Below are 226808 nucleotides of genomic sequence, written 5' to 3' on the forward strand. Positions count from 1 at the left end.
CAGGATCAAACTCTCCGTCGAAAAAACAAAAACCAACCACCACCAAAGGCAGCAGCCAGCCAAAAATGTTTCAATCAACAAAAACTTCAACCACTGACAAAGACCCAAAAACTGGATCAATCAATCATCAAAGGAATCCCAAACCAACCCCCAAAAGAGGGCCAGCCACGGGAAAAAACACAGACACAGCCACAAACAACCATGCCTGCAAAAAATTGGCATTGACTTTTAAAGTACGCTGTTGAGTTCTCAAGTTTCGGTTGCTCCTGGAGCTTCCACCCCTCAGGGTTTCCGCTCCGGGCAACTCGCCCAACCTTACTCCGGCTCCTCGTCCCCGTCAAATCGGCGGTTTCTCGGTTTCCGTTGCTTGGCCCCGGGCGCTTGGTGAACATTACTGGAACACCCGGGGCCGTGCAAATCGGCGGTGGCCGGCGGCATACGCCCTGGTCAGGCGCGCTTTGCCTCCTCCACCAGGGCGTCGATGTCCAGTGCCTTGATCTGGTCGATGAGCGAGTCGACCTGCTTACCGTTGAGGAGCCCCGCCTGGCGGAACACGAGGTGCCCCCGGCGGAAGCCCATGATCGTGGGGATGGACTGGATGTCCCAGGCCGCGGCCAGGTCCCGCGCGTCCTCGGTGTCGACCTTGCCGAACACGACGTCGTCATGCCGGCCGGAGGCGTCCTCGTAGATCGGCGCGAAGCGCTTGCACGGGCCACACCAGTCGGCCCAGAAGTCGACGAGGACGACCTCGTTCTCGCTCACAGTGCTGTTGAAGTTCTCGGTGGTTAGGGCGGTGGTCGCCATGGGCGATCCCCTCTCTTCCTCGGTTCAGTACGACGTGGAGAGCAACGTCTCCAGCGGCCACGATATTCCCGTGGCGCGACACCCCCGAGGGTATCCCCCGCCCAGGCGGGTCACTTGATGGCGGTGAGCTTCCGCATGGGCAACGGGATCCGGACGACGCCTCTCGCGTCCGCCCGGGCCGCGAGGAACTCCACCGCTGCCGCCGCGCGTTTGGGTGTCGTGGCGCCACGAAGACCGCCGATCAGGCGTTCGGCGTCCTCCCTGGTCCTGATCTCCACGTAGTACTTGGCGCGCTTGTCCTCGGCCTTGATGAGCCCCACGGCCTGGAAGGCGTCGCGCGCCTTGAACTCGGTGAGTCCCGGCAGCTGCGGAGCGACTCGGAGGATGTGCGCCAGCCGCCCGACGAGTCGCAGGTCGGAGGTGTTGGCCGGCCGGAGTGAGGGCGTGAGGGCCGCGAAGACGCCGCCGGGGCGCAGCACCCGCGCCACCTCGGACAGCAGCCGGGACCGATCGGCCACCACGGCGATGCCGAGGGACGACACCACGGCGTCGAAGCTGTCGTCGGCGAAGGGCAGGTACGAGGCGTGCCCGGCCACCAGGGGTCCTCGCCCCCGCCGGGCGGCTTCGTGGAGTTCCGCCTCGGACCGGTCGAGTCCGATGACGGTCCTCCCCTCACGTGCCAGCCGGTCCACCATGGCTCCCGCGCCGCACGCCAGGTCCAGCACCAGACCGGCCGAGCCGGAGACGGAGCGCGCCAACCACTCGTAGGGGGTGTGGTCGCCGCCGTACGCGCGGCTGAGGACGTCCTCGATGGCCCCGGGCACCCGCTGCCCCCGCCAGCGGTCCCCCCGGGGGCTCATGCCCTGCTCACGAACAGGAGCTCGGCGGCCAGGAGGCCGATGTCTCCGGTGACGCCGTCGTGGGACACCCGCACGACGTCGACGATCCGCTGCGCCTCGAACGCCGCCCCGGGCCTGAGCCCCATCGTCGCCAGACTCGGAAGCATCGCGCTGTCGGCCTGCAGGTTCTCGCTCATCCGCTCGAGCACGAACCACTGCGGAATGTCGGAGACGAGGTCGCTCAGCGGGTCGGCGTGGTCCCGGAAGGGGACGTGCTCCACGTCCACGCCCAGATCCTGGAGCCCAGGGATCGGGTTGCCGTAGGGCGAGCGCGTCGGGGACCCGAGGATGGCGATGAGGCGCTTCTCGACGTCGAGGGAGATGACGTGCTCCCAGCGGCAGGCCTCGTCGTGCACCTTCTCCCACTCGAGGCCGATGACCTCGGTGAGGAGGCACTCGGCCAGGCGGTGCTTGCGCATCACGTCGCGCGCCAGCCGGGCGCCCGTCCTCGTGAGCCGGATCGTGCGGTCGACGTCGACGATCAGCAGGCCGTCGCGCTCCATGCGCGCCACGGTCTGCGACACGGTTGGCCCGGACTGATGCAGACGCTCGGCGATCCGTGCCCGCAACGGCTGCACGCCCTCCTCGAGGAGTTCGTACACCGTCCGGAGATACATCTCCGTCGTGTCGATCAGGTCGCTCATGACACCCCCTCGCATCACATCCTAGTGTCGGGGTGCGACGCGGCGACCCGTCAGCTGTGGAGAGCCGGCCTGCGCACCCACTGTCCGCGGCGCAGCACGCCGTGCAGGCGGCCCGCGTCGTCGACGAGGCAGATGTCGGCGAAGCGTCCGGGCACCAGTTGGCCCACCTCGTCCAGGCCGTGCCAGGCGGCCGGCGTCGTCGCGGCCATCAGCGCCGCGTCCGGGATCGAGGCCCCGACCTGCCGGACGACGAACTCGAACGCGCCGGCCATGGTCAGCGTGGAACCGGCGATCGCTCCGGGCTCGCCGTCGGCGGTGACCAGCCGGGCGGTGCCGGCGCTCACCTCGACCTCGAGGTCGCCCAGGATGTAGCGGCCGTCCCCGTGCCCGGTGGCGCTCATGGCGTCGGTGACCAGGGCGACCCTGGCAGGCGTCGCGGCGGCGATGGCCATCTCGGCGACGACGGGGTGGTGATGCACGCCGTCGCAGATGAGCTCGACCATGACCCGCTCGTCGGTGAGGAGCACCGGGACGGGACCAGGGTCGCGGTGGTGGATGGGGCGCATCGCCGAGAACAGGTGGGTGGCGACGCGGGCGCCCCACCCGATGGACGCGGCAGTCCCGCGATCGTCGGCGTCCGAGTGGCCGAAGGCGACCGCCACTCCCGCCTCGGTGAAGCGGCGGGTCGCGGCCTCGGCGTGAGGCAGCTCGACAGCGAGCGTGATCATCTTCAGCGCCGGTCCGCCTGCCCGCAGGAGCCGCTCGACCGAGTCGGGATCCGGATCCCGCAGGAGCGTCTGGTCGTGGGCGCCCTTGCGCTCAGGTGCCAGGAACGGTCCCTCGAGGTGGATTCCGTCCAGGTCGCCCGACTCCACGAGGGCGCTCAGCACTCCGAGCTGAGCCTCCAGGCGATCGAGCGGCTCGGTCACCGTGCTCGCGAACAGCGTCGTGGTGCCCTGGGACCGATGGAACCCGACGGCTCGGCGGTTGCGCTCGGGGTCCGGGTCGCCGAAGCTCACGCCGACGGCGCCGTGGCAGTGTGTGTCCACGAACCCGGGGACCGCCCAGAGAGTCGGCCCCGGCACCGGCGGCCCCGCTGCGACCGACAGGATGCGGCCGTCGCGGACCTCGATGGTGGCGTTGTCGACGACCCCGGCGGGTGTGACGGCGTGAGCGACGGTCAGCTGCAGGTCCATGTCCGCATTCAAGCACCGCGGCGGGCGCGGGACCCAGGCTCGCTGAACGTGGCTGCGCGACCCGTCGCCCCTCATGGGAAACTTGGCCCGTGATCCAGATCCCCGATGACCTGCTCCCCGCCGACGGCCGCTTCGGCTCCGGTCCCGCCAAGGTGCGGCCCGAGGCACTCGACTACCTGGCCATGCGCGGCGACATCCTCGGCACCTCGCACCGGCAGGCGCCGGTCCGCAACCTGGTGCGCTCCGTCCAGGAGTCGCTGGCGGAGCTGTACCGACTGCCCGACGGCTACGAGGTCGTCCTCGGCAACGGCGGGTCCACCCTGTTCTGGGACATGGCGGTCTCGTCGCTCATCGAGCACCGCTCGGCCCACGGCGTCTTCGGCGAGTTCTCCCGGAAGTTCGCCACGGCCTCCGCCCGCGCGCCGCACCTGGGCGACCCTGTGGTCAGCGAGTCTGCGCCCGGCGGTATCGCGGTCCCCGAGCCCGTCGACGGCGTGGACACGTACGCGTGGGCGCAGAACGAGACCTCCACGGGCGCAGCCGCCCCCGTGCGCCGCGTCGGGGACGGGCTCGTCCTCATCGATGCGACCTCATCGGCGGGCGGCATGGACGCGGACATCGCGGAGACCGACGTCTACTACTTCGCCCCGCAGAAGAACTTCTCCTCCGACGGCGGCTTGTGGCTCGCGTTCGCCTCGCCCGCCGCGATCGAACGGGCCGAGCGCATCAAGGCCTCGGGGCGGTGGATCCCAGGCATCCTCGACTTCTCGGCGGCGGTCACCAACTCCCGCCAGCACCAGACCCTCAACACCCCCGCGCTGGCGACGCTCCTCCTGCTGGAGGACCAGCTCGCGTGGCTGCACGAGCTTGGCGGTATGCAGGCCGTCGCTGAGCGCTGCGCCACGTCCACGGGGATCCTGTACGACTGGGCCGAGGACCGCGACGTCGCCGCTCCGTTCGTGCAGGACCCGGCGCACCGGTCCCCTGTGGTCGCCACCATCGACCTCGACGAGTCCGTCGACGCCAAGCAGGTCATCGCGACGCTGCGGGCCAACGGCATCGTCGACGTCGACCCCTACCGCGCGCTGCAGCGCAACCAGCTGCGCGTGGGCTGCTTCGCGTCGGTGGATCCCGACGACGTCCAGGCCCTGACCGCCTGCCTCGACTACGTCATCGAGCGGATGTGACGCTCAGCGCTTGACCAGGTAGGTCACCGCCCCGGCAGCCAGCGACACCGCGGCGGCGAGGATGAGCGCCACGGCCGTGCCGGTCCGGGCGGGCCCGGGCTCGCGCACCGGCTCCTCCACGGCGTCCACGGACGCTGAGGGGCTCGCGTCCGGTTCGGCGGACGCGTTGCCGGACTCGGAGGGCGCCGGCTCGGGCGTCAGCGTCACCGTGGTGTCCGACGACGGGACCTGTGTCTGCCGGAGCGCCGGGTTACCGCCGACGATGATCTCGTCATTGGGGCCGACCGCGAGAGACTCGCCGTCCGGCGCGCCCACGATGGTCTGCGTGACCAGCGGCTCCCACGTGAAGGCGTCGACGTACTCGATGCCCGCCGCGGTGCGGAGCGCCAGGGTGCTGCCGTCGGAGAGGAACGCCCCGTCGGTCACCCCCTCGGGCGCGTCCGCGACGCGCACCAAGGTGTTCATGTCCTGCCGCGACGGCTCGAGCGGGGCCCGGTAGATGCCGGGCTCCTCCCCCGCCGTCGCGATGTAGATCCGCCCCCGGCCCGAGATCATCATGGCCGTCGCATGCCGCGGTCCGTCCTCGTAGACGAAGTCGTAGGCGTGGTACGTCGTGCCCGCCTCGTCCAGGGAACCCAGCCGATAGACGACGACGAAGTCCCGATCCGCGCCCTCGTCGCCGATGTCACCGACCCAGAGCCGGTCGCCCCGCCAGGCCAGGGCCTGCACGGACTCCGGCTGGGCGTTGAAGGACACCTCGCGGCCGTCGTCGGCCGAGGTGACGATGCCGCGGTCCGCCCGAGGCCCGGCCAGCCACAGCTCGCCGGTGCCCGACGCGTAGGCCATCCCGACGGCCGGCGTGGCGCCCTCCGGCGCCTCGATCTCGTCGGCGGACGCGGTCTGGATGGCGCCCAGGACGACGAGCAGCACGAGCGCCAGGAGGACGCCCGTGACGATGAGACGACGTGTTCGCGGATTCACTGTGCCGATCGTACGCCCGGGTTACCGTTGGGGCATGCAAGAGCTCGTCTCGTGTGCGATCCCGATCGACGACGTGCGGGACATCTTCGGCGCGGCCCCGGAGCTCGCCGACCGGCTCCGCGCCTCGGCCGCGGCACGTTTCCAGCGGCCTCAGGCGTCGCACCGGAGGTGGTTGCGGCCGTTGCTGCGCCGCGATCCCGAGCTTGAGGTCGAGCGGGACACGCCGTCGGCCGAGGACGTGTCGGCGCTCCTGGCCGGGGCACACATCCCCCCGGACCGCGTCGCGGCGTCGTGGCGCCTCCTGCTCGGCTGGGTGGAGGACCTGGCGGTCCGGTCGGCCCGCGTCCCCTGGGACAGGGCCGCGTTCGACCGCCTGGAGTGGAATCTGGCCCGCGCCGGCCTCAACAGCGACTACTCCCTGCGCCGCCTCGCCGACCGCGACCTCGGCATCCCCCTCCACCCGATGCCGGACCAGGTGGCCGGGTATGCGAAACACGTCCACGCCGTCGAGACCCGCGACGCGCTGCGTGCGGTCCGCGACAATCCGGAGTTGGAACCCGGCGACCGTCAGGTCCTCGACCCGATCCTCAGCGTGCTCGACGCCGCGGCCGCCGACCCGCGGCTCGACGTTGTGACCATCGGCGCGCGGGCCTGACGGCCCCCGCCGGCGTCAGGCGGGGTCGATCACCAGCACCAGGTCGCCGCCCTCCAGCTGGGTGGTTCCGGGCAGCACGACGCGGCTCACGACCCCGGCCACCGGGGCGTTGATGGCCGCCTCCATCTTCATGGCCTCGATCGTGGCCACCTGCTCACCGACGGCGACCGTCGTGCCCACGCCGACCGTCGGGGTCACCGCGCCGCTGAACGGCGCGGCGACGTGCCCCTTGTTGCCGGTGTCGGCCCGCTCGGCGGCCGCCACCTCGGACTTGATGCTGAGGTCGCGGACCCTCACCGGCCGGATCTGGCCGTTGAGCAGGCACATCACGGAGCGCTTGCCACGCTTGTCCGGCTCCGAGATGGCCTCGATACCGGCCAACAGCGTGACGCCCTTCTCCAGGGTGATCGCGTACTCGCGGCCGCGCTCCATGCCGTACAGGTAGGGCACCGTGGGCAGCACGGAGATGTCGCCGAAGTCCTCGCGCTGCTGCTCGAAGTCCTTCGTGGGCCCGGGGAAGAGCAACCGGTTGAGCGTCTCCTGACGGGTCCGTCCCGGCTCCGCGAGCAGGGACAGGTCCTCCTCGGCCACCTGGGTGACGCGGGCGGGGGTACGGCGGCCCTCGATGGCGCGGGAGCGGAACGGCTCGGGCCAGCCGCCGGCGGGCTCACCGAGCTCGCCGTTGAGGAACCCGATGACGGAGTCCGGGATGTCGAACTTCTGCGGATCCGCCTCGAACTCCGCCGGGTCCGCGCCCACGGCCACGAGGTGCAGCGCCAGGTCCCCGACGACCTTCGACGACGGGGTGACCTTGGTCGGACGGCCGAGGATCTTGTCCGCGGCCTCGTACATGTCCTCGATCGCCTCGAACTTCTCGCCGAGGCCCAGCGCGATGGCCTGCTGGCGCAGGTTGGACAGCTGGCCGCCCGGGATCTCGTGGCTGTAGACCCGGCCCGTGGGTGCGGGGAGACCCGACTCGAACGGCCGGTACATCTTGCGCACCGCCTCCCAGTAGGGCTCCAGGTCGAGCACCGCCTGCGGGTCCAGCTCGGACTGCCGCTCGGTCTGGTCCAACGCCGCGACGAGGGCCGACATCGGCGGCTGCGACGTCGTCGAGCTCATGGCGGAGTTGGCGACGTCGACCGCGTCGACGCCCGCGTCGATCGCGGCCATCAAGGTGGCGAGCTGGCCGCCGGTGGTGTCGTGCGTGTGCAGGTGGACCGGCAGGTCGAACCGCTCGCGCAGCGACGAGACCAGCCGCCGCGCCGCCTCGGGCCGCAGCAGGCCAGCCATGTCCTTGATGGCGATGATGTGGGCGCCCGCCTCCACGATGCGCTCCGCCAACCGCAGGTAGTAGTCCAGGGTGTAGATCTTCTCGGCCGGGTCGAGGAGGTTGGAGGTGTAGCAGAGCGCCACCTCCGCCACCGATGGCGTTTCCCGCACAGCGTCGATCGCGGGCCGCATCTGCTCGACGTCGTTGAGGGCGTCGAAGATGCGGAAGATGTCGATGCCGGTGGCTGCGGCCTCCTCGACGAATGCGCGCGTGACCTCGGTGGGGTACGGCGTGTAGCCGACCGTGTTGCGGCCGCGCAGCAGCATCTGCAGGTTCTGGTTGGGCATGGCCTCCCGCAGGGTCGCCAGACGCTCCCACGGGTCCTCGCCGAGGAACCGCAGCGCAACGTCGTAGGTGGCTCCACCCCAGCACTCCACCGAGAGCATCCGGGGCAGCAGGCGGGCCTGCACCGGCGCCACCGCGGCCAGGTCGCGGGTCCGGACCCGGGTGGCCAGCAGCGACTGGTGGGCGTCGCGGTACGTGGTGTCGGTGATGCCGACGGCGGTGGCCGCGCGCAGCTCGCGCGCGAAGCCCTCGGCGCCCAGCGCCAGGAGGCGCTGCCGGGACCCGTCGGGGGCGGGGGCGCTGAGGTCTGCGCCGGGGAGCTTGACCTGCGGGTCCAGCGTCGTGGGGGCCTCGCCGTGCGGCCGGTTGACGGTCACCTCGGCCAGATGCCTCAGGAGCTTGGTAGCGCGATCTGCGGGCGTCCTCGCGTGGAGCAGGTAGGGCCGCTCGTCGATGAACGACGTCGTCACCCCACCGGCGGCGAAGTCCGGGTCGTCGAGCACCGCGCGCAGGAAGGGAATGTTGGTGGCCACGCCGCGCACGCGGAACTCGGCCAGCGCGCGCCGGGCGCGCGCGACGGCCATCCCGAAGTCGCGGCCCCGGGCGGTGAGCTTGACCAGGAGGGAGTCGAAGTGGGGGCTGATCTCGACGCCCGTGCCGGTGGTGCCGCCGTCGAGGCGGATCCCCGCGCCGGACGCCGACCGGTAGGCAGTGATCAGCCCCGTGTCCGGACGGAAGGAGTTCATCGGGTCCTCGGTGGTGATGCGGCACTGCAGCGCCGCCCCCCGGATCTCGAGCTCCTCCTGCCGTACTCCGATCTCCTCGAGGCTGAGGCCGCTGGCGATGCGCATCTGCGCCTGCACCAGGTCGACGTCGGTGATCTCCTCGGTGACCGTGTGCTCCACCTGGATGCGGGGATTCATCTCGATGAACACGTGCCTGCCGGCCCGCTCGCCCTCGGTCTCGACCAGGAACTCGACCGTGCCGGCGCAGGTGTAGTCGATGGCCTTGGCGAACTTGATCGCGTCGCTGGTGAGCGCGTCGCGGAGCTCCTGCGAGATGTGCGGCGCCGGGGCGATCTCGACGACCTTCTGGTGCCGCCGCTGGATGGAGCAGTCACGTTCGAACAGGTGGACGATGTTGCCGTGGGTGTCGGCGAGGATCTGCACCTCGATGTGCCGCGGGGCGGCCACCGCCTGCTCGATGAACACCGTGGGGTCGCCGAACGCGGCCTCGGCCTCCCGCATGGCCGCGCCCAGCTCCTCGGAGAGCTTGGCGGGATCGTCGACGCGCCGCATGCCGCGGCCGCCGCCGCCGGCGACGGCCTTGACGAACACGGGGAAGCCGATCTCGTGGGCCGCCGCGATGAGCACGTCCGGGTCGGTCGACGGCGGGCACGAGTCGAGCGTCGGAACGCCCGCCTTGCGCGCGACCTCGAGCGCGCGGACCTTGTTGCCCGCCAGCGACAGGACGTCGGCGGAGGGTCCGATGAAGGTGATGCCGTTCTCGGCGCACGCGGCCGCGAGGTGCGGGTTCTCGGAGAGGAACCCGTAGCCCGGGTAGATCGCGTCGGAGCCCGACTCCTTGGCGGCCCGGATGATCTCGTCGATGTCCAGGTAGGCGCGGACCGGGTGCCCCTCCTCGCCGATGAGGTAGGACTCCTGCGCCTTGATCCGGTGGTCCGCGTTGCGGTCCTCGTAGGCGAACACCGCGACTGTCCGGTAGCCGAGCTCGTACGCGGCGCGGAACGCGCGGACGGCGATCTCGCCTCGGTTTGCGACCAATACCTTCTGGAACATGGGCGCCAGACTACCGGCCGTGCCTCGCGGCGGCGCCACGCTTCCACCGGCCATCCGCACCCCTTGACGCCCGCAGAGGCGTGTGCGGGGACGACGACGGGCCGGGGGCGCTCAGTCCCCCGGCCCGTCCGTCGCGTCAGGTCAGCTGATGAGGCCGAGCAGCGCGCCCTGGATGAAGTAGATGACGAACAGCGCCGCCACCACGTACATGAGCGGGTGCACCTGCTTCGCGTGCCCCTTGACCATCTTGATGAAGACGTAGGCCAGGAAACCGGCGCCGATGCCCGTGGTGATCGAGTACGAGAACGGCATCAGGATGATGGTGAGGAAGGCGGGGATGCCGACCTCGGGATCGGTCCAGTCCACGTCCACGACCTGGGCGATCATCAGGAAGCCCACGAACACCAGGACCGGGGCCGCCGCCTCGGACGGCACCATGTTGATCAGCGGCGACAGGAAGATCGCCAGCAGGAAGGCCGCGCCCGTGACGACGGAGGCCAGGCCCGTGCGCGCGCCCTCGCCGACGCCGGCCGTCGACTCGATGTAGCAGGTGTTCGACGACACCGACCCGAGGCCACCGGCGGCGGCCGCGACCGAGTCGACGAGCAGGATCTCGGTGGTGCGCGGCGGCATGCCGTGGGCGTCGAGCAGCCCGCCCTCGCTGCCGACGGCGACGACGGTGCCCATGGTGTCGAAGAAGTCCGCGAGCAGCAGCGAGAACACCAGCACGGCCAGGGCCAGGAAGTTGGTGAACGAGAACTGGCCGTCGGGGAAGAACGCGCCGATCATGTCGACCCGGCCGATGAGGCCCAGGTCGGGCAGCGCGGCGAAGTCCGTCAGCTGGGGCACGTTGAGCGACCAGCCCGTGGGGTTGACGCCGTCGGCGGTGAACTGCGGGCCGACCTTGGCGATCGCCTCGACGATGACGGCAGCGACCGTGGCGACGAGGATGGAGATGAGCATGGCGCCCTTGACCCGCAGCACGTACAGCGCGATGAGGACGACGATGCCGAGGAAGAAGATCGCGATGGGCCAGCCCATGAGGGAGCCGTTGATGCCGAGCTCGACCGGCGGGGCGCCCGCGGGCTTACGGACGATGCCTGCGTTGATGAGGCCGACGAACGCGATGAACAGACCGATGCCGACGGAGATCGCGGTGCGCAGCGTCTTGGGGATGGCGCGGAACACCGCTGTCCGGAACCCGGTGAGCACCAGGACGAAGATGATGATGCCCTCCCACACCACGAGGCCCATGGCCTGCGGCCAGGTCATCTGCGGGGCGAGGACGTAGGCCACCAGGGCGTTGAGGCCGAGGCCGGCGGCTAGACCCATGGGGAACCGCCCGATGACGCCCATCGCGAGCGTCAACAGGCCCGCCACGAGCGCCGTGGCCGCCGCGACCATGCCGATCGACTGGCCGACCGCGGCATCGTTGACGACCGTCATGGCGGCGTCGCTGAACTTCGGCTGCCCGGAGATCAGGTTGCCGTCGCGGTCGACGGCGGTGCCGATGATGAGGGGGTTGAGCGCGATGATGTACGCCATCGCGAAGAACGTCACCAGGCCGCCGCGGATCTCCCGGCTGAGAGTGGAGTGGCGCTTGGTGATCTCGAAGTAGCCATCGAGCCCGGACCGCTGACGCTCCGACTCGGGATGCAGCTTTGCTGCCTTGGGAGTATTGGTAACCACGGACGGCTATCGTACGGCCCCCGGAGTGGCGGGTCGACGCGGGTCCACCTGGCCCGCGTCCGCCCCGTCAGTCGAAGAGCGTCTGGTCGATGCCGATGGTGTCGAACGCCGGCTCCGGGAGCTCCTTCGCCCGCTCGGCCGCGACGACATCCGAGTGTCCGCCACAGCCGTGCTCGAGCGAGACGACGTGGGCGTCCCACGGCGAGTACTGGTTGGTGCAGGCGCCGAACAGCGTCCCCAACGACCCCCGCAGCGCCACGAAGTACCCGCACGTCATGCAGGGGGCCGGCGCCTCCTTGGAGCCCTCGTCGTTCGGCCCGGGCGGGCCGGCGAGCCACCGCTCGGCCGCCTCGTCGCGCCCGTAGCGGCTGAGCACGCGCGGCCGGCCGAGACCCAGCTCGGCCACGGTGGTGCGCAGCTGGACCCAGTCCGCGTTGTCGGCGTCCACCGGGAGGTCGGTGGCCGCGAATCCCGGCTCGAGGCGCGGGTCGTTGTCCGGGGTGGCCATGAGCATGCCGGGCGCGATGTCGCCGGGGCCGATCCGGTCCTCCCAGGGGACCCAGGCGGGGGCGAGCAGCGCGTCCGGGCGCGGGAGGAGCACCGCCTCGTTGACCGTGGGCGCCTTGGCGCGAGCGGCGCGCACGAGCGTGACCGCCCAGTACCAGTCGCTGTAGCCGGGAACGAGGCTGGCGAACGAGTGGGTCACCACCCGCTCGCCGTCCTCCGCGATGACACCCAGATGCTCGCCGACGGCGTCGTCACCGCCGGCCTCGACGGCCGCGGCTCGCGCGAGGTCGACGGCGGCGGCCGTCACAGCGTCCAGCTTGAGTTTGGCCATCTACAGCTCCAGTTCGTCGGCCACACGGCGCAGCAGCTCGGCGATCCGGCCTGCGTGCTTGCTGTCGGGGTGCCGACGGTGGCGGTAGTCGTTGCCGATGCCGTCGAGCATCTTGATGAGGTCCTCGACGATGACGGCCATCTGCTCGGGATTCTTCCGGGCGGCCTTGGACAGCGACGGCGGGGTCTCCACGATGCGCAGGCTCAGCGCCTGCTCGCCCTTACGGCCCTCGATGACGCCGAACTCGACCCGCTGACCCGCCTTGAGGGCGGGCACGCCTGCGGGGAGCGCGTTGGAGCGCACGTAGACATCGCCGCCGTCGTCCTTGGTGATGAAACCAAAGCCCTTCTCAGCGTCGAAGAATCGCACTTTACCGGTAGGCACGTCGCCCTCACTTGCACTAGTAGCCAGTCAGAACGTGCAGTCTATCGGCTCGCGAGCGTCGGCCCCAATAATGCGCTCAGGTCGACGGCGTGATGCCGCGGAAGTAGTCGGCGTGCGCGAGCCCCGAGGCGGCCGCCTCGTCGATGACGATCACGGCGCGGGGGTGGAACTGGAGGATGGAGGCGGGACACACGGCGGCCACGGGCCCCTCGATCATCGCCGCGACGGCGGCGGCCTTGCGCTCCCCCGTCGCGACCAGGATCGCGGCGCGTGACTCCATGATGGTGCCGAGGCCCTGCGTGACGCAGTACGTCGGGACGGCGTCGGGCGAGGTGAAGAAGCGGGCGTTGTCGGCCCGCGTCTGGGGCGTCAGGGTCTTGACGCGCGTGCGGGAGGAGAAGGAGGAGAAGGGCTCGTTGAAGCCCAGGTGTCCGTTGCTGCCGATGCCGAGGATCTGCACGTCCACGCCACCGACCGCGGCGATGGCCTCGTCGTAGGCGTCGGCGGCGGCCTGCAGGTCGGGCGCGGTGCCGTCTGGGACCCGCACCCGGGCGGGGTCCATGCGCAGGGGTTCGACGACGGTGCGCGTGATCACGCTGCGGTAGCTCTCCGGGTGGGCGGGATCGAGGCCTGCGTACTCGTCGAGCGCGAACCCGAGCCCGTGGGAGACGTCGAGGGTGCCGGCGGCGACGCGTCGCGCCAGTTCGGCGTAGAGCCGCAGCGGCGACGAGCCGGTGGCCAGGCCCAGCACCGGCGTCGGGATGCCGGCGAGATACTGGGCCACCCGGTCGGCCGCGACCTCCCCCACGCGCTCCGCGTCCCTGCAGATCACCACGTCCATGCGTCACTCCATCTCGTCACCGGCCCATGCCTGAGGTCGAGCCTAGGCCGCAGTGATCAGTCACCGTCCATTCGCGCGCACTTCCGCGCGCACAGAGTGAGCGGATGCGCACTGTCGTCGCGCGGATCGCGGGCCCGACTAGCATGGCCCCATGGCGAGCTGGCGGGACGGCGCGGAGTACGCGCCCATGGAACGACCCGACGGGTTCGCCACGCCGACCGCTGCGCCGCTCTCCGCGGCGGAGCCGTGGCGGGCGCCCACCCCTGGCCCCCTGGCCGCTCCCGAGGACTTCGACGCCCCCGAGTCCGCCCCGCTGTCCTCGGTGTCGGTCCGCGCGGAGTCGACACGGGACCCCCGCGACCCCATCACGACGGTCGCCGCGGCCCTCGCGCCGGCGGGCGCTCCGCGCGTCGACCGCGATCCCAGGGAGCCGATCGTCACGTCGGCTCCGCGTATCCCCGGCCCGGACTGGAACAGCGATGCCGGCGCGCAACTGCCCCCGCCCACCGGCCTGCCGCTGCACCGGGTGCCCCCGCCCGCGGTGCCCGCGCCGCCCCCACCGGCCGCGGCGCCCGGCTTCCCGCCGCCGTCCATGCCGCAGCGGGCGGCCGGCCCCCAGCGGGCGGCGGCGCCCGCCTCGGGGGCCCAGCGGCAACTCGCCCTGGTGGCGGGCGCACTCAGCTTCCTCGGCTTCCTCGTGCCGTCCATCGCCCCGTTCGTGCTCGTCGGCGCCGGCGCCCTCGGCCTGCGGACGACCGCCCTCACGGGCCGCGCCGGGTCGTGGGCGCTCGGGATGGGGCTGGCGACGGTCGCGGTGCGATTCGTCACCGGCAGCCTCGGCGAGCCCTCCGTCCTTGCGACGCTGGCCGCGCTGGGCTTCACCTTCGCCTTCGTCGTCGGCGGCCTCCGCCGGCGCTGACCGGGGTCAGCGCAGCGCGTCGCCCACCGGCACGGTCGATTCCTCCACCACTCCGAGATCGAGCGGGTCACCGCCCTCCCACGCCGCCAACGCAGCCAACTCGGCGGGCCACGTCAGGGGCGGCAGGTCACGGAGCCGGAACCACCCCGTCGCGACGTGCCGCGAGCGCTCCGCGACGGTGAGGCCGGAGGTCTCGGGCTCGAACCGCGGCGTGCGCACCAGGAAGATGGTCTCGTGCTGGAGCAGGATGCGGTCGGAGTAGCCACGCAGCAGCAGTCTCGTGGCGACAGGCCCCTCCAGCGCGTCCGGGTCGACCGAAAGTCCGGTCTCCTCCACGAGCTCCCGCGCGGCGGCGGCGCGCAGCGGCTCGGCCTCGTCGACGCCGCCGCCCGGCAGCTGCCAGAACCTCGACCCGGGGATCCCCGGGTCCGTGTCGCCCTGGAGCAGCACCTCGTCGCCGGCCAGCACGATGGTCCGGGCGGCGGCTCGGCGCCGGATCGGCCGGTCAGTGCTGGACGCGGCGGGCATGCGCCACCTCGTCGTCGATCAGATCCCGCCAGCTCGCCACGAGATCCGGATCCACGTAGGCCTTGAAGGAGCGGCCTGGGCGAGCCGAGCCGCCGATGTGGAAGGCCCGGACGCCCGCCCTGACGAGCCAGGGCACATGCTCCGGCGCGAGCCCGCCGCCCGCCATGATCAGCTGCGCCACGGCCTGGTCCGCCTTGGCCCGGCGCACGAGATCATCGAGGCCCTGCTCGACGCCGCGCGCCGAGCCGGCCGTCAGCACCTGGTCGAGCCGCGGGAGGGTCCGCACGGCGGCCCAAGCGCGATCCTGATCGAGACAGTGGTCGATCGCGCGGTGGAACGTCCACGGGTAGTCGCCCTCGCCGACCAGCTCGGTGACGGTCGCGGCGTCGACCGCGTTGGCTCCGTTGAGGAACCCCAGAACCACGCCGTCGGCGCCGACGTCGAGGTAGCTCGCGATGAGGCCCTTCAGGCGCGTCGCCTCGCCGCCGTCCGTGCCGAACCCGGCCCGCAGCCGCACCATGGGGCGGATCTGGATCGACGTGGCACGCCGCACCTTCTCCACCGTTCGGGGCTCCGGCGAGAGCCCGTCGTCGTCCATGGTGCCGACGAGCTCGACACGGTCCGCGCCGCCGGCCTCGGCGCGCTCGGCGTCGGCCGCGTGCAGGGCGATGACCTCCAGCAGACTCATGTCCCCATCCTGCCAAGTGAGCGCACGGAGCGCGTGGAGGCGCGCAGCAGCGCTGCGCCGTCGGTAGCATGCGAGAGTGGTCGCCCCCGTCATCTCCGCCCCCGAACCCGCCGACGCCGAGGCGTGGTTCGACTTCATCGTGGCGCAGCAGGCCGAGACTTACGCCGGCATCGTGCCCGACGATTTCGTCGCCCGGCAGTCCGTGTATCGGCAGGAGTGGGTGCCCGGGTTGGCGGCGTCGTTCGCAGCGCCCGGCTCCGCGTGGCGCGTCGTGGCGAAGCTCGACGGGGCGATCGTCGGGGCCGCCTCCGTGGTGGACGGACCGCAGGACTGGGAGATCGGTGCAGGGCTGGTCCCCGCCCCGGCCGGGCGCGAGCTGGAGCGGCTGTACGTGGCGCCGGAGTGGCACGGCCGCGGGCTGGGCGCTCAGCTGCTGGAGCTCGTCGACGACGGCCGGGACCTGTATCTCTGGCTCATCGACGGCAACGAACGGGCCCGGGCCTTCTACCGGCGCCGCGGGTTCGTGGATCTGCCCGAGTCGCTGCGGACGAGCGAGAGCTGGGGCGGCGTCGCGATGCACCGCATGGTGCGCCGCGCCCCCGTGGCCTGACCCCCAGGCGGCCCTGGCACGCCGAAGGGCGGCCCCCCATCGGGGACCGCCCTCCTGACGCGTGTGGCGCGGGGTGGCTCAGAAGCCGCCCATGCCGCCCATCTCGTCCATGCCGGCGCCGGCACCGGCCGCGGGGGCCTTCTCCGGCTTGTCGGCGATGACCGCCTCCGTGGTGAGGAACAGCGCGGCGATCGACGCAGCGTTCTGCAGCGCCGAACGGGTCACCTTGGCCGGGTCGATGATGCCCGCGGCGACCATGTCGACGTACTCGCCGGTGGCCGCGTTGAGGCCCTGGCCGACGGGCAGGTGCGACACCTTCTCCGCGACGACGCCGCCCTCGAGCCCGGCGTTGCCGGCGATCTGCTTCAGCGGCGCCGAAGCGGCCGTGAAGACGATCTGGGCGCCGACGGCCTCGTCACCCTCGAGACCCGCGACCGACGCGGCCTTCGACGCCTGCAGCAGCGCGACGCCACCACCGGGGACGATGCCCTCCTCGACGGCGGCCTTCGCGTTGCGGACGGCGTCCTCGATGCGGTGCTTGCGCTCCTTCAGCTCGACCTCGGTGGCCGCGCCGACCTTGATGACGGCGACGCCGCCGGCCAGCTTGGCGAGGCGCTCCTGCAGCTTCTCGCGGTCGTACTCGGAGTCCGAGTTCTCGATCTCGCGGCGGATCTGAGCGACCCGTCCCTCGATCTGAGCCGACTCGCCGGCGCCGTCGATGATGGTGCACTCGTCCTTGGTGACGCGGACGGAGCGGGCCTGGCCGAGCAGGTCGAGCGTCGTGTTCTCCAGCGACAGGCCGACCTCCTCGCTGATGACCTGGCCACCGGTGAGGATGGCGATGTCGGTCAGCATGGCCTTGCGGCGGTCACCGAAGCCGGGGGCCTTGACGGCGATCGACTTGAAGGTGCCGCGGATCTTGTTGACGATCAGGCCGGCGAGGGCCTCACCCTCGACGTCCTCGGCGATGACCAGCAGCGGCTTGCTCGACTGCATGACCTTCTCGAGGATAGGCAGCAGGTCCTTGAGCGAGGAGACCTTCGAGTTGACGAGCAGGATGTACGGGTCGTCGAGGACGGCCTCCATGCGCTCGGCGTCGGTGACGAAGTAGGGCGAGATGTAGCCCTTGTCGAAGCGCATGCCCTCGGTGAGCTCAAGCTCGAGACCGAAGGTGTTCGACTCCTCGACCGTGATGACGCCTTCCTTGCCCACCTTGTCCATCGCCTCGGCGATGATGTCGCCCACGGTGGGGTCGGCGGCGGAGATCGACGCGGTCGCGGCGATCTGCTCCTTGGTCTCCACGTCGATGGCGATGTTCGCCAGCTGCTCGACAATGGCGGCGACGGCAGCCTCGATGCCCTTCTTCAGGCTCATCGGGTTGGCGCCGGCCGTGACGTTGCGCAGGCCCTCACGGACCATCGCCTGCGCGATGACCGTGGCGGTGGTGGTGCCGTCGCCGGCGACGTCGTCGGTCTTCTTGGCGACCTCCTTCACCAGCTCGGCGCCGATGCGCTCGTAGGGATCCTCCAGCTCGATCTCCTTGGCGATGGACACGCCATCGTTGGTGATCGTGGGGGCGCCCCACTTCTTCTCCAGCACGACGTTGCGGCCCTTGGGGCCGAGCGTCACCTTGACCGCGTCGGCGAGCGTGTTCATGCCGCGCTCGAGTCCGCGACGCGCGTCCTCGTTGAACTCAATCAGCTTTGCCATGTGTTCGGGAGTCCTCCCGTCGAGTGGGGCAGTGCCCCTGGATGTGTATCAGTTCCTGGGTGAACCGCGGTGCCCGCGACGGACGGCTTCAGCCTCACCGGTGGTTCGGTAGCACTCAAACGTTCCGAGTGCTAACCCCATTATTAGCACTCGACACAAGAGAGTGCAAAGGGCCACCATGGATGCATGACGCGCGCGACGCCACCCCCGCACGGGACCCCGGGCCGACTCCTGCGCGACATCGCCAACGTCGTCAACCTCTCCACGCCGCTGGGCCTGATCATCGCCGCGGCGACCCGGTCCCGCATCCGGCGGCGCGGCGGTCTGATCGTGGCCGACCGGGCCCGGCTGCCCCTGCGCAACGCCGCCGCCTTCACCGTCGGCTCGGTCGTCATCCTCCCCCACCGCGACCTCGAGCGGGCCGAGTCCGGCAACCCGGCGCTGCTGGAGCACGAGGACGCGCACGCCTGGCAGTACGCCTACTGTCTAGGGCTGCCGTTCATCCCGCTGTACTTCGCGGCCCTCGCCTGGTCCGTGCTGAGGACCGGTGACCGGGCGAGCGCCAACCACTTCGAACGGCAGGCCGACCTCGCGAAGGGCGGCTATCCGGCCCACCCGATTCTTCCGGTGCGCGAGGGCATCCGGCGCCTCATGCGTGGGGAGGTGCGGCTGTGACCGCGGCCCGCTGGCTCAGCCGTGCAGCCGGCGGGCGGACCGCGCAGCCTGACGCTGCGCACGCATCCGGCGCAGTCGCTTCACGAGCAGGGGCTTGTAGGCCAACGCCTCGGGGGTGTCGATCAGCAGGTTGAGGTGCTGGTAGTAGCGCGTCGACGTGAGCGAGAAGTGCTCCATGATCGCCTGCTCCTTCGGCACCGACGACGTGAACCAGCTGTCCTCGAAGTCGAGGATGCGGGCGTCGCGTTCGGCCAGCTCGGCCGACGAGGTGAGGGAGACTGCTTCCGACATGCCGGCCATCCTACGCCCGGAATCACACCCATGTCATTCCCCCGGCGCGGTTCACTCGGCGCGATAGAGTCGGGGATCGACTGTCACCGACCGAAGGATCAGACACCCATCATGCGCCGACTCACCGGGCACATCCAGCACTTCGCCTGGGGTAGTCGCACCGAGATCCCGGAGATCCTGCGTCGCGAGCCCGACGGCACGCCGTGGGCCGAGTACTGGCTGGGCACCCACCCCGGCGGGCATGCGTTCCTCGACGACGGGCGCGCGCTGGCGGACCTGGTCCAGGAGCAGCCGGACGTCGTCGGCGCCGCCAGCCGCGAGCTGTTCGGCGGCCGCCTGCCGTTCCTCCTGAAGATCCTGTCGGCCGGTTCCCCGCTCAGCCTGCAGGCGCACCCTTCCCGCGAACAGGCGGTGGTCGGGTACGCGCGCGAGTCGCTTCTGGGACTGCACCCGGACGACCCGCGTCGGTCCTACAAGGACGACTGGCCCAAGCCCGAGACCGTCGTCGCCCTGACCCCCTTCGAGGGGCTGCTGGGGTTCCGGGACCCCGTGGAGACGGCCGGCCTGTTCGAGGGCCTCGGAGTGGCCGCCGAACTCGCGTCGGTCATCGGACCGCTCCGGGACCGCCGCGACGCTCCCGCGCTCCAGGAGGTGTTCCTCGACGTCCTGTCCCTCGACGACCGGCGCCATCTCGTCGACCACGTGCTGGCCGCGGCCGTCGAGCGGCTCCACGCGCCGGGCAGTCTCGGCGAGTTCGCGCGCACGGCCGTCGAACTGGACGAGCACTTCCCCGGCGACCCGGGCATCCTCGCGGCGCTGCTCCTCAACCGCTTCAGGCTGCAGCCCGGGGAGGCCGTGGCCCTCAAGGCCGGAGTCATGCACGCCTACCTGCGCGGCACCTGCGTGGAGATCATGGCGAACTCGGACAACGTCATGCGCGGCGGACTCACCGCGAAGCACATCGACGTCGACGGGCTCCTGCAGGTGGTCGAGTTCGAGCCCCTGGCCCCGGAGATCCTGGTCGCGTCGGGCGCCGACGGCATCTACGTGTACCCGACGGCCTTCCCCGAGTTCGAGCTGTGGCTCGTCGCCCCCGTCAACGCCAGCGCTCACACCCTCCCCAGGCCCGACTCCGGCCGCATCGCGCTCGCGGTATCGGGCGAGTTCCTGCTGCAGTCGGATGGCGGCACGGAGCATCTGCGCTCCGGGGACGCGGTGTTCATCCCGGCGGATGAGCAGGTGACGGTGAGCGGCGAGGGCCAGCTGTTCGTCGCCGCGTCGGGCGCCTGACTTTCCCCGTCCGGGCATCCGGCGGCACACTAGGTGCCACGCCCCCTTAGCTCAGCGGCCAGAGCGCTCGCCTTGTAAGCGAGTGGTCGAGGGTTCGACTCCCTCAGGGGGCTCCACTTTGGCCGCGTCCCGGCGCCGCGCCACAATGGCCCCCATGACCGAACCCAGCAAGTGGGCGCGCATCATCGCGGCCGACCCCGACCACTCCCAGCGCTACATCGAGCGGTTCAAGATGATGGAAGCGGCCGGCCACGACCTGGCCGGTGAGGTCCGCACCGTCGACGCCATGGTGTCGCGCGGCGCCCGGATCCTCGACGCCGGCTGCGGCCCGGGTCGCGTCGGAGGCCGGCTGCACGCCCTGGGCCACGACGTGGTGGGCGTCGACGTCGATCCCGCCCTCATCGAGGCTGCGGGCATCGACCACCCGGGGCCGGTCTGGGTGGTCGGCGACCTCGCCGAGCTGGATCTGCCGGCCCAGGGCGTGGCCGCCGACTTCGACGTCATCGTCTCCGCGGGCAACGTCATGGGATTCCTCGCGCCGTCGACCAGGGTCGAGGTCCTGCGCCGGTTCGCCCGGCACCTCGCCGCCGACGGCCGCGCCATCATCGGCTTCGGCGCGGGCCGCGGCTACGAGTTCGCGGACTTCTTCGCCGACCTCGACGCGGCCGGCCTCTCCCTCGACGTCGCCCTCAGCACCTGGGATCTGCGCCCCTTCACGGCGACGTCGGACTTCCTGGTCGCCATCTGCAGCCGCTCCAGCTGAACTGGGCCGGGAGGCGCGTCAGGACGCGCGCGCCTTCCGGATCTGGTTCGCGTACGTCGTGATGACGATGGCGACGATGAGGCCGATCGCGACGTAGCCGGCGACCTTCGCGTACATCTCGAGCAGCGCCACGGCGGCCTCGCCCACCCGCCACCCGAGCAGGAAGAAGCCGATCAGCCACAGGGTGGAGGCGATGTAGTCGTAGAGCAGGAACCGCTTCAGGCTCATGCCTGAGGCGCCGGCCAGCACGAACACCACCGGCATCAGCGGCAGCGGCACCGGGAGGTACGCGAGCATGAACCCCAGGGGTCCGAGGCGTTCGGCCCAGCGCTCCGCGATCGCGTAGTTGCGTGCCGCGCGCTTGGACTGACCAGACCAGACCTCGATCATGCCCCTGCCCCACAGCTTGCCGGCCCACCAATAGACCCAGTCGAACTTGAGGCTGAGGACCGAGGCCACCACCAGCACGATGGGCCAGTGCGGGATCTGCCCGACGGAGGCCAGCGCGCCCGTGGCCGCCACCGACGTGCGTCCCCCGGTGAGCATGGCGAGCCAGTCCGGCGCGGTCGCCATGAACCAGGCGCGCGTCGGCAGCAGGATGAGGCTCACGACGCCGATGACGCCGAACCAGGTCAAGCAGGCGATGTCGGCACGCCCCGGTTCCTTGCGCCACGGCATGCCCTCGCTGTCCCACCAGGGGCGCTCGGCCTCGCTGGGGGTGTCGTCCGCCGAGGAGGGCACCTCGTCCGGGTCGGGTTCGACGCCCCGGCGCTGCTCGTCCATCACCCGTCGAATGCTACGTGACGACGGGTTTCCGGCCCAGACGCGCGCCGACCGAGACCCCCACAACCTCGAGCGGGTGTTCCAGTCCGTGGGCCCCGACTGTGGCAACGGACCCTGCCGGTGTAAAGTCACTGACCAGGAACACCTGAATACAGGTTCCTATCCACTACGGATCGTCGGGCACGTACCTGCCCGTGGAAAGGAAATGGCTCATGGCCACTGTTAGCTACCGGGAAGCCTCGCGCGTCTACCCCGGCTCCGAGCGCCCCGCCGTCAACAAGCTGAACCTCGAGATCGAGGACGGCGAGTTCATGGTGCTGGTCGGCCCCTCCGGCTGTGGCAAGTCCACGTCGCTGCGCATGCTGGCCGGCCTCGAAGAGGTCAACTCCGGCTCGATCTACATCGGCGACCGCGACGTGACCGACCTGCCGCCCAAGGACCGCGACATCGCGATGGTCTTCCAGAACTACGCCCTGTACCCGCACATGACTGTGGCGGACAACATGGGCTTCGCCCTGAAGATGCAGAACGTGCCGAAGGCCGAGCGCGAGAAGCGAGTCAAGGAGGCCGCGCACCTGCTGGGCCTCGAAGACTTCCTCAACCGCAAGCCCAAGGCCCTCTCCGGTGGCCAGCGTCAGCGCGTCGCCATGGGCCGCGCCATCGTCCGCCAGCCGCAGGTCTTCCTCATGGACGAGCCGCTGTCGAACCTGGATGCCAAGCTCCGCGTCTCCACCCGTACCCAGATCGCCGCTCTGCAGCAGCGCCTGGGCGTCACCACCGTCTACGTGACCCACGATCAGGTCGAGGCCATGACGATGGGTGACCGCGTCGCGGTCATGAAGGATGGCGTCCTGCAGCAGGTCGACACCCCGCTGGCCCTCTACGACGCCCCGAAGAACCTCTTCGTCGCCGGCTTCATCGGCTCCCCCGCCATGAACCTCATCTCCGGCAAGCGCGTGGAGAACGGCGTGCAGGTGGGCGACTACGTCGTCCAGATCCCGCGTGAGACCCTGGCCAAGGCCGAGGGCGAGGACACCCTCACCGTCGGCATCCGGCCCGAGGCCTTCCGCGTCGCGGACGAGGGCATCGGCCTGGACATCGCCGTCGTCGAGGAGCTGGGTGCGGACTCGTACCTGTACGGCACCCTGGCGGGCACGCACGACGACGAGCTCGTCGCCGCACAGCAGTTCGTCGCCCGTGTCGGCGCCCGCACCGCCCCCCACAAGGGTCAGGTCGTGCGCCTCGCCGCCCCGGCCGATCAGGTGCACGTCTTCAGCAACAAGACCGAAGATCGCCTCTCCTGATCATCTGACAGCGAAACAGCGCAAGACGTGGAGCCCCGGTTCGCCGGGGCTCCACTATTTTGTGACCTCGACCACGGGAGGACTCGAGTGATGGCTGAACTGGGACGCTGGACGCGCGGCATGCGCGCCGGGCTGGGGACCGACCGCGCCTACGGGGCCGTCGTGCCGCCGCTGTACCTGAGCACCAACTTCACGTTCGAGGACTACGACGCCCCCCGTGAGTACGACTACACCCGGTCGGGGAACCCGACCCGGGACCTGCTCAACGAGGCTCTCGCCACGCTCGAGGGCGGAGCCGGAGCCACCACGGTGGCGACGGGCCTGGCCGCCATCACGCTGGTCGCCGAGGCGTTCGTGCCCGCCGGCGGCCGCGTCGTTGTCCAGCACGACGCTTACGGCGGCACCTGGCGCCTGTTCACTTTCTTGGCCGCGCAGGGCCGCTTCGACGTCGAGTTCGTCGACGTCAACGACGAGGCGGCCTTCTCCGCCGCGCTCGACCGCTCCCCCTCGCTGGTGTGGATCGAGACCCCGTCGAACCCGCTGCTGCGCATCACCGACCTGGCGGCCACCGCGGGACGGGCCCACGCCGTCGGCGCGCTCGTAGCGGCCGACAACACGTTCCTGTCCCCGCTGTTCCAGCGTCCGCTCGAACACGGGGTCGACATCGTTGTCCACTCGACGACCAAGTTCATCAACGGGCACTCCGACGTCGTGGGCGGCGTCGCGATCGCCGCCGACCAGGAGGTGCACGAGCGCCTGCGGCTGTGGGCCAACGCGCTGGGCCTGACGTCCAGCCCGTTCGACGCCTACCTCACCCTGCGCGGCCTGCGGACCCTGGACGCCCGCATGCGGGTCCATACGGCCAACACCGCGGCCCTCGTCGACCTGATGGCGGGACACCCCGCCGTGGCGGCGCTCCACTATCCCGGCCTGCCGACGCACCCGGGCCACGCCGTCGCTGCGCGCCAGCAGACCGGGTTCGGGTCGCTGGTCTCCGTCGACCTCGCGGGCGGGGTCGACGCCGTGCGCCGCTTCCTCGACGGGCTGCAGATCTTCCACCTGGCGGAGTCGCTGGGCGGCGTCGAGTCCCTGGTCTGTCACCCCGAGACGATGACGCACGCAGGCATGACCCCCGAGGCGCGGGCCACCGCCGGCATCGGCGGCGGGCTGCTGCGCTTCAGCGTCGGCATCGAGGCGGTCGACGACCTGGTGGCCGTCGTGGCCGAGGCGCTGGAGCGCGCCGGCCAGTAGACTCGGGGCCGTGCCCAGGTTCCTCGCTGCCAAGCCCACCGCGGAGCTGCTCCAGCTCCCGTGGCAAGTCCCGCTGGCGGACTGGCCCACCCAGCACCTGGTGGCGCTCCCCCGCGGCATCTCCCGGCACGTGGTGCGCTTCCTCGCAGTCGGCGAGGACATCCTGGCTGCCAAGGAGATCCTCGAGGAGGTCTCGGTGCACGAGTACCGTCTCCTCACCGAGCTGAAGCGGCTCGGCGTGCCCTCAGTGGAGCCGGTGGGCGTCGTGCTCGGCCGCGTCGACGTCGACGGCGATCCCCTGGACCCGATCCTGTTGACCCGGCACCTGCCGTTCTCCCTGCCGTACCGCTCGCTGTTCTACCCGGGCGTGAAGCACGAGACCGTCAACCGGCTCCTGGACGCCATGGTGGCGCTGTTCGCGCGCCTGCACCTGACGGGGTTCTACTGGGGCGACGTGTCGCTGTCGAACATCCTGTTCCGGCGGGACGCAGGCGAGTTCGCGGCCTACCTCGTCGACGCGGAGACGGGCGAGCTGCACGACACACTCACCGACGGCCAGCGCGCCCACGATCTTCAGATCGCGCGCACCAACCTCTACGGGGAGTTCCTCGATCTTGAGGCGGGCGGAATCCTGGACGCCTCGCTCGACCCGAAGTGGCTGGTCGCCACCATCGAGGACCGCTATCACCAGCTGTGGTCCGAGCTGACCGGCGTCGAGGAGTTCGACGGTTCGGAGATGTACCGCCTCGAGGGGCGTGTGCGCCGGCTCAACGCGCTGGGCTTCGACGTCGCGGAGATCGACGTCGACGCCTCCCCGGACGGGCGCACCATCAAGATGCGCCCCAAGGTCGTTGAAGCGGGCCACCACACCCGCCGCCTCATGCGCCTCACCGGGCTCGACGCCGAGGAACACCAGGCCCGTCGCCTGCTCAACGACATGGACACGTTCCGGGCCAAGTTCGCCCCGGGTGCCCCCGAGTCGGTGGCCGCCCACAAGTGGCTCGTCGAGGTCTTCGAGCCGGCCGTCAATCGGATCCCGGCGGACCTGCGGGCCAAGCGCGACGCCGCCCAGTTCTTCCACGAGGTGCTCGACTACCGCTGGTACCAGTCTCAGCGCGAGAACCGCGAGGTGCCGACGGACGAGGCGGCCACGGGCTACATCCACGAGGTCCTCACGCAGCTGCCCGACGAGGAGATGGTCAACGTCGACCCGGTCGGCGGCGAGCTCGCGAACAAGTACGACCCCTCGCACGGATATGTCGACGACAACGAGGCGAAGCCGTACGACCCGTGGGAGGACGAGGCCAACGATCCGGAGGTCCCGGTCATGGCCGGCTTCGACATCGCCGCCCTGCGCGCGAAGGCCGCGGCCAAGGAGGCCCGCCGCTCGTCCTAGGGCCGGCGGGCAGGATCGTCCCGCCGGGTCGGAGCACCCGGGCCATCTCGGACACGCCGCGTTCGTGGTCGATGAAGCCGCACAGCGAGAAGGTGCACACCACGGCGTCGAACGACCGGTCCTGGAACGGCAGCCGTTGCCCGTCGCCGACGGCGAACGCGATGGGACGCTCGGAGGCTCCGGCCTTCTGGCGAGCGACGTCGAGCATCCCGTGGCTGAGGTCGACGGCGGTCAGCCGCACGTCGTCGCGGTAGTGCGGCAGGTTGAGCCCGGTCCCGACGGCGACCTCGAGGACGTCGCCCCGCGCGCGGTCGGCGACCCACTCCCGGCTCGCGGCGAGGAACCGGCGCTCCAGCGGCGCGATGTGCCGGTCGAACCCCTCGGCCTCCTCGTCCCAGTGGCGCCTGAGCCGTGCCTCCCGTGCAGTGGTCATGCCCCCAGTAGACACCACCCCGGGCCCCTTCCGGATGAGCCTGCCACCGGACTCGACGATGCACATGGGCGATTTGATCGTTCACATCCCCGTCGACACCTGGCTCAGGCTCAACGGGGCGGGGGCAGACGCCGGGCCGGTAGACTCGCCCACTGTGACGCTCAAGCTCTATGACACCGCGACCCGCTCCGTGCGGGACTTCGTGCCACTCCGCGACGGCGCCGTGTCGATCTACCATTGCGGGCTCACCGTCCAGGCGTCGCCGCACCTCGGGCACATCCGCAAGGAGGTCGTGTTCGACGTCCTGCGCCGCTGGCTGGAGCACAAAGGCCTCGAAGTCACGGTGGTCGCCAACGTCACCGACATCGACGACAAGATCCTCGCCAAGTCCGCGGAGGCGGGCGTCGAGTGGTTCGCCCACGCCTACCGGTACGAGCGTGAGCTGCACGACGCCTACGCCGCGCTGGGCTGCAAGCCCCCCACGTACGAGCCCCGCGCCACGGGTCACATCCCGGAGATGCTCGAGCTGACGCAGGCCCTGATCGAGCGAGGTCACGCCTACGCGGCCCCCGACGGCTCGGGAGACGTCTACTTCGACGTGAAGTCCTGGCCCCGCTACGGCGAGTTGAGCGGCCAGAAGGTCGACGAGATGGAGCCCGCAGCAGACGCCGATCCGCGAGGGAAGCGCGACCCCCGCGACTTCGCCCTCTGGAAGGGGCACAAGGAGGGCGAAGCGCTCACCGCCTCGTGGCCCTCGCCGTGGGGCCGTGGCCGGCCCGGATGGCACCTCGAGTGCTCGGCCATGGCGGGCAAGTACCTCGGCGACACGTTCGACATCCACGGCGGCGGCGTCGACCTGCGCTTCCCGCACCATGAGAACGAGCTGGCCCAGTCCGCCGCCGCTGGCAAGGGGTTCGCGCGCTACTGGATGCACAACGCCTGGGTGACCATGGCCGGCGAGAAGATGAGCAAGTCCCTCGGCAACACTGCGCTGGTGTCCGAGGTGACTAGGACCTACGACCCGCGCGCCGTTCGCTTCTTCCTGCTGGCGCCGCACTACCGGTCCACCATCGAGTTCTCCCCCGCCGACGACGAGACCCGCGGCTCGCTGGCCGAGGCGGAGAAGGCCATCCAGCGGATCGACTCGTTCGTCGAGCGCTCACACGCCCTCGTGGCCGACGGCGTCGGCACCGCCGATGCCGCGACGGTCGAGCAGTACGCCGTGTTCGCCGCCGCGATGGACGACGACCTCAGCACCCCGGCGGCAGTCGCGGCGCTGTTCGACGCGATCCGCGCCGGCAACCAGGCCATCGCCGACGGCGACGTCGCACGGGCCGGACTCCTGGCAGGGGCCGTCGCCGCGATGCTCGACGTGTTCGGCATCCATCCGGACGCCCCCGAATGGGCCGGGCAGTCCGCCGGCTCGGACCTCACCCCCGTCGTCGACGGCCTCGTCGGCGCCCTCCTTCAGCAGCGGGCCAAGGCCCGCGAAGCGAAGGACTGGGCCGCCGCCGACGCGATCCGCGACACCCTGGCCGACCTCGGCCTCACGATCACCGACACCCCCACCGGCCCCCGGTGGAGCCTGGAGAAGAGGTAACACCCATGGCAGGCAACTCCCAGCGCCGCGGCGCGACCCGCAAGGGGAAGAACAAGGCGGCCGGATCCGGCGGCCGGATCAAGCGGTCCCTGGAGGGCCGCGGCCCGACGCCCAAGGCCGAGGACCGCACCTACCACAAGGCCTACAAGGCGAAGCAGGCAGCCGCGAAGCGACAGCAAACCGCCCCGAAGCGGCCGGGCAAGACCATGGCCGGCGCCGACTGGATCGTCGGCCGCAACCCCGTCTACGAGGCACTGGCGGCGGGTCTGCCCATCAAGCAGGCCTACGTGGCCGAGGGCGCCGAGCGCGACGACCGGCTCCGCGACATCCTCAAGTTCGCCGCCGAGCACGGCCTGCCCCTGCTCCAGGTGACGCGCGGCGAGCTCGACCGCGTGACCGGGGGGCTGGTCCACCAGGGCGTCGCGGTGCAGCTGCCCGCCTACGAGTACGCCGACGCCGAGGACATCCTGGCCGATGCGGCGGATGTCGACGGCATCGTCGTCGCGCTGGACGGCATCACGGACCCGCGGAACCTCGGCGCGATCGTCCGCTCGGCCGCGGCCTTCGGCGCGCAGGGCATCATCATCCCCGCACGGCGTTCGGCGTCGATGACGGCCGCCGCCTGGAAGACGTCCGCGGGCGCTGCGGCCAGGCTGCCGATCGCGATGGCGACGAACCTCAACCGGGCGCTCGAGCAGGCCTCGAAGATGGGCTTCACCGTCGTCGGGCTGGCCGGCGAGGGCGAGGTGCCGGTGTCGGGAGCCCCGGGCATCGACGGCCCTCTGGTCATCGTCGTGGGCTCGGAGGATGAGGGCCTCGCGCGGCTGGTCCGCGAACACTGCGACGCTCTGGTGTCCATTCCGATCGCGAGCGACGTCGAGTCACTCAACGCCTCCATCGCGGCCGCCGTGGCCCTGTACGAGGTGACGCAGCAGCGCGCCGGCCTCCCGACGGGAGAGTGACGCCGGCGCAGCGGCGGCGTCCAGCGCGCGGGGCCGGGAGTGTCCCGGTGGCGCCGGAGGACTAGATTGGGTGCCACCACACCCGCACCCCAAGGAGAACTGTGAGCGATCTCGAGTCGATCTCGTCGGCCTACCAGACCCTGCTGGGCATGATCGAGCAGGTGGAGCCGCGCATCGCCCAGGCGACGCGTCAGGAACTCGCCGATCAGCGCGCATCGCTGAAGCTCATCGCGTCCGAGAACTACGCCAGCCTCCCCGTCCTGGCCACGATGGGTACCTGGCTCAGCGACAAGTACGCCGAGGGCACCGTCGGTCACCGCTTCTACGCGGGATGCCAGAACGTCGACACCGTCGAGGCGGTCGCCGCTGAGCACGCCCGCGAGCTGTTCGGCGCGGAGTACGCCTACGTCCAGCCCCACTCGGGCATCGACGCGAACCTCACCGCCTACTGGGCGATCCTGGCCCACAAGATCGAGTCGCCCGCGCTCGCCGAGTTCGGCGCCAAGGGCGTCGCGGAGCTGAGCGAGGCGGACTGGGAGACGCTGCGGCACCGCTTCGGCGACCAGCGTCTCCTGGGCATGTCGTTGGATGCCGGCGGTCACCTCACGCACGGCTTCCGCCCCAACGTGTCGGGCAAGATGTTCCATCAGCGCTCCTACGGCACCGACCCCGAGACGCAGCTGCTGGACTACGACGCCCTCGCCGCCCAGGCTCGCGAGTTCAAGCCGCTCATCCTGGTGGCCGGCTACTCCGCGTACCCGCGTCGTGTGAACTTCGCGAAGATGCGCGAGATCGCCGACGAGGTGGGCGCCGTCCTGATGGTCGACATGGCGCACTTCGCGGGCCTCGTGGCCGGCAAGGTGTTCACCGGCGACGAGGACCCGGTGCCTCACGCGCACGTCGTCACGACCACCACGCACAAGTCCCTCCGCGGCCCCCGCGGCGGCATGGTGCTGGCCACCGAGGAGTTCGCCCCCTCGGTCGACCGCGGCTGCCCGCTGGTGCTCGGCGGCCCGCTGTCGCACGTCATGGCCGCCAAGGCGGTCGCGCTCGCCGAGGCCCGGACCGCCGAGTTCCGCACGTACGCCGCGACCGTCGCCGACAACGCCAAGGCGCTGGCCGAGGGCCTCCTGCGCCGCGGCGTGAGCCTGGTCACGGGTGGCACGGACAACCACATCGTGCTCATGGACGTGCGCTCCTTCGGGCTCACCGGCCGGCAGGCCGAGGCGGCGCTACTGGATTCGGGCATCGTCACCAACCGCAACGCCGTCCCGAACGACCCCAACGGCGCGTGGTACACCACCGGAGTCCGCCTGGGCACGCCCGCGCTGACGTCGCGCGGCTTCACCCCGTCGGACATGGACGCGGTCGCGGACATGATCGCGGGAGTCCTGACGGCCACCACGCCCACGACGACGGCGGCCGGTCAGCCCAGCAAGGCCAAGTACGAGCTCACCGACGACGCCCGCAGCCGGTCGCTCGCCGAGGCGGAGCGCCTGCTCAACCTGCACCCGCTGTACCCCGGTTTCGAGGTCTGACCGGACTCAGGAGAGGGGGTCGACGACGAGGGCCACGGCCGTCGCCGCGACCCCCTCTCCGCGTCCCGTGAGCCCGAGCCCGTCGGTGGTGGTGGCCCCCAGCGTCACGGGGGCGCCGACGGCGTCGCTGAGGACCCGCTCGGCTTCGGCGCGGCGGGCGGCGAGCTTGGGCCGGTTGCCGATCACCTGGATCGCCACGTTGCCGATCTCGAGGCCGGCGGCCCGCACGCGGCGGGCGGTCTCGGCGAGGAACGCGACGCCGGAGGCGCCCGCCCACTCGGGCTCGGCCGTACCGTAGTTGCTGCCGAGATCTCCCAGACCGGCGGCGCTGAGCAGCGCGTCGCATGCGGCGTGGGCGGCGACGTCGCCGTCGGAGTGCCCGGCCAGGCCCGCCGGCTCGTCGGGGAAGTGCAGCCCGGCCACCCACATCGCGACCCCGGGTTGGAGCCGGTGGACGTCGGTCCCCATGCCCACCCGCATCATGGCCGGGCCCCCGCGGTCCGATGGGCGAGCAGCGCCTCGGCCAGGATCAGGTCGACCGGTTCGGTGATCTTCATGGCGTCGCGGTGGCCCGCCACGAGCGTGACGGGGATGCCGACGTACTCGCACGCGGCGGCGTCGTCGGTGACCTCGACGCCGTCGGCCGCGATCCGGTCGTGCGCGGCCCGCAGCTGCCACATGCGGGCACCCTGGGGCGTCTGCACGGACCGCAGCCGACCGCGGTCCACGACCCGGGACGACTGCTCCCCGACCTCGCGGATCGAGTCCACGACGGGGAGGACCGGAACCACGGCCTCGCCGCTGGTGAGCACCGCGGCCGCGACCGCGGACACCACGTCGGGGGGAATGAGTGCGCGTGCCGCGTCGTGCACGAGGACGATGGCGTCGTCGGCGGCGCCCAGCTCACTGAGGCCGATGCGCACGGACTCCTGCCGCGTCGCGCCGCCGGGGACACACCGCACCGGGGCCGCCACGCCGTTGAGGGCGTCCTCGACGTCGGCCGCGCGCTCCGCGGGCACGGTGACGACAATGGCCTGGGCGCCGCCGGCGACCAGCGCGTCCACCGCTCGGCGGACGAGCGGCACCCCGCCCAGCGGGACCAGGGACTTGGGCACGGCCGCGCCGAGCCGGGAACCAGAACCGGCCGCCACCACAACGGCGACGACCGGTACTTCGTGTTGGATCACGGGGCGGAGTCTACGACGCGAGGACCTCGTCCAGCATCACTTCCGCCTTGTCCTCCTCGATGCGCTCCGCGAGAGCGAGCTCCGCGACGAGGATGGAGCGGGCCTTCGCCAGCATCCGCTTCTCGCCCGCAGACAGCCCCTTGTCGCGGTCACGGCGCCACAGGTCGCGCACGACCTCCGACACCTTGATCACGTTGCCCGAGTGCAGCTTCTCCATGTTGGCCTTGAACCGGCGCGACCAGTTGGCCGGCTCCTCGGTGTGCTCCGCGCGCAGCACGGAGAACACGCGCTCCAAGCCGTCGGCATCGACGACGTCACGGACGCCCACGAGGTCGAGGTTGCTTGCCGGAACACTGATCTTCAGGTCGTTCTGTCCGATCACGCGGAGGACGAGGTACAGCCGGTCCTCACCCTTGATGGTCTTGTTCTCGATGTCCTCGATGACAGCCGTCCCATGATTGGGGTACACCACCGTCTCACCGATCGAAAAAGTCATACCTTGCAACCCCTTTCGCTCCCCACAGTCTAGCAGGGCGCCCTCTACCAGCCCAGAGCCGCCTGTTAACCCACCCCCCGGGCCCATGCGCGGAAGCTCCGTGGTAGAAGCGCCCCGGATCCGGTTAGGATGTGCCCTAGCCCAACGCCCCCACAGCCGGAGGACCCATGAGCAAGCCCCTGCGCCGCACTGCGGCGATCGTCGCCGCCGCCGCGCTCGCCGTCTCTCTCAGCGGCTGCACCGCCGGGCAGTGGCAGTACGAAGCGCCCCCGGCCGCCGGCGTGCAGAAGGACGACGGCGGCATCAAGCTGCGCAACATGCTCGTGGTCACCGACGGCGAGGGCACCGGCATGATCCTCGGCGCCATCGCGTCACGCGACGAGGCGGCCGAGGTCGTCGGGCTCGGGTACGCGGCCGAGAAGGAGGACGGCTCCTACGGCGAGCTCAACGCGGTTCCGTTCGAGGCCAGCATCGCGAAGGGCAAGACCGTGATCCTCGACGGCGCCGAGACGCGCTTCAACAGCTCGGAGCTGCTCGTGGGACGGCTGGCCGAGGTCGCCGTCGTGCTGGAGGACGGGCGACGCATCTCGCTCCTCGCGCCCGTGATGTCCGCGGAGCACCCGGACTTCGCGGCTGCGTGGGACGAGGCCTCCGCCTGAGGGTCAGCCCTCGTACTTGTAGCCGAGTCCCCGCACGGTGATGAGCCGCTCGGGGGCCGAGGGGTCGCGCTCGATCTTGGCCCGGAGCCGCTTGATGTGGACGTCCAGGGTCTTGGTGTCGCCGACGTAGTCGCTGCCCCAGATCCGGTCGATGAGCTGTCCGCGGGTCATCACCCGGCCCGCGTTCCGCAGCAGCAGCTCCAGCAACTCGAACTCGCGCAGCGCGAACCGCACCTCCACGCCGTCGACGCTGACCTGGTGCCGTTCGACGTCGATGCGGACGCCGCCCACCTCGACGACGTCGGGCAGCAGCACCTGATCCTGGCCGCGGCGGAGGACGGCGCGGATGCGCGCCACCAGCTCGCGATGGCTGAACGGCTTGGTGACGTAGTCGTCGGCGCCGATCTCGAGGCCCACCACCTTGTCGACCTCGGAGTCCCGGGCCGTGACCATGACGATCGCCACGTTGCCACGCGCCCGCAGCTGCCGGCACACCTCCACGCCCGGGATGCCGGGCATCATGAGGTCGAGCAGGACCAGGTCCGCGCCGTTCCGGTCGTACTCGGCGAGCCCCTCCGCGCCGTCGGCGGCGGTGACGACGTCGAATCCCTCCTTGGCGAGCATGAAGCTCGTGGCGTCGCGGTATGAGTCCTCGTCCTCGATGATCAGGATGCGGGTCACCTGGTCTCCTCGTCGGTGTCGTGTGCTGGGCCGAGATACGCGGGGAGCCGCAGCGTGAACGTCGATCCCTGCCCCGGGCGGGACCATACCCGCACGGTGCCGCCGTGCGCGACGGCGATGTGGCGGACGATCGACAGCCCCAGGCCGGTGCCGCCGCTCTGCCGGGAGCGCCCGTAGTCGACACGGTAGAAGCGCTCGAAGATGCGCTCCTGGTCTTCTGGCTTGATGCCGATCCCGTTGTCGGAGACCTTGATCTCCACGAACATGTCCCCGTCGGCCGTCACGGTCATGATGCTCAGCGTCACGCGGGCGCGTTCGTCGGAGTAGTTGATGGCGTTCTGCACGAGGTTGGTGACCGCGTCCGCGAGCTGCCACCGGTCCCCCATCACCCGCGCCTGGGCCGTGCGCGCCAGCATGAGGGTGACGCCCCGCTGGTTGGCCCGCTCCTGCGACCTCGAGATGGCCTCGGTGACGACCTCGGCGACGTCCACGACGTCGTGGTTGAGCAGCGGGTCCGTCGACTGCAGCCGCGACAGGTCGATGATCTGGTTGACCAGCTCGGCCAGGCGCGACGTCTCGAGCTGCATGCGGCGGACGAAGCGCTCGACGGCCTCCGGGTCGTCCTTGGCGGCGTCGACGGCCTCCGCGAGCACCGAGATGGCACCAATGGGCGTCTTCAGCTCGTGGGAGATGTTGGCGACGAAGTCACGCCGGACCGCCTCGACCCTCTTCTGCGAGGACTCGTCGTCCGCGATCACCAGGACGTTCTCGTCGACCATCGGGGTGATCCGGCTGGTCAGCTCCAGCTTGTCCTCGCCGGGGTGAAACTCCCGCAGCACGGGGCCGCGGTAGGGCTGCTGCGCCGCCCTCACCTCGCGCACCTTCTCGAGCAGGTCGGCGAACCCGACGCGGCTCCCGCGCGCCAGACCCAGGGCGACCCCGGGCTCGTTGACCACGAGGATCTCGTCGTGCGGCCCGACCAGCATGGCCCCCGACTGCAGGGTGTGCAGTGCGTCGTGCAGCTCGCGCGACGCCTTGTCCGCCATCCGCTGCGCCTCCAGCCGGCGCCAATCGTGCTTGCCACGCACGAGCGCGTAGACGAAGAGGCAGCACGCGAGGGCGACGCCGGCGCCGATGAGACCGGCGAGGGCTGGATGCATGCCGCCATCCTAGAACCCCACCGTCGACATTCACCCTGCCGCGCGCGTCACCGTCGGCAGCGACCCCAGACTTCACCGTGCGTTCACCGTCGGTTCACCCGCCCGATACGCCCCGCTAGCGGGCGTGGCTATGGTCGGCTAAGTCATGCCTCCGGGCTAGACTCGATCTCGACCCGAGCACAAGGAGAACGCGAGCATGCGTACCAGCTACCACGAGGAGCTCGACTCCATCCTCGATCGCCTCGTCCACATGGCTGAGCTCGTCGAGGTGGCGATCCGCGAAGGTGCGGAATCGCTGCTGACAGCCGACCTCACGCGTGCGGAGTCCGTCATCTCCAACGACGTGCAGCTCGACAAGATGCACGAGGAGATGGAGTACAAGTGCCTCTCGCTCCTCGCCCTGCAGGCCCCTGTCGCCGGCGAGCTCCGGATCATCGTCTCGGCGATCCGCGTCGTCTTCGAGCTCGCGCGGATGGGTGACCTGGCGGTCCACGTCGCCAAGATCGCCCGACTTCGCTATCCGAACCAGGCGGTGCCCGCGCGCTTCGAAGACAGTTTCCGCGAGATGGCCGCGATCGCCATCGAGATCGTGCGCCTCGCGCGCGTGTCACTGCAGGAACGCGACGCCAAGGGTGCCGAGCAGCTGGTGGCCATCGACGAGCGGATGGACCTCCTGCGGCGCGAGCAGTTCACCATGCTGCTGGGTGACAACTCGGACATCAGCATCGAGGGCGCGGTCGATGTCGCGCTGCTCGGCCGGTACTTCGAGCGCTTCGCCGACCACGCCGTCGCCGTGGGTCGTCGGGTCATCTACATCATCACCGGGCAGGTGCCCGAGGGTGAGGACTGGCCCAACGCCTGACACCTGTAGGGTGTGGCCCATGACCGCGAAGTTGATTCTGCTCCGCCACGGCGAGAGCGAGTGGAACGCCAAGAACCTGTTCACCGGCTGGGTGGACGTGGACATCAACGAGAAGGGCATCGCGGAGGGCAAGGCCGCCGCCGGGCTGCTGGCGAAGGAGGGCCTCCTCCCGGACATCCTGCACACCTCGTTGCTGCGCCGCGCCATCCACACGGCCTATCTCGCCCTCGACGGCTGCGACCGGCACTGGATCCCCGTCAAGCGCAACTGGCGGCTCAACGAGCGCCACTACGGCGCGCTGCAGGGCAAGGACAAGGCCCAGACCCTGGAGCAGTACGGCGAAGAGCAGTTCATGCTCTGGCGCCGCAGCTACGACACCCCGCCGCCGGCGATCGACGTCGACGACGAGTTCTCGCAGCACCACGATCCCCGCTACGCCGACATCCCTGAGGCTGACCGTCCCCGCACCGAGTGCCTCAAGGACGTCGTCGCGCGCCTGCTGCCGTACTGGGAGGCGCACATCGTGCCGGACCTGGCCGAGGGCAAGACGGTGCTGATCACCGCGCACGGTAACTCGCTGCGCGCGCTGGTCAAGCACCTCGACGGGATCTCCGACGACGCCATCGCCGGTCTGAACATCCCCACGGGCATCCCGCTGTACTACGAGCTCGACGAGGACTTCAAGCCGGTGACCCCCGGCGGTCGCTACCTCGATCCGGAGGCGGCTGCCGCGTCCATCGAGGCCGTCAAGAACCAGGGCAAGCGCTGAGTCGCGGGGGCGCCGTACGGCGCCCCCGCCTCCCCCTCCCGCTACGCTGAACGCTAGGACGGCACCCGCACGGGCTGCCGCCGGAGCGGAGGAGGACCGCGTGCCCCAGGACGATCCCACAGGGACCCCAGACGCCGACGCCGTCGGCCCCGGCAACGACACCGTGCGCCCTGCGGCTGAGCCCGACCCGCCGTCGCCGCTGGTCGGCCTGCCTGCCCCGGATCCCGCGGAGCCGGTCGACCGGGCCGATGTCATCGGTGCCGGTGGGCGCTGGCTCGCGATGTGGGCCGGTCGGTTCATCCTCATCGCGCTGGCGCTGGCCGCGCTCGGCTGGACCTTCACGAAGTTCTGGGACGGCATCCTCCCCGTCGTCCTCGCCCTGCTGCTGACCTCCGTCCTGTGGCCGGCGACCGCCGCCATGAAACGGGCCGGCCTTCCCTACGCGCTCGGAGCCGCGCTGGCGCTCCTGGGCGGTGTCAGCATCCTGGCCGGCCTCATCGCGATCATCGCGCCCAGCGTCGCCTCCCAGTGGCCGACGCTGTCCTCGCAGACAGTGCAGGGCGTGCGCCGCCTCCAGGAGTGGGCCGCCGGGCCGCCGCTGAACCTCCGCGACGAGCAGCTCGACGAATGGATCACCCAGGGGCTCGACTACCTGCAGTCGCGCAGCGGCGACATCCTCTCGCAGGCCCTCAGCTTCGGCGGCAGCGTCGGCAACGTCGTGTTGACCCTGCTGCTCATGCTCGTCCTGTCGTTCTTCTTCCTCAAGGACGGGGCCGGCTTCCTGCCCTGGACCCGACGCGTGGTCGGCCGCCGGGCCGGCTTCCACGCCACCGAGCTGCTGACCCGGCTGTGGGCCACCGTCTCCGGCTACATCCGCACGCAGGCGATCGTCAGCTTCGTCGACGCCGTCTTCATCGGCTTCGGCCTGGTGCTGCTGGGGGTTCCGCTGGCGTTCCCCCTAGCCATCATCACCTTCATGGCGGGCTTCATCCCCATGGTCGGCGCCGTGACCGCCGGTACCATCGCGGTCCTGGTCGCGATGGTCTCCAACGGGTTCACCACCGCCCTGCTCGTGCTGGGCCTCATCATCCTGGTGCAGCAGCTGGAGGGCAACGTTCTCCAGCCGATGCTGCAATCCAGGGTGATGAAGCTGCACCCCGTCGTCGTCCTGCTCTCGGTACTCCTCGGTGGTGTGTGGTTCGGGATCATCGGCGCGTTCCTCGCGGTCCCCGTGGCCGCCGCGCTGGCGGTGGTCTTCCGTTACCTGGGCGACCTCATCGACCTGCGTACCGGGGAGCGGTCCGCGGACGAGATCGAGTGGGCCACCGCCGACGGCCGGGTCGTCGCGAGCGAGTCCGAGAAGGCGGCCCAGTTCTTCCGGGCGCTGGTCCGGCTCCGCGGCAGCCGGCACAGCGCCGAGCGTGCGGCGGAGGACGCCGTCCTCAAGGCCGAGGGGCAGCTCCCTGAGGGCGCCGCGCCGTCATGGCTGGACCGGATGCGGCGCCGTCGGCCCTAGCTCTCGCGATACACCTTGTGTTGGGCGGCCTGCGCGCGCGGGCGGATGGTGAGGCGGTCGATGTTCACGTGCGCCGGGCGCGTCGCCATCCACACGATCGCGTCCGCGACGTCCTCGGCGGTCAGCGGGTCGGGCACCCCGCGGTAGACCGCGGCGGCCTTCTCCTCGTCGCCTTCGAAGCGGGTGAGGGCGAACTCGTCGGTGCGCACCATCCCCGGGCAGATCTCGGTGATCCTCACGGGCTGGTCGTAGAGCTCCAGCCTCAGCGACTCGACGACGGCCCGCTCCCCCGCCTTTGCGGCGCAGTATCCGGCTCCGCCCTCGTAGCCGGAGTCGGCTGCCGTCGACGTCACGAACACGATGACACCCCGCGCCCCGACCAGGGCGGGGAGCAGCGCCTTGGTGACCCGCGTCGTGCCGAGCAGGTTCGTCTGCACCATCGTCGACCACGCATCGAGGTCCGCCTCCGCGACGGGTTCGAGACCGAGGGCGCCGCCCGCGTTGTTGACGAGGACGTCCAGCGAGCCTCCGACGGCGTCGGCGAGGCCGGCCACGTCGTCGTCGCTGGTGATGTCGCACTCGATCGCTACGCCGTCGATCTCCTCGGCCAACGCCCTGATGCGGTCGGCGCGCCGCGCCGCGCAGATCACGCGATACCCCTGGGCGGCGAGGAGCCTGGCCGTCGCCGCGCCGATCCCGGAGCTCGCGCCGGTCACCACTGCTGTCGTCATGACAGCCACTCTAGGGGGCCGTCACGAGGCGTCGCGGAGGACTCCCCGCAACTCGTCGGCGGTGAGGACGATCGGGTTGCCCTTCATCGAGCTGGCCTTCATCGCGGCGTCAACGACCGCGCCGTGATCGGCCGGAGAGAGGCCCAGCTCCGCCAGCCCAGGCAGGCGCAGGGCGTCGGCGAGGGCGCCGATCCACACGTCGAGGGCACGCCGGATCCCTTCGGGTGACCGGTCCGACAGGGGCTCGCCGGTGAGCGTCTCGGCCGCCACGGCGTACTTCGCGACGCCGGGATTGTCCGGCTCGCGCTCCGCCATCGCCCGCAGGTTCGCCGACGTCACGGGCTGCAGGAGGGCTGCGCAGATCGCGCCGTGCGGAGCGCCGATCGTCCCGCCCAGCACGCCCGCCAGGCCGTGGACCGCGCCGAGCTTGGCGTTGGCCAGCGACAACCCGCCCATGAGCGAGCAGTAGGCCATGTCCGTGCGGGCCTCGAGGTCCTCCCCCTCGTCGACGGCCCGCGCGAGGCCCCTCGCGGCGGCGCGGAGGCCAGACGTCGCGAGGGCGTCGACCAGCGGGTTCGCCATCCGCGACGTCAGCGGTTCGAGGCACTGGGTGAGGGCGTCCATGCCCGACTGCGCCGTGACGAGGCGGGGGCACGAGACGGTGAGGGCGGGGTCGACGAGCGCGACGGTCGCGAGCATCGACGGCCCGCGCAGCGACACCTTCACCTTGTGCTCGTGGCTGGTGAGGACCGCATTGGCGGTGACCTCCGACCCCGTGCCCGACGTGGTGGGCAGCGCGATGAACGGCAGGGAGGCGCGCGGCAGTGGGTGGCCGGCGCCGATCACCTCGGCGTGGTCCATCGGGTCGGTGTCGCCGGCGGCGAGCGCCGCCACCGCCTTCGCGAGGTCCAGGACCGCGCCGCCCCCGATGCCGATGATGTGGTCCGCCCCGGCCTTCCGCGCCGCCGCGACGGCGGTGCGGGCGTCGTCGAAGCTGGGCTCACCTATGAGTGCGAAGGAACCGACCTCCGAGACGTCGCGGAGCACCTCCGCGTGCCGGTGCGTGTTGCGACCCGTGACGAGGAACGGGCGCTCCCCCAACCGTCGGGAGTGGTGGGGCAGCTCGGCCGCCACCCCCACCCCGAACCGGATCGACGTGGCGGTGGCGAAGGTGAACTCGGTCATGGGTCCAGCTTGCCAAAGCGATCGACCCACCGTAGGCGGGAGCGTACGAAGGGCCGATCGCTTTGGGTGTCAGTCAGTCGTCGAAGCCGGCGGCCTCGATCGCGGCCGCGTAGACGACCTGGCCGGCTGCGGTGGGATGCAGGGGGACCCCGCCGTCCCACGTGGCGGCGATGTACATGTCGGGTGCGGTGCAGATGCCTGCGGGCATGTCGACGTCGACGTAGACGGCTCCGGTCGCCATCGCCGCGCCGTGGATCACGGAGTTGAGACCGGTCACTGCTATGTCAGCGGCGGCGAGATCGGCCGGATCGATTTCGGGCATGCCCGGCATCTGGAGTGCGGGGCAGGAGTACATGTCGCCAGGCAGGCTCATCGGCTGGAAGACGTGTGGGTAGCCGGTCACGTAGATCGTGGCCTGGGGGGCCTTGATCTTCAGTGCTCCGATGAGCGTTGCGAGGCTCTGACCCATGGCCGGGAGCCCAGAGGCAGCCGCAGCGATCGCTCCCTCGCAGGCCGCCGGATCGGAGGCGCACGCCTGGGCGACGGCGATGAAGCCGACGTCGTTGCCCCCAACGGTCAACGTGATCTGTTGTGCGGTTGAGGGAACCATGGGTACCTGCTCGGCGAGCACTTGGACGGTGGTCGCCCCACTCTCAGCCACGGTGGTGACCTTGTTGACCTTGCCCGCCAGAAGTGCGGGGTATGCCTCGGAGGAGGAGACGCCGACACCGGCGGCGTACGAGTCCCCGAGAGCCGCGTAGCGGTCGCGGTTAGGGCTCAGGGGTCCGGCGGCGGCGGGGGTGATGGCGGCCGCGGCGAGGAGGAGACCGGCCGCGAGGGCCACGCCCTTGGTGAGGAGTCTGTGTTGCATCTGTCGTGCCTTTCTAGCGACGAACCGTGGCGCGGATGGGCCGCACCGGTGGACGTCGCCGGGCTGGCACCGTCGATGTGTCGCCCCACAGCGGCCCCACGCTGCGTCTCCGTGCTCTGAACTGTACGCCGACGTCGGCCGGCGCCGTCGCGAATCCAGCACGAATGACAGGCCCACTCACACCTCGGCCGCGCCAGCGGCGTCGAGGTGCTAGTTCGACGGCGTGTCGTGCTGGGTGGGGGCGGTGTGAGATCGCGGGGGCGGGGGCGGGGGGACGCGGACGAGCCCCGGAGTGCGGCTGCACCCCGGGGCTCGTCGGATGAGTGACTGCGGTGGTCAGAGCTCGATGAGCGCCTGGCCACCCTGGACCGCGTCGCCAGGGGCGACGAGGATGGCCGAGACCGTGCCCGCCGCGGGCGCGGTGATCTCGGTCTCCATCTTCATGGCCTCGAGGATCAGCAGCACCTGCCCGGCCTCGATCTCGTCGCCCTCCTTGACCAGGATCCGCGCGACGGATCCGGCCAGCGGAGCGACGACGGCGTTCGAGCTGACGGCGGAGACGGACGCCTTCGTCGGGATCGGGTTCGCTCCGGCGTTGACGCCGATGACCACCGGCCCCAGACCCTGGCGCTCCTCCTCCTCGACCTCGACGTCGATCTCGTACTCGGTCTCGTTGACGGTGACCTTGAGTTTCATATCAGTTCTCCTGTACTCAGCGGACGTGGGGGACGGACCGGTCGTGGACGCGGGCACGCGAAGCGGCGGCCCACCGGGTCTGCGACCCGTAGCGGATGGCGCGCACCTTGGCCTTGTGGCCGAAGTACGCCGCCACCGCGGCACCGATGGCCACGAGATCGGCCTCCGGGATCGCCCGGCAGTCCTCCAGCGAGGCCACCCGGGCCTCGAGGACCGCGACCTGTTCCGTGAGCGCAGCGACGGCGTCGCGCAGTTCCTGCAGCGTGGTGTCTTCCATCGTGGTGCCGATCACGCCGGGCCGAGGCCGTGCTTCTTGGCGGGACGGATCTCGCGCTTGCCGATGAGCAGCTCGAGCGCCATGGCGATCTCGCGGCGGGTGTCGGCCGGGTCGATGATGTCGTCGACCAGGCCACGGCTCGCGGCCATGTACGGCGTCGAGAACGTCTCCCGGTACTCCTCCACCAGCTCGGCGCGGCGCGCGTTCTTGTCCTCCGCGGACTCGATCTCGCGACGGAACACGACGTTGGCCGCACCCTCCGCGCCCATGACCGCGATCTCCGCCGTCGGCCACGCGAACACCTTGTCAGCACCCAGGTCCTTCGAGCACATCGCCAGGTAGGCGCCGCCGTAGGCCTTGCGCATCACCACGGTGATCTTCGGGACGGTCGCCGCGGAGTAGGCGTACAGCATCTTGGCGCCGTGGCGGATGATGCCGTTGTGCTCCTGGGCGACGCCGGGCAGGAAGCCGGGGACGTCGACGAGGTTGACCACCGGAATGTTGAAGGCGTTGCAGAACCGGACGAACTTCGATGCCTTGTCCGACGAGTCGATGTCGAGCACGCCCGACATGACGCTCGGCTGGTTCGCGATGATGCCGATCGTGCGGCCCACGATGCGCCCGAAGCCGATGACGATGTTCTTCGCCCAGCCGGCCTGCACCTCGAGGAAGTCGGCGTGGTCGACGATCTCCAGGATGACGTCGCGGACGTCGTAGCCCTTGCGGCCGTCGGCCGGCAGGATCTCGCGCAGCTTCGAGTTGGGCTCCACCACGTCGTCGGGATCGACGATCGGGGCGTCCTCCGTGTTGTTCTGCGGCAGGAAGCTCAACAGCTTCTTGGCGATGAGGATCGCCTGCTCGTCGTCGTCGGCCACGAAGTGCACGACGCCGGAGCGGGCCATGTGCGCGTCAGCGCCGCCCAGCTCGTCCTGCGAGACATCCTCACCGGTCACCTGCTTGATGACGCCGGGGCCCGTGATGAACATGTGGGCCTTGCGGGTCTGGATGATGAAGTCCGTCAGCGCCGGGGAGTACGCCGCGCCACCCGCGCAGGGGCCGGAGATGATCGAGATCTGCGGCACCGCGCCCGACAGCAGCACGTTGGCGTAGAAGACCTTGCCGTAGCCCGAGAGGGAGTCGATGCCCTCCTGGACGCGGGCGCCGCCCGAATCGTTGATGAAGACGAACGGGGTGCCGGTCGTCAGCGACGCCTTCAGGGTCTCGGTGACCTTGATGGAGTGCGCCTCACCCGCGGAGCCGCCCATGACGGTGAAGTCCTGGCTCGCGAGGTGGACCGGACGGCCCAGCACGTAGCCGGAGCCGGTGACCACGCCGTCGGCGGGCATGTCAGCCTTGTCCATCCCGAAGGTGGTGGTGCGGTTACGACGGAAGGCGCCAGTCTCCTGGAAGGAGCCCTGGTCGACGAGGGCGGAGATCCGCTCCCGCGCCGTCAGCTTCCCCTTGTCGCGGTGCTTCTGCAGCTTGTCCTCGCCGCCACCGGCGTGGACGTGGGCGCGCTTCTCGGCGAGCTGCTCGAGGCGCTCGGCCATGGTGTGTTCCTTGGGCATCAGCTGGCTCCTCAGACTGGCTCGACGGCGACGTGGTGCTCGCGGCCGGCGAGCGTCACCTTGTACTTGATGGGACCCGCGATGCCCTGCTGCTTCGCACCGGAGGCCTGCTTCTCGGACTCCATCTGCTTCGGCGTCTTGGCGACGGACTTGGGGCCCTCGTCGCGGGTCTTGAAGAATGCGGGCGCCACACCCGGGAACATGGCGTTGGTCAGCACGTCCTCCTCGGAGCCGTCGAAGCCCTCGAGTGCCGAGGCCTGCTTGACGAGCTCGTCCCATTCGGGCTTGAGGTAGTCAGCCGGGCGGGCCGTGATGATGTCCTTCTTCGCCTGCTTCTGCGCCAGCTCGACGACCTCGGGGTTACGCTCTCCGAGGCACTCGCCGTAGTAGCCGAGCATGAGGTCGGCGAACTCGCCGGTCATGACCTTGTAGCGGCCCATGAGCACGTTGAAGACGGCCTGGGTGCCGACGATCTGCGACGACGGGGTGACCAGCGGCGGGTGGCCGGCGTCGGCCTTGACCCGCGGCACCTCCTCCATGACCTCGCGGATGCGGTCGCCCGCGCCCTGGGCGCGCAGCTGCGACTCCATGTTCGACAGCATGCCGCCCGGGATCTGCGAGGAGAAGATGTCGGTGTCGACCAGGGTGGCGGACTCGAACTCCTTGTACTTCGGCCGCACGGTGGCGAAGTGGTCGCGGATCTTGATCAGCCGGTCCATGTCGAGGTCCGTGGTGTACTCCGTGCCCTCGAGCATCGCGACGAGCGACTCGGTGGGGTTGTGGCCCGGGCCCAGCGACATCGACGAGATCGCCGCGTCGACGACGTCGGCGCCGGCCTCGATCGCCTTCATCAGCGAGACGAGCGTGACGCCGGTCGTCGAGTGGCAGTGCACGTTGATCTGGATGTCGCCGTAGGTCTCCTTGATGCCGCGGACGATGTCGTACGCGGGCTGCGGCTGGAGCAGGGCGGCCATGTCCTTCAGCGCGATGGACTCGGCGCCCATGTCGATGAGCTGACCGGCGAGCTTGATGTAGCCCTCGACGGTGTGGACCGGGGAGATGGTGTAGCAGATGGTGCCCTGCGCGTGCTTGCCGACCTTCTTGACGGCGGCCATCGCGTGGGCCATGTTGCGGGGGTCGTTGAGGGCATCGAAGACACGGAACACGTCCATGCCGTTCTCGGCGGACTTCTCCACGAACTTCTCGACGACCATGTCCTCGTAGTGGCGGTAGCCCAGCAGGTTCTGCCCGCGCAGCAGCATCTGCAGCCGGGAGTTGGGCATGAGCTCGCGGAAGGTCCGCAGCCGCTTCCAGGGGTCCTCGTTGAGGAAGCGGATGCACGAGTCGAACGTCGCACCGCCCCAGCACTCGACGGACCAGTACCCGGCCTGGTCGATGTCCTCACACGCAGCGACCATGTCCTCCATGGCCATGCGGGTAGCCAGCAAACTCTGATGCGCGTCCCGGAGAACAAGCTCCGTTACGCCGATCTTTCGCGCAGTCATGGAGCAATACAACCATGGGGCAGGGCCGTCCGAGACGGCACCCCCGAGATAATCGGTCCGACCAACCTCGGGTACCATGTCTCCCCTTGCTGCGACGCGTTTCACCCGCCTCGCGCCCCTGGGCCTGCACACTTTCTCGGCGCCTGCCGTCGGCACCGTCGCCTGCCTCCCGTCGAGTCGCCTGCTCTCCGTCGCGACGCGCCTGCCTCCCGTCGCGTCGCCTGCGCTCCAGGGCAGGCGAACGCGCCGGAGGCAGGCGCCCAGGTGCCACCGGCCGAGGGGACGCCACTGCGCTCCAGCGACCGCTGCGACAGATCGTGCCCGGGATCGTGCCGGTTGTGCAGCGCAACCAAAGGGCTCTCCGATCGCCATGGTCGACTGTGCGGTATCCCCCTCCCGGGCCGTTTCGGCGCCGGGACGCCCATCACCGGAGATGCCCATGATTGAGACGCTGACGACGCTGGAGAAGGCCGCCCTGCTGAGCGGCAAGAACGTGTGGGAGTCGCGCGACCTGCCCCGCCACGGCGTCCCCTCCTTCTTCATGGCCGACGGCCCGCACGGCGTCCGCAAGCAGGTGGGATCCGGCGACCACCTCGGCCTGAACGCCTCGGAGCCCGCGACGTGCTTCCCCACCTCCGCGACGGTCGCGTGCAGCTGGGACGTGGAACTGGCCGACGCCGTCGGTCACGCCCTCGGTCGGGAGGCCCGCGCGCTCGACGTCGACGTCCTGCTCGGCCCCGGCCTCAACCTCAAGCGCAGCCCGCTCGGTGGCCGCAACTTCGAGTACTTCTCCGAGGACCCCTACCTGAGCGGCAAGCTCGCCGCCGCCTACGTGCGCGGCATCCAGGCCGAGGGCGTCGCCGCGACCCCGAAGCACTACGCCGCCAACAGCCAGGAACTGCGCCGGATGTCCTCGGACTCCGTCGTCGACGAGCGGACGCTGCGCGAGCTCTACCTGACGGCGTTCGAGATCGTCGTGCGCGAGGCGGCGCCCCGGGCGCTCATGAGCTCCTACAACCGGGTCAACGGCACCTACGCCCACGAGAACCACCACCTCCTCACCGAGATCCTGCGCGGTGAATGGGGCTTCGACGGCGTCGTCGTCAGCGACTGGGGCGGCAGCAACGATCCCGTCGCGGCGATCGCGGCCGGCGCCAACCTCGAGATGCCGGCCCCGGGCCTCGACTCGGTGCGCCAGCTCGTCGAGGCGGTGCGCGACGGCCGGCTGGACGAGGCAGACCTCACGGCCCGGGCGGCCGAGGTGCTGCGGCTCGCCCTCGACGGGCGGCGCACGCCGCGGCCCGAGATCGACCGCGACGCCCATCACGACCTCGCCCGCCGCGCCGCCGAGGAATCGATGGTCCTGCTGCGCAACGAGGACGGCATCCTGCCCCTCGCTCCGGGCACGCGCGTCGCGCTCATCGGCGACATGGCCGACACCCCCCGGTACCAGGGCGCCGGTTCCTCGGCCGTGAACCCGACCAGGCTCTCCAGCCCCCGGGAGGCCCTCGCGGGCAGCGGCCTGCAGCTGACGGCGTTCGCGCAGGGTTACCGGCGCCACTCCCCCGTCGACCACGACCTGGAGCGCGACGCCGTCGCCGCCGCCGCGGACGCCGATGTGGCGCTGCTGTACCTCGGACTCGACGAGATCAGCGAGTCTGAGGGCGTCGACCGGCGCCACATCGACCTGCCCGATGCGCAGCTCTCCCTGCTGCGCGCCGTCGCCGCGGCCAACCCGAACGTGGTGGTCGTGTTGAGCGCCGGATCGGTCGTCGACACGGGCTGGGTGGACCAGACCCACGCCGTCCTGCACGGCTACCTGTCGGGGCAGGCCGGCGCCGAGGCCGCGGTGCGCCTGCTCACCGGGGACGCCACGCCGTCGGGCAAGCTGGCCGAGACCTACCCCCTGGCACTGACCGATACGCCCACCTTCGGGCGCTTCCCGGCCGAAGGGCGTACCAGCGTCTACCGCGAGGGGCTCTTCGTGGGCTACCGCCACGCCGAGGCCGCGGGCCGCCCCGTCCGCTACCCCTTCGGCCACGGCCTCAGCTACACGACCTTCAGCTACTCCGACCTCGCCCTGACCGACGACAGCGCCGAGTTCACCGTCACCAACACCGGGAGCGTCCCGGGCGCCGAGGTCGCCCAGCTGTACGTCGCGACGCCGGACAGCGCCGTGGTGCGCCCCGAGAAGGAGCTCAAGGGCTTCGCCAAGATCAGCCTCGCCCCGGGCGAGTCACAGCGGGTCACCATCGCCTTCGACCGCTACACGTGGCGCCACTTCGACCCCACCACCGGCGCGTGGATGACCGAGGAGGGACCCCGCCGCGTCCTGATCGGCGCCAGCTCCACCGACCTGCGCCTGAGCGGCGAGCTGCACGTGTCCGGCGTGACCCTCACCCCGTCGGTGTCGCCCGCCACCCTGCGCACAGCGATGCTCCGCGGCCTCACCGACGACGAGTTCAACGACCTGCTGGGCATCACGGTGCCGCGCGACGTCGTCACCGGTGACCTCCGCCGCAACGATCCCCTCGGCGACCTCTCCCGGGCCCGCAGCCCGTTGGCCAGGTTCGCGCACTGGGTCCTCATCACGCTGCGGCGGCGCAGCGAGGCCAAGGGCGAGCCCGACCTCAACATCCAGTTCCTCTACAACATGCCGTTCCGGGCGCTCGGGAAGATGACCGGGGGCATGGTCAGCGACGAGATGGTCGACGGCATCGTCGACCTCGCCAACGGCCATCATCTCCGCGGCCTCCGCACCGTCATCGCGGGGTTCTTCCGCAACCGGCGCACCGCCCGCGACCTCACCCGCCAGCTCACCGAAGCCCGCTGACCCCCAAGGAGTAGACCCACCATGTTCACGAAGATCCGCACGATGTGGGGTGGCTTCAGCGAGCGCCACCCGGAGCTGTCCAAGTTCCTCATGTTCTTCATCCTCAGCAACGGCGTGACCGTGCTGCAGATCGTCGTCATGCCCGTGTTCCGCGCCATCTTCGGCCGGACCTCGCTCATCGACACCAACTTCCAGGTGTGGCCCGTCGGCTCCAACGTCGACGGCTCGCAGTACTACGTGTTCGACTACGCCGCGGGCGCCCTGCCCGACGGCGGGGGCGGCCTCGCGTACTTCCTGGCCGTGCAGCTGGCCATCCTCATCGCGCAGGTGATCAACTTCTTCGCGCAGCGCACCATCACGTTCAAGTCCAACAGCAGCATCTGGCGCGCCGCGTTCTGGTACCTCGTCGCCTATCTCGTCATCACCCTGGTGGCCGCCGCCGCCCAGGGCTTCTACAAGGCGCCGATCTACACCTTCCTCATCGATACCCTCGGCTGGGGTCAGACGGGCGAGACCGCCGCGGACATCCTCACGATGATCATCAACGCGGCCATCTCGTTCTGGGTGTTCTACCCCATCTTCAAGGTGATCTTCCGGCAGGAGCCGGTCGCCGACGAGAAGCCCGCCGAGCAGCCCGCAGCCTGAGAGGAGCCGGACCGTGACGACGTTGACCGTGGTCGTGCCGAGCTACAACTCGAGCGACTACCTGCACCGCTGCCTGGATTCGATGCTGCCGTTCGACGACGACCTCGAGGTCATCGTCGTCAACGACGGCTCCACCGACGACACGTCCGCCATCGCGCATCGGTACGCGGCTGACCACGCCGGGCGGGTGCGCGTCGTGGACAAGCCCAACGGGGGCCACGGCTCGGCCGTCAACGCAGGCCTGGACGCGGCGACCGGCCGCTACTTCCGGGTCGTCGACAGCGACGATTGGCTGGACCGCGACGCGCTCACGGCCCTGCTCGGGGTCCTGCGCGGCCAGGACCGGCTCGACCTCGTCGTGAGCAACTTCGTGTACGAGAAGGAGGGCCGAGAGCGGCGCCACGCGATGCGGTACCGCTCGACGCTCCCCCGGAACCGCGAGTTCGGTTGGGAGGAGGTGGGCCGCTTCCGGCCCGACCAGGGCATGCTCATGCACTCCCTCACGTACCGCACGGCCGTGCTGCGCAACTCCGGCATGCGGCTGCCCGAACACACGTTCTACGTCGACAACCTCTACGCGTTCGTGCCGCTGCCCTACGTCCGGCGCATGCGTTACCTCGACGTCGACCTCTACCGTTACCACATCGGCCGCTCGGACCAGTCGGTCAACGAGTCCGTCATGCTGCGCCGGCTCGATCAGCAGCTCACGGTCAACCGGCTCATGATCGAGGCGCTCCCCTCGCCCGGGTCGACGCCGAAGGCCCTGCACCGCTACCTGGTGCACTACCTCGGGCTCGTGTGCGGGGTCTCCTCAATCATGCTGATCCGCGCCGGCGCGCCGGAGCATCTGCGCATGAAGCGTGACCTCTGGCGGGACCTTCGGGCCGCGCACGCACCCGCCCATCGTCGGCTGCGTCGCAGCAGCATCGGCGCGCTGGTCAACCTGCCCGGGCGGACCGGGCGCAGGGTGTCGGTCTGGGCCTACCTGGCCGCGCAGCGGGTGGTCGGCTTCAACTGAGCGGCAGGAGAACCGTGAGCGTGAACCAGTTGTCGCGGGCGGTGACGGTGGCCTGACCGCCGTACTTCTCGGCCGCGTGCCAGATGCTCTTGAGCCCGAGGCCGTGAGTGCCGCCCACCTTGCGGGTGGCCAGTTCGCCCTCCTTGTAGCGCAGTTCGCCGTCGAAGTAGTTCTCGAACCTGCACACGACGAAGCGGGCCTGGTTGTGCACCGCGACGCGGATGATCCGGTGCTCGGGGTCCTCGAGCCGCTGCACGGACTCGATGGCGTTGTCCAGCGCGTTGCCGAGGATGCTGGCCAGGTCCATGACGTCGACGAAGCCCAGCGCTGTGCCGTCCGCCACGCACGTGAAGTTGATGCCCCGGGATCGGCAGTAGCGGGCCTTGGAGGTCAGCACGGTGTCGAGCACCGGGTTGCCCGTGTCGAACGCCGCGCCGAACTGGTCCAGCGACTCCTCCAGCGCGTCGAGCTGCCGCCCGCGTTTCTCGGGGTCGAGTTCGACCCGGATGACCGCGAGGTGGTGCTTGAGGTCGTGTGAGGCGCGGCTGACGAGCTCGATGTCGCGCTTGGCGGCCAGGTACTGGTCGTGTTGCGTGCGCAGGATGGCGTCCATGGCCGCGAGTTCGAGGTCGGCCCGCTGCTTGCGCAGCTGCTCGTGCTGGGCGTAGAGGGCGATGTAGCCGGCGAGGTCGACCAGGGTGCGGATGTAGAACACCTCGATCGAGATCTCGCCGCTGAACGGCGTGTTGGGGGTCACGAAGCTGAGGTTGCTGAGCGCGAAGGTCGTGACCGCCATCGCGACGGCGATGCTGAGCATGCGCGGCCCCACGGCCGGCGCCGTCCCGTCGAAGTGCCTGCGCTCCAGCACGTGGGCAGCCCCGAACGCCGCGGCGTACAGCACCACCAACACGATGGTCGGGATGAGACCCTCCACGCCCGGCTCGGGGTGGAAGTAGAAGGCGTGGATCTGCCACTCGAGCGAGGCGACGAGCTCGGCCAGCACGAACGCTCGAGCGGCCACGTAGCCGACGTCGCGGAGACCGACGGTGGTGGCGGCCGCCATGAGCCCCACCATGCCCGCGACAGCCAACGCCATTCCGACGGTCCACAGGTGCAGGGGCAGGGTCCCGGCGAACAGCTGGATGCCGACCAGCGCAGCCAGACCGACGGCGAGCGTGGCGGCCGTGCCGACCACACCCCACCGCCTCGGCAGCACGAGGATGTAGACCATGCAGGCGAGCCACTCCGCCAACCCGGTGATCTCACGGGGAATGTTCGGCAGGACCTCGGTCACGCGGGGTTCCCGCCGAAGTAGCCGGTGAGCGCCTCGAGGAAGGGCTTCTTGCGGGCGCGGCTGACGGGCAGGGAGATGCCCCCCGTGAGGCGGGACTCGCCGTTGCTGAAGCCCTCCACATGGCGCAGGTTGACCAGCAGGAAGCTGTTGGAGCGGTAGAAGCCGCGTGACTCGAGCTGGGCCGCCATCTCCTTGAGTGTGCCGATCATCGACAGCTTGCCGTCGGCCATGTGGAACACGAGGCGGTGCTTGATGCTCTCGATGTAGAGGACGTCGGCGAGATTGACGCGCAGCACCTCGCCGCCGACGCTGAGCACGATGTGGTCCTCGCGGGCCCGGTCCAGACGCTCCAGAGAACGCTTGAGCTCCTGTGAGAACGCGAAGTACGGCACCGGCTTGAGCAGGTAGCTCAGGGCGTCGACCTCGTAGCCCTTGATCGCGAACTGCGCCATGTTGGTGACGAAGATGAGGATGACCCCGGGGTCGACCTCCCGGATGAGCCGGGCCGTCGCGAAGCCGTCGAGGTTGTCCATCTGGACGTCGAGGAAGATGATGTCGAAACGCGGGCGGTAGGCGGCCGTCAGCTCCGATCCGTCGGCGAACTCCTCGACGGCGAACTGCACGCCGTGCTCGTGCTCGTAGCGAGCCAGGTACGACTGCAGGAGGTGTCGGCTCTCCTGCTGGTCGTCGACCACTCCGATGCGGATCATGCACGCTCCTTCCGGGTCCCACAGAGTATCAATCGCGACCCCGCGGAGCGCTGGTAGCCTCGCCCCTGAGCTGCCTGCCGGGAGGACGAGATGGATTTGTTGGTCGTGGGTTCCGGCCTGTTCGGGCTGACCATCGCCGAGCGGGCCGCCACCGAACTCGGGCTGCGGGTGACCGTCGTCGAGTCGCGGGACCACATCGGCGGCAACGCGTGGAGCACCGTCGACGAGGCCACCGGCGTCGAGGAACACCGGTACGGGGCCCACATCTTCCACACGTCCAACGACGCGGTGTGGGGCTACGTCAACCGGTTCACCGAGTTCACGCCCTACGAGCACCGCGTGTACGCCCGCCACCGCGGCGAGGTGTTCCCGCTGCCGATCAATCTCGGCACCATCAACCAGTTCTTCCGCACCGGGCTCGGACCCGACGAGGCGCGCCGGCTCATCGACGAGCAGGCCGGAGAACTGGCGGGCCGCGAGCCCGGCAATCTCGAGGACAAGGCGATCTCGCTGATCGGCAGGCCCCTGTACGAGGCGTTCATCCGGGGCTACACGGCCAAGCAGTGGCAGACCGACCCCCGGGACCTGCCCGCCTCCATCATCACGCGGCTGCCGGTGCGGTTCACCTACGACAACCGCTACTTCAACGACACCCACCAGGGAATGCCCCGGCACGGCTACGCGGCCTGGCTGCAGCGGATGGCCGACCATCCGCTGATCGACATCCGGCTGGGCGTCGACTTCCTCGACGACGGGCACGCGTTCAGCCGGGACGCCGCGGTGGGGCAGGTACCGGTGGTCTACACCGGCCCCGTCGACCGGTACTTCGGCCACCGGTACGGGGCGCTGGGCTGGCGCACGCTGGACTTCGACCGGCAGGTCCTCGACGTGGCGGACCACCAGGGCACGGCGGTGATCAACGAGTGCGACGAGGACGTCCCCTACACCAGGACGCTGGAGTTCAAGCACTTCCATCCTGAGCGCACCCACCGCGACGGCACCGTCGTCGTGCGGGAGTATTCGCGGTTCGCGGAGGGCCCGGACGAGCCGTACTACCCCGTTGCGACGCCGGAGGACAGGGCCAGGCTCGAGCGCTACCGCGAGGCAGCGGCCGAGGAGCCGCGGGTACTGTTCGGCGGTCGGCTCGGCACTTACCAGTACCTGGACATGCACATGGCCATCGGCTCCGCGCTGAGCCGCTTCGACAACACGGTCCGCGGCTGGTTCTGAGCGCGGTCGCTCCTCGCCGCACACCCGGCTCCGCGACACCGGACGACGAAGGGCGGGACCCGCGTTGCGCGGACCCCACCCTTCGTCGTTCGACCGTCGGTCGGCGGCTCGCCTAGACGGAGGCCCCGGTGCCGCTGTGGCGACGCACCCGACGCCACACCAGGAATGCCCCCAGGAGGACCAGGGCACCCAGCACTGCCGTGACCGCGTACTGGACGTAGACCCAGGTCGGCGGCGTGTAGTCCACCGTCGTGCCCGGGGCGAGCCCGTTCATGGCGTTGGAGTTGGCGACCGTGTAGAGGATGTTCTGCGTCGCGTTCCGGATGTCGGTGACCGCCTTCGCCGAGGATGTGTCGTTGAACGACTTCGACGGCTGGAACGTCAGCGTCAGGTCGGTACCGGCGCTGATGCCCTGGTTCGGGTTCATGTATGGGTACAGGTTGAAGTCCGAGATCGCGAAGCCCTCGAAGCCCCACTCGCCGCGCAGCACGTTCGTCATGAGAGCCTCGGAGCCGCCGGCCCACGTGGTCCCGATGCGGTTGAACGAGCTCATGACGCCGCCGGCGCCGATCGTCGTCTCCTCGATGGTGCCGTTCTCGTCGGCGATGTAGGTGACGTCCATCGAGATGTTCTTCACCGCCATCTCGAAGGGCTTCAGGTAGAGCTCACGAATGGTCTGCTCGGTGGCCCAAGTGGCGATGCCGTTGTTGACGCGGTTGGTCTCCTGCTCGTTGAGCGCGAAGTGCTTGAGCATCGTGTAGACGCCCTTCTCCGCGACGCCGTTGGCCACGGCGGTGAGCATCGCGCCGGAGAGGTGGGGATCCTCCGAGTAGTACTCGAAGTTGCGGCCCCCGAAGGGCGAGCGGTGCAGGTTGGCCGCCGGGGCGTACCAGCCGTTGATGCCCTTGTGCAGCGCCTCGTTACCGAGCATGCGCCCCATCTCCGCGCCCAGGTCGACGTCCCAGGTCTGCGCGATGAGGAACTGCGACGGGTAGGCCACGCCGTTGATCGACGAGTTGATGAAGGACGAGAAGCCGGCGGGGCCGTCGGGCTCCAGGGTCTGCGGCTTGGCGATCGACCCGATGCCGGCGGTCTGGTAGGCGCCGTTGAGCAGCAGGTCCGTCATCTCGGAGACCGTGAGCGAGTCCATGATCTCGGCCCACAACGGGTCGTCCTTCGCGAGACCGCGCATGTCGATCAGCGTGAGGTCCGAGTCCGCGCCCGTCGTCGGCTTGTCGCCGTCGAACGCGTCGGCTGCCGCCTCGTGGTCCCACGGGGCGAACCCTGCGACGACGGCCTCATCGGCGACGAACTGGTCGGCCGTCGGGGCCTTCGGGAAGGTGCCGGCGAAGTCGGCGCGCGACATCGACAGGATCTTGCCCTCCTGCGGCTCGCTGGTGAACTGCGCCGACACGTCGTCGAACTGGTTGGTCACCTCCGCGAGGTCGGTGGAGCGCTGGTTGTCGCCGGAGTAGACGACGTCCTCGGCCACCGTGTACGTGATGGGCTCGACGCCCGGGGCGACGGTGTGCGAATCGGTGCGCAGGCTGATGACGTAGTCGCCTGCCTCGAGGACGTAGGCGCGCTCGCCCAGGTGGTCGTAGGACGCCATGTCCTCGACGGGGAGCTCGAGGGTCAGCGTCTCGGAGGCGCCGGGCTCGAGGAGGCCGGTCTTGTCGAACGCCCCGAGCACGACCTCGGACTTCTCGATGCCGCCGTCGGTGTAGGGCGCCGTGTAGTAGAGCTCGACCACGTCCTTGCCCGCGACGTCACCGGTGTTGGTGACCTCGACCTGGACGGAAATGGTGCCGTCGACGTCGCCGGTCTCGGTGGAGACGATCTCCCAGGCGAAGTCGCTGTAGCTCAGGCCGTAACCGAACGGGTACACCACGGCCTCGTCGTAGTCGATGAAGCCCTCGGCCGCGGCGGTCTCGTAGTAGCGGTAGCCGATGTAGATGCCCTCGGCGTAGTTCACGAAGGGCGCGTCGGAGGTCAGCGTCGCGTTGGACGTGGCCTGCTCGACGGCCGACACCGGGTAGGAGGCCTCGATGTTGTCGTAGACGAACCCGCCGAAGTTGGCGTAGGTCGGGTCCGCCGTGAAGTCGGCGGCCCACACGTCGGCGGTGCGTCCGGAGGGGTTCACCTCGCCGGTCAGGATGCTGCCCAGAGCGTCGAACCCGCTCGCGCCGGGGGAACCGGCCAGCAGGACCGCGTCGACGCCGGGATCGTCCTGGACGTCGCCCATCTCGATGGTCGTGGAGGCGTTGACCACCACGACGACCGTCTCGAAGGACTCCTTGGCGAGCTCGATGAGGTCGCGCTCGTCCTGGTTCAGCTCGAGCTGGTGCTGGCCCTCGGCCGCGTTGTCGTCCCAGTCCGTCATGTCGCGGGTCAGGTCGCCGCCCTCGCCGCCGGGGCGGCCGATGTAGATGATGGCGGCGTCGGAGTAGTCCGCGAACGAGCCCTGGAGGGCCTCGTAGTCGCCGACCGGCAGCTCGCCGATGTTGTAGCTCGACGCGCCGGGGTTGTCCATCTCGATGTGCCCGCGCCGGTTCTCGGCGGAGAAGGCCTCGATCGCCGCGTAGACCTGATCGTTGACCTGGAAGCCGGCGTTCTCGAGCCCGGCCCGGGCGGTGACCGCGGACCGGGTGTCGACCGAGCCGGACCCGGCGCCGCCGAAGACGGGATCGGCCGCCGCACGGCCGAGCATCGTCACCCGCGACGCGGACGCGAGCGGCAGCGCGCCCGACTCGTTCTTGGCCAGCACGATGCCACCGGCCGCGATCTCCTCGACCAGGTCCCTGGCGGCGGCGTCGACCTCGTCCATGCTGGCGAAGTCCGAGGTGTAGTACTCGGTGTCCCAGTCAGCCGATTCCTCGGAGTTGGTGAAGGTGTAGGTGCCGGACCCGAGCTGGGACGCGACCCATCCGCCTCCGACGACGAGCGCCACGTTCGCGGCGACGATCAGTGCGGTCACCGTGGCGAGCACGGGGATCCAGATCCACAGGAACTTCTTGTTCGACATGGGCGCCTTCTGGCGACCGGTGTCCTTCTTCGGTCGGGCGTTCACTACTTACTCTCCTTCGAGGGCGGCGGGATGGGGAGTCCGCGGAGGACTACTCGGTGACCTCGGTGATGTTGCCGTCCTGGTCGATCTGCCAGGTCTTGCCGGTCTCGGCGGAGTCGGCCTCGATGGTGAAGTCGCCACCATCGATCTCGATCGTCCCCTGGACGCGGGAGGTCGCCTCGGAGTAGGTGTACGGCATCACGAGGAGCCCGTACTTGACGGTGGGGGCGTCGACGTCGCTCGCGAGCATGACCTGGGCCCAGTCGTCGTCCTCGAGAGCCTCGAGGACGGTCAGGCGGGCGTTCTCCAGGTCCTCGGCCACGTCGACGGACGCGGCGGCCTGGCTGCTCTGGGTCGCGGTGCCGGCGCCGTTGTCGCTGGAGCACGCGGTGACGCCGAGGGCGCCGGTGAGGGCGATGAGCAGGCCGAGGCCGGTGGTCAGGATCTTGTTGGTGTTCACAGCTACTCCTTGTGGTCTCTGGCCGTGGGCTCATCCCGCGGCCGATGGTGGGGGTGGCCGGCGATACCTCCGCCGGCCACCCCCTCGGGTGTTCGCGTCAGCCGGCGATCGGGCCGGCGTAGTTCAGACCGAAGCCGTAGTCGTACACGTTGCCGTTGGCGTCGGTGTAGGGCGTCATGTCCTTGGCGACGTCCTCGAACTGCGCCTCGACGGTGTCCATGTTCGCGGGGAACTGGATCGGCAGACGACCCTGGGGCTCGTAGAGGCCCAGCGACACCTCGATCAGCGCCTGGTCGCTCGTGCCGAAGCCGACAACGATAGCGTCAGACTCCGCCTCGAACTCTGCCGGGATGACCGGGTTGGTCGCCTTGACGACGGTGACGACCGGGATGTCCTTCCCGCTCGCCTCGACGGCGGCCACCGCACGCTCGAACGCGTCGAGGTCGGCCGCGTTGGCGATGCGCGAGGTGTTGCCGAAGTAGGAGCGGTTCTGCTTCGTGCCGTCGGGGAGCAGGTCGCCCGAGATCGACTCCTTGCGGACGTTCTCGCCGTCGGCGGTGTAGGGGCGGTACTGCAGCGAGATCGGGTACCACTCGTCGGTCTCCAGATCGTGGCCGATGTTGGAGAAGTTGCCGCCGTTGTCCGGGCTGTCCATGCCGACCAGGACGAGGTCGACGTTGCTGAGATCGGGGGCGGTGTAGCTCGTGACGACGCCGTCGGCATCGGTCACGGCCTCATCGGTGACGACGGTGCCGAAGTACTGCTCGGCGACCTCGACGTCGATGCTGGGGCCCTCGGTGTACTCGCCGGGGCCGAACGCGCTGGCGAAGCCGTTGCTGTAGGACCGCGGGATGTAGACGGTCTTGTCGGACCAGTCGGCGGCCTCGGCGGCTGCGATGGTACCGCCGTCGTTCTTGACCATCACGACCGAGTCGAGCTGCGCGGCATAGCCGGCCTCGATCTTGTCCTCGCTGGCGAGGACCTTCGCGGACTCCTCGGGATCGAGGAAGGCGCTCTCGTAGAGACCGGGGTTGAAGAGCATGGAGAGGATGCGGGCGCCCGACTCCTGGAAGCGGGTCTCCGCGTCCACCTCGAGCTCACCGGCTTCGAACTTCTGCTGCCACAGGTCAGCGGCCTCGAGGATGAAGGTCGCGTCGTTGACGCCACCGAACATGTCGTGACCGGTACCGAGCACCTCCAGGTAGCGCTCCGCGGGGGTGAGATCCTCCGCGCCCCAGGCCATGCCGAAGAACGCGCCCTCGTCCTTGGAGCCGCTCATGACGCCCCAGTCGGTGACGACGACGCCCTCGTAGGCGTTGTCCTTGCGCAGGATGTCCATGCGGCCGTTGTCGTAGGCGGTGCCGATGCGCTCACCGAACAGCGGCTCGCCGTCGGCGTTCAGCGCGATGGAGTACGCGGTCATGACGGCCGCCGAATCGAGGGAGCCGAGGAAGCCAGCGGCGTGCTCGTCGAAGTTGTCGCCCGGGTAGACGCCGTACTTGCCGGCGTCGGTGTGGCCCTCGCGGCCGCCCTCACCGGGTCCGTCGCCGGCCCAGTGCTTGATCATCGCGTTGACCGACTCGGGGCCCCACACGTCCTCGCCGCCGGTGCCCTGGAAGCCGTCGACGTAGGCCGCCGCGAGCTCCGTGTTCTGCGCGACGTCCTCACCGAACGTGCCGCCGACGCGGAGCCAGCGGGGCTCAGTCGCGAGGTCGATCTGCGGGCTCAGCGCGGTCGCGATCCCGAGGGCGCGGTACTCGGCCGAGGCCATCTCGCCGAAGTTCTGAGTGTGCTCCGCGTTGAAGGTCGCGGCGAGACCGAGGTTCGAGGGCCAGCGCGAGATGTCGGCGCCCTCGGCGTTGTAGCCGCCGGAGCCGGCGGTCGACCGCGGGTCGGACGCGAAGTTGACCGGCACGTACGGGGTGTCCTCGGTGGCCAGGGTCTCGACGAAGGCCTGCATCTCGTTGACCCAGGGAACGGTGACCTTGGCGTCGCTGCCGGCCGCGTTGAGGACGGCGCGCAGGTTCGACTCGGACAGGTAGGTCTTCTGGGCGTCGGTCAGGCCGTCCTGCGGCGTGCGCTCGTGCGAGCTGAACAGCATGAGGCCCGCGATCTGCTCGATCGACATGTCGTCGGCGAGGTCGGCCGCGCGCTCAGTGGCCTCGACGCGCCAGTCCTCCCACGTGTCGAGCTCGCCGTTGGCGTTCATGTCCTTGAACGCGTAGGTCGCGCCGTCGATCTCCTCCTCGAGCAGCGTGATGCCACTCTCGGCGCCGTACGACAGGGTCGGGCCATCGCCTGGGTTGTCGACGACCATGAACGTCGTGGTGCCGTCGGTGACCTCACGCTCGGTGTAGGAACCCGAAGCGGCCTGCTGCGACGTGGCAGCCGGCGCGGAGGACTCGTCGCCCTCCGGGGTCGCGCTGCAGCCCGACAAGGCCATGGCGGCGATGCCGGCGAAGGCAATGATGCGCGTGGCGGGACGCTTCATCGGACGCCCCCCTGCACTCGCGCTCTGGTGAACCTTCATCACTCTCTCCTCATTGAGTCACGGACCGGGTCAGCGGGAGGTGATGCACGTTCGACACCCTCCCCGGCTGCCACGATCCTGTTGGGACACGGCCCCCGCGACCCGCCGGCTCCACCCCGTGCCCACGGCACGAGTCGGGTCCGGATGATGGGTCGCGTGTGACCGAGACACACTCAATCAGCGCGCGGATGAGGCTCTCCCAGCCCGAAGCACAACCTGTCGGTCTGTGCGCACAACCTGCGTCCGGCGTCGGAGAACACAGAGACGGGGCCGCCATCAGGCGACCCCGTCCCGCTCAGAAGAAAGGCTGCGGTTCAGCGCTCGTCTCAGACGATGCACACCCCGCGTAGGCCTTCCTTGGCCTTACCTACGGTCTGATAACTGTCATCGATGCCCATAAATTGCCTCCCGGAGTGGTCTAGGAAATAGGACAGGTTCCACGGTACGCCCCCCGGGCAAACCCGGGGGGCGTTACACCGAACGAATGGTGCGCCGGTCAGCGCGAGATGTCCTCGACGATGTCGCCGGTGAGGCGGTCGCCGAGCGTGCGGGCGATGTCGGCCTGGGCGATGATCCCGACGACCCTGCCCTCCTCGACGACGGGGATGCGCCGGATCTGAGTCTCGGCGAGGATCCGTGCGACGTCCTTCGCATCGTGATCCACACCGACGGTCACCACGTCGGGCGTGGCGATCTCGGCGACGGTGGCGGACGCGGGGTCGAGGCCGACAGCGATGCCCTTGACGACGATGTCGCGGTCGGTCACGACGCCGACCAGCAGGTCGCCGTCGGTCACGGGCATGGAGCCGACGTCGTGTTGGCTGAGTTGTCGCGCAGCTTCGGCGAGGGTCGCGGTGGGTGCCAGGCATTCGGCCGGCGAGGTCATGAGATCGCGTGCTGTCTTCATGGCTCCTCCTTGCGGGTCACGGTCAGCCCTGGTGACTGGCCTACCTTGTCCGGTACCCGCTGCCGGGCCCCGCCAAACACCGTGGTGTCCGGTCGGACCTCGGTGTTGTCCGACCGCCGTCCGAGCCTGGTCGGGAGTGGCGCCGCACGGCAGGCTGCCTCCATGCATCCGCGGCAACCTCTCCCCCGCGCGCTGGGAGCTCTGGCGGAACGGCAGTCAGGCCTCCTCACCACGCGACAACTTCTCGACGGCGGACTCACGCGTGCGGTGATCGGCCGGATGGCCCGGCAGTGGGTCTCGCCGGCGGAAGGGCTGCACTTCCTCACCGAGCCGTGCTGGCTGAGCGCCGCCTGGGCAGGTGTTCTGCGTGGCGGGGACGAGGCGGTCCTGGGCGAGGACGCTGCTGCCTATCTCCATGACGCTGTTCGTGATGCTCCATCTCACATCGCCGTCTGGACCCCCGCCCGGCGGGACCCTCTCGACCTGGGCCCGTGGGTGGTGCACTACCGGCGAGGTGTCCGAAGCGGGCGAGGGAGCCCATCCCGGACTTCCGTCGAGACATCGCTGCTGGACCTCGCCCGAGTCAACTCTGAGGATGGGACCGTCGCCGCCGTCGCGCGAGCGCTGGCCCAGGGCAGGACGACGCCGGACAGACTTGTCACCGCCATGGACACCCGGCGCGCTACCCGGCACTCGACCGTGATCCGGGACCTGTGCCGCCAGGCCGGAAGCGGCATCGAGAGCGCGCTGGAATGGAGATTCCATCGGCAGGTCCTCGTTCCGCACAGGCTGCCCCACCCGACGAGGCAGGTTCGCTCCGTCGTGGGGCGGGCCGACTGCCTGTACGGCTGGGCGCGACTCGTCGTGGAACTCGACGGGATCCGCGACCATGTCGAGTGGTCCAAGGACATGGAGCGCGACAACGCCCGGCTGATTCTGGAGGGCGCCGTCACGCTGCGGTACGGGTGGCACGCGGTCGCCGGCGACCCCTGCGGTGTTGCCGCACAGCTGGCGGATGCGTTGCGCCCACGCGGCTGGGATGGCGTGCTGAGAAGCTGTCGGCGTTGCGCGGGATGAGGTGGAGCGGCGGATCTGGTGGCGTAGTCGCGACCAGATCAGCCGGTCGAGCCCACGAGCCCCCGGCCCCCCGCAACGACCGATTGTGCCGCTGAGCGGACCGATCATGCGACGACTCTCGAAGCTGCACGCCGCCAGGCAGGTGAATGCTCATGTCCGCCACGACCTCCACGACGAGAGACCCGGCGGACCGGACAAGTCCAGCCCAGACGAAGGAGTCTAGAAATGATGGAACGCCTCAGCCGACGTGCCCTGCTCGGTTCGGCCGCAGCAATCCCTGCACTGGCCGCCATCCCCCAGGTGGCCTCGGCCGCCACCTCGGTCAGCTTCGACCTGAACGCCAGCGTGCTCGACGGCGGCGAGCAGGTGACGTCGCTGACCATCCGGGCGGGCGCGCTCGGGCAGTTCGATCCTTCGAGCCTGACGCTTGGGACCTTCTCGGTCCTGGCCAAGGCCGAGAGCCCGCTCCCCTCGTCGTCGGGGCAGCTCACCTTCGGCGTCTACGACGTCCAGCGTGAGGTGACCGCGGCCCGGGTCGACAACCGGGGCAACATCACCCTCGACCTGGCCACCGCCGAGGGCGTACCCGGGGGCGGCACCCTGGGCTACACCGTCCCCGCCGGGCGGAACGTCGAGTTCGACCTGACCTACACGATCACTCAGAACGCCCCCCTCCGGCTGCGCAACCAGCGCCCGGTGATGATCGACAGCTTCACCCAGAGCGAGCTGACGAACCCCGAGGCGGACGCCTTCAGCTACGGGACGTCCGCGTCCGGGCTGAACTACCGCCTCTACACCCCTTCGAACAACGGCCACGGCCGGGCTGGCAGGCACCCGCTGGTCGTCTGGCTGCACGGCGGCGGCGAGGGCGGCATGGACGCGCGCCAGACGAACGAGGCGCAGCTGCGCGGCAACCGCGGGGCGCTCGGCTTCATCACGCCGGAGGCACAGCAGATCTTCGGCGGGGCCTACGTCGTCGCCCCGCAGTCCCCCAGCGCGTGGATGAACGACGGCGACGGGTTCGCGCCGCGGATCGCCGCGCTCGTGGACGAACTCCTCGCCTCGAACCACAAGATTGACCCGCAGCGCGTGCACGTCCTGGGTTGCAGCAACGGTGGGTACATGTCGCTCAAGATGGCGGTCGAGTACCCGACGAAGTTCGCCTCGATCGTCCCCATCTGCCCCGGCGCGACGCCCAACTTCTTCACCGACGCCGAGCTGCAGAGCGTCAGCTCGACTCCCACGTGGCTCGTGCACTCGAAGGACGACACCGTCCTCCCGTGGGAGCCCAACACCGGCCGGGCGGCGGCGCTGATCGACGACGCCATCGTCACGCTCTACGACACGGTGACGTGGCAGGGCCACCAGTTCATGGGGCACTGGTCGTGGATCTATGCCGCACGCAACGACCCGCAGCACAACGGGCAGCACCTCTGGCAGTGGATGGCCGAGCAGCACCGCTGACCCGCTGGCGGTCGCGCCGGAGACGGTCGACCGGCGGATCTGGTGGCGTAGTCACTACTAGATCCGCCGGTCGAGCACGTCACGGGCTCTGCCCCTCGGATCAGCTGCTGAGCATGACCTGGCCGCCGGTCACCGGGAGGGCCTGGCCGGTCTCGTACGCCTGCTCGACGATGTAGTACACCGCTCGCATGACGTCGGCTCCCGTGGTGCCGCGGCGCAGCGGCACCTTGGCCTCATAGAACTCGCGCACCTCGTCGACGGTCGTGGCGCCCGGCACCTTCCCGGAGCGCAGGTACTGCACGAACAGCCCCTTGTCCGGATCCGACCACAGGGGGCCGTCGTAGAAGTTACCCGGGCAGATCGCGTTGACCTTGACGCCGTGCTCGACGAGTTCCAGCGCGAAGCTCTGCACGAGCCCGATGCCGCCGAACTTCGACCCGGCGTAGGCGCCGTTCTTGTTCGAGCCCACCAGGCCGGACTTCGAGTTGATCTGGATGATGTCGGTCATCCAGCCCGGCGCGGCGGAGTGCTGAGCAGCCAGCAGGCGGCCCAGGTGCTTCGTCACGAGGAAGAAGGCCGTGTAGTTGATGTCCGTGGTCAACGCGAACGCGGACAGCTCCTGCTCCAGCACTCCCCCGGCCCGGACGATGCCGGCGTTGGAGATGACGAGGTCGAGGCCGCCGGTGGTCGCCGCGATCTGCTCGGCCATGGCTGAGACAGAGGCCTCGTCGGACACGTTGACCGTGATCGCGGCGGCGCGGTCGCCCAGCTCCGCGGCCAGGGCCGCGGCGCCGTCGCCGTTGAGGTCGGCGATGTAGACGAACGCGCCGGAGTCGATCAGCCCGTGGACGATCTCCGCGCCGAAGCCCTGGGCACCGCCGGTGACGACGGCGACCTTGCCCGCGACGACGGCGGACCGCGACGCCGCGCTGCGGGCCTCGGCGGTGCGCGCACCGGGGAGCGGGGTGAGGTCGCCGAGGGTGCGTGCGGAGAAGGCGAAGCGCTCCCCCGAGACCTCCACGACGACGCTGCCCGGGAGGGGCAAGTCGGCGTCGGCCAGGGCCTGGGGCAGGTCCGCCATCGATGAGACCTTCTTAGGCTTCGAGGCCGACTCCGTCGGCACCTCAGCCAGCGGGTCCAGCGTCGAGGCCGACTCCGTCGGCACCTCAGCCAGCGGGTCCAGCGTCGAGGCCGACTCCGTCGGCACCTCAGCCAGCGGGTCCAGCGTCGAGGCCGACTCCGTCGGCACCTCAGCCAGCGGGTCCAGCGTCGAGGCCGACTCCGTCGGCACCTCAGCCAGCGGGTCCAGCGTCGAGGCCGACTCCGTCGGCACCTCAGCCAGCGGGTCCAGCGTCGAGGCCGACTCCGTCGGCACCTCAGCCAGCGGGTCCAGCGTCGAGGCCGACTCCGTCGGCACCTCAGCCAGCGGGGTCACCAGGACCGGGACCCCGTATCGGGCCAGGTAGGCGCCGCGCACGACCGGCGCGATCTCGACCAGGCTCATGCCGTCACCGTCCTCAGGTCGTCGGCCGCCGCAGCGACCGTCAGTCCACCCTGCACCAGTCCACGGCCGAGTCCGGCGTAGCGCGCGACCCGCTCGGCGAGCGGCAGCGACGCCAGCGGGGAGTGGGCCGAGAACAGCCCGAGGCCGCCGTCGACCTCGGCCAGCCGCTCGTGGGCCACCATCGCCCAGGTGGCGTCGTTGAGGTGGGCCAGCTCCGGCCGCTGGAGCTCCGGGCAGTTGAACACCTGGCGAGGCGTGTTGATGTCCACGCCCGACACCTCCAACAGCCCGTGCTCCGCCGCCAGCGCCGCGACCCGTGCCATCTGCTCGGGGGTGTTGCGCGGCGGCATGTACGTGATCGCCGGGATCCCGATGCGACGCAGTTCCTCCACCAGGAGATCGAGGAAGTCGTCTTCGAACTTCTCGGCCTTCTTGTCCCCCGTGGGCGACGCGGTGACGTCGCCGAGGTACGCATAGGCCGGGATGGCGTCGACGGACGTCGCGAAGGCGGCAACCTCGGCCATCGTCGGGCACTCGGTCCGGTCCGGGACGATGTAGATCTGCCCGAGGAACTCGGCCTTCATGACGCCAAGCAGGTCGAACACCAGGTGCGGGTTGTCGGGGTCCGCGAGCTGGTCGCGGACCTTGCCGCCGAGGGAGAGCCCGAGCTCGGCCAGGCCGTCGACGAGCGACTGGCCCACCCCGAAGCGCTCGATGAGCTTCGACGCCATGGCCGCCAGCAGGTGCCGTTCGGTCACGGTGCCGCCCCGGAGGAACTGCGACCGCTCGACGATGTCCTCCTCGAGGTCGATCAGCGGCGCGCCGAGACGGCCGAGGATCTCGTTGGCCCGCTCCACCATGGCCCCGGTCCGCCTGAGGCGGGCCTCGCGCACCGGCACCAGGTACTCGGACACCGCATCGCGCGAGCGCGCCGGGATGCCCTGCACTGTCATGTAGGCGATGCCAGCCGTGTCGGGGTTGTTGAGCTTGCGGTCATGCAGCGGCGCGCGGCCCGCGGCCACCTCCTCCTCGCTGTACATGTAGACGCGGCACTCGAAGCCGGTGACCGCGCCCATCCCGAGGAGCCCGGCGGCCTCCGCCATCTCGGCGGCCGCGCCGGCGGAGTCGTGGTCCACCGACCCGACGACCTGCAGCCCCGCCTCGCGGGCCCGCAGCGCCGCCATCGCCGGAGCGTACGGGCTGAACGAGTAGATGGTGTGCACGTGGTTGTTCGACTCGGTCACGAACTCCGGGAACGCGGGCGTGCCCTCCAGGTACCCCTTCAGCGCGTCGAGCCGCTCGCCGGGCGTGGCGAGGGGGTCGTTGATCGCCTCGCGCGACACGTCACACCCCCTGACGCGACCGGCGCGCCAGCTCGGCGACGGTCTGGTTGGTGGTGGGGACGTGTCCGGCCAGCGGCAGGATCCGCTCGTGGATGGCGTCGACGAGCCATTCGGGCTGCGGGAAGAACTCCTTCTCGAGCTCGGCCGCCGGGGTGATCGCGTTGCGCGATCCCACGACCGTGACCGGCGCGTCCAGGTGGTCGAACGCCAGCGTCTGGATCTGCGAGGCCACGTTGTGCAGGAAGGACCCGCGGTCGACGGCGTCGGAGGTGAGCACGAGGCGGCCGGTCTTCTTGACCGACTCGACGATCGGATCCAGGTTGAGCGGCGCGATGAAGCGCAGGTCGATGACCTCGGTCGAGATGCCGTACTTCTCCTGCAGCAGGTCCGCGGTCTCCATGACGCGGTAGAGCGTCGGGCCGATGACCGCGATCGTGAGGTCGGTGCCCTCGCGGCGCACGACCGGTTCGCCCTCCGGCACCTCGTAGTAGCCCTCGGGCACGCCGTCGGCCTCGAACTGCTCGGCCACGTCGTAGAGGAGCTGGGACTCGAAGAACATCACCGGATCGGTCCCACGCAGCGCCAGGTTCATCATGCCCTTGGCGTCGTACGGGGTGGCCGGGTAGTACACCTTGAGCCCGGGCATGTGCGCCACGAGCGCCGACCAGTCCTGCGAGTGCTGCGCGCCGTACTTGGAGCCGACGGACACGCGCATGACCAGCGGCATCGTCAGCAGGCCCGCGGACATGGACTGCCACTTCGCGGCCTGGTTGAAGATCTCGTCCCCGGCGCGGCCGAGGAAGTCGCAGTACATGAGTTCGACGATCGCGCGGCCGCCGGAGAGGGCGTAGCCGACACCGGCGCCGATGATCGCGGCCTCGGAGATCGGCGAGTTGAACAGCCGGTGGTACGGCAGCAGCTCGGTGAGCCCGCGGTAGACGGCGAAGGCGCCGCCCCAGTCGCGGTTCTCCTCGCCCCAGCCGGCCATGGTCGGGTCGGTGGCGAAGCGGTGGGCCACGGCCTCGAAGATGGCGTCGCGGTAGGAGTAGGCCTTGGCCTTGGAGACGGGCTTGCCGTTCTCGTCGGTGGCCTTGCGCACCTTGTTCTTCAGCGACTTCACGCGGGCGTTCTCGGCCAGCGGCTCGAGCAGCTGCGGCTCGCCGTCGGCCATGGCCTCGACGTTGCCGTTGGAGTACATGACGGTCTCGATGAAGTCCATCCCGACGCGGGGGCTGGACTCCTCGTCCTTGGTCGCGATGGCGATGATCTTGGTGAGGCGCTCGTCGAACGTCGCCTGGATGTCGTCGACCTCGCCCTGGCTGAGCACCTTGTTCTCGACGAGGTACGCGGCGTAGTTCTTGAGGCCGTCGTGGCTCTCCCACAGCTCGACCTCGTCGCGCGTGCGGTAGCTCGACGCGTCCGACGGCGAGTGGCCGGAGAACCGGTAGGTGATGGTGTCGGTGAGGACCGGGCCGCGGCCGGACTCGAGGATCTCGCGCTTGCGGGCGACGGCGTCGGCGACGGCCAGCGGGTTGAGGCCGTCGACGCGTTCCGCGTGCATGGCCTCCGGGTTCACCCCGGCGCCGACGCGGGCAAGGATGTCGTAGCCCATGGTCTCGCCGGAGGTCTGGCCGCCCATGCCGTAGAAGTTGTTGAAGAAGTTGAACCAGATCGGCGGGTTGCCCTCCACGCCGTGAGTCCACAGGGTGCGGTACTGGTCCATGGCCGAGAACATCATGGCCTCCCACACCGGGCCGCAGCCCATGGAGGCGTCGCCGATGTTGGCGATGACGATGCCGGGCTGCTGGTTGACCCGCTTGAACAGGGCGGAGCCGGTGGCGATGTCGGCCGAGCCGCCGACGATGGCGTTGTTCGGCATGGAGCCGAACGGCGCGAAGAAGGCGTGCATCGAGCCGCCCAGGCCCCGGTTGAAGCCGGCCTTCCGGGCGAAGGTCTCCGCGACGGTGCCGTAGAGGATGAAGTTCTCGGCCAGGTCGAGGAGACCGTCGTGCTCGACCTTCTCGGCGAACCCGAGGGTCTCGCCGTCGAGGAACTCGCGCATGATCTTCTCCAGCTCGGCGGGATCGAGCTTGCGCGCCGCGGAGTAGCACTTGGCGAGGATCTCGCCGTGGCTGCGGTGCGAGCCGAAGACGAAGTCGGTCGGGTCGAGCTGCGAGGCCTGGCCGACGACGGCCGACTCCTGCCCGATGGACAGGTGCGCGGGGCCGCGGTGGTTGTACTCGACGCCGTTCCAGGCTCCGGTGGTCTTGATCGAGTTGAGCATGGTCTCGAACTGACGCACCGCAATCATGTCGTGGAGGATGTCGATGAGACCCTGCTTGCCGTAGCGCTCGAGCTCGGCGGCGAAGTCCGGCCGGTACTGGTTGACCGGGATCTCCGGGGCGGTGATGGAGGACGCCGAACGGACGTTGCTCGGGTGGACGATGAGGTTGCGTGGCATGGAATGTGACTCCTGTTGTTCGTGTCTCGCTCAGGCCTTCGCAGCCCAAGCCGCCTCTCGGATGAGTTCGCTGACGGTGGGATGGGGGAAGACGACCTGGCGCAGGTCGGTGATGGTGAGTTCGGTCTCCAGGACGACGGAGGCGCCCCAGACCATCTCGGAGGCGTAACTGCCGACGACGTGCAGGCCGAGGACCTGCAGGGTGTCGCCGTCGTAGACGAGCTTCGCGGCCCCGGGGGCCTTGACGCCGTTCTCGGCGACGAAGCGGCCCGACATCGCGCCGGGCACCGTGACGGTCTGGACGTTGCCGCCCTTCGCCCTGGCCTGCGCCTCGGTGAGTCCGATGCCCGCCGCCTCCGGGATGGAGTAGACGGCCCACGGGATGGTGCCCCAGCGCATGACCTCGCCGCGGCGGTGCGCCTCGGGGTCCAGGATGTTGGCGGCGGCCACCTCACCCATGCGGTACGCGGCGTGGGCCAGCAGGGAGCGGCCGGTGACGTCCCCGATGGCCCAGACGTTCGGGAGGTTGGTGCGCATGCGGTCGTCGACCGCGACACCCTTGCCCGAGACCTCGAGGCCGCTGCTCTCGGCCCCCCAGCCCTGCACGGCGGGGCGGCGGCCGACCGCCATGAGCACGACGTCGGCCTCAACCGCCTCGGCGGAGCCGTCTGCGGTGGTGTACTTCACGCTGCCGCCGTCGATGGCGGTGACGGTGCACGACAGCTTGAAGGCCACGTTGCCGAGCGCCTTGCGCAGCATGGGTGCGAGTTCGGCGTCCATGAACGGGACGATCTCGGGCAGCATCTCCACGACGGTGACCTCAGACCCGAGCGTGGCGAACAGGCTCGCGAACTCCAGCCCGATCACGCCGCCGCCGATCACGGCCAGGCGCGGCGGGATCGCGTCGACGGCGAGCATGCCGGTGGAGTCCACCACGTGCGGATTGTCCTTCGCCCCGGGGATGGGGGGCATGACGGGGACGGAGCCGGTGGCGAGGATGACGTGGTCGCCGGTGTAACTCTCCGCTCGTTGAGCCGGACCGGAGCCGGAGGCGCCGTCCGCGTCGAAACGGACGGTGACCCGCCCGGGCCCGTCGAACGTGCCGTACCCCTTCACGACGGTGACGCCGGCCTTCTTCTCCGCGAAGCCCACGCCCTTGACGAGGGTCGTGACGGTCTGGGCCTTCCACTTCTGCAGTTCGGTCCAGTCCACCGAGATGTCGGAGGTGTGGATGCCGAGGTTGCTGCCGTGCTTGGCGTGTTCGTAGGTCTTGGCCGCGTTCAGCAGGGCCTTCGTGGGGATGCAGCCCACGTTGAGGCAGGTGCCGCCCAGGGCGTCGGCCTCGACGAGGAGGACCTTCCTGCCCGCGTGGCCGAGTCGCTCCGCGGCGATGTAGCCGCCGGGGCCGCCGCCGAGGACGATGACGTCGTAGTCACTCATGGATGTGTCGGTTCCTCTCAGCCGAGAGCGGTGATGTCGATGGCCTCGATGAAGCGCACGAGGTCTTGCAGGAAGCGGGCGGCGTCCGCACCGTCGATGACGCGGTGGTCCGCGGTGAGCGACAGCCCGATGCGCTGCTCGGCACCGACGGAGCCGTCGGCGTTGACCTTGACGCGCGGGAAGATGGCGTCGACGCCGAGGATGGCGGTCTGGGGCACGTTGAGCAGCGGGGTGAACGACTCGATGCCGAAGCCGCCCAGGTTCGAGACCGTGAACGTCGCGCCCGACAGCAGGTCCGGGTTGATCGAGCCCTGGATGGCCTCGTTCGCCAGCTGCTTGCTGACCGCGGAGAACTCCCGCAGGCTCATCAGCGACGCGTTGCGCACCGTCGGCACCAGCAGACCGCGGGGGGTGTCGCACGCGAAGCCCAGGTGGACCCGCTCGAAGGTGGTGAGCACGCCGTCGGCCAAGTGCGCGTTGTGCGAGGGGTTCTGCGCGGCGGCGCGGACCGCGGCGTAGCCGACGAGGTCGCCGATGGTGACGCCGGTCATGCCGAGCGCAGCGTCCGAGTTCTTGAGCTTCTTGCGCAGGTCCAGCAGCCCCTGCGCGTTCGCGGTGGTGGTGTAGGTGAGCTGCGCGGACGTCGCCAGCGAGTTCATCATCCGCTCGGAGATGACCTTGCGGACGCCCTTCACCTGCGTGGCCTCCGAGGGGCCGGGGAAGTCGGCGTCGACGGCGGTGGCCGGGCGCGCGGCGGGCATCGTCGGGGCGACGGCCTCCGGAGCCGGGCCGGCGGTGAGGTCGGTCGTGGTGACGCGACCGCCGAGGCCGGTGCCCTGCGCGGCGGCGCCGTGCGCACCGGCCCGTGCGGCAGCGGGCGTGGCTGAGGTCAGCGCCTCCTTGACGTCGCGCTCGATGACGCGGCCGCCGGGGCCGGAGCCCTCCTCGACGGCGCCGAGGTCGAGCGAGTTCGCCGCGGCGAGGTTGCGGGCGCGGGGGCTGGCGGCGCCGGTGGCGGCGGCACGCTCGGCGGGTTGCGCGGCGACCTCGGGGGTGGCCGACGCCTCCGTGGGCTGAGGCGCGGGGGCCGCGTCGCCCTCACCGTCCTTGCCGGCCCAGCCGACGGCGTCGAGGGCGGGCTTCGGGTCCTCCCCGGCCGCGCCGACGACGAGGAGCGGCTCCTTGACGGGGACGTCGTCGCCCTCGTCCCACAGCAGCGCCAACACGGTGCCGGCAGCGGTGGAGGGCACCTCCATGGAGGCTTTGTCGGTCTCGACCTCGCAGACGATGGCGTTCTCGGCGATCTCGTCGCCCACCTTCACCTGCCACGACACGATCAGGCACGACTCGACACTGTTGCCGAGCTGCGGCATGACTACGACGGTTGCCATTGGCTGTCCTTCTGGGTTGGGGTCTTCGTTGTCAGACGACGAGCACCCTGGTGTGCTCGCGGAGTGCATCGGCGGCATCCTCGGGGAGACCGCGGTCGGTGATGATCCCGGCGATGTCCGGGAGGCGGAGGAACGTGACGAAGCCGGCCTGGCCGAACTTCGAGGAGTCGGCGAGCAGCCAGGTCTCCTCGGCCCGGCGGGCCATGCCGGAGGCCACCTGTCCGCCCTCGACGAAGCGGGTCGTGAGGCCGCGCTCGGGGGAGAACCCGTCGGTGCCCAGGAACGCGAGCCGGGTGTTGAAGTCTGTGATGGCGCGCTCGGCGAGCGGCCCGACGAACGACTCGGACTCCGCCCGGAACACGCCCCCGGTGAGGATGACTCCGAGGGCGGCGTTGCTGCGGGCGGCGCTGAACACGAGGGCCGAGTTGGTGACGATCTGGACGCCTGAGCGGCCCGCCAGGTGCTTGACGACCATCGCCGTGGTGGTGCCCGCCTCGATCATGATGGTGTCGTCGTCACGCACCAGCGCCGCGGCCGCGGCCGCGATGCGCTGCTTGGCGTCGACGTTGACCTTCTCGCGCTGGAGGATCGACTTCAGCGTCGTCGGACGGGCGCCGCCGCGGGTGCGCACGAGGAGCCCTCGCTGTTCCAGGGTGCGGAGGTCGCCGCGGATGGTGACCTCCGAGACGCCGAGGCGAGCCGCCAGCGACGAGACGGTCAGGGTCCCGTCGTCCGTGAGACGCGACATGATCTCCTGCTCGCGTTCCGCGCGCTCGACCGTCATTGGCGTCCCATCACTGTCGGTTCCGAAGTGGTTTCGATGTCACCACGCTAAACCCTTCGGATCAGCTTCGATACCCCCCAACAGGAAAGCTGAGCATTTGCCCACGGGATCGCCGCCTGGACGCTCCGGCGGGCCGGGACGAGCGCGTACCCTGGCCGCAGGAGGCCGATCATGCCCAGTCGTCGCCAGGTCCTCACCGCCGCGAGTCTCAGCGCCCTCACCCTTGCCGTCGCGTCGTGCGCGCCGCCGCGGGCCGACGAGTTGCGGGGCACGCAGCCCCCCGAGGAGTTCCCGCTCGACACCGTGTCCGCACCCACCGCGGCCGCCGCCACCGAATCGTTGGCGTGGACCCTGCTGGCCGGCAAGACCGGCAACCGGGTGCTGGGGCCGAGCTCCCTGATGTCCGCCCTCGTCATGCTCGGCGAGGGCGCCGCCGGAGCCAGCGCGGCATCACTGGACAGCACCGTCGGCCTGGCGGGGGACGAGCGGTCCGCGGCCGTCGCGGCGCTGCGACAGTCACTGGCGGGCTACGACTCGCTGCCGTCCAGCCTGGACAAGAAGTACCCGCCCGAGGACATCGTCGTGCATCAGGCGTCACAGGTCGTCATCCTCGACGACGCCGCGGTCCGGCAGCAGTACCTGGACCGCCTCACGCGTTTCTACGACTCGGGCGTGGAGCGCGTGCCGAGGGACGACGCCAAGGCCAACCTCGACGCCTGGGCCCGCAAGCACACCGCAGGGCTGATCGAGAAGTCCGCCATCGAGATCACCCCGAACCTGCAGCTGGTGCTCCAGGACGCCGTCCTGTTCGCGGCCCGCTGGCGGACCCCCTTCTCGAGCCAGTGGCCGGTGCCGTTCACCCCGGCCGGCTCAGAACCCAAGGAGGTGCCGGGCATGGCGGAGATCATCCCGGCCCGGTTCGCCGAGTCGGGGCGCTGGACCGCGGTCAGGCTCCCCTACGACGACACCCTCGTGATGGACGTCATCCTCCCGGGCCCCGGCATCACGCCCGCGGAGCTCGCCCCGGACGATCTCGTCGCCGTCTCCGCCGGGCTCGCGGAGGCCGCGGAGATCCTGGTCTCGGTGGTGATGCCCGAGTCGGACCAGAAACAGACGTGGGACCTGCTCGAGCCCGTGCGGGAGGCGGGAATCGACCTGTCGGATCTCAGCGGCATCATCGACGGCGGCACGCTCGGCCAGCTCGTGCAGCAGGTGACCCTGACCGTGAGCCCCAAGGGCACCGTGGGGGCGGTGCTGACGGAGGGCGCCGTCGGGACGGGGGCGCCGGCCTACGACGCCGAGATCCGCGTCGACCGGCCCTATGTCATGCGGGTGCTGGACACGCGCACCGGGTGGCCGATCTTCCTCGCGGTCCTCGAGGACCCCTCAGCTCCGTCTGAGTAGCCACGCTCATCCCACGAGCTGCACGGCCCAAGAAGCCAGCATCACCGCGGTCGCCACCACGGCCGGGGTCGGATGCATCCGAAGACGAACGACAGCCTTCTGGCGCCCGATGAAGGACCGCTCCTGAACAGCAGCTGGCCAAGGCTACTCTCGTGGCGTGAGATCACACCAATGGGTGGTGGCCCTGACCGGGCCGCCAGGATCCGGCAAGTCAACGATGGCAAAGGAACTGGCTCGCCTCCTCAACGCGGCACTGCTTGACCAAGACGCCATGACGAATCCACTCGTTGACGTCGTGGCGGAGCTGCTCGGCGCCCAGGACTACAACGACCCACGGCTCGCGAAGCTGGTCCGGAACCAGCGCTATGAGTGTCTGCTCCGCGTTGCTGCAGAATGCGTCGAGGTTGGCACACCCGTGGTGCTCGTCGCCCCGTTCACGGCCGAGCGCAAGGATGCGTTGGCGTGGACGCGCCTGGCCGAACGGGTCACGAGATTCGGCGGGGAGCCCCGACTCGCATGGCTAAGGATTTCGCCAACGGACTTGGCTGATCGACTACGGTCGCGTGCTGCGTCACGCGACGCGGACAAGCTGCAGAACGTGGAGACCTACGTTGCAGGGCTGGATCTCAGCCAACCAAATGTTCCGTTCATCGAGGTGGATGCCACTCTCTCCCCTGCCCAGCAGGCCAGGGAGGTGCTGCTGGCCCTCGGCTAGACCGCCGGAGATGACGGTTTGGTCACAGATTTTCAGCAGCGCTTGACAACCTTGTCATGACCGGCAATAGTCGTCCTTACCGACATGTGACAACGTTGACACAGGGTAAGGGAGGCACGATGACGTACGGCTCGACCTCCGTCCGTCCCTGCCCAGGGGGAGCTTGCGGAGAGGGGCTGCTGTGAGGCCGCGCCAGGGGGGTCCGACCCTCAAGGACGTCGCGCAACTCGCCAAGGTCAGCATCAAGACTGCGTCGCGAGTCCTGAATGAGGACCCCAACGTGGCACCCGCTACCCGCGCCTCCGTCACGCTGGCCATCGAGACTCTTGGCTACGTCCCGGACCCTGCCGCCCAGTCCCTTCGTGCGGGCCGTGATCGGACCGTGGGCGTGATTGTCGACAGCATTGGTGACGTCTTCTTCGCGCAGCTGGTCGCTGAGATCGAGGCGAGACTCGACGAGGCGGGCTACCGCTCCCTCATCGCGTCCAGCAACCGTGACCCTGTCCGTGAGCGCGAAACGGTGCAGAGGCTCATCCAGCGCCGGTGCTCCGGGGTGATCCTCTCCCCCACAACCCGGGACTCACTCACCGGAGTCCGACTTGATGACGTTCCCCTGGTGTTTGTTGACCGGATCGGGGATGTTCCCGGCGCTCAGTCCGTCGTGGTCAACGACTTCGAACTTGCGAAGCTTGCGACCCGCCACCTGATCTCACACGGGCATCGACGAATTGCCCTCCTCAGCGACGTGCCGCAGGTCGAGACCACACGAGTTCGACATGAGGGCTACAGGGCGGCGATGGCAGATGCCGGGATACCGGTCGACGGGCGCCTGATGCGCATGGATTGCCCGGATGCATCACAGGTGATGCATGCGCTCACGGAACTGTTGGCCCTCGACGAACCTCCCACAGCGATCATCTCTACCAATTCCCGGCTCTCACTGGGGCTCGTGCCAGCCCTGCATCAGTTCGGAAGAACTGACGTCGCGGTCATCTCGTACGGCGACTTCGCGATGGCCGAAAGCCTGTCGCCGGCTGTGACCGTCATCGACCACTCCCCTCAGGCAATCGGCGCGGCTGCAGTCGAGGCGCTACTGGAAAGACTCAAGCCCGGGTCGCCCATCTCGGCTCCTCAAGCCGTGATTTTCGTACCCGCACGTCTGATCCCTCGCGGCTCGGGGGAACTAGCACCCAGTGTCACTGACCCCGAGTGGCCCAGCATCAACAAGGAGGAACATGTTCACCGCAACTAAGGATGCGGCGCGACCCTATCGAACCCGCTGCGACCGGCGCCGAAGCTGGAGCTGCTGAGATGAACTCGACTCCCATCTATGAAGCCCGCGGCATCGTCCGCAGTTTCGGATCCGTCCGAGCACTTCAGGGCGCCGATTTCGATGTTCGTCCCGGCGAAGTGTCAGCCCTCATCGGTGACAACGGCGCCGGCAAGTCAACTCTTGTTCGGATCCTCGCAGGAGCGGATACCCCCGACGAAGGGGAGATTCGCTTCGAGGGCGCACCGTTGACGCTCACCAACCCCACCGATGCGCGTGACCGCGGCATCGAGACGGTCTTCCAAGACTTAGCCCTAGCCAACCACCTCAACCCCATCCAGAACATGTACCTTGGGCGTGAGGTCATGAGGCCAGGCATCCTGGGCAGGCTCGGCTTCATGGAACGCGCCAAGATGCGTGCCCACGGCGTCGAGGCCTTCGCCAGCCTCGGCGCCACGGTGAGAGATTTCGACGGTGCGGTGCTGGGCATGTCCGGTGGTCAGCGACAGGCGATCGCGGTTGCCCGCGCCGCCGCTTGGGCCAGCAAAGTCATCTTCTTGGATGAACCCACCGCCGCTCTCGGTGTGGTCCAGACCAAGGGAGTGCTCGATCTCGTTCGACGCATCAAGGACACCGGTGTCGGCGTCGTCCTCATCAGCCACTCCATGCCAGCGGTGCTGGAGGTGTCCGATCGCATCCACGTCCTGCGCCACGGTCGACGGGTTGCGGTGTATCAGGCGAAGGACACCAATGTCGAAGAACTGGTCGGCGCCATGACCGGCGCCCTGGATGGGAGGGAGGACTCGTGAGCGTCAAGACCGAGAGCCCAACACAGCAACCACCACAGACACCCGACAAGAGATCGCTCGGACAGTGGCTGCGGGACGGGGTCAAGGCTCAGGCGATGCAGATCGTGCTCGTCTGGTTGGCCATCATCATCATCTTCAGCGCGCTCAGCCCCGTAGCCTTCTTCGACACGGTCAACTTCCTCAACATCGCAGTCAGCGTCTCAATCCTGGCAGTGCTCGGTGTCGGCACCACCTTCATCATCATCACCGGTGGAATCGATCTGTCGATGGGCTCCGTGCTCGTGTTCAGCGGCGTGGTGGCTTCCCTTGTGATGGAACGCATGGGCGACGGAGAAGGCTGGGGCGTCGCGATCACAGGAATCGTGGTGGCGCTCATCTCCGGCCTGGCATGGGGAATCCTCAACGGCTTCCTGATCGCCAAGGCCAAGGTTCCACCCATGATCGTCACCCTCGGCACGTTCGGCGCAGCGTTGGGCCTGTCCCAGGTTCTGACAGGCGGCATTGATCGCCGGGCAGCGCCTGACGTTCTCGTCGACACAGTCGGATTCGGTCGAGTGGTCGGTATCCCGGTGCTCGTCATCATCGCAACCGTCGTCGTCGCCATCGGCATCGTGATGCTGCGGCGCACGAAGTTCGGCCTGCACACCGAGGCCATCGGCTCCAACGCCGAGGCATGCCGCAGAGTCGGTATCAATGTTGATCGCCAACTGATCAAGGTGTACGCATTCGCAGGCTTCTTGGCAGGCCTGGCAGGCCTGCTCAACCTCACCTTCTTCAGGTCAACCACCATTGCCGGCCATAGCCTCACCAACCTCGACGTCATCGCCGGCGTTGTCATCGGTGGAACGAGCCTCTTCGGCGGCATTGGCACCGTCTTCGGAACCGTGATCGGCCTCCTCATCCCCGCAACCCTCAGAAACGGCTTCGTCATCCTCGGCGTCGCCCCCTACTGGCAGCAAGTCGTGGTCGGCGCATTCCTCATCGCAGCCGTCTACTTCGACCAGATCCGCCGCGCAGCAGCCACCCGCGGCCACAGCAAACCATCCCTTGTTTCACGAATGTTCCCCAACAACCGAAAGGACCGATGAACATGCGTCGCACTCCCACCCTCCTCGTCGGAGCAGCGCTGCTCCTGATGGGCTCCGCCTGCTCCACGGGCACCCCCACCACCACGGACAGCGCCTCTGCTGGCTCAACCCCCGACAGCAGCGCTGCTGCTGACATCAACATCGCTTTCATCCAGGGCGTCATCGGCGACAACTTCTACATCTCGATGGAATGTGGCGTCCGCGACGCGGCCGAGGAGCTGGGCGTCGAAGTCAGCGTCCAGGGCCCCCAGAAGTGGGATCCGGCGCTCCAGCAGCCCATCCTCACGTCGGTGTCGGCGACGAAGCCCGAGGCTATCCTCATCGCCCCCAATGACGTCAGCGCCCTGCAGCGCCCGCTCGAGGAAGCAGCCAAGAACAGCAAGATCGTGCTGGTCGACACGACCATCGAAGACCCATCGATCGCGGTGTCTGAGATCGCCTCCGACAACGTCGGCGGCGGAGCGGCAGCGTTCGCAGCGATCCAGGAGCTCGTGCCCGATGGCGGCCAGGTGCTGGTCATCGACAACCAGCCCGGCATCTCCACCTCCGACGCCCGCGTCCAGGGCTTCGAAGAAGCAGTCGCTGAGGACTCCTCGTTCGAGTACGTCGGTGTGCAGTACGCCAAGAACCAGCCGGCCGAGGCAGCCAACATCGTGACCTCGACCCTCCAGCGCTACCCCGACCTCAAGGCCATCTTCGCCACGAACCTGTTCAGCGCCGAGGGCGCAGCGACCGGCATCGAGCAGGCCGGAGCCACCGGCAAGGTCCAGATCGTCGGCTTCGACGCCGGACCGGCCCAGGTCGACGCGCTGAAGGACGGAACCGTCCAGGCCGTCATCGCACAGCAGCCGTACGACATCGGCTACCAAGGTGTCCAGCAGGCCGTCGCGGCCATCAACGGCGAGCCCACAGAGGCCAAGATCCAGACCGGCTTCACCATCGTCACCATGGAGAACCTGGAGACCGAAGAAGGCCAGGCCGCGCTCTACGCCTCTGAGTGCAGCTGACCTCACGGCCAGGGGTCGGTGTCCCCGCGCCGTCAGCGCCGGGACACCGACCCCTGGATCGGCCATCAGCCACCCCCACCAACATCCAAGGAGTAACCCGAGTGAACCGACTCGTCGCAGGACTTGATCTGGGATCCACCGGCATCAAGATCCTCATCGCCGACGAACACGGCGCAGAAGTGGCTATCCGCCAGCGGCCCACTCCTTGGCGAAACGGCCCAGGTGGCACCACGACCCTGGTGGCAGAGGATCTACTCGCCACCATCCAAGACCTCTTCCACGACATCGCGTCTCTACTGGAAAATGCCAGCGCCAGCCCATCGAAGGTGGCGGCCATCGCCGCCTCCGGCATGGGCGAAACCGGCTTCCTCCTTACCAGCGACGGCTCGGCCGCCGGCCCCGCCTACGCCTGGTTCGACCCACACGGCCAGGAACAGGCCGCTGCCCTCCCTGCCAATCTCCGCGCCGAGTTCGCGGGACGCACCGGTCTACCGTGGGGCGTCCAGGTATCGACCGCGAAGATCCTCTACCTAAGGGACGAAGGCATCACCCTCACCGGAAAGCAGTGGGTCAATCTACCCGAGTTCGTGGTGGAAGCTCTGGGCGGCCAGCGCTCCGCCGAGTACTCCCTCGCTTCCCGGACGGGCCTGCTCGACCAAGACACCGGCGAACCCTGGACTGAGATGTTGGACTACATCGGTGTCGATACCGAGTTCCTCCCACAACTCGTCGACGCCGGCACGCCGCTCGGACAGGCAACTGCCGCCTGGGTACCGCCCATCTTCTCCGGTGCCCACTTGACCGTCGCCGGGCACGACCACCTCGTATCAGCCGTCTCAGGCGGCGCCATCTCCAACGATCGCTACCACGTCTCCATGGGCACGGCTGAGGTGCTCCTCCGCGTTATCGAATCGCCCCTCTCCTTTGAGGCCCGTCGACGACTCGGCGACGCTCTCATCAACTGTGTCCGTCATGTCGTCCCAGGGCAACATGTCCTGGTCGCAGGCGTGAAGACCGGCCTCCTGATGCGGCGAGCTCTGCAGATGTTCGGGATCTCCGACCTTGACGGCCGTACCCGACTCGACGATGCCGTGATGGCTCTGGGCGATTCACAGCTGGCCGAGGGATCCATCGAGGTTCGCGGCGCCCGCAACGACGATGGGGTTCTCTCCCTCGTCATCCGGTCCGACGGAATCAGCCCTGCCGAGGTGTTCAAAGCGATCCTGGACCACGGCAACGACGAAATCGGACTCCTCATCGAGGCCATGGATCGCGAGGTACCACCCGCCACATCCTCACTGCTGACCGGAGGCTGGGCCAGCATGCGATCCGTGCAAGCCGCACGATCGCAGGTCCTCCCTTCGCTCGAGGTATCGGAACGAAGCCAGGACACCGCCTACGGCGCCACGGTTTTCGCTGCTCAGCTGCTCAAAGCCAACCGCGCCTAGACGCACGGATACGTCGGGCCCAACGAATCTGTCACCCCCCATCACCCGCAACCACTACGGGCTGCACAGGCCCCATCACAGGAGAGTTACCAGTGAACGACCTAACCACACTCGAGCGTCGCGCAATGTCCAGGATCTGCACCGCAGACGGAAACATGCTCATCGTCGCCGCCGACCAGCGCAACGGCATGAAGGCCGTCATGCACGCCCCCGACGGGCCCGGCAGCATCAGCAAGCAGGAACTCGCAGGCGCCAAGGGAGACCTCGTCACATACCTGGGCAACCACGCACCGGCCATCCTCCTCGACCCTGAGATCGCGCTTCCCGACCTGGTCGACGACGGCACCCTGGGCAGGAACACCGGCCTGGTGGTCGGCATGGACGCCTCAGGGGCCGAGACCATCGACGGTCTCCGCTACACGAAGTACGTCGACGGCGTCACGGCCCGCACCGTACGTGACATGGGCGGTGACGCCGCGAAGATGCTGTTCTACCTGCGCACCGACCGTCAGGACACCAACTCCCGCGTCGGAGACGAGATTCGCCAACTCGTGCAGGCCTGTGCCGATGAGGGTCTGCTGCTGATCATCGAGATCCTCACCTACCAGCTCGAGGGCGAAAGCGACGACGCCTACGCAACGGTGTTCCCGCAGCTGATCATCGACGCCGCCGCCTTCTCCGTCGAATGCGGCGCCAAGGTCCTCAAGCTCCCCTACCCCGGCTCGGCGGAAGCATGCGCAGCGGTCACCCAGGCCGCCGCCGGCGCCCCGTGGGCCGTCTTGTCTGCCGGAGTGGACCACGAGACCTTCGTCGGCCAGGTCGAGACCGCTGTGAAGAACGGCGCCGGTGGCGCCATGGCAGGACGATCCCTGTGGAAGGACAGCCTTGCGATGACCACCGAGGAACGCCGCACCCTCCTGACCGAGCGCGCCCTCCCGCGCCTCCACGAACTCGCATCCACGATCGACGCAGCAGCGAAGGCGTAGTCAAACAACAACGAGGGGGCTTCCCTGCGGCCTTGGCTGCGGGAAGCCCCCTCGTTCTTGCTCGGACCCTGACAGACATGGGCAGTTCAGGGTTCGGGGGCGGCTAGCCACCCCCGAACAACTGCGTTCAGCGGCAGGTGTACCCGCCGTCGATCGGGAGGTGCGCACCGGAGATCATGGAGGCTGCGTCACTGAGGAGGAACACCACGGGCGCGGCCACTTCAGCCTGAGTGGCCCAACGCCCCAGCGGCATCTGCTCAAGGAATGGGCCACCGATCTCCGGCCGCCCCCAGTAGAACTCCGACATCTCCGTCATGACTACCGTCGGGTGGACGCTGTTGACGCGAATGTTGTACTGGCCCAGCTCCAGCGCGCTGACACGTGTGATGTTGTCGACGGCAGCCTTGGATGATCCGTAGGAGATGTGATTGGCCAAGGCCACAAGCGAGGCCTGGCTCGACACATTGACGATCGAACCGCCCTGTCCGAGCCGGATCATCGTTCGCGAAGCGTACTTGGTGACGAGAAGTGTTCCGCGGGCATTGATGGCCATGACCTTGTCGAACACGTCGATGTTGGTCTCCATCGGGGTTGCGATCTCGCCGCCGAAGCCGCCGCAGTTGACGACCCCCCAGAGGTCGAGGTCGGCGATGGCCTCAGCGATCTCCTCCTCCGACGTGAGGTCGAATTCCACAGCTCTGCAGCCCGTCTCTGCGACGATCGCATCCAGACCTGCGCGCTCGCGTCCGGCCGCGACCACGCTTGCGTTGGCGGCAACAAGTTGACGGACGATCTCGCCGCCGATACCGCCTGCAGCCCCGGTGACGAGCACGGTCTTGCCTTCGAAGTCAATCTTCATCTCTTGAGGTCCTTTCCCCAGCTGCCGCGGACCCTTCTCCGCGGGGTGCACTCTCGGTGTGCAAGTTCAATGCTCCCACTCTATGACACCGTTGTCATCCGTGCTAGGCTCGCCCTGAAATCGAGCAAGATTCCCTGCACGAAGGGCCGGTCTCGACTCGTTTGAACCACAAAGGAGACTCAGCGTGGAGTCATCGGCGACTTCCCACCTTGCACGCCCCATCACGGCCACCTTGGACGATTTGGTGGCCCGCGCGGCCCACCTGGCCCAGCGGCCAGGTCGCACGCTCCTCGGCATCGTCGGTGCTCCAGGCGCCGGCAAGTCCACCGTCTGCGAAGCACTCTCCACGGGCCTGGGCGAGCAGGCGGTGGTGGTCGGCATGGATGGTTTCCATCTCGACAACGAAGTCCTCATCGCGCTCGGCCGGCGTCAGCGCAAGGGTGCTCCCGACACCTTCGACGTGCCTGGATACCTGTCTCTTCTCAACCGGCTCCGCGCAACTGCCGAAGATGTGACCTACGCTCCGCGTTTCGACCGAGCACTCGAGATGGCGATCGGCAGCGCGGTACCCGTACCCCGCACAACTCCGCTCGTCATCACCGAAGGCAACTACCTGCTCTACGACGGTGGCGGCTGGGAAGACGTCCGCGAGGCGTTGGACGAGGTGTGGTACCTCGACGTCTCAGACCAGGAATTGAGGAACCGTCTCGTGGCCCGCCGGATGTCTTATGGCGAATCCCACGAGGCCGCCCTGGACTGGGTTCAGGGCGTGGATGAAGCCAACGCCTCCGTGGTGGCCCAGGGACGACACCACGCGGACCTCATCATCACCATCTCTTCGTAACCACCGCCCACCCACCGACTCAGAAAGACCAGACGTGACCCAACTCAGCCAAGCGAACCTCTCTCGCCTCCAGATCGAGGTCCCTGAATACGACAGGAGCACGGTCCGGCCGGCTGTGGTCCACTTCGGCGTGGGCGGATTCCATCGCGCCCACCAAGCCATCTACCTCGACGCCATCCTTTCATCCGGTGACCTGGGTTGGGGCATCGTCGGGGTTGGGGTGATGCCGGCAGACCGAGCCGCACGTGACGCGGCACATGCCCAGGACTGCCTGTACACGCTGGTGACTACCGACCCCCAAGGCGAGCAGACCGCCAAGGTTGTCGGCAGCATCGTGGACTACCTCTACGCCCCGGATGACCCGACCAAGGTCGTCGAGGTGCTCGCGTCGCCCAGCACTCTCATCGTTTCGCTCACCATCACGGAGGGCGGATACGGGGTCAACGACGTCACGGGACGATTCGAGCCCAGTGATGAACTCACCCTGTCCGACCTGGCGTCCACCGAGATTCCTCGCAGCGTCCTGGGACTTCTGACCGAAGGTCTGCGCCTGCGCCGCGAACGCGGGATTGCGCCCTTCACCGTCGTTTCGTGCGACAACATCCAAGGCAATGGCCACGTGGCTCGCACTGCTCTGACTACGTTTGCTCGCGAGAAGTCAGCCGATCTGGCGGACTGGATCGCCGCTGAGGTTTCGTTCCCCTGCTCGATGGTCGACCGGATCACCCCCGTCACCACCGACGAGACCCGTCAATCACTCTTCAACTCCTACCAAGTTGAAGATCGGTGGCCCGTGCGATCCGAGAGCTATCTGCAGTGGGTCCTTGAAGACAACTTCCCACTCGGCCGGCCTGATCTCGCAGCGGTCGGCGTCCAGCTCGTCGAGGATGTCGAGCCCTACGAATTGATGAAGCTACGGCTCCTCAACGCCTCCCACCAGGCCATGAGCTACCTGGGCATCCTGGCCGGATACAACTGGGTCCACGATGTGTGTCGAGATCCAGACTTCGTGGCGTTCCTCAGCCGCTACATGCACACCGAAGCGATCCCCACCCTGCGACCAGTTCCAGGTGTCGACCTCGACGCCTACTGCAACCAGCTCCTCGCCCGATTCGGCAGCGAGGCGGTACGCGACACCTTGGCTCGCCAAGTGGTGGACGCCTCAGAACGCCTCCCCAAGTTCCTCCTCCCGGTCCTCCGTGAGCAGCTCGACACCGGAGGGGCCATCGACTGCTGCACCCTGGTGCTGGCCAGCTGGAGCCTCTACCTCGAGGCACACACCGACGCCGACGCCCCTGAACTCGTCGATCGTCGCAAGGATGACCTGCTCCAGGCAGTCTTACAGGAATCCACGAATCCAGGTGCACTGCTCGACTTCGCACCCGTCTTCGGTGAGTTGGGCACCAACGAGCGACTGCGCAGCAACTACGTCGCGCTACGGGCGCAGCTCCTCAGCCAGGGCGCCCGCGCCCTGTTGTCCACATGGGCAGGCTCCGCCAACCAGACCCGATAGGTCAAGCCGACGCGAGCCACCAGACCCAGACCTTCACGCCAACCCCTGCTCAGGAGCAGGGAGAAGAGAATGCCGAGGCCATGACTGATCGCCCGACCCACGACGCCTGGCTGGACCAGCATCTCCGAAGTCTTCTCGACTTCGGGATGCGGGTCCCGGCCCCCGAAGGTGGTGCAGGATATCTGGACACCCAGGGCCGACCCGTGCCGAGCCTTGGTGTCCAGACCTACGTGACGGCGCGGATGGTGCACGTATATTCGCTCGGCGCCATGCTGGGGATCCCCGGATGCCGAGCCCTCGCCACCGAGCTCGTGACTGGTCTGAACGGTCAGCTCCACGACGATGAGACCGGTGGATGGTGGCATCAGGTCTCCGAGGACGGCACCCCCGATGTCGCGGCCGGCAAACAGTGCTACGACCACGCCTTCGTCCTCCTGGCAGGATCATCGGCCACGCTGGCCGGAATAGCGACCGCAAACGTCCTCCTGGACGACGCATGCACCGTCTATGAGAGATTCTTCTGGGACGAGGGCACCGGACGACCGCGAGACCTATGGGATGCCGGCTTCACAAACGCCGATCCCTATCGCGGCCTCAACAGCTCGATGCATTCTGTTGAGGCCATGATGGCCACCGCCGAAGCCACCGGCGACGCCGTGTGGCTCGATCGCGCCGGCCGGGTTGCGAGTTTCGTCGTCGACTTGGCATCCACACATCAGGCCAGGCTGCCTGAACACTTCGACGAACAGTGGACCCCACTGCTGGACTTCAACAGCGACCGCCCTGACGACCAGTTCAAACCCTTCGGAGCAACAGTCGGCCACGGCTTCGAGTGGTCGCGCCTGCTTCTGCAGGTCGAAGTCGCCATGGGCGACCGAGCACCCACCGGACTCAGCAGCGCAGCCGTCAGCCTGTTCGAGCGAGCCGTCTCGGACGGGTGGACCTCCGGCACACATCCCGGGTTCGTCTACACCACCGACTTCAATGGTCGCCCGGTAGTTCAGGATCGGATGCACTGGGTCGTGACAGAAGCGATCGCCGCAGCACACGCACTCTTCCAACGCACCGGCAACCACCGATACGCACATCTCTACGATGACTGGTGGGACATCGCACGCCTGCACTTCATCGACGACACACACGGGTCCTGGTTCCACCAACTCGATCAAACCAACCAGATCGCGGACGGAGTGTGGCCGGGCAAACCCGACCTCTACCACGCAGTACAGGCGACGCTGCTACCTCGCCTCCCGCTCGCCGGATCCATCGCCGCCGGAGTGAAGGCAGGCCTCGTGTAGAAGTTCACACCTGCCCGGTCCCCGAGGCCACCTCTCATACCGCGGTCACGCTGCACCCACGCAAACCCCGGTTCGACTGTCTCGTTCGTCCAAACCTTCCAGCAGACGCTCGATGACAACCGCCACGCCATCGTCGTTGTGGTGCAGCGTCACCTCGTCCGCGGCCTCCAAAGCAGCCGGAACCGCGTTGCCCATCGCAATCCCCCGACCCGCCCAAGCGAGCATCTCGACGTCGTTGTTGTTATCTCCGAACGCCACGACCTCCGACGCCGCGATCCCCCGCGCCGCGCAGAACCGGGCCAGCGCCGACGCCTTGGACACCCCGGCGCGGCCGACCTCCAAGAAGGAGGCCCCCGATGTCGTCGGATGGCACCCTGCAACACCCAGACCTTGAGCAACCTTGAGCATCACCTCGGGATCGACCCCAGCGTCGTGCAGCACCAACTTCACCGACGGCTCAGCCAATACCTCGTCGAGGTGAGCGAAGCTGTGGGTCACCGACCACAACGCAGTCTCCGAACCAGGATGCTCGCCGCTGTACCCGTGCTGAGCAACATAGTCGTTGCCCGCATCGCGCACCGACACGACCTTGACTCCAGGGAACGCCTCCATCAGCCCGAACGCCATCTGCCGCTGAGCATCCACATCGATCAACTCCTCAAAGATGACCTCACGCGTGAGTAGATCGACGGACACGGCCCCATTACTGCCGATCACCGGCCCGTCCAGCGGCGACCCGGCAACAACTGCCCCGATCGAGTACGGCTGACGCCCCGAGATCGCGACTGACTCGATCCCCGCAGCCATCGCGGCCCTAAACGCGGCCCGCGTCCGAGGGCTGATGCAGTGGTCACTCCGAATCAGCGTGCCGTCGATATCCGTTGCGATGAGTCGCAGGCCCACTGCGGTTCCTTTCAATGCTGGTTCAAGACTTCGGCCACGCAGTGTGGAGTAACGTCATGTTTGTAGGGGATGCCGCGTAGCGTCATCCCTTGACAATCGAGCGCTCCGACTCTAAGTCCCTAGATCCCCAGAGAAGGCTAACCAGAGGGCTCGAAGATCAACGGGTGCGCCACGTCGGGCTCGACAGCCCGCTCCCGCACTTGGGTCGACCACCGCAAGACGGCCGACCGCTGGAAGGGATGGTGGTGCGGGTCCAGGACGGTGAGAGCCTCTGGTGGTTTGGGTCAGTGCGAGACCAGATCTCCACCACCGAAGCGTAACCGACACCCGCCCTGAGCCAGCCATCCACCCCTCTCAGTCCGAACCTAGATCGCCATCAGGTCAGCTCGGGGCTGAGCGTCGTGGCCCAGGACCCGAATGCGATTGGGGAACTGAGCGCCCGCACCGTTCTCGCGCGGCTTGCCGGCGACGACTCGCCGCCCGTCCACCACGTGCTTCCGACCACCCTCATCCCGCGCGGCAGCGGCGAGATCCGCACCGTCTCCTGACCCGTCGACCTCAGCGGAGCAGGAACTGCACGACCCAGGAAGCCAGCATCACCGCGGTGGCCACCACGGCCGGGGTCGGGCGCCGGCCGCTGCGCGCGCCGGGCGGCGCCGCATCGAGCCACCGTCGGAGATCCGCGGCGGCCGACTCGGGGGTCGCGCCCGGCCGCACCACCTCCGGATCCAGGCTCAGGATGTCCTCGGGCGCCCGCAGGCGGATCCCGATCGCATCCCGGCCGGGAGCGATCCTCTCGACGCGGTCGCGGGCGATGACGTCGTCGAGCAGGAGCCCGTAGAGCCCGAAACCTTGGGACAACCGGGCGAACTCGTACACCGACCACGACGTCGCCCAGAACGGGCCGGTGACAACGGCGAGGGCCGTCAGCACGAGCCGCGCGTCGCCCAACCAGTCGCCGCCGTCCCAGGCCTCGGCGAACAGCAGCGGCACACCCAGCGCCCCCAGGACCGCGACGGCACCGGCCGCCGCCCACCGGGTCCATCTGCCGTTGGCCACCGCCCACAGCGTCGCCCGCCCGCGCCACGACAGCGCCACGACGTCGTCGCCCTTCCACCCGGGCAGCTCCGGCCGCACGGCCTTCAGGAAGCGCCGGCGCCCCTGGAACGGCTTGGGCTCCGTCACCTCGGCCAGCCAGACCTGACCGGTGGCGCGCGCCAGGGCGACGGAGTTCCCGCTGGCCCACGACCCGACCAGGATGAACGGCTCCGCACCATTGGTGTCGGGACCCACCACCGCCTCGGCGATGACCTTCTCCTGGGACGTGAGCACCTCGGGTTCGTCGCGCTCCACCTCGGCCCGGAGTCCGTCGACCCAGGCCGCCACCTCCGCGACAGTCCCGGGGAGCGGCCGTTCGGGCTCCTCGTCCGCGTCGTCGCCCCACTCCTCGAACTCCGCTTCGCGCGCCTCGGCCTCACGGACGACCGGGCCGCGGTCCGTGTGCCCGTCGAGACCGGTCAGCTCCAGCGCGGGCCAGTCGGCGTCGACGGGCAGTACGAGGGCGAGGTCGCCGTTGCACACGACGCGAACCGGTCGTCCCGGGGGCCCCGCGTTGCACCAGGCGCCTGCGTCGTCGCGCCGGGGCCAGGAACCTGCCCCAGGCGGCGACGCCTGCCAGCGGTAGCGCCGCCGCGACGCCCAGCAGCCACGACGGATCGTCCTGCCCCGCCCCGGCGAGGACCGCCCGGCCGTCGCCGTCGACCAGCACCTCGACCGACCTGCCCACCGCGAGGCTCTCGTCGTACCAGGGGTCCTCGAACTCGCGGTCGACGCCGTCGATGGTCACCGTCAGATAGGTGAGATCGTCGCGGACCTCGACGCCCGACAGCGGAACCGTCACCCGGCTCGCCCTGGCCTCGAACGCCGCGACATCGGCCGCCTGCACCTGGTGCACGATCAGGGCCGCCAGGGCCGCCACCGCCGCCAGGGCGATCCCGGCCCACCCGAGCCAACGGTGGTGGTCCGCCGGCGCCGCCCAGGACCGGTCGAACGGGACGTCGCTCGACGGCACGACGACGTCGCCACGTGGCCGACTCTGGGCGTCCCGGACGAGGACGAACGCGAGAAGCACCGCTGCGGCCGTGCCGATCCACCACCACAGGTGGCCGGTCACGGGGTCGAGCAGCCCGCCGACCACCCCCAGGGCCGCGGTGACGCCCAGCGTGACCCGCGGGACGGCCCAGACGAGCAACCCACCGGCGAGGACCGTGGCGACGAGCCCGTCGGCGACGTACTCGCCTGACCAGAGCGGGGCGCGCTCGACGTAGACGGGGGTGCTCTCGATGCCGACGATGAGCCATCCGATCACCAGCGCCGTCCAGACGGATCGAACGGCCGTCAGATGCGGGCGGCTGCGGCGCAGGTCACGGGCGGAGAGGCGGTGCACCCCCGCAGTATGGCGGAGTGAGGACGCCGCTGCCTCCTGGGCATCGGCCCGGATACCGCGGGGCCCCTCCGCCGGTGGGACGTGCGGTGGTGGAATGTGACCTACGGGGGAATCCCCGGCACCGAAAGGCTTCTTCATGGACATCCTGTTCGACACCGCCAACCTCGACGACATCGAGCGACTCACGCCCATCTACCCCGTCACGGGCGTCACCACGAACCCGTCGATCCTCAAGAAGGAGGGCCCCATCGACTTCTACGCCCACCTCAAGCGCATCCGGTCGATCATCGGCCCCAACCGGACGCTGCACGTGCAGGTGCTGGCGAAGGACGCGCAGGGCATGATCGACGAGGCGCACCGCCTGCTCGACATGATCGACGCCAACGTCTACCCCAAGGTCCCGACGACGGAGGCGGGCATCCAGGCGATGCGCGTGCTCAAGAGCGAGGGCGTGAAGGTCACCGCCACCGCCATCTACTCCAAGACCCAGGGCTTCCTCGCCATCGCGACCGGCGTCGACTATCTCGCCCCCTACTACAACCGCATGCAGAGCCTCGACATCGACACCCGGGGGACGCTCAGCGCCCTGGCCAGCTTCATCGACCGCTTCGAGGCGCCCAGCAAGATCATGGCCGCGAGCTTCAAGAACATCGCGCAGGTGTCGCACGCGCTGGAATCGGGCGCGCACGCGGTGACCCTGTCTCCCAAGCTGCTGCGCCAGGCCCTGTCGGCGCCCATGATCGAGGACGCCGTCGACGCGTTCATCTCCGATTGGAAGGACGTCCATGGGACGACGACGCTCCCCTGAGGCTTCCCTTGGGATACCCCCAGGGGTATATACTTCTTCGTAACAGAAGGAGTGCACATGGCGACCATCATCACCATCGAGACCCCCACGCTCGGCGACCGCAGCTACGTCGTCCACGACGGCGCCGTCGCGTTCGTCGTCGATCCCCAGCGCGACATCGACCGTGTCACCGCCATCCTCGACGAGGCCGGCGTCACGCTGAAGGCGGTTTTCGAGACCCACATCCACAACGACTACGTGACCGGTGGGTACGCGCTGGCCCACGCCACCGGCGCGGACTACTACGTCAACGCCCAGGACGAGGTGTCCTTCGAGCGCACGCCCATCGTCGACAACCAGGTCGTGGAGATCAGCCCCACCATGTCGGTCCGGGCCATCGCCACGCCGGGCCATACCTACACGCACCTGTCGTACGCGCTGTTCGACCCCACCGCGGACGACGACGACGCGCGCGGCCAGGCCGTCTTCAGCGGCGGTTCGCTCCTCTTCGGCGCCACCGGCCGCCCAGACCTCCTCGGCGCCGAGCACACGCACGAGCTGGTCAAGCACCAGTACAACTCGGCCCACCGGCTCGCCAGCGAACTGCCTGACGGCACGGAGATCATGCCGACGCACGGCTTCGGGAGCTTCTGCTCCGCCACCCAGACGGAGGGCGACGAGTCGACCATCGGGCGCGAGAAGCGCGTCAACCCGGTGCTGACGAAGGACGAGGCCGAGTGGATCGAGGAGATCCTGGCCGGCCTCGACGTGTATCCGGCGTACTACGCGCACATGGCCCCGTCCAACTCCGCCGGCCCGGGCGAGCCGGACCTCACCGAACCGACGCGCGCCGACAAGGACGAGATCCGCGCCCGCCTCGAGCAGGGTGAGTGGGTGGTCGACCTGCGCAACCGGGTGGCCTACGCGGCCGGCCACGTGCCCGGCAGTTTCAACTTCGGCATCGACGGACAGATCGCCACCTACATCGGCTGGATGATCCCGTGGGGAACCCCGTTGACGCTGCTCGGGGAGTCCCGCGAGCAGGTCGCCGAGGCCCAGCGCGAACTCGTCCGAATCGGCATCGACCACATCGCGGCGAGCGCCACCGGCGGTCCGGCCGAGTGGACCGACTCCCCTGCCACGCTGCAGCGCGCCGACTTCGGAGACCTCAGCCAGGTCCGCCACCACCGCGAGGTGCAGATCCTCGACGTCCGCCGGGCCCCCGAGTACGCCGAGGCCCACATCGACGGCGCCGTCAACATCCCGCTGCACGACCTGATCACGCGCATCGACGAGGCGCCCCAGGGTGAGCTGTGGGTGCACTGCCTCAGCGGTTACCGCTCCTCGATCGCCACCTCGATCCTCGCCGCGGCCGGGCGCACCGTCGTGGCGGTCGACGACAAGTTCGAGAACGCCGAGAAGAGCGGCCTCCCGCTCGTGAGCGGGAAGTGACGACGTCTGACGTGGCGGAGTGCAGCGTCGGGGACCTGTACTCCGCCTGGAAGCGTGACGAGTACATCCTCGACGTCCGCGAGCCCGACGAGTACGCCGAGGGGCACGTGCCGTCGGCGGTCCTCATCCCGCTCGGGGAGCTCGCGGCCCGGGTCGGCGAGGTGCCGCGCGACCGGCCGGTCTACGTGGTGTGCCGCTCGGGGCGCCGCTCGATGACCGGTGTCCGGACGCTCGCCGCCTCCGGGATCGAGGCCACATCCGTGAGTGGCGGCACCCTGGGATGGATCGCGGCGGGATACCCGGTGTCCGGGCGACCACACCTCGCGGGGACCACTCGCCGATGAGCTGGTGGTTGGTGCCGCTCGCCGCTCTGGTGGGGCTCGTCATGGGCGCCCTGGGCGGCGGCGGCGCCATCATCACCGTGCCCGTGCTGGTCTACCTGGCGCAGCAACCCCCCGCGGCGGCCATGGTCGGCTCGTTGATCGTCGTGAGCGCGACGGCGACGGCCGGGCTCATCGGGCACTGGCGGGCCCGGCTGGTCCGGCTGGGAGAGGGCGTGGCGTTCGCCGCGCTGGGCTCGGCCGGAGCGGTCGCCGGGTCGCTGCTGTCGATGCAGGTCCCCGGCCAGCTCCTCATGGCGCTGTTCGCCGTGCTGCTGCTGATCGTCGCCGGACTGATGACCAAGAAGTTCCTGCGCCCCTCGCCGACCCCGCCGCGGGACGTACCGCCGATGATCGGCGGTGACCCGCGCCGCGTGAACTGGCGGCAGGTCGCCGTCGTCACCGCCACCGCCACGGGAGTTGGGATGCTCACGGGGTTCTTCGGCGTCGGCGGCGGCTTCGCGATCGTTCCGGCACTCGTGATGGTGCTGGGATTCTCGATGCAGCAGGCCGTCGCGACGTCGCTGTTGGTCATCGTGCTCAACTCACTCGTCGCGCTCGCGACGCGACTCACGGTCGCCGTCGACGTGGATTGGGCCCTGATCGGCTGGTTCAGCGTGGTGGCCGCCGCCGGCGCCATCCTCGGCGGCCGCCTCGGGCGCCGGCTCCCCGCACGCACGCTGGGGCTCGGCTTCGCCACCCTGCTGGCCGTGACGGCGGTACTTATCCTGACCCAGTCGCTGACGGGCTGACCCCCCGTCCTACGATTCAACCATGCTTGATTCAAGCGCGGTTGACACGACGCTCGACGCGGCGGAGGCGCTCGCAGTCCTCCAAGCCGTGGCCGACCCGATCCGGTGGCGGGTCCTCACCCGCCTGTCCACCTGCCGGCGCTGCGTCTGTGACCTGCAGGCCGAGATCGACATCGCCCCCAACCTGCTGAGCTACCACCTCAAGGTCCTCCGGGACGCCGGCCTGGTACTGGGCACGCGTCGCGGCCGGTGGATCGACTACACCCTGACCGACGACGCGCAGGCTCGGGTCAAGGCCGCGCTCCCCGGCGAACTGGGCCGGTGGTGACCGTGCTGAGGTCGCTCGCGGTTCCCCGCTCCACCCGCACGCTCGTCGCGGCCCTCCTAGGCGCCTCCCTCGGGTGGGCGGCGCTCTACGCCCTCAACGAGGTGCTGTGGGACGCCCTGTTCGTCTCGGTCCTCGGGCTCGATCTCGACGAGCGCATCCCGGGCGCGGTCCACTTCTTCCTCTACGACACCTCCAAGATCTTCCTACTCCTGACAGGGATGATCTTCCTGATCGGCATGCTCCGCACGACGCTGCGCCCGGAGCGCGTCCGGCAGTTCCTCGACGGCAAGCCCCTGTGGCTCTCGCTGGTGCTGGCAGCGCTCTTCGGGGCCATCACGCCGTTCTGCTCGTGCAGCTCCATCCCGCTGTTCATCGGTTTCGTGGGCGCCGGCATCCCCTTGGCGGTGACCCTCACCTTCCTCATCGCATCGCCCCTGGTCAACGAGGTGGCAGTCGTGCTGCTGGCCGACACGTTCGGCGCCGCCAACACCGTCGCCTACGTCGCCGCGGGCCTCACGGCCGCCATCGTCATCGGCTTCATCTTCAGCCGCCTGAGTCTCGACCACCTCGTCGCCGACTTCGTCTTCGCGACCCCCGTGGCCGTCCTGCAGGCCGACGGCCGACGCCCGACCCTGCACGAGCGGGTCGAGGCGGCCCTCGAGGAGACCCGCGAGATCGTCGGCCGGGTCTGGAAGTGGATCCTCATCGGCGTCGGCGTGGGCGCCTTCATCCACGGGTGGGTCCCCACCGAGTTCTTCGCCACCTACGCCGGGCCGGACAACCCCTTCGCGGTCCTGCTGGCGACTCTGGCCGGGGTGCCGCTCTACGCCAACGCCGCCGGGGTGATCCCCATCGCCGAGGCGTTGTGGAGCAAGGGCATGGCACTCGGGACCGTCATGTCGTTCATGATGGCCACCGTCGCGCTCTCGCTGCCCGAGTTCATCCTGCTCAAGCAGGTCCTCAAGCCCAAGCTCCTGGCGCTGTTCTTCGGCAGCGTCGCGGTGGCCATCGTGGTCATCGGAGTCCTGTTCAACCTGGCCACCTGACCGGTCCAGGGAAAGTGAGAGAAGGAAACATGCTGATCAAGGTCCTCGGCCCCGGCTGCAAGAACTGCCAGACCCTCGAGAAGAACGTGCGCGAGGCGCTGAGCCGCCTCGAGCTCGACGCCGACGTCGAGAAGGTCACCGAATACGCCGACATCATGGCGCACGGCGTCATGTCCACGCCCGGTCTCGTGATCGACGGCGACGTCGTCTCCTACGGCCGGGTCCCCAGCCCTGGCCAGATCGTGGAGCTGATCCAGTCCCGCTAGGGTCGGGGCATGCGTGGAGAGTACAAGGTCCCTGGCGGGAAGCTGGTCGCCGTCGACATCGAGACGGACGGCGGGCGAATAGCCCACGCCGCCGTCTCGGGTGATTTCTTCCTCGAACCGGACGAGGCCCTCGACGACATCAACGGGGCCCTGCTGGGGATGCCCGAGTCGTCGTCAGTGGCGGATCTCGCCGCGGCCATCACGGCGCGGCTCGACCCGTCGGCCACGCTCATCGGCTTCACCCCCGAGGCGGTGGGCATCGCCGTGCGGCGCGCGCTCGGGCACGCCTCGGACTGGTCGGATCACACGTTCGACGTGATCGGCCCGGTCTCGATGGACCCGCGCATGCACGTGGCCCTCGACGAGGTGATCGCCGCCCGGCTGGCGCGCGGCGAGATCAACCCGAGCCTGCGCATCTGGGAGTGGGACCAGCCGCTGGTGGTGATCGGCTCGTTCCAGTCCTACCGCAACGAGATCGACGACGACGGCCGCGCCCGCCACGGCATCAACGTCGTGCGGCGGATCACCGGCGGTGGCGCCATGTTCATGGAGCCCGGCAACTGCGTCACGTATTCGCTCGTGGTGCCGGCGTCGCTCGTCGAGGGGCTGAGCTTCGAGCGGTCCTACGAGTTCCTGGACCAGTGGGTGATGGGCGCGTTGGCCGAACTGGGCGTGAACGCCCGGTACGTGCCGCTCAACGACATAGCATCCGACAAGGGCAAGATCGCCGGCGCCGCCCAGCGCCGCGTGACCGGCGGCGTCGTCGTGCACCACGTGACGATGGCCTACGACATCGACGCCGACAAGATGCTGGAGGTGCTGCGGATCGGCCGCGAGAAGCTCTCCGACAAGGGCACCAAGTCCGCGAACAAGCGCGTGGATCCGCTGCGCTCGCAGACGCGGCTGCCCCGCGACGAGATCATCACCGCGTTCCTGGCGCACTTCGAGGGCCGCTACGCGACGCAGCGCCGCGGGTACACCGAGGACGAGCTCGCCGCCGCGCAGCACCTGGTCGAGACCAAGTTCAGCTCCGAGGAGTGGACCAAGCGGATTCCTTGATCGGGCGCGGGGATCGACGCCTGCGGCGTCGGCTTCGAGACTCGCCCGGGTGCTGCGCACCGGGCGCGACCTCAGCGAACGGGCTGGCGCGACCTCAGCGAACGATCGTCACTCGCCGGGCTGGCGCACCCCCACGGTGAGGATCAGGTTGGCGTACAGGCGCTGGTCCGCGCTCACGATCACCACCGAGACGTCGTCGGACTTCGCGACGTCGTAGAAGTCCCAGCGCGGGATCTCGACGAACTCCACACCCGGAAGGGCGGCACGGTACTCGTCGTGCGCCGGGATCGAAGCAGGCGCCTCCGCCCCGCTGGCGTCCGCCGCCGGGATCATGATGCCCGCCTGCTCGATCGGGATCGTCCGCTTCAGGACCTCGAGGATGTCGGACACCGTCAGCAGGCCGGGCGCGAGGTTGAGGTAGATGCGCTCAGCCGACGCCGGCGCCCCGGTCGACGCCGGGTAGTTGCCGTCGGTGATGAGCACCTTCGAGCTGTGGCCCGCGCGGCCCAGAGCGCCGAGCAACTGCGGGTGGGTCATGGGTCCGTAGAGCATGAATGGGTCCTTTCGAGTGGATCAGCTGCTGGCCCGGACGACCAGCGTGGGTGAGATGAGAGTGGACTCGGCAGCGTCTCCGGCCAGCAGTTGACTCAGCGCCGCCACCGCGACCTCGCCCACCGCGCGGAAGTCCTGTCGGATCGTCGTCAAGGGCGGCAGGAAGCTCTCCGAGCCCAGGGCGTCGTCGAACCCGACCACGCGCACGTCGCCGGGGACCGCCCGCCCGGCCAGCTGCAGCGTCGTCATGGCTCCCAGCGCCAGGTGGTCGTTGGCGGCGAAGATGCCGTCCACGTCGCGGGGCAGACGGGCGACGAGGGGGGCGGCCGCCGTCGAGTCCCAGGACCGGGCCGGCAGGATCAGCGGCGGGATGCCCGCGGCGGCGACGGCCTCGCGGTAACCGCTCAGCCGCTCCCGCGCATCGGTCCATTCCTCTGGACCTTCCAGGTGCGCGATCCGGGACGCCCCCCGCTCGAGCAGATGTTCGACGGCGAGGCGGGCACCTAGCCGGTGGTCGACGGCGACGCCCACGACGGCATCCGGGAGGTCGTGGGTCTGTCCCACGTAGACGGTCGGGAGCCGCGCCGCGACCGTGTGCACCCACGACCTCGGCTCGCCGCGACCGCCGAGCACGACGACGCCGTCGGCCCCGACCGGCACGAGCTGGTGCAAGGGCACCGTGCCGAGGTCCGCCCGGATCACCGAGGTAGAGATGTGCAGGTCGAGGGCGGCCAGGGCCTGGCAGACGGCGACGAACGTCGTGGCGTGTCCGTGCAGCAGCGGCACCGCGTCGATGATGTGCACCGAGCCGGTGCGGTTGGCCGACAGCGAGCGCGCCGCCATGTTGGGTTGGTAGTTCAGCTGCTCGATGGCCGCCAGCACCTTGAGCCGCGTCGCCTCAGCGACGACGTCCACCCCGCGCACGACACGCGAGGCGGTCTGCATCGACACCCCGGCCGCCTCCGCGATGTCGCGGAGATTGGCCCGTGGGCGGCGTCGGCTCATCGCTCCACCTCGTAGCGCACCGTCCTGGCCGAGGCCGCGATGACGCCGTTGCGCCCGGCCGGATCCAGGTGGCCCATGATCTCGAGCTGGGCGATGAGGGAGCCCAGCGACGACGCCTCGACCGGCCCGGCGATGACAGGCACCCCGACCGCGTCCGCCGTGAGGCGGCACAACAGGGCGTTGCGCGACCCGCCGCCCACCATGGTGAGCTCCGATGGCCGAGCGCCGGTGAGCGCCGCCAGCGCGTCGATGCCGCGGGCGTACCGGGCGGCCAGGGACTCGAGGATCACCCGCACCACCGCTCCCTCGTCGAGCTCGACCGGCCCGCCCTGCGCGGCCACCGCGGACGAGACCCGCCCGACCATGCCGCCGGGCTGCGCGAAGCCCGGCTCGTCCGGGTCGATGAGGATTCCCGTCGACGGCGCCGCCTCGGCCGCCCTGACCAGGTCGACGATGTCGTGGACGCCCCCGGTGGCCCGCCACTCACGCTGGCACTCCTGCAGGATCCACAGCCCGGTGATGTTGAACAGGGGGCGTAGTCCTCGGTCCGCCCGCGCCTCGTTGGTGAGCCCGAGGGCGTGGGCCTCGGCGCTGAGGAGGGGTTCGTCGCGGAGGACGCCGAGCACCGACCAGGATCCGCAGGAGAGGAAGAAGGTCTCCTCCCCCGGTCTCCGCTGCAGCGCGTGCACCGCGCAGGCCGTGTCGTGGGCTCCCGCGCGGACGACGGTGAGTTGTTCCAGCCCCGGGATCCGGCACGGCCCGACGACGGTGTGCTCGGCCGTGACGTCGCCGAACCAGGATCGCGGGATGCCCAGCGCCTCGAACACGTCGTCGTTGAATTCATGGGCCCCTGGGCGGCAGAGCGCCGACGTGGAGGCGTGGGACCTCGACCAGCCGGCCTCACCGGTGAGGAGGTAGGTGATGTAGTCGGGCAGCAGCAGCACCCGCGACACCTGCGCCGCCAGCTCCGGTTCCTCGGTGACGAGCGCGAAGAGCTGGTTGGCGGTGTTGATCGTCGCCGGGGCGATGCCGGTGGCCGCCCACACGGCGTCGTCGTCGAGCCGCGCGCGGAACGCGTCGAGCGTGCGGGCCGTTCGTTCGTCCCGGTAGGCGACGGCGGGTCCGACCCGGCGGCCGTCGGCCCCCAGCGTGACGGCATCGACGCCCCAGGTGTCGACGGAGACGCTGACGGCGTCGGGGAACCGCGCGACGGCTGCCTTCAGCCCGGCGGTCAGCTCGCGCTCGATCAGGTCGAGGTCCCAGGTGAGATGGCCGTGCGCGGACCCGGGTCCCGGCTCCTGGCGGGCCGCCTCGTGGGCGAACCGGTGGACTTCCACCTCCTCGATGACACCGTCGCTCAGCGTGCCGGCGATGATGCGCCCCGACGACGATCCGAGATCGACGGCCAACGCGGTCACGGGGCTCACAATGCTCCTTCAGGAAGTGTCGGCGACGGGGTGTTCGGCCCCGTCGCCCACCAGTATGGCGAGCGACGGGGCCAGTGCCTCGGGCTGGGGGGCTCCCGAGGGGTCAGGCGTACAACGGGCCGAACTGGGCGCAGGCGCGGTAGTCGGCGCCCTCGAGGTCGGCGGTGCCGAATCCGAGCCAGTTCTTCGGCCGGAAGATCCGGTCGCGGGACACGTTGTGCATGTTGACGGGGATGCGCAGCATGGCCGCCAGCGTGATGAGCTGGTGCCCGATGTGCCCGTAGGTGATGGCGCCGTGGTTGGCGCCCCAGGCGTTCATCACCTCGTACACCGAAGTGAACGCGCCCTCGCCCGTGAGGGTGGGCACGAACCAGGTCGTGGGCCACCCGGGATCGGTGCGCAGCTCGATGGTCTTGGCCACCTCGTCGGGCAGTTCGACGGTGTAGCCCTCGGCCAGCTGCATGACGGGACCCAGGCCGTCGATCCAGTTGATGCGCGTCATGGTGACGGGCACCTCGCCGGACGAGCGGAAGTGGGTGGAGAAGCCGCCGCCCCGGAAGTAGCCGGTGTTGGCGGGGTGGAAGGTCGTCGCCTCCAGCATCGCGGCGGTGTCGTCGTCAGTCAGCTCCCACCAGGGCTTGATGCAGGCGTTGCCGTCGGCGTCCTTCGCGGCGAGCGTGCCGTCGAGCGTCGTGGCGCCCGAGTTGCGCAGGTCGATGAAACCGCCGGCGGCCAGACCCTCCGGGCGGTATCCGGTCACGCGCTCCACCGCGTCGGCGCTCCAGTAGGTGCGCACGTCGGAGAAGATCTGCGCCCGGTTGGTCAGCAGGTAGTTCACCAGCATCGACGCGCCGTTGAGGTTGTCGTTCTCGGTGGCCATGATGAGCGGGGCGCGGGTGCCGTTCCAGTCGAACTGGGTGTTGAGCATCGTCTCCATGAGGTCACCGTTGGGCAGGAAGTCCGTCCACTGCCGCTGGCCCTGGAAGCCGGACACCAGCGCGCCGTGACCCAGCGCCTCCTCGGCGAAGCCCTTGTCCGCGAGCTTCGGGTTGCCGATCATGAGGTCGCGGCCGATGAGGACGAGCTTGGTGGAGTACGCCCACCAGTCCTCGTGCTTGTCGCCGTCGGCCTGCCAGTGCTCGGGGTTGAAGTCCTCGCCCTGGGCTAGGTTCTCCTTCACCCAGGCGTAGGCGCGCTCGTACTCCTCGTCGTCGTAGATGCCGAGCTGGACGCGGCGGTCGAGCTCGACCATGTCGACGTACTCGTTGCGCATGCCCAGCCAGTAGTTCCAGAACTCCTCCTTGACCACGCAGCCGGCGATGCCCATGGACACGCCGCCGATGGAGAGGTAACTCTTGCCGCGCAGCTGCGCGACGGCGAGACCGGCGGTCGCGTAGTCGAGGAGCCGCTGGCGGACGTCGTCGGGGATGGCGTCGTCGTCCGCGTCGCGGACCTCCTCGCCGTAGATGCCGAACGCGGGGATTCCCAGCTGGGCGTGCCCGGCCAGGGCGGCAGCCAGGTAGACGGCGCCGGGGCGCTCGGAGCCGTTGAAGCCCCAGATGGCGTGAGGCATGGTGCGATCCATGTCGATGGTCTCCGACCCGTACGCCCAACACGGGGTGACCGAGAGCGTCAGTCCGACGTTCTCCCGCTTGAACTTCTCCGCGGCGGCCTGCGCCTCCGGGACACGGCCGATCGTCGAGTCGGCGATGACCACCTGGACGGGCGAGCCGTCCGGGTAGCGCAGCTCGGCCTCGTAGAGCTCCTTGACTCGCAGAGCCATGTTCATGGTCTGGTCTTCGAGGCTCTCGCGAACGCCGTTGCGCCGCCCATCAATGATGGGTCGGATGCCGATCTTGGGGTAGTTGGACACGAATCACACCTTCTTCAACGCTGTTGGTTGTTCTTGCACTCACCGGACAGGTGAGGGGGTGGGCCCCTCGCGGGACCCACCCCAGTTCACTCACTCGTAGAGGTTCGCGGCGATCTCGGGATCGTCGATGTTGGTGGCGTCGTACCAGGCGAAGCCGGAGTCGATGACCTTCGGCAGCTCCTGGCCGTCGATGGCCTTGATGGCCGCCACGACGGTCTCGTAGCCCATCTTCACCGGCGACTGGGTGATGGCACCCGCCATGTCACCGTTGCGGATGGCGTCGAGCTGAGCCTTGCCCGAGTCGAAACCGACCACCACGACGTCGGCGCCGGACTCCACGGCGCCCTGCAGGGTGCCGATGGCCGAGGCCTCGTTGGAGCCGTAGATGCCCGCGATGTCGGGGTTGGCCTGGATGATGGCCTTGGCGGTGTTGGCGGCGAGGCCGACCTCGAACGCGTACTGCGGCTCAAGCAGCTTCACGTCGGGGGCGTTCTCCTGCATCCACTCCTGGAAGCCCTCACAGCGCTGCTTGCCGGTGGCAGAGGTCTGGTCGTGGCAGACCAGGCCGACGGTGCCCTCGTTGCCGATGAGCTCCGCCATGTTCTTGGCGGCCTCGGCGGCGGCGGCGCGGTTGTCGGTCGAGACCGTGGTCAGCGGGATGTCCGAGTCGACGCCGGAGTCGAAGGCGATGATCGGGATGTTCGCCGCCTGGATCTCCTCCAGGACCGGGCCGGCTGCGCCGGAGTCGAGTGCGGCGAAGCCGATGGCGGCCGGCTGCGACTGCAGGGCGGTGCGCAGCTGGTCGAGCTGCTGCGTGACGGCCTGCTCGTTCTCGGGGCCGACGAACTCGACCTTGTAGTTGAACTCCTCGCCGGCCTGCTCGGCGCCCTGCTTCACTGCCTGCCAGAAGCGGTGCTGGAAGCCCTTGCTCACGAGGTAGATGGTCTGGGTGCCGTCACCCATGGGGATATCGCCCTCGGCGGGGGCGGAGGACTCGGCGGGCGCCGACGATTCGGCCGGGGCCGAGGAGCTGGCGGAGGTCTCGGCCGGGGCCGGAGCCGACGACGTCGTGGTGGCCGAGGTGGAGCAGGCGGTGAGGCCCAGTGCGAGCACTGACGACATTGCCAGTGCGGAGCGCAACATGCGCATGGCGGTTTTCCTTTCGGTTGTGGGAGGACCGCCCTCCCGGATGGGGTGTGGTGGTGGGTGGACTAGACGGCCGACGCGCGCTGACGGCGCAGGATGTCGGCGTAGACGGCGAGCAGGACGACGATGCCGGTGACGACGAGCTGCCACTGCTGGGCGACGCCCATCATCTGCAGGCCGACGGTCAGCGTCATCATGAGCAGGGCGCCCATCATGGTGCCGACGATGTTGGCCCGGCCGCCCGACAGCGAGGTGCCGCCGATGACGACCGCCGCGATGACCTGCAGCTCCATGCCGAGGCCCTCGGCGGGCTGCACGAAGCCGAACCGGCCGGAGTAGAGGATGGCGCCGAAGGCGGTGAAGATGCCGGCGGTGACGTAGACGAGCGCCTTCCAGAACTTCACGTTGATGCCCGACAGGCGCGTCGCCTCCTCGTTGGAGCCGATGGCCAGCGCGTAGCGCCCGAGCAGCGTCTTGCCGAGGATGACAGCCGCGATGATGCCGAGGATGACGAAGATCAGCGCCGCGTTGGACAGGAACGGGATGATGCGGCCGTTCGAGATCGCCGAGTAGTCCGGGTTGGCGATCTTGATGCTGGAGGCGTTGGAGATGATGAGCGACAGTCCTCGCGTCACCATCATCATCGCCAGCGTCGCGATGAACGGCGGGATGTGCAGGTAGGCGATGAGCAGGCCGTTGACCAGGCCCATCACCGCGCCCACGATCAACACCAGCAGCAGGCCCAGCCCGAGCGGCAGGTTCATGAACTCCGCCGACATGAACACGCCCGCCATGACGGCCGAGAACGTCATACCGGTGCCGACAGAGAGGTCGATGCCGCCCGTGCCGATGACGAACGTCGCCCCGAGGGCCATGGTGCCGATCGCCGCGGCCTGCAGCAGGATGTTCGGGATCACGACACCCGCGCTGAAGTTCGGCGCGAAGATCATAAAGAACACGAACACCACGATCAGCGCGGCGAACACGAACAGCTGCTGGAGAGATGACCTGATGAACTGCTGCACCCGCGACTGCTCGGCGGGGGCGGCGTTGGTGGCGACGGTGCTCACGCTGCGTTTCCTTTCAACTGAGCCTTGCCGACGGTGGCGAGCTCCATGATGTTTTCCTGAGTGGCGTCCGCGTTGTCGAGGAAGCCGGTGATGTGCCCGTGCGCCATGACGGCGATGCGGTGGGACACGCGCAGCACCTCCGGCAGCTCGGACGAGATGACGATGATGGCCTTGCCCTGCGTCGACAACTGCTCGATGAGGTTGTAGATCTCCTCCTTGGCGCCGACATCGATGCCACGGGTGGGCTCGTCGAAGATGAGCACGTCACAGTTGCGCACCAGCCACTTGGCGATGACGACCTTCTGCTGATTGCCGCCCGACAGTTTGCCGAGCAGCTGATTGACACTCGGGGTCTTCACGCGGAGCTTCTGCGAGTACTCGGTGCCGACGGTCTTGATCTTGCCGTCGAGGATGAACCCGCCGATGTGGAAGTCCTTCATCGCCGCCATCGCGGTGTTCGCCTTGACGTCCTGGTCGAGGAGCACGCCGAACTGCTTGCGGTCCTCGGACAGATAGCCGATCCCCGAGCGCACGGCATCGGCCGCGTTGCGGATCGGGACCTTCTTGCCGTGCAGGAAGATCTCGCCGCCGGTGCGGGGGTCGGCGCCGAAGACGGCTCGCGCCACCTCGGTGCGGCCGGCACCCATGAGACCCGCGAACCCCAGGACCTCACCCTTGCGCACCTCGAACGAGACGTCACGCAGCAGCTTCTTGGTGTTGAGGCCCTGGACCTTGAGGACGACCTCGTCCGACTCCGGCATCGTGCGCGGGCGGGCGTCGCCCGAGACCTCGCGCCCGACCATCATCGAAATGATCTCGCGCATCTCGACTTCCTTGGTCACGACGGTGCCGATGTACTGGCCGTCACGCAGGACGGACACGCGGTCCGTGATCTCCTCGATCTCCGGCATGCGGTGCGAGATGTAGATCAGGCCCGTCTCCGGCGTGACGAAGTCGCGGATCATGCCGAACAGCGCATCGGTCTCCGCGAGGGTGAGCGCCGCCGTCGGCTCGTCCATGACGAGGATCCGCGAGTCGTAGGACAGCGCCCTGGCGATCTCCACCATCTGCTGGCGCGCCACCGACAGATCCCGGACGTACGCCTTGGGATTCAGGCGCATGCCGAGCCGGTCGAAGAGGTCCGCGGCCTGCGCGTTGAGCTTCGCGTCGTCGACGAACCCGGCCCGATGGCTCCCGGGACGGCCGAGGAACAGGTTCTGGGCCACCGTGAGGTCGGGCACCATGTTGAGTTCCTGATGGATGATGCTGAGTCCGAGGTCGCGGGCGTGGTTGGTGTTGCGCACCTCGACCTTCTTGCCCTGGAGCCAGATCTCGGCTCCGGGGTCCGGTGTGTAGATCCCGGTGAGGATCTTCATGAGGGTCGACTTGCCTGCGCCGTTCTCGCCGCAGAGGCCGAGCACCTCCCCCGCGTTGAGGTCGAGGTGGACATTACTCAGCGCCTTCACGCCGGGGAACGTCTTGGAGACGTTCTTCAGCTCTAGAAGTGTGGTCACGAGTACTCCTTCGTACGTGCTGAACGAGCCCTCCGGTGGCCCTCGTTCAGCAGCGATGTTAACGCTATCGCAAACCATCGCCCCTGCCTAGCGCCGTTATGCAACTGTGATGATGCGATACCCACGGGGGTATATGATTGGGCCCATGAACCTACGTATGACCCTGCTTGCCCTGGTGATGTCCGTCGCCGCCCTGCTGGGCCTGGCCGGCTGCTCGTCCAGCGAAACCGACGCCGCCCTGACCGCCATCGAGTCCGGCGCCACGGTGATCGACGTCCGCACGCCCGCCGAGTACGACAGCGGCCATGTCGACGGCGCGCTCAACATCGACGTCCAGGCCCCTGACTTCGCCGAGAAGGTGGGCGAACTGCCCAAGGACGAGACCTACGTCGTCTACTGCCGATCCGGCAACCGCTCCGCCGCGGCGATCGACATCATGGAGGACCTGGGCTTCACCGACCTCATCGACGGCGGTGCCTACTCCTCCCTCTCCTGACCCCTTAAGCGCGAACGTGGCCGGCCCCCGAAGGGACCGGCCACGTTTCGTGTAGCGGGAGAGACTCAGCTCACTTGGCGCCCATGGTGGTGCCGGCGGAGCGGAGGTTCTGGCATGCCTCGACGATGCGGGCGGCCATGCCGGCCTCGGCCAGCTTGCCCCAGGCGCGCGGGTCGTAGGCCTTCTTGTTGCCGACCTCGCCGTCGACCTTCAGCACGCCGTCGTAGTTGCGGAACATGTGCTCCACGACGGGGCGGGTGAAGGCGTACTGCGTGTCGGTGTCGATGTTCATCTTGATGACACCGAAGTCCACCGCGTCGGAGATCTCCTGCGGGGTGGAGCCCGAGCCACCGTGGAACACGAGGTCGAACGGCTTGTCCTTGCCGTACTTCGCGCCGACGGCGTCCTGGATCTCCTTGAGGACCTCGGGGCGCAGCTTGACGGCGCCCGGCTTGTACACGCCGTGCACGTTGCCGAAGGTCAGGGCCGTCATGTAGCGACCCTTCTCACCGAGCCCGAGCACCTCAGCGGTGCGCATGCCGTCCTCGATGGTGGTGTAGAGCTTGTCGTTGATCTCGGCGGAGACGCCGTCCTCTTCGCCGCCGACGACGCCGACCTCGATCTCGAGGATGATGTTGGCAGCCTTGGTGAGGGCGAGCAGCTCGTCAGCGATCTGCAGGTTCTCCTCCATGGGCACGGCCGAGCCGTCCCACATGTGCGACTGGAACAGGGGCAGCTCGCCGCGCTTCACGCGCTCGGCCGAGATGGCGAGCAGCGGACGCACGAAGGAGTCGAGCTTGTCCTTGGGGCAGTGGTCCGTGTGGAGCGCGATCTGCACGGAGTAGTTCTTGGCGACCTCCTGCGCGTACGCGGCGAGCGCGACGGCACCGGTGACCTTGTCCTTGATCGTCGAACCCGAGGCGTACTCGGCGCCGCCGGTCGAGACCTGGATGATGCCGTCAGAGCCAGCCTCCGCGAAACCCTGGATGGCAGCGGTCACGGTCTGCGACGAGGTGATGTTGATGGCGGGGTAGGCGAACTTGCCGGCCTTCGCCCGGTCGAGCATCTCGGCATAGACCTCGGGGGTTGCAATGGGCATGGATGCCTCTTTTCTGGGTCGAGACTTCAGGTGTGCCCAAGACTATCGCCTAGCCCTCCCCGGAGGGAGGGTGGGGTCCGCAGCGGTGGACCTCCCGCGGGCTCAGAGGACGCGGTCCAGGGCCGTGACGTCGAGGTGCACGCGGCCCAGGGAGTAGGCCCGCACCGCCGAGTCGATGACCGAGGCCGAGGCGTCGAGGAAGCTCAGCGGCACGCCGGCCACGCGCGCGCCGTCGACCTCCAGCGCGACGGCGGGGCCGGCCCCGAACCCGCCTCCGACCAGCCGCAGGGCGCTGACGTCGTCCCAGCGCACGCGCGGGTGCGGTGGCTCGACGAACTCGATGCCGTGCGGGTCGAGGTAGAAGGCCACGCCGTCGTGGATGCGGGCGAGGTCACGCTTGGCGCGCTGGAGCCCGACGACGGACAGGACGAGCCAGAACGCCGAGGACCCGACCCAGAGCACGACCATGGCGATGGTCCATTCGCGCGACCAGTCGCGGCCGATCGTCAGCACGAGCACCGCCAGGATGGCCAGCGAGATGACCGTCGAGATGATGCGCCAGCGCAGGGCCCCGCGCTTCTGCGCCACGCGGGCCGCCGTCGGCAGGGGGGTCAGGCCCACGGCGAATCGCTCTGGCTGCATGCCGCCCACGATAGCGGCCGCGGACTCAGCGCTGAGGAACGGAGACGTCGCGCGTTGATGCCCAGGGGCCGAGTAGCCGCAAGGTGTCGGCGTCGCGGGAACCCGGTGCCGCAGTCAGGACGGTCATTTGGGCGCCCGGTTGGCCGACGAGATCCAACCCGTCGAAGTGCAGTTCCATGTCGCCGACCGCATGGTGCCGATACCGCTTCGTTCCCGACTCGTGCTGCCAGACGTCGTGCTGACCCCAGAGACGCCGGAAGGTCTCGGAGCGGGTGGACAGTTCGCCGACCAGGTCCTGGAGCGCGCTGGCGTGGGGGTCGCGGCCGGCTTCGGTCCGCAGCATGGCGACATTGACGGCGGCAGCTTTCTCCCAGTCCGGGTAGAACGTCTGTGACCCCGGGTCGAGGAAGAGGTAGCGGGCGAAGTTCGGCGGACGTGAGCCGGCGTTGGCGATCATCTCGTCCATGAGCGCCCCACCCAACGCGTTCCACGCCAGGAGGTCGGTCCGCCCGTTGCCGATCATGGCGACGGCCGATGCCATGGAGTCGAGCACCCACTGGATGCTCGGCGAGGGGCGCCACCGGTCCAGAGGCCGCCCTCTGCGCCTCGGGGCTCCGTCGCCGGCCTGACGGGCCAGACGATGCAGGTGCTCACGCTCGGCGTCGTCCATGAGCAACGCCCGCGCCAAAGCGTCGAGGACGGCCGTCGACGCCCCCGCGATGGCGCCCCGCTCCAGCCGGGAGTAGTACTCGACGCTGACGCCGGCCAGCGTCGCCGCCTCGCTTCGCCGCAGGCCGGGGACCCGACGCCCTCCCATGCGCGGCAGTCCGACCATCTCCGGTTCCACTCGCGCCCTCCGCGACATCAGGAACTCGCGCACCTCAGACCGGTTGTCCATGTCGCCAGGGTAGGCCGGTCAGCACGGCGGAGGGATACCCTGCCAGGGCACGTCACACCCGGGACTCCCCCTTTCGCCTGCGCTCGCGTGCACTGGTAGGCATGAGCCGAATCACGATGTCCCTCCTGGCCATGGCCGTCACACTCGTCACGACGTCCTGCGCCGCCTTCCCGGAGGTGTCCGCCGTCCCGCAGTCGACAGTGAGGATCCATGCAGGATCCGACGTCGTCCTGCCGGGGACCCTGCGGTTCGCCGACCGCATGGGCACCGCCCACGTCGCCCCTCTCCCGGCTCCCCTCTCCCTCGATGAGGCTCGGCGGCTCACGGCTCCTGAGGCGGGGGATGTCGGCTACGCGCCTGAGGCGCAGGCGCTCGTCGTGTTCCTCCATGACCGTCGAGGCACGGGCGGCGAGGAACTCCTAGCCGTCGGGCGCGTGACCTCCGGCCTCGATGACCTCGCCGGCTGCGTGCAGGACTGCCTGGTTGCGCTTGTGCCTACGGTCAACGACTGAGGGGCGGCGTCGGCGCGGAGTGCTGGAGCGACCAGTGGTACATCGCGATGGCGGCGGCGGCCCCTGCGTTCATCGAGCGGGTCGAGCCGCGCTGCGTGATCGCGACGAGCCGCTCGCAGCCGGCGACCATGGCGTCGGTCAGGCCCGGGCCCTCGGACCCGAACACCAGGCAGCACCGCTCCGGCAGTCGGGCGGTCTCCAGCGGGACCGATCCTGGCAGGTTGTCCACCCCGATCGGCGTGAGCCCCTCCCCTGCCAGGTGGGCCAGAAGGGCGGCCTCGTCGTCGTGGTGGAGGACGTGGAGGTAGCGGTCGGTGACCATGGCGCCGCGGCGGTTCCATCGCCGGCGGCCCACGATGTGCACCGCCGCGACGTTGAAGGCGTTGGCGGTGCGGACGATGGACCCGATGTTGAAGTCGTGCTCCCAGTTCTGGATGGCCACGTGCAGCGGCACGCGCGTGCGATCCAGATCGGCGACGATCGCCTCCATCCGCCAGTAGCGGTAGCGGTCGACCACATTGCGGCGGTCGCCCTCGGCCAGCAGCGCCGGGTCCAGGCGGTCGTCGTCGGGCCACGGCTCGGGGTGCGGACCCACGCCGACGGTGGGCGCGGTGGGGTCGTCGACGGTCTCGGTCACAGGGCGAGCTTGCCCGCCCCGGCGCGCGGCGGCAACCGGGAGCGCGACAGCGCCCCGACCGCGAAGGCCGGGGCGCTGTCGCCGCGTGGCGGGTCAGGCCTGCTGGATGGCCGAGATCTCGACCTCGATGGTGACCTTGTCGGAGACAAGGAAGCCGCCGGTCTCGAGCGCGGCGTTCCAGGTCAGCCCGAAGTCGGAGCGGTTGACCTGCGTGGAGCCCTCGAAGCCGACGCGGGTGTTGCCGAAGGGGTCCTTGGCCGCGCCCTGGTACTCGAGCGGGATGGTGATGGAGCGGGTGGTCCCGGCGATGGTCAGGTCACCGGTGACCTCGACGACGTCGCCCTTGACCGCGTAGCCGGTGCCGACGAAGGTCCAGGTCGGGTACTCCTCGACGTGGAAGAAGTCGGCGGAGCGGACGTGCGCGTCGCGGTCGGCGTTGCGGGTGTTGATGGAGGCGGCGTCGATGGTGACGGTCAGCTGCGTCGCGGCGGGGTTGGCGGCGTCGACGATGGCCTGGCCCTCGAACTTCTCGAAGGAGCCGCGGACCTTGGTGACCATCGCGTGGCGGGTCACGAAGGACAGGGTGCTGTGGGTGGGATCGATGACGTAGGTGCCGTTGAGCTCGTTGAGGTTCATAGGTGTGGTCCTTTCTTGGCTGTGGACACCACACTACGTAGCCCTTGTTGAAATGTCAACTAGATGCTTGAAATTCTTCCTTTCCCTGCCTGGGCTCGGGCCCGGCGCCTGCCTCACGTGCCGACGCCTGTCCTTGAGCGCAGGCGTCACACTCGCGCCTGCCTCGCGCTCATGCGCCTGCGCTCTAAGCAGGCATCGGGAGATAGGACAGGCGCCGCGCTCGCACCTGCCTCGCGTTCATGCGCCTGCGCTCTAGAGCAGGCGCCGGGAGATAGGGCAGGCGCCGCGGGGGGGACGGCGACGGAGACGACGAGACCCGCCCCGGACGGGGGCGGGTCTCGGTGCGAGCCTCGATCAGCTGGTGTACGGGGGGCGATAACCGCCCGGCTCCTGCTGCGGCGGGGGCGCATCGGCGGGCTGGACGTCCGGCTGCTGCGCCCGCTGCGGGGGCTGGTATGGCTGCGCCCCGGCGTCGGTCCGCGGGGCCTGGATCTGCTGCTGCGACTCGGGGGCGGCGGCGGGTCGCTGGGAGATCTCCCCGAAGTTGACGTCGGGCGCCTGCCGCACGATCGGGTCGTTGACCTCGAAGTAGGTGGCCTTCTCGAACTTCGCGAAGCCCGCGATGATGTTACTCGGCACGGACTCGATCCGGGTGTTGTAGTCGCGGACGTTCGCATTGTAGAAGCGCCGCGACGCCGCGATCCGGTCCTCGGTGTCGGTCAGTTCGCGCTGCAGCTCGAGGAAGTTCGTGTTCGACTTCAGATCCGGGTACGCCTCGACCGAGACCAGCAGGTTGTGCACCGCGGTCGTCAGTTCGGCCTCGACGGCGGCGCGCTGTTCGCTGGGCTGGCCGTGGGTCTGCGTGGCGAGCGAGCGCGCCGTGTTGCGCAGCGCGGTGATCTGCTCGAGGGTGTTGCGCTCGTGCGCCGCGTAACCGCGGACGGTCTCGACGAGGTTGGGAATCAGCTCGTAGCGGCGGTTGAGTTCGACGTCGATCTGGCGCCAGGACTCCTGGATGAGGTTGCGGCTGCGCACGAAACCGTTGTACGCGCCCACCCCCCACAGGACCACGGCCAGCGCGAGGACCACCAGCACGATGAGGATGATCAGGACAGTGTCCACGGCAATGTCTCCTTGTTCGGTCGAGTTCACGGTAGCGCAGGCGGCGAATCAGGCGCAGCAACGCCAGCCAGCTCAGGCGCCCTGGTGGGCGTCCAGGAACTGGTACACCTCTGTGTCGTCGACGCCGGGGAAGGTGCCGGGCGGCAGCGCGGCCAGCAGGTGTGCGTGGGTGCGGGCGCTCGGCCACGCGTGACCCGACCATCGCGACGACAGGTCGGCCGGAGCGCGACGGCAGCACGTCGGATCGGGACACCGCGACACCGAGCGTTCGCGGGTGTCGCGGCCCCGGAACCACTTCGAGTCGCGATAGCGGACCCCGATCCCGGTGGAGAAGGCCCCCGTCGAGGTCTGCTCGACGCGTGCCGTGCACCAGAACGTGCCCGTCGGGGTGTCGGTGTACTGGTTGAACGCGTTGAACTTGTCCGCGACGTCGAAGACCTCGCGCGATGTCCAGTACCGGCAGGCGGGCTGGCCCTCGATGGCCCCCAGGTTGTCCTTGGGGAACGCGACGCCGTCGTTCTCGTACGCCTTGTAGATGGTCCCCGATTCGTGGACGCGTTGGAAGTGGACCGGGATGTCCAGGTGCACGGTCGCGAGGTTGGTGAACCGGTGCGCCGCGGCCTCGTAGCTGACCGCGAAGGCGTCGCGGAGGTCCTCGAGCGCCAGCTCGCGGCGCGCCTTGGCCTCCTGCAGGAAGCGGACGGTGGGCTCCTCAGGCAGCAGGAGAGCGGCGGCGAAGTAGTTCGTCTCGATCCGCTGCCGGAGGAACTCGCCGTAGTTCGCGGGCGGGGCATGCCCGAGGATGTGGTGCCCCAGCGCCTGCAGGAGGACCGAGCGCGGCTCGTGCTCGCGGGAACTGCTGGTCGGCAGATAGATCCGCTTGGACCTCAGGTCCATGACCGACCTCGTGGAGTGCGGCAGGTCGCCGACGTGGTGCAGCGTGAACCCCAGGTGCGCCGTGATCTCCCCGATGAGGTGCTGCGACAGCGGGCCCGCCACGTAGCCGCACCGTCGCAGCAGCGTGGCGGCCTCCTGCTCGATCGTGCCGAAGTAGTTGTCGCGCGCCCTCATCTCGTCGCGCAGCTGGGCGTTGGCGCGCCGCGCCTCCTCGGGGGTGGCCATGCGCTCGGCGGCGTCGTGCGCCAGTTCCCGGTGCAGCGCCACCAGCGCCTCGAGGACCTCCATCGGCATGCGGGGCGAGATCCGCACGACAGGCAGCCCCTTCGCCCTGGCCAGGGGCGAACGCATCAGCCGCTCGAGTTCGATCTCCAGCTGGGCGCGCCGGCTCGGCACGGCGGCGGTGAGGTCGCCGAGCGTCGCGCCGTAGACGGCCGCCAGGCGTTGCAGGTGGGAGACCTTGGCCTCGCGTTTCCCGTTCTCCAGCAGCGACAGCTGCGACGACGCGAGTCCCGCCGCCTCGGCGACCTGGGCCAGCGTCAGGCCGCGCTCCTTGCGCAGGTGGCGCAGGCGGCGGCCGAGGGAAAAGGGGTCGAAAGAGCCGGGTTCCTGCCCGGCAGGGGCGGGGGTGTCGTCGTCGACAGTCACGAAGTTGACAGTAGCGGAATTTCTGCGTTTCTTCACCGGGAATTTCTTCTCAACTGTCGGATGCGGGGGCCGACGATGGGTCCATCACCCGACGACGAGGCGAGCAGTGAAGCCGCCACCACCGGAAAGGACCACCCCGATGACCGACCCGATGTCCGCAGAACTCCTCAAGTACGACTGGAAGATCAACCCCCGCTGGAGCAACGTCCAGCGCGACTACAGCGCCGAGGACGTCGTCCGGCTCCGCGGGCGAGTCCAGGAGGAGCACACGCTCGCCCGTCGCGGTGCAGAGCGCCTCTGGGAACAGCTGCACAGCGAGGACTTCGTCAATGCGTTGGGCGCGCTGACCGGCAACCAGGCCGTCCAGCAGGTGAAGGCCGGCCTCAAGGCCATCTACCTGTCGGGCTGGCAGGTCGCCGCCGACGCCAACCTCTCGGGCCACACCTACCCCGACCAGTCGCTCTACCCCGCCAACTCCGTTCCGCAGGTGGTCCGGCGCATCAACAACGCCCTGCTGCGCGCTGACCAGATCGAGCACGCCGAAGGCATCCGCACCGTCGAGGACTGGCTCGTCCCCATCGTCGCCGACGCCGAGGCCGGCTTCGGCGGCACGCTCAACGCCTACGAGCTCATGAAGGCCATGATCGCGTCCGGCGCCGCGGGCGTGCACTGGGAGGACCAGCTGGCGTCGGAGAAGAAGTGCGGCCACCTCGGCGGCAAGGTGCTGATCCCGACCCAGCAGCACGAGCGGACCCTGAACGCCGCCCGCCTCGCCGCTGACGTCGCGGGCGTCCCGACGGTGATCATCGCCCGCACCGACGCCGAGGCCGCGACGCTGCTCACCTCCGACGTCGACGAGCGCGACCGCGAGTTCCTCACCGGCGAGCGCACGAGCGAGGGCTTCCACAAGGTCCGGCCCGGCATGGAGCCCAGCATCGCCCGCGGCAAGGCCTACGCGAAGTACGCCGACCTGCTCTGGATGGAGACCGGCGTCCCCGACCTGGAGGCGGCCCGCACGTTCGCCGAGGCCATCAAGGCGGAGCACCCCGACCAGCTGCTGGCCTACAACTGCTCCCCGTCGTTCAACTGGCGCAAGCACCTCGACGACGCCACCATCGCGAAGTTCCAGCGCGAACTGGGCGCCATGGGCTACGCCTTCCAGTTCATCACGCTGGCCGGCTTCCACGCCCTCAACTACTCGATGTTCGACCTGGCGCAGGGCTACGCCACCCGCCAGATGAGCGCCTACGTCGAGTTGCAGGAGCGCGAGTTCGCCGCCGAGGAGCGCGGCTACACCGCGACCCGGCACCAGCGTGAGGTCGGCACCGGCTACTTCGACACCATCGCCGCCGCCATCAACCCCGCCAGCTCGACCACGGCACTCGAGGACTCCACCGAGTCCGCGCAGTTCTGACCCCACCCACCTCGATCCCCGAAGGAGCACCGCCATGACGATGACCATCACAGCGCCCGCCATGCACGCCACCCACGCCCCCGTCGGGCGGCTGTGGGTGGACCGCACCCTCGTCGACTTCCTCGACCGGGAGGCCCTGCCCGTGGCAGGCGTGGACCGGGAGCGCTTCTGGGCGGGGTTCGAGGAGGTCTTCGACCGGTTCACCGGCCGCAACCGCGCACTGCTGGAGGAGCGGCGGCGCCTCCAGCAGGCCATCAACGAGTTCCACCGCGCCCATCCCGGACGGCCCGACGCGGGCCACTACCGCAGCTTCCTCACCCGGATCGGCTATCTGCTCCCCGAGGCAACCGAGGTCGCCGCGCGGACCACGGGCGTCGACCGGGAGATCGCCGAGGTCGCAGGCCCGCAGCTCGTCGTCCCCGTCACGAACCGCCGATTCGCGATCAACGCCGCGAACGCGCGCTGGGGGTCGCTGTACGACGCCCTCTACGGCACCGACGTCATCGACGACGGCGACGGCGCCGGCCGGGAGGGTCGCTACAACCCGGTCCGGGGCGCGAAGGTCATCGCCTGGGCACGCGAGTTCCTCGACGCCGTCGCGCCGCTGGCGTCCGGTTCGCACACCGACGTGGCCGGTTACCGGGCCGGCCGGGTGTTCGAGGCGATGCTGTCGTCCGGGCAGATCGTCGGCCTTGCCGACCCCGACACGTATGCGGGCTTCCAGGGCGAGCCCGGCGCCCCGGACGCGATCCTGCTCGCCCACCACGGCCTCCACCTCGAACTGCGGATCGACCGGCAGGGCCGCATCGGCCGCGAGGATCCGGCCGGCATCGATGACATCGTCCTCGAGTCCGCGGTCACCGCGATCATGGACTTCGAGGACTCCGTGGCCACCGTCGACGGGCCGGACAAGGTCGTCGCGTACCGCACGTGGCTGCAGCTCAACGACGGCACGGCGATCGAGGAGATGAGCAAGGGCGGGCGGCAGTTCACCCGGACGCTGGCCGACGACCGCCGCTTCACTCGTCCCGACGGGACGGAGTTGCGGCTGCCGGGACGCGCGCTGATGCTGTGCCGCAACGTCGGCCACCTCATGACGACGCCCGCGGTCCTCGACGACGAGGGGCAGGAGCTGCCCGAGGGGATCCTCGACGCGCTCGTCACCAGCCTGTGCGCCATGCCCGGCCTCCGGGCCGACGCCCGGCGCGCCAACTCCCGCACCGGCTCGATCTACATCGTCAAGCCGAAGCAGCACGGCCCGGACGAGGTCGCGTTCACCTCCGACCTCTTCGCCGCCGTTGAGGACGTCCTCGGCCTGCCGCGCACCACGCTGAAGATGGGCATCATGGACGAAGAGCGGCGCACGACGGTGAACCTCGCGGCCTGCATCGCCCAGGCTGCGGACCGGATCATCTTCATCAACACCGGGTTCCTCGACCGCACCGGCGACGAGATCCACACCTCGATGGAGGCCGGGCCGATGATCCGCAAGGCCGAGATGAAGCAGGCGGCCTGGATGCGGGCCTACGAGGACTGGAACGTCGACGTCGGCATCGCGTGCGGCCTCCCCGGGCGGGCGCAGATCGGCAAGGGGATGTGGGCGAAGACGGACCTCATGGCCGAGATGGTCGCCGAGAAGATCGGGCATCCCGCCTCGGGCGCGACGACGGCGTGGGTCCCCTCCCCCACCGCGGCCACCCTGCACGCGACGCACTACCACCGCGTCGACGCCAGGGAGCGGCAGGCGGGCATCGCGGCCGGCGGGGGCCGCGCCACCCGCGACGACCTGCTGGAGATTCCCCTGGCCACCAGCACCCGCTGGAGCCCCGAGGAGCGGCAGGAGGAGGTCGACAACTCGTGCCAGTCGATCCTCGGCTATGTCGTGCGGTGGATCGATCAGGGCGTCGGTTGCTCCAAGGTGCCCGACATCACCGACACCTCGCTCATGGAGGACCGGGCCACGTGCCGCATCAGCTCGCAGATGCTCGCCAACTGGATCCGGCACGGGATCGTCTCGGAGCAGTACGTGCTGCAGTCGCTCAAGCGGATGGCGGCGGTCGTGGACGCCCAGAACGCGGGCGACCGCACCTATCGCCCGATGACGCCCCGCGAGGGCGGCTCGTTCGAGGACTCGATCGCCTGGTGCGCGGCGCGGGACCTGGTGGTCCAGGGGACGTGGTCGCCGTCGGGCTACACGGAGCCGATCCTGCATCGCAGGCGGCGCGAGTACAAGGCGCGCTACCGGCTCAGCTGAGTCCCAGATCCGCCAGATCGACCGCGTAGCGGTACTCGAGACCGGCGTCGCCGACCCGTTCGGCGGCGCCGGTTCCGCGGTCGACGACGACCGCCACCGCGACCACCTCACCCCCCGCCTCGCGCACGGCCTCGACCGCGGTGAGGGCCGAGCCGCCCGTCGTGGATGTGTCCTCGACGACCAGCACCCGCCGCCCCGCGACGTCGGTGCCCTCGATGCGACGCTGCATGCCGTGTTCCTTGGCGGACTTCCGCACGACGAAGGCGTCGAGCCGGCCGCCGGCAGCCGCGCGCGCGTGCAGCATCGCCGTCGCGACGGGGTCCGCGCCGAGGGTCAGGCCGCCGACGGCGTCGAAGTCGAGGTCCGCGACCAGCTCGTTCATGACGCGCCCCACCAGGGGCGAGGCGGCGCCGTCGAGCGTGACGCGGCGCATGTCGATGTAGTAGTCGGCCTCCTTGCCTGAGGCAAGGGTCACGCGGCCGTGCACGACGGCCAGGTCCTTGATGTGGGCGATGAGGTCGCTGCGATCGGTCATCTCGTGGTTTCCGCTTTCTCCAGGACGCCGAAGCCGACGCTGCGGTCCGGCGTGTCGATGAGGTCTTCGTGGGTGGTCAGGGTGAGCAGTGCCTGGCTGGGCACCGTATCGGGCTCGCCGGGCACCGGGTCGAGGACCCAGGACTCGTCGGCCTGGACGGTGAGTTCCGCGGGGGCGAGCACGATGCGGTAGGTGAACGTGGCGGTGGCCGTGTCGATGATCACCTCGTCGCCCTCCCGCAGCTCGAGGAGCCGCTCGAACGGCGCCCCGTTCGTCAGCCGGAGCCCTGCAATGGCCGTGTTGCCGACCTGGCCGGGCAGCGCCGTCGACGGGTACCAGCCGACGGCCTCCGTCAGCAGGCGGCCCTCGACGCCGGACACGACGGGCCATTCGACGCCGAGCGAGGGGATGCGCAGGATCCACGCTGCCTCGCCGGGCTCAGGGAGTGCGGGGACGGGGACCTGGGGGTCGGCGTCGGGTGCGTCGGGCGTCGGGGTGGGGGTCGGTGTCGCGGCGGCCCAGGAGGCGCGGAGCTCGGCGACGGTGCCGGCGGCGCGGTCGCGGGCCAGCCAGGTGGTGCCGTAGACCTGCCACGCGAGGTATCCGCCGGCGGCCAGGAGCGCCGTGACCACCGCGATGGCCACGAGCACGGCCGGGGACAGCCGACGGCGGGAGCGCGTGACACTCGCGCCGTCGGCGGCCCGCTTGGCTTCCATGCGGCCCATTCTTCCCTACCCGCCCGGGCCGGCGGACCGTCAGCCCTCGGCGACGCCCGCGGAGTCGAACGTGGCCATCTCGCTGAGGATGCGGGCCGCGGCCTGGACGGTCGGCAGCGCCAGGGCAGCGCCGGTGCCCTCGCCGAGGCGCAGGTCGAGGTCCACCAGCGGCTGGAGGTCCAGCCAGGTGAGGGCGGCCTTGATGCCGGGCTCCACGCCGGCGTGCCCCGCGATGAGGTAGCCGGTGACCGACTCGTCGAACCCGGCCGCGACGCAGGCCGCGGAGGCCGCGATGACGCCGTCGATGATGACGGGGATCCGGCGGGCCGCCGCGCCGAGGATGAAGCCCGCCAGCGCGGCGTGCTCGAGCCCGCCGACAGCCGCGAGGACTCCCAGCGGGTCCGCCGGATCCGGACGGTGAAGGGTGAGGGCGTCGTCGATGACCCGGACCTTCCTGGTCAGCATGTCGTCGTCGGCCCCCGCCCCGCGTCCGGTGACGGTCGTGACATGCAGGCGGGAGAACACGGCGATCAGCGCGCTGGCCGGCGTGGTGTTGCCGATCCCCATCTCGCCGGTGAGCAGCACGTCGGCGCCGGCGTCGATGGCCTCGTTCGCGGCCTCGATGCCGACCTCGAGGGCGGCGCGGGCCTCGTCGCGGGTGAGTGCGGGTTCGACGGTGAAGTCGCGGGTCCCGCGGCGCACGTTCCGGGCGCGGATCCCGGGGTGCTCGGGCACCTCGGCCGCGACGCCGACGTCGGTCACCCACACCTCGGCCCCGACCTGCCGGGCGATCGCGTTGATGGCCGCGCCCCCGGACGCGATGTTGAGCGCCATCTGGACCGTGACCTCCTGCGGCCAGGGGCTGACGCCCTGAGCGCAGACGCCGTGGTCGCCGGCGAACAGGCCGATGACCGCCCGGGCCGGGAGCGGCGGTGGGCAGGCGTCGGCGATGGCCGCGAGCCGGTTGCCGATCTCCTCCAACCGGCCGAGGCTGCCCGCCGGCTTGGTGAGGCGGAGCTGGCGCGCCTCCGCGGCGGCGAGCGCCTCCGCGGAGGCGGGGACGATGGCCGACAGGGTGTCGTCGAGCAGGGTCATGGGCGTCCTTTCGGGGATGGTTGGATGGAGCGGTGATCCTGATCCTGGGCGGCACCGCGGAGGGCCGCCGGCTGGCTGAGGCGCTGACCGGGCGCGCCGCGGTGCTGTCGCTGGCCGGCCGCACGCGCGACCCCCTGACCGCGGGCCAGGTGCGCCTGGGCGGGTTCGGCGGGGTCGAGGGCCTGCGCGGCTACCTGCGTGAGCACGGCGTGACGGCGGTCGTCGACGCCACCCACCCGTTCGCCGCCGTGATGTCGCGCAACGCCGCGGCCGCCTGCGCCGCCGAGGGCGTCGCGCTGCTGCGCCTGGTCCGCCCGAGTTGGGCGTCGCATCCGTCGGCGGGCAGCTGGCACTGGGTCGACGGGCATGGCGAGGCCGCCCGCCGCGCCGCCGCCCTGGGCGCCCGGCCCTTCCTCACCGTCGGCCGCCAGCACACCGCTGACTACGTCGCCGACCTCGCCGACGCGGACGTGCTGGCCCGGGTGGCCGAGCCGCCCGTCGCGTTCCTGCCCGCGCGGTGGACGCTCGTCACCAGCCGCGGGCCGTTCACGCTGGACGGCGAGCGGGAGCTCATGGCGGCGCACGGCATCGATGTCCTCGTCGCCAAGGACGCGGGCGGTGCGCACACCGACGCGAAGTTGAGCGTGGCCGCGGAGCGGGGCGCCGCCGTCGTCATGATCCGGCGGCCGGCGGCGCCCGCGGGGGTGCCCGAGGTGGCCGACGTCGCGGGCGCGCTGACCTGGCTGGGGTGAGCCGCTCACGGGTGGCCCCCGAGCTCTGCGAGGGCCGTTGCCAGGCGACGGTGGACGTCCGGGGTGCGGACGGCGAACCGCAGCCACGTCGGCCCGAGACCGGGGAACGTCTCGCCCCGGCGGACCGCGAACCCGCGCTCGGCCAGCGGTCCGCGCAGTGAGGACGCCGACAGCGCGGTGGTGTCGGCGAGCACGAACGGCGCCCGGCCCGGGACGACGGCGACGCCGACGTCGGTGAGGCGTACGGCGAGATCCTCCCGGGCGACGACGGCCTCGTCGGCCAGGCGTGCGGCCTCAGCGGTTGCGCGGGCGGAGGTGCAGGCCATGGCCGCGCGGATGGCCGGGGTGGACACCGACCAGGGTGGCTGCTGGGCGGCGAGGCGCTCGATGAGGGCGGGGTCGCCGACGACGTAGCCGATCCGCAGCCCTGCCAGCCCCCAGGTCTTGGTGAGCGAGCGCAGCACGAGCCGGCCGGGCATCGACGGCGCGATGAGGGTCTCCGGCTCGCCCGGCACCGCATCCATGAAGGCCTCGTCGACGACGAGTGTCGCGGCGGGGAGTGCGGCGAGGTCGTCGGCGCGGTGCAGGACGCCGGTGGGGTTCGTGGGGTTGCCGACGATCGTGAGCTCACCGGCCGGAACCTGTGAGGGGATGAGCCGGAAGCCGGTGTCGCGGCTGAGGACGTGGCGGCGGGGGTCGCGGCCGGCGGCGCGGAGCGCGGCCTCGGGTTCGGTGAACTGGGGGTGGACGATGAGAGCGTCGCCGGGGAGCGCCCGTGCGATGAGGGTGAACGCCTCTGCGGCGCCCGCGACGGGTAGGACCATGGCGGGGTCGACGCCGTGGTGCGCGGCGAGGGCGTCGCGGGCGGGGGTGGGGTCGGGGTAGGCGGCGAGGTCGATGTCGCCGAAGATCTCCTCGGCCAGCCAGGCCGGGGTGGTGGGGACGCGGACGTTGACGGCGAGGTCGATGAGGCCGGGGGCGAGGTCGCGGTCCCCGTGGTGCAGCAGGTCCGGCTCCGGCCCCGGCGGGGGGTTGGGTTTGAGCAGATGGCACGACTCAACGTCGAAATCGGGCCGTGTTAGCGCTCTCGTCCGCGTCGAGTCGTGCCATCTGCTCAAACCCTCACCGGCACCGAGCGCGGGATAGCGATGGACCGCGTCGGCGAAGCGCTGGGCCACCTGGGGGTGGCCCGCCCAGTGGACGTGGAGGTACGACGCGTGGAGGTTCTCCCCCGCGACGCCGTCCGCCCTGCCGTCCAACAGCCACGCCGACTTTGCGGCCCCCGCCAGGGTCACCGTCGTGCGATGGAACTCGTGCCCGGTCACCTCCTCGCCGGTGCGTCCCAGCAGCGTGGGCCGATCCGACACCGCGACCCGGTAGCCCATCGTCAACCGCGGACCCATCGCCGCGTCAGCCTCGACGGCGCCCACCATCGGCCGCCCGTCCAGGCTGCGGCACAGGTACAGCAGCCCGGCGCACTCCGCGATCGTCGGCAGCCCGCCCGCGACCGACTCCCGGATCTCCGTCATCAACGCCTCGTTGGCCGCCAACTCGCCGGCGTACACCTCGGGGAACCCGCCACCGAGCCACAGCCCGGCCGTCCCTGCCGGGAGCGCCGAGTCGACGAGCGGGTCGAACTCCACCACCCGACACCCAGCGGCGGCGAGCAGTTCGTCGGTCTCCGGGTACCGGAACGTGAACGCCCGCCCCCCGGCCACGGCCACCACCGGCCGCCGGTCCGACGGCGGCGACACCTCCCGCGCCGGATCCCACGCCACGACGTCCAGCGCCGGCGCCGCCGCGGCCACCGCCAGCAACGCAGCCACGTCCACGTGCGCGGCCACCACGTCGCCCATCGCCGCGACCCTCGAGTCGTCGCGTTCCGCCACCGGCACCAGCCCCAGGTGCCGCGACGGCGCCTCGATATCCAACGCCTTCGGCAGCACCCCCAGCACCGGCAGCCCCACCTCCTCGACGGCGGCGCGGGCCTCCGCGGCGTGCCGAACGCTCCCCACCTGGTTGAGGATCACCCCCGCCACGCGCACGCGGGGATCGAACCGCGCCATCCCCAGCGCCACCGCGCCGACGCTCCGCGACGTGTGCCGGGCGTCGATCACCAGCACCACGGGCGCGTCCAGCAGCCGGGCTACGTGCGCCGTCGACCCGAACCCGCCGGTGCCGAGGCGTCCGTCGAACAGCCCCATCACGCCCTCGATCACCGCGACATCCGCACCCGCCGCACCGTGCGCGAACAGCGCCCCGATCCGCTCTTCTCCGCACAGGAAGGGGTCGAGGTTCCGGCCCGGCCGGCCGGTGGCGAGGCCGTGGTAGCCGGGGTCGATGTAGTCCGGCCCCACCTTGAACGGCGCCACCTCCAGCCCGCGCGCCCGCAGCGCGGCCATCAGCCCGGTGGCCACCGTCGTCTTCCCCTGCCCCGACGACGGCGCCGCGATCACCAGCCGGCTCACCATTCGATACCCGCCTGACCGCGCTGGCCCTGCTGGAAGGGGTGCTTGACGAGGGCCATCTCGGTGACGAGGTCCGCGGCGTCGATCAACTCCTGCGGGCATCGTCGGCCCGTGATCACCACGTGCTGGCGCCCCGGCCGCGACCCCAGCGCCTCCACCACCTCGGAGACGTCGATCCAGCCCCACGCCAGCGGGTAGGTGAACTCGTCGAGCAGCCAGAAGCGGTGCCGCTCCTCCGCCAGGCCCTGGCGGATGCTGCGCCAGCCCTCCCGGGCCTGCTCGGCCGGGTCGACGGCGGTGTGTGCCCGCGACCAAGACCAGCCGGTGCCCATCTTCTCCCAGGTCAGCCCGCCGCGCTCCGGCAGCGAGGCGAACGCCTCCTGTTCCCCGGTGCGCCACTTGGCGGACTTCACGAACTGGTAGACGCCCACGTCCCAGCCCTGCGCCCACGAGCGCAGCGCCATCCCGAGGGCGGCGGTGGTCTTGCCTTTGCCGTCGCCGGTGTGGACCGCGACGATCGGCCGCTGCCGCAGCTCGCGCGTGGTGGGCGCGCTCACCGCGACCCCTCCACGAGGTGCCCCCAGCTGACGACGGCGCGCGCGGGCGTCCAGCCCAGCAGGCGGCCGATGGGCGCGGCGTGCTCGTGGTGCAGCCGGGCGAGCTGCCCGCCCCACCGTCGGTACGCCGCGACGCACACCTCCTCGGCCTCCACCGTCACCCCGTGCACGACGATCCGGCCCCCGGCCGGCAACGCGTCGACGGCCCGCTCCACCAGCGACGAGGTAGCTCCCCCGCCGATGAACACCGCGTCCGGCCGGGGCAGGCCATCCAGCGCCTCCGCGACACCGGCCTCCACCAGCCGCACCGCCCCCGCGGGCGCCAGCCGGGCCGCGTTCGCCGCGACCCTCGCCGCCCGCTCCGGCACCCGTTCGACGGCGACCGCCCGGGCCCCGTCGGCCGCCCGGCACCACTCGATGGCCACCGAGCCGGCCCCCGCGCCGAGGTCCCACAGCAGCTCCCCGGCCCGCGGGCGGAGCAGCGCCAGCGCGCATGCGCGGATGTGCCGCTTCGTGATAAGGCCGTCGTGTTCGAAGACATCGTCGGGGAGGCCGGGCGTGCGGCCCAGGAGGGCGCCGTCGGGGTCGGTGATCATGAGCGGGATCCTTCCGGGAGGAGCGCGACGAGCTGGTCGAGGTCGCGGGGGGCGCCGGGCAGGCCGAGGCGCGCGGCCAGCTCCAACGGCCAGGGGCGGCGGAGGTGGGCATCGCGGAGGAGGACCTCGTCGCCGAGCAGCGACGGCGGCCCCTGCGCCACGCGGCCTTCCACCACCACGGCCACCTCGTCTGCCCAGGCCAGGGCGAGGTCGACGTCGTGGGTGGCCAGTACGATGCCGGCGTGCAGGCCGGCCAGGGTGGCCAGCAGGTCGGAGACCCCGGCGGGGTCGAGCCCGGCCGTCGGCTCGTCGAGGAGCAGGACGTCCGGCCGCATCGCCACCGCGCCCGCCAGGGCCACGCGCTTGCGCTCGCCGAAGCTCAGCTGGTGCGTGGGGCGGGCGGCGAGGTGGGCGATGCCGAGCAGCGCGAGGGCCTCATCGGTGCGGGCGCGGGCGTCGTCGTCGCTGAGTCCGAGGTTGAGCGGGCCGAACGAGACGTCCTGGGTGACATCGGCGGAGAAGAGCTGGTCGTCCGGGTCCTGCAGCACCAGCTGGATGCGTCGACGGTGCGCCCGCAGCGCGGCCCGCGTGTGGGCGAGCGGCTGCCCGTCGAGGGTGACCCGGCCGTCGGCGGGGCGCAGCGCCCCGGCCAGGCACTGGAGCAGCGTGGTCTTGCCCGAGCCGTTGGCGCCGAGCAGCGCCACCCGTCGCCCGGGGGCGACGGCGAGGCTCGCCCCCGTCAACACGGCAGGCCCGCCCGGATACCCGACGACAACTCCCTCTGCCCTCAGCATCACGCCACCGCCCAGCAGGCCAGCCAGATGCCCACGACGAGGGCGGCGCCCGCTCCCAGGCCCCAGCCGCCGGCGCGGCCCACGGGCCGCAGCGTCGGCAGCGACTCCTCATAGCCGCGCAACTCCAGGCCCGCCTGCAGCCGGGTGGCGCGGCGCCAGCTCATGAGCAACACGGTGCCGACGCCGTCGACCGCGGACCGGAACCGGCGCCGGAGCGGCGCATCGCCCCCGAGCCGGGCGGCCTGCGCCGCCTGTAGCGCCAGCGCACTGCTGAGCAGCACGAACAGCAGCCGATACATCAGCTCGGCGACCTCCAGCAGCGGGCCGGGGATGCCGCGACGGTGCAGCCAGCCCAGCACGTCGACCATCGGCGTGGTGGTGGCCAGCAGCAGCACCGCCAACGTCCCCGCGACGCCATGCGCGAGCATCTCAGCCGCCCTGAGCCCGCCCTCGGCGGTGACGCGCAGCCCGTCGCCCACCTCGACCGCGAGCGGCAGCGCCCCCACCACGAGGAACGCCAGTGGAGGCAGCGCGACGGCGGCCACCAGCCCCGGCCGGATGCGCGCCGGGCCGAGCATGAGGACCAGCGACGCCCCCGCCACCAGCAGGCTCCCGGGCCAGGCAGGGGTGAGCAGAGCGGTCAGCACGAGCGCGGCAGCGAGCCCCACCTTGTGCCCCACCGCGATCCGGCGCCACGGCCCGGCCCAGGCGGCGTCGTCGACGGCGGTGACGTGGACGCTCACGACCGGCGCCGAGCCGTCAACCGGCCGAGGACGAAGCCCAGCAGGATCCCTCCCAAGCCCGCCTGGAGCGCGAAGAGCCCCGACTCGAGCTCGGGGCTCCCCGGCCGGAACAGCGGCTCGAGCCACGGCACGCCACCGGTCAGCTCCCCCGCGGCGGCGTCGCTGCCCAGGAACTCCGCCCCGGTCGGGGCCAGCGCCAGGCTGCCGAGGTACACCCCGACGATGGCGACGACGAGCGCCAGCCCGATCCAGATGTCGCGACGGCTAAACACCGGCGTCCTCCTTGAGCAGACCCAGCCGGGCCAACTCCGGGCGCGCCGCACGCGTCAGGAACCCGACCAGCAGCACCCCCAGCAGCCCCTCCGCGACCGCCAGGGGGACCTGCGTGACCGCGAACAGCGCGAGGAACTTCACCAGCGCGCCCCCCAGCCCACTCGTCGGATCCGGGTACGCCAGCGCCAGCTGCAGCGACGTCACGGCGTACGTCGCGATGTTCGCCACCGCCATCGCCAGGAACACCGACGCCCACAGCGGGGCCGACAGCCGCGACGCGGCCCGGTACACCCCGTACGCCGCCCACGGCCCGACGATTGCCATCGAGAACACATTCGCCCCGAGCGTCGTCAGCCCGCCGTGGGCGAGCAGCGTCGCCTGGAACAGCAGCACCAGCGTGCCGAGGAACGCCATCACCGGCGGCCTGAGCAGCACCGCCCCCAGGCCTGTCCCCGTCGGATGCGACGAGCTTCCGGTGATCGACGGCAGCTTCAGGGCGCTGACCACCAGCGTGAACGCCCCCGCGGCGGCGAGGATCAGCTTGCGTTCCGGGTGCTCGCGCACCGTGGTGAGCACGGCGCGGGCACCGTGGACGACGAACGGGGTGGACGCAGCCAGCCAGGCCGCGCAGTGCAACGGGGGAAGCATCCCCTCGGCGATGTGCATCGCTCTCTCAGGTCCCTTCGCCCGGGATGACGCGCCCCAGGCAGTCGGCCGTGAGGGTCCAGTTCCTGACTTCCCGCCCGACGGCGGTCCACAGTGGCGCGACCGTGCCGGCTCGTTCCGGCTTCCTGGTCCCCTCGCGGTGTGAATGTGTGAGGCCAGTCAACCAGAGCCCACCGGGCCCCGCTATTGCGGGGTCCACTACGGTGGACGGCGTGCGCTACGACTACCTGACCGACGGCTCCGACATCTACCGCGAATCCTTCCGGATCATCCGCGAGGAGACCGATCTCACCCGCTTCCCCGACGACGTGGCCCGCGTCGTCGTGCGCATGGTCCACGCCGCCGGAGCCCCGGACGTCGCCGACGACGTGGCCTTCACCCCGGGCGTCGTGGCCGCCGCCAACGCCGCCCTTCGGGCCGGCGCGCCGATCCTCTGCGACTCCTCCATGGTGGCCACCGGCATCATCGCCTCCCGCCTCCCCCGCGACAACGACGTCGTCTGCCACATCAAGGACCCCGGCCTCGCGGCGCTGGCCGCCGAGAAGTCGATGACCAAGACCATGGCCGCGATCGACCTGTGGCTGCCCCGCCTCGACGGCGCTGTCGTCGCCATCGGCAACGCCCCCACCGCACTCTTCCGGCTGCTCGAGGTGGTCGCGGAGACCGGCGTGCGGCCGGCCGCGGTGATCGGCATCCCCGTCGGCTTCGTCGGCGCCGCCGAGTCCAAGCAGGCATTGGCCGACAACGACCTGGGCCTTGAGTACCTTGTCGTCCACGGCCGACGGGGCGGCTCGGCCCTCACCGTCGCCGCCGTCAACGCCATCGCCAGCACCGACGAGCTGACCAACACCTCGCGCCAGGCCTGAGAATCGCCGACGAGTCCCCTGCCACGACTACGCTGAGGCGCATGCCCGCCCGCCGCCACGCACCCCGCGACGAGGTGGTGTACAAGAACCGCTACGTCGGCAGGGTGGAATACCACACCAGCCGCACCAGCTTCGGCGACGCCTCGATGGTGTCCTACCGGTTCCCCTGCCAGGTGCCGCAGAAGACGAGTCCAGACTTCGTGCTCGTCCACGGCATCGGCGTCTCTGCCCGGTCGTACGGACCGACAGCGGTGGAACTCGCCAACCACGGCGACGTCCACCTCATCGACCTGGCCGGCTACGGCCGCTCACCGCGCCCGGACCGCGACCTGACCATCGCGGAACACGCCGCGCTCGTCGGGAGGTTCCTCGCGGAGAAGGACCTCGACCACCCCGTGGTGGTCGGCCACTCGATGGGGGCCCAGGTGGTGGCGCAGTTGGCGGCCGACTATCCCGACGAGGTCGATCACATCGTGCTCATCGCGCCTGTCGTGACGCCGACGGCGAGATCACTGGCGAAGGTGGCAGGGCTGCTGCTCACCAACGGGCTCCGGGAGCCGCCGCAGGTGGCGGCGATGGCCATCTACGACTACCTGTTCCGGGCCGGGGTGCCGTACATGGTCAAGCAGACCCCGCACCTGCTGGAGATGGACCTCGACGCCGTCGCGGGGCGGATCGACGCCAAGACGCTGGTGATCGCCGGGCTCGACGACCCACTCGTGCCGTTGGACTGGGCGGAGAAGCTCGCAGGCGCGTTCCAGCACGGCTGGTTCGCGACGGTGCCGGGGCCGCACGCCACGATGTTCGCCTCGCCCAAGCTGATCGCCGATCTCATCGACGAGCATGCCCACCGCTGAACGCGAGCCCCCACCGACAGAAGCGATCAGAAGTGATGCCGAGGTCCCCCCAAGACCTCGGCATATCCGCAGTCTCACGACATTCCCCGGCACACGCGTCCAGGACGGTACGAAAGTACCCTGGCCGTCCCCGCCCGAGTCGACGGCGGCAGGCTCCCCCCTAGGATGACCGGGTGGGACGGAAAGCACTCTCGAGCGGCGCGCTGGAGGTCCTAATCGCGCTCGTGATCATCACGGTTGAGTTTCTCGCCCCGCGCGCCCGCCTCGTCCTCACACCCGAGATCGTGGCCCTCGACGTCGCGGCCTTCGTCACGGTGGTGGTCGCGGTCCGCTGGCCGAAGGGCGGCGCCGCGCTCACTGTCGTCATGGCCATCACGGCGGCGGCCGTCGACGAGAACTCCCTCGGCTTCTGGGGTTACCTCCTCATGCTCCCGGTCGTCGCTGCTCTGCGGACCGGCCGCTGGGCACAGGCCGCCGTCATGGCGGCAACCGTGTTCATCACGTCCGTGACCGCCACCGCCCGCAAGCTCGGGGAGGAGTTCGACGCATTCGAGGTGATCCTCGGGTGGCTGGCGCTGGATGCGGTGTTCGTGCTCGTCGGGCTGGGACTCAATGCGGTGTCCCGGAATGCCGCCGAGGCCGAGGCCAGGCGCCAGCAGGATCTGAGGCTCCGGGCCACACTCGACCTGCACGACTCGGTGGCCCGCGAACTGACTCTGATCTCGATGGAGGCGGACGCTGCGTACCAGGCCGGCGGGGCACCGCCCGAGACGCTTGCCGCCTTGTCCGAGCGTGCCCGCAACGCCGGGGCCGCCCTCCGCGACACCATCCGCATGATGCAGATCGGCGAAGCCGCCGGACCAGATGCCGGATTCGCCGAGACGCTCGGCCAGGAGATCCGGGTCCTCAAGCGGCGAGGCCATGAGGTCAGCGCCTCCGGTGACCTGACCCCCGCCCTGCCGGTCGCAGTCGATCGTGCGCTCGCCCAGATCGTCCGGGAAGCTCTCCACAACGTGGCCAAGCACGGCACAAGACACGGCCATTGCACCATCGTGGGCGAACTGTCCGCCGTCGACTACCAGCTGGTCATCGCCAACCAGATGGCTTCCGAGCAGATCCCCGGTACCGGGCTCGGTACCCTCGGCATGCGCCATCGCGCCACTCTCGCGGGCGGGACGCTCCACCTGGCATCGGCGAACGGCACGTGGACCTGTCTGGTGGAGATGCCGCTGGCGGCGAGGCAGCTCCAGGCATGATCACGGTCGGAATCTGCGACGACGACGCCCTCGTCCTCAGCTATCTCACGAGCACTCTCTCCCGCGTCGACGACATCGCCGTGGTCCACCAATGCGCCGGTGGGCATGAGGCGCTGGCCGCCTCCCCCGTCGACATATGGCTGATGGACATCCGGATGCCGGGCATCTCCGGAGTGCAGGCCTGCCGGTCGCTGACCTCCCGCCCCAACCCGCCGCGCGTCCTGCTGCTCACCAGCCTCAGCACCACGACCCTCCCCGAGGCCATCGCGGCCGGGGCCAGCGGCTTCCTGTACAAGGACACGCCCGGCAAGGCGCTCGCGGCCGCCATCAGGACCGCCCACAGCGGGATCTTCGTCCACTCACCCGACGCGGCGCGCGCCCTCACCACCCGTGTGACCAGCCGGGAACCAGCTCCCGACGGTGTGTTGCGCGACGCCGTCGACCACGAGCTGATCCGCGCCATCAACGCGGGCCGCAGCTACGACCAGATGGCCGAGGCGCTGGGGATGTCCGTCTCGGGTGTGAAGAAGCGCGTAGGCATCCTCATGAAGCGCGCGGGCGTGACCAGCCGCCCCCAACTGATGGCCCAGTCCGCCTCGTGGGGCATCAGCCCGGTCCCCGGCACAGCGCACACCTCGAAGGACCGCTGACATGGCGCGCCGCGGGCAACTCGACGCCTCCAAGCTCCGGCCCGGCTGGACCACCGGCGCCTGCGCCACCGCCGCCGCGACCGCCGCCTACGAGGCCCTGCTCACCGGCGAGTTCCCGGACCCGGTGGAGGTCGAGCTGCCCCAGGGTCGCCGACCGTCGTTTGCCCTGACCCTCGAGCAGGTGACCGACGGTGTCGCGATGGCCGCCGTCACCAAGGACGCCGGCGACGACCCCGACGTCACCCACGGCGCCCTCGTCCGCGCCTGGGTGCGGCCCGGCCCGCCGGGCTCGGGCGTGCGGTTCGTCGGCGGCCCCGGCGTCGGCACCGTCACGCTGCCCGGGCTCCCTCTCCCTGTGGGCGAGCCGGCCATCAACCCCGCACCCCGGGCGATGATCACGGCGAACCTCTCCGCCGTCGCCCGCCGACACGGCGTGCCCCTCGACCTCGAGGTGACCATCGGGGTCGACGACGGCGAGGCCCTCGCGCGGCACACGTGGAACCCGCGCATCGGCATCGTCGGGGGGATCTCCATCCTCGGCACCACCGGCGTCGTGGTCCCCTACTCGTGCTCCGCGTGGATCGATTCGATCCGGCGCGGCGTCGACGTCGCCCGCGCCGCCGGCCTGCAGCACCTGGCCGCCTGCACCGGGTCGACGTCGGAGCGTGTCGTCTCCGAGCTGTATGGCCTGCCCGAGCTGGCCCTGCTGGACATGGGTGACTTCGCGGGGGCGGTGCTGAAGTACTTGTCCCGCCACCCCGTCGAGCGCCTCACGATCTGCGGCGGGTTCGCCAAGCTCACCAAACTGGCCGCCGGACACCTCGACCTGCACTCCCACCGAACCCAGGTGGACCTGTCCCACCTCGCCAGCCTGGCGGTCCAGGTCGGTGCCGGGGAGGCGCTCGCCGCGGCGATCCGTGCCGCCAACACCGCGGCAGAGGCCCTCGACCTGGCCGAGGCAGACGGCATCCCGCTGGGCGACGCCGTCGCCACCGCGGCCCGCGATCACGCCCTCACCGTCCTGCGCGGCTCTCCCGTGGCGGTCGACGTCATCTGCATCGATCGGGGCGGCGCAATCGTCGGCAACTCGGCTTGATGAGGGATGCGGCACGTCGGTCCGGTGAATAATGGATGCCAGGCGTGCTCGTGTCGCCTCTTCCTCGCGGCCAGGCCGCGGGTCGAAGTGCCGCCGGGCCCGAGGACAGCGTCCGCCGTCGGCACCACAGCGGAGGAGGGCGATGTCTCCCCAGGAACGGATCCAGCAGCGCCGCCGGTACCTGATGTGCCGGCCGGACTACTTCACGGTCAGCTACGAGATCAATCCGTGGATGAACAGCACGCGCGCGACCGACACAGCCAAGGCGGTTCGGCAGTGGCAGGAACTCCACGACACCTACCTCAGGCTCGGGCACGAGGTCGACCTCATCGAGCCCATCCCCGGCCTGGACGACATGGTCTACACGGCCAACGGCGGGCTCGTCATCGACGGCGTGGCCCTGGGCGCCCGATTCGCCGTCGGCGAGCGTCGGGGTGAGGAGCGCCCGTTCCGGGAGTGGTTCGCGGCCCACGGATTCGACGTCGTCGAACCGGTCGCGACGCAGGAGGGCGAGGGTGACCTCATGCTGGTGGGCGAGACGATCCTCGCCGGCTACGGCTTCCGGTCCCAGCTGGACAGCCACGCCGAGGTCGCGGACGTGTTCGGGCGCGAGGTCGTCTCGCTGCGGCTGGTCGACCCGAGCTACTACCACCTCGACACGGCCGTCTGCGTCCTCGACCCGGTGCAGGGCCTCGGCGGCGTCGAGCGGGCCAACATCGCCTACCTGCCGTCGGCCTTCGACGAACGCGGCCAAGGCGAGCTGCTCGAGCGGTTCCCGGACGCGATCCGCGTGCCTGCCGCCGACCCCGCGAGCCTCGAGCTGAACGCGGTCAGCGACGGCCGCAACGTCGTTCTCTCGCCGCCCGTCACCAGCCTCGACGCCCAGCTGCGCGAACGCGGCTACCACCCGATCCACGTCGACGTGTCCGAGCTGCACCTCGGCGGCGGCGGGATCAAGTGCTGCACCCTGACCCTGCGAGGAGGCACATCGTGAACACGACGACAGATGCGCTCACCGTGACGGCCCGCCTCATCCATGACGAGGGCGAGCACCTGGCGCGCAACTACGACCCGTTGCCGGTGGTCGTGTCGAGCGCGGAGGACGTGTGGGTGACCGACGTCGAGGGCAGGTGCTACCTCGACCTGCTGTCGGCGTACTCGGCGCTCAACTTCGGGCACCGGCACCCCGAGCTGGTCGCAGCGGCCGTCGACCAGATCGGCCGGCTCACCCTGACCAGCCGGGCGTTCCACAACGACCGGCTCGGCGCCTTCGCCGCCGCCCTGGCGGAGCTGTGCGGCAAGGACCTCGTCCTGCCGATGAACACCGGGGCGGAAGCCGTGGAGACCGGCATCAAGGCCGCCCGCGCCTGGGCGTACCGGGTCAAGGGGGTGCCCGCCGACGCGGCGCGGATCGTCGTGGCCGCGGGCAACTTCCACGGCCGCACCACCACCATCGTGGGGTTCAGCGACGACCCGCTTGCCAGGGACGGGTTCGGGCCGCCCACCCCCGGTTTCGACATCGTGGCGTACGGCGACGCGGGCGCGATCGAGGCGGCCATCAACGACAACACCGCGGCCGTGCTCATCGAGCCCATCCAGGGCGAGGCCGGCGTCATCATCCCGCCTGAGGGGTACCTGCGGGCCGTCCGCGAGCTGTGCACGCGGCACAACGTGCTGTTCATCGCCGACGAGATCCAGTCTGGCCTGGGCAGGGTGGGGACGACGTTCGCGTGCGACCGCGAAGGCGTCGTCCCCGACCTCTACTTGCTGGGCAAGGCGCTGGGCGGGGGCATCCTGCCGGTGTCGGCGGTGGTCGGTGACCGCGACGTTCTCGGCGTGTTCCGGCCCGGCGAGCACGGGTCGACGTTCGGCGGTAACCCGCTAGCCGCGGCGGTCGGGCTGCGCGTGGTGGAGTTGCTCGGCACCGGCGAGTTCCAGGAGCGCGCGACAGCCCTCGGGCATCACCTCAAGGGCCTCCTCGACGAGCTGCTGGGCCACGGCCTGACCGAGGTCCGGGTGGCCGGCCTCTGGGCAGGGGTCGACGTCGAGGCGTCGCGCGGCACGGGCCGCGACGTGGCGCTGAGGCTGCTGGAGCGCGGTGTGCTGGTCAAGGACACCCACGGCCAGACCGTCCGCATCGCACCGCCGCTGACGATCCAGGCGGCCGACCTGGGCTGGGCCGTCGAGCAGCTGAGGCTGGTCCTCCAGGCGCCATGACCGGTGACCTACGCACATCTTCCTGGGGGGACTTATCTGTGCATATGCACGGATGAGTCCCCCCAGGAAGATGTCGGAAGAGCAGTGCGCTGTGATCAGGGGGTCGGATCGGGTTCGGACAGGGCCGCCACGATCGCGTCCCGGACATCTCGCGTGCGACGGGGCTCCCGGTTCCCGACGACGCCGACCGTCACGCCCCGCACCTCCGCCGTCGCCGGGGTCCACGCCGAACCGCCGCGGGCGTCGTCGGCCCGCACGCAGAACGTGTGCCTCAGCTCCGCGCCCTCCGCGACCCTCGCGTTCACCTCCGGCGAGTCGGTGGCCGCCATCACGTACCAGGTGCCGTCGAGGTCGGCGTCGTCGAACTCCCGCGCCAGCCAGGTCAGCCGGCCGGCGTCGGCAAGGGCCTCCACGGCCCGCGTGACCGACGGCGCCACCACCCGCACCCGGGCACCCGACTCCACCAGCCGCGACGCCCGCCGGCTGGCCACCTTCCCGCCCCCGACGACGAGCACGTCACGTCCACCGAGCATCAGCCCCGCCAGGTACGCGGGCGACCCGCCCTCCGACACCGGCAACGTCTCCCGGTACCGCTCCGCGACCACGTCCGCCAGCGCCGCGCACGCCCCGATCACGTCGGCCACCCGCACCTCCGCGTCCGGGTGCGCCCCCTGCCACTCGGCGGCCTGCTCCCGCGTCCAGCCCTTGAGCCGGCCCGCGAACAGCCAGTGCCCCATGACGACGATGCGCCTCGCGCCGTGCGCGTACGCCCGGTCCAGGGCCTCCGGCAACGATGGCCGGGTCACCTGGATGAACGCGGACTCGACGTCGGCCCACCCGCCCCGCTCGAAGAGCAGCCGCGCCACCCGGAGGTGGTCGGCGTTCGCCTCGGGCACCAGCGCACCGCGTCCGACGAACACCACCGTCGTCTCGGACGGTTCCCACTCCCCCGCGGCCTCCGTCAGCCGCGCCTCGACGGCCTCGATCAGCCGCGGCTCCGGGCCCAGGTGCCGCGCGTACTCCACCCGGCTGCCGGGTACCCGCGCCGTCGCCTCGGCGATGAACTGCGGGATGTCGGAGCGGACGTGGCCGCCGGTGCCGAGCATGAGGGGCACGACGACGGCGCGGCGCCCGCCGTCGGCCAGTGACGCCACCAGCGCGTCGGTGATGGTGGGCTGGGCCAGCTCGACGTAGCCGACCGTGACCGGGACGCCGGGCAGCCGCTCCGCGACGAGCCCGGCCAGCTCCTCGCACTGCGCCACGCCCTCGCCCACGCGGGTGCCGTGGGCCGCGATGATCAGCGGCACGCTCATGCGTCCACCTCCTCCACCGTGTCCGGCATCCACTGGTAGTCCCGCGGGGTGACGATCAGCCGCCGCCCGCCGCCCGAGGTGACGAACCTCGTCGTCGACGATCCCACCACCACCAGCGAGTTCATGTCCACCCACTCGGGCTGGAACTCGGCCAGCGTGCTCATGATCACCTTCTGCCGCGGGCGGCACGCCTGCTGCACCACCGCGACGGGGGTCTCCGGCGAGCGGTGAGCGCCGAGGATTTCGAGCGCGCGCGGGAGGTGGGCCGTGCGGGTGCGCGACCGGGGATTGTAGAGCGCGACCACGAAGTCACCGACGGCGGCGCCCTGCAGCCGCCGCTCGATGTTGGGCCACGGGGTGTGGAGGTCGGACAGGGAGATGGTGGCGTGGTCGTGGCCCAGCGGCGCGCCGAGGATCGCGGACACGGCGAGGCTGGCGGTCACGCCGGGCACAATGTCGACGTCGATCCCGTCGGTGCCCTGCTCCAGGACGGGGCTGGCCATGGCGTAGACGGCGGGGTCGCCGCCGCAGACCAGGGCCACGTTCTCGCCGGCGCGCGCGGCCTCGATCGCGGCGGCGGTGCGCGCCTCCTCCGTGCCCATCTTGGAGGCCATGACGCGGACGCCGGGGCGGATGAGGTCGCGGATCTGCTTGACGTAGGGGCCGTAGCCGACGACGAACGTCGCCTGCTGGAGTCGCTGCTTGGCTCGCGGGGTGAGGAGGTCGCGGACGCCGGGGCCGAGGCCCACCACACTCAGCCGCCCCCGGGCGGGGATGCGGCCGACGGCGCACGTCGCGTCGGTGCTGCGCTGCTTGGCGACGATCAGCTCGGCGCCGTGCGCGAGGACGGACGCCTCGGCGACCGACGGCGTGCCGACGTGCCCCTCCACCATCGCGCTGGGCGTCGGCACGGGCTGGGCGGCCAGTTCGTCGGCCGGGTAGTCGATGAGCTTCACGCCTAGCTGCTTGACGAGTTGGAGCAGCCCGATCTCGCCGGCCTTGAGGTCGACGGTGGTGATGGCGGCGACGGACTCGAGGGCGAGGCCGTGCTCGGCGAGGGTGCGCTCGAGGAGGTCGCGGAGGTGGGCCACGTCGGTGCCGCGGTTGCAGCCCATCCCGACGACGAGGCTCCTCGGGTGGAGGACGACCGTGCGCCTGAGTGGTTGCGATTCATAGGCTTCGAGGCCGCTTCGCGGCACCTCAGCCAGCGGATGGGGCACCTCAGCCCTCGAATCGGTCACGACGATCGTCGCGACGGGATCCTCGGCGTCCGCCGACACGTTGGCGGGCAGCGGAGGAAGCGGCCACGGCTGCGACTTCTCCACCCGCACGGGGCGACCGTCGAGGATGGCCCTCGTCACGCCCGCGACGTCACCGCGGTACGCCCACCCGAGCGTGTCGAGGGCCGGGATGTTGAGCGCATCGGTGGCGGTGGTGAGCACAGGCGTGCCCCCCGTCGCGTCGGCGATGCGCCTGGCCAGCTCGTTGGCGCCGCCCACGTGCCCGCCCACGAGCGGGACGGCGAACCGGCCCGCCTCGTCGACCACCACCACGCCCGGGTCGGACTTCTTGTCCGCGAGCAGCGGGGCCAGGATCCGGGCGGTCGCGCCGAGCGCGAGGTGGGAGACGATGAGGTCGCACTCCCGCCACGCCCGCACCAGCCCCTCGGCGGCCGGACCGTCGTAGCGGCGGGTGGCGGCGCCGAGAGCGGCGTCGATCGCGTCGGCGTGCCTGCGCGCGGCCTCCGAGTTGGTGACCTGCCCGACGACTGGGCCGTCGGCGCCGCGCTCCGCGGGCACGGAGTCATCGAGGATGAGCACCACGTTCGGCTCCGCGACCTCGGCGACGGCGGCCTCCTCGGCGCTCAGCTCGCGCACCCGCTGATCCGGCTCCCCGAGGCGCTCCGCGACCACGTAGCGTCGCGACCATCCCTCGAGCGCCGCGGCCAGCTCGCGGACCCCGGCGCCCGGTCCGGTCAGCACCGCAACCTTGGGGTGCCGCCGCGTCGCTGCCACGGCGTCGTCGATGGGGCGGCCGTGCGCGGAGACCACGAGGGCGTCGTCCCAGGGCAGCGCGACGGCGGCGAACGCGGCCGCCACCGAGCTGACCGCGGGCGTCACCGCGAGGTCGAGCCCCTCCTCGCGGAGGCGGCGGACGATGCCGTGGAATCCGGGGTCGCCGCTGGCCAGCACCAGCGCGTCGTCGCCGTCGGGCAGGGCCTTCAGCCGTTCGACGGCGGGGCTGAGCGCGCCGAGGACGACGCGCCGCTCGTCGGGCACGCCGAGGGCGTCGAGGTGGCGGCGCCCGCCGACGACGAGCGCCACCCGTCCCGCGAGGCTGCGGGTGGCCGGCGAGATCTCGCCGAGGTAGCCGTGAACGTGAATCATCGGTCCTCCTCCAGGACGCCGCGGGTGCCGTGGGCGCGCAGGTCCGCCTGCGCCTCGGGTTCGGCCGCGCGGTACTCGTGCCGGAAGCCGGGGTGGTAGAGGTGGCTGCGGGTGGCGAGCGGGCCCTCGGCGAGCGCCGGCCCGACGAGCACGACGGTGTGCTTCCACAGTTTGTGCTCGCGCATGGTCTCGGACAGGTCCTTCAGCTCGCAGCACAGCATCAGTTCGTCGGGCCAGGACACCTGATAGCCGACGATGCAGGGCGTCTCGGGTGGGTAGCCGCCGGCGAGCAGCTCCTCCTGGAGCGCCTTGTTGCGGGCGGCCGATAGGTAGAGCGCCATGGTGGTGCCGTGGGCGGCGAACCCGCGGACGGTCTCGCGCGGCGGCATCGGGGTGCGGCCGCCCTCGAGGCGGGTGAGGACCAGGCTCTGCGACACCTCCGGCACCGTCAGCTCGACCTCCATCCGCGCGGCCGCGGCCGAGTAGGCGGAGACGCCCGGGACGGACTCGAACTCGAGGCCCAGGCTGCGGATGAGGTCGCGCTGCTCGGCCGTGGCGCCGTAGATGGCGGGGTCGCCGGTGTGGACGCGGGCCACGAGGAGGCCCTCGTCGCAGGCGCGGCGGTAGAGGGGCTCGATGTCCTCCAGCGACGCCGACGCGGAGTCGACGAGTTCGGCCCCCGGCTTGGCGCCCGCGACGATCCCGGGGTGGACCAGGCTCGAGGCCCAGATGATGATGTCGGCCTCCGCGATCACGCGGGCGCCGCGGACGGTGATGAGATCGGCTGCGCCGGGGCCGGCGCCGACGAAGACGACCTTGCCGCTCACAGCCGGCCCCCCGTCGCCGAGCGGGTGGGGGCGGCCAGGACGGTGGAGAAGTAGGGGGCGGACTCGCCGTCGGCCAGGTCCGAGAGGCGGACGAGGCGTTGGTTCGGCAGCGAGACGTCCACACCCATGACGGCGTCGCGGCCCTCGCCGCGCAGCAGCTCCGCGACCTCCGGCAGCCGCCGCCCGCCCTTGTAGGCGACTGTGGAGTCGGCCACGGCGAGCACCTCGCGGAGGCGGTCCATCCCCGCCGTCACCGGGACGAGAGCGAGCACCTCCTGACCCTCGACCAGCGGCGTGCGGCTGGCAGCGGCCAGGGCCTGCATCGCGGTGATGCCGGGGATGACCTCGATCTCCACGTCGGTCAGCTGTTCGACGACGTGCGCCGCCAGGTAGGAGAACGTGGAGTAGACGCTGGGGTCGCCGACGGTGGCGAACGCGACGGTCGCGGCGCCGTCGACGAACGCATCGACGGCGGCCTGGGCGGAGGTCAGCCACGCCTGCTTGCGACGCGGGGAGACTCCCGACTTGTCGGCCATGGAGAAGGGGACGCGGACGATCCGTGACGCGGCGTCGGGGCAGGCCGCCTGGACGATCCGTTCCGCGCGGCCGGGCCCGTCGCCGGACTCCTCCGTCGCGGGGACGAGGATCGCGTCGGCTGCCTCAAGGCCGCGCACCGCCTTGACGGTGATCAGCTCCGGGTCCCCGGGGCCGACGCCGACGCCGACGAGTAGTCGCGCTGAAACGGGGGGAATGTTGGGTACGGTCATCTGCCGTGGCCTCCTGGGATCGCTCGCCCGAATGGTTGGCCGCGCAGGCCCGAGTTCCTGACTGCCCCATCTCGGGGTCACAGTGGCGGCACCGTCCCGGACTCACACCGGGTTCCTCGACGTCGCCTGCGCGCAGCGTCAGTCTGTCAGACCCGGCCGCCGGGCATCTGCGGGGGTCGCCCAGCCTGCGGTCGCCCGCCCGGCGGGCGGGTCCGAGGGCTGTCGCCGGGGCGTGACAAGCTGGCCCCCATGCACACGCGCGAGTTCTGGCTGGAGGAGCCCCCCGCCGATGAGTGGGAGCTCCCGCCCGACGACGGCCCGGGGGGCCGAGACGATCCCGGTCGCCTTCCGGACCCTCCAGCGGCCCAGGCACGGCCCTCGCTTCGTGCGGCGGCTGCTGCGGCGCCACCGGCGGGCCGGGTGGCCCATCGCGGGTCCGCCGGACTGCGGGACGAGGCCCTGGACGCGCTGCGCAGCCTCACCGGCCGGCCCGACGCCGAGTTCCACGACGGCCAGTTCGAGGCGATCGAGGCCCTCGTCGACGGGCACCGGCGTGCGCTCGTGGTGCAGCGCACCGGCTGGGGGAAGTCGGCGGTGTACTTCATCTCGGCGCTGCTGCAGCGCCGCGCGGGCGCCGGGCCGGCGCTCATCGTGTCACCGCTGCTGGCGCTCATGCGCGACCAGGTGGCGGCCGCCGAGCGGGCCGGGGTGCGGGCGGTGGCGATCAACTCGGCCAACGTCACGGAGTGGTCCGACATCGAGCAGCTCCTGGACGCCGACGCCGTCGACGTGCTCCTCGTGTCGCCCGAGCGCCTCGTCAACCCGCGGTTCCGGGAGCAGCAGCTACCGCGGCTGATCGCGGCGATGGGGCTCCTGGTGATCGACGAGGCCCACTGCATCAGCGACTGGGGCCACGACTTCCGCCCCGACTACCGCCGCATCCGCACCCTCATCGCGGAACTACCCGACGAGATCCCCGTGCTCGCAACCACGGCCACGGCCAACGAGCGGGTCGTCGCCGACGTCGTCGAGCAGATGGGCATCGGCGGTCACGAGGTGTTCACGCTGCGCGGTCCTCTCGCCCGGACGTCGCTGCGCCTGGGCGTCCTGGACCTCGGCACCGCCTGGCGCCGCCTTGCGTGGCTGAGCGAGCACCTGTCCGAGCTTCCCGGCAGCGGCATCGTCTACTGCCTGACCGTCGCTGCCGCGGAGGACACCGCCGCGCACCTGGCCAAGGCGGGGCACTCGGTGCTCCCCTACACGGGCCGCACCGACGCCGCGGAGCGGCTGGAGGCCGAGACGGCGCTGAAGGAGAACCGCGTCAAGGCGCTGGTGGCGACGTCTGCGCTGGGCATGGGCTTCGACAAGCCGGACCTCGGCTTCGTCGTCCACCTCGGCGCCCCGAGCTCGCCGGTGGCGTACTACCAGCAGGTGGGCCGCGCCGGCCGCGCCACCGACAACGCCGACGTGCTGCTGCTCCCGGGCCCGGAGGACCGCGACATCTGGCACTTCTTCGCCACCAACGCGATGCCGACGCAGGCCCGCGCCGACGCGGTGCTGGGCGCACTGGCCCACGAGGGGGCCCCGCTGTCGGTGGCGGCGCTGGAGTCGCGGGTGGACCTGCGGCGCGGGCAGCTGGAGTTGCTGCTGAAGGTGCTGGCCGTCGAGGGCGCCGTCGAGTACGTGCAGGGCGGGTGGGTCGCCACCCGCGCGGAGTGGATCTACGACGCCGAGCGCTATGGCCGCATCGCCGCCGCCCGCCGCGCGGAGCAGGACGCGATGCTCGGCTACGAGGCGGGCAGGGAGTGCCGGATGGCATTCCTCACCGCCGGGCTCGACGATCCGCACGCGGCGCCGTGCGGCCGCTGCGACGTGTGCGCCGGGGTCTGGTTCCCCACCGGCATCAGCGCCGACGACGAGGCCGCGGCCAAGGCGGGCGTCGACCGGGTCGGCGTCGAGCTCGCCCCGCGGGCGCTGTGGCCCGGCGGCCTGGACCGGCTCGGCGTCACCGACGGCGGCAAGAAGCTCAGCGGGAAGATCGCCCCGGATCAGCGGCTGGAGCCGGGCCGGGTGGTCGCCCGGCTCACCGACCTCGGCTGGGGCGGCACGCTCCGCGACCTGTTCGCCCCAGACCGTGACGGCCGACCCGTCGACGCCGAGGTGCCCGAGGGCCTGGCCCAGGCGTCGCTCAGGGTGCTGCGCGAGTGGGACTGGACGCAGCGGCCCACCTCCGTCGCCTGGGTGCCGAGCATCAGCCGGCCCCGGCTGGTGGAGTCGCTGGCCACGGGCATCGCGACAGCGGGACGGTTGCGGCTGCTCGGCCCGCTGGAGCTGAGCCCCACCGCGACTCCGTTGGACCGGTCGACCAACAGCGCGTTCCGGGTGCGCGACGTGTGGAACAGGTTCCGGGTGCGGCCCGCGATGGCCGAGGCCCTGGCCGCCCAGACCGGGCCGGTGCTGCTCGTCGATGACCTCGTCGAGTCTCGCTGGACACTCACCGTCGCCGGCCGCCTCCTCCGCCGCGCCGGCGCCCCCGCGGTGCTGCCGTTCGCGTTGGGGACGTACTGACGGACAGCTGGCGATCGGTCTGGGGACGGCCGAAGGCCTGGCGGTCGTGGCACGTTCTCATCAAGACCTAACACCAGCCAACTAACCCGTCACCAAGGGCGTCGCTACAGCGATCAGCGCGAGCAGGGCAGCCGGTGGCTGGCCAAGGACGCGAGTGAGCGGCAACCTGGTCAGTCCCCCTTGTGGAGGCGCTCCCGCCAAGTGTGAGCTGAGGCATGAATCGCACTGAACACAATGCAGAAGATCAGCCCCGTGGGCACGATGGCGCCTATCGGGCGTGTCTCCAAGCCAACTATCATCAGTGCTGCGGTGATGCCCGCCATCCCCACTGCAAGAACGGCGGCTGCGGTGAGGAATCGAGACCACCAAGAACGCAGGCCGGTTCGGGGAGAGCGCTCAGTCACAGGCATCATTGAGGTCCGGGAGTGTACCGATGCCCCAGAACGCCAAAGCGCAAGCAATACCACCAGGCCCGGAAGCGATGGTGACAACACCGCAGATCGCGGTCGAGGCTGCGAAGAACGAGTACGAGGCCACATATGCCTGCCAGCAGTCAAGCGCGCGGGTACTAACGGGAGGCGTATCGACCCACTCAACGGCTAGATCAGCACCTGATCCCGAAACTGCAATGAACTTGCCTTCGGTTGCCTCCACAAAACGGGCGATCTCAGCATCGGAGCTGACGGCAGTAAAGAAGTCCAGGTACACGCGCTCCGCCTCCGATGAGGAGCCCCGCATGATCTGTTCGAACCCATCGCTGTTGGCAAGGGCTGTGCGTCGGTCCCGGAAACCAACGGGATCGGCGGTTCGTGCCTGACGGACAATCTCGCGCATCCGTCGTTCGTCCTGAGTGGCTGAACTGGATTCCGGGATATCGCTGGACCTCCCCTGAGCGTTTGCATGTGGGGCAGCGCTCGCAATGGATGTCGAGTTCACAAGCGCCGTTCCTATCACTAGTGCCAAAGCTAGTCGAGCCACCTAGCCAAGACGCCTGAATCATTCACGTCTACATTCCTGTCTTCTCTGTCGGCACGAAAAGAGGCTAACAGAAACGGGGTTCACACTGGGGCCCAGCTCTCGCTGACTTGCGACTCTGAAAACCTTCGTCAGCTATGCGGGTACGAAAGTACCCTCGCGGGTGGACTTCACCTTAGCAACTGCTAATGAACGGGTCATTCACAGCGTGAGCGGGGGTATCCAGCAGTGGCTGGCGCCAGGAGTGTGTCTCCGTGGCCTCTTTCCACCGGCATCGCCGAACGGATGATGGCCGCCGGGGGAGGCGCCACCTGGGGCGAAGTCGGTGGGTGCTGGACGCGTTCATGCCGAGCCTCCCCTCCAACTGAGGCTACGGCTCGGACCGGGTTGCCGGGCCCCCCGGCCGAGCCGCCTCGGGTCAGCGGGCGAGGGCGAGCAGGCGATCCAGGTCGGCGTGCGCCTCAAGGGCGTCGGCGACCGTCTCGATCATCGTCTCACGCCGGGCCGCGAAGCCGGGGGCACCGTCGGCGGGGGCCCAGTTGCGCCCGGCCAGGGACGCGACCTCCTGCAGCCAGGCCCGGCGGAAGCCGTCGGATTCGAGAGACCCGTGCCACATCGTCCCCCAGACCGGGCCGGCGTGGACGCCTTCGAGGAACTCCTCGTGTCCGTCGTCGACCCGCACCCGACCGTGGTGGATGACGTAGCCCTCGACGTCGTGCCCCCGCCAGCTTCCCGACGGCCGGCCCAGCACCTTGTCCGGGTGGAACACCGTGTCCGCGGGCAGCAGCCCCAGTCCGGGGACGGCGCCCGCGTGGCCGGCCTCGACGGGGTCCGTGATGGTACGCGTCAGCATCTGGAAGCCCCCACAGATCCCCAGCACCGGCCGCCCCTCCTCGGCGCGTGCCTCGATCGCGGCCGCTATCCCCGTCTCCCGCAACCACGCCAGGTCCGTCAACGTGGACCGCGACCCCGGCAGCACGGCGAGATCCGCCGCCGCAACGGTGGCTGGATCCGTCGTCACCACGACGTCGACCCCCGGCTCCTGGGCCAGCGCATCGACGTCGGTGGCGTTGGAGATGCGCGGCAGGCGGACGACGGCCACCCGCAGCGTCCCGCTCCCTGTTGATGCGGCGGGCCGGGCGTCGCCGCGCCACCGGCCGACCTCGAGCGCGTCCTCGCCGTCGAGCCAGACGCCCGGCAGCCAGGGCAACACCCCGAACGACGGCAGCCCGCAGCGGCGCGTGAGCTCGGTGAGTCCGGGGTCGAGGATGGCCTGGTCGCCGCGGAACTTGTTGATCAGATACCCGGCCAGGAGGGCGCGGTCGTCGTCGTCGAGAAGACCCCAGGTGCCGTAGATGGAGGCCAGCACTCCACCGCGGTCGATGTCGCCGACGAGCACCACCGGCAGGTCGAACGCTCTGGCCAGGCCCATGTTGGTGTAGTCGCCGTCGCGCAGGTTGATCTCGGCCGGAGAGCCCGCGCCCTCGCAGATCACCAGCTCGTGCGCGGCGACCAGCTCCCGATACGCCTCGTGGGCGGCCTCGGCGAGCAGGCGGCGACCGGTGGCGTACTCCCCCGCCTCCAGTGCGCCCGCGGGCTCGCCGCGGAGCACGACGAAGGAGCGCCGGTCGCTGCCGGGCTTGAGCAGCACCGGGTTCATCGCCGACGTCGGCGTCTTGCCCGCCGCGATCGCCTGCAGGTACTGCGCACGGCCGATCTCCGCGCCGTCGGCGCACACCATGGAGTTGTTGCTCATGTTCTGAGCCTTGAACGGCACCACGTCGATCCCGCGACGGCGTGCGGCCCGGCAGAGCCCGGTGACCACCAGCGACTTGCCCGCGTCCGACGACGTCCCCGCGATCAGGATCCCGGTCATGCGCCACTCCCCTTCCGGACTGATTTCACCCGCACGCACGCAAGGTCACGCTTCTTAGGCTTCGAGGCCGCTTCGCGGCACCTCAGCCAGCGAGAGGAGCCCGCCACCGCGGCGAGTCCCGTCGCCATCGCGGTCACCACGCCCACGAGCCGGGCCGCCTTCCGCACCTCGGCCGCGCGGGGGCGCGGGCCGTCGCCGAGGAGGCCACGCTCCTCCACACGGGAGAAGTACACGTTGCTGCCACCCAATTGCACGCCCAGGGCGCCGGCCCAGGCCGCCTCGCACCAGCCACCGTTGGGTGAGGGGTGGTTGCGGGCGTCGCGGCGTAGCACCCGGAAGGCCTCCGCCGTCGACCCGCCGACGACCGGGGCGGCCACACAGGCGAGCGCGCCGGTGAGGCGGGCCGGGATGTAGTCGAGAGCGTCGTCGAACCGCGCCGAGGCCGTCCCGAAGCGGGCGTAGCGGTCGTTGCGGTGGCCCACCATGGCGTCGAGCGTGTTGACCGCCCGGTGGGCGAGAAGGCCGGGGATCCCGGCGACGGCACCCCAGAACAGCGACGCGACCACGGCGTCGGCCGTGTTCTCCGCCATCGACTCGACGGTGGCGCGGGCGAGCTCGGGCTCGTCGAGGCCGGCGGGGTCGCGGCCGCAGAGGTGGCCGAGCCGGGCGCGGGCGCCGTCGAGATCGCCGTCGTCGAGGCGGTCGGCCATGAGCCTGCCCTCGCGGGCGAGGCTGCGGGCGCCGAGGACGGCCCAAGTGGCCAGCGCGGTCGCGGCGACGTGCGTGACGGGGTGACGACGTGTGGCGCGCTCGGCCGCGACCCCTGCCGCGACGATCGGCGCCACCGTCGCGGCAGCGAACGCGGCGCCGCGGGCGCGGTCGTCGGCGTACAGAGACCGCTCGACGCGCGACGCGAAGGTCCCGAACCACGCGACGGGGTGGTGTCTGGCCGGATCCCCAAGCACGGCGTCGGCCGCCACCCCGAGGACGATGCCGAGCGCGCGCGTGATCACGGTGCCGACGCTAGCAGTAGCCAGAGGCGGGTCTGGCGGGCGCCTCGGCAAAGGCTCCAAGTCCCGGAGCGCTACTCCAGGAACTCCAGGAAGGCGTCCATCGCGCGCGGACCATAGACCGTCGCGGGACCACCGCGCATGAGGATGGCCACCCCGAGCGCCTCAGCCACCTCGTCGGCGGTCGCTCCTGCACGCGCCGCTCCGCGGGCATGGCTGGCGATGCACCCGTCGCACTTGTCCGTCACGCCGATCGCGAGCGCGATGAGCTCCTTGGTCTTCGTGTCGAGCGCGCCCGGGCCGAGCACAGCCTTGTGCATGGCCGAGTAGCCGGCATACACCTCCGGGATACGGGAGCGCAGTTCCTTCGCGGGTCCCTGGAGATCCTGGAGGACCTTCTTGCCGTGCTCGTGCGTGGTCATGTCTCTCCTGACTGCCGTAGTGCATGGTGAGCCTTGACCAATTATCGGCCTCCCGAGGCACCGACGTCGGCGGCCGGCGACATTCCCGCCGAGGCTTGGCCGGTCCGCAAGAATGGGCCCATGACAACGCTTGCTCCCCGAATTCCCCTGACCGGCGGCACTGCGATCCCGGCGATCGGCGTCGGCACCTGGCCGCTCAACGACGACGAGGTCCGCGCCATGTGCCTGACCGCGTTCGAGATCGGCTACCGCCTCGTCGACACCGCGGAGAACTACCGTAACGAGGCAGGAGTCGGGCGGGCGGTGCGGGAGTCGGGGCTGGCTCGCGAGGACGTGTTCGTCACTACCAAGTTCAACAAGAAGTGGCACGGCGACGCCGTCGCTGGCGTGGAGGGCAGCCTCGGCCGGCTGGGCCTCGAGTACGCCGACCTGGTCCTCATCCACTGGCCCAACCCGGATCAGGACCTCTACGTCCGGGCCTGGGAGGGGTTGATCGAGGCGCGAGAGCGCGGGCTAACCAAGGCGATCGGGACGTCGAACTTCAAGCCCGAGCATCTGCAGCGGCTCATCGACGCGACCGGTGTCGCGCCCGAGGTGAATCAGATCCAGTGCAACCCGTTCACGCCGCGCACACAGGAACGCGCGTTCCACGCCGAGCACGGCATCCTGACGGAATCGTGGGCGCCGCTGGCGGCCGGGAACGGGCTGGCCGAGCACCCGACCGTGAGCGACGTGGCCGCCGCGCACGACGTCACCGCGGCGCAGGTCGTCCTGGCCTGGCACATCCAGCAGGGCCTGCTTCCCATCCCGAAGTCGTCGAACCGGGAGCGGCTGGCGGAGAACTTCGCCGCGCTCGACGTCCGCCTGACCGACGACGAGGTGCGTGCGCTCACCGCGCTGGAGAACCCGGACTACCGCGTCGCGGACTCCGACCGCTTCGGCCACTGATCCCCCACTAGGCCGCCGGCCCGGCCCTTCTGACGCCTGCCATGACTCACGGCGCCTGCCCTCCGGGGCAGGCGTCTGAACACAAGGCAGGCGGCGCCGAGGCGCCTGCGCTACAGAGCAGGCGCCGGGATGCAAGGCAGGCGCCTGTCGGTCAGATGCGGTTGAGGAGGTCCTGGACCGCCGCCCTCGCCTCCATCGCGTTCTGGCCACTGATCTCGCGGAAGGCCTCAGTAATCTCCTCGGTGAGGTCGAAGTCGCGGCGGATCAACCAGTTCTGCTGCAGCCCGTCCCACACCGCGACGAACTGCCGGGCCATGCGGACCGGATCACGATCCGGGTGCGCCAGGCCCGCCGCCTGCCGGGCCTTCATCAACTCCACCATCTCCGCCATCACCCGCTCGTAGTGGCGCTGGAAGAACGCATGGGCCGGGTGCGCCGGGTCCTGCGCGGCCGACGCCAACGCCACCTGCAACTGGAGCCGCTTGTCCTCGCCGGGAGAGCGGTGGGCGAGGTGGTCGATGAGGTCGCGGAACTCCCCGGGCGGAGCCAGCGGCCGCTCGACGTCGACGTCCTGGCCCTCGCCGTCGATGAACCCCTCGAAGTACTCGATGGCCGCCACCAGGAGGTGATCCCGGGTCGGGAAGTGGTACAGCATCGTCCGTTCGAGCATGCCGGCCCGGGCTGCGACCGCCGCCGTCGTCAGCTGCGGATGCCCCACTTCCATCACGACGTCGTAGGCGGCCTTGGCGATGGCGGCCCGCTTCTCCGCGGACTTCGCGTACGGTCCGCGCTTCGACGGTGTTGTCGACACAGCCACCTCCTTCAAACTTCTCCCCATCCCCAACCTTCAGCCCTCACGATACCGATAGTCAAGCTTGACGCTTCTTGAAGTATGCTGTTCACTACGATTTAACCGTCGCCGCCGACACCACGAAGGACCTCCATGACCGACGCCCCCGCCTACCGCGACCCTGCCCTCTCCGTCGAGGACCGCGTCGAGGACCTTCTCGGACGCCTCACTCTGGAGGAGAAGGCCGGCCAGCTGACGCAGTACTTCTACTTCGGGCGGCCGGACGCCACGGACGCCGTCGAGGTGGATCTGGACTCGCTCCCCGACGAGCAGCGCCAGTTCCTCGAGTACCCGGCCTATGTGGAGCGGGAACTGCACGCCGGCCGGGTCGGGTCGCTGCTGTTCGTCAAGAACGCCGCCCAGGCCAACCGGCTGCAGCGGCAGGCCATGGACGCCAACCGCCACGGCATCCCCCTGATCTTCGGCTACGACGTCATCCACGGCTTCCGCACCACCTTCCCCGTGCCCATCGCGGTGGCGGCCAGCTGGGACCCCGACGTGGCCGAACAGGGCCAGCGGGTGGCCGCCCGCGAGGCGCGCGCCGTCGGCATCAACTGGACGTTCGCCCCGATGGTGGACATCGCGCGCGACCCCCGCTGGGGCCGCATCATCGAGGGCGCCGGCGAGGATCCCTGCCTCGGCGGGGCCATGGCGGCCGCGCAGGTGCGCGGGTTCCAGGGCGACGGCGGCCCTGAGTCCCTCCTTGCCGGCCCCAAGCACTTCGCCGGCTACGGGGCCGCGCGCGGCGGACGCGACTACGAGGATTCGGACATCTCCGACGCCGAACTCCGCAACGTCTACCTCCCGCCCTTCAAGGCGGCCATCGACGCGGGCGCCAAGAACGTCATGAGCGCCTACATGGACCTCAACGGCGTGCCCGCCAGCGGGAGCCGTTGGCTGCTGACCGACGTGCTGCGCGACGAGCTCGGCTTCGACGGCTTCGTCGTCTCCGACGCCAACGCCGTGCGCTCCCTGGAGACGCAGCACTTCGCCCGCGACCTCACCGACGCCGGCGCCCGCGCCGTCCACGCCGGGCTGGACATGGAGATGGCCATGTACGACGCCGCCTACGCCCGCCTCCCGCAGGCCGTGGCAGACGGGCTCGTTGACGAGGCCACCATCGACCTGGCCGTCCGCCGCGTCCTCACCGCCAAGTTCGCCGCCGGCCTGTTCGAGAACCCCTTCGTCGACGAATCGACCACCGCGTCGATCCTCGGAGACTCCACCCATCGCGACGTCGCTCAGGCCGCCGCCGAGCGCACCGCCGTCCTGCTCAAGAACGACGGCGCCCTCCCGCTGCGCGCCCCGTCGTCGATCGCGGTCCTGGGTGACCTCGCCGACTCGCAGCGCGACATCCTGGGCCCCTGGATCTTCGACTTCGACGTCACCGAGTCGGTCACGATCCTCGACGGCATCCGCCGTCGCGCCGGTGAGGGAACGCGCGTCGAGTTCGCCCCGGCCACCGCCGTTGCCACCCGCCTGTTCCCGTCGATGTTCGACGCCCACGAGGCGGGCCAGCTCCCCCGCACCCCCGAGGGCTTCGACGAGGACGCCGAGCTGGAGCGCGCCGTCGCCCTGGCCGTCGAGTCCGAGGTTGCCGTCGTCGTGGTGGGCCAGCCGCAGAACATGATCGGCGAGAAGGCCTCGGTCTCCACGCTCGACCTCCCGGGCCGCCAGCTCGAACTGCTGCAGCGCGTTCACGCCACGGGCACCCCGATGGTGGTGCTCGTGATGTCGGGCCGCCCGCTGGACCTGCGCTGGGCCGACGCGAACGCCGACGCCATCGTCCAGATCTGGTACCCGGGCGTGCGCGGCGGAGATGCGGTCGCGCGGGTGCTGTTCGGCGACGTCTCCCCCGCCGGCCGATTGCCCTTCACCTGGCCGCGGCATGTGGGCCAGGTGCCGATGGTGCACTCGCACTACCGCACCTTCCAGCCCGAGGAAGCGGACAAGCGCTACTGGGACGAGGAGAGCACCCCGCTCTACCCGTTCGGACATGGCCTCACCTACGCGACGGTGGAGTACTCGGACCTGCGGGCGCCGTCGAGCATCGCCGTCGGGGAGACGGGCACGGTCGCGGTGACCCTCACCAACACGTCCGAGGTGGACTCCGACGAGGTCGCCCAGCTGTACATCCACCAGCGCTACGGCACCTCAACCCGGCCGGTTCGCGAGCTCAAGGGCTTCCGTCGGGTGCACGTGCCGGCGGGTGCGTCGGTGGACATCGAGTTCGAGCTCGGTCCGGACCAGCTGCGCTACTGGAGCGCCGCGACCCGCACCTGGGTGCAGGACGCCACGGTGATCGATGTCTTCGTCGGCGGCAGCTCCGCCTGCGAACTGACGACGTCGCTTGAGGTCACCGCCTGACCCCCTCGCTCACTGACGTCGCGGGCAGTTCCGTTCACTGAGGTCGCGGGCCGACGGCGCAGCCGGCGCGTCCGAGTCTCGAAGTCGCCGCCCCCTCGCTCACTGAGGTCGCGGGCCGACGGCGCAGCCGGCGCGCCCGAGTCTCGAAGTCGCCGCCACAGGCGGCGATCACCCTTCCCACAGAGATGGGCACCTCCGGTGCCCGCTTCGAGACTCCCCCGCGGCGACTGCGTCGCCGGGGCGGAACCTCAGCGAGCGGAACTCTCCACTGCCTCGCCGGGGCGGAACCTCAGCTCACGGGGACCGTGAGGAGCCGGACGGGACCCACCAGCCCGTAGTCGCGGACGTGGGTGTGCTGCATCGCCTCCATGCACAGATGCGGCTCTCCAGGAAGCGGAACGTAGACGCCCCTACCCCCGCGACACCGTCGCCGCGTCCTTGACCTCGCCGATCAGGCGCTCGACGACGTCCTCCAGCATGGCTGCGCCGATCGTGTCGTCGCCGTCGACGACGAGGGCGAAGTGCGTACCGCCCGCCTGCATCGCGGCCAGGGCGGCCTCGAGCGTCGTGTCCTTGGCGATGGTGGCCAGTGGCCGCACCACGTGATCGTCCAGCGGCCGCGAGGCCTCGTCGTCCGACAGCCCCAGGAAGTCCTTGAGGTGGACGTAGCCCAGCACTTCTCCGTCCTCGGCCGTGACCGGGAAGCGAGAGAAGCCCGTGCGGACGAAGGCGGTCTCGACGTCGCTCGGGGACGCGCCTCGCGGGACGGTCTGGAGGGAGTCGAGCGGCACCATGACCGCCTCGACCGTCTCGGTGCCGATGGTCAGGGAGCCGCTGAGCAGCTGGTGCTCGCGATCCTCCAGCAGGCCCTCCTCGCGGGACTCGGCGATGAAGGCCGCGACCTCGTCGGCGGTGAACGCGGAGGCCACCTCCTCCTTGGGCTCCACGCGCAGGAGCCGGAGGACCGCGTTCGCGATCCAGTTGAGCAGCCAGATGAGGGGGCGCAGCACCACGACGATGCCGTAGAGGATCGGCCCGAGGAGGAGCGCCGAGCGCTCGGGCCCGGCGATGGCGATGTTCTTGGGCAGCATCTCGCCGAGGACCATGTGGAGGAACACGACGATCGCCAGCGCGATGATGAAGGAGACCGTGTGCAGCGCGGCGCCCGTGATGCCGACGGCGGCCAGCGGTATCTCCAGCGCGTGGGCGACGGCGGGCTCGCCGATCGCACCGAGCCCGAGGGAGCACATGGTGATGCCGAGCTGCGCGCCGGCCATCATGAGGGAGACGCGCTCCATGGCCCGCAGCGTGATGCGGGCGGCGCGCGAGCCGGCGGCCGCGCGGGGTTCGATCTGGGTACGGCGAGCGGCGATCAGCGCGAACTCCGCGCCGACGAAGAACGCGTTGCCGATCAGCAGCGCGATGGCGATCAGGATGGCGGTGGCATCAAGCATTCTGCTCACCCTCCTCGAGATCCTCGACGGCGAGGGTCAGCCGATCGACCCGCCACCCGTCCAGGCGTGTGACGGTGAGGCGCGCCTGCGCGGGCGACGGAAGCCCGTCGTCGTCTGGGCGGGACTCGTCGCGGACGGCCAGGACCACCTGGTCGCCGATGCGGGGGAAGCGCTCCAGTTCCTCGGTGATGAGGCCGCCGAGCGTGTCGGACTCGCGGCCCTCCGGGAGTTCCAGGTGCAGCGTCTCGCCCGCCTCGTCGGGCCGGAGCAGGCCGGACAGCGACCACCGCCGCTCCCCCAGCTCGCGGTAGGCACGTGTCGGGCGGTCCTGCTCGTCGTCGATCTCGCCGACGATCTCCTCGACGACGTCCTCGAGGGTCACGATCCCGTCGGTGCCGCCGTACTCGTCCACCACGACGGCCATCTGCACGCCGCGCCGCAGCACCTCGAGGACCGGGCCTAGCGGCATCGTCGACGGGACGGCCCGCATCGGGCGGATCAGGCCGGCCACCGGGGTGGTCGCGCGCTCCGCGGCCGGCACCGCGACCGCGTCCTTGAAGTGCACGACGCCGCGGACGTCATCGACGCTGTCGCCCGTGACCGGGAAGCGGGCGTGCCCGGTGGCGCGCACGGCGTCGAGGACGTCGGCGGCCGTCTGGTCGAGTTCCAGGAAGCGGACTCGCGGCCTGGGGGTCATGGCGTCGGAGGCGGTCCGCTCACCCAGGGCGACGGAGTGTTCGAGACGACGCGCCAGGTCCTCGCCCAGGAGCCCTTGCCGGGCGGAGCGGGCCGCAAGGGACCCCAGTTCCTGCGCCGAGCGCGCGGATGCGAGCTCCTCCTGCGGTTCCATGCCGAAGGCCCGCACCAGCCGGTTGGCGGTGCCGTTGAGGAACCACAGCAGCGGCCGGCTCACCCAGGTGAAAGCGCGCTGGAATCCGACGACGGCCCGGCCCACCTTGAGCGGCTCGGCGATGGCCCAGTTCTTGGGCACCAGCTCACCGAAGACCATCTGGACAACGGTCGCGATGAGGAACGCGGCCGTGAAGGCGATCACGGAGGCGGTCTCCTCCGGCAGGCCGACGGCCTCGATGGGCACCTCGAGCAGCGCCGCGATGGACGGCTCCGCGATGAAACCCACGACGAGGCTGGTGATGGTGATGCCGAGCTGGGCGCCGGACAACTGGGTCGACATGGTGCGCAGCGCCTCGCGGAGCGACGCGGCCTTGGCGTCGGTCTCGGAGAGCCGGGACACTGTCGGCCGGTCCACGGTCACCAGCGCGAACTCGGCGGCGACGAACGTGGCGTTCGCCGCGATCAGCACGACGACGGCGGCGAGGAGCAGCCACTCGACGATCATCGCCCGCTCACCTCCGTGAGGGAGCTGGCGGGGGTTGGGGCGGCCCCGGAGGGCAAGAGACTATGACCGTCGTTCACGCGTCGATCATATGCGCGCTGCGCCCCGGCTCCGGGATCGTCGAGCGATTCGGGGCCCAGGCCCGGGCCGCCCACACCAGCCCCGGAACCGCGACCGCGACCAGCACGAGCGCCACCCCCGGCAGGCCGAGGAGCGCTCCGCCCACACCGGCCACAGGGTAGGTGACCAGGTAGCAGGCATGCGACAGCGAGAACTGCGCGGCGAACACCGCGGGGCACGTCTGCTCCGTCGAGTTGCGGCGCAGGAGTCGGGCCGACGGCGTCAGCACCGCGGACGTTGCGGCACCGACGGCGAACCACAGTCCGAGCAGCAGGGGCCAGGCGCGCGCGGCGTCGACCCACGCGAGGACGGCGGCGGCCGCGGCGAGGGCCATGGGGAGGACCGCGGCCCCCGCGAGCATCACCCGGAGGTCTGGCCGGCGGTCGAGCAGGCGGGGGACCGCCAGCGCCACCAGCATCGACCCGGCGCCGTAGGCCGCCAGCAGCAGCGCGACGTCGTCGTGCCCCCGGCCGAGGTCCGTCCCCACGATGACCACGGAGTTGACGATCACCATCGCGGTCGCCGCGGCGACAACGAGGTTGATCCCGATCAGGCCGCGCAGCTCGACGGACGCCCAGAACTGCCGGGTGCCGCCGGTCAGCCGGCTCAGGAACGGCGCCGCGGGCGGCGCGGCCACCCTGGGGATCGTGGTCGCCGCCACCAGGACGGAGGATGTCGCGAAGCCCGCCACCGTGCCGAGGAAGAGGTTCTGGTACCCGGCCACCGTCAGCAGGAGCGCGGCGAGCATGGGGCTGACGAGCGCCTCCATGTCGTAGGCCAAACGCGACAGCGACAGCGCGCGGGTGTATTCACGCTCGATCGGCAGCACCGTCGGGATGAGCGCCTGGAACGCGGGCGTGAAGGTCGCGGATGCCGACTGCAGCAGGAAGATCAGCACGTAGATCTGCCACGCCTCGGTCACCAACGGCAGAGACAGCGCCACGGCGGCCCGCACCAGGTCCGCGGTGATCAGCAAGGGCTTGCGGGGCAGCCGAGCCACGAGTGCGGAGATGACCGGCGCGACTCCCACGTAGGCGACCATCTTGATGGTCATCGCCAGGCCCAGCACCGCGCCGGCCCGGTCCGGCGCGACATCCAGGGCCAGCAGCCCGAGGGCGACGGTGAGCAGGCCGGTCCCCAGGAGGGCGATCACCTGGGCGGCGAACAGGTGCCGGTAGGTGCGGTGGCGCAGCACGGAGAGCACGGTGGCGCTCAGGCTTCGTGCGAGTGGTGCAGGGGCAGTTGACCGGCCGAGGCGACGGAGTGCTCCGCCTGCCTGACCGCCTCGATGACGACGCTCAGGGCGTGCTCGTCCGCGAGCTTGTAGAGCACCCGCGTGCCGTCCTGGCGTGTGGTGACCATGCGGGCCATGCGCAGCCGCGCCAGGTGCTGCGAGACGCCCGACGGGTTTTTGGCGACCGCCTGCGCCAGTTCGCCCACCGACAGTTCGCCGGCCGCGTCGAGGGTCAGGATGATCCGGATCCTGGTGGGGTCGGAGAGGAGGCTGAGCACTTCCGCGGCGAGGTCGACGAACTCCGCGGGGACCGAGTTAATCTTCTTATCCGCGTGCATACGCAGATACTAACGGATGCTCCGCGTCGAGTCCCCGGGGGGGGTGCCGCGCTACGCCAACTGCAGGGTCGTCAGGCAGGTCGGCCCCTCAGGGTCGGATGAGAAACGCGTCTCGGCTCGCTTGCCGTCCGCGGTGACGACGACCGTGCCCGCGACGTCCTTGGGGATCCAGAAGCCGACGAATCCGTTGGCGTAGGTGGTGGCGTCCTCGTCGACCAGGACGTCGCCGTCGTCGGTGGTGATCGTCACGTGCACCTGTTCCCCCGCCATCTCCCCGCGGCACGTCCCGAGATTGTGGAAGTAGCACTCGTGCGTGCGCGTCACATACGGCGCCAGCGAGAGGTAGAACTCGTCGCCCTCGAGCGGCAGGGCCGCCTGCGAGGCTCCGTCGCTGAGGAGCACCTCGTCGTAGCGGACCGAGGCCGCCAGCGGCAGGGGTCGCGCCGCATCGAGCTGGTCGAGCGCCTCCACGACCTCCCGACCTGAGCGCCCCTCCAGCCCCTGCGCGGCCAGCAGCGTCCCGGCGTCGACGGTGGCGACGCTGCGCGACGACACCGCCTGGCTCGTCGCGGGGCCGGCCTCCGGCACCGAACAGGCGGCGAGCGTCAGCGACGCCGAGCACACGGCGGCGAGCAGGGCGGGTCGAAGTCGGGGCATCGGGGTCCTCCAGGGCGGTCGATTTCACGTGGTGTCCACCCTGCCCCATGACCGGCGTGAATCCAGCGGGTGAACGGTCAAGATCCGGTCAAGATTGCGCGGGTCACACGTAGCGAAGGGTGGTCAGCATCGACCTCCGCGTGATAGCTGCTGTCGCAGTGCAGCATCCACTGACCTCTTGACTAATACCCCCTGGGGGTATATAACGGACGCATGGAACACACCGGACACCATGACCACTCGACACACGGACAGGCGATGCCACAGGGCCACGCCCACTCCGCCGTCGACGAGAAGCAGGTCCACTCCCACGGAGAGCACGCCGGCCATTCGACGGCGATGTTCAAGAACCGCTTCTGGGCGTCCCTGGCGCTGACCATCCCGGTGGTGATCTTCTCCCCCATGGTGGCGCACCTGCTCGGGTACCACCTGCCGGAGTTCCCCGGCTCCACGTGGATCGCGCCGATCCTGGGCACAGTGATCTTCGCCTATGGCGGGGTCCCGTTCCTCAAGGGCGGGTGGCGCGAGCTGAAGACCCGGCAGCCGGGGATGATGCTGCTGATCTCGCTGGCCATCACCGTCGCGTTCGTGGCCTCCTGGGTCACCACGCTCGGCGTCGGCGGCTTCGAGCTCGACTTCTGGTGGGAGCTGGCCCTGCTGGTGACCATCATGCTGCTGGGCCACTGGATGGAGATGAGGGCGCTGGGTGCGGCGTCGTCGGCGCTCGACGCGCTGGCGGAGCTGCTGCCCAGCGAGGCGGAGCGGGTGACCGACGACGGCACGGTCGTCGTCCCGATCGCCGAGCTGGCGGTCGACGACGTGGTGCTCGTCCGAGCCGGCGCCCGGGTGCCCGCGGACGGGACGATCGTCGACGGCGCGGCCGAGTTCGACGAGTCGATGATCACCGGGGAGTCGCGGCCGGTGGCGCGCGGCGAGGGTGAGCGCGTCGTCGCCGGCACCGTCGCGACGGACAACACAGTGCGGGTCCGCGTCGAGGCCACCGGCGACGACACCGCCCTGGCCGGCATCCAGCGGATGGTGGCCGACGCTCAGGCGTCATCCTCGCGGGCGCAGGCGCTCGCCGACCGAGCAGCAGCACTGCTGTTCTGGTTCGCGCTCGGTGCCGGCATCCTGACGGCCATCGCGTGGACGGTGTTGGGCAGCCCCGACGACGCCGTGGTGCGAACCGTCACCGTCTTGGTGATCGCCTGCCCCCACGCGCTGGGCCTGGCGATCCCGCTTGTCATCGCAATTTCCACCGAGCGCGCGGCCAAGAACGGCGTGCTGATCAAGGACCGGATGGCACTGGAGCGGATGCGCACCATCGACGTCGTGCTGTTCGACAAGACCGGCACGCTGACGGAGGGCGCCCACGCGGTGACGGGTGTCGCGGCGGCCGGGGTGTCCGAGGCGGAACTGCTGTCGCTCGCGGCGGCGGCCGAGGCGGACAGCGAGCACCCCGTCGCGCGGGCCATCGTCGCGGCGGCCGCCGCGCATCCCAAGGCCTCGGGCATGCGGCGGCGCGCCACGGACTTCTCGGCCTCCACCGGCCGCGGGGTGCGGGCCACCGTCGACGGCGCGGCGATCCAGGTGGGCGGGCCCACCCTGCTGCGTGAGCTGGGGCTGGAGACGCCGTCGGCCCTCACCGAGAAGACCGGCTCCTGGTCCGGGCGAGGAGCCGGCGTGCTTCACGTCATCCGCGACGGCGAGGTGATCGGCGCGGTCGCCGTCGAGGACACGGTGCGCGCGGAGTCGAGGGCGGCGGTCAGGGCGCTGCAGGATCGCGGCGTGCGGGTGGCGATGGTCACCGGCGACGCGCGGCAGGTGGCCGACGCCGTCGGCGCCGAGCTGGGCATCGACGAGGTGTTCGCCGAGGTGCTGCCGCAGGACAAGGACACGAAGGTCACCGAACTGCAGTCGCGGGGTCTGACCGTGGCGATGGTGGGCGACGGCGTCAACGACGCCCCCGCGCTGGCCCGAGCCGAGGTGGGGATCGCGATCGGGGCAGGGACGGACGTCGCGATGGAGTCGGCCGGCGTGGTGCTGGCGGGCAACGACCCGCGTGCCGTGCTGTCGATGATCGACCTGTCGCGGGCCAGCTACCGCAAGATGATCCAGAACCTGGTCTGGGCGGCGGGGTACAACATCGTCGCGGTGCCGTTGGCTGCCGGCGTGCTGGCGCCCGTCGGCGTGGTGCTGTCCCCCGCCGTGGGTGCGGTGCTCATGTCGCTGTCGACGATCATCGTCGCGCTGAACGCACAGCTCCTGCGCCGCCTGGACCTCGACCCAGCGCGGTTATCCGCAGGCGGGGCAGCCTGACCGCTCGTCCGGCGGATCTGATGGCGACTACGCCACCACTTCCGCCGGACGAGACAGCGGTATGCGCGACGCGGTCCGCACCTGCCGGCAACGTGCTTGACTGGAGGACTCACCCCTGAAGGAGGAAGCACATGTCCAACGCCGACCACGTCCGCTCATCCACCGACGACGACGTCCAGCGGCGCCTCGACGAGGAGCGGCTCCAGCGGGTCACGGATCTCGTCAACGCGCCGTCGGACGTCATCACCCGCCACATCGAGGACCTCGACAAGGCCTGGGATGTGGAGCGGGTTCTGGAGGCCAACGCCTCGAGCCTCATTCTGCTCAGCCTCGGGCTGTCGCGGGTTCACTCGGCCAAGTGGCTGTGGCTGGCCACCGCTGTGCCCGCGTTCCTGCTGCAGCACGCCATCCAGGGGTGGTGCCCGCCGATGGAGGTGATCCGGCGGCTCGGGGTGCGGACGCGCAAGGAGATCGAGGTGGAGCGGACCGCCTTGAAGGCACTGCGCGGCGACTTCCGCGACCTCACGTTCGACGGCGACGACCCCGCGGCCGCCGCCCGGGCCGCCCTCGAGGCGGCGGAGCGGGAACAGAAGGGACGCTGAGCAGGACCGGCGGTCTTAGTTGGTAGATCTGGGTGGGAGTACCCGCCCAGATCTACCAAACAGAGGCGACCTCACTCGGGCAGGGGCGCAGACTCGCGGACCACGAGCGACGGCTGGAACACCGTGCTGGAGTGGTGGTGCATCCTCGACTCGGCCACGCCTTCCGACTCTCTGATGAGGTGGTCGACGGCCGCCCTGCCGAGATCGGACATCGGCTGGCGGACCGTCGTCAGTGGCACCGAGGCGCTCCGCGCCACCGACGTGTCGCCGTAGCCGACCACGGCCACGTCCTGCGGGACCCGCAGGCCGGCGCGAGTCAGCTCGTTGACCACCCCGACCGCGAGCTGGTCGTTGACGCAGAAGACCCCGTCCGGACGGGGATCCATGGCGAGCAGGGCCCGCGCCGCCTCCCCGCCGCCCAGGAAGTCCGAGGAGTCGGCATGGACCACCGCCGGTTCGACCGACACTTCGTCGGCCACAGCGTCGCGAAAGCCCTGCAGCCGCCGCTCCGCCTGCGGCACCCCGACCGGACCGGCGACGAACGCCAGCCGCCGACGCCCTAGCGCCACCAGATGACGGGCCGCCATGCGCCCACCTTGCACGTCGTCGATCGACACAGAACAGCCATCATGCTCCGAGGCGGGCCGGTCGATGAGCACCAGATGCATGTCGAGGGCGCGCAGCCTGCGGAGATGGCGCTCGTCGGCCATCCGCGGGGCGATCAGCGCACCGATGGACCGGTGCCGCGCAAGGGTCTCGAGCTGTCTCACCTCGCGGTCAAGGTCGTCGCCCGTGTCGAACAGGAGCATGGCGTGACCGTGCTCCTCGGCCCGCCGGGCCACCCCCTTCGCGATCTCGGCGTAGAACGAACTCGCAATGTCAGGGACGACCAACCCGAGCAGTCGGCTGCTGCCGCTGCGGAGCCGGGCGGCGCCCTCGTTCGGCACGAACCCCAATTGGCGGATAGCCGCCTGGACCCGTCGTCGGGTCGCGTCCGCCACGCTCTCAGGGCGATTGATCGTGTTCGAGACAGTCCCGGACGACACTCCGGCCGCCTTGGCCACGTCACTGAGCGTGACCTTGCCCGGCTTCGCCACGCCTCGCCCCTCTCCTGCTCGCGGCACGAACTGTACCCTCCTGAAGCCGACCCGCCAGCAGCCGGAGTAAGGCCAGCATATCTGAACCGCTTCAATCTCGATCCGTTGATCAGAGACCGCACCCACGCGCCGGATCCGCCGTACTTCCTGGTAGAGGCGCATTGACCAGGCCGACCGTGCCAGCTACGGTTATTGAACCGGTTCAAGTTACAGCGACGCAGGAGTCGCGGAAGGCAGAACATGTCGATCATCGAACGTAGGAAACCGCTGACGGCCCGGGTGGGCATCGTCTCGGTCGGGCATCACGTGTACTGGGGGCAGTTCGAGGGGCTGCTGGAGGACATGCACCGCAAGGCGGCTGTGCTGGAGGGCAAGGTGGCCTGCCACGGCGTGGAGGTGGTGAACTTCGGGCTACTGGACGAGGCGCAAGGCACCTACGCGACGCTCCCGCGAATCCGTGCGGCCGATCTCGACCTGCTCCTGGTCGACATGGTGACCTACGCGACCTCGTCGACGTTCGGCGCCCTCATCCGCGCGCTGGACATCCCCGTCGTCCTCGTCGCGCTCCAGCCCCGAGCCGCCCTCGACTACGCCAACGCCACGACCTACATGCAGCTGAGCAACGACGACTTCTGCTCCGTCCCCGAGTTCGCCGCCGTGGCCGTCCGCATGGGCAAGCGGCCCCCGGAAGTGATCATCGGAACGCTTCACGACGATCCGGTCGCAGACGCGGAGATCGCCGAGTGGTGCCAGATCGCGAAGGTGTACCGCAGCCTGCGCACGGCCAGAATCGGCCTGATGGGGCACGTGCTGGAGGCGATGCTCGACATGCACACCGACCCGACCGCGCTTACGTCCGCGTTCGGCAGCCACGTCGTCCTCTGCGAGCCCGAGGACATCCTCCGGCACTGGAGCGATCCCGATCCGGCGCTTGTCAGCGCCAAGAAGGAGGAGATCCTGGAGTTCTTCGACACTCCCGATCCGGTCTCGGACCCCATCACCATGCGGCTCACCGACGGCGACCTCCACACGGCCGCCCGGGCCGCGGTCGCACTGGACGGCTTCGTCGAGGAGAAGAACCTGGACGGCCTCGCCTACTACTACGAGGGCCTCCCGGGGTCCGAGACCCGCACCCTGATGACGAACCTCATCGTCGGCAACTCCCTGCTGCAGGCTGCGGGCTTCCCCATGTGCGGCGAGTTCGACATCAAGACGTGCATCGCGATGATGGTGATGGACCGCCTCGAGATCGGCGGCAGCTTCGCCGAGTTCCACCCGATCGACTTCGAACGCGACGCCGTCCTCGTCGGGCACGACGGCCCCCACCACATCAACATCGCCGAGGGGCGCCCGGCGATCCGGAGCCTGCGCAAGTATCACGGCAAGCCGGGCGCGGGCGCGAGCGTGGAGTTCAACATCAAGGAGGGCCCCATCACGATGCTGGGCAACACGATCACCTCCGACGGGAAGTTCAAGTTCGTCGTCGCCGAGGGTGAATCGCTGCGTCTTCCCGTTCCCCCCACGGGAAACACCAACACGCTGGGCCGCTTCCGCCCGGACGTGCGGACGTTCCTCAAGCGCTGGGTGGCCGCGGCCCCCACGCATCACTACGCCCTCGGCGTCGGGCACCACGCGGAGACCATCTCGAAGGTCGCCGACGTGCTCGGCATCGAGTCGGTCGTCGTCGCGCAGGACTGAGAGATGAAGGCCGGGTGGACGCTCAGCGTTCGCCCGGCCTCAGTGCCGTCTCCGCCAGCGGGATGCCTGTGCTCGGCAGAGACTGCGCCCCTCAGCGCCTCTCCTCCCACATGACGATGATCTCGCCGGTCAGGCCATCGACGATCACGTCCTGTCCGTCTCTCCTCCAAGTGACGGCCCCGCCCGGCTCGGGCGCCGCGTTGAGGTCGACGACGTGCCCGGCGACGGTGGCCTCCACGGCCCCCGTGCGACGCGGCAGCAAGACCGTCACGCGGGCGTTACTCAGCCCGCTCACGGAGATCCCCCGCGTCATGAACGCCGGGAATGGCGCCACGTCGCGGCACTTCACCACGCCGGCGGCGGCCTGGTCGACGAGGACCCGGCACTCCACATGGAAGGACTTGGGCAGCTGGTGGACGCTCACGCCCTCCTCCATCCACGCCTCGCGCTGCTGCAGGAGGGGGGCGCCGCCGGGGAGGCGGAGGCGCACGGACGTGGTGGTGTCGGGCAGGTAGCCGCTGAACCAGTACGCGTTGTCGTGGCGGTGGATGGCCTGGACGACGCGGCCGGAGGCGGGGCCACGAAGGTCGTGCGAGACATGGATGCCCGCACGGCGCAGGAGACGCAGCATGACCTCGCCCGGATGCGCGTAGCGCTCCGGGTCGGGCGCCTGATGGTGACGTACCCCGCGGTCGTCCGGATCCGAGTAGGTGACCGGCGACGAGCCACGGACCCACATCACGCGGCCCTGCCCCAGCGGTCGATCGCTCGCGTAGACACGCTCACCATCCTCGGAGCGCGCGCTGGCGACGACGGTGGCGCCACCGGGCGCCGCCACCTCGGTCACAGGGCCGGCGGAGAGTCGCGCGGCGTGGGCAACCGGCAACCCTGAACCCGCCTCGTCGACGCCCGTCAGCGACAGGGTCCCGGCGACGCCGCCGTCGGCGACCTCCAGCCCGAGGAACTCGCGGCCGTCGGCCCCGACTGCCGACACGGCGCCGTAGGCCAGCACCGTTCCGCCTGCGGCGGCGTGACGGCGCAGGTGCTCGACAACCGCGGCCGTCAGGGCCCCGGCCGGAACGACGAGCACACGGCCGTCGACGGCGCCGTTCGCGACGGCCACGGCGAGGTTGTCCGTGCTCACCACGGTGTTGAGGGGCAGGCCGGCGTTGACCGCCGACGTCAGGTACCAGTCCTCGAAGTGCGGTCGGTTGATCGACGTGGGATCGGCCGCCATCGCATGGTGGTACTCGCGGAACGGATACACCCACACCAGCGGGCCCGCCTCGTCCGGGCGCGCCTCAAGCGCCGTGACGACGTGACCCGACACCTCCCGGCCGCAGCGGTCATCCAGGACGCCGTGGCACGTGTCGATCGACAGCACGTTGACCTCGTCGGGGGGCTGGGTGCGCCCGTGGGCGTCGAGGCGGGCGATGCTCAGGGGAAGGTAGATGTCGAACGGCTCCCGGTGGTAGAAGTCCCACCACGGCTGCTGCCAGAACCAGGGGTCGTTGGCGTAGAAGCGGAACCGGTAGCCCTCCGCATCCGCCGGCAGCATCGCGATCCGCGACATGAAGCCGGTGATTTCGATACCGAAGTCCTCGTTCAGCGGCCCCCAGGGCGAGTTGGGGGGCGGGGAGGAGATGTACCCCCGCTCGTACACCTCAAGGGCCGGCACCGAGTCCGCCCCGATGTCGATGCCCGCGGTGTGGTTCGTCCCTCTGACCTGGACGGGGAAGGTCAGGTGGCGAGACAGGTCGGCCCAGAAGCCGAGGGCCCGCTCGCGGAGTTCCGGCGTCCGCTCGGCGGCGAACCTCTCCCCGTCGAAGGACTCCCCCAGTTCCGACCAGGCATAGGAGCTGAACCCGAACCCGTTCGACAGCCACAGATAGTCGAATCCCAGCGCGGCCAGGTAGTCCTGGGCCTGGCGCCCCAGGAACTCACCGAAGGTCGTGCCCTCGGGGATCCCGGTGGGAAATGCGGCGTACGCGTGGTCGTCGGCGGACAGCACCGAGAAGTGCCGCACCATGGCGATGATGGGCCCGATGCCGACGTCCTCGCCCCGAGCCACGATCTCGGGATGCCGGTGGTACTTGAACTCCGACGGCGCGAACTCCGGCCCCGGATCGAACGTTGCCCCGACCTGGGTGGGGATGCCACGTCGACGACCCTCGGCCTTGATCTCGGCGACGAGCCGGGCGAGATCCCGATAGGTGACAGTCGGCGTGTGCTCGGCGAATGGCACGGCCCGCCGACGGGGCGGCTTCCATTCCCCGTAGGGGGCGGTCTCGGTGTTGTTGAACCCGATGAACCGGGCCCACTCGAATTCCTGGTCGAGGTCCCCGGCCCAGTCGAGGATCTCGCTGCCGTCGGAGGCCCACAGCAGCACGGAGCATTCCTCGGCTGCGTCGAGCAGGACCGACCAGTCGTCGAAGATGCGTGCGACGGTGGACGACAGCGTCTTGGCGCCGAAGTCGGCGAACGGCTTCAGCGACACCTCCAGGTTGGCGCGGCGCAGCGCCGTCGGTCGGCTCATCGGGCCAGGCTCTCACGGCGCCCGGCCGCGCGGAGGTCGGATCCGTGGATCCCCGCCGGCTGCGGGGATGCGCCTCCGGTCCGCCGCTGGCGGGGGGCGACCAGGTCGTTCGCCGTTCGCAGCACCGGCGCGCCAGTCAGTCTGGTGGTGAGGTGCGGCCTCGTGGACGCGACGGTGAATACCACCTCGTCGCCGGGGAGCAGCGTCACGAGCCCGCGGTCGACGGTGGCGTCCGGGTCGGCGTGGTCCACGAGCAGCGTCAGGTCCTTGGTGAGCGCGTGGGCCGTCACGGTCACCCGGTATCCCCCTGCCAGCTCCTCCGCGGTGGCGGTGACGGGATCGGCCGCGAGCTCGAGCCGCGTGTCCTCCTCGAAGTACCAGAAGGCGCGCTGACCGGATGACAGGTCGGCGACCACCAGCTCCCGACACGCGTTCTGCGACTGGGTGATGGTCGTGTCCAGCGGCACGACGAGACTGGCCCTGGGGTCGATCTGCAGCTCGATGATCTGGACAGCGAGGTGCCGCCCTTCGACGTCGATGCGCCGTACGGTCGCCGTCGAGGTCCAAGGCTCGTCCGACTCGTTGTGCAGCGTGAGGCTGAGTCCGCCGTCGCGTGGCTGGATGCTGCAGAGTCGGTCGGCGAACGCCTCGCGCAACGCGAACCACAAGGGCTTGCGGCGTCCGAGAGAGTCGACGGCAGACCAGGACACGACCGGCCAGCAGTCGTTGAGCTGCCACACGATGGACCCGGTGTTGAACGGGGCGAGCGAACGGAAGTACTCGACGCCGAATCGGACGGCCCGTGCCTGGTTGAGCTGCGTGGCCCAGTGCCAGTCCACGTAGTCCGTGGGGAGTGGCAGGTGATCTCCGAGCCCTCGCTCGAGCTTGAGATTTCCCGACTCCGCCTTCTGGTGGACGAGCATCTGCGCGCCGAACGGCGAGCGAGGCTCGTCGTGGACGACGGACTCGAGGGTCGCGAACGCCGGGGGCGCCTGGAACCCGAACTCGGAGACGAAGCGGGGGCGGTAGGTGCGGTAGGCGGTGTAGTCACGGCTGTTCCACACGTCCCAGATGTGCATGCACCCGTCGGAGTCCTGGTTCGGATGGAGATAGCGGTCGAAGGAGAACGGGCTGCCCTCGCTGTAGGGGACCTCGTCGGCCAGGCGTCGGACGAGCCCCGGGAACAGGTCCATGTAGTAGCCCTCCCCCCAGGTGGCCCCGTCCAGGGCGCGCCGCCAGCCCCAGTCCGCCCAGCCCCAGATGTTCTCGTTGCCGCCGTTGAGGAGCGCGAGCGACGGATGAGCGGCGAGCCTGACGATGGCCTCGGCGGCTTCCGCCTCGAACTCGTCCCAGAGCTCGGGATCCTCGGCGTAGGCGGCGCAGGCGAGCGTGAAGTCCTGCCAGACGAGCAGCCCCAGCTCATCACACAGGTCGTAGAAGTCGTCGGACTCGTAGATGCCACCGCCCCAGACGCGGATGAGGTTCATCCCCGCGTCGGTGGCGTCGTGGAGGGAGCTTGCCAGCGTCTCTCGCGTGACGCGCGGCAAGTAGGTGTCGGCGGGGATCCAGTTCGCGCCCCGGACGTAGATGGGACGGCCGTTGACCGCGACGGTGAAGCGGTTGCCGTCGGCGTCGGGCGACGTGTCGAGGGTGACGGAGCGAAAGCCGACGCGGCCGCGCCATTCGTCCAGGCAGTCGCCGTCGGCGTCGGTGAGCCGGATCCGCGCCGGGTACAGCGGCTGTTCCCCGTGGCTGCGCGGCCACCACGCCTGGGCGTCGGGCACCTCCAGGCAGACACTCGCCGCGCCGTCAGACACGGGCATGCTCACCCGGCGTCCCTCGACCTCGACGTCGAGGCTCAGCGGTGGGTGGCCGCGGTCGACTTCGACGTCCACGAGTAGCTCGCCGCCGGCGCCCGTCCAGCGCGTCCTCCGGCGCAGCTGAGTCATCCGGGCCCCGCTATGGCCCTCGAGCCGCAGTGGCCGCCAGATACCGGCGGTGACGATCTCCGGTCCCCAGTCCCACCCGAATGCGTAGGCGGGCTTGCGGATGCAGTTGAAGGGGTGCGGGTTGGAGTGCGGGCGCACGCCGAGGACCGCTTCGCGTTCCTCGGCAAAGCTGAGCGCCCCCCGGAACTCGACCCTCAGATCGTTGGTTCCGGCGCGGAGATGGTCGTGGACGGGGAACCGGTAGGAGCGATGGTGATTGCGCGCGTCGCCGACGAGTTGACCGTTGAGCCAGATCCGCGCCACCGTGTCCAGCCCCTCTGCGACGAGGTCGTGGTCGGTGTGCGAGTCGGGCTCCCAGGTGAAGCTGCGCGAGTACTCCCAGTCGGTGCGTCCGATCCAGGTGAGTGCGGACTCGTTGTCCCCGTCATAGGGGTCGGGGATCAGGTCCGCGGCGAGCAGGTCCAGATGCACCACCCCCGGGACGGTTCCCGCGATGCCGTCGCGGAGGACGGCCTCGAGGTGGGACGGGATGGGCCCCCGCGCCGCCCGGCAGGTCCACACCCCTCCGAGGTCGTGGACGGTCGGGATGCGGCGGGACGCCTCGTGAGGTGAGATGTGCACGGACAAGACTCCGATGGTGAATCGTGGGATTGTTCTGAGGCCGGCCAGGCCCGAACGATCCCGCGGCTGACCATACGCGACCTTGGGACGCCTGTAAAGCGGTTTAGCACATCTCCGCACTCCGGCCGATAGGCTCTGTGCATGAACCACCCCTCGGAGCCCTCCGCCAGGCGACTCACCATCGCCGAGATCGCCGCACGGGCCAAGGTCTCCCCCACTGCAGTCTCGTTCGCCCTCAACGGCAAGCCGGGCATCTCGCCGGAGACGCGTGACCGGATCCTGGAGGTGGTGAGGCAGTCGAACTGGCGCCCCAACTACGCCGCCCAGGCGCTCTCGATGTCCAAGGCCGGCGTGATCGGGGTCGTCACGATTCGGCAGCCGGGTCAGCCGTTGTGGTCCGCGAGCTTCGGCGGCCACTTCCTCGCCGGCGTCCAGGCGGCACTGGCGGAGAGAGGCGTGCTCCTCATCCTTCACACGGTGGATTCGCTGGCCGACGAGTCGGCCCTGTACGAGCGATGGATGAGCGAGCGCCGGGTGGACGGCGTTCTGGTCATCAACCCCCACGTCGACGACCCCCGACTGCGCGAACTCGAGCGCGTCGGCCTCCCCGCGGTCATCGTCGGCGACACCAGGGACCGCTCGCCGCTGGCATGCGTGTGGACCGACGACGAGGCCGCGGCGGAGCGCGCCGTGGGCTACCTGGCCGAGCTCGGACACACGCACATCGCACGCATCGGCGGCGACCTCGACCTGCTGCACTACGCCATCCGCGAGCGGGCCTTCATGGCCGCGGCCCGCCGCGCCGGCGTGCGGATGAGCGCCGAGACCATCGACGCCGACGCCGGGGCCGCCGACGCGGTGGCCCTCCTCGCCGATCGGGCGGGCAACCCGCTGACCGCCGTCATCGTGGAGGACCTGGAGTTCGCGGTCCACCTCACCGGCGCCTTGATCAGCCGCGGCATCAGGGTCCCGCAGGACGTCTCGGTCCTCGCGTGGGACGACGGTCCCGCGGCGACGCTGGTGACCCCCACGCTCACGTCTCTGTCGCGTGACATCGCCGCCTACGGCAGCCTCGCCGCCCAGGAACTCCTCGATCTCATCGGCGGCGCGGCCCCCCGTGCAACCCAGGGGACCACCACGGATCTCATCGTCCGGGAGAGCACATCCACGGCCAGGGGTTGACACTAAAGCCCTTTAGTTGTTGACTGGTCTCACCGGCCAGGTCTGAGCACTCCCATCCACTCAACGTCGAGAGATTCGAGGACACAATGCGTGCATCATTGCGGCGCCACATGGCTGCCACCGCGGGCGGGATCATGGCTCTGAGCCTGTTCGCCTCCTGCTCCCCCGCCGAAACCCCCAGCGGCGGCGCCGCCGCCGGGTCCAGCGGCTCCGCGTCGGCCACCGCCGAGGAGCTCGGCGGCACCCTGGCCCTCGCCACCACCAGCGACATCGGCCCCAAGCTCTTCATCGAGGACTTCCAGGAGGAGACGGGCGTCACAGTCAACGGCACCTACGCCGAGGCCGGCGCGCTGGGCGAACAGCTGCGGATCCAGATCACCTCGGGCACAGCCCCGGACCTCTTCCGCTCCGCTCCTGGGTACGCCGCCCCGTCCTCCGTGCTGAATCTGGCCGAGGAGGGCGCCCTGATGGACCTGTCGGACCAGCCCTGGGCCGCGAACGTCCCCGAGTCGTTCTCGCGCCTCCAGCAACTGGACGGCAAGACCTACGCCTTCCCCACCTACGGTCAGGCGATCCTCGCGTTCTACAACAAAGCCGTGTTCGAGGAGGTCGGCGTTGAGCCGCCGACCACGTGGAGCGAGTTCATCGACGTGCTGGACCAGTTGAAGGCTGCCGGCAAGGTGCCCCTGGCGCTCGGCCTCGCCGACAACTACGTCATCCAGTTCCTGCCTTACGCGCTGTCGGCGACGCTCGTCAACGGCCTCGAGCCCGACTTCTACGACCAGCTCGAGGCCGGCGAGACGTCGTTCGCCGAGTCCGCGGGCTGGCGCGCCACGTTCGAGCAGTTCCTCGGCCTCATCGAGGACGGCTACACCACGCCCAGCCCCCTGGGCATGCCCGGCGATCCCGCGATGCAGTCCGTCGGCAACGGCGAGGCGGCCATCGTCGTGATGCCTTCGGCAGCCTCGCCGGTCCTGGCCGGATTCATGGAGGGCGGCGCCGACCAGATGGGCTCGTTCGCCATCCCGGCCACCGACAGCGCCGACGAGACGCACATTCCCTTCACGCCGGACTTCCTCGTGGTCAACGCCAAGGCCGAGAACCCGGACGCGGCGCTGGCGTTCCTGGAGTACATCTCCGAGCCGGAGCGCACCGCCGCCTGGGCTGCCGAAGTCGGCGCGATCCCGGCCCTCACGAACGCCGAGCCGCTGGACAACCCGCTCAACCAGACCGTGCAGCCGTTCCTCGATGAGGGCCGCACCACGCCGTTCGCCAACCACGTGTGGCCTGGCGGGCAGGTGGCCACCGCGCTCATGGAGGTCGGCCAGCAGGCCGTCGAAGGCTCGAAGACCGTCGACGATCTCCTGCAGGCGCTCGACGCGGCATACCAGGAGAGCATGTCGTGAGCATCGCTCTCGCCGAGAGGGGGTCTGCGATCCCGCAGGCCCCCTCGCCGGCCGCGCCGGGCCGGCGGCGCCGCGGCGCGCGGCTCGTCCCCCAGTGGTTCCTCCTCCCGGCCCTCGCCCTGTACGCGATCGTGGTGCTGTACCCCTCGGTCGCCGGCGGCTGGTACGCCTTCACCGACTGGAAGGGTGGCGCTGAGGCCAACTGGATCGGCCTCGACAACTTCCGCGAGCTCATGGCCGATCAGGCCGCCGTCGCCTCGCTGCGCAACACGCTCACCATCGCCGTGACGCTGACCGTCGCGCAGTCCGGGCTCGGCCTGCTCCTGGCGCTGGCCCTGAACTCCGCCATCCGGGCCCGGAACCTCCTGAGGACCCTGTTCTTCGCCCCGATGATGATGCCGCCGGTCATCGTCGGCCTGCTGTGGCAGTACATCTACACGCCCGACGGCCCCCTCGACACCGCCATGGGCGCCCTGGGCATGGACGGGCTGATCCAGAGCTGGCTCGGCAACTCCCAGCTCGCGCTGTGGGCCATCATCGCCAGCGTCATCTGGCACCACGTCGGCATGTCGATGGTCATCTTCCTCGCCGGACTCCAGGGAATCCCCGACGAACTGTACGAGTCCGCCGCACTCGACGGGGCGAGCACCCTGCAGCGCTTCTGGTTCGTCACCCGCCCCCTGCTCGGCCAGGCCACGACCATCGCCACCGCCCTCACCATGACGTCGTCCCTCAAGCTCTTCGACCAGGTCTTCGTCATGACCGGTGGCGGGCCCGGTGTCTCCACGCAGACCCTCTCGCTCATCATGTACCGGGAGGCGTTCGTCTACGGCGAGTACGGGTATGGGTCAGCGATCGCCCTCGTCCTGACGATGATCGTCGCCTTCATCGTCTTCCTCCAGATGTCCGTCACGCGGCGGGGAGAAACCGAAGCATGAGCACCTCAACCAGCATCCCCGTTCCGCCGACGACGGCGACCCCCGTCCGCCGCCGCTCGCGGCGCCGCCCTCGCCAGGGCTACGGGCGCCCGATCCTCGAACTCGTGATGGTCCCCGTCACCATCGCGTACCTGTTTCCCCTCTACATCATGGTCACGATGTCGTTCAAGACGACCTCGGAGATCGCGTCGTCCACCGTCGCGCCGCCCGCGTCCCTGTTCCTCGGCAACTACCAGACCGCCTGGGAGTCCGCGGACCTCGGCCGGGCGATGGTCAACAGCCTGCTCATCACCGCGGTCAGCATCACCGTCGCCGTCCTCATCGGCGCGATGGCCGCCTACGCGATCGTGCGCGGCAGCCGGCGGACCAGCACGGCGAAGCTCATGCTCTTCCTCCTCGGACTGATGATCCCGGGCCAGCTCGGAATGGTGCCGCTCTACATGCTCATGCGGGACGTCGGCCTGCTCCAGACGCACGCCTCCCTCATGATCTTCTACGTCGGCAGCCTCATGCCGATGACCGTCTTCCTCTACACAGGGTTCCTCAAGACGCAGTCGCCCACGTACGAGGAGGCCGCCAAGATCGACGGCGCGGGCTGGTGGCGCGCGTTCTTCCACGTGGTGTTCCCCCTGCTGCGGCCGGTGACCGGCACCGTGATCATCGTCAACACGATCAACACCTGGAACGACTTCCTCACCCCGCTGCTCTACCTCGCGGGCACTGAGAACCGCACCCTCCCGGTGGCCGTGTTCTCGTTCCAGGGCGAGTTCGCCAGCGAGTGGGGCCTGATCTTCGCCGGCATGATGATCGCAGCCCTCCCCGTGCTCATCGTGTACTTCTTCCTGCAGCGCCACGTCATCCAGGGCTTCGCGGGCGGACTGAAGGGTTGAGCCTGTCCGATGAGGTGCCGGGCGGCTGGCTGCCGCTCGGCAGCAACACCCACCTCCCCGTCCGCGTCGGTCCACCGTTCAACGCGGCCCGTGCGGCGGGTGTGACCACCCGGCTTCACCACCCCCTGACCGGAGCGCCGCGGACACTGCGGCTCGTCTTCGCCAACTGGATGAACGACGGCGGCCGCGATGCACCCGGTCCCAACGCCCTCACCCTCGGAGTCACCGTGGAGTCGGCAGGCGACCCCCGTGCGGTCCGCTTCGCAGGCCTCCCCGAGGTGACCCTGATGCCCGGCCAAGCGCTGGTGTCCGACCCGCTCGATCTCGGCGCCGCCGCCGACGCGATCACGACCACGACGCGCGTCCGCCCCACGTCAGGTGACCACGTCCCGCTCGGGCCGGAGGCCGACACCACAGCGGGCGAATCCGTCCAGGCCCTCCTCCCCGACGGGACCCGCGACGTCCTGCGCCATGGCTTCGGCCCCTGCCAGATCCTCGGCGTCCCCACCCAGGACCACCACCCAGAACACGTCCTCGTCGTCGGCGACTCGAACGCCGTCGGCTTCGGCGACCAGCACGGCAGCGCCGAACACCTCGGATGGGTTCGGCGACTGTTCGACGGCCGCCGCCTCGCCGTCAACGCGTCCACGAGCGGAGCGACGGCCGCCGCGGCCCTCGCCGAGGGGCCCTCGCTTCGGCGCGCCCAGCTGTCGGCGGCTGCCGCGCCCGGGTTGGCCGTCGTCGCGCTCGGCACCAACGACCTCCAGCGAGGCGGCGACCTCGCCGCGGTGCAGGCTGCCCTGCAGTCCCTGTGGCGTGTCCTCAGCGACGAGGGATGGCGCATCGCGGCGGTCACCGTCCCGCCCGTCACGGAGTCCAGCGACGCCTGGGTGACGGTCGACTCGCAGGCCCCCACTCCCGGCCACCGGGAGCGAGTGGCCCTCAACGAGTGGCTCCGCCGCCGCCCGGACCCTGTCGACGAGGTGTGGGACCTCGCCGAGGTCGTGGCCGCCGGTTCCACGCGGTGGAGACCGGGCATGACGCACGACGGCGTGCACCTCAGCCCCCAGGGACACGCGGCGGTCGCTCACAGGTTCGCCGATCGCTTCCGCTGAGAGCGAGCACACGCGAGGGCCGGCCGGGTTGATCCCCGGCCGGCCCTCGGTCCCTGGTCAGCTCTCGATGCGCAGAATGGCACTCCGCCACTTCGTGAGCGGCACCCGGATGCCCTGCGCCGCCAAGGCTGCGGCGTCGCCGCTGAACACCTCCTGCCCGCTCTCGGCCACGAGCCGGAACGTGCCGGTGCGCTTGAGGATGGGATGGATCTTGTCGCGGTCCTCGTTCTTCGCCGCCCGCCGATAGACGACGACGTGCTGCGGACCCTCCGTCCACACGTGGTCCGTGCTGGTCCGCTGGTCGACGGCCACGCCGGCGTCGCTCAGGAACTGCGCGAGCTTCTGCGGCTTGAGGGCCTCCATGTCGTCGACCCAGAGGATCGGAACGGGGAAGCCGTCGGCCGCCAGCACGCTCCGAACACGCTCGTCCAGGTTGCGTCGATCCACAACGACCGCCTTGTAGTCGAACTCCGCGCTCAGACCGTCGACCTGCTCGAGCCCTGTCGGGACCATCGTCAGGAGCCGATCGATCACCTCGTCATCGGTCAGCAGATGGAACGGACCGAGGTGCAGGTCGAGCGCCAGCCGAACGAACGGCACGACCGAGAAGTTGTGACCGTTGGCGATCGGCACGGCGGCCGGGTTCTGGATGACAGCAACCTCGGCGGCGGACCAGTCCACGGGGCCGGCCGCGTACACCGGCGCGAAGCGGGTGAAGTGGCGGTCGAAGGACTCCCGGAAGGGCACGAAGTCGGAGGCGTTGTGCCACAGCGCCCAGTGGAGCTGACCCACGGCGCCGGCGGCGTAGTACTGCGCCAGTCCCGCCTCGATCATGTAGTCGCCGGCCTCCCGCTGCGTCATGTCGGGCAGGAACGACTCCCAGCCATAGCTCCCGCCCTCGCCGTTGTATACCGGGGCACGGCCGGTCGAGTACGGCGCGAACAGCGACGCGATGGCGTGGGAGAAGACGGCGTCGACATCGCGGGCCAGCCACGGCGACCGGCGCTGCTCAGCATCCGCCCGCAGCGGCAGGGGCGCGTTGGGCATGTAGTGGTGGGGCGCATTGCCGTCGACGAGGTTCGGCAGCTGCCAGGTGGACACCGACGTCGAGACGTCGTGGCCGTAGGCGGGCACCATGGCGAACACCAGTCGCTCGGGATCGGCCGATTTCACCGCGAGGGCGGCCTGCTCCGTGACTCGTCGCCAGTTCGACTGGATGGACATGAAGGCGTCGTGCGGCTCGTTGTGCGGGATCTCGATGCCCATCACGTTGGGATCGCCCTTGTAGTGGGCTGCCAGCCAGCGGTGCGCGTCGAGGAGCGCCGCCAGATGGTCGCGGTCGGCGAGGTTGAGCGTCCCCCGCTCCGTCGGCGACGGCGCCAGGTAGCCGAATCCGGTGCCGGGCTTGCCCGTGCCGGCGTCGTGGTTGTTGCCGCCGCTCCAGTAGTCGTAGGGGTCAACCGGGTAGCGGTGCCAGTCGAAGATCAGCCGGACGCCGTGCGCGCCGGCGCGGGCGACGAAGTGATCGAGCATGGCCGGCCATGAGGTGTTCATGCCGCGCGAGGAGATCTCACCGGCCCACGCGTCGTCGTCGGGGAAGACACCCCGGGCGGGCTGCACCATGCCGAGGTTGATGGGCACGCGGACGGCGCCAGCCCCCACGCGGCTATGAGCGCGACATCGGCGTCCAGCCCGGTCCAGTCGGCGTTGCGGGGGAACTTCAGCATCATGAGGTCGTAGTTGAATCCGGTGAACCCGAACGCCCGGTCGCCCTCCATGAGGCGGCCGTCGACCACCCGGAGCATCGCGAGGTCCTGGGGTTCGCGCACTTCCACCGGGAACTGGTGTGTCACGCCGAGGTGGTCGACGGAGATCTCGGCCGAGCCAGCCCGCAGCGGTGTCAGGTACCCGTAGGCGTTGACGGCGACCACGTCCGGTGCGCTCGACATCAGCTCCGAGTGCTGCGTGACCTCCTTGCGCTTGCCGTCGGCGTACACGGCCCGCACGACGAGCGGGACGATGTCCTCGTCGCCCGTGAGGATCACGGGGAGCCCGGTGGTCTCCAACGTCGACGGCGGCACGGGCTCGACGGTGTGCTCGACCCGGACGTCGTCGAACCACGCCGTCGCGCTCGTCGAGCCCAGGGTCATGTGGTCCTTCCACAGCTGCAGCTCGAGCCGGATCACGTCCTGCATGCCGGCGATGTTGTTCCAGTGGGTCACCTCCACGTGCTGCCACCCGGCGGCGCCCGGGGTCACGTTGACCTGGGCGTTGCGCTGCCCCTGCGTGGAGCTCACGAGGCGCACTTGGACGCGGGTGACTCGTTCGGTGGCCACCTTGAAGCTCACCTTGGTCACGGCGAGGCCGTCCAGGGTCTTGCGGAGGGCGACGTAGCGCCCCGCCTTGGCGAAGTCGCCCGTGAGCCTGCCCGACCGCAGCCCCTCCGCCGCGCGGGTGTCGTCGCGGACGAACTCGGCGACCGCGGCGCCGTACTCGTTGCCGAGGTGGACCGCCCACGGCTCATGGCGCGACTCGAAGTGGCCGACGACGTCGATCCACGTGGTCGGGGCCGCGCTGGCGGTGCCGACTGGGCCTGCCGCGAGCAACGATGTGGCGACGACGGCGCCGGTTCCGATCAACAGACTGCGCCGTGACTTGGGTGTCCTGCATAGACCCTGCTCCTGGGTAGGGCGCCCGCTCCTTTGCTAAAGCGCTTTAGTAGTACATCGTGGGGCCACGATCGACCACGGTCAATGGATCGACGCGATCCGGTTCAGGGGCGCAGCGCGGCGACGGCGACCACCGACGCACCCGCCACGGCCGCGACCCCGGCCGCCACCCACGCCGGTCCCAGCAGCGACGACGGCACCCCACTGAGCGCCACCACCGCGAGCCCCGCGCCGGCGCTGACTCCGACGAACCCCACCACGCCCAGCGCCATCCGGCGGGCTGCACGGGCGGTGATCGCGGCGTACGACGGAGCCGCGGCGGCGAGGGCCGTCACCAGGTGGAACCCCGCGACCACCGCCGCCACCGTCAGCCACTGCCACCAGCGGGCGTCGGCTCCGCCGGCCAGCCACATGATCGCCACGACCGCGACGACCCCCAGTGCGGCCCCCGAGTCCGGGCGGACGGCGGCTGCCAGCGTCAGCACGGACCCTGCCACGAGCAGCGCCGTCGACAGGATCATGGGGAACCAGAGCCATCCCAGGGCAGCGGCCCCGAGCCCGGACGCGAGGACCCCCACCCGCAGCACCCACTGCGGGCCGCTGGTGATCCGGAGGGCGTAGAGCCAGCCGGCGACGAGTTCGGCCAGATCCCTCATCGGCCGAGCACCCGCCTGGGGGCGGAGCGGGCCGCCTCCATCGACAACAGCACGCTGGCGAGGCTCCCGGTCCCCCGCCAGGGCGTCACCGGGATGCCGAGCGACCGGAGCCGCGCCACCGCTGCGTCGCGCTCCATCCTCCGGATCATCCATGCCTCGCCGAGGAAGGTGTCGCGCCGGAACGACGCGATGTCGTCGAACCGGCCGATCTCCTCCGGCAGCGTGTCGACACCGATCACCTCTGCGCCCATTCGGCGCAGCCGCACGATCTCGTCCTGCGCCTCGCGCTCCAGGAGCGGCGAGCAGAAGAACACCAGCATCCCGCTGGTCAGGGACCCCACCGGCCGGAGCATGTCCCAGTCGGGCACGCTGCGGTTCGCCCGCGACAACACGTTCAGCACCACCCGCGCCTGCCGGGGGCCGGTTCCGGAGCGCACGTGGCCGATGCGGCGGCCGAGGTCGTGGATGGCCACGCGGTCGCCGAAGCCGACGTAATGCCGCGAGATGGCGGCGACCGCCCGCACCGTCGCGTCCAGGCTGGTGGCCGCGCCCGCGTCGGCGGGGACGATGTCGAGGAGCGTGTCAGCCACGATGAGCACGTCGGTGTCGCGTTCGGTGAGGGTGGAGTTCACGTGCACGGCCCCCAGCCGCGACGTCACGCGCCAGTTGATCCGCTTGAGCCGGTCGCCGGGCCGGAACTCGCGGACGTCGGCCAGGTCGCTGCCGTCACCGCGGTGCCGCGAGCGGTGCATGCCGACGATGCCGATCGGGTGGGCGACCCCGCTGCCGCCCTCGAGGGTCGACGACGCGGGCCGCACCGTCACGGTGACCCGGGGCAGCATCGTCGACGCCCGCCAGGAGCCGCTGGGGTCCGCGACCGCCACGCGGCCGGGGCCGACGTCGTAGCGGCCCCACCGCTCGGGCTGCACCGCCATCGTCACGCCCTCCGGCACCACGGCGTCCACCACGGTTCCGGCGTCGGGCTCGAGCGCGACGCCTGCCCGCACCGGCCATTGAGCCGTGACGAGCGACGACGGCCACGCCGCCGAGACTGAGACCGCCAGCGGCACCGACTCGCCCTCCGGCACCACGACCGCCCGCGGGCGCACGTCGACGCGCGGCGCACCGCGCCGTCGCATGCTCCACCCCCAGGCGAGGTGCACCACGAACGGCGCGACGAGCACCACGAGGTCGGGGCGCCGGGCCGCGAGCGCGACCACCCCGAGGACGGCCGCGGCACCCAGGGACCGCAGCAGCGCCGGGGTGTGGGTCAGCTGCATCACACGCTCTCCGCGTCGGGGACGGGGACGGCGTCCAGCACGGCCCGCACGATGGATTCGGGCGCGACGTTGTTGAGCCACAGCTCCGGCCGGATCACGATGCGGTGCCCGAGCGCGGGCACGGCCAGGCGCTTGACGTCCTCAGGGATGACGAAGTCGCGGCCCTCGATCAGCGCCAGCGCCCGCGAACACAGCAGCAGCGCCAACGACCCGCGCGGCGACGCCCCGACCAGCGTGTCCTGGTGGTCGCGCGTGGCGCGGACCAGGTCGATGGCGTAGCGCCCCACGGACTCCGCGACATGGATGCGCTCCACGCAGTCCTGTACCGCCAGCAGGCCGGCGGGGTCGAGCACGGCCGGCACCGTGACCTCCTCGCGCCGCCGTTCCATCCGCCGCGACAGCACGTCCCACTCTTCGTCGAGCGACGGGTATCCGAACGCCAGGCGCAGGAGGAACCGGTCGAGCTGGGCCTCTGGCAGCGGGTAGGTGCCCTCGTGCTCGATCGGGTTGGCGGTGGCCAGCACGTGGAACGGGCGCGGCAGCACGAACGTGTGACCCTCGACGGTGACCTGGCGCTCCTGCATCGCCTCCAGCAGCGCGGACTGGGTCTTGGGCGGGGTGCGGTTGATCTCGTCGGCCAGCAACAGTCCGGTGAAGACCGGCCCCTCCCGGAAGCTGAACTCGGCCGTGTGCTGGTCGAAGATGTAGGAGCCCGTCAGGTCGGCCGGGAGGAGATCGGGTGTGAACTGCGCGCGGGTGAACTCCAGGCCCAGGGCTTGGGCCAGCGACCGGGCGGCCAGCGTCTTGCCCAGGCCGGGGAGGTCCTCAAGCAGCACGTGACCCCCGGCGAGCACCCCGGCCAGCACCAGCGTCATCTGGTCGCGTTTGCCGACCAGGGCGGTGTCGACGGCGTCGAGGACCTGCCTGACGAGCGCGGTGGCCTCCGCGGGGGCGAGCGCATCGGGGCTGCTCATAGCGAATCGATCTCCTTGAGGTGGGCGTGCAGGGTCTTGCGGGTGAGGACCTGCGCGTGGTCCGCCTCGGCGCTGCGGAGGTAGCGCAGCAGCGCCGGGGAGAGGGCGCCGTGGGCGTGCGCGAGAGGGTCCGGCACCCCGTCGGGCACCCGCCCGGACAACACGAGCCGGCGGGCGGTGAGGTCGCCGAGCTGCCGGGCGAGCCGGCGCGCGTCGAAGTCGCGGCCGGGCTGGGCGTGCGCGAGCATCGACGAGGTCCTACGGGTTCGGATGTCGGCCTGGAAGTGCGGAGAGCGGGTCTCCCACGACGGCTGGACCCACTCCGGGGGCTCGCCGGCAGGGCGCAGGTGTGCCCCGGCCCACGTGCCCACCGCGACGACGACGGCGGTCAGGAACGCAATGAGCGGATCGACCCGCAGGCTGAGTGCGCCGTCGACGGCGACGACGATCGCCGCCAGGCCGAGCCACACCGCCAGCCGCAGCGCGAGTCCACGCGCGGCCGTCACGGGGCCGCCCTGCCGGTGAGCTGGGCGCTGAGTGTCTCCAGTGCCGCGATGGCGCGGTCGCGGTCTGCGTCGGTCAGCTCGTGCGTGGAGAACATCGCCTGCCGGTACAGCTCGGCCAGGTCGCCCAGCGCGGTGGCGTCGACGGCGGCGTGGCTGAGCACCTCGACGGTGAACTCTTCCGACGTCTGCGCGGGCCGCCGGAAGACCCCGGAGGAGACCGCGACGTGTTCGAGCCGGCGCCAGCACTCGATGACCGCCCCGTCGACGGCGATCCCCCGCCGCAGCTCGGCGACGGCCTCCTCCAACGTCTCGGCCAGCTCCTCGTCGTCGATCTCGGGGATCTCGGCCTCGTTGCCGGCCGGGTCGGCGGCGTGACGCCGCTCCGTGCGGATGAGCTCGGCCCGCAGCCGGTAGAGGAAGGCTCCGACGAGGGCCAGGAGCGCGGCGGCGACGAGCAGCCGGAGCACGTCGTCGGCCCACGCGGGCAGGACGAGGGGTTCCACGTCCGGGGCGGGGAACAGCGGCGACGCGGAGGGCAGGACGTCGAGGTCAGGCAGCGAGGGCGCCGGCTCCGGTGACAGGGTGGGCGCCGGCCTGGGGAGGATCTCGACGGCAGAGGGGCGCGGGCTGGCCGCGCCGAGCACCACCACCGCGAGGAGTACGAACGCGGCGGCGACCGCGAGGACGGTGCCCGCCCAGTGTCGTTGCGGCGCGCTCACTGGCCTCCGCCGTCGACGAGCTTCACGGTGACGACGTCGTCGCCCGACTTCACGCCGTGGGTCCGGAACGCCTCAAGGACCCGCTGGATGACCGCGTCCTGCGCGGTCCGGGTCTCCAGCTGGCGGGCGCCCGACCAGAACCGCAGGTCCATGCGGACCGTCGCCGTCCCGATCTCGCGCAGCAGGGCGTCGGGCGCGGGCCCGCGAACACGGACGGCACTGTGCTGATGGCCCCGAGCGCCACCAGGCGGGCGCGGCTGAGATCGGTGGCATCGTCGAGCTCGACCGACACCCGCGTCGAGCTCGCGCTCCGGCCGCGCCAGGCCAGGAGCCGTCGCACGACGGCGCGCGCCGCGAGCCCGACCAGGACGCCGACCAGCAGCACCGCCAGCCCGGTCGCGACGGCCTGCCAGGTGATGGGTGGAAGCTCGATCACGTCCCGGCTCCTTTCGTGGCTGCTCAGAGCCTACGACGCCGGGGACGGCACCGGGGTCAGGCGGGGGCGGCGGCCAGGCTGCGGCGGTCGCGGCGCCACATGCCGCGGGTCGAGTCCAGCACGTCGGTGACCGCGTCCCGGGCGGCGGCGACGACGTCGCCCAGTTGGCTGTGCCCGGGCCGCTTGTTGGGCAGGGAGTGGCGGAAGACCTTGGCCCACGCCGATCCCACCTGCTTGGGCAGCGGGCCGGTCACGTAGCGCAGCCCGTAGCGCTCCATCAGGGCCCGGACTCGCGGCGCGATCTGCGCGTAGCGGTTGCTCGGCAGGTCGGGGAAGAGGTGGTGCTCGATCTGGTGGGACAGGTTGCCGGTCATGACGTGCATGAACCGCGAGCCGCTGATGTTGGCCGAACCGAGCATCTGACGCACGTACCACTCGCCCCGGGTCTCGCCCTCGATGGACTCGGTCTCGAACGTCTCCACGCCGTCGGGGAAGTGGCCGCAGAAGATCACCGAGTGCGTCCACACGTTGCGGGCGGTGTTGGCGATGGCGTTGGCGAGCAGCGTCGACAGCGCCGACGGCCCGGACAGCAGGGGGTGCACCACGTAGTCCTTGCCCATCTGGGCGCGCAGCTTCTTCAGCACCTTCTTCAGGTCCGCCATGAAGACGTCCTTGTCCTTCGTACCGTCCTTGAAGCCCTTGACATCGAGGTCGTAGGCGGCGATGCCGTACTCGAAGAACAGGGCCGTGAAGAAATTGGTCACGGGCTGGAACACGTGATGGAGCTTCCACTCCTGATCCGGGTCGACGCGCAGGATGTTGTAGCCGAGGTCGTTGTCCATGCCGACGACGTTGGTGTAGGTGTGGTGCTCGACGTTGTGGGACTTCTTCCACTGTTCGGCGGGTGAGGCGAAGTCCCACTCCCAGGTGCTCGAGTGGATCTTCTCGTCGCGCATCCAGTCCCACTGGCCGTGGAGGATGTTGTGGCCGATCTCGGTGTTCTCGATGATCTTGGCCACCGTGAGTCCGGTGGTCCCGACGACGAACGCGGGCGGGAACTTCGAGAACAGCAGCACGACGCGGCTGGCGAGTTCGAGGGACCGCTGGGTGCGGATCATGCGCCGGATGTAGGCGGCGTCGGCGGCTCCGCGGCTCGCGAGGACCTCGTCGCGGATGGCGTCCAGCTCGCGGCCGATGTCCTCGATGTCCTCCGGTGTGAGGTGCGCGATGGGGTTGCGCTTCCCGCTGGCGGAGACCTCTGCGCGGGCCTCGGGGCGGGTGGTGGTGATGCGGTTGGTGCGGGTGGCTGATGCGGTCATGATGGCTCTCAAACTCGGAGGTGGCAGGGGCCGGCGGCGGCCGACACGCAGGTCTGGACGAGGACCGGATCTTCGGGATTGGCGGTGGTGACCTCGCCCGTGCGCAGGTCTCGCACGCTGCCGTCGGTGAGGGGCAGGACGCAGTTGAAGCAGATGCCCATCCGGCAGCCCGACGGCATGAGCACACCGGCGTCCTCACCGGCGGCGAGCAGGGTCGTGGCGGCGTCGGCCGCGACCGTGACCCCGGCGCCCGTGAAGGTGACCTCGCCGCCGTCGCCGACGGCGTGGATGCGGGGCCGGAACCGTTCGGTGTGCAGGCGTCCCGAGAGGCCTGCGGCGGCCCAGTGGGCTTCTGCGTCGTCGAGCAGTCCGGTGGGCCCGCAGACCCAGACGTCGCGGTCGCGCCAGTCCGGGACCACGCCGTCGAGGGCGGTCACGGGGAGGATGCCGTCGGTGGCGGTGAACCGGGTGACGAGGGAGATGCGGCCTTGGGCCGCGAGCGCGGTGAGGTCGCGCCGGAACAACATGTCGCCGCTGGTGGGGGCGGAGTGCACGACCACGACGTCCCGCGGGAGGGGATCGTTGCGGAGCATGCCCATGACGGGGGTGATTCCGCTGCCGGCGGTGAGGAAGAGGACCCTGTCCGGGGCGGGGTCGGGCAGTACGAAGTCCCCGGTGGCCTGGTCCAGCATGAGCACCGCGCCGGGGCGCAGGCCGTGGCGGACATGGTTGCTGACCCTGCCATCGGGGATGGCGCGGACGGTGATGGAGATGGTCTCGGCGCCGACGGGGCTCGTGATCGAGTAGGCGCGCCAGTGGCGCACTCCGTCGACGTCGACACCGATGCGCGTGTACTGCCCCGGGCGGTGCCCCCGCCACCCGCGGCCGGGCCGGATGAGGATCGTGGTCGCGGTGGGGGTCTCCGGGGTGACCGCGACGACCCGCCCCCGCAGGTCCGCGCCGGAGCGGAGCGGGTCGACCAGATCGATGAAGTCCTCGGGCAGCAGGGGCGTCGCGAGGGCCTCGGCCACCCGGCGCGCACCGCGACCCACGCGGGCAAGGGCGCGCTTGACGGAGGAGCGGTCCGCCTGTGGCGGGGCGACGACGTCGCCCGGTGAGGTCACTCCCCCAGGTTAACCTACGGTTGCGTAGGTTCAAGTGCTTCGGCCGTGAGGGTACGTAGGATCGGGGCATGGAGCGCAGCGTCGACGCCGTCGTCATCGGAGCGGGCCACCACGGGCTGGTGGCCGCGGCTCTCCTGGCGGACGCGGGCTGGGACGTCGCCGTGTTCGACGGCAGGCCGGTGCCCGGGGGCGCAGTGGCCCACCGGCACGTGGACGGATTCGTCGTCGACGAGTTCTCCTCCTGCTATCCCCTCGGCATGGCCTCCCCCGTGCTCCGGGACCTGGATCTCGAGGACCACGGCCTCACCTGGGCCGACCACCGGCCGGCGCTCGTGCACGTGGCCGACGGCACCGACGCCGAGGGCTCCGTCGTGGCGGCGACGGCGGAGGACACCGCCGTGGCCCTCGACGCGGACCACCCGGGCGACGGCGACGCCTGGCTCGCGCTCGTGTCCGGCTGGCGGCGGGTGAGGGAGCCCCTCATCGCGGCCCTGCTCACCGACTGGCCCCCGGTGCGACCCGGCGCGCGCCTCCTCCGCACGCTCGGCGGGTCGGGGCTGCTGGACTTCGCCCGCTTCGCGCTGCTGCCCTCGGACCGCATGGGGCAGGAGTGGTTCGGTGGCGGGCGGGCCCGCGACCTCCTGGCCGGCAACGCCATGCACGCCGACGTGTCTCCGCTGGCCCCGGTCAGCGGGCTGATGGGGTTCATCATGACGATGCTGGCGCAGGATGTGGGCTTCCCGGTGCCCCGCGGCGGCGCCGGGCACCTGGCGGGCGCGCTGGCCGCCCGCGCCCGCGCCGCCGGGGCGGTCGTCCACCTGGAGTGGCCCGTCGCCGGCATCAGCGTCACCGCCGGCCGTGCCGACGGCGTGCGCCTGGCCGACGGCACGACGGTCCGGGCGCGCCGCGCCGTGCTGGCCGACGTGTCCGCGACCGCCCTCTACCGGGCCCTCCTGCCCGCGGACGCGGTGCCCAGCGGCCTGCTGCGCCGGCTCGACCGGTTCGCCTGGGACCCGCCCACCCTCAAGCTCAACCTGCGGCTCGACGCCCCCATGCCGTGGCGGGCGGCCCGGGCGGCGGGCGCCACCGTCGTGCACGCCGGGCACTCCTCGCGGGGGCTGGCGACCTGGCACGCGGAGATCGCCACCGGGCGGGTGCCCGCGCGCGCCTTCGCGTTGGTGGGGCAGATGACGACGGCGGACGCGTCGCGCTCGCCGGCAGGCACCGAGTCGCTATGGGCCTACACGCATCTCCCACGCAGCGGGCCGGCGGGCGCCGCCCGGTCGCTGGACACCCTCGAGGCCCTCTTCGACGACCTCGCCCCAGGCTGGCGCGTCCTCGAACGCGGACGCTGGGTGCAGACACCCGCTGATCTGCACGCCGCCGACCCGAACCTCGTCGACGGCGCCCTCGGCTCCGGCACCACGCAGCTGTTCCAGCAGGGCCCCTGGCGGCCGCTGGCCGGGCTCGGGGGGCCCCTCACCCATGTGGAGGGTCTGTACCTGGCCTCGGCAGCCACGCATCCGGGCGGGGGCGTGCACGGCGGCGCCGGCTACTCCGCCGCCCGGGCTGCGCTGCGGGGGGCCCGCTGGTGGTCGCGACCGGTCGGGCGGGCCACCACCAGGGTCCAGCTGTGGCTGCAGCGTCGCGATCCGGACTTCTGACCTGCAGCGCGGGGCTCAGCCGTGGGGATGGACGGTGAACCGCGACACAGCGGTCGCCTCGCTCACCTGCACCACCCTCGCCCGCTGATCCTCGCACCGCTCCACCATCGACTGGCAGAAGGCCTTGTCCAGGCGCTCGTCGACGTCGGCGAGCACCACGAGGGTCTCCCACATCATCTGCTGCGCCCGCACGGCGGCGGCCAGCGCGTCGAGTTCCGTCTGGGTCATCAGCCCGTCGTGGTTGCGGGTGGGGTTGAGCGGGTTGAGCCGGCCCGCCGCTTGCACCAGCCCGGCCACCATGTTGCGGGCGGTGCTGACCTCGTAGCCGAGGTCCTCGATGAGGTCCGCGACCGTTGAGTGCGACTCGGCCAGCTCGTCATGGAGCCGTTCGAAGGTGGCGGCGTAGGGCGTGCCGGCCCACGTGTCCGCCGCCGCCTTGAACGCCTTGACCCCCGCATCCGCCGCGACGAGATGCTGATTGAGATAGGCGGAGTACTTGTCGTGATCGAGTTCGACCGCCATGGCGACCTCCTGTGTCGGTGTCGTCCCAACCTAACCCGTCGGCACCGACACGACCTGGCCGTTGGCGAACTCCACCCACGCGACGTCGCGGTGGCCCCGGCCGGCCAGGACCGCGAGGAGGATGCGCAGCGTGTCGCCGTGCGAGACGACGGCCAGGTGTTCGTCGTGGCTGTGGCCCGATCGCAGCTCGGCGACGAACGCGCTGAGCCGGCCGTGCACCTCGGCCACCGATTCTCCCCCGCCCCAGCGCACCTCACTGATGTGGAGGCCGTCCGGCACGGGTTCCTCGGTCAGGTCGTCGTAGCTCATCCCCTCCAGCGACCCCAACGCCTGTTCCCGCAGCAGCGCGCTCGTGCGCAACGGGGCGCCGTGCCGCGCCGCGATGACCTCCGCGGTCTGGACTGCGCGCAGCTGATCCGAGGCGACCACCCCCGTCAACGGCACGCCGTCGAGGACCCGGGCCGCCGCCTCGGCCTGGCGGAGGCCGAGCGCCGTGAGCGGGACATCCATCCGTTGGCCCTGCAGGCGGCGCTCCAGGTTCCACGTCGACTGGCCGTGCCGCACCAGGTGCAGGATCACCGCCTCACCACCCGCGGCCCGTCGGCCCGGGCGACGGCTCCGCCGCGCCGTCGTGGTAGGGCTCCGCGCCCCCGGGCCAGGACCTCGCGGACCGGCCGCTGATCCAGCGGTATCCGACGGTGAGGCCAGCCGAGGCCCGCTCGATGCCGGCGATATCCGGCCGGGTGTCGGCGGCCGCCAGGACCATGTTGCCGAACCGCTTGCCCTTCTGCACCACCGGTTCCATGCCGATGATCAGGTGTGGCCAACGCTCGGCCAGCCCGGCCGCGAGGCGCTTGGCCCAGGCGAACGGAGCACGGTCCGTGACGTTGTAGATCACCACCGCCTCCTCGCGCCCGACACGCCGCAGCTCGTCGAGGCACTCGGCCGTCGCCAGTTCCCCCGGCACCTGGGAGCCGTCGAAGGCGTCGACGATCACCACATCGGCCCACGCCTCGGGCATCGCGGACAGTCCCGCCCGCCCATCGACGTCGCGCACCTTGATGCCGGAGCGCGACGGCAAGGGGATCTTGCGCCGCACCTCGTCGGTGAGCTCGACATCGGGTTCGCACACGACCTGCGCCGTCCCCGGGCGGCGCCACGCCACCCATCGCGGGATCGACATGCCCGCCCCGCCCAGGTGGACGATCCGCAGGCGCCGGTCGGCGGGGGCGCCGAGGACGGTGTGGTCGAGCACCATGGCGATGTGCTGGACGTACTCGAACGCCAGGAAGTCGGGCCGGGCGGGGTCGACCCAGGACTGCGACGTCAGGCCGAAGCGCACCCAGAACGCGCCCGGGGTGTCCCGGTCGGGGATGAGGCGCTCCATTCGCCCGAGCCTAGCCCGCGTAGACTCCGGCTCGCCATGAGCATCTCCCGTCGCATCCTCGCCCTCGCCGTGCCCGCCTTCGCCGCGCTGGTGGCTCAGCCGCTCATGATGCTCGCGGACACGTGGATCGTCGGACACCTGGGCACGGTGCCGCTGGCCGGTCTGGGGATCGGCAGCGGCCTGCTGACGACCGTCACCGGGCTGATGATCTTCCTCGCGTACGGGTCGACGGCGGTCGTGGCCCGCCGGATCGGAGCGGGACAGCGCGCCGACGGCATCGGGCTGGGCGTGCAGGCCATGTGGTTGGCGGCCCTCCTCGGCGCCGTCGTCGGCGTGCTCGTCTGGGCTGCGGCGCCGTGGCTGGCCACGGCCCTCGGCGCCGACGGGGAGGTGCGCACCCAGGCGGTGACCTACCTGCGCTGGTCCATTCCGGGGCTGCCCGGCATGCTCGTCATGCTCGCGGCCACCGGCACCTTCCGGGGCCTCGCCGACGCCAGGACCCCGCTCGTGCTGTCCATCGGCAGCGCGGCCCTCAACCTCGTCCTCAACGCCGCCCTGGTGTTCGGGCTCGGGATGGGCATCGCCGGCGCCGCGCTCGGCACCGCGGCCGCCGAGACGACCTTGGGAGCCACCGCCACCGCCCTCGTGGCTCTCCAGGCCCGCCGGGCCGGCGCGCGGATGCGGCCGTCACGGCGAGGCATGGCCGGAAGCCTGGCCGTCGGGACGCCCCTCCTGCTGCGCACGGTGACACTGCGGATCGCGCTGCTCATCACCACGTACGTCGCGGCCGCGCAGGGTGCGGCCGGCCTGGCGGCGCACCATGTGGTCATGCAGGTGTGGGGGCTCATGGCGTACGCGCTCGACGCGCTCGCGATCGCCGGCCAGACCATCATCGGCACGGCTCTCGGCGCGGGCGACGCGGGGGAGGCCCGCTCGTCGACCCGCCTGATGACCTGGTGGTCGGTCGCAGCGGGTGGGGTCATCGGCGTCGCCGCGGCGCTGCTGCGCCAGCCTGTCGCGGCCTTCTTCGCGCCCGACGACGACGTGCGGGCACTGGTCGCGTGGCTGCTCGTCATCGTCGCGGCGACACTGCCGCTGGCCGGCTACGTCTACCTGCTCGACGGCGTGCTGATCGGCGCGGGCGACGGCCGCTACCTCGCTGCTGCGGGCGTCGTCACCGTGGTGGCGTACGCGCCGGTGGCGCTGCTCGCGCTGACCGCGGCCCAGGGGCGGCAGGGGCTGACGTGGCTGTGGATCGCGTTCACCGTGGTCTTCATGGGTGCGCGCGCCGTGACGCTGGGGCTGCGGGCGCGCGGCGACCGCTGGCTCCGGCTGGGCGGCTGAGGGGTCCTGCCGGTACACCGCAGGACAGGGCCTCCCTCGGATCGCGGTGAGGGGGTGAGATGGTTGGTGGCGTGTGCACCAGGCACGCGCACGTGAACTGAGGAGATATCCATGCGTGGAGTCATCATGTACGGCCACGGCGACGTGCGCGTCGAGGACCGCGAGCGGCCCTCCCTCGTCAAGCCCACGGACGCGATCCTGCGCGTCACGGCCTCCTGCATCTGCGGATCCGACCTGTGGCCCTACCGCGGGATCGAGAAGCAGGCCGGGCCCACGCCGATGGGCCACGAGTACGTCGGGGTGGTCGAGGAGGTGGGAAGCGACGTGCGCACGGTCAAGCCCGGCGACTTCGTCGTGGGCTCCTTCTTCGCCTCCGACAACACGTGCGAGATCTGCGCCTCGGGGTATCAGACGCACTGCGTGCAGCGCGAGGCTGCAGCGTCGACGGGCGCGCAGTCGGAGTACCTGCGCGTCCCGCTGGCCGACGGCACGCTGGTGGCCACCCCGGGCGTGCCCGACGACGACCTGGTCCCCTCGCTGCTGGCCGCCTCCGATGTGCTCGGCACCGGCTGGTTCGCCGCGGTGGCGGCCGAGGCCGGACCCGGGAAGACGGTCGCGGTGGTGGGAGACGGCGCCGTGGGCCTCCTGGGCATCCTGGCCGCCCGGCAGCTGGGCGCCGAGCGCGTCATCGCCATGAGCCGGCACGCGGACCGGCAGGACTTGGCCCGGGAGTTCGGCGCGACGGACATCGTCGAGGAGCGCGGCGACGAGGGTGTCGCCCGCATCAAGGAACTCACCGACGGTCTGGGTGCCCACTCGACGATCGAGGCGGTCGGCACGCAGGAGTCGATGCTGCAGGCGATCCGCGCCACCCGCGCGGGCGGGCATGTCGGCTACGTGGGCGTGACGCACGACGTCAGCCTCCCTGGCATGGAACTGTTCTTCTCGGGCGTCCACCTGCACGGCGGGCCCGCGCCCGTGCGCCGGTTCCTGCCCGACCTCATCGATCTGATCTGGCGCCGGGAGATCGACCCGGGAAAGGTGTTCGACCTCACGCTCCCCCTGGATCGGGCGGCCGAGGGCTACACCGCGATGGACGAGCGTCGCGCGATCAAGGTGCTGCTGACTCCCCCCACCGCTGGCTGAGGAGCCGCGCAGCGGCCTCCCCACCGCTGGCTGAGGTGCCGCGCAGCGGCCTCGAAGCCTCGAGAACATGACCCTGTCAACCCACGTTTCTCAGGCTTCGAGGCTCGTCGCTGCGCTCCTCGCTCCTCAGCCAGCGGGGAGGACGCGCGCCTGCCGCTTTCTGCCATTGTTCGGCATTGCGGCGAAATACGTGACTCCGCGTACTCCTCGACCGGCTTGAGGGCGGCGGGTAGCGTCGACCTCATGCGACGACTCGCCCCTGCCGCCCTCGCGCTCGCCGGTCTCGCCGCCTGTTCGGGCCCGGCAGACTCCCCGACCCCCGCCGGCACCGTCGCCTCGAGCCCCGCCTCCTCGTCGGCCGCGGGCGGGCCCTCCCCCTCAGCCACCTCATCCGCGTCAACATCAGCAGTTCCGACGACGCACGAGTTCGTCGTGACCGAGCATGAGGCGTTCGACGAGCCCTGGGCCCTGGCGTTCCTGCCCGGCACCGACACCATGGCGATCACGCAACGTGGCGGGGCGCTCGTGCTGCGCGATCCCGACGGCGCCGTGCGGGAGGTCAGCGGCGTCCCGGACGTGGCGGTCGCGGGGCAGGGCGGCCTCGGCGACATCATCCCCGGGCCCACGTTCGACGACGACGGCACCGTCTACCTCTCGTGGGTGGAGCGGGGCGACGGGGGCTCAGGCGCCGTGGTCGGCCGCGGCCGACTGGACGTGGCCGGGGCAGCCCTCACCGGCGTCGACGTCATCTGGGAGCAGACCCCCAAGGTCAACGGCGACGGCCACTTCTCGCATCGCCTGCTCATCGACGGCGACCACCTGGTCGTCAGCTCCGGGGACCGCCAGAAGTTCGACCCGGCGCAGGACATGGGCGGCAACCTGGGCAAGATCGTGCGCCTGACACTCGACGGTGCCCCGGCGCCCGGCAACCCCTGGGCCGACGAGGGAGGGGTCGCGGCGCAGTTCTGGAGCATCGGGCACCGCAACCCGCTGGGGTTGGCCCTTGACGCCGACGGCCGGCTGTGGGCCTCCGAGATGGGCCCGCAGGGCGGTGACGAGCTCAACCTCATCGTCGCCGGCGCGAACTACGGATGGCCGGAGGCCTCCAACGGCTCGCACTACGGCGGCGGCGACATCCCCGACCACGCGCCGGGCGACGGCTTCGAGCCGCCGAAGGCTTTCTGGACGCCCAGCGTCTCCCCTGGCTCTCTGCTGATCTACGACGGCGACCTCTTCCCGGCCTGGTCCGGGGACGCCTTCCTCGGCGCTCTGTCCGGCGAGGCGCTGATCCGGGTGGACCTGGAGGGCGAGTCGGCGACCGTCGCGGAGACCTGGCCGATGGGGGCGCGGATCCGCGCTGTGGCCCAGGCACCCGACGGCGCGATCTGGCTGCTGCAGGACGGCGACGGCGGCCGCCTGCTGGAGCTGCGCCCGGCCTGAGTCAGGGCTGCAGTCGCGTCACGTGCCAGCCGTCCGCGAGCCGCCGGCAGGATACCCGGTCGTTGAGCCGACTGGCCTGACCCTGCCAGAACTCGATCTCGTCGACCAGCACGCGGTAGCCGCCCCACGACGGCGGACAGGGCACCTCCGCGTCGTCGGCGAAGCGCCGCGCGGCGGCCTCGACCGCGGCCGCCAACTCCTCACGCGACCCCAGCGGGCGCGACTGGTGGGACGCCCACGCCCCGATCTGACTGGCCCGCGGCCGGCTGCGGAAGTAGTCCTCGTTCTCCCGCTCCGTCAGCCTCTCGACCGCGCCGACCGCCCTCACCTGCCGCATCAGGGTCGGCCACCAGAGGTTGACCGCGGCGGCGGGCGTCGCGGCCAGCTCCTCGCCCTTCGGCGAGTCGTAGTGGGAGAAGAAGGTCAGCCCGGCCGGGCCCGCGTCCTTGAGCAGCAGCACCCGGCTGCGCGGACGCCCGTCGACGCCCACCGTCGACACCGTCATCGCGGTGGGCTCGGGCTCCTGCGCGGCCAACGCGTCGGCGAGCCAGCCGTCGAGGAATGCCCACGGATCGAAGCCGGTGAGGTCCGCCGGCAGCGGCTCGCCGGCGTAGTCGCGGCGGATGTCACGCAGGGTCGTGTTCATGCCTCCATCCAACCAGCCAGGGATCCGCGCCGGCGGTCCCCCACCCTGTTCGCAGCCGCTATCGTCCAGCACAGGAGGTTCCCATGAGCTACGACATCCTGGTCTTCGATCCCGACTCCGTGCCGCGCGACGTCGACGCGTTCCTCGCGTGGACCGAAGGCATCGGCTACGGCGGCGCCGGGGTCGATCTCGACGACCCCGAGAACGGCACGGTCGCGCTGCGCAGCTGGTACTCCGACTTCACGCAGAGCTTCCCGCCCGTCAACGGCCCGCTCGCCGACGCCGACGACGGGACCACGACGTACCGGTGCGGATCGTCGTTCACGCTGGCGCAGTGCCCCGACGACGAGACCGGCCGGGCGGTCGAGGCGGCACGCAACCTCGCCGCGAAGCACGGGGTCGGGTTCTTCGATCCGAACACCGACGACGACCCCATCTTCCCGGTCGATCGTCCGTAGACCCTGGTCGGACGGCCTTCCGGCAGGGCGGGAGTACGCTCGTGGCATGGCCAACGAGGACATGCGCATCGGCGATCACGAGCGCGACGAAGCGATCACGCTGCTGCAGGAGCACATGTCCGCCGGCCGGCTGACCACAGACGAGTTCAACGAGCGGATGTCGCGGGCGCTCGAGGCCCGCACCTGGCGTGACCTCGGCGTCCTGTTCACCGACCTCCCGGGGCGCCGCCCCATGCCCCCGGATGTGCCCACCCCCGCGGTCCCGGCGCCCGGCATGGGCTGGGTGGCCCCCGCTCCGACCTACGGCGCCTCCCCCGACACCCCCGAGGTGCGCCAGCACGGCGGCAAGCCCTGGTATTCACAGTGGTGGATCCTCATGGTCGCCATCCTGGTGACCACGATGTCCAGCGGGCGGCTGGGGTTCCTCCTGCCCGCGGTGGCCATCTGGATCTGGGTCATCGCGCCGGCGCTCGACCGCGAGCGGCAGCGCCGGCGGCCGGCCGTGTCCGCCCCGCCCCGCCCCTTGACGTTCTACGAGCGCGAGGAACTGCTCGACGAGATCCGCGCCGGGCGCCCGATCTCCGCCGTCAAGCGCTACCGGGAGCTGACCGGCGCGGACCTCTACACCGCCAAGATGACCGTCGACGCCCTGCGCCGCGAGATCGGCCGCTGACACGGCGGAACCGGCCGCGGGTGGGTTCCCACCACCAGCGACCGGTTCCGTGGAACGGCTCAGACCTGCGCGATCCCGTCGCCCACCCGGTCGAACCGGACGGTCTGCCCGTCGTGGATCTCACCGGCGAGCAGCCCGCGCGCCAACTGGTCCTCGATGGTGGTCTGCACGAGCCGGCGCAGCGGCCGGGCGCCGTAGACCGGGTCGAAGCCCACCTCTCCCAGCCACTGCTTCGCCGCCGCCGACACGTCGATCGAGATGCGCCGCGACTCCAGCCGCCGGTTGAGCTTGGCGATCTGGATGTCGACGATCTGTCCCAGCTCCTCCGTCGTCAGCGCGTCGAAGAGCACGACGTCGTCGAGCCGGTTGAGGAACTCCGGCCGGAACGCCTGCCGCACGACCCCCATGACGGCGTTGCGCTTCTCCCCCGGCTCCATGTGCTGGTCCGCCATAAACTGCGACCCAAGGTTCGAGGTGAGGATGAGCAGCGTGTTGCGGAAGTCGACCGTGCGACCCTGGCCGTCGGTGAGGCGGCCGTCGTCGAGGACCTGCAGCAGGATGTTGAACAGATCCGGATGCGCCTTCTCCACCTCGTCGAGCAACACGACGGAGTAGGGGCGACGGCGCACGGCCTCGGTGAGCTGCCCGCCCTCCTCGTAGCCGATGTAGCCCGGAGGCGCCCCGACGAGGCGCGCCACGGAGTGCTTCTCCGAGTACTCGCTCATGTCGATGCGCACCAGCGCCGTCTCGTCGTCGAAGAGGAAATCGGCCAGCGCCTTGGCCAGCTCGGTCTTGCCGACACCGGTCGGTCCGAGGAACAGGAACGACCCCGTGGGCCGGTTGGGATCCGAGATCCCGGCCCGCGACCGCCGCACGGCGTCCGACACCGCCTTGACGGCGGCCCGCTGCCCGATCAGGCGCTCGCCGATCCGCTCCTCCATGTGGAGCAGCTTCTCGGACTCCCCCTGCAGCAGGCGGCCGACGGGGATGCCCGTCCAGGCGCCGACCACCTCGGCGATGTCCGGCGCGCCGACCTCCTCGGAGACCATCTGCGTCGTCGTGTCCTCGCTGGCCTCCGCCTCGGCGAGTTCTCGCTCGGCCGCGGGGATGTCGCCGTAGAGGATCTGCGACGCCCGGGTCAGGTCGCCCTCACGCTGGGCGCGATCCGCCTCGACCCGGAGCTGGTCGATGCGCTCCTTGAGGTCGCCGACGCGGTTGAGTCCGCTCTTCTCCGATTCCCAGCGGGCCTCGAGCCCGCGCAGCTTCTCCTGCGCGTCGGCCAGCTCGGCGCGCAGCGCCGCCAGCCGCTCCCGCGACGCCTCGTCGTCCTCCTTCTCGAGGTGGAACGCCTGCATCGTCATCCGGTCGACGTCGCGGCGGAGCATGTCGATCTCCTCGGGCGAGGAGTCGATCTCCATCCGCAGCCGCGACGCGGCCTCGTCGACGAGGTCGATGGCCTTGTCCGGCAGCTGCCGAGACGTGATGTAGCGATCCGAGAGGGACGCGGCCGCCACCAGCGCGGAATCGGTGATGCGCACCTTGTGGTGCGCCTCGTAGCGCTCGCGGAGCCCGCGCAGGATCGCGACGGTGTCGTCGACCGACGGCTCACCGACGTAGACCTGCTGGAAGCGGCGTTCCAGGGCCGGGTCCTTCTCGATGCGTTCCCGGTACTCGTCGAGCGTCGTCGCGCCGATCATGCGCAGCTCACCGCGCGCGAGCATCGGCTTGAGCATGTTGCCCGCGTCCATGGCGCCCTCACCCGACGCGCCCGCCCCGACGACGGTGTGCAACTCGTCGATGAAGGTGACGATCTGGCCCTCGGCGTCGCGGATCTCGTTGAGCACGGCCTTGAGCCGCTCCTCGAACTCGCCGCGGTACTTCGCCCCCGCCACCATCGACGCGAGGTCGAGCGAGACGAGGCGCCGGTTCTTCAGCGAGTCCGGGACGTCGCCGGCCACGAGGCGCTGCGCGAGGCCCTCGACGACGGCGGTCTTGCCGACGCCGGGCTCACCGATCAGGACGGGATTGTTCTTGGTGCGCCGGGCCAGCACCTGGACGACGCGGCGGATCTCGGAGTCCCGCCCGATGACCGGGTCGAGCTTGCCGGAGCGCGCCCGCTCGGTGAGGTCGATCGAGTACTTGTCGAGGGCGGACTCGCCGCCCTCAGACTCGGCCGACGTCACACGCTTGCCGCCGCGCAGCTCCTCGAAGCGTTCCTTGAGGGCCTCGGCCGTCACTCCGGCGCGGTCGAGGATGGTCTTGGCGTCGGAGGGCACCATGGCCAGGCCGATCAGCAGGTGCTCGGTGGCGACGAAGTCGTCGCCCAGCGAGTCGGCCAGCGTCTCGGCCGAGGCCAGGACGCGCGCGAACGGGCCGGACAGCGCCGGCTGCGACACCGACGAGCCGCTCGTGGAGGGCAGTCGGCCGATGGCCGCGTCGGCCGCGGCGTCGACCTGCGCCGGATCCGCGCCGGCCGCCGTGAGCAGCGCGCCGACGGTGTTGTCAGGGGTCAGCAGGAGTCCGTGCAGCAGGTGCACGGGCTCGGTGTTCGGGTTGCCGTGCGTGAGGGCCTGCCGGACCGCCGCCGTGACGGCGTCTCGGGACTTCGTCGTGAGCTTCTCGGTGTTCATGCGGATGGTCTCCTCAGAGTCAGGAATGCAAGTTGAGTCTACCTCACTCAACCTGATGTCGGGAGCCGGTATTCCCGCGGACCCTGGGGCGGCCCGGTAGCCTCGGAGCCGTGATCAAGCGCACCGAGGACCCCGCCGACCTGCCCGTCGCCCCCGATCTCCCGGTCGACGACTCCGCAGAGGAGGAGATGCCTGAGATCAGCTTCGACGAGGCACGGTTCGCCGCCCGTCCCGCCCGGCTGCGGCCCCGCGCCCGCCGTCGCCAGGTGGACGAGAGTCCGATCACACCCCCGTTCGAACCATCGGGCGCCAACCGCGCCTACGTCGAGTGGCTGGAGGAGCAGTCGATGCTGCACGACGCCGAGAAGGTGTCGCGGCAGCTGGCCGGCAAACACCTCATGTGGTCCAACCCCTACGCGCACCCGGATCCCCGGGCCGCCGTGCAGCGGGCCTCCGTCTGGTACACCGCCTACCCGCTGTCGCACATCACGACGCCGGGGCAGTCCTTCCTGTCCTCGCTGGGCGCGACCGAGTTGTGGGACGCATTCTCCGCCGTCGGGATCGACGCCGTCCACACGGGCCCGGTCAAGCTGGCCGGCGGACTCGACGGCTGGGACCTGACGCCCAGCGTCGACGGCCACTTCGACCGCATGTCCATGGCGATCGACCCGCTGTTCGGCACCGAGGACGAGTTCCGCGACATGTGCGAGACCGCCGCCCGGCACAACGGCACGATCATCGACGACATCGTGCCCGGCCACACGGGCAAGGGCGCCGACTTCCGCCTCGCCGAACTCAACTACCGCGACTACCCGGGCATCTATCACATGATCGACATCCCGGAATCGGCGTGGCACCTGCTGCCCGACGTGCCCGAGGGCAGGGACTCGGTGAACCTCACGGCCGAGGCCGAGCTGGCCCTCGCGGACGAGGGCTACATCATCGGCGCACTGCAGCGGGTGATCTTCTACGAGCCGGGCGTGAAGGAGACCAACTGGTCCGTCACGCCCCCCATCCGCGACTACAAGGGGACGCTGCGGCGCTGGGTCTACCTGCACTACTTCAAGGAGGGCCAGCCCACCATCAACTGGCTGGACCCCACCTGCGCCGGGATGCGTCTGGTCATGGGCGACGCGCTGCACTCACTGCTGGACCTCGGCTCGGGCGGCCTGCGCCTCGACGCCAACGGGTTCCTCGGCGTCGAACGCTCCTTCGACCGGTCGCCGGCCTGGTCCGAGGGGCACCCGCTCTCCCAGGCGGCCAACCAGCTCATCGGCTCGATGGTGCGCAAGGTGGGTGGCTTCACGTTCCAGGAACTCAACCTGGCCATCGACGACATCCAGCGCACCAGCGCCGTCGGCCCGGACCTGTCGTACGACTTCATCACGCGCCCGGCCGCGCAGTTCTCCCTGGCCACGGGCGACACCGAGTTCCTGCGGCTGGTCCTGCGGGAGGCCATGGACATCGGCGTGGACCAGGCCTCGCTGGTGCACGCCATGCAGAACCACGACGAGCTCACCTACGAGCTGGTGCACTTCGCGGCTGCCCACCGCGACGACATCTACACCCTGGGCGGCGTCGACTACCGGGGCCACGAGCTGGCCGAACACATCCAGCAGACGATGCGCGACCTGCTGACCGGGCCCGCGGCCCCCTACAACTCGGTGTTCACCCAGAACGGCATCGCCAGCACCACGGCGTCGATCATCACCGCGTCCCTGGGCGTCACCGACCTCGACACCCTCACCGACGCAGACATCCGGCGCATCGCCTCCGCCCACCTGCTGCTGTGCATGTACAACGCCTGGCAGCCGGGCGTGTTCGCCCTGTCCGGCTGGGATCTGGTCGGCGCCCTCCCGCTGGAGCGCGACGCGGTCAAGAGCCTGATCAGCACCGGCGACACCCGATGGATCGAGCGCGGCGCCTACGACATCCTCGGCGTGGCGCCCGAGGCGAAGAAGTCGCCGTCGGGCATGCCGCGGGCCCGCACGCTCTACGGGCCGCTGCCGGAGCAGCTGAAGAAGGACACGTCCTTCGCGTCGCGGCTGGCGGCGATCCTCAAGGTCCGCAAACGCAACGGGCTCGCGACCGGGCGCCTGCTGGACGTCCCCGAGGTGGGCCACCGGGCGCTACTGGTGCTGGTGAACGAGCTGGAGATCGGGGCGGTGCAGATCACCGCGCTGAACTTCGGTGGGGACCGCATCGAGGCCAGAGTGCAGTCGGACTTCCTTCCGGCGGGCCGCGTCTTCGACCTCAGCACGCGCCGCAAGGTGGGCACCGTCGACGACCTGGGCGGCTTCACCGTCGACCTGCCTGCGTTCGGCGGTCTGGCGATGATCATCCGCGACTGAACCCCCCAGCGCGGTCCCGCCTGGTGACACAATCGACGCATGTCTGAGGCCCGGAACAGAGAAGGCGCCAAGCTCGCGATCGTGGGCGCCGGCGCGGTTGGATCGTCGTTGGCCTACGCGGCCCTCATCCGGGGCGTCGCCCGGCACGTCGTGCTCCACGACATCAACGGCGCGAAGGTGCGCGCCGAGGCCCTGGATCTGGCGCACGGCGGCCAGTTCCTCCCCGAGGCGGTGGTCGAGGGGTCGGACGACGTCGACATCACGCGCGGCGCCGACGTCGTCGTCGTCACCGCCGGGGCCAAGCAGAAGCCCGGCCAGACCCGCATGGACCTCGCCGGCTCGACGGTGTCGCTGATGGAGAAGGTGATCCCGCCTCTGGTGGAGCGCTCGCCGGACGCGACGTTTCTTATGGTCACCAACCCGGTCGACGTCACCACGCAGGCGGCGTTGAAGATCAGCGGGCTGCCCACCAACCGGCTGTTCGGTTCCGGCACGGTGCTGGACTCGTCGCGGCTGCGCCAGCTCATCGCGACCACCTGCGACGTCGCCGTCGGCAACGTCCACGCCTACGTGTGCGGCGAACACGGCGACACCGAGACCCCTCTGTGGTCGACCGCGACCATCGGCGGTGTGCCGCTGACCGAGTGGGAGCGCACGACGGGCCGGCTGGGCGCGGCGGAGCGTGACGAGATCGCCCACCGCGTCGTCAACGCGGCCTACGAGGTCATCGAGGGCAAGGGCGCCACGAACTACGCCATCGGCCTCGCCGCCACCCGCATCATCGAGTCGATCCTGCGCGACGAACGTCGCGTGCTGCCGGTGTCGCGAATGCTGGACGGCTGGCACGGCATGTCGGGCGTCTGCATGGCTGTCCCCACGGTCGTCGGGCGGGACGGCGCCGGCACCCAGCTGGAGCCGCCGTTGTCGGCCGACGAGCTGCAGCGGCTGCGCACGAGCGCGGAGCACATCCGCTCGATGGCGGTCGGGCTCGGCTTCTAGCGCAGGACGGCGACGACGTCGTGGCGGGGGCCCGCGTCGTCGGTCCAGCGGCTGACGAGCGAGCCGATGACGTCCTCCGGGGTGGGGGCCGCGCGGGTCAACAGGCGCATGATCTCGAGACGGCCACCCTCGCCCGCGACCACCCCGGTGCCCTGCACCGTCATGGTGAGCGGGAGCTCGTCGCCGTGCACGTCGCGGATGTCCGCCTGCGTGTCGCCCTCGCGGATCACCCGGGTGGCCTCGGCGACGAACACCGGGTCGGTCTGCGCGTCGTAGCAGTAGCGCAGGCCGAGTTCCGAGTGATCCAGCGTGCCGATGAGGTCGCCGCCGTCGAGCGGTGCGGAGCGCCACGTGACGGGGACGAAGTAGTAGTCCCCTGAGGTGGTCACGACCATGCAGTCGAGCCCCACGGCGCCCGCCGGGTCGACGAACCGGAAGAACGCGGCGCGCGAGAGCTGCTCGGGGTCGCCGTCGAACCACGGCTGGCGCGGGAGCCACCCCGCCAGGAGCTCCATCTTCGACGGCGTCAGCGTCGCCCCGACGTGGACCTCGGCCGCCCCGCTCACGAGGCCACCTCGACGCCGTAGCGCTTGGCGGCGCGCGCCTGCGCCTTGAGGCGCTCGGCCTCGCGGTCCTTCGGCGGGGCGGTGGTCACCAGATGGTCGAGGAGGTCGGTCGTGATGGCGGCCACCGCCTCCACCGCACGGGTGAAGGCCTCCTCGTTCGCCTGACTGGGCTTCGTGGTGCCCGCCACCTTGCGGACGTACTGCAGCGCGGCCGCGTGGACCTCGTCAGGCGTGGCCGGCGGCTCGAAGTTGTTCAGGGGCCGGATGTTGCGACACATGTCCCAACCCTACGCCGCGCTGGTGCCGCGGCACGACCCTCAGCCGCGCACGGCGAACAGCTCGAGGGCCCGCTCAGCGGCGGCGCGGAAGGCGGCGTCGTCCGCCCCCGCCACGTGCGCCGCGGCGCAGGCGGACGCCCAGGCGACGGTGTCAAGCGCGCCGCGGTCCTCGAGGATGCCCGTCGCAAGGCCGGCCACGAAGGCGTCCCCCGCGCCCACCGACAGTCGCGGGTGCGCCACGGGGCAGGATCCGAGGCGGACCTCGCCGTAGTCGAGGAAGGCGACGCCGTCGGCCCCGCGAGTGATCACCGGCAGCCCGACCCCCGCCTCGGCCAGCACCCACAGATATCCGGCCAGGTCGGGGGCGTCGCCCAGGGCCGTGACCTCCTCGTTGTTCGGCTTCACGGCGGCCAGCACCCCGGTGCCGACCGCGGCCGCGAGATAGGGCCCCTGGTTGTCGGAGACGACCCGCGCGCCGCGCTCGGCCAGCGCGCGGACGGACTCCGCGAGGGCCTCCGGCGGCAGCGCCGCGGGGATCGAGCCGTTGAGCGTGACGACGTCACCGGCGCGCGCGTCGTCGACAACCATGCGCAGCAGCGTCTCGGCGGGTGCCGCGGAGGCGAGCTGGTATCCCGGGGACACCATGTGCGCCGCGACACGGTCCTCCATCATCAGCGTGAGGTTGTGCCGGGTGCGGCCGGGCACCGCGACGGGATGCACGACGACCCCCGCCGCCTCGACGGCGCCGACATGGTGCGCCTGCTCCCGCTCCCCGATGAGGTAGTAGGCGTGGGCCGGCACCCCGCACGCGACCGTGCGGCGGGCCACGAACACACCCTTGCCCGACGGCTGCGACTCGAACGCCCGCGCCTTCTCGACGCCGCCCCACGTCACGCCGTCGACGAGGAAGTGGTCGTCGAATCCGGTGTTGAACGTCACCGTGCGCACCACCGGGCCCATGGTTCTCCCTCCGCGCCGCGTCGTCGTCGGCGACGCAACCAACCTAGCGATCCCCCGCCCGCACCGCTCCCCCGCCGCCGCATCTGCCACGATGGGGGCCATGTTGGCGCTTGCGAAGACGCGGCCGGGTCCGGGACTCGAACTCATCGAGCTCCCGCGCCCCACCCCGAGCCCGAACGAGGTCCTGATCCGCGTCCTGCGGACCGGCATCTGCGGCACGGATCTGCACATCGACAGCTGGGACGGCTGGGCAGCGCAGGTCGTGCGGACGCCGCTGGTGCTCGGCCACGAGTTCTGCGGGGAGATCGTCGAGCTGGGGTCGTCGGTGACCGGGCTCGAGGTCGGGCAGTTCGTGTCCGGCGAGGGGCACTACGTGTGCGGCCGTTGCCGCGCCTGCCTCGCCGGGCGGCGTCACCTCTGCAGCAACACCCGGGGCATCGGCTACCACGTCGACGGCGCGTTTTGTGAGTACTTCGCGATGCCCGCCGGGAACGTGTGGGTGCACCACACGCCGGTGGACCCGGATGTCGCGGCGATCTTCGACCCGTTCGGCAACGCGGTCCATGCCGCGCTGCAGTTCCCGGCGCTGGCCGAGGACGTACTCGTCAGCGGCGCCGGCCCGATCGGGATCATGGCGGCACTGGTGGCGAAGTTCCAGGGGGCGCGCAACGTCGTCATCACCGACCTCGGGGACGAGCGCCTGGAGCTCGCACGGAGCGTCGGGCTGGCGAACACCGTCAACGTGTCGCGGGAGAACCTCGCGGACGTCTACGAGCGGTTCGACATGCACGAGGGCTTCGACATCGGGCTGGAGATGTCCGGCTCCGGCGCGGCGCTGACATCGATGATCGAGCACATGACGCACGGCGGCCGGATCGCCCTGCTCGGCACACCCACCAAGCCGCTCGAGGTGGACTTCGCCACCATCATCTTCAACATGCTGACGATCCAGGGCGTGACCGGCCGGCAGATGTTCGAGACCTGGTACGCCATGAGCGCCCTGCTGCGCTCGGGGCTGGACATCTCCGGCGTCATCACGCACCGCTTCCCGGCGTCGTCGTTCCGGGAGGCGTTCGATGTCGCGGCGGGCGGGCACGCCGGCAAAGTCATCCTGACCTGGGACGAATGAGGACACCATGGCATTCCTGGACCACATCCGCGGCGAACTCGCGCAGCTGCGCGCCGACGGCCTGTACAAGACGGAGGCGCCGCTGACGACGGCGCAGGCGGCGCACGTCGGGACGCCGTCGGGCGAGGTGATCAACCTGTGCGCCAACAACTACCTGGGGCTGGCCAACTCACCGGTGCTCATCGACGCCGCCAAGAAGGCCTACGACCGGTGGGGCTTCGGCATGGCGTCGGTGCGGTTCATCTGCGGCACCCAGACCCTGCACCAGGACCTCGAGGCACGCCTGACCGGGTTCCTGCGCTCCGGCCCCGAGGGCCACGACGGCTGGGACACCATCCTCTACTCGTCGTGCTTCGACGCCAACGGTGGCCTGTTCGAGACCCTGTTCGGCGCCGAGGACGCCATCATCTCCGACGAACTCAACCACGCCTCCATCATCGACGGCGTGCGGCTGAGCAAGGCCGCCCGCTACCGCTACCGCAACCGCGACATGGCGGACCTGCGAGCACAACTGGAGGCGTCGCGGGGGGCGCGGCATCGGGTGATCGCCACCGACGGCGTGTTCTCGATGGACGGGTTCGTGGCGCCGCTTGACGAGATCTGCGCGCTGGCCGACGAGTACGACGCGCTGGTCATGGTCGACGACTCCCACGCGGTGGGCTTCGTCGGCGAGACGGGCTCGGGGACGCCGGAGCGCTTCGGGGTCATCGACCGCGTCGACATCCTGACCGGGACGCTGGGCAAGGCCTTGGGCGGGGCCTCCGGCGGCTACACGTGCGCGCGGTCCGAGGTGGTCGAGCTGCTGCGGCAGAGGTCGCGGCCGTACCTGTTCAGCAACTCGCTGGCGCCGTCGATCGTGGCGGCGACCATTGCCTGCCTGGATCTGCTGGAGACGTCGTCGGCGCTGCTGGAGCGGCTGGCGGAGAACACCGCCTACTTCCGCCGCCGCATGGTCGAGGAGGGGTTCGAGATCCCCGAGTCGGACCATCCGATCGTCCCGGTGATGCTCGGCGACGCCGTGCTGGCCGGGCGGATAGCCGACGAGGTGCTCGCCCGCGGGGTGTATGTGCGGGCGTTCTCGTTCCCCGTCGTGCCGAGGGGCGCCGCGCGGATCCGGACCCAGATGTCGGCCGGGCTGTCGCGGGCGGACCTGGATGCGGCGATCGCGGCGTTCGTCGCGGCGCGCGCCGCCGTCGGTTCGTCCTGACGCCTGTCCCCGGTCCCGACGCCTGCCCCCGGTCCCTGACGCCTGCCTCCGGTCCCGACGCCTGCCTTGGATCACGAAGCGCCTGCCTTCCGTGGCGACGCCTGCGCTGGAGGGCAGGCGTCACTAACTAGGGCAGGCGTCGAGCGCGCCAACGGACGCCCATGAGGACAGATACCTATGGTCAGGAAGCGCGGGGCAGCGCGTTGCGCAGTCCGTCCTCAATGATCGTGGCCATCTTGCGACCATCCAGAATCTCGGCCCACCCCCACCGGACAATCCAGTAGCCCGCGCGTCGGATCTCCTGCTCGCGCCGTTTCTCCCGCATGACCACGTCCTCGGCGCTCTGGCCCGGCTTGAGGAGCCGTCCGTACTTGGCCTTGCCGTCGACCTCCCCGACCAGGCCCAGTTCCGGCCAACCGAAGTCCGTCCTGGCAACCACCACGCCGTCCGCATCGATCACCTCGAACTGAAGGTGGGGCGAGGGCACTCCCCAGCGGCGCATCTGCACCCGGCTGAGCGACTCCGCCGCCGATTCACTGCGGGGGTCCGCGAACGCCATCACGCGCTTGGCGACGTGGACTCCCTGCAGCCGCGGATGTAAGGCCAGGATCCGGCGGATCTCGGCCGGGTCAGCACCCCGCCTCAGGCCAGCATCGACCGCAGCCACCCCCCATTCGAGGGGCGAGAGCCGCGCGAGGTCGCATAGCGTGCGTTCCAGCGTCGTCACGGAGAACCCGTCGACGACGGTGATGTGCTCGCCCAGGAGGCTGGTGTTGCGCACTCTGAGCTGGGGGCTTCCGTTTCCATGGCCGGGCGTGGTGCGGATCATCGTGGCGACGCCCAGAGTGGTTTCGTCCACCGGCAGCCCGTGGAGGACGGCCGCCGATGTGTGGCTGAAGACACTCGACTGCGCCACGTCGAGCGCCGTCGCCCTCATGAGCCGCAGATGTTCAGCCTCCGGGCTGGCCTCGGAACCGATCGCGTAGTGCCCGCGCCTGAGGCGCACGAGAGCACCTGCCTTGGCGCGGGCGCGGAGGTCTGCGGGTGAGAGGCCGAGGTCGAGGAGTTGCTTGGCGGTCCATTGCGCGTTCACGCTCCCATTGGACGACGGTGAGTGCCACCGTCGCCCGCCGCCTGGGCCAGTTGTGGATAACATCCGCGAGTTGAGGCTCGTTGTCCACAGCTCAGACCGCCCTCGCCGCTGGAGGATCCCTCACGAGCTGGAGTCGGCTCTGCGCGCGGGGGCGCCTGCCTTGGTGCCATCCGCCTGCTCTGGAGGACAGGCGCCCAGCCTTAAGGCAGGCGCAAGGGGCACGCCTGCGCTCCAGGGCAGGCGCAACGACGGAGGGCAGGCGCCGCGACGGAGGGCTGGCGCCACGACGGAGGGCAGGCGCCACGACGGAGGGCAGGCGCGGAGCGTGGACCGGCGAGGGCGACGACGGGGACGCTGGTACGCTCGACGACAGCCGGGGTGCCCCGAGGTCGGGGCTGAGAACACACCCGCAACACCTGATCTAGGTCGTGCTAGCGAAGGGAGCCACCTCCATGACCGTGTCCGCCATCCTCAGCGCCGTCCGCGCCTCCACCCCCCTCGTCCACTGCATGACCAACACCGTCGTGCCCGAGGTCACCGCGAACGTGCTGCTCGCCGCCGGCGCCGCCCCCGCGATGATCGACCTCCCCGAGGAGGCCGCGATCTTCGCCACCGTCGCCTCCGCCCTGCTCATCAACGTCGGCAACGGCCTGAGTGAGCAGCACGAGGGCATGCGCCGCGCGGCCGCGGCCGCCGACGGGGCGGGGACGCCCTGGGTGCTCGACCCGGTCGCGGTCGGGGCTCTGCCCGTGCGCACCCAGCTCGCCCGCGACCTCCTAGCCCACCGCCCCACCGCCATCCGCGGCAACGCGTCCGAGATCCTCGGCCTGGCCGGCGCCAGCGGCGGCGGCCGCGGCGTCGACGCCACCGACGAGGTCGACGCGGCCATCGCCACCGCCCACCGCTTGTCCGCCGACACCGGCGCCGTCGTGGCCATCTCGGGTCCCGTCGATGTCATCGTCAGCGCCGGCCGCACCACCCGCGTCACGGGCGGAGACCCGCTGATGCCGCTGGTCATCGGCACGGGCTGCGCCCTCGGGGCGACGGTCGCCGCCGCGCTCGGCGCCACCCGCGACACCCACGCCCCGCACGACGCCGTCGTCGCCGCCCACGCCCTCTTCGGCGCCGCGGGGCTGGCAGCCGCCGAGCTCGCGAGCCATCCGGGCAGCTTCCGGACGGCCTGGCTCGACGCGCTGCACGCGTTGACCCCCGACGAGGTCGCCGCGCTGGTCACCGTCGAGGACGAGCCGTGAGCCAGGCCTCCCCCGGCCTCGCCGACGCCGTCGACTGGCGGCTCTATGTCGTCACCGACACCGCACTCTCCGGCGGCCCGGACCGGGTCCCGTACATCGTCGAGCAGGCAGCTCTCGGCGGCGCCGGCGTGGTGCAGGTCCGCGACAAGCACCTCCCCGACGCCGATTTCCTGGCCCTCACCCGCGCCTGCCGCGGCGCCGCCCGCCGCGCGGAGGACGTCACCGGCCGCCCGGTGGCGCTGGTCGTCAACGACCGCCTCGACGTCGCCGAGGAGCTCGGGCTGCACTTCCACCAGGGCCAGGACGACGGTGACATCCGCCAGGCGCGCCGCCGCCTGGGCACCGACCTCCTCATCGGCCTCAGCATCTCCAGCCTCGTCGAGCTCGAGGCGGAGCTGGCCGATCAGACGGCCGACGTCCTGGGGCTTTCCCCCCTCTGGGCGACCCCGACCAAGACCGACGCCGCCCCCGCGCTCGGCCCCGACGGCGCCGTCCGCCTGATCGACGCGACGTCCGGCCGGGCCAAGACCGTCGCGATCGGCGGCATCAACGCCGCCACCGCCCCCGATGCGATCGCCACCGGCGTCGACGGCATCTGCGTCGTCTCCGCGATCGCCACCGCCCCGGACCCCCGCGCGGCAGCCGCGCACCTTCTCGCCCTCTGGAGGACCCGATGACCACTCCGAAGATCGTCCTCAGCATCGCCGGCTCGGACCCCAGTGGCGGCGCCGGCATCCAGGCCGACCTCAAGACCTTCACCGCACTCGGCGTCTACGGCGCCGCCGCCCTCGCCGGGCTGACCGTCCAGAACACCCAGGGCGTGCGCGCGGCTCGGCCCGTGGACCCCGACTTCGTCGCCGCGCAGATCCACGCCGTGTTCGACGACCTCCCGGTCGCCGCGACCAAGCTGGGCATGCTGTCGAACGCCGAGGTGGCCTCCGCCGTCGCCGATGTGCTCGAGGCGCGACGCGACGACGCCGGCCTCATCGTGCTCGACCCCGTCATGATCGCGACCTCCGGCGACGCCCTCCTCACCGACGACGCCGTCGAGGTGGTCCGGACGCGCCTCGTGCCGCTGGCCGACGTCGTCACCCCCAACGTGCCCGAGGCCGCGGTCCTGCTCGGGGAGGCGCCGGTGTCCGACGACAACGGCCTCATCCGTCAGGCCCGCGCGCTGGTCGCCGCCGGCGCCCGCGCCGTCCTGGCCAAGGGCGGCCACCTCACGGGCGCGGAGATGACCGACGTCTACGCCCACGGCGACACGTTCGCGCTGCTCACGGGCCCCCGGATCGACACCCGGAACACGCACGGGACCGGCTGCACCCTGAGCTCGGCGATCGCCGCCGTCGCCGCCCGCCGGGGCGACACCCGCGCCACCGGGGTCCGGCTGGAGTCGGTCGAGGAGGCCCGCGACTACCTCATGCGGGCACTCAACTCCGGTTCGACCTGGCGTCTTAGCCGGACGCCGGACCAGGGCCACGGGCCCGTCGATCACCTCGTCGGGCGGGCGGAGGTCGGCCTGTGAGCATCGACTGGACCCCCGGCGACTTCAGCGCCCGCGCCTGGGACGCCACCGCCGCCATCCGCGACCGCATCGACCGCCTCCCCCTGCTGACCGAACTCGCCGACGGCACCCTCGAGCCGCACCGCTTCGTGGAGTACCTCGGCCAGGACGACTTCTACCTGCGCGGCTACACCCGCGCGCTCGCGACGCTCGCGTCCCGCGCCCCCACCTCGGCCGCGGCCGCGTTCTGGGCGCGCAGCGCGGGCGAGGCGGTCGAGGCCGAGGTGCTCATGCACGACGCGCTGCTCGCCGACGACCGGCTCCGCGACCTCCCCCGCCCCGCCGTCGCGTCCCCCACCACGCGGGCCTATGTCAACTCGCTGCTCGCGGCGACGGCGTTCGAGCCGTACCCGGTGGGCGTCGCGGCCGTGCTGCCCTGCTACTGGGTGTACGCCGACGTCGGCGCCACGCTCGCCGGCCGCGCCGCGGCGCTCAGCCCGCACCCCTACGCGGGCTGGGTCGCCGCGTACGCGGACCCGGCGTTCCAGGACGTGACGCGGCAGGCGATCGGCTGGCTCGACGACGCCGCGACGGCGGCCGACGAGGACACCCGGGCGCGCATGCTGACGGCCTTCGTCGACGCCACCCATTACGAGGAACTGTTCTGGGCGCGCTCTTACGATCTGGAGGCGTGGCAGGCCTGACAACGGCGCGCTGACTTGGACCGTTATCTGGCCGTGACATGCGGTTACGACTTTCCGTTGGCGCTCAACTAATCTGTGCCCCATGCCTGACATTGCGCAGCCCGGACGCACACTCCCCGCAGACGAGTCGCCCAACACCGACACCCGTACGTACGGCCCCGCGTCGACCCCGACGCACCCGCTCGCGACGGCCCCCGTCGGCACGCCCCCGTTCTCCGTGGACGGGTTCGTGCGGGAGTTCCTGCACGAGCTCAACACGAACCAGGGCGTCACTCTCTCGCGTTCCAGCGTCAACGACCAGTACCTCGCGCTCGCCAGCACGGTGAAGAACTACCTCATGGCCCGCTGGCTCGAGACGAACCGCAAGACCCGCGAGGCCAAGGTCAAGACCATCGGCTACCTCTCCGCCGAATACCTGCTCGGCCGGCAGCTCGGCAACGCCCTGCTCGCCACCGACCTCAACGACATCGCCCGGCAGGGCCTGGAGCTCTGCGGCCTCGACCTGCCGACGCTGCGCGCGCAGGAGGTCGAGCCGGGCCTCGGCAACGGCGGCCTCGGCCGGCTCGCGGCCTGCTTCATCGACTCGATGGCTACCATGGACGTGCCCAGCATCGGCTACGGCATCCGCTACGAGTACGGCATCTTCCGTCAGACCTTCGTCGACGGCCGCCAGGTCGAGCAGCCCGACACGTGGCTGGCGCTCGGCTCGCCGTGGGAGTTCCCGCACCCCGAGGCCGCCGTACGGGTGGACTTCGGCGGACACACCGAGACCTATGTCGACGACGACGGCCGCGAGCGCTGCCGCTGGATCCCGGCCTGGAACGTGCTGGGCGTCCCCTACAACTACATGGTCCCCGGCTACCTCAACGGCCGCGTGAACACGCTGCGCCTGTGGAGCGCGCAGGCGACCAAGGCGTTCGACCTGCAGATCTTCAACGCCGGTGACTACGCGCAGGCAGTCCGGGCCCAGACGTTCGCCGAGAACATCTCCAAGGTGCTCTACCCGGAGGACTCGACGCCGCAGGGCAAGGAGCTGCGCCTGCAGCAGCAGTACTTCTTCGTCGCCTGTTCGCTGCGTGACTTCCTCGACAACGAACTCGAGGAGGGCTTCGACCTGCACCACCTGTCGGAGCGGATCATCTTCCAGCTCAACGACACCCACCCGGTCATCGCCGTGCCGGAGCTCATGCGCATCCTCATGGACGAGAAGGGCTTCGAGTGGGAGGAGGCGTGGGAGGTCACGAAGTCCTGCTTCGCCTACACCTGCCACACCCTGCTGCCCGAGGCGCTGGAGGTGTGGTCGACGGAGCTGCTGGGCCGCCTGCTGCCCCGCCACCTGGAGATCATCTTCGGCATCAACGAGCGGTTCCTCAAGGAGGTCCGCGCCGCGTTCCCGGGCGATGAGATGCGCGCCCGCCGCATGTCGATGATCGCCGAGTACCCGGAGCAGGGCGTGCGGATGGCCTACCTCGCCACCGTGGCCGGCACGAAGGTCAACGGCGTCGCCGAGCTGCACTCGCAGCTGCTGCGCGACAAGGTCCTGCCCGACTTCTCCCAGCTGTGGCCTGACAAGTTCACCAACGTCACCAACGGCGTCACCCCGCGTCGCTTCGTGCGCATGGCCAACCCCAAGCTGTCGGAGCTCATCACCGACGCGATCGGCAGCAACTGGGTGACCGACCTCGAGCGCCTGAAGGAGCTCGAGCCCTACGCCGACGACCCGGAGTTCCAGGCCCGGTTCAGCGAGATCAAGGCGTGGAACAAGAAGCGCCTGACCGACCTCCTGCGGCAGCGCGACGGCATCGACCTGCCGTCGGGGCACCTGCTCGACGTCATGGTCAAGCGCCTCCACGAATACAAGCGGCAGTCGCTCAAGCTGCTGCACATCGTCTCCCTGTACGAGCGGGTCCTGTCCGGGACGCTCGCGGTGGAGGACCTGACGCCGCGCACCGTCGTGTTCGGCGCGAAGGCCGCCCCCGGCTACCGGATGGCGAAGGACACGATCCACCTCATCAACAAGGTGGCCAAGGTCATCAACGCCGACGAGCGGCTCGAGGGCCGGCTCAAGGTCGCCTTCCCGGCGAACTACAACGTCACGCTCGCCGAGAAGCTCATCCCGGCGGCGGACCTGTCGGAGCAGATCTCGCTGGCGGGCATGGAGGCCTCCGGCACCGGCAACATGAAGTTCGCGCTCAACGGCGCGCTGACCATCGGCACGGACGACGGCGCCAACGTCGAGATCCGCAGGCTGGTGGGCGACAAGCACTTCTTCCTGTTCGGCATGTCCGAGCCGGAGGTCGCCGAGTTGGGCGCGAAGGGGTACACCCCCGGCTCGTACTACGAGTCGAACCCGCAGCTCAAGGCCGCCCTTGACCTCATCCTGTCGGGCGAGTTCAGCGAGGGCGACCGCCACATGTTCGACTCGGTGGTCTACAACCTGCTCCACCAGGACCGGTTCATGGCGCTGGCGGACTTCCAGTCCTACATCGACGCGCAGGCCAGGGTCGAGGCGAAGTACGCCGACGAGGCAGCCTGGACCCGCTCCGCCATCCTCAACGTGGCGCGCACGGGCTACTTCAGCTCGGACCGCTCGATGCGCGACTACCTGCAGCGCATCTGGCACACCACGCCGATGATCTGAGACGCGACGCCGTCGTCAGCGAGGGCCCTCACCGCACGGTGGGGGCCCTCGTCAGTGTCGCCGGTGGTGACGGCCGATCGGGACCACCAGCGGGGTGCCCGAGACCGGGTCCGGGACCACTCGGCTCGGGACGCCGAAGACGTCGTGGACCATCGCCTCCGTCACCACGTCCGACGGCGCCCCCGCGGCGACGATCGCGCCGTCGCGCATCGCGATCAGCCGGTCGCTGTAGCGGGCCGCGAGGTTGAGGTCGTGCAGCACCATCACCACCGTCGTGCCGCGCTGGCGGTTGAGGTCGACGACGAGGTCCAGCACCTCGACTGCCCGGGCGATGTCGAGGAACGAGATGGGCTCGTCGAGCAGCAGGGTCGCGGTGCGCTGCGCCAGCACCGTCGCGATCCACACCCGCTGCCGCTGACCCCCGGACAGCTGATCGACGCGTCGTCCGGCCAGGTCAGTCGTGCGGGTCATCTCGAGGGCCTCGTCGACGGCGTCCTGATCGGACCGCGACCACCCGCCGAGCATCGCCCGGTGCGGGTGCCGTCCGAGGCCCACCAGCTCCGCGACCGTCATCGCCTCCGGCGTGATCGGCGACTGCGGCAGCAGCCCCAGCCGGCGCGCCAGCTCGCGGGCCGAGAGCGTGGCCACGTCGTCGCCGTCGAGCAGGATCTGCCCCGTCGACGGCGCCAGGAGCCGGCTGAAGCCGCGCAGCAGCGTGGACTTGCCGCAGCCGTTGGGCCCGACGATGCTGGTGATCCGCCCGGCGGGCACCTCCACGTCCAGGTCCCGGGCGACGACCCGGTCGCCGTAGCCCAGCGTCACCGAGCGCGCGATCAGCTCACCCATGGATGTCCTCCTCCGAGGTCGAACGCAGCAGCAGCGCCACCAGCATGGGCGCGCCGAGAAGCCCGGTGATGATCCCCACCGGCAGGGGTCCCCAGGGCCAGCGGGCATCACCCAGCAGGTCCGCCCCGAGCACGACGGCGGCGCCGACGAGCGCCGCCAGCGGCAGCGACGACCGGCCGGCGTTGAGCCGGCGCGCGATCGGCCCGGCCAGCAGGCCGACGAAGGCGATGGGCCCGGCCACCGAGGTGGCGGAGGCGGTGAGTAGCACCACCACCAGCAGCACCGCGAGCCGCACGCGCGGCACCCGAATGCCCAGCCCGCCGGCCAGGTCGTCGCCCACCTCGATGAGCCTGAGCGGGCGGCCCAGGAGCAGCAGCAGCGGCAGTCCCACCGCCACCGCGAGCCACAGCCGCGACACCCCGTCCCACGTCATGGCGTTCAGGCTCCCGCTCAGCCACCGCATGGCGTCACGCGCCTGGTAGACGCTGCCGCGGATGAGCACCCAGTGGATGACGGCCTGCAGCGCGAACGCCAGGCCGAGCCCGATGAGGATGATCCGGTTCGACGCCGAGTGCGCGCCCCCGGAGAGCACGAAGATGCCGAGCGCCACCGCCAGGCCGCCCGCGAACGCGGCGGCCGTGACCTGCGCCCCGGTGAGCCCCGCCACCACGAGCCCGGTGACCGCGGCCGCGCTGGCACCCAGCGTCACACCCATGACGTCGGGGCTGGCCAGGGGGTTGCGCAGCATCGACTGGAACGCCCCGCCGGAGCCGCCGAGCGCGAGCCCGGCCGCCAGCGCGACCAGCGCCGTCGGCAGCTTGGTCTCCAGGAAGAGGAAGCTGGCCGGTCCCAGATCGGCGCCGAGGAGGATTCGGACGGCGTCGGGGGCGGCGATCTGGTAATCACCGAGCAGCGCGCGGGCCACGAACAGCGCGACGGTCGCCGCCGCGGCGGCGGCGAGGACGAGCCGACGACGGCGCGCCGTCGCGGCCCGGAGGACGGCGGCGGTCATGCGTGCACCGACCTGCGTACCAGGGCCACCAGCACGGGCGCGCCGAGCAGGAGGACGACGAGGCCGGCGGAGATCTCCGCGGGCGGCATGACGACGCGCCCGATGATGTCGGCGGTCAGCAGCAGCACCGGGCCCAGCAGCACGGAGCCGGCGATGACGACGCGGTAGTCAGGGCCCATGAGCAGGCGGACGATGTGCGGCACGACGAGGCCGACGAAACCGATGGGGCCGACGACGGCGACGGAGCCGGCCGCCAGCAGCACGGCGCCGGTGCCCAGCAGGGCCCTCGTCCGGCCGATCCTGGTGCCCAGAGCGGTGGCGAGGTCGTCGCCAACCGCCAGCGTGTTGAGCGTCGATCCGGCCCACACCGTCAGCACGGCGCCCATGATTAGGACGGGCAGGGACGGCAGCAGCAGCGGCAGCCCCCGTCCGCCGATGGACCCGACCTGCCAGAACCGCATCACCTCCAACGCGGCCTGGTTACGGATGGTGACGGCGGACACGGCGCTGAGGCAGGCGGCCGTGACCGCCGCGCCAAGCAGCACCAGAAGGACGGGGTCCGGTCTGCCGCGGCTGAGGAGCGCGACGAAGGCGGCCGCGGCGCCGGCCCCGAGCAGTGCGAGCGCCACGACGGTGCCCTGCGAGGCGCCGATCCCCGTGACGACGCCCACTGCGACGGCGAGCGCGGCCCCCGCATTGATCCCGAGCAGGCCCGGATCGGCGAGCGGGTTGCGGGTGACGCCTTGGAGGACCGCCCCGGACAGGGCGAGCGCCGCCCCGCAGACCACGCCCACGAGGGTGCGGTCCACGCGGGCGGCCAGGATGGCGGCGGTGGCGGGGTCGGCGCCGGTGAGGAACCCGACGACGTCGCCGACGGGCACGCTCACCGCGCCGATCGCGAACGACGCCAGAACGCCCGCCGCCAGGCCGCCGACGGCGATGGCGCCGCCGGCCGCCCGGGGGACGGTCACTGGACCTTCGCCGCGGCCTCCGCGAGCAGCGGCACGAACTTCTCGACTGCGATCGGGATGCTCAGCGGGGTCGGGCTGGACAGCGGGAGCGCCAGCGTGGGGTCGTCGGCCGCGACGAACGCACCGCTCTTCAGGGCCGGCAGGTCCTGGATGAGGGGCGCGGCCTGAATGTCGGCGAGCTTCACCGAGTCGTCGGTGTAGAAGACGATGACGTCGGCGTCGAACTCGGCGGCCCGCTCGGCCGACACATCGACGGAGAACTGGCCGGGGGCGCCGCCGCTCAGCTCCGTGACGATGGCCGGGGTCTCGAAGCCGACGGCGTCGAGGAACCGCGGCCGGGCGTCCGTCGCGGTGTACACCCCGAACTTGGAGTAGTCCGCGGCGGCGAACCACAGCCAGGCCGCGCTCGTGCCGGCGATCTCCGGGTACTCGGCTCCGGCCTGCTGCAGCAGGGCAGTGGTCTCGGCCTCGACCTCAGCGGCCAGCTCGCTGCGGCCCACCGCCCGGCCGACGAGTTCGAGCGAGTCCTGCCAGGACGTGGACCACGGCGCCTCCGGGTACGCGACGACCGGTGCCACGCGGCTGAGCGTGTCGTACTCCTCCTGGGTCAGGCCGGAGTTGGTGGCGAGGATGAGGTCGGGCTCGAGCGCCACGATCTCCTCGATGGGCGCGCCCGCGGAGTCGTCGTAGCGGGTGGGCTGCTCGCCGCCCAGCTCGGCGACGGCGGCGTCGAACCAGTCGGTGGACCCCTGGGCGTTGCCGCCCCACGTGATCTCCACGGCGCCGACGGGCACCACGCCCAGCGAGACGAGGGTCTCGTGGTCGGTCCAGCCGACGGTGGCGATGCGGGTGGGCTCGGCCTCGATGACCGCCTCGCCGAGGGCGTGGGTGACGGTGACCGGGAAGGCGTCGGTCGCCGGCGCCGAGGACGCGGCCGGCGCGGTCGAGGAGGCGGCGTCCGGGGTCGGCGTCGCGGGGCCGGTGCTGCAGGCCGTCAGGGCGAGCGCGGCGAGCGCCGCCCCCGCCACGCGGAGGGAGAGGGACATATCGGTTTCCTTCGGGGTGATCGTGCCGGTCAGACGCGCGCCTGGCCGAGCTTCCAATAGCCGGAGAACAGCACCTGCCGGCGCGCGACGCCGCGCTCGCTGACGAGCAGCCGGCGGCACGAGGCGGCGAGGTCGCTCTCTCCGCAGAGGTAGAAGTAGTCGAACGCTGTGGCGTCGGCGTCGGCGAGGGCCGCGCGGGCGACCTCACCCGGGCTCCGGTCGTGGCGGGTCAGCACGGTGAGGCCGGGATGCCACGGCAGCGGCGTGAGGTGGGCCAGGTCCGGTGTCTCGACGATGATGCGGCAGTCGGGTCCGAGGTCGTGCCGCTCCATGATGGCCGCGAGCCCGGGGGCCGCGGTCTCGTCGACGACGAAGCAGATCCGGTCGGAGTCGCCGGGCAGGAACAGTGCGCCGCACTGGCGGACGCCGACCCGGTCCCCCGGGCGGACGGTCAACGCCCAGGCCGACCCGGGGCCAGAGGTGCCGTGGGTGACGATGTCGACGTCGATGGTGCCCGCGACGTCGTCGTGTCGACGCACTGTGTACCACCGCAGGGCCGGCCGGGCGTGCTCGGGCAGCTCGGCGACGGCGGCCCGGATGTCGACCCGATCTGGATCGGGGAGGACGAGCCCCTGCCCGGTGGGCGGCATCAGCAATCCGAGGAACTCGTCGGCTCCGGCCGTGGGGAGTCCGACGAATTCCGCGGCCCCGAGGGTGACCCGGCGCACCGCGGCGGCGGGGGCGGCGACCGCCAGGACCTCGGCCTCGACGAGGAGCTGTCCGCTCGGCTCGGGGGTCGCGGCCATGGCGCTGCTGGCGCGGCGCCGTGCCGTTCGGGATCGGGCCTGCTCGGCCTGCGTCGCGATGCTCACGCGGTAAGGCTAGCCTAACCTGCGCTTTTGGCAAACGGTGTCTTGCGAAATATGCCAGGATCTTCGGAACCCGGGGCGGCCTAGACTGACGGGCATGCCCGACGAACTGGTCCCGCGGCCTCGGATGCGCGCCGGCGATGCCGACCGCGACGATGCCTTGCGTGTGCTGCAGCAGGCGCACGCGGCCGGCCGGCTCAGCGTCGAGGAGCTGGGCTCCCGGCAGGACGCTGTGCTCGCCGCGCAGTACGTCGACGACCTGCTGCCGGTTGTCGCGGACCTGCCGGAGGGAGCGCTCCTGCAGGCCGGGCCGGCCGTCGCCACGCCTTCGCCGGCGACGACCGACGTCGGCATGTCCGTCACCTTCATGACCGGCCGCGACGTCGACCTGGCGCCGGGCACGAGCCTCTACCGCAACTTCGCGTGGTGGGGCGGCGACGACATCATCCTCGACCGGGCGCTCGGCCCAGGGGTGCTGCTCACGCTCGAACTGTCCGCCGTGATGGCCGGACACGACATCTACGTACCCGAGGGCGTGCGGGTCATCGACGAGTCGTTCGCCATCATGGCGGGCAACGACATCGACAGGGACGCGCGCGGCGACGGCTCCAACGGCACTCTGATCCTCAAGGGATTTCTCTTCTGGGCCGGCCACGACGTCAAGCTGTCGCGGCGGCAGCGGGGCTGACTGCTCAGCGCGACGGCGGCAGCGCGAGGCGGCGTACGGGCCGGAACCGCCCGGCGTGCACGGCGCCCGACGACTCCGCCGTGAACACGCGCGCCGCGCGGTCCGACGACTGCAGCCGGCGCACCAGGTCGGCCAGGCGATCGAGCTGTTCGCGCACGCCGTCGAGTTCGGCCTCCAGCGCCAGGATGCGCCGGATCCCTTCGAGGTTGATCCCCTCGTTCTGGCTCAGGTGCTGGACGTGGCGCAGCTTGGCGATGTCGCGCAGCGAGTATCGCCGCCCGCGGCCGCGCGTGCGCTGCGGGACGACGAGGCCGAGCCTGTCGTAGCCGCGCAGCGTCTGCGCATGCATGTCCGCCAGCGACGCCGCCACCGAGACGGTGAAGACCGGGGCATCGATGTCAAACCGCTGGGGAAGGCCGTCCATGGTCAGCTCCCGAACAGTGCGTCGCGCGGGTTGGCCTGGTGCGCCTTCTCGGCGTACTCCTGCAGCGCGCGCTTGGCGTCGTCGGTCAGGCCGTCGGGCACCTGGACGTTGAGCGTCACCAGCAGGTCGCCCAGCGAGCCGTCCGGCTTGCGGGCGCCCTTGCCGCGGACCCGCATGGTGCGCCCGTTCGGCGTGCCCGGGGGGACGCGGAGCTTGACGTTGGGCCCGGCGAGGGTCGGGATGGTGATCTCCGCGCCCAGCGTCGCCTCCGTGAACGTGACCGGCACCTCCAGCGTGAGGTTGTGGCCCGTGCGCCCGAACAGCCGGTGGGGCGTCACCGCGACCGTCACGTACAGATCGCCCGGCGCACCGCCGTTCTCGCCGGCCGCGCCCTTGCCCTTGAGCCGGATGCGCTGCCCGTCCGAGACGCCGGCCGGGATGCGGACCTGCATGGTCTTGGCGGACCGGCCGCGGCCGGAACCGGCGCAGTCGGGGCAGGGGGTGTCGACGATCAGGCCGCGGCCCAGGCACTCCGTGCAGGGCTCGCTCATGTGGAAGACGCCGCCCGCCTGCGTGGACTGCATGCCGGAGCCCTCACACTTGGGGCAGACGCGCGGCAGCGTGCCGGCCTTGGCGCCGGTCCCCCGGCACGACGGGCACGGCTGGTCGCTGATGGTGCGCATCGTGACGGTGGCGCCCTCGACGGCCTGCTCGAAGCTGATGGTCACGTCGCCTTCGATGTCGGCGCCGCGGCGGGGGCCGCGCTGCGTGGTGCGCCGCGTGCCCCCCGTCGCGCCGAACAGACCGCCGAACAGGTCGCCGAAGCCCGCCGTCGAGGCGGTGCCCCCGCCGGCGTTGCGGAAGAGGTCCTCGAACCCCGCCGGTCCGCCGCCCGGGCCGGGCTTGGAGAACTTGAAGCCGCCGCCGAACAGGCTACGGGCCTCGTCGTACTCCTTGCGCTTCTCGGCGTCGCTGAGGATCGCGTTGGCCTCGGACGCCTCCTTGAACCGGGCGAGGGCGGCCTGGTCGTCGGGGTTCTGATCCGGGTGGTTGTCCCGGGCGATCCTCCGGAACGCCTTCTTGATGTCGTCGGCCGACGCGGTCTTGGAGACGCCGAGGACCTTGTAGTAGTCCTTCTCGAGCCAGTCCTTCGTGCTCATCTACTCGATCATCTCCTTTCGGCGTGGGTCGATCAGGGGTGGGCGACGGCGACCCGCGCCGGGCGGATCACGCGGCCGTGCAGCGAATAGCCCTGCTGCATGACCTGGGAGACGGTGACGACCTCGACGGGCTGGTCGAGCGGCGCGGACATCAGCGCCTCGTGGCGGGTGGGGTCGAACTCCTCCCCCACGTCACCGAACGCGACCAGGCCGTGCTTGGCCGCCACCTTCTGCAGCTCGTCGGCGATCATCTTGAATCCGCCCTCGAGGGTCTCGTGCTGCTTGGCCAGCTCGATGTGGTCGAGCACGGGCATGAGATCCCCGACGACGACCTCGATCCCGGCCTGGCGCGCCAGGTCCCGGTCGCGGTCGACGCGCTTCTTGTAGTTGACGTACTCGGCGTGGACCCGCTGGAGGTCGAGCGTCCGCTCGGCCACGAGGGACTCCAGCTCGGCGAGGCGCGCGTCACGCGGGTCCTGGTGGACGCCCCCCTCGTGCTCGTCGACGAGTGCTTCGGCCTCCTCGGCCCGCGCGTCGGCTGCTTCCATGTCCTGAACGGCCTCGGGCGAGGGTGCCGAGTCGGCACCCCCACCCTGAGCCTCGCCGTTCGGACCGAACTGCGAATCGGTCACTTGTCGTCCTTCTCCTCGTCGACGATCTCGGCCTCAACCACGTCGTCGTCGCCCTGCTGGCCCGACTCCGTGCCCGCGTCGGAGGTCTCCGACTCCTGGGCCTTCGCCTGGGCAGCAGCGTAGATGGCCTGGCCCATGGAGGCGGCCTTCGTGTTGAGGTCGTCGATCGCGGCCTTGACCGCGTCGTTGTCCTCGCCCTTCAGGGCCTCCTTGAGCGCGTCGGTGGCCTCGACGACGGGCGCCTTGACGTCCTCGCCGATGGTGTCGGCGTGCTCGGCCAGCAGCTTCTCGGTGCGGAACACCAGGGCGTCACCCTCGTTGCGCATCTCGACGGCCTCGCGGCGCTTGCGGTCCTCCTCGGCGTGCGACTCGGCGTCGCGCACCATGCGGTCGATGTCATCCTTGGCCAGCGCCGAGCCGCCGGTGACAGTCATCGACTGCTCCTTGCCGGTGGCGAGGTCCTTGGCGGACACGTGGACGATGCCGTTGGCGTCGATGTCGAACGTGACCTCGATCTGGGGCACCGAGCGGGGGGCCGGCAGGATGCCGGTCAGCTCGAAGTTGCCCAGCGACTTGTTGTCGCGGGCGAACTCGCGCTCGCCCTGGTAGACCTGGATCATCACGGCGGGCTGGTTGTCCTCAGCGGTCGTGAAGACCTCCGAGCGCTTGATCGGGATCGTGGTGTTGCGCTCGATGATCTTGGTCATGACGCCGCCCTTGGTCTCGATGCCGAGGCTCAGCGGGGTGACGTCGAGCAGCAGCACGTCCTTCACCTCGCCCTTCAGGACGCCGGCCTGCAGCGACGCGCCGAGCGCGACGACCTCATCCGGGTTGACGCCCTTGTTGGGCTCCTTGCCGCCGGTCAGCTCCTTGACCAGGTCGACGACGGCCGGCATGCGGGTCGAGCCGCCGACCAGCAGGACGGTGTCGATCTTGTCGATCGACGTCTTGGCGTCGTTGATGACCGCGTTGAACGGCGCGCGGCACCGGTCGAGCAGGTGCTGCGTCATCCGCTGGAACTCCGAGCGGGTGAGCTTCTCGTCGAGGTGCAGCGGGCCCTCGGAAGACGCGGTGATGTAGGGCAGGTTGATTGAGGTCTCCGAGGCGGAGCTCAGCTCGATCTTCGCGCGCTCCGCGGCTTCCTGCAGGCGCTGGCGGGCCATCTTGTCCTTCGACAGGTCGACGCCGTTCTTGTTCTTGAACTGCGTGACGAGCCAGTCGACCACGACCGAGTCCCAGTCGTCGCCACCGAGGCGGTTGTCGCCCTTGGTGGCCTTGACCTCGAACACGCCGCCGTCGATCTCGAGCAGCGAGACGTCGAACGTGCCGCCACCGAGGTCGAACACGAGCACGGTGTGCTCCTGATCGCCCTTGTCGAGGCCGTAGGCCAGCGCCGCGGCGGTGGGCTCGTTGATGATGCGGTCCACGACGAGGCCCGCGATCTCGCCGGCCTCCTTGGTGGCCTGACGCTCGGCGTCGGAGAAGTACGCCGGGACGGTGATGACCGCATTGGTGACGGACTCACCGAGGTACGCCTCGGCATCGCGCTTCAGCTTCTGCAGCACGAAGGCGCTGATCTGCTGGGGGCGGTAGTCCTTGCCGTCGATGGTGGTCTTCCAGTCCGTGCCCATGTGGCGCTTGACGGAGCGGATGGTTCGGTCGACGTTGGTGACCGCCTGACGCTTGGCGACCTCACCGACGAGGACCTCGCCGGAGTTCGAGAACGCGACGACCGACGGGGTCGTGCGCGAGCCTTCTGCGTTGGGGATGACGGTGGGCTCGCCGCCCTCGAGGACGGCGACGACAGAGTTGGTGGTGCCGAGGTCGATGCCTACTGCACGAGCCATGGGTTCCTCCTGTGTAGGTGGGTTCAAGTCTTCAAGTTCGATGGTTCTTGAGCCGAGCTGACTCAAGTTAACCACAAGCCGGCGTCCCGCTCAAGCCGGGTTGAGTCGACCCGGCTCAACCTTTGTGCGCCCACTCAGCTCGCCCGGGGCGACTCCCTCAGGGTCGCCGGCCAAGGCTCCAGGGAGGCCGTCCCGGCTAGGCTGACGGGCATGGAACCCCTCCTCGCCCTCATCGCGAACGCCAAGGACGGCACCATCACGACGCTGCGCGTCGCCGACGGGAGCCTCGCCGCTGTCGCCACCACCGCCGTCGCCCCCGGGCTCCCCCTGGCGGTCGACCGCGACCGCCGGTTGGTGTTCGCCGGCACGAGCGACCCGACGGGGGTCAGCGTCCTGCGGCTGGCCGACGACGGCTCGTTGGAGCCCATCGCGTCGTACCCCGCGCATGGGGCCCCGGTGTACCTCACGCTGTCGAGCGACGGCGGGCTGCTGTTCAGCGCGTCCTATCACGACCACGTCGGAGAGGTGTGGCAGGTCTCGGCGGAGGGCGCGCTCACTCCCGTCGGGGAGCCCATCCGCCGGCAGAACATGCACAGCGTCATCCTCAGCCCCGACGACCGCTTCGCCTACTTCGTCTCCCTGCGCGAGGACCTGGTGGCGCAGTTCGCCGTCGGTCCCGACGGCGCGCTCACGCCGCTCGACCCGCCCACCGCCCCGGCGCCGGAGGGATCGGGCCCGCGGCATCTCATCCTCGACGCCGCCGCCACCTCGCTGTACGTGAACACGGAGTACTCCGGCGAGGCCCTGCGCTACCGGCGGGATCCCGAGACGGGGACGCTGGACGTGGCCGAGCGGGTCACCAACATCCCGATCGACCGAGGGCTGTCGCACAGCCGCTTCGGCGCCGACCCCCGCGCCGAGGACCTGATCTGGGGCTCAGACCTGCGCCTCAGCACCGACGGCCGGCGTCTCTACAGCGCCGAGCGCACGCGCGGCACGATCACCGCCGTGGAGGTCGGCGCCGACGGCGCCCTGGGCCGGGCCACGGCGCACTCAGACGTGGTCGCGCAACCGCGACACTTCGTCGTCCTTCCCGACGACACCCTGCTGGTGGCGTCGGAGATCGATCGGGTCGTTGCCCTGTACCGGCCGGATGCCGACGGGGCGCTGACGGAAATCGCGCGGCACGCCGTCGGCCTCGGGGCCAACTGGATCGAGATCCTCTGACGGTCAGAGGGTCGCGAGGTCGACGTTGCCGATGCCGGGGTTGTGGCGGCGGATGTCGAGCTTGCGCTCCAGATCCTCGATGATCGCGACCGAGAAGTTCTCCTCGTACAGCGACTGACAGCTGCCCAGCCCACCGGGGCTGAACACGTTGACCTCCATGAGCTTGTCGCCCACGATGTCGAGCCCGACGAGGAACATGCCGTCGGCGACGAGCTTGGGCCGCACGACGTCGACCATGGCCAGCATCTCGTCGGTCACCTTGACCGCGAATGCCTCACCGCCCGCGGACATGTTGGACCGGATGTCCGACCCGCTCGATTTGCGCCGGAAGGCCGCGTACTTGCCGTTGACGACGAGCGGCTTGCCGTTCATGACGAACATCCGCACGTCGCCGTTCTTCGCCTCCTCCAGATACTCCTGCGTCACGACGTAGCCGTCACGCGCGATGGCCTCGATGATCTGGTTGAGGTTCGGCGACTCGTCGGTGTTGACGAGGAAGACCCCGCTGCCCCCTGAGCCCTGCAGCGGCTTGAGGACAGCCCGCCCCCCGAGGTCGCTGACGAAGGAGGCGATCTGCTCGCGGTCGCGCGAGATGAGGGTGCGGGGTCGCACGACCTCCGGGAAGTGCTGGAAGTACGCCTTGGACAGCGCGTTGGCCAGGCTGCCCGGGTCGTTGACCACCAGGACGCCGGTCGAGGCGATGAGCTGTCCGAACGCGACGCCGGCGTTGTTCGCCCACGCCGCCTCGTGCGCGTCGTCGGCGGGGTCGCTGCGCAGCATCACGACGTCCATCTCCGACAGCGTGACCCGCTCCTCCACCTCAGGCTTCTGCACGTCGTCGAGATAGCGCTCGAGCGACCGGTAGTTTTTGCCCGTCACTCCCCGTGCCCGGGCGCTGAGCGAACCGTCCGGCTCGTAGGCGAAGTTGCCCATGCCGATGAGCCACGCCTCGTGGCCCATGGTCGTGGCCTGCATGGCGAGCCGGGTCGTGGTGTACGTAGCCTTCTCGGTGAGGACGTCGTTGACGACGAATCCGATTCTCATGCTGCAGCACCTTTCTGGATGAGTGCGGTGGGGTCGGTGGTCCGGGCCGCGACGTCGAGCCGCTCCCGTCCGGTCGGGTCGTCGAACCAGCGCGGGATGAGCACAGGCGGGTGCAGGACCCCGCGGGCCTCGAGGTCGTCGGCCAGCGGGAGGTCGACGAGGGAGAACTTCCCGAGGAACAGCGCATCGAGTGTCCCGCCGCGGCGCAGGTGCGCCAACAGGTCGAGCAGGCCGCGGAGATAGATCGCATCCTTGGTCAGGCCGCCGGAGCGGAAAACGCGCATGACGGTCGTGTAGGCGCCGCCCGGGTGGAAGCCCTCGTCGACGAGGGCGGACCAGCACTCGCGGAACCCGGCCCCACCGAGCATGCGGTGCACGCTGACGACCCGGCCGGCCAGCTGGCGCAGCCGGGTCGCGGTCAGCTCCCCGCTGGCGATCTCGGCCAGGACGGCGAGCCCCTCCTGCGTCTCGTCGTAGCCCGCCAGACCCGTGCCGAGCACCTGGAGGGGCTGGTGCGAGCCGTTGACCTGGGTGACCAGGTGGGTCCCCACTTCGTGCTGGATCAGGGCCGTGGCACGGTCGCAGGCCACCGACGCCTCCGGTCCGATGAGCAGCAGGTTGCCGGAGACCATGACCCCGGTGGAGTCCGGCCGGATCTCGGCGTGGATGTCGACGTCGGGCTCGAGCGAGCGGTAGTAGTCGATCTCCTCGCGGGCCAGGTCGAGGAACTCCTCGGCTGTCAGCCGGTCCCCGCCCCAGGACTGCGGCTCGACCCGGGCCAGGATGGCGTCGGCCGCGGTGAGGAGGTCGGGGTGCACGCCTCCGTAGAGCTCCACGCTGAGCGTTCGGAAGTCGGCGGAGTCCCGCGCGCGGAGCATGGCCAGCTGCAGCCCGAGCTCGCGCTTCTTGCCCTCAAGCAGGGACGCGACGGTGCCGTCCCGCACCGCACCGACGTCGATGCGCTCGAGCACCGTTTGGAGCACCTCCGGATCGGTTTCGAGTTCGCGGTAGGTGAAGGTGGGCTCGTCGACGTCGCCGGCCAGGAAGGCGTCCTTGACGTCGTCGGCGTCGACCGGCGTCACGTCGAGGACGAACCGGAAGCTCTGCCCGAGCTGGGACAGCTGATGATCGATGGCGCGGTCGATGACCGCCACTGGGTTGTCAGTCACGGGGCAGCGCCTCCAGGACCGGGTCCATCGTGGCGGCGAGCGCCCGCGACAGGAAGGTGATGCGGTCGTCGTCGGGGACGCCCGTCCACTCGTCCATGAAGGTCTTCTTGAACTCGATCGCGAGCACGCAGCCGACGCCGGCGTAGCGGTCGTGGACCCACCAGGCAAGGTTCTGTCCCTTGAACTTCACGTTCTCGCGGATGTCGAAGCCCTGGCCGAGCATCGAGCCGCGGAACGCGTCGACCACGCCCTGGAAGCGGTCGAGATCTACCGAGCCGGTACCCAGGTTGATCTCCGGGTTCTCGACCCACGGCTCGGCGTCGGCCTCCTCACCGTGGCGGCGGTGGTTGTAGGAGTGCACGTCGTAGAGGACGAAGGGGCCACGGGCCGCCACGGCGTCGAGGCGCTCCCCCAGCGCCGCGAAGAAGCCGTCATAGACCTCGAGCGAGCGAGCGACGACGTCGTCCGGGAGCGGATCGACCGACCACATGTGCAGGCCCCACGCGTCCTCGGGCCGGCGGTACACCGCCTTCTCCCGGACGCGGTTCAGATCGGTCTCGAAGCGCGAGCGGTGCACCCGCACCCTGGCGGGCGCCAGCGCCGCGATGCGGTCGGTGTAGGGGTCCTCCTCGCGGAACCGGTCGTCCTCGGGCAGCACCATCAGGTCTGCGACCTCCGGCCGCAGATCATGCCCCCCGTGGATGGACGTGGCGACGAGTTGCCCGGACCAGTCCCCGACGAATTCGAATGGTTCCATGCCCCCATCCTTACCCCGCTCCGGGGAGGACGACACGGATCCGGGTGAAGATTCAGCCCTCGATGAGTGCGCGCAGCGCGCCGGCGTCGCGCGGCAGCTCCACCACGTGCCGAGGCAGATCCTCGATGCCGGCGAATCGCTCAGGGCGGGGCGGCACCTGGCCGGTCGCCTCGACGATGGTGGCGGCGAACTTCACTGGCAGCGCCGTCTCGAGGACGACGATGGGTGCCGGCACCCCGCTGGCGCGCGCGACGTGCACGGCGTCGGCGGTGTGCGGGTCGATCATCACGCCGTCGGCGTCGAGGACGCGGCGGATCTCCGCCAGCCGGTCCGCATGCGTGGAGGTGCCGGCCACGAACCCGAACCGCTCGAGCTGGCCGGCGAACTCGGGTGTCGCCGAGAGGTCGAACTCGCCGTCGGCCAGGTCGTCGACGAACAGCGCCCGCAGGCGGTCGGCGTCGCGGCCCAGGAGATCGAAGACGAACCGCTCGAAGTTCGAGGCCTTGGAGATGTCCATGGACGGCGACGACGTGGCCAGCGTCTCGGACGCCCCGCGGATTCGGTATCGCCCGGTGCGGAAGAACTCCTCGAGCACGTTGTTCTCGTTGGTCGCCAGGATCAGGCGATGGATCGGCAGCCCCATCTGGCGGGCGATGTGCCCGGCCGCGATGTTGCCGAAGTTGCCCGACGGAACCGCGAAGCTCACCGGGGCGTCCCCGGGGATCTGCAGCCAGGCGGCGAAGTAGTACACGATCTGCGCCATGAGCCGGGCCCAGTTGATCGAGTTCACGGCGCCGAGGCGGTGCCGGGCCTTGAAGTCGGCGTCGGCGTTGAGCTCCTTGACCAGGTCCTGGCAGTCGTCGAACACGCCCTCGACGGCGATGTTGACGATGCCGGGGTCGTCGATCGAGAACATCTGCGCCTGTTGGAAGGGGGTCATGCGCCCCCGCGGCGACAGCATGAACACCCGCACGCCCGGCTTACCGAGCAGCGCGTACTCCGCCGAGGAGCCGGTGTCACCGGACGTGGCCCCCACGATGGTGATGGTCTCGCCCCGCCGGGCCAGTTCGTAGGCGAACAGCTCCCCCAGCAGCTGCATCGCCATGTCCTTGAAGGCCGCGGACGGCCCGTTGCTGAGGTGCGCCAGCCACAGCCCGTCGCTGAGGCGAGTGACCGGCACGACGGCCGGATCGAGGAACTTCTCCGGGGCGTAGGCCCGTTCGACGATGCCGCGGAGGTCGTCGGCCGGGATGTCGTCGACGAAGAGGCGCACGATCTCGAAGGCCAACCCCGCGTATCCGTCGCGGGCGAGGAGTTCCCGCCACGCCTCCAGGGTCTCGGGGGTCACCGTCGGGTAGGCCTCCGGCAGGTACAGGCCGCCGTCGGCGGCCAGGCCCTCGAGCAGGATGTCGCTGAACCGCTTGCCGGGCCGGCCCGAGGTGTCACGGGTGGAGATGTAGCGCATGCGCGCCATGCTACCGAGCTAGTTCTTGATGTCGCGCCGCTCGAACAGCGGGAGCGTGACCGCCGCCACCAGCAGGACCACCAGCAGGTGGTAGACGACCGCCTCCACCCGGCCGATCGTCAGGAACATCTCGCCCGCTATGTTGTAGGACTCGGCCGATCCGTGGAGCAACGCGTAGGCCTGCTGGGTCGGCAGGAGGTGGTACACCCACCCCGGCAGAGTGGCCTCGACGCTCAGCGACAGCGTCAGCACGTCGACGACGAACACCCCGAGCAGGAGCGTGGCCGCGACGCTGGCCCCGCCGGCCAGCACCGTCAGCAGCCCGCCCAGGGCGCCGAGCACGAGCCCGTAGAAGAGGGCCGCCAGCACGAGTCCCAGGAGGACCGGTGTGGCGTCGAACGCCTGGTAGCCGTTGAGGGCGATGAACCAGATCGCGGACACGACGGTGCTGACCACGGTCGCGATGGCCATCACGCTCCCGCCCAGGAGCCCCGAGACGGCGCTGCGCGTGAGCACCAGCGCCGTCCTGCGCGGGGTGAAGGTGAGCTGGGTGGCCACGGCGCCGGACCGGAAGTCGGAGCCGACGTAGAGCACGGTGATCCCGAGCGTCATGAGCGCGATCATCACGACGAACGGCAGGATGCCCGACTCGACGACGACCGAGAACGGCCACGGGCTCCGCAGATAGTCCGCGACGCTGCACTCCGGGCACTCACCGCCGGGGATGCTGTCGAACGCGGCCTGGCCCTCCGCCAGTTCCGCCTGCGAGAGCGGCCGGGCTGCGTCCATCCACAGCATCGGCGCCGCGAGGCTGACGAGCAGCACGGCGAGCAGTCCCCAGAGGAACCGGCGCCGGTAGCGGAGCCGGTTGAGTTCGGCGCGCAACAGATCCATCACGCCACCTCCCGCCGGCGACCTTGGGCGCCGACGAGGTCCGCGCCCGAGGTGAGATCCAGGAAGACGCGCTCGAGGCTCTCCCGCTCCAGGGACAGGTGGTCGGGCCAGAGGTCGGCCCGACCGAGCTCGCGCGCGATGTCGGCGGGGCAGGGCGCGGCCGCGCTCCGGGCGAGGACCCGCACCCCGCCCTCGGCCGGTTCGACGCGCCACCCGGCGCGCCGCAGCACCTCCGCCGCGGCCACCGGCCGGTCGATCCCGACCCGGACGTGCGGCGTCGCTCCCTCCAGGAACTGGCCCATGGGGCCCGCCGCGACGACGCGGCCCTGCGCGATGATCGACACCGAGTCGGCGACCTGCTCGATCTCGGACAGGATGTGCGACGACACCAACACGGTGATCCCCGCGTCAGCCAGGTCGCGCATCGTGGCACGGATGTCGCGGATGCCGACGGGGTCCAGCCCGTTGGTGGGTTCGTCGAAGATGAGCAGCTCGGGGCGCTTGAGCAGGGTCGCCGCGATGGCCAGCCGCTGCTTCATCCCGAGCGAGTAGGTGCCGAAGTCGCGGTCGGCGTCGGCGCCCAGGCCGACCTCGAGGAGCACCTCCGTCACGCGTCGGCGGTAGACGCCGATCGAGTCGGCCAGCACGTCGAGGTTGTGCCGCCCGGTCATGCGCGGCGCGAAGCGGGGCGACTCGACGATGGCGCCGACCCGGCCGATAACCCGCGGCAGCTCGGCCGGGACCTCGTGCCCCAGCAGCCGCACCGTGCCGGCGTCGGCCCGCACGAGCCCCAGGAGGATGCGGATCGACGTGGTCTTGCCCGAGCCGTTGGGGCCGAGGAGCCCGTGGACGCCACCACGCGGCACCCGCAGGTCCAACCCGGCCAGGACGCGCCGCCCCCCGTAGCGCTTCACCAACCCCGTGGCCTCGACGGCCCAGTCGGATGCCCCGTCGGGCCAGGCGATGTGAGTCATGGCACCGACGCTAGCCCGTGCGGCGCACGCCCCGGATCCGCCCGTGGTCCCTGCGGAATGGGCCCGCGGTCGTCCTAGCGGCCCGCTGCGGGCAGGGGGCTGACCGCGGCGCGGGCCATCCACCGCCACAACAGCCCCAGGGGGACCGCCACCAGCGGCATCGCGATGAGCGGCGGCATCATCGTCTGGAGCGCGGGGAGCAGGGTGAAGCCGACCACGACCACCAGCCAGGCCCGATGCCAGCGGGCCCCGGTGCGCCAGAAGACGTACAGCGGCAGCAGCCAGGTCAGGTACCAGGGCTGCAACGCAGGGCCCAGGACACAGAACGCCGCCAGCACGGCCATCGCGAAGGCCCAGGGGTCGCGCGGGTCGTCGCCGCGGGGCCCCAGCTTGACCCAGGCCACGGCTACTGCGGCGAGGATGAGCAGTGTCGACACGGCGGTGACGATCGAGTTGGCGGCGTCGTCGGTGAGGGGGTAGCGCAGCCCCTCGGCCACCCATGACAGCGGCGCGTTGCTCATGGCTCCGACGGGGTTGCCGGCGGTCGGGCTCCGCCACCCGAAGCCGAACCGCAGCGACGTCAACGCGAACACCGCGATGGTCACCACCCCGGGGACGACCGCGGTGAGGGCCAGTCGCCACCATCCCGCAGCGCTCCCGCGGGCCGGGTGGGCATCCGACCCGGCGACGGCGGGCGCCGCCCCCCAGGACCGGAACCGCACCGCCCAGGCCACGGCGACCACGCCCAGCCCGTAGAGGGCGGCCGACTGCTTGATGCCCATCGCCAGGCCCAGCAGCACGCCCGCGACGAGCAGCCCGCGCCACCCCCGCCAGCCGAGGTCGGTGGCGGCGAGCAGCGCGGCCACGCCCAGCGCCACCATGAGCGCGTCGTTGTGCACGCCGCCCACCCACTGGATCAGCATGATCGGGTTGGTGAGGCCGGCCCAGATCACCAAGCCCTCGTCGAGGGCGAATCGCCGGGCCAGCCGCCGCAGCACGAGGCCGAGCAGCAGCAGCGCCAGCAGGTTCGGCAGGCGCAGCGCCACGGTGGTCCAGTACGGATGGCTGCCCGTCAGCTGCGCGAGGGCCCCGAACAGCTCCAGTGACAACGCCGGGTACACCGCGGTGGTCTCGAACCAGTGCACTCCGACGAGCAGGCCCGGCTGCCCCGCGTCGCCTAGGGCGGTCGTGTACGGGTCGACCCCGCGGGCCACCATCCACCCCTGGGCGGCGTAGGCGTACGCGTCCCGGGAGTACATCGGCAGTGCCATCAGCATCGGGGCGGACCAGACGGCGGAGGGGATCCACTGGCGCCGGAAACGCGGGCCGATCTGCCACCAGGCCAGCAGCAGGACCGCCAGCGCCGGCAGCGAGACCGCGGCCCGCCACCAGGAGTCGCCGCGCTCCAGGAGCCCCGGCGCGTCGACGAACTGGGTGCCGACCAGCGACAGGATGGCCACGAGACCCGCGACAGTCCACCACCACGGCGCCCGGGGATGACCGCCGGGGGCGGGCCGCAGCCAGCCGATCCATCGGTCCACGCGGCGCCTCCTCCCCGACTCCAAGCCGCACCAGCCTACCGGCCGGAGCGCCGCGACCCCTCCCCCGCCCCTGCGGGGGCGGTTACCCTGGGTCAATGCGACTCGCCATGTGCAGCCTCCACGTCACGGATCCGGGAGCGGCCCACCGCTTCTACACCGACGTGCTCGGCTTCGAGACCATGATCGCGATGCCGGAGCATCACGTGTTCGTCATCACCGGCCGCGGGCAGGACGTCGGCCTGCTGCTGGAGCCGAGCGACCATCCGGTGGCCTCCGCCTACCGGGCGGGCCTGTACGCCGAGCGCATCCCGGCCCTCGTCGTCGGCACCGACGACCTGGATGCGGACATCGAACGGCTGTCGGCGCAGGGCATCGGCTTCGTGAGCGAACGCTTCACCGACGCGTCGGGCTCGTCGATCAACCTCGACGACACCGTCGGCAACATCATCCAGCTGCATGAGGCCGCGCGATGAGCCGGCACCGCGTCGTCATCATCGGCTCCGGCTTCGGGGGGCTGTTCGCCGCCAAGGCGCTCCGCCGCGCCGACGTCGAGGTGACGCTGATCGCCAAGACCACGCATCACCTCTTCCAGCCGCTCCTGTACCAGGTGGCCACCGGGGTGCTGTCCGAGGGCGAGATCGCGCCGGCCACGCGGGAGATCCTGCGCCGGCAGGCCAACGCGCAGGTCCTCCTCGGGCTGGTCGAGGACATCGACCTCACCAACCGCGTCGTGAAGTGGCGGTTCCACAACGAGTACAACGAGACGCCCTACGACTCGCTGATCGTGGCCGCCGGCGCCGGGCAGTCCTACTTCGGCAACGACCACTTCGCCACGTTCGCCCCCGGCATGAAGTCCATCGACGACGCCCTCGAGCTCCGGGCCCGGATCTTCAGCGCGTTCGAGATCGCCGAATTCACCCACGACCCGGACGAGCGCACCCGCATGCTGACGTTCACCGTCGTGGGCGCCGGCCCCACCGGTGTGGAGATGGCCGGCCAGATCCGCGAGCTGGCCACCTCGACGCTGCGCAACGAGTTCCGCACCATCGACCCGGCGAGCGCGCGGGTGCTGCTCATCGACGGCGCCGACCAGGTGCTGCCCCCGTTCGGACCCGAACTCGGCGCCAAGTCCCAGGAGACGCTGGAACGGCTCGGGGTTGAGGTGAAGCTGGGCGCCCTGGTCACCGACGTCGACGACAACGGGCTGACCATCCGGTACAAGGACGGGACCACGGAGCGCATCGAGTCGTTCGCGAAGGTGTGGGCGGCCGGTGTGCAGGGCAACGAGCTGGGCCGGACGCTGGCCGAGCAGTCGGGGGCCGAGCTCGACCGCGCGGGCCGGGTCGTCGTGGAGCCTGACCTCAGCCTCCCCGGTCACCCCGAGGTGTTCGTCGTCGGCGACCTGATGGCGGTGCCGGGGGTGCCGGGGGTGGCGCAGGGCGCGATTCAGGGCGCGCGGCACGCCGCCGCGAAGATCCGCTCCCGCCTCGAGCACACCGGGGATCCGGGCGCGTTCAAGTACAAGGACAAGGGCTCGATGGCGACGATCTCCAAGTTCGCGGCCGTCGCGAAGATCGGGTCGATCAAGCTCAGCGGCTTCATCGCCTGGGTCGCGTGGCTGTTCCTGCACCTGCTCTACATCGCCGGCTTCAAGCAGCGGGTCACCACGCTGCTCAGCTGGGCCATCACCTTCATCACCAACGGCCGCTCCCAGCGGGTCGTCACGAACCAGCAGATGGTCGGTCGGCTCGCGCTCGAGCACCTCGGCCGTGGCAGTTCGGGTCGGCTCATCAAGGGCCGCCGCGACGAACTCACCCCGGGATCCTGACGTGCGGGGCTTTCTTCGCGTCCTGCGCGATCTCGGACTGCTCGTCGCGCGCGTCGTCGCGGGCGTGACCCTCGTGGCCCGCGGCTGGCACCGGTGGCAGGTCACCGGGCTCGACGCCCAGGAGGCGGTCCTCCGGGCCGCCGGACTGCCGAACCCTGAGGTGCTCGCGCTCGCCGCCGTCGCCTTCGAACTCATCGGGGGCGTCCTGCTGGTCTTCGGACTGGCCACCCCGCTGGTGGGGCTCGGGATCGTCGCGGTGAACGTCGCCGTCATCCTGACGACCCGCGCCGACGCCGGCTTCTATCAGCACGGGGGCGGCTGGGAGTACAACGCCGCCCAGGCGGCCCTGGGGCTGGTGTTCCTGGTGTTCGGCGCCGGCCGGACCGGTCTGGACCATCTGTTCGTCCGCCCCCGCGACGACCACGACCGCCTGATCGCCGACCCGCACGACGCACAGCTCGCTCACAGCTGACGCATAGCGTCGGCCCTGTCGGGGGTGCCAGAGTAGGCGCATGCCAGTGACCGAACCCCTGACGCGCCCCGACGGCACGCCGATCCGGATCCTCACCGTCGACGACGAGCCCAGCCTCATCGAACTGCTGGCCATGGCGATGCGCTACGAGGGCTGGGAGGTGTTCACGGCGTCGTCGGGTGGCGACGCCGTGCGGGTGGCCCGAGACGCCAAGCCGGACGCGCTGGTCCTCGACATGATGCTGCCGGACTTCGACGGGCTCGAGGTCATGCGGCGCATCCGGACGGAGCAGCCGGATGTTCCGGTGATCTTCCTCACCGCCAAGGACGGTGTCACCGACCGCGTCGCGGGGCTCACCGCCGGCGGCGACGACTACGTCACCAAACCGTTCTCGCTCGAGGAGGTGATCGCCCGGCTGCGGGGGCTGCTGCGCCGCAGTGGGGCGACCAGTGTCCGGCCAGACACCCAACTGGTCGTGGGGGACCTCATCCTCGACGAGGACTCCCACGAGGTCAGCCGCGGTGGCGTCCCGATCAAACTCACCGCCACCGAGTTCGAGCTGCTGCGGTTCCTCATGCGCAACCCCAAGCGCGTCCTCAGCAAGGCCCAGATCCTGGATCGGGTGTGGAACTACGACTTCGGGGGCCAGGCCAACGTCGTCGAGCTGTACATCTCCTACCTGCGCAAGAAGATCGACGCCGACCGCGAGCCCATGATCCACACGATGCGCGGCGCCGGCTACGTCCTGCGCCCGGCGGGGTCGTGACCCGCGCGCAGCGCCGCGGCTCGCTCGCCGCCCAGCTGCAGCCGCGGCTGGTCCTGACGGTCGCGGTGATGGCGATCCTGGTCGTGATCACCACGCTCGTCGCGCTGCGCACGATCCTCTACAACCAGCTCGACGCCGAACTCGACGCCGCGCAGGTGCGCCAGAGCCGCAGCAGCATCCACGACGACGGCCCGCCCGGGCTGGAGACCCCCGGGATGCGGGTCGGGACCGCGATCGCGGTGCGTCTGATCGACGGGCGGGCTGTGGGCGGCGTCGTCGGCGACGGCTCCACCAACGCGTCGATGACCATCGAGGCATGGTCGGCGCTGACGTCCGTGCCCGTCGACGGCGGCAAGTACACCGTCGACGTCCCCGGGCTCGGCACCTACCGCGTGGAGGCCCGCGAGTCCTCGCTCGGCACGGTCGCCGTCGGGCTGCCGGTCGCGGACATCCGCCGCACCCTGCTGTGGCTGGCGGCGTTCGCTGGCGCGCTCGGCGTGTTCGCCGTCGCGGCCACCGCGTTCGTCACGCGGGCGGTCCTCGACCGCGCCACCAAGCCGCTCGTCGCGCTCACCGACACGGCCGACGAGGTGAGCCGTCTGGAGCTCGAGCGCGGCTCGGTGGCCGTGCCCCGCGTCGAGACCGGCCCCCTCCCCCAGCACAGCGAGGTCACCCGCCTGTCGACGGCCTTCAACGACATGCTCGGCCGCGTCGAGGGAGCCCTCCAGGCCCGCGAGCTGTCCGAGGCCAAGCTCCGCCGTTTCGTCGCCGACGCCTCCCACGAGCTGCGGAATCCGTTGGCCGCTATCCGCGGGTACGCCGAGCTCGGTCAGCGGTCGCCGGAGGGCACCGCGCACGCGCTGGGGCGCATCGGCGCCGAGTCCGAGCGCATGACCAAGCTCGTCAACGACCTGCTGTTGCTCGCGCGGCTCGATGCGGACGCGCGCGTCGAGCCCCGGCCCGTGGACGCCGTCGAGGTGGTCCTCAACGCCGTCAGCGACGCCCAGGCCGCCAGCCGCGACCACCGGTGGCTCCTCGACGTCCCCGAGGACCCGGTCGAGGTCCTCGCCGATGCGGATCAGCTGCACCAGGTGATGGTCAACCTGCTCGCCAACGCCCGGACCCACACCCCGCCGGGGACGAGCGTCACCGCGACGGTGGAGCGGCGCGGGGCGTCCGCGCAGCGGGGCGGCGGGGTCGCGATCATCCGGGTCCTGGACGACGGGCCCGGCATCGCGCCGGAGGTGCTGCCGCGGGTGTTCGAGCGGTTCGCCCGCGCCGACGACGCCCGGGCGCACTCGGCCGCGCAGTCGACCGGCCTGGGCCTGGCGATCGTGCGGGCCGTCGTCGAGAGCTTCGGCGGGTCCGCGTCGGTGGAGTCGCGGCCGGGGCTGACGGTGTTCACGGTGGTGCTGCCGTTGGCCCACCGCGACGAGGGAGGCCCGCAGTAAGCTCGGCTGCGACGGTGCCCGCCGGGGCCCGCACGCCCGGAAGGACCGCCATGGAGATCACGCGCTCGGCACTCGCCCAGATGGTCGACCACACCCTGCTGAAGACCGACGCCACCCGCGCGCAGGTGTCCGCGCTCGTCGCCGAGGCGCGTGAGCTGGGGGCGTTCTCCGTGTGCGTGTCGCCGTCGATGCTGCCGATCACCGACGAGCTGGGCGACGTGAAGGTCGCCACCGTGTGCGGGTTCCCGTCAGGCAACCACACCTCCTCGGCGAAGGCGGCGGAGGCTGCCGAGTCGTCGCGGCTGGGTGCCGACGAGATCGACATGGTGATCAACATCGGCCTGCTCAAGGAGGGCCGGCCGGACGCCGTCGAGGCGGAGATCCGGGCCGT

General features: G+C 70.5%; 209 protein-coding genes, 1 tRNA gene, 2 pseudogenes and 2 riboswitches (1 of these 214 running past the window's edge). Of the genes and pseudogenes, 91 read left to right on the forward strand and 121 right to left on the reverse strand.

Annotated features, from left to right (window positions below; translation table 11 throughout):
• Positions 1-225, forward strand: a 225-nt coding sequence (locus tag BCR15_RS15075) for a hypothetical protein (protein WP_218058945.1), incomplete at its 5' end; no start/stop codon positions are given.
• A gap of 222 nt (positions 226-447) precedes the next feature.
• Here BCR15_RS15075 and trxA read toward each other — a convergent pair.
• The 4 genes from trxA to BCR15_RS07050 form a co-directional block, all read right to left on the reverse strand.
• Complete coding sequence (gene trxA / locus BCR15_RS07035) at positions 448-804, reverse strand: thioredoxin (RefSeq protein ID WP_068751501.1); 357 nt, start codon at positions 802-804, stop codon at positions 448-450.
• Between the two features lie 110 nt (positions 805-914).
• Positions 915-1664 carry a class I SAM-dependent methyltransferase gene (locus tag BCR15_RS07040; protein ID WP_068751502.1) on the reverse strand — a complete coding sequence of 250 codons (750 nt, stop codon included), beginning with the start codon at positions 1662-1664 and terminating at the stop codon, positions 915-917.
• Complete coding sequence (locus tag BCR15_RS07045; RefSeq protein ID WP_068751503.1) at positions 1661-2347, reverse strand: iron-dependent transcriptional repressor DtxR; 687 nt, start codon at positions 2345-2347, stop codon at positions 1661-1663. The genes BCR15_RS07040 and BCR15_RS07045 overlap by 4 nt, the downstream gene beginning before the upstream one ends.
• Before the next feature lie 50 nt (positions 2348-2397).
• Positions 2398-3543, reverse strand: coding sequence for an N-acetylglucosamine-6-phosphate deacetylase (locus BCR15_RS07050; protein ID WP_068751504.1), 1146 nt, complete (start codon positions 3541-3543; stop codon positions 2398-2400).
• Between the two features lie 89 nt (positions 3544-3632).
• On the opposite strand from BCR15_RS07050, the gene serC reads away from it, so the two are divergent.
• Positions 3633-4730, forward strand: coding sequence for a phosphoserine transaminase (serC, locus tag BCR15_RS07055; RefSeq protein WP_068751505.1), 1098 nt, complete (start codon positions 3633-3635; stop codon positions 4728-4730).
• A gap of 3 nt (positions 4731-4733) precedes the next feature.
• Here serC and BCR15_RS07060 read toward each other — a convergent pair whose 3' ends face one another.
• Positions 4734-5711 carry a hypothetical protein gene (locus tag BCR15_RS07060; RefSeq protein WP_068751506.1) on the reverse strand — a complete coding sequence of 326 codons (978 nt, stop codon included), beginning with the start codon at positions 5709-5711 and terminating at the stop codon, positions 4734-4736.
• 34 nt (positions 5712-5745) lie between these two features.
• On the opposite strand from BCR15_RS07060, the gene BCR15_RS07065 reads away from it, so the two are divergent.
• On the forward strand, positions 5746-6366 hold the full coding sequence (locus BCR15_RS07065; protein WP_068751507.1) for a hypothetical protein: 621 nt from the start codon (positions 5746-5748) through the stop codon (positions 6364-6366).
• A 15-nt stretch (positions 6367-6381) separates the two neighbouring features.
• Here BCR15_RS07065 and BCR15_RS07070 read toward each other — a convergent pair whose 3' ends face one another.
• The 5 genes from BCR15_RS07070 to nagB form a co-directional block, all read right to left on the reverse strand.
• Positions 6382-9783 carry a pyruvate carboxylase gene (locus tag BCR15_RS07070; protein ID WP_068751508.1) on the reverse strand — a complete coding sequence of 1134 codons (3402 nt, stop codon included), beginning with the start codon at positions 9781-9783 and terminating at the stop codon, positions 6382-6384.
• Between the two features lie 141 nt (positions 9784-9924).
• Positions 9925-11472, reverse strand: a complete 1548-nt coding sequence (locus BCR15_RS07075; RefSeq protein WP_439653990.1) for an NCS2 family permease — start codon at positions 11470-11472, stop codon at positions 9925-9927.
• A gap of 67 nt (positions 11473-11539) precedes the next feature.
• Entirely contained in the window at positions 11540-12310 is a 771-nt protein-coding gene (locus BCR15_RS07080) for a DUF3027 domain-containing protein (protein ID WP_068751509.1), read from the reverse strand.
• Complete coding sequence (locus BCR15_RS07085) at positions 12311-12694, reverse strand: cold-shock protein (RefSeq protein ID WP_068751510.1); 384 nt, start codon at positions 12692-12694, stop codon at positions 12311-12313.
• Between the two features lie 76 nt (positions 12695-12770).
• Complete coding sequence (gene nagB / locus BCR15_RS07090; protein ID WP_068751511.1) at positions 12771-13535, reverse strand: glucosamine-6-phosphate deaminase; 765 nt, start codon at positions 13533-13535, stop codon at positions 12771-12773.
• A gap of 151 nt (positions 13536-13686) precedes the next feature.
• Here nagB and BCR15_RS07095 point away from each other — a divergent pair, with 151 nt between their 5' ends.
• Positions 13687-14454 carry a hypothetical protein gene (locus BCR15_RS07095; protein WP_068751512.1) on the forward strand — a complete coding sequence of 256 codons (768 nt, stop codon included), beginning with the start codon at positions 13687-13689 and terminating at the stop codon, positions 14452-14454.
• Between the two features lie 6 nt (positions 14455-14460).
• Here the strand turns inward: BCR15_RS07095 and BCR15_RS07100 are convergent, their stop codons facing one another.
• Both BCR15_RS07100 and BCR15_RS07105 read right to left on the reverse strand, forming a co-directional pair.
• Positions 14461-14982 (reverse strand): NUDIX hydrolase, encoded by a 522-nt coding sequence (locus BCR15_RS07100; protein ID WP_068751513.1) that lies wholly within the window; start codon positions 14980-14982, stop codon positions 14461-14463.
• The gene (locus tag BCR15_RS07105; RefSeq protein WP_068751514.1) at positions 14960-15670 is read right to left on the reverse strand and encodes a copper homeostasis protein CutC; all 711 of its coding nucleotides are present in this window, start codon (positions 15668-15670) and stop codon (positions 14960-14962) included. The genes BCR15_RS07100 and BCR15_RS07105 overlap by 23 nt, the downstream gene beginning before the upstream one ends.
• Before the next feature lie 76 nt (positions 15671-15746).
• On the opposite strand from BCR15_RS07105, the gene BCR15_RS07110 reads away from it, so the two are divergent.
• Entirely contained in the window at positions 15747-16280 is a 534-nt protein-coding gene (locus BCR15_RS07110; protein WP_068751515.1) for a GNAT family N-acetyltransferase, read from the forward strand.
• Between the two features lie 78 nt (positions 16281-16358).
• On the opposite strand, the gene groL is transcribed toward BCR15_RS07110, so the two are convergent.
• Complete coding sequence (gene groL / locus BCR15_RS07115; RefSeq protein WP_068751516.1) at positions 16359-17990, reverse strand: chaperonin GroEL; 1632 nt, start codon at positions 17988-17990, stop codon at positions 16359-16361.
• A gap of 186 nt (positions 17991-18176) precedes the next feature.
• On the opposite strand from groL, the gene BCR15_RS07120 reads away from it, so the two are divergent.
• A complete protein-coding gene (locus BCR15_RS07120) occupies positions 18177-18665 on the forward strand; it encodes a hypothetical protein (protein ID WP_068751517.1) in 489 nt (162 codons plus the stop codon).
• Between the two features lie 15 nt (positions 18666-18680).
• Here BCR15_RS07120 and BCR15_RS07125 read toward each other — a convergent pair whose 3' ends face one another.
• Complete coding sequence (locus BCR15_RS07125; protein ID WP_197971698.1) at positions 18681-18965, reverse strand: DUF3263 domain-containing protein; 285 nt, start codon at positions 18963-18965, stop codon at positions 18681-18683.
• 102 nt (positions 18966-19067) lie between these two features.
• Between BCR15_RS07125 and manA the strand changes: the two genes are divergently transcribed.
• The 3 genes from manA to BCR15_RS07140 all read left to right on the forward strand — a co-directional run bounded on the left by manA (position 19068) and on the right by BCR15_RS07140 (position 21009).
• Positions 19068-20246: a mannose-6-phosphate isomerase, class I gene (gene manA, locus BCR15_RS07130; RefSeq protein ID WP_068751519.1), complete on the forward strand. Its 1179-nt coding sequence runs from the start codon at positions 19068-19070 to the stop codon at positions 20244-20246.
• A 40-nt stretch (positions 20247-20286) separates the two neighbouring features.
• Positions 20287-20362 (forward strand) — tRNA-Thr (locus BCR15_RS07135).
• A gap of 38 nt (positions 20363-20400) precedes the next feature.
• Complete coding sequence (locus BCR15_RS07140; RefSeq protein WP_068751520.1) at positions 20401-21009, forward strand: class I SAM-dependent methyltransferase; 609 nt, start codon at positions 20401-20403, stop codon at positions 21007-21009.
• 18 nt (positions 21010-21027) lie between these two features.
• Here BCR15_RS07140 and BCR15_RS07145 read toward each other — a convergent pair whose 3' ends face one another.
• Positions 21028-21792: a DedA family protein gene (locus BCR15_RS07145; RefSeq protein ID WP_083196589.1), complete on the reverse strand. Its 765-nt coding sequence runs from the start codon at positions 21790-21792 to the stop codon at positions 21028-21030.
• Between the two features lie 212 nt (positions 21793-22004).
• On the opposite strand from BCR15_RS07145, the gene BCR15_RS07150 reads away from it, so the two are divergent.
• The 3 genes from BCR15_RS07150 (at position 22005) to BCR15_RS07160 (ending at position 25743) form a co-directional block, all read left to right on the forward strand.
• Entirely contained in the window at positions 22005-23096 is a 1092-nt protein-coding gene (locus BCR15_RS07150; protein WP_068751521.1) for an ABC transporter ATP-binding protein, read from the forward strand.
• A 90-nt stretch (positions 23097-23186) separates the two neighbouring features.
• Positions 23187-24347 carry a cystathionine gamma-synthase gene (gene metB, locus BCR15_RS07155; protein ID WP_068751522.1) on the forward strand — a complete coding sequence of 387 codons (1161 nt, stop codon included), beginning with the start codon at positions 23187-23189 and terminating at the stop codon, positions 24345-24347.
• A 10-nt stretch (positions 24348-24357) separates the two neighbouring features.
• Positions 24358-25743, forward strand: coding sequence for a DUF4032 domain-containing protein (locus BCR15_RS07160; RefSeq protein WP_068751523.1), 1386 nt, complete (start codon positions 24358-24360; stop codon positions 25741-25743).
• Here the strand turns inward: BCR15_RS07160 and BCR15_RS07165 are convergent.
• Positions 25673-26176 carry a class I SAM-dependent methyltransferase gene (locus BCR15_RS07165; RefSeq protein ID WP_176715200.1) on the reverse strand — a complete coding sequence of 168 codons (504 nt, stop codon included), beginning with the start codon at positions 26174-26176 and terminating at the stop codon, positions 25673-25675. The genes BCR15_RS07160 and BCR15_RS07165 overlap by 71 nt on opposite strands.
• Before the next feature lie 154 nt (positions 26177-26330).
• On the opposite strand from BCR15_RS07165, the gene cysS reads away from it, so the two are divergent.
• From cysS to BCR15_RS07180, 3 genes are all read left to right on the forward strand, one after another.
• Positions 26331-27776 (forward strand): cysteine--tRNA ligase, encoded by a 1446-nt coding sequence (gene cysS / locus BCR15_RS07170; RefSeq protein ID WP_068751746.1) that lies wholly within the window; start codon positions 26331-26333, stop codon positions 27774-27776.
• Positions 27777-27781: 5 nt separating this feature from the next.
• Entirely contained in the window at positions 27782-28738 is a 957-nt protein-coding gene (gene rlmB, locus BCR15_RS07175; protein ID WP_068751525.1) for a 23S rRNA (guanosine(2251)-2'-O)-methyltransferase RlmB, read from the forward strand.
• Between the two features lie 101 nt (positions 28739-28839).
• Entirely contained in the window at positions 28840-30276 is a 1437-nt protein-coding gene (locus BCR15_RS07180; RefSeq protein ID WP_078919758.1) for a glycine hydroxymethyltransferase, read from the forward strand.
• Between the two features lie 6 nt (positions 30277-30282).
• On the opposite strand, the gene ispF is transcribed toward BCR15_RS07180, so the two are convergent.
• The 3 genes from ispF to BCR15_RS07195 are packed head-to-tail and all read right to left on the reverse strand — an operon-like array spanning position 30283 to position 31959.
• Positions 30283-30756 (reverse strand): 2-C-methyl-D-erythritol 2,4-cyclodiphosphate synthase, encoded by a 474-nt coding sequence (gene ispF / locus BCR15_RS07185; RefSeq protein ID WP_141680079.1) that lies wholly within the window; start codon positions 30754-30756, stop codon positions 30283-30285.
• Positions 30756-31463: a 2-C-methyl-D-erythritol 4-phosphate cytidylyltransferase gene (gene ispD, locus BCR15_RS07190; RefSeq protein WP_068751528.1), complete on the reverse strand. Its 708-nt coding sequence runs from the start codon at positions 31461-31463 to the stop codon at positions 30756-30758. The genes ispF and ispD overlap by 1 nt, the downstream gene beginning before the upstream one ends.
• A gap of 10 nt (positions 31464-31473) precedes the next feature.
• Positions 31474-31959 (reverse strand): CarD family transcriptional regulator, encoded by a 486-nt coding sequence (locus tag BCR15_RS07195; RefSeq protein ID WP_068751529.1) that lies wholly within the window; start codon positions 31957-31959, stop codon positions 31474-31476.
• 167 nt (positions 31960-32126) lie between these two features.
• On the opposite strand from BCR15_RS07195, the gene BCR15_RS07200 reads away from it, so the two are divergent.
• The gene (locus BCR15_RS07200; RefSeq protein WP_068751530.1) at positions 32127-32618 is read left to right on the forward strand and encodes a hypothetical protein; all 492 of its coding nucleotides are present in this window, start codon (positions 32127-32129) and stop codon (positions 32616-32618) included.
• Between the two features lie 3 nt (positions 32619-32621).
• On the opposite strand, the gene BCR15_RS07205 is transcribed toward BCR15_RS07200, so the two are convergent.
• On the reverse strand, positions 32622-33299 hold the full coding sequence (locus BCR15_RS07205) for a response regulator (RefSeq protein ID WP_068751531.1): 678 nt from the start codon (positions 33297-33299) through the stop codon (positions 32622-32624).
• The gene (locus tag BCR15_RS07210) at positions 33296-34459 is read right to left on the reverse strand and encodes a sensor histidine kinase (RefSeq protein ID WP_078919760.1); all 1164 of its coding nucleotides are present in this window, start codon (positions 34457-34459) and stop codon (positions 33296-33298) included. The genes BCR15_RS07205 and BCR15_RS07210 overlap by 4 nt, the downstream gene beginning before the upstream one ends.
• Before the next feature lie 196 nt (positions 34460-34655).
• Here BCR15_RS07210 and phoU point away from each other — a divergent pair, with 196 nt between their 5' ends.
• The 3 genes from phoU (at position 34656) to BCR15_RS07225 (ending at position 37606) form a co-directional block, all read left to right on the forward strand.
• Entirely contained in the window at positions 34656-35321 is a 666-nt protein-coding gene (gene phoU / locus BCR15_RS07215) for a phosphate signaling complex protein PhoU (RefSeq protein ID WP_068751532.1), read from the forward strand.
• Between the two features lie 19 nt (positions 35322-35340).
• Positions 35341-36090 carry a phosphoglyceromutase gene (locus tag BCR15_RS07220; RefSeq protein ID WP_068751533.1) on the forward strand — a complete coding sequence of 250 codons (750 nt, stop codon included), beginning with the start codon at positions 35341-35343 and terminating at the stop codon, positions 36088-36090.
• 100 nt (positions 36091-36190) lie between these two features.
• Entirely contained in the window at positions 36191-37606 is a 1416-nt protein-coding gene (locus BCR15_RS07225) for an AI-2E family transporter (RefSeq protein WP_068751534.1), read from the forward strand.
• On the opposite strand, the gene BCR15_RS07230 is transcribed toward BCR15_RS07225, so the two are convergent.
• The 7 genes from BCR15_RS07230 to BCR15_RS07260 form a co-directional block, all read right to left on the reverse strand.
• On the reverse strand, positions 37603-38337 hold the full coding sequence (locus BCR15_RS07230; RefSeq protein ID WP_068751535.1) for an SDR family oxidoreductase: 735 nt from the start codon (positions 38335-38337) through the stop codon (positions 37603-37605). The genes BCR15_RS07225 and BCR15_RS07230 overlap by 4 nt on opposite strands.
• Positions 38338-38358: 21 nt before the next feature.
• Positions 38359-39522, reverse strand: a complete 1164-nt coding sequence (locus BCR15_RS07235; protein ID WP_068751536.1) for an iron-containing alcohol dehydrogenase — start codon at positions 39520-39522, stop codon at positions 38359-38361.
• A gap of 73 nt (positions 39523-39595) precedes the next feature.
• Complete coding sequence (locus BCR15_RS07240; RefSeq protein WP_068751537.1) at positions 39596-40393, reverse strand: SGNH/GDSL hydrolase family protein; 798 nt, start codon at positions 40391-40393, stop codon at positions 39596-39598.
• 336 nt (positions 40394-40729) lie between these two features.
• On the reverse strand, positions 40730-41089 hold the full coding sequence (locus BCR15_RS07245) for a biotin/lipoyl-containing protein (protein ID WP_068751538.1): 360 nt from the start codon (positions 41087-41089) through the stop codon (positions 40730-40732).
• 16 nt (positions 41090-41105) lie between these two features.
• Positions 41106-41381 carry a hypothetical protein gene (locus tag BCR15_RS07250; protein ID WP_078919761.1) on the reverse strand — a complete coding sequence of 92 codons (276 nt, stop codon included), beginning with the start codon at positions 41379-41381 and terminating at the stop codon, positions 41106-41108.
• Positions 41378-42934, reverse strand: a complete 1557-nt coding sequence (locus BCR15_RS07255; protein ID WP_068751539.1) for an acyl-CoA carboxylase subunit beta — start codon at positions 42932-42934, stop codon at positions 41378-41380. The genes BCR15_RS07250 and BCR15_RS07255 overlap by 4 nt, the downstream gene beginning before the upstream one ends.
• A gap of 11 nt (positions 42935-42945) precedes the next feature.
• Positions 42946-44439: a methylmalonyl-CoA carboxytransferase subunit 5S gene (locus BCR15_RS07260; RefSeq protein ID WP_068751540.1), complete on the reverse strand. Its 1494-nt coding sequence runs from the start codon at positions 44437-44439 to the stop codon at positions 42946-42948.
• A 439-nt stretch (positions 44440-44878) separates the two neighbouring features.
• On the opposite strand from BCR15_RS07260, the gene BCR15_RS07265 reads away from it, so the two are divergent.
• From BCR15_RS07265 to BCR15_RS07275, 3 genes are read left to right on the forward strand one after another with little or no spacing between them, the layout of a single operon-like run.
• On the forward strand, positions 44879-47272 hold the full coding sequence (locus tag BCR15_RS07265; RefSeq protein ID WP_078919762.1) for a glycoside hydrolase family 3 C-terminal domain-containing protein: 2394 nt from the start codon (positions 44879-44881) through the stop codon (positions 47270-47272).
• A gap of 21 nt (positions 47273-47293) precedes the next feature.
• A complete protein-coding gene (locus BCR15_RS07270; RefSeq protein ID WP_068751542.1) occupies positions 47294-47917 on the forward strand; it encodes a GtrA domain-containing protein in 624 nt (207 codons plus the stop codon).
• A gap of 13 nt (positions 47918-47930) precedes the next feature.
• A complete protein-coding gene (locus BCR15_RS07275) occupies positions 47931-48935 on the forward strand; it encodes a glycosyltransferase family 2 protein (protein ID WP_068751543.1) in 1005 nt (334 codons plus the stop codon).
• Here BCR15_RS07275 and BCR15_RS07280 read toward each other — a convergent pair.
• Together BCR15_RS07280 and BCR15_RS07285 are read right to left on the reverse strand one after the other, a co-directional pair.
• The gene (locus BCR15_RS07280) at positions 48928-50229 is read right to left on the reverse strand and encodes an ATP-binding protein (RefSeq protein WP_068751544.1); all 1302 of its coding nucleotides are present in this window, start codon (positions 50227-50229) and stop codon (positions 48928-48930) included. The genes BCR15_RS07275 and BCR15_RS07280 overlap by 8 nt on opposite strands.
• Positions 50226-50939: a LytR/AlgR family response regulator transcription factor gene (locus BCR15_RS07285; RefSeq protein ID WP_068751545.1), complete on the reverse strand. Its 714-nt coding sequence runs from the start codon at positions 50937-50939 to the stop codon at positions 50226-50228. Before BCR15_RS07285 ends, BCR15_RS07280 begins: the two co-directional genes overlap by 4 nt.
• A gap of 90 nt (positions 50940-51029) precedes the next feature.
• Here BCR15_RS07285 and glf point away from each other — a divergent pair, with 90 nt between their 5' ends.
• Positions 51030-52169 (forward strand): UDP-galactopyranose mutase, encoded by a 1140-nt coding sequence (gene glf, locus BCR15_RS07290; protein WP_068751546.1) that lies wholly within the window; start codon positions 51030-51032, stop codon positions 52167-52169.
• Positions 52170-52281: 112 nt separating this feature from the next.
• Here the strand turns inward: glf and BCR15_RS07295 are convergent, their stop codons facing one another.
• The 5 genes from BCR15_RS07295 to BCR15_RS14615 form a co-directional block, all read right to left on the reverse strand.
• The gene (locus BCR15_RS07295; protein ID WP_068751547.1) at positions 52282-55239 is read right to left on the reverse strand and encodes a glycoside hydrolase family 3 C-terminal domain-containing protein; all 2958 of its coding nucleotides are present in this window, start codon (positions 55237-55239) and stop codon (positions 52282-52284) included.
• A gap of 46 nt (positions 55240-55285) precedes the next feature.
• Positions 55286-55696 (reverse strand): hypothetical protein, encoded by a 411-nt coding sequence (locus BCR15_RS14935; protein WP_068751548.1) that lies wholly within the window; start codon positions 55694-55696, stop codon positions 55286-55288.
• Positions 55697-55793: 97 nt separating this feature from the next.
• On the reverse strand, positions 55794-58187 hold the full coding sequence (locus BCR15_RS07305) for a glycoside hydrolase family 3 N-terminal domain-containing protein (RefSeq protein ID WP_068751549.1): 2394 nt from the start codon (positions 58185-58187) through the stop codon (positions 55794-55796).
• 535 nt (positions 58188-58722) lie between these two features.
• Positions 58723-59133: a CBS domain-containing protein gene (locus tag BCR15_RS07310; RefSeq protein WP_068751550.1), complete on the reverse strand. Its 411-nt coding sequence runs from the start codon at positions 59131-59133 to the stop codon at positions 58723-58725.
• 216 nt (positions 59134-59349) lie between these two features.
• The gene (locus BCR15_RS14615) at positions 59350-59550 is read right to left on the reverse strand and encodes a hypothetical protein (protein WP_141680064.1); all 201 of its coding nucleotides are present in this window, start codon (positions 59548-59550) and stop codon (positions 59350-59352) included.
• Positions 59551-59799: 249 nt separating this feature from the next.
• Here BCR15_RS14615 and BCR15_RS14620 point away from each other — a divergent pair, with 249 nt between their 5' ends.
• The gene (locus BCR15_RS14620; RefSeq protein ID WP_141680065.1) at positions 59800-60210 is read left to right on the forward strand and encodes a putative endonuclease domain-containing protein; all 411 of its coding nucleotides are present in this window, start codon (positions 59800-59802) and stop codon (positions 60208-60210) included.
• 225 nt (positions 60211-60435) lie between these two features.
• On the forward strand, positions 60436-61674 hold the full coding sequence (locus tag BCR15_RS07320; RefSeq protein ID WP_068751552.1) for a prolyl oligopeptidase family serine peptidase: 1239 nt from the start codon (positions 60436-60438) through the stop codon (positions 61672-61674).
• A gap of 100 nt (positions 61675-61774) precedes the next feature.
• On the opposite strand, the gene BCR15_RS15275 is transcribed toward BCR15_RS07320, so the two are convergent.
• Genes BCR15_RS15275 through BCR15_RS07350 form a run of 6 tightly spaced genes read right to left on the reverse strand, consistent with a single transcriptional unit; the run spans position 61775 to position 70597 of the window.
• Positions 61775-63178 (reverse strand): SDR family NAD(P)-dependent oxidoreductase, encoded by a 1404-nt coding sequence (locus tag BCR15_RS15275; protein WP_256094500.1) that lies wholly within the window; start codon positions 63176-63178, stop codon positions 61775-61777.
• Positions 63175-64521: a histidinol-phosphatase gene (locus BCR15_RS07330; RefSeq protein ID WP_068751553.1), complete on the reverse strand. Its 1347-nt coding sequence runs from the start codon at positions 64519-64521 to the stop codon at positions 63175-63177. Before BCR15_RS07330 ends, BCR15_RS15275 begins: the two co-directional genes overlap by 4 nt.
• A gap of 1 nt (position 64522) precedes the next feature.
• Positions 64523-66982, reverse strand: coding sequence for an alpha-ketoacid dehydrogenase subunit alpha/beta (locus tag BCR15_RS07335; RefSeq protein WP_068751554.1), 2460 nt, complete (start codon positions 66980-66982; stop codon positions 64523-64525).
• 30 nt (positions 66983-67012) lie between these two features.
• Entirely contained in the window at positions 67013-68422 is a 1410-nt protein-coding gene (gene lpdA / locus BCR15_RS07340; protein WP_068751555.1) for a dihydrolipoyl dehydrogenase, read from the reverse strand.
• A 17-nt stretch (positions 68423-68439) separates the two neighbouring features.
• Positions 68440-69813, reverse strand: coding sequence for a dihydrolipoamide acetyltransferase family protein (locus tag BCR15_RS07345; protein ID WP_068751556.1), 1374 nt, complete (start codon positions 69811-69813; stop codon positions 68440-68442).
• A gap of 31 nt (positions 69814-69844) precedes the next feature.
• Positions 69845-70597 (reverse strand): DeoR/GlpR family DNA-binding transcription regulator, encoded by a 753-nt coding sequence (locus BCR15_RS07350; RefSeq protein ID WP_068751557.1) that lies wholly within the window; start codon positions 70595-70597, stop codon positions 69845-69847.
• A gap of 171 nt (positions 70598-70768) precedes the next feature.
• Here BCR15_RS07350 and BCR15_RS07355 point away from each other — a divergent pair, with 171 nt between their 5' ends.
• The 8 genes from BCR15_RS07355 to BCR15_RS07390 all read left to right on the forward strand — a co-directional run bounded on the left by BCR15_RS07355 (position 70769) and on the right by BCR15_RS07390 (position 79324).
• Entirely contained in the window at positions 70769-72001 is a 1233-nt protein-coding gene (locus BCR15_RS07355; protein ID WP_068751558.1) for a serpin family protein, read from the forward strand.
• Positions 72002-72179: 178 nt separating this feature from the next.
• Positions 72180-72716: a P-loop nucleotide/nucleoside kinase family protein gene (locus BCR15_RS07360; RefSeq protein WP_188426916.1), complete on the forward strand. Its 537-nt coding sequence runs from the start codon at positions 72180-72182 to the stop codon at positions 72714-72716.
• A 181-nt stretch (positions 72717-72897) separates the two neighbouring features.
• Positions 72898-73968: a LacI family DNA-binding transcriptional regulator gene (locus BCR15_RS07365; RefSeq protein WP_068751560.1), complete on the forward strand. Its 1071-nt coding sequence runs from the start codon at positions 72898-72900 to the stop codon at positions 73966-73968.
• Between the two features lie 59 nt (positions 73969-74027).
• A complete protein-coding gene (locus BCR15_RS07370) occupies positions 74028-74795 on the forward strand; it encodes an ATP-binding cassette domain-containing protein (RefSeq protein ID WP_068751748.1) in 768 nt (255 codons plus the stop codon).
• The gene (locus BCR15_RS07375; RefSeq protein ID WP_068751561.1) at positions 74792-75883 is read left to right on the forward strand and encodes an ABC transporter permease; all 1092 of its coding nucleotides are present in this window, start codon (positions 74792-74794) and stop codon (positions 75881-75883) included. Before BCR15_RS07370 ends, BCR15_RS07375 begins: the two co-directional genes overlap by 4 nt.
• Positions 75884-75885: 2 nt before the next feature.
• Positions 75886-76890, forward strand: coding sequence for an ABC transporter substrate-binding protein (locus BCR15_RS07380; protein WP_141680066.1), 1005 nt, complete (start codon positions 75886-75888; stop codon positions 76888-76890).
• A 101-nt stretch (positions 76891-76991) separates the two neighbouring features.
• Positions 76992-78338 (forward strand): FGGY-family carbohydrate kinase, encoded by a 1347-nt coding sequence (locus BCR15_RS07385; RefSeq protein WP_197971699.1) that lies wholly within the window; start codon positions 76992-76994, stop codon positions 78336-78338.
• 125 nt (positions 78339-78463) lie between these two features.
• Positions 78464-79324, forward strand: a complete 861-nt coding sequence (locus BCR15_RS07390; RefSeq protein WP_068751563.1) for a tagatose-bisphosphate aldolase — start codon at positions 78464-78466, stop codon at positions 79322-79324.
• A 127-nt stretch (positions 79325-79451) separates the two neighbouring features.
• Here BCR15_RS07390 and BCR15_RS07395 read toward each other — a convergent pair whose 3' ends face one another.
• Complete coding sequence (locus BCR15_RS07395; RefSeq protein ID WP_068751564.1) at positions 79452-80183, reverse strand: SDR family oxidoreductase; 732 nt, start codon at positions 80181-80183, stop codon at positions 79452-79454.
• Positions 80184-80367: 184 nt separating this feature from the next.
• Between BCR15_RS07395 and BCR15_RS07400 the strand changes: the two genes are divergently transcribed.
• The 3 genes from BCR15_RS07400 to BCR15_RS07410 all read left to right on the forward strand — a co-directional run bounded on the left by BCR15_RS07400 (position 80368) and on the right by BCR15_RS07410 (position 83838).
• Positions 80368-81027 (forward strand): nucleoside/nucleotide kinase family protein, encoded by a 660-nt coding sequence (locus BCR15_RS07400; protein ID WP_228383443.1) that lies wholly within the window; start codon positions 80368-80370, stop codon positions 81025-81027.
• A 34-nt stretch (positions 81028-81061) separates the two neighbouring features.
• A complete protein-coding gene (locus BCR15_RS07405) occupies positions 81062-82540 on the forward strand; it encodes a mannitol dehydrogenase family protein (RefSeq protein ID WP_068751565.1) in 1479 nt (492 codons plus the stop codon).
• An 80-nt stretch (positions 82541-82620) separates the two neighbouring features.
• Positions 82621-83838, forward strand: coding sequence for an AGE family epimerase/isomerase (locus BCR15_RS07410; protein WP_068751566.1), 1218 nt, complete (start codon positions 82621-82623; stop codon positions 83836-83838).
• 45 nt (positions 83839-83883) lie between these two features.
• Here BCR15_RS07410 and BCR15_RS07415 read toward each other — a convergent pair whose 3' ends face one another.
• A complete protein-coding gene (locus BCR15_RS07415) occupies positions 83884-84741 on the reverse strand; it encodes an HAD family hydrolase (protein ID WP_068751567.1) in 858 nt (285 codons plus the stop codon).
• A gap of 392 nt (positions 84742-85133) precedes the next feature.
• Between BCR15_RS07415 and BCR15_RS14340 the strand changes: the two genes are divergently transcribed.
• The gene (locus tag BCR15_RS14340) at positions 85134-85289 is read left to right on the forward strand and encodes a substrate-binding domain-containing protein (protein ID WP_228383474.1); all 156 of its coding nucleotides are present in this window, start codon (positions 85134-85136) and stop codon (positions 85287-85289) included.
• Positions 85290-85299: 10 nt separating this feature from the next.
• Here the strand turns inward: BCR15_RS14340 and BCR15_RS07420 are convergent, their stop codons facing one another.
• Both BCR15_RS07420 and BCR15_RS07425 read right to left on the reverse strand, forming a co-directional pair.
• Positions 85300-86322, reverse strand: coding sequence for a hypothetical protein (locus BCR15_RS07420; protein WP_068751568.1), 1023 nt, complete (start codon positions 86320-86322; stop codon positions 85300-85302).
• The gene (locus BCR15_RS07425; protein WP_068751569.1) at positions 86216-87187 is read right to left on the reverse strand and encodes a hypothetical protein; all 972 of its coding nucleotides are present in this window, start codon (positions 87185-87187) and stop codon (positions 86216-86218) included. Before BCR15_RS07425 ends, BCR15_RS07420 begins: the two co-directional genes overlap by 107 nt.
• A 136-nt stretch (positions 87188-87323) precedes the next feature.
• Between BCR15_RS07425 and BCR15_RS07430 the strand changes: the two genes are divergently transcribed.
• From BCR15_RS07430 to lplAB, 8 genes are read left to right on the forward strand one after another with little or no spacing between them, the layout of a single operon-like run.
• The gene (locus BCR15_RS07430; protein ID WP_068751570.1) at positions 87324-87995 is read left to right on the forward strand and encodes a fructose-6-phosphate aldolase; all 672 of its coding nucleotides are present in this window, start codon (positions 87324-87326) and stop codon (positions 87993-87995) included.
• 57 nt (positions 87996-88052) lie between these two features.
• Positions 88053-89426 (forward strand): MBL fold metallo-hydrolase, encoded by a 1374-nt coding sequence (locus tag BCR15_RS07435; protein ID WP_068751571.1) that lies wholly within the window; start codon positions 88053-88055, stop codon positions 89424-89426.
• Complete coding sequence (locus tag BCR15_RS07440; protein WP_197971702.1) at positions 89423-89770, forward strand: rhodanese-like domain-containing protein; 348 nt, start codon at positions 89423-89425, stop codon at positions 89768-89770. The genes BCR15_RS07435 and BCR15_RS07440 overlap by 4 nt, the downstream gene beginning before the upstream one ends.
• A complete protein-coding gene (locus tag BCR15_RS07445) occupies positions 89767-90558 on the forward strand; it encodes a sulfite exporter TauE/SafE family protein (protein ID WP_068751572.1) in 792 nt (263 codons plus the stop codon). The genes BCR15_RS07440 and BCR15_RS07445 overlap by 4 nt, the downstream gene beginning before the upstream one ends.
• A gap of 22 nt (positions 90559-90580) precedes the next feature.
• Complete coding sequence (locus BCR15_RS07450; RefSeq protein WP_068751573.1) at positions 90581-90886, forward strand: ArsR/SmtB family transcription factor; 306 nt, start codon at positions 90581-90583, stop codon at positions 90884-90886.
• Entirely contained in the window at positions 90883-91932 is a 1050-nt protein-coding gene (locus BCR15_RS07455; RefSeq protein ID WP_078920422.1) for a permease, read from the forward strand. Before BCR15_RS07450 ends, BCR15_RS07455 begins: the two co-directional genes overlap by 4 nt.
• 29 nt (positions 91933-91961) lie before the next feature.
• The gene (locus BCR15_RS07460) at positions 91962-92198 is read left to right on the forward strand and encodes a thioredoxin family protein (protein WP_068751574.1); all 237 of its coding nucleotides are present in this window, start codon (positions 91962-91964) and stop codon (positions 92196-92198) included.
• Positions 92199-92207: 9 nt separating this feature from the next.
• Positions 92208-93257 carry a lipoate-protein ligase LplAB gene (gene lplAB, locus BCR15_RS07465; protein WP_068751575.1) on the forward strand — a complete coding sequence of 350 codons (1050 nt, stop codon included), beginning with the start codon at positions 92208-92210 and terminating at the stop codon, positions 93255-93257.
• Between the two features lie 108 nt (positions 93258-93365).
• On the opposite strand, the gene BCR15_RS07470 is transcribed toward lplAB, so the two are convergent.
• The 7 genes from BCR15_RS07470 to BCR15_RS07500 all read right to left on the reverse strand — a co-directional run bounded on the left by BCR15_RS07470 (position 93366) and on the right by BCR15_RS07500 (position 101844).
• On the reverse strand, positions 93366-93809 hold the full coding sequence (locus BCR15_RS07470; protein WP_068751576.1) for an RbsD/FucU family protein: 444 nt from the start codon (positions 93807-93809) through the stop codon (positions 93366-93368).
• A gap of 21 nt (positions 93810-93830) precedes the next feature.
• Positions 93831-94814, reverse strand: a complete 984-nt coding sequence (locus BCR15_RS07475; protein ID WP_068751577.1) for a LacI family DNA-binding transcriptional regulator — start codon at positions 94812-94814, stop codon at positions 93831-93833.
• On the reverse strand, positions 94811-96241 hold the full coding sequence (locus BCR15_RS07480) for a rhamnulokinase (RefSeq protein WP_228383444.1): 1431 nt from the start codon (positions 96239-96241) through the stop codon (positions 94811-94813). Before BCR15_RS07480 ends, BCR15_RS07475 begins: the two co-directional genes overlap by 4 nt.
• A 103-nt stretch (positions 96242-96344) precedes the next feature.
• Positions 96345-98114, reverse strand: coding sequence for an L-fucose isomerase (locus BCR15_RS07485; RefSeq protein WP_068751578.1), 1770 nt, complete (start codon positions 98112-98114; stop codon positions 96345-96347).
• Between the two features lie 90 nt (positions 98115-98204).
• A complete protein-coding gene (locus tag BCR15_RS07490) occupies positions 98205-99263 on the reverse strand; it encodes an ABC transporter substrate-binding protein (RefSeq protein WP_068751579.1) in 1059 nt (352 codons plus the stop codon).
• Positions 99264-99325: 62 nt separating this feature from the next.
• Positions 99326-100330 carry an ABC transporter permease gene (locus BCR15_RS07495; RefSeq protein WP_068751580.1) on the reverse strand — a complete coding sequence of 335 codons (1005 nt, stop codon included), beginning with the start codon at positions 100328-100330 and terminating at the stop codon, positions 99326-99328.
• Complete coding sequence (locus tag BCR15_RS07500; protein ID WP_068751581.1) at positions 100327-101844, reverse strand: sugar ABC transporter ATP-binding protein; 1518 nt, start codon at positions 101842-101844, stop codon at positions 100327-100329. The genes BCR15_RS07495 and BCR15_RS07500 overlap by 4 nt, the downstream gene beginning before the upstream one ends.
• Positions 101845-101989: 145 nt before the next feature.
• On the opposite strand from BCR15_RS07500, the gene BCR15_RS07505 reads away from it, so the two are divergent.
• On the forward strand, positions 101990-102340 hold the full coding sequence (locus BCR15_RS07505) for a rhodanese-like domain-containing protein (RefSeq protein WP_197971703.1): 351 nt from the start codon (positions 101990-101992) through the stop codon (positions 102338-102340).
• Positions 102341-102410: 70 nt separating this feature from the next.
• On the opposite strand, the gene fbaA is transcribed toward BCR15_RS07505, so the two are convergent.
• From fbaA to BCR15_RS07520, 3 genes are all read right to left on the reverse strand, one after another.
• Positions 102411-103439 (reverse strand): class II fructose-bisphosphate aldolase, encoded by a 1029-nt coding sequence (gene fbaA, locus BCR15_RS07510; protein ID WP_068751583.1) that lies wholly within the window; start codon positions 103437-103439, stop codon positions 102411-102413.
• Between the two features lie 102 nt (positions 103440-103541).
• Entirely contained in the window at positions 103542-104081 is a 540-nt protein-coding gene (locus tag BCR15_RS07515; RefSeq protein ID WP_068751584.1) for a hypothetical protein, read from the reverse strand.
• A gap of 25 nt (positions 104082-104106) precedes the next feature.
• Positions 104107-104979 carry a helix-turn-helix transcriptional regulator gene (locus tag BCR15_RS07520; RefSeq protein WP_068751585.1) on the reverse strand — a complete coding sequence of 291 codons (873 nt, stop codon included), beginning with the start codon at positions 104977-104979 and terminating at the stop codon, positions 104107-104109.
• 101 nt (positions 104980-105080) lie between these two features.
• On the opposite strand from BCR15_RS07520, the gene BCR15_RS07525 reads away from it, so the two are divergent.
• Positions 105081-105491 carry a cyclophilin-like fold protein gene (locus BCR15_RS07525; protein WP_141680068.1) on the forward strand — a complete coding sequence of 137 codons (411 nt, stop codon included), beginning with the start codon at positions 105081-105083 and terminating at the stop codon, positions 105489-105491.
• Here BCR15_RS07525 and BCR15_RS07530 read toward each other — a convergent pair.
• From BCR15_RS07530 to BCR15_RS07545, 4 genes are all read right to left on the reverse strand, one after another.
• Positions 105481-106128, reverse strand: a complete 648-nt coding sequence (locus BCR15_RS07530; protein WP_068751587.1) for a TrmH family RNA methyltransferase — start codon at positions 106126-106128, stop codon at positions 105481-105483. The genes BCR15_RS07525 and BCR15_RS07530 overlap by 11 nt on opposite strands.
• Before the next feature lie 93 nt (positions 106129-106221).
• Positions 106222-106764 carry a YceI family protein gene (locus BCR15_RS07535; protein WP_068751588.1) on the reverse strand — a complete coding sequence of 181 codons (543 nt, stop codon included), beginning with the start codon at positions 106762-106764 and terminating at the stop codon, positions 106222-106224.
• A 354-nt stretch (positions 106765-107118) separates the two neighbouring features.
• Positions 107119-107886, reverse strand: coding sequence for a LemA family protein (locus BCR15_RS07540; protein WP_141680069.1), 768 nt, complete (start codon positions 107884-107886; stop codon positions 107119-107121).
• Positions 107887-107958: 72 nt separating this feature from the next.
• Positions 107959-109431 (reverse strand): helix-turn-helix transcriptional regulator, encoded by a 1473-nt coding sequence (locus tag BCR15_RS07545; RefSeq protein WP_068751589.1) that lies wholly within the window; start codon positions 109429-109431, stop codon positions 107959-107961.
• A gap of 139 nt (positions 109432-109570) precedes the next feature.
• Here BCR15_RS07545 and aceA point away from each other — a divergent pair, with 139 nt between their 5' ends.
• Both aceA and BCR15_RS07555 read left to right on the forward strand, forming a co-directional pair.
• Positions 109571-110845 (forward strand): isocitrate lyase, encoded by a 1275-nt coding sequence (aceA, locus tag BCR15_RS07550; protein WP_068751590.1) that lies wholly within the window; start codon positions 109571-109573, stop codon positions 110843-110845.
• A gap of 34 nt (positions 110846-110879) precedes the next feature.
• Complete coding sequence (locus tag BCR15_RS07555) at positions 110880-113099, forward strand: malate synthase G (RefSeq protein ID WP_218058947.1); 2220 nt, start codon at positions 110880-110882, stop codon at positions 113097-113099.
• Here BCR15_RS07555 and pyrE read toward each other — a convergent pair.
• The 3 genes from pyrE to cobT are packed head-to-tail and all read right to left on the reverse strand — an operon-like array spanning position 113092 to position 115445.
• Complete coding sequence (gene pyrE / locus BCR15_RS07560; RefSeq protein WP_068751591.1) at positions 113092-113634, reverse strand: orotate phosphoribosyltransferase; 543 nt, start codon at positions 113632-113634, stop codon at positions 113092-113094. The genes BCR15_RS07555 and pyrE overlap by 8 nt on opposite strands.
• Entirely contained in the window at positions 113631-114350 is a 720-nt protein-coding gene (locus BCR15_RS07565) for a sortase domain-containing protein (protein WP_068751592.1), read from the reverse strand. Before BCR15_RS07565 ends, pyrE begins: the two co-directional genes overlap by 4 nt.
• A gap of 39 nt (positions 114351-114389) precedes the next feature.
• Positions 114390-115445, reverse strand: a complete 1056-nt coding sequence (gene cobT, locus BCR15_RS07570; RefSeq protein WP_068751593.1) for a nicotinate-nucleotide--dimethylbenzimidazole phosphoribosyltransferase — start codon at positions 115443-115445, stop codon at positions 114390-114392.
• Between the two features lie 32 nt (positions 115446-115477).
• Between cobT and BCR15_RS07575 the strand changes: the two genes are divergently transcribed.
• Positions 115478-116197 (forward strand): cobalt-precorrin-6A reductase, encoded by a 720-nt coding sequence (locus BCR15_RS07575; protein WP_068751594.1) that lies wholly within the window; start codon positions 115478-115480, stop codon positions 116195-116197.
• 5 nt (positions 116198-116202) lie between these two features.
• Here the strand turns inward: BCR15_RS07575 and cobBC are convergent, their stop codons facing one another.
• From cobBC to BCR15_RS07610, 7 genes are read right to left on the reverse strand one after another with little or no spacing between them, the layout of a single operon-like run.
• Positions 116203-118668, reverse strand: coding sequence for a bifunctional hydrogenobyrinic acid a,c-diamide synthase/histidinol phosphate aminotransferase CobBC (cobBC, locus tag BCR15_RS07580; protein WP_068751595.1), 2466 nt, complete (start codon positions 118666-118668; stop codon positions 116203-116205).
• Positions 118662-119222, reverse strand: coding sequence for a cob(I)yrinic acid a,c-diamide adenosyltransferase (cobO, locus tag BCR15_RS14625; RefSeq protein ID WP_228383445.1), 561 nt, complete (start codon positions 119220-119222; stop codon positions 118662-118664). Before cobO ends, cobBC begins: the two co-directional genes overlap by 7 nt.
• Positions 119219-119818, reverse strand: a complete 600-nt coding sequence (cbiT, locus tag BCR15_RS14630; protein WP_068751596.1) for a precorrin-6Y C5,15-methyltransferase (decarboxylating) subunit CbiT — start codon at positions 119816-119818, stop codon at positions 119219-119221. The genes cobO and cbiT overlap by 4 nt, the downstream gene beginning before the upstream one ends.
• Positions 119815-120627, reverse strand: a complete 813-nt coding sequence (locus BCR15_RS07595; protein WP_385899145.1) for an energy-coupling factor ABC transporter ATP-binding protein — start codon at positions 120625-120627, stop codon at positions 119815-119817. The genes cbiT and BCR15_RS07595 overlap by 4 nt, the downstream gene beginning before the upstream one ends.
• Positions 120612-121355 carry a cobalt ECF transporter T component CbiQ gene (cbiQ, locus tag BCR15_RS07600; protein ID WP_068751598.1) on the reverse strand — a complete coding sequence of 248 codons (744 nt, stop codon included), beginning with the start codon at positions 121353-121355 and terminating at the stop codon, positions 120612-120614. The genes BCR15_RS07595 and cbiQ overlap by 16 nt, the downstream gene beginning before the upstream one ends.
• The gene (locus BCR15_RS07605) at positions 121352-121627 is read right to left on the reverse strand and encodes an energy-coupling factor ABC transporter substrate-binding protein (RefSeq protein ID WP_068751599.1); all 276 of its coding nucleotides are present in this window, start codon (positions 121625-121627) and stop codon (positions 121352-121354) included. The genes cbiQ and BCR15_RS07605 overlap by 4 nt, the downstream gene beginning before the upstream one ends.
• Positions 121620-122294 carry an energy-coupling factor ABC transporter permease gene (locus tag BCR15_RS07610; RefSeq protein WP_068751600.1) on the reverse strand — a complete coding sequence of 225 codons (675 nt, stop codon included), beginning with the start codon at positions 122292-122294 and terminating at the stop codon, positions 121620-121622. Before BCR15_RS07610 ends, BCR15_RS07605 begins: the two co-directional genes overlap by 8 nt.
• Before the next feature lie 212 nt (positions 122295-122506).
• Between BCR15_RS07610 and BCR15_RS07615 the strand changes: the two genes are divergently transcribed.
• The 7 genes from BCR15_RS07615 (at position 122507) to rocD (ending at position 129236) form a co-directional block, all read left to right on the forward strand.
• The gene (locus BCR15_RS07615) at positions 122507-123160 is read left to right on the forward strand and encodes a precorrin-8X methylmutase (protein WP_068751601.1); all 654 of its coding nucleotides are present in this window, start codon (positions 122507-122509) and stop codon (positions 123158-123160) included.
• Positions 123161-123201: 41 nt separating this feature from the next.
• Positions 123202-124017, forward strand: coding sequence for an alpha/beta fold hydrolase (locus BCR15_RS07620; RefSeq protein ID WP_068751602.1), 816 nt, complete (start codon positions 123202-123204; stop codon positions 124015-124017).
• 173 nt (positions 124018-124190) lie between these two features.
• Complete coding sequence (locus tag BCR15_RS07625) at positions 124191-125273, forward strand: sensor histidine kinase (protein WP_068751603.1); 1083 nt, start codon at positions 124191-124193, stop codon at positions 125271-125273.
• Positions 125270-125923 carry a response regulator transcription factor gene (locus BCR15_RS07630; protein ID WP_068751604.1) on the forward strand — a complete coding sequence of 218 codons (654 nt, stop codon included), beginning with the start codon at positions 125270-125272 and terminating at the stop codon, positions 125921-125923. Before BCR15_RS07625 ends, BCR15_RS07630 begins: the two co-directional genes overlap by 4 nt.
• A gap of 1 nt (position 125924) precedes the next feature.
• On the forward strand, positions 125925-127019 hold the full coding sequence (locus BCR15_RS07635; RefSeq protein WP_068751605.1) for a cobalt-precorrin-5B (C(1))-methyltransferase: 1095 nt from the start codon (positions 125925-125927) through the stop codon (positions 127017-127019).
• A 142-nt stretch (positions 127020-127161) separates the two neighbouring features.
• Positions 127162-128013: a dimethylargininase gene (gene ddaH, locus BCR15_RS07640; protein WP_068751606.1), complete on the forward strand. Its 852-nt coding sequence runs from the start codon at positions 127162-127164 to the stop codon at positions 128011-128013.
• Positions 128010-129236 (forward strand): ornithine--oxo-acid transaminase, encoded by a 1227-nt coding sequence (gene rocD, locus BCR15_RS07645; RefSeq protein ID WP_068751607.1) that lies wholly within the window; start codon positions 128010-128012, stop codon positions 129234-129236. The genes ddaH and rocD overlap by 4 nt, the downstream gene beginning before the upstream one ends.
• Positions 129237-129331: 95 nt before the next feature.
• On the opposite strand, the gene BCR15_RS07650 is transcribed toward rocD, so the two are convergent.
• The 4 genes and pseudogenes from BCR15_RS07650 to cobI all read right to left on the reverse strand — a co-directional run.
• The gene (locus BCR15_RS07650) at positions 129332-130549 is read right to left on the reverse strand and encodes a CbiX/SirB N-terminal domain-containing protein (protein ID WP_068751608.1); all 1218 of its coding nucleotides are present in this window, start codon (positions 130547-130549) and stop codon (positions 129332-129334) included.
• Entirely contained in the window at positions 130546-132936 is a 2391-nt protein-coding gene (cobJ, locus tag BCR15_RS07655; protein ID WP_068751609.1) for a precorrin-3B C(17)-methyltransferase, read from the reverse strand. Before cobJ ends, BCR15_RS07650 begins: the two co-directional genes overlap by 4 nt.
• A pseudogene (gene cobM / locus BCR15_RS07660) lies at positions 132933-133794 on the reverse strand (precorrin-4 C(11)-methyltransferase); the annotation flags it as partial. The pseudogene cobM and the gene cobJ, both read right to left, overlap by 4 nt.
• Before the next feature lie 61 nt (positions 133795-133855).
• A pseudogene (gene cobI / locus BCR15_RS07665) lies at positions 133856-134530 on the reverse strand (precorrin-2 C(20)-methyltransferase); the annotation flags it as partial.
• Positions 134531-134559: 29 nt separating this feature from the next.
• Positions 134560-134675: riboswitch (cobalamin riboswitch) on the reverse strand.
• Positions 134676-134779: 104 nt separating this feature from the next.
• Between cobI and BCR15_RS07670 the strand changes: the two are divergent.
• Positions 134780-137098 (forward strand): RecQ family ATP-dependent DNA helicase, encoded by a 2319-nt coding sequence (locus BCR15_RS07670; protein ID WP_078919775.1) that lies wholly within the window; start codon positions 134780-134782, stop codon positions 137096-137098.
• Positions 137099-137494: 396 nt separating this feature from the next.
• Here the strand turns inward: BCR15_RS07670 and BCR15_RS14635 are convergent, their stop codons facing one another.
• From BCR15_RS14635 to BCR15_RS07685, 4 genes are all read right to left on the reverse strand, one after another.
• The gene (locus tag BCR15_RS14635; RefSeq protein WP_141680070.1) at positions 137495-137932 is read right to left on the reverse strand and encodes a hypothetical protein; all 438 of its coding nucleotides are present in this window, start codon (positions 137930-137932) and stop codon (positions 137495-137497) included.
• A gap of 559 nt (positions 137933-138491) precedes the next feature.
• Positions 138492-139949: a cobyric acid synthase gene (locus tag BCR15_RS07675; protein WP_068751613.1), complete on the reverse strand. Its 1458-nt coding sequence runs from the start codon at positions 139947-139949 to the stop codon at positions 138492-138494.
• A complete protein-coding gene (locus BCR15_RS07680; protein ID WP_228383446.1) occupies positions 139946-140962 on the reverse strand; it encodes a cobalamin biosynthesis protein in 1017 nt (338 codons plus the stop codon). The genes BCR15_RS07675 and BCR15_RS07680 overlap by 4 nt, the downstream gene beginning before the upstream one ends.
• Positions 140963-141033: 71 nt before the next feature.
• Positions 141034-141381, reverse strand: coding sequence for a carboxymuconolactone decarboxylase family protein (locus tag BCR15_RS07685; RefSeq protein ID WP_068751614.1), 348 nt, complete (start codon positions 141379-141381; stop codon positions 141034-141036).
• Positions 141382-141501: 120 nt separating this feature from the next.
• Between BCR15_RS07685 and BCR15_RS07690 the strand changes: the two genes are divergently transcribed.
• Positions 141502-142329 carry an aldo/keto reductase gene (locus BCR15_RS07690; protein ID WP_068751615.1) on the forward strand — a complete coding sequence of 276 codons (828 nt, stop codon included), beginning with the start codon at positions 141502-141504 and terminating at the stop codon, positions 142327-142329.
• 151 nt (positions 142330-142480) lie between these two features.
• Here BCR15_RS07690 and BCR15_RS07695 read toward each other — a convergent pair whose 3' ends face one another.
• A complete protein-coding gene (locus BCR15_RS07695) occupies positions 142481-143140 on the reverse strand; it encodes a TetR/AcrR family transcriptional regulator (RefSeq protein ID WP_176715204.1) in 660 nt (219 codons plus the stop codon).
• A 132-nt stretch (positions 143141-143272) separates the two neighbouring features.
• Between BCR15_RS07695 and BCR15_RS07700 the strand changes: the two genes are divergently transcribed.
• Positions 143273-145546 carry a glycoside hydrolase family 3 N-terminal domain-containing protein gene (locus BCR15_RS07700; RefSeq protein ID WP_068751617.1) on the forward strand — a complete coding sequence of 758 codons (2274 nt, stop codon included), beginning with the start codon at positions 143273-143275 and terminating at the stop codon, positions 145544-145546.
• 410 nt (positions 145547-145956) lie between these two features.
• Here BCR15_RS07700 and BCR15_RS07705 read toward each other — a convergent pair whose 3' ends face one another.
• From BCR15_RS07705 to BCR15_RS07725, 5 genes are all read right to left on the reverse strand, one after another.
• Positions 145957-147000, reverse strand: a complete 1044-nt coding sequence (locus tag BCR15_RS07705) for a hemolysin family protein (protein WP_068751618.1) — start codon at positions 146998-147000, stop codon at positions 145957-145959.
• Entirely contained in the window at positions 146993-148357 is a 1365-nt protein-coding gene (locus BCR15_RS07710) for a hemolysin family protein (RefSeq protein WP_078919776.1), read from the reverse strand. The genes BCR15_RS07705 and BCR15_RS07710 overlap by 8 nt, the downstream gene beginning before the upstream one ends.
• Positions 148358-148430: 73 nt before the next feature.
• Positions 148431-149678 carry an MFS transporter gene (locus tag BCR15_RS07715; protein ID WP_068751619.1) on the reverse strand — a complete coding sequence of 416 codons (1248 nt, stop codon included), beginning with the start codon at positions 149676-149678 and terminating at the stop codon, positions 148431-148433.
• Positions 149679-149686: 8 nt separating this feature from the next.
• Positions 149687-150046, reverse strand: a complete 360-nt coding sequence (locus tag BCR15_RS07720) for an ArsR/SmtB family transcription factor (RefSeq protein WP_068751620.1) — start codon at positions 150044-150046, stop codon at positions 149687-149689.
• Positions 150047-150097: 51 nt separating this feature from the next.
• A complete protein-coding gene (locus BCR15_RS07725) occupies positions 150098-150703 on the reverse strand; it encodes a CueP family metal-binding protein (protein ID WP_068751621.1) in 606 nt (201 codons plus the stop codon).
• 213 nt (positions 150704-150916) lie between these two features.
• On the opposite strand from BCR15_RS07725, the gene BCR15_RS07730 reads away from it, so the two are divergent.
• Positions 150917-153022: a copper-translocating P-type ATPase gene (locus tag BCR15_RS07730; RefSeq protein WP_083196584.1), complete on the forward strand. Its 2106-nt coding sequence runs from the start codon at positions 150917-150919 to the stop codon at positions 153020-153022.
• Positions 153023-153153: 131 nt separating this feature from the next.
• A complete protein-coding gene (locus tag BCR15_RS07735) occupies positions 153154-153624 on the forward strand; it encodes a YgaP family membrane protein (RefSeq protein WP_068751623.1) in 471 nt (156 codons plus the stop codon).
• Between the two features lie 71 nt (positions 153625-153695).
• Here the strand turns inward: BCR15_RS07735 and BCR15_RS07740 are convergent, their stop codons facing one another.
• Positions 153696-154883 (reverse strand): LacI family DNA-binding transcriptional regulator, encoded by a 1188-nt coding sequence (locus tag BCR15_RS07740; protein ID WP_083196585.1) that lies wholly within the window; start codon positions 154881-154883, stop codon positions 153696-153698.
• Positions 154884-154961: 78 nt separating this feature from the next.
• Between BCR15_RS07740 and BCR15_RS07745 the strand changes: the two genes are divergently transcribed.
• On the forward strand, positions 154962-156419 hold the full coding sequence (locus BCR15_RS07745; protein ID WP_068751625.1) for an L-fucose/L-arabinose isomerase family protein: 1458 nt from the start codon (positions 154962-154964) through the stop codon (positions 156417-156419).
• A 91-nt stretch (positions 156420-156510) separates the two neighbouring features.
• Here BCR15_RS07745 and BCR15_RS07750 read toward each other — a convergent pair whose 3' ends face one another.
• Together BCR15_RS07750 and BCR15_RS07755 are read right to left on the reverse strand one after the other, a co-directional pair.
• Positions 156511-158955 carry a hypothetical protein gene (locus BCR15_RS07750; RefSeq protein ID WP_068751626.1) on the reverse strand — a complete coding sequence of 815 codons (2445 nt, stop codon included), beginning with the start codon at positions 158953-158955 and terminating at the stop codon, positions 156511-156513.
• Entirely contained in the window at positions 158952-161525 is a 2574-nt protein-coding gene (locus BCR15_RS07755) for a glycoside hydrolase family 2 protein (RefSeq protein WP_068751627.1), read from the reverse strand. Before BCR15_RS07755 ends, BCR15_RS07750 begins: the two co-directional genes overlap by 4 nt.
• Positions 161526-161666: 141 nt before the next feature.
• Here BCR15_RS07755 and BCR15_RS07760 point away from each other — a divergent pair, with 141 nt between their 5' ends.
• From BCR15_RS07760 to BCR15_RS07780, 5 genes are all read left to right on the forward strand, one after another.
• Complete coding sequence (locus BCR15_RS07760; protein ID WP_068751628.1) at positions 161667-162707, forward strand: LacI family DNA-binding transcriptional regulator; 1041 nt, start codon at positions 161667-161669, stop codon at positions 162705-162707.
• A 110-nt stretch (positions 162708-162817) separates the two neighbouring features.
• Positions 162818-164113, forward strand: coding sequence for an ABC transporter substrate-binding protein (locus BCR15_RS07765; RefSeq protein WP_068751629.1), 1296 nt, complete (start codon positions 162818-162820; stop codon positions 164111-164113).
• Complete coding sequence (locus BCR15_RS07770; protein ID WP_068751630.1) at positions 164110-165051, forward strand: carbohydrate ABC transporter permease; 942 nt, start codon at positions 164110-164112, stop codon at positions 165049-165051. Before BCR15_RS07765 ends, BCR15_RS07770 begins: the two co-directional genes overlap by 4 nt.
• Positions 165048-165941: a carbohydrate ABC transporter permease gene (locus BCR15_RS07775; protein ID WP_078919782.1), complete on the forward strand. Its 894-nt coding sequence runs from the start codon at positions 165048-165050 to the stop codon at positions 165939-165941. The genes BCR15_RS07770 and BCR15_RS07775 overlap by 4 nt, the downstream gene beginning before the upstream one ends.
• Positions 165938-167056, forward strand: a complete 1119-nt coding sequence (locus tag BCR15_RS07780; RefSeq protein ID WP_141680071.1) for an SGNH/GDSL hydrolase family protein — start codon at positions 165938-165940, stop codon at positions 167054-167056. Before BCR15_RS07775 ends, BCR15_RS07780 begins: the two co-directional genes overlap by 4 nt.
• Positions 167057-167113: 57 nt before the next feature.
• Here the strand turns inward: BCR15_RS07780 and BCR15_RS07785 are convergent, their stop codons facing one another.
• The 10 genes from BCR15_RS07785 to BCR15_RS07825 form a co-directional block, all read right to left on the reverse strand.
• Positions 167114-168697 (reverse strand): cellulase family glycosylhydrolase, encoded by a 1584-nt coding sequence (locus tag BCR15_RS07785; RefSeq protein WP_068751632.1) that lies wholly within the window; start codon positions 168695-168697, stop codon positions 167114-167116.
• Entirely contained in the window at positions 168607-169695 is a 1089-nt protein-coding gene (locus BCR15_RS07790; RefSeq protein WP_068751633.1) for a hypothetical protein, read from the reverse strand. Before BCR15_RS07790 ends, BCR15_RS07785 begins: the two co-directional genes overlap by 91 nt.
• A gap of 134 nt (positions 169696-169829) precedes the next feature.
• Positions 169830-170381 (reverse strand): hypothetical protein, encoded by a 552-nt coding sequence (locus BCR15_RS07795; protein ID WP_068751634.1) that lies wholly within the window; start codon positions 170379-170381, stop codon positions 169830-169832.
• On the reverse strand, positions 170378-171661 hold the full coding sequence (locus BCR15_RS07800) for a DUF58 domain-containing protein (protein WP_068751635.1): 1284 nt from the start codon (positions 171659-171661) through the stop codon (positions 170378-170380). Before BCR15_RS07800 ends, BCR15_RS07795 begins: the two co-directional genes overlap by 4 nt.
• The gene (locus tag BCR15_RS07805) at positions 171661-172635 is read right to left on the reverse strand and encodes an AAA family ATPase (protein WP_068751636.1); all 975 of its coding nucleotides are present in this window, start codon (positions 172633-172635) and stop codon (positions 171661-171663) included. Before BCR15_RS07805 ends, BCR15_RS07800 begins: the two co-directional genes overlap by 1 nt.
• Positions 172632-173141 carry a hypothetical protein gene (locus BCR15_RS14640; protein ID WP_068751637.1) on the reverse strand — a complete coding sequence of 170 codons (510 nt, stop codon included), beginning with the start codon at positions 173139-173141 and terminating at the stop codon, positions 172632-172634. The genes BCR15_RS07805 and BCR15_RS14640 overlap by 4 nt, the downstream gene beginning before the upstream one ends.
• Entirely contained in the window at positions 173138-173860 is a 723-nt protein-coding gene (locus BCR15_RS07815; RefSeq protein ID WP_068751638.1) for a DUF4129 domain-containing protein, read from the reverse strand. The genes BCR15_RS14640 and BCR15_RS07815 overlap by 4 nt, the downstream gene beginning before the upstream one ends.
• On the reverse strand, positions 173857-174012 hold the full coding sequence (locus tag BCR15_RS14940) for a hypothetical protein (RefSeq protein WP_153302378.1): 156 nt from the start codon (positions 174010-174012) through the stop codon (positions 173857-173859). Before BCR15_RS14940 ends, BCR15_RS07815 begins: the two co-directional genes overlap by 4 nt.
• 340 nt (positions 174013-174352) lie before the next feature.
• Positions 174353-175615: a fatty acid desaturase family protein gene (locus tag BCR15_RS07820; protein ID WP_078919783.1), complete on the reverse strand. Its 1263-nt coding sequence runs from the start codon at positions 175613-175615 to the stop codon at positions 174353-174355.
• Between the two features lie 8 nt (positions 175616-175623).
• Complete coding sequence (locus BCR15_RS07825) at positions 175624-176739, reverse strand: ferredoxin reductase (protein ID WP_197971705.1); 1116 nt, start codon at positions 176737-176739, stop codon at positions 175624-175626.
• A gap of 68 nt (positions 176740-176807) precedes the next feature.
• On the opposite strand from BCR15_RS07825, the gene BCR15_RS07830 reads away from it, so the two are divergent.
• Positions 176808-178403, forward strand: coding sequence for a phytoene desaturase family protein (locus BCR15_RS07830; RefSeq protein WP_068751639.1), 1596 nt, complete (start codon positions 176808-176810; stop codon positions 178401-178403).
• Between the two features lie 15 nt (positions 178404-178418).
• Here the strand turns inward: BCR15_RS07830 and BCR15_RS07835 are convergent, their stop codons facing one another.
• From BCR15_RS07835 to BCR15_RS07845, 3 genes are read right to left on the reverse strand one after another with little or no spacing between them, the layout of a single operon-like run.
• Positions 178419-178925, reverse strand: coding sequence for a hypothetical protein (locus BCR15_RS07835; RefSeq protein ID WP_068751640.1), 507 nt, complete (start codon positions 178923-178925; stop codon positions 178419-178421).
• 30 nt (positions 178926-178955) lie between these two features.
• Positions 178956-179504, reverse strand: coding sequence for a histidine phosphatase family protein (locus BCR15_RS07840; RefSeq protein ID WP_068751641.1), 549 nt, complete (start codon positions 179502-179504; stop codon positions 178956-178958).
• Positions 179505-179508: 4 nt separating this feature from the next.
• On the reverse strand, positions 179509-180312 hold the full coding sequence (locus BCR15_RS07845; RefSeq protein WP_068751642.1) for a spermidine synthase: 804 nt from the start codon (positions 180310-180312) through the stop codon (positions 179509-179511).
• A 36-nt stretch (positions 180313-180348) separates the two neighbouring features.
• On the opposite strand from BCR15_RS07845, the gene BCR15_RS07850 reads away from it, so the two are divergent.
• From BCR15_RS07850 to BCR15_RS07860, 3 genes are all read left to right on the forward strand, one after another.
• A complete protein-coding gene (locus tag BCR15_RS07850; RefSeq protein WP_068751643.1) occupies positions 180349-181656 on the forward strand; it encodes an MATE family efflux transporter in 1308 nt (435 codons plus the stop codon).
• A 111-nt stretch (positions 181657-181767) separates the two neighbouring features.
• On the forward strand, positions 181768-182802 hold the full coding sequence (locus tag BCR15_RS07855; RefSeq protein ID WP_068751644.1) for a zinc-dependent alcohol dehydrogenase family protein: 1035 nt from the start codon (positions 181768-181770) through the stop codon (positions 182800-182802).
• 432 nt (positions 182803-183234) lie between these two features.
• Complete coding sequence (locus BCR15_RS07860; RefSeq protein ID WP_256094517.1) at positions 183235-184242, forward strand: PQQ-dependent sugar dehydrogenase; 1008 nt, start codon at positions 183235-183237, stop codon at positions 184240-184242.
• 1 nt (position 184243) lies between these two features.
• On the opposite strand, the gene pdxH is transcribed toward BCR15_RS07860, so the two are convergent.
• Positions 184244-184888 carry a pyridoxamine 5'-phosphate oxidase gene (pdxH, locus tag BCR15_RS07865; RefSeq protein WP_068751646.1) on the reverse strand — a complete coding sequence of 215 codons (645 nt, stop codon included), beginning with the start codon at positions 184886-184888 and terminating at the stop codon, positions 184244-184246.
• An 83-nt stretch (positions 184889-184971) separates the two neighbouring features.
• Between pdxH and BCR15_RS07870 the strand changes: the two genes are divergently transcribed.
• Both BCR15_RS07870 and BCR15_RS07875 read left to right on the forward strand, forming a co-directional pair.
• Positions 184972-185346 (forward strand): hypothetical protein, encoded by a 375-nt coding sequence (locus BCR15_RS07870; protein ID WP_061613549.1) that lies wholly within the window; start codon positions 184972-184974, stop codon positions 185344-185346.
• Between the two features lie 46 nt (positions 185347-185392).
• Complete coding sequence (locus BCR15_RS07875) at positions 185393-186019, forward strand: DUF1707 SHOCT-like domain-containing protein (protein WP_068751647.1); 627 nt, start codon at positions 185393-185395, stop codon at positions 186017-186019.
• Positions 186020-186078: 59 nt separating this feature from the next.
• Here BCR15_RS07875 and clpB read toward each other — a convergent pair whose 3' ends face one another.
• Entirely contained in the window at positions 186079-188649 is a 2571-nt protein-coding gene (clpB, locus tag BCR15_RS07880) for an ATP-dependent chaperone ClpB (protein WP_068751648.1), read from the reverse strand.
• Positions 188650-188759: 110 nt separating this feature from the next.
• Here clpB and treS point away from each other — a divergent pair, with 110 nt between their 5' ends.
• Together treS and BCR15_RS07890 are read left to right on the forward strand one after the other, a co-directional pair.
• The gene (treS, locus tag BCR15_RS07885) at positions 188760-191000 is read left to right on the forward strand and encodes a maltose alpha-D-glucosyltransferase (RefSeq protein WP_228383448.1); all 2241 of its coding nucleotides are present in this window, start codon (positions 188760-188762) and stop codon (positions 190998-191000) included.
• A gap of 39 nt (positions 191001-191039) precedes the next feature.
• On the forward strand, positions 191040-191999 hold the full coding sequence (locus tag BCR15_RS07890; protein WP_068751649.1) for an L-lactate dehydrogenase: 960 nt from the start codon (positions 191040-191042) through the stop codon (positions 191997-191999).
• Here the strand turns inward: BCR15_RS07890 and BCR15_RS07895 are convergent.
• Genes BCR15_RS07895 through BCR15_RS07905 form a run of 3 tightly spaced genes read right to left on the reverse strand, consistent with a single transcriptional unit; the run spans position 191996 to position 193803 of the window.
• Complete coding sequence (locus BCR15_RS07895; RefSeq protein WP_068751650.1) at positions 191996-192565, reverse strand: maltokinase N-terminal cap-like domain-containing protein; 570 nt, start codon at positions 192563-192565, stop codon at positions 191996-191998. The genes BCR15_RS07890 and BCR15_RS07895 overlap by 4 nt on opposite strands.
• Complete coding sequence (locus tag BCR15_RS07900) at positions 192562-192843, reverse strand: DUF2277 domain-containing protein (RefSeq protein WP_068751651.1); 282 nt, start codon at positions 192841-192843, stop codon at positions 192562-192564. The genes BCR15_RS07895 and BCR15_RS07900 overlap by 4 nt, the downstream gene beginning before the upstream one ends.
• A 39-nt stretch (positions 192844-192882) precedes the next feature.
• A complete protein-coding gene (locus tag BCR15_RS07905) occupies positions 192883-193803 on the reverse strand; it encodes a PfkB family carbohydrate kinase (protein WP_068751652.1) in 921 nt (306 codons plus the stop codon).
• A 100-nt stretch (positions 193804-193903) separates the two neighbouring features.
• Here BCR15_RS07905 and tdh point away from each other — a divergent pair, with 100 nt between their 5' ends.
• The gene (gene tdh, locus BCR15_RS07910) at positions 193904-194932 is read left to right on the forward strand and encodes an L-threonine 3-dehydrogenase (RefSeq protein ID WP_068751653.1); all 1029 of its coding nucleotides are present in this window, start codon (positions 193904-193906) and stop codon (positions 194930-194932) included.
• Between the two features lie 7 nt (positions 194933-194939).
• Entirely contained in the window at positions 194940-196139 is a 1200-nt protein-coding gene (locus BCR15_RS07915) for a glycine C-acetyltransferase (protein ID WP_068751654.1), read from the forward strand.
• Positions 196140-196320: 181 nt separating this feature from the next.
• Here the strand turns inward: BCR15_RS07915 and BCR15_RS07920 are convergent, their stop codons facing one another.
• On the reverse strand, positions 196321-197232 hold the full coding sequence (locus BCR15_RS07920; RefSeq protein WP_078919785.1) for a type IV toxin-antitoxin system AbiEi family antitoxin: 912 nt from the start codon (positions 197230-197232) through the stop codon (positions 196321-196323).
• Positions 197233-197596: 364 nt separating this feature from the next.
• A riboswitch (TPP riboswitch) is annotated at positions 197597-197692 on the forward strand.
• Here BCR15_RS07920 and thiM point away from each other — a divergent pair.
• From thiM to BCR15_RS07945, 5 genes are all read left to right on the forward strand, one after another.
• On the forward strand, positions 197685-198485 hold the full coding sequence (gene thiM, locus BCR15_RS07925; protein ID WP_068751656.1) for a hydroxyethylthiazole kinase: 801 nt from the start codon (positions 197685-197687) through the stop codon (positions 198483-198485). (Overlaps the previous riboswitch by 8 nt.)
• Positions 198482-199162 (forward strand): thiamine phosphate synthase, encoded by a 681-nt coding sequence (gene thiE / locus BCR15_RS07930; RefSeq protein WP_068751657.1) that lies wholly within the window; start codon positions 198482-198484, stop codon positions 199160-199162. The genes thiM and thiE overlap by 4 nt, the downstream gene beginning before the upstream one ends.
• Positions 199159-200010, forward strand: coding sequence for a bifunctional hydroxymethylpyrimidine kinase/phosphomethylpyrimidine kinase (gene thiD, locus BCR15_RS07935; protein WP_068751658.1), 852 nt, complete (start codon positions 199159-199161; stop codon positions 200008-200010). Before thiE ends, thiD begins: the two co-directional genes overlap by 4 nt.
• Positions 200007-200693 carry a TenA family protein gene (locus tag BCR15_RS07940; RefSeq protein ID WP_068751659.1) on the forward strand — a complete coding sequence of 229 codons (687 nt, stop codon included), beginning with the start codon at positions 200007-200009 and terminating at the stop codon, positions 200691-200693. Before thiD ends, BCR15_RS07940 begins: the two co-directional genes overlap by 4 nt.
• Positions 200694-200775: 82 nt before the next feature.
• Positions 200776-203334: a glycogen/starch/alpha-glucan phosphorylase gene (locus tag BCR15_RS07945; RefSeq protein ID WP_068751660.1), complete on the forward strand. Its 2559-nt coding sequence runs from the start codon at positions 200776-200778 to the stop codon at positions 203332-203334.
• 51 nt (positions 203335-203385) lie between these two features.
• Here BCR15_RS07945 and BCR15_RS07950 read toward each other — a convergent pair whose 3' ends face one another.
• Genes BCR15_RS07950 through BCR15_RS07970 form a run of 5 tightly spaced genes read right to left on the reverse strand, consistent with a single transcriptional unit; the run spans position 203386 to position 208081 of the window.
• Complete coding sequence (locus BCR15_RS07950; RefSeq protein ID WP_068751661.1) at positions 203386-204180, reverse strand: ABC transporter ATP-binding protein; 795 nt, start codon at positions 204178-204180, stop codon at positions 203386-203388.
• On the reverse strand, positions 204173-205192 hold the full coding sequence (locus BCR15_RS07955; protein ID WP_068751662.1) for a FecCD family ABC transporter permease: 1020 nt from the start codon (positions 205190-205192) through the stop codon (positions 204173-204175). The genes BCR15_RS07950 and BCR15_RS07955 overlap by 8 nt, the downstream gene beginning before the upstream one ends.
• Entirely contained in the window at positions 205189-206163 is a 975-nt protein-coding gene (locus BCR15_RS07960) for a FecCD family ABC transporter permease (protein WP_068751663.1), read from the reverse strand. The genes BCR15_RS07955 and BCR15_RS07960 overlap by 4 nt, the downstream gene beginning before the upstream one ends.
• On the reverse strand, positions 206160-207209 hold the full coding sequence (locus BCR15_RS07965; RefSeq protein ID WP_068751664.1) for an iron-siderophore ABC transporter substrate-binding protein: 1050 nt from the start codon (positions 207207-207209) through the stop codon (positions 206160-206162). The genes BCR15_RS07960 and BCR15_RS07965 overlap by 4 nt, the downstream gene beginning before the upstream one ends.
• Before the next feature lie 29 nt (positions 207210-207238).
• Positions 207239-208081 (reverse strand): siderophore-interacting protein, encoded by an 843-nt coding sequence (locus tag BCR15_RS07970; protein ID WP_078919786.1) that lies wholly within the window; start codon positions 208079-208081, stop codon positions 207239-207241.
• A gap of 94 nt (positions 208082-208175) precedes the next feature.
• Here BCR15_RS07970 and BCR15_RS07975 point away from each other — a divergent pair, with 94 nt between their 5' ends.
• Positions 208176-208766, forward strand: a complete 591-nt coding sequence (locus tag BCR15_RS07975; protein WP_068751665.1) for a DUF1707 SHOCT-like domain-containing protein — start codon at positions 208176-208178, stop codon at positions 208764-208766.
• Positions 208767-208770: 4 nt separating this feature from the next.
• Here the strand turns inward: BCR15_RS07975 and BCR15_RS07980 are convergent, their stop codons facing one another.
• The 4 genes from BCR15_RS07980 to dnaK are packed head-to-tail and all read right to left on the reverse strand — an operon-like array spanning position 208771 to position 212829.
• Complete coding sequence (locus BCR15_RS07980) at positions 208771-209190, reverse strand: heat shock protein transcriptional repressor HspR (RefSeq protein WP_068751666.1); 420 nt, start codon at positions 209188-209190, stop codon at positions 208771-208773.
• A gap of 2 nt (positions 209191-209192) precedes the next feature.
• Positions 209193-210350, reverse strand: coding sequence for a molecular chaperone DnaJ (dnaJ, locus tag BCR15_RS07985; protein WP_068751667.1), 1158 nt, complete (start codon positions 210348-210350; stop codon positions 209193-209195).
• Between the two features lie 32 nt (positions 210351-210382).
• Positions 210383-210982, reverse strand: coding sequence for a nucleotide exchange factor GrpE (locus BCR15_RS07990; protein WP_228383449.1), 600 nt, complete (start codon positions 210980-210982; stop codon positions 210383-210385).
• The gene (gene dnaK, locus BCR15_RS07995; RefSeq protein ID WP_068751668.1) at positions 210979-212829 is read right to left on the reverse strand and encodes a molecular chaperone DnaK; all 1851 of its coding nucleotides are present in this window, start codon (positions 212827-212829) and stop codon (positions 210979-210981) included. The genes BCR15_RS07990 and dnaK overlap by 4 nt, the downstream gene beginning before the upstream one ends.
• A gap of 210 nt (positions 212830-213039) precedes the next feature.
• Here dnaK and BCR15_RS08000 point away from each other — a divergent pair, with 210 nt between their 5' ends.
• Positions 213040-214056, forward strand: coding sequence for a lactonase family protein (locus BCR15_RS08000; RefSeq protein WP_068751669.1), 1017 nt, complete (start codon positions 213040-213042; stop codon positions 214054-214056).
• A gap of 3 nt (positions 214057-214059) precedes the next feature.
• Here the strand turns inward: BCR15_RS08000 and BCR15_RS08005 are convergent, their stop codons facing one another.
• The 7 genes from BCR15_RS08005 to mptB all read right to left on the reverse strand — a co-directional run bounded on the left by BCR15_RS08005 (position 214060) and on the right by mptB (position 221900).
• Entirely contained in the window at positions 214060-215100 is a 1041-nt protein-coding gene (locus BCR15_RS08005; protein ID WP_068751670.1) for a glutathione synthetase, read from the reverse strand.
• Positions 215097-216269 carry a peptidase MATCAP family protein gene (locus BCR15_RS08010; RefSeq protein WP_068751671.1) on the reverse strand — a complete coding sequence of 391 codons (1173 nt, stop codon included), beginning with the start codon at positions 216267-216269 and terminating at the stop codon, positions 215097-215099. Before BCR15_RS08010 ends, BCR15_RS08005 begins: the two co-directional genes overlap by 4 nt.
• A complete protein-coding gene (locus BCR15_RS08015) occupies positions 216262-217026 on the reverse strand; it encodes an N-formylglutamate amidohydrolase (RefSeq protein WP_068751672.1) in 765 nt (254 codons plus the stop codon). Before BCR15_RS08015 ends, BCR15_RS08010 begins: the two co-directional genes overlap by 8 nt.
• Positions 217027-217078: 52 nt before the next feature.
• Positions 217079-218491 (reverse strand): threonine synthase, encoded by a 1413-nt coding sequence (gene thrC / locus BCR15_RS08020; protein ID WP_068751673.1) that lies wholly within the window; start codon positions 218489-218491, stop codon positions 217079-217081.
• 18 nt (positions 218492-218509) lie between these two features.
• Complete coding sequence (locus tag BCR15_RS08025; RefSeq protein ID WP_068751674.1) at positions 218510-219385, reverse strand: ABC transporter permease subunit; 876 nt, start codon at positions 219383-219385, stop codon at positions 218510-218512.
• The gene (locus BCR15_RS08030) at positions 219385-220359 is read right to left on the reverse strand and encodes an ABC transporter ATP-binding protein (RefSeq protein ID WP_068751675.1); all 975 of its coding nucleotides are present in this window, start codon (positions 220357-220359) and stop codon (positions 219385-219387) included. The genes BCR15_RS08025 and BCR15_RS08030 overlap by 1 nt, the downstream gene beginning before the upstream one ends.
• A 74-nt stretch (positions 220360-220433) precedes the next feature.
• Complete coding sequence (gene mptB / locus BCR15_RS08035; protein WP_068751676.1) at positions 220434-221900, reverse strand: polyprenol phosphomannose-dependent alpha 1,6 mannosyltransferase MptB; 1467 nt, start codon at positions 221898-221900, stop codon at positions 220434-220436.
• A 95-nt stretch (positions 221901-221995) separates the two neighbouring features.
• Here mptB and BCR15_RS08040 point away from each other — a divergent pair, with 95 nt between their 5' ends.
• The 6 genes in view from BCR15_RS08040 to deoC are tightly spaced (at most 50 nt apart) and all read left to right on the forward strand, a layout consistent with a single transcriptional unit that may run on beyond the window.
• Positions 221996-222373, forward strand: a complete 378-nt coding sequence (locus BCR15_RS08040; RefSeq protein ID WP_068751677.1) for a VOC family protein — start codon at positions 221996-221998, stop codon at positions 222371-222373.
• On the forward strand, positions 222370-223728 hold the full coding sequence (locus tag BCR15_RS08045) for an NAD(P)/FAD-dependent oxidoreductase (protein ID WP_068751678.1): 1359 nt from the start codon (positions 222370-222372) through the stop codon (positions 223726-223728). Before BCR15_RS08040 ends, BCR15_RS08045 begins: the two co-directional genes overlap by 4 nt.
• A 1-nt stretch (position 223729) precedes the next feature.
• Positions 223730-224200 (forward strand): DoxX family protein, encoded by a 471-nt coding sequence (locus tag BCR15_RS08050; protein ID WP_068751679.1) that lies wholly within the window; start codon positions 223730-223732, stop codon positions 224198-224200.
• A 40-nt stretch (positions 224201-224240) separates the two neighbouring features.
• The gene (locus BCR15_RS08055) at positions 224241-224966 is read left to right on the forward strand and encodes a response regulator transcription factor (RefSeq protein ID WP_068751680.1); all 726 of its coding nucleotides are present in this window, start codon (positions 224241-224243) and stop codon (positions 224964-224966) included.
• Positions 224963-226417 carry a sensor histidine kinase gene (locus tag BCR15_RS08060; RefSeq protein ID WP_068751681.1) on the forward strand — a complete coding sequence of 485 codons (1455 nt, stop codon included), beginning with the start codon at positions 224963-224965 and terminating at the stop codon, positions 226415-226417. Before BCR15_RS08055 ends, BCR15_RS08060 begins: the two co-directional genes overlap by 4 nt.
• Before the next feature lie 50 nt (positions 226418-226467).
• Positions 226468-226808: the start of a deoxyribose-phosphate aldolase gene (gene deoC / locus BCR15_RS08065; protein ID WP_068751682.1), read on the forward strand. It continues 355 nt past the right edge of the window; 341 of the gene's 696 nt are visible here — the first part of the coding sequence; it begins with the start codon at positions 226468-226470; the stop codon falls past the right edge of the window.

The organism is Tessaracoccus lapidicaptus, from assembly GCF_001693815.1.
In the GTDB taxonomy this organism is placed as follows: domain Bacteria; phylum Actinomycetota; class Actinomycetes; order Propionibacteriales; family Propionibacteriaceae; genus Arachnia; species Arachnia lapidicapta.

What these genes read in the sequence shown, in the direction of transcription:
- trxA (WP_068751501.1), bottom strand. Translation starts at nt 804, where the DNA reads ATGGCGACCACCGCCCTAACCACCGAGAACTTCAACAGCACTGTGAGC.
- BCR15_RS07040 (WP_068751502.1), bottom strand. Translation starts at nt 1,664, where the DNA reads ATGAGCCCCCGGGGGGACCGCTGGCGGGGGCAGCGGGTGCCCGGGGCC.
- BCR15_RS07045 (WP_068751503.1), bottom strand. Translation starts at nt 2,347, where the DNA reads ATGAGCGACCTGATCGACACGACGGAGATGTATCTCCGGACGGTGTAC.
- BCR15_RS07050 (WP_068751504.1), bottom strand. Translation starts at nt 3,543, where the DNA reads ATGGACCTGCAGCTGACCGTCGCTCACGCCGTCACACCCGCCGGGGTC.
- BCR15_RS07065 (WP_068751507.1), top strand. Translation starts at nt 5,746, where the DNA reads ATGCAAGAGCTCGTCTCGTGTGCGATCCCGATCGACGACGTGCGGGAC.
- BCR15_RS07070 (WP_068751508.1), bottom strand. Translation starts at nt 9,783, where the DNA reads ATGTTCCAGAAGGTATTGGTCGCAAACCGAGGCGAGATCGCCGTCCGC.
- BCR15_RS07080 (WP_068751509.1), bottom strand. Translation starts at nt 12,310, where the DNA reads ATGGCCAAACTCAAGCTGGACGCTGTGACGGCCGCCGCCGTCGACCTC.
- nagB (WP_068751511.1), bottom strand. Translation starts at nt 13,535, where the DNA reads ATGGACGTGGTGATCTGCAGGGACGCGGAGCGCGTGGGGGAGGTCGCG.
- BCR15_RS07095 (WP_068751512.1), top strand. Translation starts at nt 13,687, where the DNA reads ATGGCGAGCTGGCGGGACGGCGCGGAGTACGCGCCCATGGAACGACCC.
- BCR15_RS07100 (WP_068751513.1), bottom strand. Translation starts at nt 14,982, where the DNA reads ATGCCCGCCGCGTCCAGCACTGACCGGCCGATCCGGCGCCGAGCCGCC.
- BCR15_RS07105 (WP_068751514.1), bottom strand. Translation starts at nt 15,670, where the DNA reads ATGAGTCTGCTGGAGGTCATCGCCCTGCACGCGGCCGACGCCGAGCGC.
- groL (WP_068751516.1), bottom strand. Translation starts at nt 17,990, where the DNA reads ATGGCAAAGCTGATTGAGTTCAACGAGGACGCGCGTCGCGGACTCGAG.
- BCR15_RS07120 (WP_068751517.1), top strand. Translation starts at nt 18,177, where the DNA reads ATGACGCGCGCGACGCCACCCCCGCACGGGACCCCGGGCCGACTCCTG.
- BCR15_RS07125 (WP_197971698.1), bottom strand. Translation starts at nt 18,965, where the DNA reads ATGGCCGGCATGTCGGAAGCAGTCTCCCTCACCTCGTCGGCCGAGCTG.
- manA (WP_068751519.1), top strand. Translation starts at nt 19,068, where the DNA reads ATGCGCCGACTCACCGGGCACATCCAGCACTTCGCCTGGGGTAGTCGC.
- BCR15_RS07140 (WP_068751520.1), top strand. Translation starts at nt 20,401, where the DNA reads ATGACCGAACCCAGCAAGTGGGCGCGCATCATCGCGGCCGACCCCGAC.
- BCR15_RS07145 (WP_083196589.1), bottom strand. Translation starts at nt 21,792, where the DNA reads ATGGACGAGCAGCGCCGGGGCGTCGAACCCGACCCGGACGAGGTGCCC.
- BCR15_RS07150 (WP_068751521.1), top strand. Translation starts at nt 22,005, where the DNA reads ATGGCCACTGTTAGCTACCGGGAAGCCTCGCGCGTCTACCCCGGCTCC.
- metB (WP_068751522.1), top strand. Translation starts at nt 23,187, where the DNA reads ATGGCTGAACTGGGACGCTGGACGCGCGGCATGCGCGCCGGGCTGGGG.
- BCR15_RS07165 (WP_176715200.1), bottom strand. Translation starts at nt 26,176, where the DNA reads ATGACCACTGCACGGGAGGCACGGCTCAGGCGCCACTGGGACGAGGAG.
- rlmB (WP_068751525.1), top strand. Translation starts at nt 27,782, where the DNA reads ATGGCAGGCAACTCCCAGCGCCGCGGCGCGACCCGCAAGGGGAAGAAC.
- ispF (WP_141680079.1), bottom strand. Translation starts at nt 30,756, where the DNA reads ATGCGGGTGGGCATGGGGACCGACGTCCACCGGCTCCAACCCGGGGTC.
- BCR15_RS07195 (WP_068751529.1), bottom strand. Translation starts at nt 31,959, where the DNA reads ATGACTTTTTCGATCGGTGAGACGGTGGTGTACCCCAATCATGGGACG.
- BCR15_RS07200 (WP_068751530.1), top strand. Translation starts at nt 32,127, where the DNA reads ATGAGCAAGCCCCTGCGCCGCACTGCGGCGATCGTCGCCGCCGCCGCG.
- BCR15_RS07210 (WP_078919760.1), bottom strand. Translation starts at nt 34,459, where the DNA reads ATGCATCCAGCCCTCGCCGGTCTCATCGGCGCCGGCGTCGCCCTCGCG.
- phoU (WP_068751532.1), top strand. Translation starts at nt 34,656, where the DNA reads ATGCGTACCAGCTACCACGAGGAGCTCGACTCCATCCTCGATCGCCTC.
- BCR15_RS07220 (WP_068751533.1), top strand. Translation starts at nt 35,341, where the DNA reads ATGACCGCGAAGTTGATTCTGCTCCGCCACGGCGAGAGCGAGTGGAAC.
- BCR15_RS07230 (WP_068751535.1), bottom strand. Translation starts at nt 38,337, where the DNA reads ATGACGACAGCAGTGGTGACCGGCGCGAGCTCCGGGATCGGCGCGGCG.
- BCR15_RS07235 (WP_068751536.1), bottom strand. Translation starts at nt 39,522, where the DNA reads ATGACCGAGTTCACCTTCGCCACCGCCACGTCGATCCGGTTCGGGGTG.
- BCR15_RS07240 (WP_068751537.1), bottom strand. Translation starts at nt 40,393, where the DNA reads ATGCAACACAGACTCCTCACCAAGGGCGTGGCCCTCGCGGCCGGTCTC.
- BCR15_RS07245 (WP_068751538.1), bottom strand. Translation starts at nt 41,089, where the DNA reads ATGAAACTCAAGGTCACCGTCAACGAGACCGAGTACGAGATCGACGTC.
- BCR15_RS07255 (WP_068751539.1), bottom strand. Translation starts at nt 42,934, where the DNA reads ATGCCCAAGGAACACACCATGGCCGAGCGCCTCGAGCAGCTCGCCGAG.
- BCR15_RS07260 (WP_068751540.1), bottom strand. Translation starts at nt 44,439, where the DNA reads ATGACTGCGCGAAAGATCGGCGTAACGGAGCTTGTTCTCCGGGACGCG.
- BCR15_RS07265 (WP_078919762.1), top strand. Translation starts at nt 44,879, where the DNA reads ATGATTGAGACGCTGACGACGCTGGAGAAGGCCGCCCTGCTGAGCGGC.
- BCR15_RS07270 (WP_068751542.1), top strand. Translation starts at nt 47,294, where the DNA reads ATGTTCACGAAGATCCGCACGATGTGGGGTGGCTTCAGCGAGCGCCAC.
- BCR15_RS07285 (WP_068751545.1), bottom strand. Translation starts at nt 50,939, where the DNA reads ATGATCCGCATCGGAGTGGTCGACGACCAGCAGGAGAGCCGACACCTC.
- glf (WP_068751546.1), top strand. Translation starts at nt 51,030, where the DNA reads ATGGATTTGTTGGTCGTGGGTTCCGGCCTGTTCGGGCTGACCATCGCC.
- BCR15_RS07305 (WP_068751549.1), bottom strand. Translation starts at nt 58,187, where the DNA reads ATGAAGCGTCCCGCCACGCGCATCATTGCCTTCGCCGGCATCGCCGCC.
- BCR15_RS07310 (WP_068751550.1), bottom strand. Translation starts at nt 59,133, where the DNA reads ATGAAGACAGCACGCGATCTCATGACCTCGCCGGCCGAATGCCTGGCA.
- BCR15_RS14615 (WP_141680064.1), bottom strand. Translation starts at nt 59,550, where the DNA reads ATGGAGATAGGCAGCAGCGTCCTCGCCCAGGACCGCCTCGTCCCCGCC.
- BCR15_RS14620 (WP_141680065.1), top strand. Translation starts at nt 59,800, where the DNA reads ATGGACACCCGGCGCGCTACCCGGCACTCGACCGTGATCCGGGACCTG.
- BCR15_RS07320 (WP_068751552.1), top strand. Translation starts at nt 60,436, where the DNA reads ATGATGGAACGCCTCAGCCGACGTGCCCTGCTCGGTTCGGCCGCAGCA.
- BCR15_RS15275 (WP_256094500.1), bottom strand. Translation starts at nt 63,178, where the DNA reads ATGAGCCTGGTCGAGATCGCGCCGGTCGTGCGCGGCGCCTACCTGGCC.
- BCR15_RS07335 (WP_068751554.1), bottom strand. Translation starts at nt 66,982, where the DNA reads ATGCCACGCAACCTCATCGTCCACCCGAGCAACGTCCGTTCGGCGTCC.
- lpdA (WP_068751555.1), bottom strand. Translation starts at nt 68,422, where the DNA reads ATGAGTGACTACGACGTCATCGTCCTCGGCGGCGGCCCCGGCGGCTAC.
- BCR15_RS07345 (WP_068751556.1), bottom strand. Translation starts at nt 69,813, where the DNA reads ATGGCAACCGTCGTAGTCATGCCGCAGCTCGGCAACAGTGTCGAGTCG.
- BCR15_RS07350 (WP_068751557.1), bottom strand. Translation starts at nt 70,597, where the DNA reads ATGACGGTCGAGCGCGCGGAACGCGAGCAGGAGATCATGTCGCGTCTC.
- BCR15_RS07355 (WP_068751558.1), top strand. Translation starts at nt 70,769, where the DNA reads ATGCCCAGTCGTCGCCAGGTCCTCACCGCCGCGAGTCTCAGCGCCCTC.
- BCR15_RS07370 (WP_068751748.1), top strand. Translation starts at nt 74,028, where the DNA reads ATGAACTCGACTCCCATCTATGAAGCCCGCGGCATCGTCCGCAGTTTC.
- BCR15_RS07380 (WP_141680066.1), top strand. Translation starts at nt 75,886, where the DNA reads ATGCGTCGCACTCCCACCCTCCTCGTCGGAGCAGCGCTGCTCCTGATG.
- BCR15_RS07390 (WP_068751563.1), top strand. Translation starts at nt 78,464, where the DNA reads ATGTCCAGGATCTGCACCGCAGACGGAAACATGCTCATCGTCGCCGCC.
- BCR15_RS07395 (WP_068751564.1), bottom strand. Translation starts at nt 80,183, where the DNA reads ATGAAGATTGACTTCGAAGGCAAGACCGTGCTCGTCACCGGGGCTGCA.
- BCR15_RS07410 (WP_068751566.1), top strand. Translation starts at nt 82,621, where the DNA reads ATGACTGATCGCCCGACCCACGACGCCTGGCTGGACCAGCATCTCCGA.
- BCR15_RS07430 (WP_068751570.1), top strand. Translation starts at nt 87,324, where the DNA reads ATGGACATCCTGTTCGACACCGCCAACCTCGACGACATCGAGCGACTC.
- BCR15_RS07435 (WP_068751571.1), top strand. Translation starts at nt 88,053, where the DNA reads ATGGCGACCATCATCACCATCGAGACCCCCACGCTCGGCGACCGCAGC.
- BCR15_RS07445 (WP_068751572.1), top strand. Translation starts at nt 89,767, where the DNA reads ATGAGCTGGTGGTTGGTGCCGCTCGCCGCTCTGGTGGGGCTCGTCATG.
- BCR15_RS07450 (WP_068751573.1), top strand. Translation starts at nt 90,581, where the DNA reads ATGCTTGATTCAAGCGCGGTTGACACGACGCTCGACGCGGCGGAGGCG.
- BCR15_RS07460 (WP_068751574.1), top strand. Translation starts at nt 91,962, where the DNA reads ATGCTGATCAAGGTCCTCGGCCCCGGCTGCAAGAACTGCCAGACCCTC.
- lplAB (WP_068751575.1), top strand. Translation starts at nt 92,208, where the DNA reads ATGCGTGGAGAGTACAAGGTCCCTGGCGGGAAGCTGGTCGCCGTCGAC.
- BCR15_RS07470 (WP_068751576.1), bottom strand. Translation starts at nt 93,809, where the DNA reads ATGCTCTACGGACCCATGACCCACCCGCAGTTGCTCGGCGCTCTGGGC.
- BCR15_RS07475 (WP_068751577.1), bottom strand. Translation starts at nt 94,814, where the DNA reads ATGAGCCGACGCCGCCCACGGGCCAATCTCCGCGACATCGCGGAGGCG.
- BCR15_RS07490 (WP_068751579.1), bottom strand. Translation starts at nt 99,263, where the DNA reads ATGCGCATGTTGCGCTCCGCACTGGCAATGTCGTCAGTGCTCGCACTG.
- BCR15_RS07505 (WP_197971703.1), top strand. Translation starts at nt 101,990, where the DNA reads ATGAACCTACGTATGACCCTGCTTGCCCTGGTGATGTCCGTCGCCGCC.
- fbaA (WP_068751583.1), bottom strand. Translation starts at nt 103,439, where the DNA reads ATGCCCATTGCAACCCCCGAGGTCTATGCCGAGATGCTCGACCGGGCG.
- BCR15_RS07515 (WP_068751584.1), bottom strand. Translation starts at nt 104,081, where the DNA reads ATGCAGCCAGAGCGATTCGCCGTGGGCCTGACCCCCCTGCCGACGGCG.
- BCR15_RS07520 (WP_068751585.1), bottom strand. Translation starts at nt 104,979, where the DNA reads ATGGACAACCGGTCTGAGGTGCGCGAGTTCCTGATGTCGCGGAGGGCG.
- BCR15_RS07525 (WP_141680068.1), top strand. Translation starts at nt 105,081, where the DNA reads ATGAGCCGAATCACGATGTCCCTCCTGGCCATGGCCGTCACACTCGTC.
- BCR15_RS07535 (WP_068751588.1), bottom strand. Translation starts at nt 106,764, where the DNA reads ATGAACCTCAACGAGCTCAACGGCACCTACGTCATCGATCCCACCCAC.
- aceA (WP_068751590.1), top strand. Translation starts at nt 109,571, where the DNA reads ATGACCGACCCGATGTCCGCAGAACTCCTCAAGTACGACTGGAAGATC.
- BCR15_RS07555 (WP_218058947.1), top strand. Translation starts at nt 110,880, where the DNA reads ATGACGATGACCATCACAGCGCCCGCCATGCACGCCACCCACGCCCCC.
- pyrE (WP_068751591.1), bottom strand. Translation starts at nt 113,634, where the DNA reads ATGACCGATCGCAGCGACCTCATCGCCCACATCAAGGACCTGGCCGTC.
- BCR15_RS07565 (WP_068751592.1), bottom strand. Translation starts at nt 114,350, where the DNA reads ATGGAAGCCAAGCGGGCCGCCGACGGCGCGAGTGTCACGCGCTCCCGC.
- cobT (WP_068751593.1), bottom strand. Translation starts at nt 115,445, where the DNA reads ATGACCCTGCTCGACGACACCCTGTCGGCCATCGTCCCCGCCTCCGCG.
- cobBC (WP_068751595.1), bottom strand. Translation starts at nt 118,668, where the DNA reads ATGGTGAGCCGGCTGGTGATCGCGGCGCCGTCGTCGGGGCAGGGGAAG.
- cbiT (WP_068751596.1), bottom strand. Translation starts at nt 119,818, where the DNA reads ATGATCACCGACCCCGACGGCGCCCTCCTGGGCCGCACGCCCGGCCTC.
- BCR15_RS07610 (WP_068751600.1), bottom strand. Translation starts at nt 122,294, where the DNA reads ATGCACATCGCCGAGGGGATGCTTCCCCCGTTGCACTGCGCGGCCTGG.
- BCR15_RS07620 (WP_068751602.1), top strand. Translation starts at nt 123,202, where the DNA reads ATGCCCGCCCGCCGCCACGCACCCCGCGACGAGGTGGTGTACAAGAAC.
- BCR15_RS07630 (WP_068751604.1), top strand. Translation starts at nt 125,270, where the DNA reads ATGATCACGGTCGGAATCTGCGACGACGACGCCCTCGTCCTCAGCTAT.
- BCR15_RS07635 (WP_068751605.1), top strand. Translation starts at nt 125,925, where the DNA reads ATGGCGCGCCGCGGGCAACTCGACGCCTCCAAGCTCCGGCCCGGCTGG.
- ddaH (WP_068751606.1), top strand. Translation starts at nt 127,162, where the DNA reads ATGTCTCCCCAGGAACGGATCCAGCAGCGCCGCCGGTACCTGATGTGC.
- BCR15_RS07650 (WP_068751608.1), bottom strand. Translation starts at nt 130,549, where the DNA reads ATGAGCGTGCCGCTGATCATCGCGGCCCACGGCACCCGCGTGGGCGAG.
- cobJ (WP_068751609.1), bottom strand. Translation starts at nt 132,936, where the DNA reads ATGATTCACGTTCACGGCTACCTCGGCGAGATCTCGCCGGCCACCCGC.
- BCR15_RS07670 (WP_078919775.1), top strand. Translation starts at nt 134,780, where the DNA reads ATGCACACGCGCGAGTTCTGGCTGGAGGAGCCCCCCGCCGATGAGTGG.
- BCR15_RS14635 (WP_141680070.1), bottom strand. Translation starts at nt 137,932, where the DNA reads ATGCGCGAGATTGTCCGTCAGGCACGAACCGCCGATCCCGTTGGTTTC.
- BCR15_RS07675 (WP_068751613.1), bottom strand. Translation starts at nt 139,949, where the DNA reads ATGACCGGGATCCTGATCGCGGGGACGTCGTCGGACGCGGGCAAGTCG.
- BCR15_RS07685 (WP_068751614.1), bottom strand. Translation starts at nt 141,381, where the DNA reads ATGACCACGCACGAGCACGGCAAGAAGGTCCTCCAGGATCTCCAGGGA.
- BCR15_RS07690 (WP_068751615.1), top strand. Translation starts at nt 141,502, where the DNA reads ATGACAACGCTTGCTCCCCGAATTCCCCTGACCGGCGGCACTGCGATC.
- BCR15_RS07700 (WP_068751617.1), top strand. Translation starts at nt 143,273, where the DNA reads ATGACCGACGCCCCCGCCTACCGCGACCCTGCCCTCTCCGTCGAGGAC.
- BCR15_RS07705 (WP_068751618.1), bottom strand. Translation starts at nt 147,000, where the DNA reads ATGCTTGATGCCACCGCCATCCTGATCGCCATCGCGCTGCTGATCGGC.
- BCR15_RS07710 (WP_078919776.1), bottom strand. Translation starts at nt 148,357, where the DNA reads ATGATCGTCGAGTGGCTGCTCCTCGCCGCCGTCGTCGTGCTGATCGCG.
- BCR15_RS07720 (WP_068751620.1), bottom strand. Translation starts at nt 150,046, where the DNA reads ATGCACGCGGATAAGAAGATTAACTCGGTCCCCGCGGAGTTCGTCGAC.
- BCR15_RS07725 (WP_068751621.1), bottom strand. Translation starts at nt 150,703, where the DNA reads ATGCCCCGACTTCGACCCGCCCTGCTCGCCGCCGTGTGCTCGGCGTCG.
- BCR15_RS07730 (WP_083196584.1), top strand. Translation starts at nt 150,917, where the DNA reads ATGGAACACACCGGACACCATGACCACTCGACACACGGACAGGCGATG.
- BCR15_RS07735 (WP_068751623.1), top strand. Translation starts at nt 153,154, where the DNA reads ATGTCCAACGCCGACCACGTCCGCTCATCCACCGACGACGACGTCCAG.
- BCR15_RS07740 (WP_083196585.1), bottom strand. Translation starts at nt 154,883, where the DNA reads ATGCGCCTCTACCAGGAAGTACGGCGGATCCGGCGCGTGGGTGCGGTC.
- BCR15_RS07745 (WP_068751625.1), top strand. Translation starts at nt 154,962, where the DNA reads ATGTCGATCATCGAACGTAGGAAACCGCTGACGGCCCGGGTGGGCATC.
- BCR15_RS07750 (WP_068751626.1), bottom strand. Translation starts at nt 158,955, where the DNA reads ATGAGCCGACCGACGGCGCTGCGCCGCGCCAACCTGGAGGTGTCGCTG.
- BCR15_RS07760 (WP_068751628.1), top strand. Translation starts at nt 161,667, where the DNA reads ATGAACCACCCCTCGGAGCCCTCCGCCAGGCGACTCACCATCGCCGAG.
- BCR15_RS07765 (WP_068751629.1), top strand. Translation starts at nt 162,818, where the DNA reads ATGGCTGCCACCGCGGGCGGGATCATGGCTCTGAGCCTGTTCGCCTCC.
- BCR15_RS07775 (WP_078919782.1), top strand. Translation starts at nt 165,048, where the DNA reads ATGAGCACCTCAACCAGCATCCCCGTTCCGCCGACGACGGCGACCCCC.
- BCR15_RS07795 (WP_068751634.1), bottom strand. Translation starts at nt 170,381, where the DNA reads ATGAGGGATCTGGCCGAACTCGTCGCCGGCTGGCTCTACGCCCTCCGG.
- BCR15_RS07800 (WP_068751635.1), bottom strand. Translation starts at nt 171,661, where the DNA reads ATGCAGCTGACCCACACCCCGGCGCTGCTGCGGTCCCTGGGTGCCGCG.
- BCR15_RS07805 (WP_068751636.1), bottom strand. Translation starts at nt 172,635, where the DNA reads ATGAGCAGCCCCGATGCGCTCGCCCCCGCGGAGGCCACCGCGCTCGTC.
- BCR15_RS14940 (WP_153302378.1), bottom strand. Translation starts at nt 174,012, where the DNA reads ATGGACCTGCGGTTCTGGTCGGGCGCCCGCCAGCTGGAGACCCGGACC.
- BCR15_RS07820 (WP_078919783.1), bottom strand. Translation starts at nt 175,615, where the DNA reads ATGACCGCATCAGCCACCCGCACCAACCGCATCACCACCACCCGCCCC.
- BCR15_RS07830 (WP_068751639.1), top strand. Translation starts at nt 176,808, where the DNA reads ATGGAGCGCAGCGTCGACGCCGTCGTCATCGGAGCGGGCCACCACGGG.
- BCR15_RS07835 (WP_068751640.1), bottom strand. Translation starts at nt 178,925, where the DNA reads ATGGCGGTCGAACTCGATCACGACAAGTACTCCGCCTATCTCAATCAG.
- BCR15_RS07845 (WP_068751642.1), bottom strand. Translation starts at nt 180,312, where the DNA reads ATGGAGCGCCTCATCCCCGACCGGGACACCCCGGGCGCGTTCTGGGTG.
- BCR15_RS07850 (WP_068751643.1), top strand. Translation starts at nt 180,349, where the DNA reads ATGAGCATCTCCCGTCGCATCCTCGCCCTCGCCGTGCCCGCCTTCGCC.
- BCR15_RS07855 (WP_068751644.1), top strand. Translation starts at nt 181,768, where the DNA reads ATGCGTGGAGTCATCATGTACGGCCACGGCGACGTGCGCGTCGAGGAC.
- pdxH (WP_068751646.1), bottom strand. Translation starts at nt 184,888, where the DNA reads ATGAACACGACCCTGCGTGACATCCGCCGCGACTACGCCGGCGAGCCG.
- BCR15_RS07870 (WP_061613549.1), top strand. Translation starts at nt 184,972, where the DNA reads ATGAGCTACGACATCCTGGTCTTCGATCCCGACTCCGTGCCGCGCGAC.
- BCR15_RS07875 (WP_068751647.1), top strand. Translation starts at nt 185,393, where the DNA reads ATGGCCAACGAGGACATGCGCATCGGCGATCACGAGCGCGACGAAGCG.
- clpB (WP_068751648.1), bottom strand. Translation starts at nt 188,649, where the DNA reads ATGAACACCGAGAAGCTCACGACGAAGTCCCGAGACGCCGTCACGGCG.
- BCR15_RS07890 (WP_068751649.1), top strand. Translation starts at nt 191,040, where the DNA reads ATGTCTGAGGCCCGGAACAGAGAAGGCGCCAAGCTCGCGATCGTGGGC.
- BCR15_RS07900 (WP_068751651.1), bottom strand. Translation starts at nt 192,843, where the DNA reads ATGTGTCGCAACATCCGGCCCCTGAACAACTTCGAGCCGCCGGCCACG.
- BCR15_RS07905 (WP_068751652.1), bottom strand. Translation starts at nt 193,803, where the DNA reads ATGGGCCCGGTGGTGCGCACGGTGACGTTCAACACCGGATTCGACGAC.
- tdh (WP_068751653.1), top strand. Translation starts at nt 193,904, where the DNA reads ATGTTGGCGCTTGCGAAGACGCGGCCGGGTCCGGGACTCGAACTCATC.
- BCR15_RS07915 (WP_068751654.1), top strand. Translation starts at nt 194,940, where the DNA reads ATGGCATTCCTGGACCACATCCGCGGCGAACTCGCGCAGCTGCGCGCC.
- thiM (WP_068751656.1), top strand. Translation starts at nt 197,685, where the DNA reads ATGACCGTGTCCGCCATCCTCAGCGCCGTCCGCGCCTCCACCCCCCTC.
- thiD (WP_068751658.1), top strand. Translation starts at nt 199,159, where the DNA reads ATGACCACTCCGAAGATCGTCCTCAGCATCGCCGGCTCGGACCCCAGT.
- BCR15_RS07945 (WP_068751660.1), top strand. Translation starts at nt 200,776, where the DNA reads ATGCCTGACATTGCGCAGCCCGGACGCACACTCCCCGCAGACGAGTCG.
- BCR15_RS07950 (WP_068751661.1), bottom strand. Translation starts at nt 204,180, where the DNA reads ATGGGTGAGCTGATCGCGCGCTCGGTGACGCTGGGCTACGGCGACCGG.
- BCR15_RS07955 (WP_068751662.1), bottom strand. Translation starts at nt 205,192, where the DNA reads ATGACCGCCGCCGTCCTCCGGGCCGCGACGGCGCGCCGTCGTCGGCTC.
- BCR15_RS07965 (WP_068751664.1), bottom strand. Translation starts at nt 207,209, where the DNA reads ATGTCCCTCTCCCTCCGCGTGGCGGGGGCGGCGCTCGCCGCGCTCGCC.
- BCR15_RS07975 (WP_068751665.1), top strand. Translation starts at nt 208,176, where the DNA reads ATGCCCGACGAACTGGTCCCGCGGCCTCGGATGCGCGCCGGCGATGCC.
- BCR15_RS07980 (WP_068751666.1), bottom strand. Translation starts at nt 209,190, where the DNA reads ATGGACGGCCTTCCCCAGCGGTTTGACATCGATGCCCCGGTCTTCACC.
- dnaJ (WP_068751667.1), bottom strand. Translation starts at nt 210,350, where the DNA reads ATGAGCACGAAGGACTGGCTCGAGAAGGACTACTACAAGGTCCTCGGC.
- dnaK (WP_068751668.1), bottom strand. Translation starts at nt 212,829, where the DNA reads ATGGCTCGTGCAGTAGGCATCGACCTCGGCACCACCAACTCTGTCGTC.
- BCR15_RS08000 (WP_068751669.1), top strand. Translation starts at nt 213,040, where the DNA reads ATGGAACCCCTCCTCGCCCTCATCGCGAACGCCAAGGACGGCACCATC.
- BCR15_RS08005 (WP_068751670.1), bottom strand. Translation starts at nt 215,100, where the DNA reads ATGAGAATCGGATTCGTCGTCAACGACGTCCTCACCGAGAAGGCTACG.
- BCR15_RS08015 (WP_068751672.1), bottom strand. Translation starts at nt 217,026, where the DNA reads ATGGAACCATTCGAATTCGTCGGGGACTGGTCCGGGCAACTCGTCGCC.
- thrC (WP_068751673.1), bottom strand. Translation starts at nt 218,491, where the DNA reads ATGCGCTACATCTCCACCCGTGACACCTCGGGCCGGCCCGGCAAGCGG.
- BCR15_RS08025 (WP_068751674.1), bottom strand. Translation starts at nt 219,385, where the DNA reads ATGGATCTGTTGCGCGCCGAACTCAACCGGCTCCGCTACCGGCGCCGG.
- BCR15_RS08030 (WP_068751675.1), bottom strand. Translation starts at nt 220,359, where the DNA reads ATGACTCACATCGCCTGGCCCGACGGGGCATCCGACTGGGCCGTCGAG.
- BCR15_RS08040 (WP_068751677.1), top strand. Translation starts at nt 221,996, where the DNA reads ATGCGACTCGCCATGTGCAGCCTCCACGTCACGGATCCGGGAGCGGCC.
- BCR15_RS08045 (WP_068751678.1), top strand. Translation starts at nt 222,370, where the DNA reads ATGAGCCGGCACCGCGTCGTCATCATCGGCTCCGGCTTCGGGGGGCTG.
- BCR15_RS08055 (WP_068751680.1), top strand. Translation starts at nt 224,241, where the DNA reads ATGCCAGTGACCGAACCCCTGACGCGCCCCGACGGCACGCCGATCCGG.